This window comes from Lysobacter firmicutimachus, from assembly GCF_037027445.1.
In the GTDB taxonomy this organism is placed as follows: Bacteria; Pseudomonadota; Gammaproteobacteria; order Xanthomonadales; family Xanthomonadaceae; genus Lysobacter; species Lysobacter firmicutimachus.
In genome coordinates, this window is record NZ_JBANDL010000002.1 from 452751 (window position 1) to 683436 (window position 230686).

The window sequence follows — 230686 nt, forward strand, 5'->3', positions numbered from 1 at the left end:
GGACAAGGCGATGCCCAGGGAGGTGGCAAGAAGTTTCATGAGGAGTCCTCTGGCTCGTTAGCGGTGGAGCGGCCCTCGTTGCCTCTGCTTGACGCACGGGGCGCCGTTTGGGAAGGCTGGCCGAGCGGGAGGCCCGTTGCCGGGCCCCCGCACCAGCGATCAATCGTTGTCGCCCCAGACTTCGAAGGCGGTCGAAATCGATTGGATGGCCGCGTTGACCCAGCCGCAAAGCTTGCCGCAGGCCTTCACCCCGCTTACGAAGCCGGTGGCATCGGCGATCGCCACCTGCAGCCATCCCGGAATCTTGCCCTGCGCCGAAGCAGCGATGGGATTCTGCTGGGTCCACAACTCGGTCGAATGCCGAGCGGTGCTGATCGCGCCGAGTACCGCCAGGTCGTCATCGCTGCGGCCCAGGTACTTGATGGCCTGATCCTCCAGTGCCTTCAGGCCGCGATCGGCTTCTTCCGGGCTGGCCGCTTCGGCCAGGATGCGGTCCACGTCTTCGAAATAGGCGAACTGCTCGACGGTGAAACTGGAGCGGTACGCGCGCAGATTCTCCGCCATCGACAAGCGGGTGTCGCCGCGGGTCGCATTAGCCAGTTCAATGTGCTTTCGGATGAACCCGGCGTCGTCGCCCTCGGTCGGCGTGCCGCAGCGTTTGACCAAGTTCTCGACATGCGCTGAGACGCCGCCGCCGGTGTAGTTCGCGGCCATGCAGCCGGTGTAGGCGTTGTGGGCTACGCCGACTCCGTTCATCGGGTTGTCGCTGTATCGTTCCGATGAGACGAAGCTTTGGCTGAAGGCGGGAAGAGAAGCCAGGGAAAGGCCGATCGCGAGCAAAGCGGTGCGGTAATGCATGGCAGATCCTCTTGGTTGGAAGCGGCGGGGAAACGTCCGTTCAGATGAAGCCGGCGGTCTCGACCGGACTTCGTTCGACGCATCCTTGCGCCAAGTCCAAACTAGACAAACGGCCTGCGTGGCTTCCAGGTCGAAAAGGGGAAAAGGCGGGAATAAGTCGGGCACGTCCCGAGCTCGAACAGCCGCCGCGCGCCATGCAGCGCTCTGGCAGAATTTACTTTTTCGATCAATGAGATGAGGGGCAGAATATTCCCGGCATCTGCCCGTCGACGGCCGTCCGTAGGCGTTGCGTCACCGTGCGTTTGGGTCGCCAGGCAGTGATCGCCGCGGCCGAACCGCCCGGCATCAAGTAAGTACACTGAATGCATTCATGCGGTCGCCGATATGTGACCAGATACGACCTGCGACCTCCGTCGGTAGGCGTGCGCGCCATACGTACTGTTTGTTCGCAACGCTGAGGCACTGCACATCGAGTGCGGGCGAGCTGCCTTGGGGAATCAGCAGGTCGGCGTTCGACGAAGGGTGAAAAGCTCAACGGGGCGGCGTATCCCGATGAGCTCGGAAGCACATGCAACGTGCTTCGCCTTGGCTCAGCGTCTCAAGGCAAGCGCCCGCGGATCGCGGCTATCGTAATGACGGGTATTCTCCTGCTCGGCCGGCTGCTCCAGCAGCGGGGCCTATGGCAAGACTCCCCGCTGAGCAGGCCGGCGGCCAGAACGTGCTCGACGCGATCGAACGGCTCCGCAAGACCGGAACCCTGGCCGACATCAAGACCGGCGGGATCGGTTCGGCAGTCGCGCAAGACCGGAGCCTCGTTGCCTGGGATCGGCTACGGGCAGCGCGATATGCCGCTCCAGGCAGTACTCGTCGTGCGACGGAACGCTGGCGGATCGATCGCTCGATCAGGTCGGCTTCTGAGATAAATGATCTACCGCCACGTCTACCAGTTGGACCGTCCATTCTTCCGCGAAGCGGTCGCATCGCTCACGCACTAAGTCGCTCTCGCGGCTGGTACTCGGTAGGGCCGACTTGCACTCGGTGGAGTCGGCCAGCACCGCTCGCCATTTCTCCAATAGCTGATTGGGGTATGGATGAGTCTTCACTAGACTCAGAAGCACTAAGTGCTGAACGGCGATTTGCGCCTGCAGTGAGGAAACGGTCTCTTCGGTGATGCGGTCCATAGCGACCCCGCTGGTGAAAAAAGCGGCCCGCGAGCGCGGGCCGCTGAAAAGGTCAGGCGTTATGCACCAAGCCCACTGGGATGCGGCGCGGCGTCGTTTCCGGTCGCTTGGGAATCACGATCTCCAGAACACCGTTGCGGCCGGACGCCGAGATCCCATCGGGATCGGCACTGTCGGGCAGCGCGAATCGGCGATGGAACGAGCCGGTGCGACGCTCGCTGCGGGCGACAGACTGCGACTCCACTTGACGATCCAGTCGTCGCTCGCCGCGAATGGTCAGAATGCCCTTCTCCATTTGGACGTCGATCTCCTTGGGATCGACGCCGGGAAGGTCGGCGAGGATCACGAATTTGTCGTTTTCCTCCAGGATGTCGACGAGCGGTACCCATTGGCTCGTAACGACCGACGATTCGTCGCTCGTGGTGCTACGCAGAAATGCGTCGTTGAAGAACTGATCCAGAAGTTGCCGCATCGGATCGTTGCTCTTCGCCGCAGTCTGCATCGGCCATTGGGGATTGCGAACCATAGCGTTCATGGCAAGGTCTCCACTGGTCAATAAGGACGGCCAACCCCGTCCGACGGCTCAATAGGGGACGCCTCGCCAGTTTCAAGACCCTGCCGCAGCCCGAACTCGCGCGTTCATTTTTCGTTCACCTTCCGAAAGGCCGCTACTACCGCGAAGCCTCGCTCGAACAGAGCTTGCGGGTTGCGACCATTTGGCCGTCGAGCATTCAGGGTTGAGCCTCGGCTGCCGTTGATTGAGTCCTTGCGCCCGTAGCGTTCATCGAGCGCCGAGTTCTGCTTCGCCGATTCGATGCCGTTCTCTGCGCCGCGCTTCGCGCCGTAGAGCTCGTTAGCGGGAATGGTCTCGCGGTTGGCTGCTTTCAAGGCAAACCGACCTTTTCTCCGATGCATCGGCGTCGATCCGGTGGCTGTACGCGTGGAGCTCTTATCACTCGTCGGCTACGGATGCTTTTGCGAGCGAAGTCGCAATGGCGCGAAATAGAAGCCGAATTTTGTGAGCCTAATCAAGCATCGATCAAAAACATTGGCCGCCGCTTGCGCTTGACAGCGTAGTAGCTGGCGATGCGCTAGGACCCAAATGCTCGAACCTAAGACGGTCGCCAGAACGGTAGCGCCCATTCGGGCGTCCTTTCCGGCAAGCACGTGCCATGCCGCACCGGTTCCTCGGAGCCCGCGGCAAGACAGCCGATGAAGGCAGCAGCGGCGCCTCACCCAATCCCGGAAGCCAATCAATATAAGGAGATTCCATCGTGGGCATCCAATGGTCGGCCCCTCAATCCTTGGACTACATCCCCGGCGGCAAGCTTGTGACGTTCACGGCGATGCATCAGGCCGAATACACCCAGTACGTCCAGGTCATCGACGCCAGCGGCAATCCCATCAGTTTCTATTGCCTCGACGGCACTCAGGAGACCTTCCCGATCTCGGGTAGCGGCGTCAATGTCGGCTTCCTCCAGAACGGAGCCGGCAGGTTCACCATGGCGGACGGGATGCAGGTCCAGTTCGGCAGCAGCGGGCCGTATGTTCCGAAGGTTTCGGCGGGCAATCCAGTCGTGTTCTTCATCAACAAAGTGCTCGGTGGGGGCAACTTGTACGTGACGGAAGACGGTACCGATAACGATTACAACGATACCAACTTCGTGATCCAGTGGTACCAGTACGTGGGCTGACCCCGCCTTCGCCCCTGCCCGACTGAGGTGGGGGCGGCACGATTACCCGAGAATTTCCATGGCTGCCGCGATGGATCGCATGGATTCACCACGGAGCGCAACAACGACGGAGTGCGGCAATGAAGACCAGAATCATCATGTTCGGTGCACTCGCCAGCGCGCTGGCGATGTCCGCATCGTGTACGAAAACCGAACCCAACGTCGCCGTTTCATCGACCTCCAATGATCAAACAACATCGTTTCCGGGCGGCGCACCAATCACGCCGGCCGACCTGACCGCAACCCCGGCACCCCTGCCCGCCGCCCCGCCGGCGTACAACTACGACCCCTACAAGCCCAACATCACCCACGCGGAGTACGCCCGCTTCGCCTGGCGTCAGTTCATCCACTTTAATTCCCCCGCGCAGCAGAATGGCGTCAATGCCGCTGGCAAGTCTCCGGTCGTGCGAGGGGTGATCGATACGACCCGCAACTTCGCCGCATCCGGCGCCGTCGATTTCCATCAGAGCGGAAAAACCGCCGATTCCAACTTCAGCAGCAATCAGTTGCTCTGGGAAACCTTCGCTCACCGGTCCGAGCTGTTCCCCGCGGGCTCGGCGCCCAAAGGGAACCTGGCCAGCCTGGATCCCGAGTACGTCTTCCAAGAAGGCGCCAAGGTCGCGTCGACCGACGCCCGATTCAACAATCTCGACGAGAATACCCAGATCGGCCAGAACCAGATCTTCTTCCCGAAAAACGGCAACACGCCGTCGGCCAACCCCCAGGACGACCACATCATCTTGTTCCAGGCCAAGGTGAGTCCGGTCGAATACGATTACGTAAAGTCCATCTACAACGCCGACAAACCGCCGACCTCGCTGGAGTTGCCGCCCAACGGAACGAACCAGGGAGAATCCGTGGAGGTCAAGTCGGCCTGGCGGGAAATGACTCCCGAGCTGATCGCATCGGGCCGCTATCACACGGCCGAGGCGCTGTACTACTACAAAGAGAACGGCAAGACCCAAGCTCGGGTGGCCACCTTCGGTCTGGTCGGCGTGCACATCCTGCGCAAGATGGAGAACTACCCGACCTTCGTCTACACCACCTTCGAGCAGGTGGACAGTCTGACCACCCCGGGAAAGCAAGACACCGGCTTGTATGTCATCAACCTCTACGACCAGCTGCAATACGATGCATCGGTAGCGTCGGGGACGCGGCCGACGGCCATCCTCAATTCCGGAACCAGCCGGACCGCGGTCACGCTGCCCTTGGCCGGCGCGATAGACGCCGCCCACGGGTACGATGTCGTCCCCGGCTCGTTCGACCTGCCTCGCGGATTTTCCGGTCCGATCAGAGTCCAGAACCCGCCGGTAGCGACCCTCGATGTCAGCACGGTCAACGCCGAAGTCCAGCAGGCCATGGCCCAAACGCCCGCGTTCAAGGATTCGGTGTGGCGATACTATCGCCTCGTCGGGCTGCAGGTATTGCCGACCAACGAAGACAGCTCCATCACGCCGAGCAAGCCCGATCCGTTGACCCAGGATTATTACCTGGCGAATATCGTGATCGAGAGCAGCCAACCCGGCATCCAGTTGTTCAAGGGCGGTGTCAAGGACCCCCACCCCAGCAAGCAGGATTTCACCCTGGAAGCCAAGCGCGGGCTGGCGAGCATCCGAAACGTGAAGGGGCTGCCGCCGAAATCCGACCAACTGGTGATGGGCGGATGCATGGGTTGCCACGGCAACGCGCAATATCCCAGGGACAAAGACACCGGCCTGGGCCCGAGTATCTTCAGCTTCCTGATCAACAAAGACACCATGACCGGACAAGGCTTCAGTGCCGACGTCAGGAACGAAGCTCCTTCGGAGCTACGCAAGAAGCGGCTGGAATATCTGGCCTATTAGGGAGCGCGCGGGCCCGGAAGCGTTCTCGCTTCCGGGCGATGCGCGATGGTCGCGGCTGGGCCGGGGAGGCGCCTGTGCTCTGTGTGCAGGCCTCGTTCACTCCTGCTATCGAACGGCTTGGCCGAATAGAAGCGACTCCGATCCCGCTCCGCGCGAAGCAGGAGGACGTCAAGAACAGCGTTTCGCGCCTTCAAGGGGGCGCTTGCGGCCCCCCTCTCCTCATGCGCCACTAACTCGCATCCGTCGCAGCAGCAGCGCATTCAGCGCGACGATGGCGGAGCTTCCCGACATCGACAGGGCGGCGATCTCGGGCGACAGAACGAATGGATAAAGCACGCCTGCGGCCAGGGGAAATGCAACTGCGTTGTACCCGACGGCCCACCACAGGTTCTGATGCATCTTGCGCAACGTTCCGGAGGCGATCTTCATCGCGCTCACCACATCGCCGGGGTCGCTGCGCATCAGGACGATGTCCGCGCTGTCTATCGCGACATCGGTACCGGCGCCGATGGCGAAGCCGACATCGGCCTTGGTCAGCGCGGGCGCGTCGTTGATTCCGTCCCCGACCATGCCGACCGAGTAACCTTGCGCCTGCAGCTTTCCGATTTCGTCCGCCTTTTGCCCGGGCAGAACATCGGCCAGCACGATGTCGATTCCCAACTCGCCGGCTACGCGCGCCGCAGTCGCTTGGTTGTCTCCCGTGATCATCGCGACCTTGACCGAGCGTGCGTGCAAGGCGTCGATAGCCGACCGCGAACTCGGGCGGACCGCATCCGCGATGGCGAACAGGCCGATAAGATCGTCCTCTCGGCTCACGTACACGACGGTCCGACCACCTCCCTGCAGCCGCGCCGCCGCGCTTGTCATCGGCCTCAAGTCCACTCCGCCTTGACGCATGAGCTGGCTGTTTCCCACCAACAGCCGGCGTCCGTCCAATACTCCGGCGGCACCCTGTCCGTCGCTGTTGGCGAAGGCCTCCGCGCGGCGCGCAACGGGGCCCGATCGAGCGAGAATCGCCTGGGCAAGCGGATGCTCGGAGTGTGCCTCGACGCTCGCGGCCAAGGCGACGAGTTCCGCCTCGGTATGGCCCGGGGCCACTGCGACTTCTACTACCTCCGGACGGCCTACCGTAAGCGTGCCGGTTTTGTCGAAGACCATGACATCGATCCTTGCGCACTGTTCGATGGCCTCGGCGTGTTTGAACAGGATTCCCGCCCTGGCGCCTAAGCTGGTGCCGATCATCACGGCCATCGGCGTCGCCAAGCCCAGCGCATCGGGGCATGCGATGACGAACACGGTGATCGTCATCGTCAACGCGAACAAAAGGCCCGCATCCAGCCACCAGAACCAGACGAAGAACGCGCCGGCTCCGATCAAGATGGCGGCAAGGACCAGCCACTGCGAGGCGCGATCGGCTAGCAACTGGGCCGGTGCCTTTGAGTTCTGCGCTTCCTGCACCAGCTTTACGATCTGCGACAACGCAGTCTCCGACCCGACCCGCGTTGCCCGGTACGCGAATGCGCCGCTCTTGTTGATCGAGCCGCCGACCACCCAGCTGCCGACGTTCTTGCTGACCGGCATGGATTCGCCGGTCAGCATGGACTCGTCGACCTGAGAACCGCCTTCGACGACTTCCCCGTCGACCGGAACCTTGGCTCCCGGCCGCACCACTACGATGTCGCCGACCGCGACTTGTTCGGTCTTGACTTCGATATCGTCGGAACCGCGCCGCACTATCGCACGAGGCGGCGACAGGCGAAGCAAGGAGCGCAAGGCGTCGGAGGCGCCGGCGCGGGCCCGCATCTCCAGCCAGTGACCGAGCAGGACGAACGTCAGCAGGACCGACGAGGCCTCGTAGAAGTTCGGTCCATCGAAGAAGAACGTCGAACCTAGGCTGAAACCGTAGCCGGTACCGACGCTCAGGAGCACCAGCACGGACATGTCCAGCACGCCATGACGAAGGGACCGGACCGCGGACCGGAAGAAGGGCCAGCCCGGGTAGAAGATGGCGCCGGACGCTAGCAAGAACAGCCATACCTCTCGGTCGACCGCCAACGGCGGCGCCGGCGGCGCCATGAGCCCCATGGGGGACCAAACGAACACCGGGATGCTGAAAGCCAAGGCGACCAGGAAGCGACGCCACATGTCGCGGGCGGCCGCGTGTAGATCGCCGCGATGGTGCATCGTCGCATGCGACGCGCCGGCGTTATGCGGCGGCGACTGGCCGTCCGCATTTTCTGGATGAACATGCGCCATCCGTGCGGACGCACCGGCCAAGTCTTCCTCCGGCGCCGTTCGCGCCTTGGCCTCGCACGGCGCTTCGGCGCGGTCCGGGCTCTCCCCGCAGTCAAGTCCAAGGCTGCGGATCGCCGCTACGATGCCGGCGAGCGAGGCCTGCTCGGGTCGATATGCGATATTGAGGGTTCCGGCCGCGAAGTTCGCCGACGCGTGCAGCACCCCTGGCAGCTTTCCCACGGATCTCTCGATGGTGGTCGCGCAGCCTGAAGAACACATCCGCCCGATAGGCAGCACACGCCTTCGCGTCGTCGCTTTCTCGCCCATTGCGTCCTCACCGGCTGGAAGACGAATCGTCGCCGCCTGCGTCGTGCCATTGCGACGATCGCGGGGCATGCCGGTCCCGCAAATTCGCCAACGCACGCGCGGCGAGCGGGAGCGTCGGCCGCCAGCGCAGATCCGCGGCACCGAAGCCGCGGTGTTCCGTTGCCAGATAGAACGCGGCGACGACCGGAGGGAGGAGAAAGACTCCGGAGCAAGCGAGCCAGCGTCTGGCCAGCGGCGGTGGCATGGACCCGAATCCCGCCCATGGGACGTTTTCACGAACGCCGGGCTTCATGGATCACGCCCCTCATGGGCCGCGAACAACGAAAAAGTTGTAGCGCGGTACGAACAAAATAGCGATGTACCCGCCCCAGGCGAAACTTTCAGCCAGCCCGAGGAGGAAGTCCGGCCAGGTCAGCAGGTCGAATCCCGGCAGCAAAGTCGAAAGCACCGAATGCGCTATCGGCAGGTCAGGGAAGATGAGATAGCCCAGCACGCAAAGGACGAAGGAAATCGCCAAGAACAGGCTCAGAGCCAGTCCGAAGGCGACCAGCGGCATTCGCCGCTGCTCCGCCGGACCCGGCGATGCCGATTGCGTGCCCATGGTTTCGCTCCACGAACGACTGGATGCTGGCCGCTGACTACAGCATCCGCGTGTCGGGGCTGATGGAATTGATCTTGATCAAGGTTTGCGGGGATCGGTCGACGCTGCAGACGGTGCACGGTCGGCGGTTGTCCTGGTGCCCGCATCATTCGGCGGTCCTTCGCCGGATCTCCGCCGGATCGGCGAGCGGCCGTCATTCCCGTTTGTCCGATGCGCGGGACGGTTGCAGGCGCATGCCCGCGCCAATGCAGGATCGCACTCTTCGCGGTGTGACGATCGCCGCATTTATCGGGCGTGGATAACTTGACAGGCCGGTCGTCGCGCACCACAGTCGGCGGCGTCCGATAGCGCTGCACATGCATGCAGCGCACTGCGCGGATCAGCAACTGACCGCGCAACTGCCGTCATTGTTCTCTGGGGGGAACAGCCGCGCCGCAGCGGGTTTGCCGCGCGTGGCTCGAAAAGGCCGGCGCTTCCGCGCTCGCCTCCTTCCCTATCCACCAGGTACCTGGAGAACACACCGAATGAGCATCAGATTGACAGGATTCTTGCTGTCCGGCTTTTTGCTGGCGTCCGGACTGTCGCCCGCGCAGGCGCAGAACGTCAGCTGCACGGGAATCGCCGAATGGAACGCGTCGACTATCTATAACGCGGGCAGCAAGCTCGTCTATCAGGGGCGGCTGTACCAGGCGACGACGTCGATTTGGAATACGCCGCCCACGCACTGCCCCAGCTGCGGCTATTATCAGGATTTGGGGGTCTGCAGCGCTGGCGGCAACCAGCCGCCCACGGTCGCGCTGACTGCGCCGGCGAACGGCGCGACCTTCGCTGCGGGCGCCAACATCACCGTTACGGCGGACGCAGCCGACGCCAACGGCACCGTCGCGCAAGTGCAGTTCTTTCGCGGCGCCACTTCGTTGGGCATCGATACCACGTCCCCGTACAGCGCGACATGGACCAATGCGACGGCAGGCAGCTACGCGATCACTGCGGTAGCGACCGACAACGCGGGCGCCGCCACGACTTCCGAAGCGGCCAACATCACCGTCAATACTGCGACGCCCGATACCATCGCACCCAGCGTGCCGACCGGGCTGGCCGCGACGTCGGTGAGCCCGAACAGCATCAACCTGAGCTGGAACGCCTCCGCCGACAACGCGGGCGGCAGCGGGGTCGCCGGCTACGACGTCTACCGCAACGGCACCCTGGTCGGCTCGCCTGCCGGTACGACCTTCAGCAGCACCGGTCTGGCCGCGTCCACGGCCTACACCTTCCGTGTGCGCGCTCGCGACAACGCCGGCAACGCCTCCGCGCAAGGTACGCAGATCACTGCGACCACCAGTGCCGGTGGTGGCGACAACACCCTGCCGCGGCATGCGTTGGTGGGGTACTGGCACAATTTCACCAATCCCTCCGGGCCCACCCTCCCGATCAGCCAAGTCTCCAACGACTTCGACGTCATCGTGGTCGCTTTCGGCGACGACGCGGGCAATGGCGCGGTCAGCTTCACGGTCGATCCGGGCGCGGGCACAGAAGCGCAGTTCAGGGCCGACGTGGCCGCGGCACGTGCGCGCGGCAAGAAGGTCGTGCTGTCGCTGGGCGGCCAGAACGGCACGGTGACCCTGAACAATGCGACGCAGGTCGCCAACTTCGTCGACAGCATGGAGGACCTGATCCGTTACTACGGTTTCGACGGTGTGGACATCGACCTGGAAAGCGGCGCGGGCGTCTACCACGGCGCGGCCGTGCAGGCGAACCTGGTCACGGCCATCAAGCAACTCAGTACGCGCATCGGTCCGTCGTTCTACCTGTCGATGGCGCCCGAGCACCCGTATGTCCAGGGCGGCTTTGCCGCGTACAGCGGAATCTGGGGCGCCTATCTGCCCATCATCGACGGACTGCGCCAGGAGCTGGACATGATCCACGTGCAGTACTACAACAACGGCGCGCTGTATTCGCCGTACAGCACGAGCGGCTTGCCCGAGGGCTCGGTCGACATGCTGGTCGGCGCTAGCCTGATGCTGATCGAGGGGTTCAGGACCAACAACGGCACCGGCGTCGTCTTCAACGGCCTGCGGCCGGACCAGGTGGCGCTGGGATTGCCTTCGGGCCCCTCCTCGGCCAACAGCGGACAGGCGTCGTCGACCACGATCGCCAATGCCCTGAACTGTCTGACGCGGCTGCAAAGTTGCGGAGCCATCCGGCCCCAGCAGGCCTATCCCACCTTCCGCGGCGTCATGACCTGGTCGATCAATTGGGATCGGCGCGATGGCTTCATCTTCTCGAGGCCGGTGCGGGCGACGTTGAACACCTTGCCCTGACCGAACGCAAAAAAGGCAGGCGGGCAAGGTTTCGCACGCTCTCCGACTTCTTCCTACCCGGCGCCCTGTGTGGGCGCCGTTTTTTTTGGATAAACAAGTCGCTGTCATGCCGAAACGTGCATGAAGCGGTTTGTGGGGTCGAGCTAAGATACTTGCCAGTATCCATGAGGGGAAGAAAACTCTAGCTTGCCGCCAAGGTGAAGGCGTACCCCGGAACGCGACGTTTGGTGCTGCCATCGGGGAGGGCCGAAGCGAGCGGGGCTCGAATGGGACTCCTTAAGAGGTAAGGATGCCAATGGTTCGTCAAAGCGTACATCGTCGCGTCACGGCCGATTCATGGGGACGGAGGAAGTGGCTGGCGCTTGCCGCCGTACTTCTGCAGGTATCCAGCTCTGCTCATGCCCTCGATTCGACGCCGGTCTCTCTGGGATGCTCGAACAGTGTCTGCATGCTTCCAGCGGGTATGGCGGGCATCGATTTCTCGCTAAGCAATGGAAACTGGGCGCCCGAAATCGTCCTGCCGGATGCCGCGCCCGATGGCTCGCTGATCACCATCGGCTCGAGCGCGGTATGGGGATCGAGCATTACCAATGGCGCAGAAGCAATGCCGGTCGGCCAAGGCGACCTCTTCGCCTTTGTGCGCGAAGAAGGCGGCTGGACCTATATAACCGATCCAGAATCCCTCGACTGCAAAGGAAGCGAATGTGCGCTTCCATCGAATCTGAGAAGGATCAAGTTTCTGCTGAGCAACGGCAACTGGGCTCAGGACATTGTTCTTCCCGGCGCTGCGGCGGAGGGTGCGTCCATCACGATCCAGTCAAGCGCGGGCTGGTCTTCGACTATCAGTAATGGAGCCAGCGACGTTGCAATCAGCCAAGGCGACACCTTCCAGTTCGTTCGTTCGGGTGCTGCTTGGGTCAGCCCGGTAAGCAAGGTTGAGAAGACGCTTCTGCAATTCGGCTGCACAGATGGATCGGCTTCCTGCAGCCTGCCCACCATGAGCTCGCCTGTGACGAAAGTTGCCGTCGGCAATTCGAACTGGAGCAGTACGGTTCGCCTGCCTGCCACCGCTCGGCCTGGCGACGTGGTGGTGATCCGGAATGATGCCAGCAATTCGGTTGGGGTGGTCGCTGGCGACGCTACGTTGGAGACGCTTGCGACGGGCAGCGTCGGTCGATACTTTCGCGACGGGGATGGCGGTTGGACGAGCGCATACCCAGTAAAGGTTCTTCTGGTTTACAGCTCGCAGGCAGCCGATGCCGCCGGCGGTGCGTCCGAAGAAGAGCTCCGGCTGGCTCGCTTGTTGGACTTCACCAATACCGCGCTAGAGAACTCCGCAGCAAACTTCTATCTGGTCGCCGCGGAGACGATCCAATACGACCTTGCCGCCACCACGTTGGCCGCTGCATACGAGGAAGGCATCGGCCAACTCAAGAACGGCGCCAGTGACCTCGCCCTCTACCGGGCCACCTATCAGGCAGACATGGTGGTCTATGAAGGCGCTCTGGGCACATCCGATGGATGTGGGCGCGCCTTCACCAGTCCGGCCTATGCGAGCGATTATATGTATCCGGAATGGATCCAAGACAGCAAAGAGTCGATGCTTGCCGTGATCAGCCTTCATGCATGGTGCGACGACTTTGTCATGCCGCATGAGGTTGGTCATCTGGCCGGTTTGATGCATGAAGGAACAGCCAACACATATCCTGCAAGAATCTATGCCAAGGGAGCATCCAATGTAGGCGACTTGATGGGAAAGAGGGGGGCCGGAGTTGAGGTCATTCCCTACTTTTCCAACCCGCGTCTGTATACGTCAACAGGCTTGCGCATGGGGGAGCCTGGGTTGGTCGACTCCGTGAGGGCCATGAATGAGAATGCCCCCACGATTTCGAATTTCTATCCATGATGCGCTTGGGCGAGGTCTGAGCAACGTGCTCCGATGCAGGGATGTCCGCGTCAGAGCGCGCGGCCCGCTTGAACTCTCACCTGTCTGTGCGTTCGGGCGCGATTTGGCGCATGTCTACGCCTCTCAAACGCACAATCCGGGCGCCGGCAGCCGCTGCGGAAGTGCCACTCGCCGGTTCGGCAAGGCGAACGTTGCCAGAGCCTGCAGCGCGTTATTCCTCAGGCCGGAGTGGCGCACTTTTCCAGTTCGCGCAGGCTATCGCCTCTTTCAAAAGCGCGAAAAAAACGTCGCATCTTCGTTCGATCGGCGCTTGGCGGGCAGTGGTTGCGACTTCTGTGCCTGTATCGATGAATAGCGGCTGTCCGCATCTGTTTTGAACGTCAGCGAAGCGCGGAGCGGAAGCGTTGTCTGCAACGGGACTTGCGCTGAAGCGCCAACTGGCCAATGCCCGCCACACGTCGCCGCGGCGCCTCTGAATGCGGCAGCGAACTCATCACTTATCGAGAAGGAGATGCCAATGAAGCCAACTGCAACCGTTATCGCGATCGCGAGCTTATCCCTGGCGGCATGCGCTGCCGCTGCGCAATACCCGGTGCGCGATATCTGGTACAGCCACCATCCCAATCTGGCCCGCGCACAGGACCTGGTCGCACAGGCGTATGGCTCCGTACGAGCAGCCAGGCAGGCCAATGAGTATCAGTTGGGCGGTCATGCGGCCAAGGCCGAACAGTATCTCTATGCCGCAAGCCGTGAACTCAAGCAGGCGGCCAACACCGCCAATCGCGAAGGTCGTTGACCGCGACCTGGCGCGGCGTCTCAAGGCCTCCTAGTCGGGAGGCCTACGCCTTGGCGATGCAACGCCCGCTGCGCAAGTCGATGCAACGGCGGTGCTTGGCCGGCGGGCCGGTGCCCGGAGGCGGAAGTCCAAACGTCAGAACACGGTTTTCAGGCGTTCTTCGGCCGCTCGGTCGCAAAGTCCGCCGCCCGGCGCCCTTGGACATCGGTAAGGGGCTGGTTTCGATCGGGACGTTGCTGCGCCAGGAACTGGTCGGGGCCCTAGCGGCGCAACACGCCTGACAGAACGATCAAGCGATCGCCCCAGAATGCCGGTTCGCCGGGCGTCCATGCGGGCGCGGCCACAACGTCGGCGCGGTGCCGGCGGCCACGGGGCGGTGATGGGAACTTCGGCGGACCGCCGCGGTCGATTCGTCCAGGCTTCTGGACAGCCCGGGCGCGCACCGCAGGACGAGCGCGCCGCCAGATCGAGGGGCGCATCGTCAACACAGAGCACGAGTCCGGCAATGAGCTACGTACGCAACTGGTCCTTCCTGGTGCAGGCGTCGATCGCGATAGCGGTCATCGCCGCCGGCGCAGCTGCGTTGCCTGCGGGAACCGCGCATACCGTCGTCGTCGGCGACATCGAGTACGGCTGTCCGAATGGATGCCTCGTCAGCGACGGGCCGTCGGGACCTGTGGTGAAGGATGCCGGGGGGAGCCGGATGGTTCTGGGGCACCTGAAAGAGAACTACAGCGTCATGTCGGATTAGCGGTGCGCCACGCCGGGCAGGCAGCATGCCCGGCGATCTCGCGCGGCTCGCGGAGATGTCTGGTAGCGCGGATTTTTGCGATGTCGTCATGCCTGGCGCGCAAGCTCCGTCTCCTCCACGGCCGCGAGCAGCTCTTCGCTGGTGAACGGCTTGCAGATGAAGTCGTCGATGCCGGCGGCCAGGCAGGCTTCGCGGTCGCCGTTCATGGCGCTTGCGGTCAGCGCCACGATCCGGCGCCTGGGTTCCTGGTTGGCTCGTTCGATGCTGCGGATGCGCCGGGTCGCTTCCAGGCCGTCCATCACCGGCATGCGGATGTCCATGAGTACGACGTCGAAGGCGTGGGCCAGCATTGCGTCGAGCCCTTCGCGACCGTCGGCCGCTTCTTCGACGGTGTGCCCGCGGGCGGCGAGGATGCCCTTGGCGATCACCCGATTCACGCCGTTGTCTTCGACGATCAGAATCCGCCGTGCGCGGCCGGCCGGCCGCAGCGGTTCGCTGTCGATCGTGCGATCCGTCGCCGGCCGGGTGGCGCGGTCGAACCGGCAGCTGACGTGGAACACGCTGCCGCCTTGCGGACGGTTCTCTGCCCAGATGCGTCCGTCCATCATGCCGGCCAGGTGGCTGCAGATGGTCAGGCCCAGTCCGGTGCCGCCGTAGGTCCGGCCGATGCCGCTGTCGGCCTGGACGAAGGCCTCGAACAGTCGCTCGATGCGTTCGGGCGGCAGGCCGATGCCGGTGTCGTAGACGGAAAACCGCAGTGCGATGCCGTGCTCCGGCTCAGGCGCGTCCAACGCCACCACCAGCCGCACCTCGCCTTGCGCGGTGAACTTGATCGCATTGCTGAGCAGGTTCAGCAGAATCTGCCGGACCCGGAACTCGTCGCCGAGCAGATCGTCCGCAATGCCGGGCTCGATCTCGCGGTGCAGCGACAGTCCCTTGCGCTGTGCGTAGGCGGCCATCAACTGCGTGGATGAGTCGACCAGCCCGCGCAGGCTGAACGGCGCCGACAGCAGGGACATATGGCCGGATTCGATCTTGGACACGTCTAGCATGTCGTTGAGCAGGCGCAGCAACGACTCGCCGGAGTCCTTCAGCATCGCGAGCCATCGCCGCTGCTCGTCCGAAAGCGGGCTTTGCTGCAACAGTTCGGTCAGGCCCAGCACTCCGTTCAACGGCGTCCGCACCTCATGGCTCATATTGGCCAGGAAGCGGCTTTTGGACTCGTTGGCTAGCACGGCCTCATGCCTGGCCTCGTCCAGGGCCTGGTTCGCCTGCCGCAGTTCGCTTGTGCGCTCGACCACGCGATGTTCCAGTTGATCGGCCGCTTCCCGCAATCGTTCGACCATGCGTGCGAATGATCGGGCGAGTGCGCCTATCTCGTCGCGGCGGGCGACAGGCAGCTCGCGAGCGGCGTCGATGGATCGTTCGCCCGCGGCGATATGGGAGGTTGCCGCGATGAACGAACGTATCGGAGCGGACACGCGATCTTTCAGGACCCGGCGGAGCGCCAGCAGTTCGATGCCGAGAGACGCTATCCCGATGAGCAACACGATCAGCGCGATCTCCCGGGCGGGCGCGGCCAACAGCGGCTTCGGGTAGACGGTAACCAGCTTCCAGCCGGTGGCGCCGATGGGGGCTGTCGCCAGCAGTCGATCGCCGGCCTGATCGTCCATCACCCCCCCCGTCGGGGCGAGACGGGCCAGGCGATAAAGATTCTGCAGTGAAGCCTCGTCGATGGGGGCGACATCGGGCGACGTGCGCTTCGGCCGTTTCGCGGCCGTCAGTCCACCGTGTGCGATCAGCGAACCGTCATGGCCGATGATAAAGTCCGTTGCGCCGGCAATGCCGGAGCGTCTGATCCGTGCGTCCAGCGTATCTATTTCGATGTCGGTGGCGAAATGGCCGAGGTAGCGGCCGTCGACATCCACCGGAGTGACGGAGGTGACGAGCCGGATGCCGGAGGTCTCTTCGACGTAAGCGGACGTCCAACGGGTGCGCCGTTCCGGATTATGTGCGGGCAGTCCCAGGTCGTAGTGGCTGTGGCCGTCGTAGCGGAAGCCCTCGTTCTTGGCGTACGGGTCCCACATGATCTCCGGGAAGTACTGGACGTCGCCCTGTTCCGGCGTCAGGAAGTACAGCGCCAGGAACGGCGTATGGCTCGGAGTGGTGGATTCGCTGACGAGCGAAGGGCCGTTGCTCCAGATCGCGTTGGCGGCCAGCGCATGCCGAAGCTTGACCTCGTCGGTCAAGCGAACACCGCGATCGATGATGCCGGATATGCCGTGGATGCGCTGCCCGGCGCCGTTGCCCTCCGTCGTGCCGGTGAAGTAGAGGGGGCGGATCGTGGCTCGACCGTCGCTTCGTACGACGAACCACTTGTCGAATTCGGCGGCACCGGCGGCCAAGCCTTCGCGGTTCGAGGCGAGGGCGCGGTACTGGGTCGCGTAGCCGTCGCGCATCTGGATCTGCCGGCGGACGATGAAGTCGAACCAGAGGCCTTCGCGCTGGGCACGCTCCTGCACGTAGTGCGTCAGGGTGCTTTCTGCGCCTTGTCGAAGTATCCGGGTGAAGTGCCAGTGGGTCAGGGTGCTGGCGGCGATCACCACCAATCCGATGCGCACCGCCATCGGCCACAAGGCCGAAGCCACCAGCGACCGGCTCGGGTGGCCGGCAGCGGATACGTCGGAGGCGTTGCGGTCCGGGCCCGGCATGGCTGGTGTCCTTGTTTCGTCGTGGCGCTGAGAGTGGATTCGCTGGCGGCGGCCAGGGCGCGGCCGGCGCAGTACCTACCGCTAACGAAGTCCAGTGGATCGGCCGGCCGGGTCGCGTATCGGCATTCGAATGCGATCGCGTCGTATCGATGCGTGCGGCCACGAACATCGAGCCGTGTGCGGTGTAACGCCGGACGCGACGTAGTCGCCGCTTTTCCTTCGCGCTCGATGCCAGCGATATCTGCGCGTCGTGCGGCGCGTCGCCCTAGCGGGCGTTTACTCGCCAGAGCACCGACGCCGCGACGCCGAGCGGAGGCGGCGCTGCAACCAGGGCGATGGCCGGGCTTCCGAGTTCGGCGATCATCGGCATGACCGATGCCAGCGCCGCCTTGGCGAACAAGCCTGTGTGCAGGCTCCGACGAAGAGGCTGTCGCGCGTGAAATCCATTCTGTCGAGCGCGTCGACGGTGTCGCCGAGATTCATGGGGGGTGTCCGGAAAACTTCGCGATAGGCTCGTCGTTGGCAACGCAGAACACAAGTCCCGGTGGTTCGATTTCCGATAGCTCGCACGAGATGTTTTACGCCGGCACGAGCTCGGCGCAATACGCGGAGCATGCGTCCGAGATAGTCCGATTTCATTCCGTGCGCAACTAAGAATTATCTTAGGCGGAACGATTGTGCTTGTCGATCTGCAGGACCGATTGCACCGTTAGGAACAATTGATTGTACAAATAGGCGGCGCGAGGCGACTCTGGCGACGGGAGAGCGGTATGCTCACGAACGATTAGGGTATGCCCAAGATGCAAAGCGCAAGAATGCGGAAGTCGCTGTTGGCCGCGATGCTGCTCGCTGCGGCCATTCCGGTTTACGCTGCGCCCGCGGCCGGCGCGCTGACCAAGGATAACGGCGCGCCGGTAGGCGACAATCAGAATTCGCAGACGGCCGGTCCCGACGGGCCGGTGCTGCTGCAAGACGTGCATTTGATCCAGAAGCTGCAGCGTTTCGACCGCGAACGCGTGCCGGAGCGGGTGGTGCATGCCCGCGGGTCGGGCGCGCACGGCAAGTTCGTCGCGACCGGCGAGCTGAGCCGCTACAGCCGGGCGAAAGTCTTCGCCAGCGGTGCCGACACGCCGGTGTTCGTGCGATTCTCGACCGTCATCCACGGCAACCATTCTCCGGAAACCCTGCGCGACCCGCGCGGTTTCGCCACCAAGTTCTACACCGCAGAGGGCAATTGGGACCTGGTCGGCAATAACCTGCCTGTGTTCTTCATCCGCGATGCGATGAAGTTCCCGGACATGGTGCACTCGCTGAAGCCGGCCCCGGACTCCAATCTGCAGGACCCGAACCGCTTCTTCGATTTCTTCTCGCACGTGCCCGAGGCGACCCACATGCTGACGCGGGTCTACTCCGACTACGGTATTCCCGCGAACTACCGACAGATGGACGGCAACGGTGTGCACGCCTACAAGCTGGTCGATCAGGACGGCAACTACGTCTATGCCAAGTTCCGCTGGGACAGCCGCCAGGGCGAAGCGAACCTCTCGGCGGCCGAAGCCTCCAAGCTGCAGGCCAACGATTTCAACCACGCCTCGCGGGATCTGATCGCGGCGATCGACCGCGGTCAGTACCCGCAGTGGGATCTGTACGTGCAGATCCTCAAGCCCGAACAGCTCGACGACTTCGATTTCGACCCGCTCGACGCGACCAAGGTGTGGCCCGGCGTGCCGGAAGTCAAAGCCGGGACCATGACCCTGAATCGCAATCCGAAGAACGTGTTCCAGGAGACCGAGCAAAGCGCCTTCGCCCCGGCCAACCTGGTCCCGGGCATCGAGCCCTCCGAAGACCGTTTGCTGCAGGGGCGTGTGTTCTCCTATTCCGACACTCAGCTGTACCGCGTCGGCACGAACGTGATGCAACTGCCGATCAACGCGCCGAAGAACACGGTCGTCAGCAACAACCAGGATGGCACGCTGAACGCCGGCGCGAGGACGGGATCGGTCAATTACGAGCCGTCCCGCAGCGAACCGAAGCCGGAGCAGGCCGGACAGCGGGCCAGCGCTCTGCCGCTGAAGGGAAGCACCCAGCAGGCGCGGATCGCCAAGACCCTGAACTTCCGCCAGGCCGGCGAGTTCTACCGGTCGTTGCCGCCGGCGCAGCGCAATAACCTCATCGCCAATCTGGCCGGCGATCTCGGCCAGGTGCGCAGCGACGAAGTCCGCTACACCATGCTCGCGCACTTCTACAAGGCCGATCCCGAGTACGGCGAGCGCATCGCCCGCGCGCTGAACGCCGACCGCGCTAAGGTCGAGCGTACGGCCGCCGGCATTCGCGAGTGAGTTGAGCCGCGTTCCAATGCCCGGAGTGGCGCAAAAAAGCCGCTCTCCCATCGGTGCGCCGCTCCGGGCTCTTTCCACAGGCAAGTCACGCGGCGACCGCGCGCACTGTCGCGCCGGTCCGCCGCGGATCGCGAGGCATAGATGAAGCTGACTCCTTTCTTGGCCATGTTTCTGGCCGCCCTTCCATCGGTGTCCCTGTTCGCCGGTGGCAACGGAACGAATGGACATGCAGCGACGATCGCGGCCCAGGGCACGGAAGCCCAGGCCCGGCTCTTCGCCGCTGCCAGAGACGGCAATCTGACTGAGTTGCGCGCGGCGCTGGCCCAGGGGGCGGCGGCGTCCGAGCGCGACGATCGCGGCAATACGGCGTTGATCCTGGCCGCTTACTACGGCCATGCGCCGTTGGTCGATGCACTGTTGCTGGCCGGCGCCGACCCCAACGCAGGCGACGGCGTACGCGGCAACACGGCGTTGATGGGGGCGATATTCAAGGGCGATGAAGCCACCGCCAAGCGCATCATCGACGCTCCGGGGGCCGATGTGAACGCCAAGAACAAGGCCGGCCAAACCGCGGCGATGTTCGCTGCGCTGTTCGGCCGTTCGGCGATGCTCGACGCCCTGTCCGCGCGCGGCGCCGACCTGGATGCGATGGATGCCGGCGGCTACACGGCGGAGAATCTGGCTTTGCAGCAAGGCAACCAGGCCCTCGCACAACGCATCGCCGAACTTCGAGCCGGCGCGGCTCCTGCCTCAGCAGAGACGCCCAGCGCGAAGTAGACGGCAGGCACGGCCGAGCGACGCAGCATCGAGCGATGCTGCTGTCCGCGCCGTCGGAGCGGCGCCGCTGTCGGCGTGTCGACGGGCGACGGTGCCTGCAGCGGATCGCATCGCCCGCGTCGAGTCAAGGCGAGCTGCGCCGACGATTCGCCAGCGTCGATCGAAATACGTAACCACCACAACACGAGCTACCGCTGCGGCGGCATGGGCCGCCGCAGGCACCTTCCCCACGGAGATGCAGACGTATGAAGATTGCGATACCCGCCGTTGCCCTGGCTGGCCTGTTATCGACGGCGCCGATGCCGGCCGTCTCGAAGGCGCAACAGCCGATGTCCTGCGCTCGGGTCAACGAGCAACAAGTGGCAGCGCTGTTCGATCGTTGGAACGCTTCGCTCGGTACCGGCGACCCCGATAAAGTAGCGGCGAACTACGCTCCAGACGGCGTGTTGTTGGCGACGGTCTCAAACCGTCCGCGCAAGACCCCGGCCGATATCCGCGAGTACTTCGTCAAGTTCCTCAAGGCCAAGCCGGTCGGCAAGATCGACAGCCGGACCGTGAAGATCGGCTGCAACATCGCCCAGGACGTCGGGACCTACACGTTCCGGTTCGCCGACGGCAAAACCGTGCACGCCCGTTACACCTACGTCTACGAATGGAACGGCGAAAAATGGCTGATCGCGCACCATCATTCCTCGGCGATGCCGGAGCCCGTGGCTGATGCGGAACGAGCGGCACCGTCCGGCGAGCCGGGCAAGCGCGCCGGGAACGCCTCCAAGCGTTGAACCGGCACGGCGGCGAACGTCGCGTCCGGCTGCCGGTTCAGGATCAGGAGCGCGTACGTCGCGCTCCTGGTGCCATCCATCCTCGGCGACCCCGTCTTACGGCGATCTCCAGATTCGCTCTGTCTGAACGCTCTATCGATTCCGCCGGTCGCCGATGTGTGCGCTGGACTCTGCACCATGCGCCTCGCTTCCAGGGACGGAGCGAAGCGCCCGTCCATGGCATCCGCAACCACCGCCGTCGCACGTGAGCGATGGTATTCCATTTTCTCGTCCCTGTTCGCATCGGATCGATAGCGAACATCCCATCTGTGTGTCGCATCGGAATCGAGTGCCGCTCGCGCCGTGGCGAGCGCGTAAAGGTGTTCATCGCGTCGGTAAACGGTCGGTGAATCTCGGCTGTGTGCTAGGAAATTTGCCAATGTTCGGTATCGACCGGGCCGGCGCATCGTCGAGCTGCTGCGCAAACGGCACCGAGAATGCAGATTCGCGTGTCTGGATCTAATACGTTTGACTTCAACCGTCTTTCGTCTCTGATTGCCGCGGTACTGGTTTGCTCCCCCTGTTCGGCGTTGGCCGGGCAGGTGGTCACCTCGGGATTGGAAGCCGGGGAGCGCTACGACGGATTCATCGTCAAGTATCGTGCAGGAAGTGCGGAACGATCGGGCGTCGCAAAAGTCAAAAGCGCGCTCGCCAAAGCGGGAAAGAGCGCGATCGGAACGGCTTCGCTGTCCTTGGGCCACAGCCGACGCCTGGCCGTCGGAGCGGACTTGCTGAAATCTTCCAGCAAGCTCGACCGCGTTCAAGCCGAGGCGCTCATGCGAAAGTTGGCGGCCGCCCCCAACGTGGAGTACGTACAGGTCAATGGCCGTCTGTATCCCGCGCTGACGCCGAACGAAACCCATTACGGCCGCCAATGGGGTTTCTCGGGTGCGAATGGCATTCGCGCCCAACCCGCCTGGGACCGGGCGACCTGACGCGGCGTGGTAGTCGCGGTTCTGGATATCGGCATTACCGATCATCCAAATCTCAACGGCAATGTTCTTCCGGGCTATGACTTCGTCAGCGACGCCGCGAACGCGCGCGACGGCAACGGCCGCGACGACTATCCTGCCGACGAAGGCGACTGGAACAAGGACGCGAATCTCTGCCGGGTTCGCGACTCCGGTTGGCACGGCACCCACGTGGCCGGTACCGTGGCCGCGTCGGCGAACAATGCGGCCGGCGTTGCGGGAACCGCGTTCGGCGCCCAGATCGTTCCGGTTCGCGTGTTGGCCCGATGCGGGGGGCACGTTCGCGGATATCGCCGACGCGATCACCTGGTCGTCGGGCAGGGACGTTCCCGGCGTTCCCGTCAACCAGAATCCGGTCGAAGTGGTCAACATGAGCCTCGGTGGCGGCGGTGCATGCCCTCGCGTCTTGCAAGATGCTATCGATGGCGCAGTCGGGCGCGGCACTACCGTCGTGGTTGCGGCCGGAAACGATGCCATGGATGCCGCCGAGTTCCAGCCGGCCAGTTGCGCGAACGTCATCGCGGTCGCGGCCACGAACGAGGACGGTTCGGCTGCTTGGTTCACCAACTTCGGCGCCAGCGTCGATGTGGCGGCACCGGGCACCGATATCTATTCGACGCTCAATACCGGCCTCACCACGCCGGGAGTCGCATCCTACGCCGCTTCCAGCGGCACCTCGATGGCGGCGCCTCATGTGGGCGGCGTAGTGGCCTTGGCCCAATCGGTCGCCGATGTTCCCCGGACGCCGGCGCAGATCGAAGCCCTGATCAAGGACAACGCGACGCGCTTCGCGGTAGTGCCGGACGATGCCATCGGCTCGGGCATCGTCAACGCCGAGGCGGTCGTCAATGCGGTCGCGCCCCAGCGGCAGTGGTATCTCTATCGCAACACGCTGCTGTCCCTCGATGGCGCCGGTAAGGCCGTCTGCGTCACGCCCCTGGGCCGCCCTGCGGAGTGTTACCAGCTGCCCCGCACCGATCGCGAGTATCTGCGCCAGTTGCTTGCCACCGCCACGGCCGCGGGGCGCACGTTGGCGTGCGGCAGTCAGACCTACGTCGACGCCTGGGGCGCCGTCACCTCGGATCGGAACCACTGGTGCAACGCGTTCCCGCGCGAACGACCGGCGCTGCAACCGCTGTGATCGTTGTGGCCGGTCGCTCGCGATCGGCTTCGACTTCGTTGCAAGGTCAATCCCGTTCGCGGGATTGACCTCTCAAGCCGGCGAAGCTTCAATACCGGCGCGGCCCCAGGGTCGGCGCGGACGGTGCTTGAGGAGATTCGAACATGCTGCGCAATGCGCTCACCGATGATTGCTCGGCGACGGCCTCGATCCTGGCCGGTTGCGTCGTCTCGGCGGCGGTCCGCGCCGATTGAATGGCGGGCAGCGCGGCGGGCGACTGCAGCAACGCATACTTATGAGCCGGTTCGTGGGCACTGCCCTGGATCGCGAACAGGCCGCCGTTCCTGCCCGGCTCCACCGAGTCGATCCGATCCAGTGGTGGCTGGGCGTTGTGCGCGGCATCGGCGAGAGCCGCGGCATTATGAGTTTTTTCCGGCACGCCGATGGTCGCGGTGAGCGGATTGCGGCCCAGGCCGGTGAGCGCTTGGCCGTACAGCGCGTGCATGGGATTGGCCGGATCGGCGTAAGGATGTTCATAGCCGAAGGCCTGGCCTGCGTCCGGCGCGACCGCTGGGGCGCTGCCGTTCGTCGTCCCGGGCGACGCGCTCGCCGGAACCGCGGCGTCCGCCGCCGGCGGAAGCTCGGGACCGGCATGCGGCATGACGTGCCAGGGGCCGTTCTGCTCGAGGCTGCGAGTACGCGTGATCCACTCTTCCGGCAGGCCGGTGAGGAACGCGACTTCGCCATCGCCATTTGGGCTGTAGACGGCGATGATCGCGGCATTGTCGATGGAGGCGCTATCGGTCAGCAGGACGGGCTTGCTGGACCCGATTCCGGTCTTCGGGTCGGGCGCCGGATGCGCATCGCTCAGCGAGTGGATTTCCCTGGGTTCCTGGACGATCCGTGTTCTGCGTGTGGGATCGATGTCCCAGGCGTACATCCGGTCGAGCGGCATCTCGATCAGGTACTGATGCCTGCGATGGTCGAATCCGCCTACGCCGATGTTGGGCGAGGTGGACACATGCATGGTGGTGGCGCTGGTTTCCTTGCGGATCTGGTCGTAGAGCGCGGGCAGTCCGACCAGCGTCGGCTGGTTCCGGGTTCGCTCGAAGTACTCGGCGATGGTGTTGCCCGGAGCTTTCGGCAGATTCAGCGGCGCATTCGGGTCGATCAACGCACGCGCCACCAGTTGTCGTGCGGCCGACGGATCCAGCGGAACCCTGGCCTGGAATCCGCTTTCGGCGATCTGTTCGGGAGCCCGGTTATCGGCTCGATAGACTGCGAATGGCACGGTGTGGCTCCTGTGGTTTTTGGGGGATATGAAGCATCGGCGCGCGCTGCGCTGCGGCCGCATTGCCGGAATGCCGAACGCGATCGCCGCGCACGCGCCCGCCGTCGCGAATGCGCGCGAATCCGCAGAACCGGGTGCATGCCGGGCAGCGTCGCGATACGCGGAGACGTTTCATCCGTGCGCTTCGCGTCGGCGGTCGTATCGGGACACAGCCGCGCTGGTTCCTGCGCCGGCGGCTGAAGCGATGCCGTTAAGACTATTCAGCAAGTTCGCTGTCGAAGGACATAGGGAAAACTCCTATGGCGGCGCCTAAGAGCATTCCGTATACGATTTCTGCAGGCTCTGTGCGCTAATGAGGTCGAGCCGATGGAGCGACGAAACGAGCGCGCGCCAAACGAATGATCGAACAATCACGTGTTCCATCGACGGTACCGGCAACGTCGATGCCGGCCCGGTCATCGGTTCGGCGGCCAGCGATGTCCGCCTCGCGCGCCACGCCAAGGAAGCGCGAGGCGGTGCGCAATCGACGATCGCCTATCGACTTTCCATGGAATGAAGCGGGGGCGGGCTTCGGCCCACCCCACTTCCTTTGGTGTATCGGACACGGAAGCCGTTCCTGCGCAGGTCGGCGCGATGCTGGGTGGATCGGACGAGTGCGTAGCACGTATGGGCCGGGTCGTTCGGACGAATCAGTTGGGTGATCGGCGATATAAGCCGTTCGCTTGGCTACGTATCCACGGGAGCATCGTCGTCGAGCCGGCTGGTGCCGGGAGGGGCGTGCAACGCCGCATCGTTCGCGGCCACTGCGTCGACAGGTGCATCGCGCGGTAGCGTCCGGCGGCCGCGCGAACGGGAGAGCAGCGAGGATGAAGCGAGGCGAGAGGATCATCATAGCCGATCGGCTTCCGGTCATGCGGGTGTTCTTGCGCGATTTGGTCGAAAAAGAATACGGGGACGGACTCGCTTCGGTTCGGCTCGCTTGCAGTGCCGATGAACTGATGGATGGGTTGGAGAATGAGGCCCCGGATCTGGTCATCGTCGATCCGTGCATGTCGGCAGTCGGCAATGGCATTGCCTTGTTGCGGCAGACCGTGTTGCGCAGCCGAAACGCCAAACTGGTGGTGCATGCTTCGAACGAGCACGGCCTGTTCGCCTTGGCCGCGCTGGAGCTGGGCGTCAAAGCCTACATCCTCAAAGTCAGCAGTCCCGATCTGCTGCTGCGTGCGATTCGGCAGGTTGCGGCCGGCCATACCTTCGTGGACCCGGCCGTCGATATCGCATCGGCGATGAACCATTCCTGGTCGACGCTCACGCCGATGGAGCGCAGCGTGATGCTGTCTCTGGCCAAGGGCAAGGTCGTGAACGGAATTGCCATCGACCTGGGCCGCAGCTACAAGACCGTAGCGACCCACAAATACAACGCCAAGCGCAAGCTGGGACTGAAGAGCAAAGAAGAGATCCTACCGTTCTTCCTGGTCAACGGGCTCGACCACCTGCTCGACGGGGTATGAGCGAGATCTATAGCGACCTAGTTTTCGGGGGGGGGGGGGGCAACGACGTCTAAGAAATTTCCTAGAAAGCCCCGCCCCAGCCTGTGTGCCGGACTAAGACATTTCCGCATACCAAAGCAATAAGACTCTCAGCACAATGTTTCATGTTGGGATGGTAGTCACCGTTTTTGCACCCAGGGATGGGGTTGGAGTGCGTTCTCTAGCGCGCTTCGGGGCGCGGGAGGCTGCGGGTGGCGGGTCGTAGCGAGTCCAGCAGCGGCTGAGACATCGCCGTCCGGCCGCCGCCTTACGAAATCGGCAATCACAGCGGGCGCCTCAGCGGGCGCTCGACCGGCGGAGCTTTGTCCGGCGGATCAGGGGGTACTGGCCTATGAACTTCAACACACATCGTCATGCGGTCCGCTCGATCGCGACCACGGCAGGGGCGGCCGGTTCATCGCCGGCTTGCGCTCGCGGCCCCGCTCCAGCGGGAAGACGGGGGGAGTTCCTCAGTCCCGGCTCGCGGCTCAACAGCCGTGCCTTGCTGACTTTGATTTTCGCCTTGCTCGGCTGCGCCGGGCTGTCGGTGATAGCGCGAGAGTTTTCGTGGTGGGGCGGTAGTGTCGTTTGAGCACAAACTTCTGGCCGTTTGGCCATGGCACCGATCGCTGATGGGTGCCGATCAGTACGGACTTCCGGTGAGTGCATGCGGGCTGTGCCGGCAGCTGGATCAATCAATGGGCGACGAGAAATGAATATTTCCCGGTTAATAAGTGGTGGGACCGGCGATCAAGCGGGGGGCATGCTGCATGCGGCCCTCGGAATCCTGTTGCGGCGCGGCGCGCAAGCGCCTGCGCGTGGTTGGCGGCGCGGGCTCGCATGGAGCTTTCTGCTGCTGGCGCAGTTCGCGGCCGGGCAGGCGCTGGCGCAGACGGAGAATTTTTGTGAGGTAGTTGCTGGAGAGCGGCCCATCTATTCGCTGAGCGGCGGCGGCGGCACGGTCACAATACGTAAGTTCTTCCCGGGCGACACGGCCATGCCGACGCGGTTCACGATCGCCGACCCGGGCTCGAACGCCAACGGCTCCAACGGCCTGATGGTCGACTCGACGGCCGGGCTCCTGCTGTATGTCAACCGCGATTTAAACAATGGAACCGTCCAGCTCAGGGCCATAGACGGCAGCGGTGCCGCAACCGACGCGGCGCAGCCCTTCACCGTCGCCGAGGGCGAAATAAACGCAGGCGATGTCGACGTCGTCCGAGGCGCCTGGGCGCCGGCGAGCCCCGCGTTTCCCAACGGCGTTGGCTACATCTCGTCCGGTTCGAATCCCGTCGTGCTCTATCCGATCATTCCCGTCACCGGCGGCACGGGGAGCAATCGCTATACGATTGGCGCTCGCATCGTACTCACTCCCGATTTTCCCCCGGAAGGCGGCGGCACCGGCGATCTGATTTTCTCCAGCGCCACCGAGGGCATGGTGGCCGTCGGCAGGGACTTCTACGCCTTCAATCTCACCGCCAGCACCTTGACCCGCCTCACCCGCCCGGTGTTGGCCGATGGGTCGGAGAACACCAATCAGTGGAACGCTCTGGCAGCGACCGCAAACTCCGTCTACGTCTCGAACAACACCGGCAACTATCTCTACAACCGAACCACCGGCCGGTATGACATTCCGTTCGGTGCGGCGAGTGTCAACGACACGGCGTCGTGCGCCGTTCCTACCGGTTTCCCGCTGGTGCCCAATATTTCGGGCTTGGTGAAAACGCTGGCTTCGGTCAACGGCACGCCGTATGTGGCCGGCGAACCGATCAAGGCCGGCGACACGCTGGTTTATCGCCTCCAGTTCCGCAACACGGGCAGCGACGCGGGCACGGTCTACACCAACAACGTCATCGAGACCATTCCGCCGAACACGACCTATCTGGCCGGCCACCCGGAGCAGGACTTCGGCACCTGCACCGTCACCGGGACCACTCTTAACTGTACGCCCACTTGCTCGGGCCCCACCTGTGTGAACATCAATACCGTCGCAGTTCCGGCGGGCGGCACTGGCGATTTGACCCTCGTCGTCGAGGTCAATGACCCGCTGCCGAGCGGCGTGGCGGAAATCAACAACGTCGTGGCGGCTACCATCGGCCGGCGTAACGACGGGACCGGCGGTACGCCGATCAATTGCGCGGCTCCCGGCAACGACTGCACCGAGGTGACCCCGATCATCAACGTCGTCAAGACGCTGATCACCGGCGGCCCGACGGCGGCCGCGGGCGAAACCCTGGTTTATCAGATCCAACTGACCAACAGCGGCACCACCCCGGCCACCATTCCGGTCGGTGGCGTTACCGAGACCGTGCCGACGGCGACCACCGCCGCGGCGGGCGACAGCTTCAATTGTGCCGCCGGCGCGGCGGCGGGCACGAGCTGCACCAACACGGCGGCGGTTACGATCGCTCCGGGCGCCTCGCAGGATCTAACCTTCCGGGTGACGGTACTCGACCCGCTGCCCGCGGGTACCGCCAACATCGTCAATACCGTCGCACTGCCGCAGTTCGTCGATTGCGCATCGCCGGGCAACGACTGCTCGGAGGACACGCCGACGGCCGCGACGGTGACGTTGTCCAAGGCACTGACCAGCGAAAGCGGTACCCAGGCGGGCATCGCCGAAGCGGGCGAGACCCTGACCTACACGATCACCCTGAGCAACAGCGGTGGTACGGCGGCGAGCTACGACCTGACCGATACGCTGAGCGCGGGCCTGACCTACGTCAGCTCGACCCCGGGCGGCAGCAATGCGGGTCAGACCACGACCTGGACGGCGTTGAGCGTGCCGGCCAACGGCACGCTGCAGGTGACGGTGGTGGCGACGGTGAATACGCCGATCGCCAGTGCGGATGTCCGCAACCTGACCAAGCGCACGGGCGATCCGGACCCGACCTGTCCGTCGACCACGTGCGTGGTGACGCCGACCGCCGGTGCGGTGACCTTGGCCAAGGCGCTGACGACCGAGAGTGGTACCCAGGCGGGCATCGCCGAAGCGGGCGAGACGCTGACCTACACGATCACCCTGAGCAACAGCGGCGGTACGGCGGCGAGCTACGACCTGACCGATACGCTGAGCGCGGGCCTGACCTACGTCAGCTCGACCCCGGGCGGCAGCAATGCGGGTCAGACCACGACCTGGACGGCGTTGAACGTGCCGGCCAACGGCACGCTGCAGGTGACGGTGGTGGCGACGGTGAATACGCCGATCGCCAGTGCGGACGTCCGCAACCTGACCAAGCGCACGGGCGATCCGGACCCGGTCTGTCCGTCGAGCGCGTGCGTGGTGACGCCGACCGCCGGCGTGGTGACCTTGGCCAAGGCGTTGACCAGTGAAAGCGGTACCCAGGCGGGCATCGCCGAAGCGGGCGAGACCCTGACCTACACAATCACCCTGAGCAACAGCGGCGGTTCGGCGGCGAGCTATAACCTGACCGATACGCTGAGCGCGGGCCTGACCTACGTCAGCTCGACCTCGGGCGGCAGCAATGCGGGTCAGACCACGACCTGGACGGCGTTGAACGTGCCGGCCAACGGCACGCTGCAGGTGACGGTGGTGGCGACGGTGAATACGCCGATCGCCAGCGCGGATGTCCGCAACCTGACCAAGCGCACGGGCGATCCGGACCCGACCTGTCCGTCGAGCGCGTGCGTGGTGACGCCGACCGCCGGTGCGGTGACCTTGGCGAAGGCGCTGACGACCGAGAGCGGTACCCAGGCGGGCATCGCCGAAGCGGGCGAGACGCTGACCTACACGATCACCCTGAGCAACAGCGGCGGTACGGCGGCGAGCTACGACCTGACCGATACGCTGAGCGCGGGCCTGACCTACGTCAGCTCGACCTCGGGCGGCAGCAATGCGGGTCAGACCACGACCTGGACGGCGTTGAACGTGCCGGCCAACGGCACGCTGCAGGTGACGGTGGTGGCGACGGTGAATACGCCGATCGCCAGTGCGGACGTCCGCAACCTGACCAAGCGCACGGGCGATCCGGACCCGGTCTGTCCGTCGACCGCGTGCGTGGTGACGCCGACGTTGGGCCAAGTGTTGTTGTCTAAGGCGCTGACGACCGAAAGCGGTACCCAGGCGGGCATCGCCGAGGCGGGCGAGACCTTGACCTACACGATCACCCTGAGCAACAGCGGCGGTACGGCGGCGAGCTACGACCTGACCGATACGCTGAGCGCGGGCCTGACCTACGTCAGCTCGACCCCGGGCGGCAGCAATGCGGGTCAGACCACGACCTGGACGGCGTTGAGCGTGCCGGCCAACGGCACGCTGCAGGTGACGGTGGTGGCGACGGTGAATACGCCGATCGCCAGTGCGGACGTCCGCAACCTGACCAAGCGCACGGGCGATCCGGACCCGGTCTGTCCGTCGAGCGCGTGCGTGGTGACGCCGACCGCCGGCGTGGTGACCTTGGCCAAGGCGTTGACCAGTGAAAGCGGTACCCAGGCGGGCATCGCCGAAGCGGGCGAGACGCTGACCTACACGATCACCCTGAGCAACAGCGGCGGTACGGCGGCGAGCTACGACCTGACCGATACGCTGAGCGCGGGCCTGACCTACGTCAGCTCGACCCCGGGCGGCAGCAATGCGGGTCAGACCACGACCTGGACGGCGTTGAGCGTGCCGGCCAACGGCACGCTGCAGGTGACGGTGGTGGCGACGGTGAATACGCCGATCGCCAGTGCGGATGTCCGCAACCTGACCAAGCGCACGGGCGATCCGGACCCGACCTGTCCGTCGAGCGCGTGCGTGGTGACGCCGACCGCCGGTGCGGTGACCTTGGCCAAGGCGTTGACCAGTGAAAGCGGTACCCAGGCGGGCATCGCCGAAGCGGGCGAGACCCTGACCTACACGATCACCCTGAGCAACAGCGGCGGTTCGGCGGCGAGCTACGACCTGACCGATACGCTGAGCGCGGGCCTGACCTACGTCAGCTCGACCTCGGGCGGCAGCAATGCGGGTCAGACCACGACCTGGACGGCATTGAACGTGCCGGCCAACGGCATGCTGCAGGTGACGGTGGTGGCGACGGTGAATACGCTGATCGCCAGCGCGGATGTCCGCAACCTGACCAAGCGCACGGGCGATCCGGACCCGACCTGTCCGTCGAACGCGTGCGTGGTGACGCCGGTAGAGCCGCCGGTGGTTGGCTACGCGAAGTCGGCCAGTACGACCGCTTCGGTGGTCCAGGGAGATACGATCACCTACGCGCTGACCACCACCGTGGGCAACGCGCCGACGCGCAATGTCCTGACCCTGACCGACACCCTCGGCACGGGCCTGGACTTCGTCGCGGTGACCGGTTCGGCCGGCTACGCCTGCAACGGGGCCAATCCGCTGGTGTGCACGTTGCCGGCCGGCACGGCGCCGGGCACCTACACGGTGACCTACACCGCGCGGGTCAATGCGCAGGCGTCGGAGACGGTGGACAACGCCGTCGTCGGCAGCGGCTCGGACAACCCGACCTGCCAGGGCAGCTGCATCACCAGCACTCCGGTGGTGGTGTTGCAGAGCCTGCGGGTGATCAAGCAGGCCTCGCCGCGCGACGTGAAGATCGGCGATCTGGTGCGCTACACGGTCTCGGTCGAGAACACCGGCACCGTCGACGCGATCGACGCGACCCTGGTCGATACGCCGCCGGCCGGCTTCAGCTTCGTCGACGGCTCGCTGAGCGTGGCCGATCGCGACGGTGCGGGCCGCCTGGTCGGTACCTATCCGATCCAGGTCGACCAGGTCGACATCGCCGCCGGTGAGCGGGCGACGTTCACCTACCTGCTGCGGGTCGGCGCCGGCGTGCGTCCGGGCATCCACACCAACCATGCGCTGATGCGCGACAACGGTCGCGTGGCTTCGAACGAGGCTACCGCCAACGTTCAACTGATCGCCGATCCGCTGCTCGACGAGTCGCTGATCCTGGGCACGGTGTTCGACGACCGCGACGGCGACGGCTGGCAGGACAGTGCGGCGATGGACGAGGTCAAGGTCCAGGGCGGCTTCGCGCCGGAGGCCTACGTGCCGAACTCGACCACGGTCGATCGCGGCGCCGGTCCGACGCCGGAGCCGGATGCGAGCTCGCCGATGCTGCACGGCATCGCCCTGGGCAGCATCGCCGGCCGGCAGTCCGACGCCGATCCGGTCTCGGCCCACACCGTGGTGATCCGTCAGCGCCTGAACGCGCTGAGCTTCAACGACGGGTTCAAGCTGACCACTAAGCAGGGCGTGACCGTGCGGATGGATGCGGCCGGCACCACCCGGATCGAGCGCAGCGGCGATGCGGCCAAGAACCTCACGGCTGCGGCGCCGACGGTCGAACGTCGGGTCAGCCAGGGCGAGGGCGGCTACGTGGTCGATTACGTCGTCAGCAACACCGGCGTGGACGAGCGCGGCATCCCGGGCGTGCGCATCGCTTCGGTGGAAGGCGTGTTGATGGAGACCGACCAGTTCGGCCGTTACCACCTGGAGGGCGTCGATGTGGGCACCCTGGAGCGCGGCCGCAACTTCATCCTCAAGATCGATCCCGCGACCCTGCCGCCGGGCAGCGTGTTCACCACCGACAACCCGCTGGTGCGTCGCGTCACCCCGGGCCTGCCGGTCCGCTTCGACTGGGGCGTCAAGCTGCCGGCCGGGCTGATCGAAGGCGGCCAGGAGCAGGTCGAGATGGAACTGGGCGAAGTCTTCTTCGCCCCGGGCAGCGCCGAAGTGCGGGCGCAGTACCTGCCGGTGGTCGAGAAGATGGCTGAGCAGGTCAAGCGCCACCGCGGCGGCGAGGTGGTGATCGTGGCCAACGGCGACACGCAGTCGCTGGCCTTCGATCGCGCCAGCGCGGTCAAGGATGCGCTGATGAAGCAGTTGCCGGCCGATGCGGCGCAGGCGCTGAAGGTCAGCGTGCGCGGCGACGCCGACGATCCGGGTTCGTTGATCGTCGGCCTGGGCGAGGGCGGTGCGTTGCTCGGCACGGTGTTGTTCGACACCGACAAGTCGACCATCAAGCCGCAGTTCGAACCGCTGCTGGACAAGGTCGCCAAGGCCCTGGACAGCATGAAGGGCGGCGTCGTCGCCATCGTCGGCCACACCGACGTGCGTGCGTCCTACGAGTACAACACCGCGCTCGGCATGCGGCGCGCCAAGGCGGTCTACGAGGCATTGGCTCAACGGCTCAGCCCCGAGGTTCGCGCCAAGGTGCGGGTCGAGTCCAGTAACGATCCGACAGCTCCTGTCGGCGCGAAGCGGAACTGAGGGGGCTGGATCATGAAGACGAACATGAAGATGAAGCTGCTGGACTACACCCTGATCGGCCTGCTGGCGGGCGTTGCCCCGCTCGCGGCCGCACAGGACTCCGGACACACGCAAGCCAAGGCCGAGGCCGGCTACGTCGATACGGGCAAGTGCACTGAGGCCGGTTGCAGCGGCGAAGACGGCCTGCTGTTCAAGCTGCGCACGCGCAGCTACAGCAAGCCGGTGACCGAGGGCACCAACAAGCAGTCCTCGTCCGAGGCGCTGCAGCCGGACCGTCGGGTGTCGGTGGCGCTGGAACAGCCGGGCAAGGCGGTGGCGATCGGCAAGTGGTCGGTCAGCCTGCCCAACGGCGGGGTGATCTGGGCGACCGAGGACCCCACCCTCGGCCGTCCGGAGATGAACGTCAGCGCGACCAGCCTGGTCTCGTTCGACGGCACCCGGATCGTCAAGCCGGTGCGCTTCTACGCCTACAACAACTACTCCTCGTTCATCCAACGCGCGGAAGTGCTGGTCTACCGCGCCACCGACACCGACCTGGTCGATCCGCTGGCCAAGGTCGAGCTGCCGGTCGCCGCGGTCAGCGACGTGGAGTGGGACGGCACGCTGCCGGCCGGCTACGCCGCCCGCGCCGGCGACGAACTGCTGTACCTGGTGCGCGCCTACGGCGCCGACGGCAGCGTCGACGAGACCTATCCGCAGCGCATGCAGCTGGTGCGCCCGGAAGAGGCCGAGCGCGGCCTGCAGACCCTGCGCAACGCGATGGAGCGCAAGGACGGCACCGCGCTGGGCATCGACGAGGCGCAGCGCCGCAGCCTGACCGAATCGACCTTCGGCAGCAGCACCCTGCGTCAGCAGAACATCGGCATCTACGGCTCGCGCATTCGCATCCAGGGCCGCAACATCCCCGAGAACTACGCGGTCACCATCAACGGCCGCAGCTTCCCGGTCGACCTGGAGCGCAAGCTGGTCGCCGAGTACCTGGAGCCGATCGGCCGCCACCGATACGACCTGAAGCTCAAGGGCGAGGGCGGCCAGATCGAGCACACGCTCGACATCGACGTCAGCGGCCGCTACATGTTCGCCGTCGCGATCGCCGACCTGACCGCGTCCAAGGGCAGCACCTCCGGCTCGGTCGAACCGCTGGCCGGCGACGAGCACTTCGACAAGGACTTGGTGGTCGACGGCCGCCTGGCGTTCTATCTGAAGGGCAAGATCAAGGGCAAGTACCTGGTCACCGCCCAGGCCGACACCCGCGAGCGCGAAGTCGAGCAGCTGTTCAACGGCTTCTGGAAGGCCGATCCGCAGAACATCTTCCGCCGCCTGGACCCGGACCTGTACTACCCGGTCTACGGCGACGATTCGACCACCTACCGCGACGTCGACACCATGGGCCGGCTGTACGTCCGGGTCGACTGGGACAAGAGCCAGGCGTTGTGGGGCAACTACGACACCGGCATCACCGGCACCGAGTTCGGCCAGTACAGCCGCTCGCTGTACGGCGGCGCGCTGAACTGGCGCAGCCGCCGCAGCACCGCGCTCGGCGAGCCGGGCAGCGAGCTGCGCCTGTTCGGTTCCGAAGCGCAGACCGCGCCCGGCCACAGCGAGTTCCTCGGCACCGGCGGCAGCCTGTACTACCTCAAGCACACCGACGTGCTGCCGGGCTCGGACAAGGTCGTGCTGGAAGTGCGCGACGCCACCACCGGCCGGGTCGAGAACCGCATCGACCTGATCCGCGGCGCCGACTACGAGATCGACGAGATGCAGGGCCGCCTGCTGCTGACCCGTCCGCTGGCCCAGGTGACCCGCGAGAACATCCCGACCCTGACCCGCGACGCGCCGCTGGACGGCTACAGTCAGGTGCTGCTGGTCGACTACGAATTCGTCCCCAACGGCTTCGACGCCGACTCGGTCACCGCCGGCTTCCGCGGCAAGCACTGGTTCGGCGACCACGTCGCCCTGGGCGGCACCTACATCGACGAGAACCGCGCCGGCGAAGACTACACGCTCAAGGGCGCCGACCTGACCTTGCAGGCCGGCCGCGGTACCTACCTCAAGCTCGAGCACAGCAAGACCGAAGCGACCAGCGCGCCGATCTTCTACTCCGACAACGGCGGCCTGAGCTTCAGCGAGATCAATTCCGGCCTGGGCGCCCGCGAGGGCAGCGCCAGCGCGGTCGAGGCGCGGGCCAACTTCAAGGAACTGGGCTGGACCCAGCTGGACTGGTCGGCCGGCGCCTGGTGGCGCCAGGTCGACGCCGGCTACTCGATCTCGCGCTACGACATCGGCCAGAAGGTCGAGGAACGCGGTTTCGAGGTGCTGGGCCAGTTCAGCCCGACCTTCAACATCTACGGCCGCTACAGCCGCGCGACCCGCGGCGAGGACGCACTGACCCAGGCCCAGCTGACCGGCGAATGGCGGATCACCGACGCCACCACCTGGGCGGCGGAAATCCGCCGGGTCGAGGAAGACCGCAATGGCCTGGACGCGGCCGGCGTGCTCGGCGCTTTGCAATACAAGCACCGCTTCGGCAGCCGCTTCGACCTGTACGGCACCGCCCAGGTGACCCTGGACGACGACGGCGGCCGCTACCGCGACAACGACGCCTTCACCCTCGGCGGCAAGTACGTGTTCGGCAACCTGTCCAGCGTCGGCGCCGAACTGACCACCGGCGACCGCGGCGACGCGGCCCAGGTCAACGCCGAGTACCGGATCCAGCCGGACCACACGATCTACGGCAGCTACACCTATTCGACCGACCGCACCGACTACGATCCGCTGTTCAACAACCGCCTGAACTCGGGCTGGACCCTGGGCCAGCGCTGGCGCCTGTCGAACCAGGTCAACATGTTCAACGAAAGCCAGTTCCTCAAGGCGCCGAACGAGTCCGGCCTGGCGCATACCTTCGGCATGGATTTCTATCCCAGCCAGGGCTGGAACATCGGCTTCACCCTGCAGAGCGCGACCCTGGACAAGGCGATCGGCGAAGTCGACCGGCGCGCGGTCAGCGTCAGCGGCGGCCACACCTCCAACGACACCCAGTGGCAGAGCAAGCTGGAGTGGCGCGAGGACCGCGGCGCCGAGCAGCGCGAGCAGTGGGTGACCACCAACCACATCACCCACAAGTTCAACGAGAGCTTCCGCGTCGCCGGCCGCTTCAACTACTCCAAGACCACCGACGAGCTGAACCCGCAGGCCGGGGCCAAGTTCATCGAAGGCAACGTCGGCTTCGCCTGGCGGCCGTGGAACACGACCAAGTACGCGCTGCTGGGCAAGTACACGTACCTGTACGACGTGTCGGCGCTGCCACAGATCGGCGACAACGTGGCCTTCTACGACCAGAAGACCCAGGTGCTGTCGCTGGAGGGCATCTACAACCCGAACCACCACTGGGAGTTCGCCGGCAAGCTGGCGCGCCGCGAAGGCGAGGTGCGCTACGGCCGCCTGACCGGGCAGTGGGCCGATTCGGCCACGACCTTCGCCGCGGTGCAGACCCGCTACGAGTTCGCCGAAACCTGGCACGCGCTGGCCGAGTACCGCTGGCTCGACGTCAAGGACGGCGGCACCCGCCGCGGCTTCCTGGTCGGCGTCGACCGCGACATCGGCCGCAACTTCCGCGTCGGCGTCGGCTACAACTTCACCGAGTTCAGCGACGACCTGACCAACTTCGACTACGACCACAAGGGCTGGTTCTTGAACCTGCTTGGGACCTACTAGCCGAAAAGGCTTATGGGCGACCTCCGGGCTCTGCGGATAGGCTTTGCGCCGATGCTGAACGGGAGAGCGGCGTCTAGCTTGTCTATGGAGTGGTAATGAACGCTGTGAAGGAAAAAATCAGGCTGTCTACTCTCGCCGTGACCGTGTCCCTCATGGGCACGGTTCCGGCTACGAGTTTCGCCGCCAATGCATTGGCGGAGGACGGTTTGAGCGGTTGGCGGACCGAGGCGGTGGGCAAGGATTCGGGCCTCTGCATCGATGTGGACGGGCAGCGGCAAGCAGTTCAGAGCTACTGCACCGGCAGCGCCTCGCAGCGGTTCCAACTGGCAGGCAACGCCGATGGCACGTACAGCCTGCGTCAGGACGCGGACACGAATCAGTGTTTGGGCGTCGGCGCAGGCCGGACAGACAACTATGCCCCGATCACAAAGGCGAGCTGCGGCGGGGTTCTGGCTTTGGCGCAGAAATGGAAGGTCGAGCGACCCAGCACGGGCAGCTACGTGCTGAAGGCAGCGCACAGCGACAAGTGTCTGGTGGTAGCGGGTGCGTCCAAGACTTCTGGCACGAAGCTGGTGCAGTATGCGTGCAACGGCGGCGCCAACGAGAAGTTTGGTTTCAACAAGTTCGTTGCTGCCTCCAACGATGCGCGTTACTCCGGCGCATGGTCGGCCCCGGTCGATCTGAATATGGTGGCCTCGTCGGTCGCTGTGTTGCCGAACGGCCGGGTGATGTATTGGTCCGGAAGCGGCACGCATTCCTTCCATGGAGGCACGGGTACTTATTACGGATACTTCGATCCGAAGACCGATACGGCCAGTCACCACCCGCTGTATACCGATTTCGGTCTCGAAGCATTCTGCCCGGCGCTGGTGATGGGGGCCGACGGTCGGGTGATGATCATCGGTGGCGGTGGCAAGCAAGAGAACCGCGACCGGGTGTTCAGCTACAACTATGAGACCGGCAATTGGAGACGTGAGTCGTCGCTGACGATTCCGCGTTGGTACAACTCCGGCGTCGTCATGGGCGGTGGCGAGATCTTCACCATCGGCGGCGATGGGGATGGCAATCCGATCCATGCCAACATGGAGAAGATCGGCGAGTACTGGCTTCCTGGCCAGGATACCAACACGCCATGGCGCCTGCTGACCGGGACCGGCGAGCCCGATGCCTACCCCGTCGGTGCCGGGAACTACGGGCAAGCCCGCGCGCAGTACTACCGCCGCTTGGCCCTGGCGCCGGATGGTCGGATTCTGGAGTTCGGCCTAAGCCCGACGATGCGCTGGCATACGGTCGACGGCAACGGCACCACCACCGTGGCCTCGTATCGGCCCGGTGACAACGGCCAAGGCATCGATACCCACGCCCAGGGCGCCCCGTCGGCCCAGTTCTCGCGCGACAAGATCCTAATGGCGGGCGGCGCCATGGCCTTTGGCAATGAAAATGCAGAAGAGGACAAGGGGCTGCAACAAGTCCCGGCGCGAAAGAAGAGCTTCGTTATCGATCTCAACACCGGTACGGCACAACGGGTCGCGGACATGCGCTACCCGCGTTACCAGGCTAACGCCGTGACCATGCCCGACGGACAGGTGTTCGTGACCGGCGGGTCGCCCAAGTCGTTCCTGTTCAACAACACCGGCGCAATCGTCGCACCGGAAATGTACAACCCGGCAACGAACACCTGGACTACGCTCGCGCCAGCCGCGAGGCCGCGCATCTATCACTCGGTCGCCACGCTGCTTCCGGATGGCCGAGTCTGGATTGGCGGCGGCGGTCAATGCGGCACCTGCACGGTCAACGAGAGCGCGGCCGAGATCTTCACCCCTCCGGCCCTGCTCAGGGGATTGCCGCGTCCGATCATTGCCGCTGCGCCGAAGACGGTCGGTTTCGGCCAGCGCTTCACGGTGTCGGCGTCCGTCCAGAACAGCCAGATCAAGCGATTCACGCTGGTGCGCATGTCGGCCACGACGCATTCCATCAATACCGATCAGCGACTGCTGGAGGTCGACTTCTGGGCCGGCGCCAACGGTACCTATGAGTTGACCGCTCCGGCCAACGGGAATCTCGCGCCGCCGGGCTACTACATGTTGTTCGCGATCAGCCAGGACGGCGTGTACTCGAAGTCGTCGATCGTGAAGGTCGGCGCTTAGTCGGACGTCGGCCGGTAATCCGCCGACGCAGCGGATCGCGGATCGGCGTTTGAGCGATTTCGTTAGCCCTCCTCACCCAAGCAGTGCATGGATTGGCGGGTGGGGAGGGATATTTTAACCAGGTCGGGATGTGGGCGCGGTGCCCGTGGGGTGCCGCCAGCGCAGTAGGACGATGGATGTTCTTCCGCCGAATTCCGCCCCGGCCCCCTATTCAATCTGGCGACGGCAATCGAAGTTCAGGATGCCTGGGAGGCGCCGGCTTTACCACCGCCCAAGCTTGAGGTGCTACCGACATGAATAAAGCGATTACGACCGAACAATGCGCCGAAATGGTCTGCGACTTGGATTGGCAGAAGATAAGCCTGGCGCTTCCGCCGAACCTTTCCACCCGGGCGAAGAACAGCTCGCAGAAGTACCGACGCTTCGTCGAGGCGGTGGTATGGGTGGCGTGCAACCGCGCGTTCTGGAGCGAACTGCCGCGCGCCTACGGTCCCTGGCGATCAATCTACGTGCGTTACATGCGCTGGTTCAAGGCGGGGATATGGACCAAGGTCGACCGCACTCTGGACGCGAATAGCGCATGCGGCACCGCGCTGCGGTCCCTGCTGGACGATCAGTTGCATGCCCAGCAGCGCCGTCGCCTGCGGGTCGAGCGCAAGACGCCCCCGTCGGCGGTCCATCCGCGGGAAGACGTACCTCTGCTGTGAGTCGTGCGCAGGCCGGCGACCGACGCAGAGGCCGCTGGCTTGGCGTCGGACGTCGGCGCACTGCAGCGCTGGCGCTGCGCCCACCCGGGAGGTCAGCCGATCAGGTGGGTCAATCCGTTTCGCTCGAGATAGCGGCCGATTTCATCGTTCGACCTCAGCCCCAGCTTGCGCATGGCGTTGTACTTGTGGGTCGTGACGGTCTTGTAGCTGCGTGAGCTGTCGATGGCGATCGCCTGAAGGTTCTCGCCGCGGGCCAGGGCCAGCACCACGGCTTGTTCGCCCGTGGTGAGCTGATACCACGGGTGGCTCTTGGCGGAAACGACGTCGATGGCGGGGTCGACGAAATTCTTTCCCAGCATCACGGCGAAGATGGCCTCGATGACCGTTCGCGGACCGCTGGATTTGGAAACGAAGCCTTGCGCTCCGATTTCCAGCGCCGATAGGGCGAGGCAGGGAAGCTCCGAGCCGGTATAGACGATTATTTGGAGGTTCGGCTGCTTGGCGAGGATTTCCTGCACGAGGGCGATGCTTTTGAATCTGCCCGGCATATACAGGTCGAGAATGAGATAGTCCAGCTGCTCCGTCTCCAGGTGCCGGAGCAGGCCGTCTCCATCGGACACCGAATCCACGACCACGTTGCCGCTGCCCAGGGCAGAGCCGAGCATTTCGGTCAGGGCGACGACAATGATCGGATGGTCGTCCGCAATCAGCACCTTGATGGGGTTCTGATTTGTGCTCAATTTGGGACCCGGAGAAGGACTGGAAGGGGGATTGGCCGCTTGATCGTCGTATCTGGTCACGTGTTGTTCACTCACCTTCGCTCACGCGGTAGCTTGGCTAGCGCGGGCAGATCCGGAACTCCGCGGCCGGGGAGCGATTGTTTGATCAGGTCGGAATTCTACCCCTACAGGCTCGCACATAGATGGGTCCATAGCGCGGACCGGTCGGAGCGCTGTCGGGCGGTCGCGGCAGAACGGGCGGGAAGCAAGGTGGAATCCTGATAACCTCATCTCGAAGAGCTTGTCCGGCGCATCTGATGGGAGCTGCGTGGTCATGGTGGCATCGTACGGTTCAAGCGGCCTTGAGATACTCATCGTCGACGATGATCCGATCACGGCCGAGGTCGTGGCCGCCGTGCTCCGCGCTGCCGGCGAGACCGGGTTCGCGGTAGCTCACAGCGGCGCCGTGGCGCTGCAGATGTCGGCCGGACGCGACATCGATGTGCTGATCTGCGACTTGAACATGCCCGGAACGGACGGCGTATGGCTGCTCGGGCGCGTCGCGGAATTCGCGGTCCGCCCTTCGGTCATTCTGATCAGCGGCGAAGATTCCAGAGTGATCGATTCGAGCCGTCAGTTCGTGGAAGAACGCGGCATGACGCTGCTCGGCGCGCTGCAGAAACCGATCGAGTCCGATGCGCTGTTGCGCGCTCTTCGCCGGCATAGATCCGGCGGCGGGGCGACCCGGGAGCGGCCGTCCCGGCCGCCGTTCGATCCCGGCCGGATCAGGCAGGGACTTGCCGGCGACGCCTTGCGATTGGCGTTCCAGCCGAAGGTGAATCTCGCCGACAAGACGCTGGCCGGAGCCGAAGCGCTGCTGAGATGGGGCGACCCGGAGCTCGGCTTCATACCCGCGTGCGAGATCGTCGATGGGGCGGAGCGCATCGGCCTGATCGACGAACTGACGCTAGCGGTGCTCGCCAAGGCGGCGATCGGGCGCGGCGCGATGCTGGCGCGGAATCTGGATGTCGGGATTTCGTTCAATGTGTCCATGAAGAGTTTGAACAATCCCACGGTCGTGGATCGGATGGTGGAGGTCGTCGCCGCGGCGGGAGATCGCTTCGACCGCTATACGGTGGAGGTGACCGAAACGCATCTGATGCGCGAGCCGGCCAAGGTGCTGGAATCGCTGATCCGGTTCAGGCTGCGCGGTTTCAGGATCGCGATCGACGACTACGGCGTCGGCGCAGCGGCGATGCAGTTCCTGATGAAGTTGCCGAGCAACGAGCTGAAGATCGACCGCAGCTTCGTCGCGGCGGCCCCCATCAGCGCGCAGGCCTATGAGTTGCTCAAGTCGGCGGTCGAGCTGGGCTTGCGGCTGGGACAGGTCGTGGTCGCCGAGGGCGTGGAAACCGAGGTTGAGTCGACACTGGTCCAGTCCCTGGGGTGCCAGCAGGGCCAAGGCTATCTCTATGGGCCGCCGATGAGCCTGGACGAGCTCATCCGTCGGCATGGCTAGCGGCGGTCGGTCGTGGCCGCGCGCTCCCTGGCGGGTAGCGGCCGAACGGGAGATCCAGGTGCGCAGTCCATCGGCGGCCGGCTCCTGGGGTGGGGTGTCCCCGAGCGGGCGCGGCGGCGGGCCGGCGGTGGGGGCACCGCGGCTTGTTTGCGTTAGGAGATGCATGTGCGACTCGGGTGCGTCGGCCGAACCATGGAACATCGGATAACGTGGCCATGCTGCGGCTAGCCGCCCGTGCGCTGCTGCTTGCCCTGCTCGCATCGGGCTGGGGCGACGCTGTGTCCGGGCCGATCGGACGCGCGGAACCTCCGCTGCCGGCGATCGTCTTGAACCAAAGCGGCGGGGAAGGCGTATTCGACCTCTTCGACCGCCACAAGGGATTGGCCAGCGACAGGGCCTTGACCGTGCTGGTCGACCGGCATGGCTTCGTGTGGGTCGGCGGCAACAACGGCCTGCACCGATTCGACGGCAGCAGCTTCCTTACCCTCGACCGCGATCCGAACCGGCGCGATTCGCTGGCGAGCCGGATCTCGCTGCTGCTGGCCGACACGTCCGATGCGCTATGGATCGGAAACCAGGACGGCGTGGTGCAACGCCTGGACCGATCGACCGGGCGGCTGGAGCGCACGCCGATACGGACCGCGGAAGGCAGGGCGCCGACTTCCATCGATTGGATGGGCAGCGATCGCACGGACGCGCTGTGGCTCTACACGGATCTGGGGCTGCTGCGGATGTCCGGCTCGCAGCGGACGGCCTCGGTGGTCATGGAGCCGTCCGCCCTGGCCAAAGACCTGACCAGCTTCGAGTTCGACCGGGATCGGGAGCGTTTGTACGTCGCGATCGGCGCCGAACTCAAGTCGATACGCTTCGATGCCGCGCACGCCGCCCAGATCGAGGCGGTGACGAGGATTCCGGATCGCCAGGCGATCACCGGCATGGCGGCCGACGCCGATGGACTGTGGCTGGTCGCGGGGACCCAGTTGTGGCGTTGGCACGGCGGCAGCGGCGCGCTGCGCCGGGTCGATACCCCCGTGCCGATGCTGCGGGCGACGGAGATGGTGGTGGACCGGAGCGGAGTGCTCTGGTTGGCCAGCAGCATCGACGGCCAAGGCGGCTTGTACCGGCTCGACCCGAAGCGCGGCGAGCTGTCGATCTACCATCACTACGCCACCGACCCGCAGAGCTTGGCCAACAACCGGATCTGGTCGCTCGCGATCGACGACAGCAATACGTTGTGGATTGGAACGCGCGGCGGCGTCAATCGGCTTCGCCTGACCGACAACGGGGTCAAGCGGATCGGCTTGCCCGGCAAGAACACCGCCGCCGTGTGCGCGCTGCACGAAAGCGCGGCGGGCAAACTGTACGTGTCCCTGTGCGACGAAGAGCTGCGCGAATTCGATCCGGCGACCTGGCGTTGGAGCCCGATCCCTCCGGAGCTGAGCCGGGCCCTGGATGCGACCTACCCCGGCATCACCGCCACCATCAGCGACATCCTCGACGACGGCGAGGGCGGGCTGTGGATCGCCGGCGGCATGGGGCTCGTGCACTGGAGCCGTAGCGGACGCGCCGAGCGGATTCCGTTCGAGGACCGGCCCGCGGTGTACACCACCGCGGCGCTGATGGACAAGAAGCATGGCCTGTGGGTGGTTACGCACTCCAACGGCCTGGCCTTGCTGCCGCCCGGGGCCAAGCGGCTGCGAAGCATGGGCGTCGGTGCAGAAGGCGTGCTGACCAGCATCGCTGCCGCGCCGGACGGATCGCTATGGCTGGGGTCCGAGCACGGCCTGCTCCGGTATTGGCCGGACTCGGGCAAAACCGTGCGCTACAGGCACCGCCCCGACGATCCGCGCAGTCTGTCCGACGACCACATCCTCGATCTGTACATAGACACCGCAGGCTTGCTATGGATCGGAACCCGCGCGGGGTTGAATCGCGCGGAGTTCGGTCGCGACGGCCGGATCGGATTCCGGCGCTACGGCGCCGCAGAGGGGCTTCCGGACCAGACCATCGAGACCGTGCTGAACGATGACGCGGGCGTCCTGTGGGTGGGCACCGATCGCGGTATCGCCCGCTGGCTGCCCAGAGTCGAGCGGTTCAACGCCTATACCTCGGTCGACGGGATTCCCGACGACACCATCCGCAAGGCGGGTGCGGTGAACAGCCGCGACGGCGGCCTCTACTTCGGAACCTCGAAGGGACTGTGGCGCGTCGATCCCCAACGGCTGAGCCATTCCTATCCCGGCCTGGTGTCCATCAGCAGCTACGAGATCGGCGACGCCACCTACGTCAACTATCTCGGCCGCAACCTCCCCGGCATCAAGGCGTCGTTCGGCGACGGGCGCATCGCCTTCCGGATCGCCAGCTTCGGGGCCTCGCACTCGTTGTCCTACCGCCTGGTCGGCCTCGACGAGCAGTGGCGGGACATGCCGCCGGATCTTTCGATCGCCTACCACCATCTGGCGCCGGGCAAGTACGAGTTGCAGATCAGGCAGTTCGACGGCCAGGGCGTGCAGGCGCGGGAGTTCCTGCTGCCGGTCGAAGTCGAGCCGCCGCTGTGGCGCACGTGGTGGGCGAAACTCGGCTATGTGGTGGCCGCCGCGGCGCTGGCGGGATGGCTGATCCTGTCCCAGCTCGCCGGCCGCCGCCGTCGCCGCGAATACCTGAGCACGCTGCGCGAACGCGACCAGCGTCTGCGCCTGGCGATGTCCGCTTCCGGCGGCCTGATGGTGGAGATCGATTTCCAGCGCGGCGGGGTCCGGTACACGGGCGGCAACGAGCTGGAGGTGATCGACATCGCGGACTATCTCGCGCTGGTCCACCCGGACGACAGGAGCACCGTCGAGCGTTCCTTCGAGGCCTTGCAGCGCCTGGACGTGAGGGACCTCGATCTCGAGTACCGGCTGCGCGCGGCGGACGCCCAGTGGACCTGGGTCAGGCTGCGCGGCCAGCTGATGGAGCAAATGGGCGGCGTTCGCGAGATATTCACCGGCATGGTCCACGACGTTTCCCAGGAGCGCAGCTACAGGGAACTGCGGCAGCGCGGAGAGTTCCTTGCGGTCATGAGCCACGAGATCCGCACGCCTTTGAACGGCGTGGTCGGCATGGTCGATCTGCTCGACAGGACGCCGATGAACTCGGAGCAGCGCAAGATGCTGCATGCCTGCAAGGAGTCGACCTCGGTGCTGATGACCTTGGTCAACGACGTGCTGGATCTTTCCAAGATCGACGCGGGAAGGCTGGACCTGCAACAGGCCAGCGTTCCCGTTCGCGAGTTGGTGGAGACCGTGGCCGGCGCTTTCAGTTCGCAGGCTTACAAGCAAGGCATCGATATCGATGTTTGCGTGGCGCCCGATGTTCCGGCGCAGGTGATCGGCGATGCGACGCGATTGCGCCAGATACTCGCCAACCTGGTCGCGAACGCGGTCAAGTTCACCGAGCAGGGCGGCGTCTCGATCGATGTCGCCCTGGAGGCGCCCGGCAGGCTGCGGGTGCTGGTCTCCGATACCGGCATCGGCATGGACGAGGAGGGGGTGAAAGGCCTGTTCCGGCCCTTCCAGCAGGTCGCCGGTACCACCCACCGGTTCGGCGGCACGGGATTGGGGCTGAGCATCGTCAAAAGCCTGGTCGAAGCCATGGACGGGCATATCAAGTGCGAGAGCCGCGTAGGCAGCGGTACGCGCTTCAGTCTGGTGATCTCCGCTCCGGCCGTCGCCGAGGACGCGGCCGCGCCGAAGCGGTTGAGCGGCACCCGGGTGCTGGTGATCGCACCGAACACTGACAGCAGGCGATTCATCCACGAACCGCTGCGTTGGTCGGGCGCGGATGTCGAGTTCGTGCACGATGCCGAGGCGGCGCTGGCCCGGTTGCAGCAAGAGGGCTCCGCATCGATCGATGCGGTGCTAATCGACAAGCGGGCGGCGCCGTCGGTGCATGCCGCGCTGATCGATCGCGACAGCGTATCGGCCGCCGTACCGGTCGTCGCCGTGCGCCGAGGCCAAACCGATGCCGTCGTCTCGAATCGGTTGACCTGGATCGACGGCTGTCCCGTCACCGTGGCAGGGCTGATACGTGGAATCGAGGTGGCATTGCGGCGCGAGCCGGACGAGCAGCAGCGCTCTGCCTGGGAGGCGCCTGCGCCGCCCGAAACCCTGTTCGGCCAGCGCCAGATCGTGCTCTTGGCCGAAGACAATCCGACCAACCGCGAGGTCGCGTCCCGACAGCTCCAATTGCTCGGCTTCCGTTGCGAGATGGCGGAGGACGGAGAAGAGGCCTGGTCGATGCTGCAGCGGCATCCCGGCCGTTACGCCGTGCTGATCACCGACGGGCAGATGCCGCGCCTGGACGGCTATCGCTTGGCCGAGCGGATTCGCGATCACGAGGCGAGGCACGGGGGGCCGCGGCTGAAGATCCTGCTGCTGACCGCCAGCGTTCTCGCGGCCGATCGAGAGCGATGCATGGCGCTGGACATGGACGGGTTGCTGACCAAGCCCCTGCTGATCGACGACCTGAAGGCGAAGCTCTACGAACTGGTGCCGCCGGCCCGCGGCGTCGCGCCGGCCGAGGCCACAGCGGCGACCCACGGCGTCCCGGCCGAGCTGTCGGGACTGCTCAAGCAGCTCGGCGGCAACGAGTCGGCCTTGCGGCGCCTGCTCGAATTGTATGTCCGGACCACCGATGCGGACTTGCGGGCGCTGCGGGAGGCGGCGCAGCGCAACGACCGCCGCACGGTCGGCGAATTGGCGCATCGGATGAAATCGGCCTGCCTGCAAATGGGGCAGCTGCCTGCGGGGGAGCGGCTGGGGCGGTTGGAACGCGCTGCGTTCGGCGGCGACGAGGACGGGGCGGCGTTCCAGCGGATGGCGGAAGACGCCGTTCTGGAGCTGGACCGCGCGCTGGCGTTGGCGACCGGGTATCTCGCCGAGCTGCGATCTCATTGAGCTCCGCCGACGAAAGCGGCTTCTTGACGCGTAAGCCTCCGCGCCAAGCCGGCTCCGCAAGAGATGGGGCCCGGCGTCGCCTCTGCCATCTCCGGCAGGGCGATGCACGCTGCGGCACAGGTTCGCGTTTGAGAAGGCGATCTCTCGGCCTGGGAACAATCGCCGACCCTCCCGGCCCGAAGGTTCATGGCTCGGCCTTGGCATCGTCCGGTAACTGGTGGCCGAGGATCGAGAGCGCACCCCCGAGGCCGGGCGACTGCCCGGCGATGCGGGATCGTACTGAGCGGGCAATCGCGAAGGACAGGTTTCGAACGGATCGAGATACTGGAAGGATCCGGTTTCGACGCGCCGGGCCCACTCCTCAGCCCACGGGCGACTCGATCGTTTGAAGCATCCGGCCCGGAGGCATCTCGAACACGCAGCGCCGGCACGAGTGTGATGGCTTTACTTCATTTCTGAATATCATGATCCAAACTTGATGGGCGTCGCATTTTCCTCGGTAGGATGGCCATGTCGCGCTATGTCGTGCCGGTCCAGGGGCGCAGGCCGCGACAGCAACCGGAAACGCTTCCGAAGGCGGCTTCAAGCGAGGGCATATGGAACTGTTCGGCAACAACGTGGGTGCGGGCGCGTGCTGGACGGAGAGCGGGTTCGACGTCGAGCGCTGCGCCGACGCGGTGGAAGTGAAGGTCCTGCACAGCACTTTCATGGCAGGACGCGATGCGACGACTTGCGTCACTTTGATCGTGCACAGCGAGTCGATGGAGGACGGCAGGATCGCCGCGCTCCACGACGCATGCCTCGAAGCGGTCAGGCGCGCCAGCGGCGACGCGGCGGCTGCCGATGAGTCCGGGCGCTGACGCGCCGGGCAGTGCACTTGCGGCGAAGATGAGCTCCGCCGCGACCGGATGGCCGGCGTGGGTCCGGGCATGTCGGGACCCGCTCCCGGGTTCGCTCGGCGATATGGATGTTGGCGGTGGCGCTGTGCCTACACGGAGCTCTTGCTGCCGATGCAGCGCCCTTGCGTTGCGGCCCGGCATCGAACGGGCTGGACGTGTCGACGAACTCCGATCGCCGGCGCGAACGCGCCTGTCCGATGGCGCTTGCGGTCGCCGACGCGTATGTCCGCGGCAGGCAGCAAGGACGCCCCGGCGTACTCCGCGTGAGGGTCGCCGGCGCGTTCTGGCTATGCAGCGAAATCCATGACGATACGAATCCGTACGGCGAGTGCGTGATGCGCCGGAATCGGCGCGAGCGCGTCTGGGGCCGCTCCTGACGGACGTTGGCGACCGCGCGAGCGGTTCGGCCGGGATCTGCATACTTCGCTAAACATCCGATGCCGCCGTGGTCGGGCCGTCGGATGCGCGGCTGTCGCGCTCGAAGCATTCGCCCCACGAGACGCACCCCGGCGGCGATGCCGCGCGAACGGCGGCGCATGCGCAGCCCGCTCATCGCGGCTTGCCGCCAGTGGGCGCAGCCGGAGGTTCGCGATTCGTTAATCGCTGCGTCCGCGCGCGGATCGCGGCCGGTGGAAACCGATTCCAAAGAAGAAATGATGAAAAAAAGATATCTCGCACATGGTCGGTCGTGTGCGCGGCCCGTAGATCTGAGACACCGGTCGCGCGGCGTGAGTCGCCGTCAACGGAGCCGGAGCGTGCGGATCCCCCAGGGGCCGCCATTTTCATCTCTTCAGAGGGGTAGCTAGATGTCCACTGTGTCCAACAACGCCGTGCGCAAGAGCGCACTGGCGGCGGCAACGGTACTGGCGCTTTCCGCACTCTCCGCGCCTGCCTTCGCCGGGCGGGTCCACCTGAACGGCCTGGATGCGCCGCAGGGCTATGACGGATTCATCGTCAAGTACCGCAACGGCTCGGCCCAGCGGCGCGACAGCGCCGCGGTGGCGGCCGCGTTGCGCCAGAGCGTGCGGGCCAAGATCGCCGGCCGGCTGCTGGCGCTCAAGCACGTACGGCGCCTGGGCATCGGTGCGGACTTCGTGCGCGCCGAGCAGACTCTGGACCGGGTCGGCGCCGAAGCGCTGATGCGCCAGCTGGCGGCCGATCCCAACGTCGAGTCGGTGCAGGTCAACCGTCTGTGGACCCATGCGATGGAGCCCAACGACACCCGCTACGGCGAGCAGTGGCACTACTCCGGGGTCAACGGTGCGCGGGTCAATACCGCCTGGGACCGGGCAACCGGTGCCGGCACGGTGGTCGCCGTCGTCGACAGCGGCATCGCGCCGCACGCCGAGCTCGACGCCCGCAACAACTTGCTGCCGGGCTACGACTTCGTCACTGACGCCGCCCGCGCCCGCGACGGCAACGGTCGCGACAACAACCCCAACGACGAAGGCGACTGGTTCGCGACGGGCGAGTGCGGACCGCTGAGCGTCGGCCGCAACTCCAGCTGGCACGGCACCCACGTCGCGGGCACCATCGCCGCGGCCAGCAACAACGCCACCGGCGTGGCCGGCGTGGCGCACGGAGCGCGCGTCGTTCCGGTGCGGGCCCTGGCCAAGTGCGGCGGCTCTACGGTCGACATCGCCGATGCCATCGTATGGGCCGCCGGCGCCCCGGTGGACGGCGTCCCGGCCAACCAGAATCCCGCCGAGATCATCAACCTGAGCCTGGGCGGGCTGAGCGAAAACGGGTGCGATCCGTCGTACCAAGAGGCGATCGATGTCGCGGTCGCGCGCGGCGCGACCGTGGTCGTGGCCGCCGGCAATTCCAATCTCAACGTATCGCGCTTCACCCCGGCCAACTGCGCCAACGTAATCGCGGTCGCCGCCATGGACCAGAACGGAGACCGGGCCTTCTATTCCAACTATGGCGCCCTGCTCGACATCGCCGCGCCGGGCGGCGAGAACTGCAGCCCGCAGAACCGCTTCCTGGCGCTGGACCAGTCGCCGGGGGGCACCTGCGTCCGTCAGCACGATGCGCAGGGCGTGCTGTCGCTGGGCAATACCGGTGCGCAGCGTCAGGGCGCGTCCACCTACACCTTCATGAGCGGCACTTCGATGGCCGCGCCGCATGTGGCCGGGGTGGCGGCACTGATGCAGTCGGCGGTCGCCCGGCCGTTGACCCCGGCGCAGATCGAGCAGGCGCTGAAGGACTCCAGCCGCGCGATCGCAGCGGCCAATTGCCCCGGCGGCTGCGGCATCGGCTCGCTGGACGCCAACGCGGCCGTGCTCGAGGCGATCCGGATCGGCGGCGCCGCCGGCGGCGGCAACGTCGCTCCAGTGGCCAACTTCAATACCCAGGTCGCGGGCCTCACGGCAACGTTCACCGACGCCTCGGCCGATGCCGACGGCGGCATCGTGTCCCGCAGCTGGAACTTCGGCGACGGTAGCGCGGCCTCCAGCGCCACCAATCCCAGCCACGCTTACGCCGCCGCGGGCACCTACAACGTCAGCCTGACGGTCACCGACAACGCCGGCGCCACCCATACCAAGACGGCGTCGGTCACGGTCGCCGCGGCCAGCGGCGGCCCGCAGGTCTACAGCAACGCCGCCGACTACGCGATCAAGGACTTGACGACGGTGGAAAGCCCAATCGCGGTCGCCGGCCGCAACGGCAACGCGCCGACCGCAGCCAAGGTTACGGTGGCGATCGAGCACAGCTTCCGCGGCGACCTGCGGGTCGACCTGGTCGCTCCCGACGGTACCGTCTACCTGATCAAGAACTACAACAGCAACGACAGCGCCGACGACGTCCGCGGCACCGCGACCCTGAACTTGTCGAGCGAGCCCTTGAACGGCACTTGGAAGCTGCGGGTCCGCGACAACTACGTCAACGACGTCGGCAAGGTCGACAGCTGGAGCATCGAGTTCTGATCGCGGCATAGACCATTTCGTCTGAAACGAAAGGCAGCCCCGCCCGGCGGGGCTGCCTTGAGTCGTTGGGGCGCCGATATCGGTCCAGCGCCTGTCTGCGCTTTCGACTGCACCCAAAAGCCGTCCTTGCGCGCGTTGCGATGTCGCCCGTATCCATCTCCCGCAGCATCGATGTGCGCAAGCTTGCGCCGTTCCGCAAATCCCGTGCGTACATTCAGCCTGCAGTACTTGTCGGGGCCGGTCGCGCACCACATGATGTGCGCGCCGCCGCCAGCAGGCGATGCGACTTCCGAAGCCGATCGATCCCGCTTCGGCTGAGCAAGATCTCGCGACATCCGATCGCGACCGCAAGAATGGACGCCCGATGACGACGCCTTGGCCCGCCGAAGCGCGATACCTGCAGCTGGTCGATGTCACTGTGGACTTGCGCTTCCGGCGCCTGATCCTCGCCGACCGCAGCCTGGAACTGCCGCAGCGGGTGTTCGACCTGATGCTGCTGTTCCTGGGCGAGCCGCACAAACTGCATACGCGCGCGACGCTGTTCGACCGGCTCTGGGCGGGAACGGTGGTGGAAGACACCAACCTGTCGCAGAACGTCTGGCTGCTGCGCAAGGCCTTGGGCGAGGAGCGCAAGGCCTGGATCCGCACCGTGGCCAAGTCGGGCTATGTGTTCGAGCCGCCCGGGCCGATACGCTGGTTCGAGCGGTTGCCGGCCGCGTCGCCGGCCACCCGCGCGACGGCGCCGCCGGTCGTCGAGCGCGACACCGCGCCCGAAGCCGGGTTGGCGATCGATACCGCATCGCCGGTGGCGGACGCGAGCGGCGACACGCTCGCGGCCAGGGCGGCGGAGGCCGACCGATCCGGGCAGGCCGCGTTGCCGACGTCGAATCCGGAGGCGGAGCGTCCCGCGGCGCGGCCTGATCGCCGGCGTCGCTATGTCGGTTTGGCCGCCGTATTGGCGCTGATCGCCGTGGCGACGGCGTCGCTGATGGTTTGGCGGCATGCGCAGCCGCGCAATGCAGGCTCGGTGGCGCTGGTGATGGTGGAGGACGGAAGCGGCTCGTCGTGGCCGGCGAAGCTGTTGCAGCAGTGGCTGGCGTGGAAGCTGGACAGCCTGCCGGAAGCGAACGTGTTGCGCGAAGGCGATGTGGCCAGCGGAATCGGAACGGCGCCGATCGACGTGGTCTTCCTGTCCTCGGTGCGGTCCTCCGACGACCCGACGAAGTGGGAGCTGCACGCGCGGCTGATTCACGGCGGCAAGGAAGAGCGCATCAGCGCGACCGGCAACCCGGCCGACATGCCCGCGCTGGTCGATTCGCTTTCGCGCCGGATCGTCGCCCGCTTGCTGCCCGAGCGTGCCGCGCCTTGGCCGACGCTGGAGGCGAGTGCGGACGCCGCTCAGCGCTACGAGGGGTTCGCCCGCGCGCTGGACCGCCGCGACTGGATGACGGCGAGCCGGCTTGGAGCCGAGATCGTGCGGCTTGCGCCGCGTTTCGCCCTGGTGCGCTTGCAGCTCGCCGACGCCTTGAGCCAGCTCAGCCAAGCCACGGCGGCGAGAGAACAACAGCGTGTCGCTGCGCAACTGCTTCAAGGATCGCCCACCGAGGCGGTGGCATCGCTGGAGGCCCGGCAACAGGCCATGGAAATCGGCGGTGCCGGCAAAGCCCTGGTTCTCTATCAGGCCCTGGTCGACCGTTATCCGGACAAGACCGGCTATCGCCTCAAGCTGGCCGAACTGTTGATCCTGGCCGGGCAGTACGAACGCGCGCTGACTCACCTGGCGGACGCGCCCGGACGAAGCGAAGCGCTGGGCGTGCGCATCGCCAAGCGCCTGTTGCGGGCACAGGCCTACGGGCATCTCGGCGATCCGGCGCGGATGCGGGCGATGGCGCTCCAGGCGCAACAGTTGGCCCGCAGTGCGGGAGACGGTTGGGCCTCCGAGCAGGCGAGCGCCTGGATACTGCGCGGAAAGGCCGACGATTTCCAGGATCCGGAGCGCAAGTCCGCGTCCGCCTTCGAACAGGCGGCGACACTGTATCGGCTGGCCGGCGACACCACCGGCGAACTGTATGCGTCCTATCTCGCACGTACGGCCGACCCGCCCGGGCCCGCGACCGACGCCGAACTGGACGTGCTGCTGGCGCGCGCCAATGCCGGCGGCCATCGGCGGCTGGAAGTCGCCATCCTGTTGGCCAACGCGGATCAGCATTCGATTGCCGGCGATGCGGAATCGTACCGGTCGCGTCTGCTGCAGGCTTCGGCCACCGCGACCGCGGCAGGCGACCCCGTCCTGATGGGGGCGGTCAATACGCGGCTGTTGAACATCGAGATATTGACCGCGCGGTTCGACAGCGCCGACGAAATGGCACGGCGGCAGCGGCGCCTGGACCTTCGCGGCACCGCCCGCCTGTTTTCCGATCAGTTCGCCGCGGCCTTGGCCTTGATTCGCGGAGACGCCCAGCGCGCCCTGGACATCGTCGAGGCGAGCGAGCGCCTGTTGCCGCAGGCCGTGCCCGGGCAGCGCGAGTCCGAAGCGCTCGCACAGATCGCTTGCGTGCGTACCGATCTGCTGCTGTCGCTGGGACGCATGGCCGAGGCGCGCAAGGCGCTGGAGCGTTGCCGGCAAGGCGAGCGGTGGGCGGTGCAGTTTTATGCGCCGGCGGTCGGCAGCTACATGGAACTGGCGGCGGGCGATCTGCCGCGTGCGAGGGCGCTGTTGCACCAGGCGGAGGCATCGATGGCCAGGATGACCCCCGACCGCTGGCTCAATGCCATCGAGGTAGCGCGAATCGCCACCCGCCTGGGCGAGCTCGAACGTTCCGAACGGATTTATGCCGAGGTGCTTCCGGCGGTGAGTTCGGTCGGCTACACCCTGTTGACTGCGTTGGTGCTGACCGGAAAGGCGGAAAACGCAGCGGCGCGCGGCGACTGGGAGAACAGTCGCCGCTTCGCGAGCGAAGCGCGGCAGGCCATCCCGGACAATGCGTGGGGCATCGTCAGCCGGCTGGATCTGTTGGCCGCGATCGATGCCCGGCAACGCGGCGATGCGGTCGCCGCCAGCGCTCTGGCCGGCCGGTTGCACCGGCGCGCACGCGAACTGGGCGACGTGGTCGCCGAGCTCGAGTCGCACCCCTTGTTCGAACCCGACGCGCTGGACGGCGATTGCGGCCTGGCCGAGCGCGAATCCCTGGTCGCCCGCACCGGCATGCGTGGGGTGCGCCTGGACTGGCTGCTGGGGACGGGCGACGCCCCGCGCGCTGCCGTGGTGCGCTGAAACCAGCGCGGCCCTTTATCGGGGCCAATCCGACATTCGCCGAACGTACGAGTTCCATCCGGGGGCGGCCCGCGGCCGGCTCAGGCCGGGTGCGCGCCGCGCGTTTCGTACAGGTTCGCGGTCAACAACGACAACAGTTCCTCGGTGCGCGCGGCGGCGTACATTTCGAACGCGGTGCGGTAATAGAACTGCGGCAGCGGGTAGTTCATGAACCAGTACACCATCTGCTCCGGGCTCTCGTGGTTGGCCCGCGCCGCCGAGAATATCCGCGCCAGATTGCGCAGGCAGCGCTGCATCTTCGCGGTGCTTTGATTATCGCGAATGATGACGTTGCCATTGGGGTTGGATATCGCGGTCAAATCCTTGGCGCGGATGCCCAGGACGTTGATTACCCGTTTGGGCGAGATATGCGGGGTCCCTGGGTCGCGCAAGGACGTCATAAAGGTTTCGAATTCGCTCTCGGTCATGACGGTCTCGTCGGGTTCGTGGAGGCGCTCGCGCCGGGTCGGCGCATGAACGGCGCAACCGGGACTTCGGCCCCGGCGGACGGGGGGTGAAGCGGCCTGGGCCCGACCTTTGTTGGGCCGGCGCTGCGATCCCGCGCGCGACGTTTCGGACGCATCCGATTGCGCGCTTCTGCCGCCCCGAATGCTTGCGGCTGAGGATCTTTTTTTTCTCATTTCGCCGAAAAAAGTGTTCTGCGTCTCGTTTTATGGGCGCGATCGGGCTCTCTCGACTGTGCCATAAATCATTGAATTAAAAGCCGAGAAGGCCTGTGGCTGCGGGGTGGCAGCGCTCCGCGGAGGCCGGGTGCCGGAACGGCCCCGGCGCGGCAAAGAAATCACAAAAGATTGATATCTCCTCGCAAGCCCAATGTGCCGCGTGTCCCTAGTCTGGTCGCCATAGGGACAGCAGCACCGCCGATCGGCTGACCGCCGCCGCGATTCGATCGCAGGTTTTCGATTCGGGCAACGTGCAGTTCGGTTCGACCTCTCGAACGAGTCGGCTTTCAAAACCCTCCATCACACGGTTCGCCCTTCAGGGGGCGTTTCAACCGCGGGCGAATATCGGTCCGGGATCGGTATTCATGTTTTTGAAAATCGATTCGCCGGGACGGCGAGAGGAAAAGAACCGATGAACTTCATTTACTGCAAGGTGTGGAGCAAGCGCCTGGGGACCTGGGTGGTGGCTTCTGAATTGGCGAAAGCGGGCAAGAAGTGCGTGCGCCGTACTTTAACCGCCTCGGTAGCGATACTCGCCCTGCAAGGAGCAACGGCAGAGGCTTCGATTTTGGCTCCTAATCCGTGTAGCACTGCCGGCACATGGGGCCCCTCGACGCCGGGTCGGGATCCGGGCTACACCGATCAAAATCCCATCGTTAATGGCAGCGGAGAGTACTCGATAGTCACCGGCTGCAACGCTGACGGGGGCGGCTTCAATGCGGTATCCCTGTTTGGGTCAGGCTCGAAAGTTACTGGCCATGGCGGAAGTGTCTTCGGATTTCAGGCGAAGGCCGGCCAATGGGGAACGGCGCTGGGGATCGATAGTGAGGCATCGGGGCTGGGGTCTACGGCAGCGGGTTTCGGCAGCTTCGCGACGGGTTCCAATGCCGTAGCAATCGGTGGTGCAGTCACAAGCACTTCCGGAGCGCAGACCGCCGCAAACGCAGTTCGAGCGGAAGGGTCAGGCTCGGTAGCGATCGGCGCCAACGCCACACGCGGTGCCCAATCCAAAGCGATATTGAGTATCGCCATTGGCGGCCAGGCGATGACGACCGCCACAGCCGACGGAGGCGTGGCCATCGGCAACAACTCCGAGAGCAGTGCTGTTGGCGCTGTCGCTATCGGTGGCAGCAACAGCGGCACGACCGCTGGCGCTCGTTCTGCCGGCACCAACGCCATCGCCCTCGGCGTCCAATCCTCGGTCGTTGCCGGCGCCACCTCTGGCATCGCCATCGGCCGCGGCGCGACCGTCAACGGCGAACACGGCGTCGCCCAGGGCGACGGCGCCGTCAGCGGCGCCATCGGCCGCAACGTGGCCATCGGCTCGGCGTCCAATGCCAATGGCGGCACGGCGGCGGGTGGCGCAGTCGCGATCGGCCGTCAGCAGACCGCCAGCGGCAACGGCGCGGTCGCCATCGGCGACCCCAACACCGCCACCGGGACCGGCGCGGTCGCCGTAGGTGCGGACAACACCGCCAACGGGCAGGGCGCGGTGGCGCTCGGCAACGCCAACAGCGCATCGGGCCAGGGCGCGGTGGCGCTCGGCAACGTCAGCTCGGCCGGCGCTGCGGGCGCTGTGGCCCTCGGCGACGGCGCATCGGCCAACATCGCGCGCAGCGTCGCGCTGGGCAGCGGTTCGGCGACCGCCGCCGCGGTCGGCACCGCCAACACCGTCATTCGCGGCACCACCTACAACTTCGCCGGCACCGCGCCGGCCAGCACCGTCAGCGTGGGAACGGCGGGCAGCGAACGTACCGTCACCAACGTCGCCGCCGGCCGCCTCAGCGCCACCAGCACCGACGCCGTCAACGGCAGCCAGCTGTTCGCCACCAATCAGGCGGTGCAGGCGGCGGGCGCCGGTTTCGCCGTCACCGCGCAGGGCGCCAACAGCAGCAATGTCGACCCGAGCGAATCGGTCGATCTTCGCAACGGCGACGGCAATATCGTCGTCAGCAAGACCGCGGCCGACAACAACGTCAACTTCGACCTGGCCGACGACATCACCGTCACCAGCGTCACCGCCGGCAACAGCCGTCTCGACAACAACGGCCTGACCATCACCGGCGGCCCGAGCGTGACCGCCACGGGCATCAATGCCGGTAGCCGGGTGATCACCAACGTCGCCGCAGGCGTCGCCGGGACCGACGCGGTCAACAAGAGCCAGCTCGATGCGGTCGGCGCGACCGCGAGCGCAGGCTTCAGCGTCACCGCGCAGGGCGCCAACGGCACCAACGTGGCCCCGGGCGAGACCGTGGACCTGAAGAACACCGACGGCAACATCGCGGTCAGCAAGACCGGCGCCGACGACAGCGTCAACTTCGACCTGGCCGACGACATCACCGTCACCAGCGTCACCGCCGGCAACAGCCGCCTCGACAACAACGGCCTGGTGATCACCGGCGGCCCGAGCGTGACCGCCACGGGCATCAATGCCGGTAACCGGGTGATCACCAACGTCGCCGCGGGCGTCGCCGGTACCGATGCGGTCAACAAGAGCCAGCTCGATGCGGTGGCCGGCGGAGCGACGACGCAAGGCTTGAACTTCACCGGCAACGACAATGCGGCCGGCGACGTGCATCGCGATCTGGGCCAGACCTTGTCCATCCGTGGAGATGCCGCCACGACCGGCAGCTACAGCGGCGCCAACCTCAAGACCGTGACCGACCCGGCCACCGGCGCGATCCAGCTGCAGCTAGCCGAGTCGCCGAAGTTCGGCAGCGTGATCGTCAACGATGGCGGCAGCGGCAAGATCAGCGGCGTGACCGCCGCCGACCTTAGCGCAGCCAGCACTGAGGCGGTCAACGGCTCGCAGCTGTTCCAGACCAATCAGGACGTGGCCGCGCTCGGCACTCGCGTGACCGCGAACGAGGCCGACATCGCCGCGCTCAATGCCGTGGTGGGACCGACCGACCAGGCTTACCAGAACGCCAACGGCCACGGCGTACGCTATGTGCGCACCAACGATACCGGCTTGCCGGAGTCCGACGCCTTTGCGACGGGCGCCAACTCGACCGCGATCGGCTACAACGCCCAGGCCTCGGCCGAAGAAACCCTTGCCGTCGGCGAAAACTCGGTGGCTAGCCAGCTCAGTGCCATGGCCGTCGGCTCGGGTGCGCAGGCGACAGGCGAGTACGCCATCGCCTTCGGCGATAACGCCCGGGCCAGCGGCCAGCACTCGCTGTCGGTCGGCGATGAGTCGCAGGCCACCGCTGCGCATGCGATGGCCGTGGGCACGGCGGCTACTGCGTCCGGCGCTCTGGCTACGACAGTGGGCACGTTCTCGGAGGCGAGCGGTTTCCGATCGACGGCGCTCGGCAACGAAGCCGCGGCGACCGCGAGTTCGGCGACCGCCATCGGTATGAACAGCCGGGCCAGCCATGCCGGCAGCGTCGCGCTCGGCGCCGATTCGGTGGCCGACGGCGCCACGCTCGGCAACGCGGCCTACGTGCCGCCGGCCTCGACGTACGCGGTAGCGGGCACGACTCCGGCCGGCGAGGTGTCGGTCGGCGGCGCAAGCAGCAAGCGTCGTTTGACCAACGTCGCCGCGGGCGCGGACGACACCGATGCGGCCAACATCAGCCAGCTCAAGGCGGTGGACAGCAAGATCACCGCGCTGGGCCAGGACTCGCTGCTGTGGGACCCGGCCGCCAACGGCGGCGCGGGCGCCTATAACGCCAATCATGGCGGCACGGGCCCGAACAAGATCGTCAACGTCGCCCCGGCCGATCTCAGCGCGACCAGCGCCGATGCGGTCAACGGCTCGCAGTTGTTCCAAACCAACCAGAACGTGGCCGCGTTGGACGGCCGCATGACCACCGCCGAGGGCAACATCACCAACCTCGACAACCGCGTGACCAACGTGGAAGGCCAGATGTCGTCGCTGGGCCAGGACGCGCTGAAGTGGGATCCGGCCGCGAACGGCGGTGCCGGCGCCTATAACGCCAACCACGGCGGCAGCGGCCCGAACAAGATCGTCAACGTGGCGCCGGCCGACCTGAGCGCGGCCAGCACCGACGCAGTCAACGGCTCGCAGCTGTTCCAGACCAACCAGAACGTGGCGGCGCTGGACGGCCGCATGACCGCCGCCGAAGGCGACATCGCCAACCTCGACAACCGCGTCACCACCAACGAGGGCGCGATCACCAACCTGGACAACCGCGTCACCACCAACGAAGGCGACATCACCAACCTCAAGAACCAGATCGGCCCGACCGATCCGGCCTACCTGCAGCAGAACGGCCGCGGCACGCGCTATGCGCGCACCAACGACACCGGCCTGCCCGAGGACGATGCGCACGCGCAGGCCGCCGGTTCGACCGCGCTGGGCTATAACGCGGTCAGCTCGGCCGCGGACGCAGTCGCGATCGGCCGCAACGCGCAGACCAGCCATGCCGGCAGCGTCGCGCTCGGCGCCGGTTCGGTCGCCAACGGCAGCACCCTCGGCAATGCGGCGTATCTGGTCGGCGGCGCCGCCACCGGCGAAGTCAACGTCGGCAACCGTCGCGTGACCGGTGTGGCCGCGGGCGCGGAGGACAGCGATGCGGTCAACGTCGCCCAGCTCAAGGCGGTCTCGACCAGCGCCGCTCAGGCCGAGCAACGCGCGGTGAAGTACGACTGGACCGACAGCAACGGCAACGGCCAGATCGACCCGGGCGAAGTCGACTTCAGCAAGGCGACCCTGGCCGGCCCGGCCAGCAGCGACGGCGGCGTCACCGGCGGCACCCGACTGAGCAATGTCGCCCAGGGCGCGGTTTCGGCGACTTCGACCGACGCGGTCAACGGCGCCCAGCTCTACGCCGTCGCCGGCCAGAACGATGCGACCTACATCAGCCGGAACGGCCGCGGCCTGCGCTATGCGCGCAGCAACGACACCGGCCTGGCCGAGGCGGATGCGCACGCTCAGGCCGTCGGGTCGAGCGCGGTCGGCTACAACGCCACCGCTTCGGCCGGGAATGCCGTGGCCGTCGGCCGCGATTCGGTCGCCGGGCACGCCAACTCGGTCGCGCTCGGTGCCGGTTCGGCGACTACGGTCGGCGCGCAGAGCGGCTACAACGGGGCCTATGTCGGCGCCAGCAACTCCACCGGCCAGGTCCATGTCGGCGGCCGTACCGTCGGCGGCGTGGCCGCGGGCACGGCGGCGGACGATGCGGTCAATGTGGCGCAGCTGCAGGCCGGCGTCAGCGATGCGGTCAGCCAGGCCAACAGCTACACCGACGCCCGCGTCAACCAGGTGGCCGGCACGGTCGCCCAGTACGACAACCGCATCGGCGCGGTCGAAGGCGACGTCGCCGACGTCAAGAACGGTTCGGCCGGCCTGTTCCGGGTCAGCCAGGACAACACGGCGGCGCCGACCGCCAGCGGCGCCAATGCGTCGGCCGGCGGCGCGGGTGCGGTGGCCTCGGGCAACGCCAGCACCGCGCTCGGCAGCGGTGCCGCCGCTTCGGCGAACAACGCTGTCGCCCTGGGGGCCGGTTCGGTGGCGAACCAGGACAACACCGTGTCCGTCGGTTCGGTGGGCGGCGAACGGCGGGTGACCAACGTCGCTGCCGGCGTGGCCGATACCGACGCGGTCAACGTCTCGCAGTTGAAGGGTTTCACCACCGGCGGGATCCAGTACGACAAGAACGCCGACGGCAGCAACAACACCAACAGCCTGACCTTCAATCCGAACGGTAGCGGCCAGACCACCTTGCGCAACGTCGCCGCCGGCACCGCGCCGACCGACGCGGCCAACGTCGGCCAGGTGCAGGCCGGAGTCAGGGACGCGGTGGTCCAAGCCAACAGCTACACCGACAACCAGGTCGCCACGGTCCGCAACGACGTGTGGAAGCTCAACGGCGACGTCCGCCGCCTGGAGCGCGACATGCATGCCGGCATCGCCACGGCGATCGCGATCAAGCCGGCGCCGTATGTGGCCGGTCGCACGACGTACTACGCCGGCTTCGGCGCCTACAAGAGCGAGGCCGCGTTCGGCGTGAGCCTGCGGCATACCGCCGACAGCGGGCGCTGGAGCGTGGAAGGCGGCGCGTCGAGCAACAGCGACGGCATCGGCGCCTACATCGGCATCAGCGGCGTGCTCGGCGACTGAGGCGCCGCGCGGCGGCCGGCCGGCGTGCGCGCGAGCGCCGGCCGGTCGCCGCTTCGATGCCGGTCGATACCATGCAAGGGAGTAATCCGACGTGACCATGCCGTCCGATCCGATCAAGCCGCGGCCGTTCCAGCTCGACGACCAGCAGTGGCGAATCGTGGCTTCGTATCTTCCGCGTCAATACCAGGCGCGGATCCTCAACAACACCGGCGACTACCGCGCCTTCATCGAGGCGGTGTTGTGGGTGGTGCACAACAACGCTCCCTGGACCAGCATTCCGGGCGGGTTCGGTTCCTGGCGGGCGGTTTACGTACGCTTCCTGCGCTGGGTCAAGGACGAGCACTGGATCGCGGTGGAGCGCGCCCTGGGGCTGGATAGCCCGCTCGCGCGCGGGTTGCGCGAACGCGTGGAGCGCTATCGGGCCAACAATCTCTGGCGGCGCAGGCGCGGAGGCGTGGCGTCCCATGAGCGCGAACCGGGCGACGCCGGCGAGCTGGATGTCGAGATCGCCAAGCGCTGGGGCCTGCTGTCGACGGGCTGATCGTCGCCGGCCGGCGCCCTTCTGTTCGGGTTCGACGCCGTGCCCCTGCGACGTGTTCCGATCGCGTTCGGCGCTCTCCTCCCAAGGCCGAACGCGCTCGTTTTCGTCGGACCGGTCACGGTCGTCCGGTCCGGCGCTCTTTTCGCTCGCCGCTCGCCGAGAATCGCTTGCCTGGACTCAGATGCGGACGCATGATGGCGCCGCCAGCCCGGCTGGCGGGCGGTCGGTGAGGAAACGAGAGGCAAGGTCGAATCGCGCCGCAGTGCGGAGTTCCCGACTGCGCCGGCCGTGCCCCTTGCTGCCGCGCCAGCAAGGTGAATTCGATGACCACACCGTGGCCTGCCGATGCCTGTTATCTGCAGCAGGACGACTTGATCGTCGACCTGCGATACCGGCGTCTGATCGGCCCCGATCAGAGCGTGGAAGTGCCACAGCGGGTGTTCGACCTGTTCCTGCTGTTTCTCAGCGAGCCGCACAAGCTGCACAGTCGCTCCGGACTGTTCGAGCGGCTGTGGTCCGGCACGATAGTGGAAGACACCAATCTGTCGCAGAACGTCTGGCTGCTGCGCAAGGCCTTGGGCGAGTCGCGCAAGAACTGGATCCGCACGGTCGCCAAGAGCGGTTACGTGTTCGAGCCGCCCGGGCCGCTGCGCTGGTTCCAGCAGCTGCCGCCGGCGGCGGGCGTCGCCGCCGCTGCGGGCGAGGCCGCGTCCGTCGTTGCGGAACGGGCCGACGCGCCGCAGATTCTGCTGGAGAGCGCCGATGTGCAGGCGGTCCCGGCGGTGATTGCACGCGAACCGACCGCGCCCGACCGGATCGTGTTGCACGAATCCGTACAGTCGGATTCGACGCCTTCGGCTTCGGCACGGTCGCTGAAACGCCGTTACCGGTGGGGGGCGGGCGCCGCCGGGCTGGCTCTGCTTTGCGTCGTCGCCGCACTGCTGCTGGGGCGGCCCTGGCAGGGAGCGGCGGGCCGCGCGGAGCGATCGATGGCGGTGGTGGCGATGCGCGACCCGAGTGCGGCGACGCCGTGGGCGGCTACGTTGCTCGAGCAATGGCTGTCGTGGAAGCTGGACAGCCTGCCCGAAGTGAACCTGTTAACCGAAAGCGATCTGGCGGCCGGCGGTGGGCCTGCGTCGGTCGACGTGGTTTTCCTGTCGTCGGAGCGGATGCCGGACGAAGCCGGCCGGATCGCCGTCTATGCGCGGGTGTTGCAGGACGGCAAGGAGCGGCGTTTCGAGGTCGAGGGCGATCGGTCCGAAGTTCCGGCGCTGGTCGATTCGCTGTCGCGCCAAGTCATGGCCCGGCTGGTGCCGGAACACAAGCAGCCCTGGCCGGTGTTGCAACTCAGTGCGCAGGCGGCCGAGCGCTACGCCCGGATGGCGGAGGCGCGTCGCCAGCGGGACTGGATGGCAGTGGCGAAAAACGGGGCGGAGGTCGTCGAGATGGCGCCGCGCTTCGGTCTGGCGCGCTTGCAGCTCGCCGAAGCGCAGGCCGAGTTGTACAACTCGGCGGCGGCGAACGAACAGATGCAGGCGGCGGTGCGGTTGTTGGCGCCGGTGCCGGCCGACGTTGCGGCGCAACTGCAGGCGCAACGCCTCGCCATCGATCCGTTCAGCGAGAGGAACGCGCTGGAAGCCTATTCGGCGCTGGTCGAACGGTATCCGCGCAAGACGGCCTATCAACTGGAGCATATCGGCCTGCTGCTCTCGGCAGGCCGGCCGAAGGACGCGCAGGTGCGGTTGGCGGCGATGCCCAATGTCCGTGAGCCGGTCAGCGTGCGGATCGCCAAGGATCAACTCCGCGCCGATGCTTACCGAATGATGGGCGAGCTGGACCGGTCGAGAGCGGTGGCCACCGCGGCGGAGAAGATCACCCGCGACCTGGGCCCCGGTTGGACGCTGGAGCGTGCGGACACCCTGTTGACCCTGGCGATCGCCGATACGTATCAGCATCCCGAACGCGGCGCGTCGCCGTGGTACTCGAAAGCGGCCGAACTCTACGACCAGGCGGGCAATTCGACCCGGGCCCTGCATTCGCGGTTCCTTGCGCAAATGACCGCGTTGCCCCAACCGGGCAGCGACGCCGGCATGGACGAACTGCTGGCGCGGGCGCGCGCGGGCGGCTACCGCCGGTTGGAGCTCATCGCGCTGATGGCCAGCGCGACCCGGGCCTCCGGCAGGGGCGACGTAGTCACTCATCGGGCCAGGCTGCAGCAGGCCTATGCCGTGGCCGAGGCCGCCGGCGACGTGCATTCGATGCGCCAGATCAGCGTCATACTGCTGAGCGGATTGATCCAGTCGGGCCGGTTCGCCGAAGCCGATGCCAGCATCGCCCGGCTGCGCGACGCGGACCTGCAGACCGGCGCCGTGTACCTGTACGGACAGCATGTCGCGAGGCTGGCCTCTCTGCGCGGGCGCTACCGGGAGGCGTTATCCGCGCTGGACGATGCGGAGAAGCTGCAGTCGGACGCGGCGGGACCGGCGGACACGGGCATGCGGGCGAGCCTGAGCTGCATCCGAGCCGATGTCCTGCTCTCGTTGGGGCGCCTGCCGGAGGCGCGGCAAAGCCTGGCGCGCTGCGCGAAAGCCAATTACCGCTTCGCCGGGGCGACCGCGACGCTCGGCGAAAGCCGCCTGGAATGGCTCTCCGGCGATCGCACACGCGCCGTCGCCTTGCTGGATGAGGCGCAGAAGGCTCCGGTCATGGGCGCTATAGGCAAGTGGACGCACCTGATCGGCATCGCCGAGATCGCGACGCGCCTGGGCGACGGCGACCGCGCTGAGCGCATTTACGCGCAACTGCGGCCTCAGTTGCAGCCGACCGGGTACGCGGTGTTGATCGCGGCGGCGCGCGTCGGCCAGGCCGAAAGCGCAGCGACGCGCGGCGATTGGGCGCAAAGCCGGGTGCACGCCGCGGAGGCGCACCAGCTGATCCCTGGCGACGCCTGGTCGCTGCGCAGTCGTTTGGATCTGCTCGAGGCCTGGGACGCACGCGAACGCGGCGACCTGGCCGGGGCCGCGGTCGCCGCCGCCAAGCTGCACCAGCAGGCCCGGCGTTTTGGCGACGTGGCGACGGAACTGCAAGTCCACCGCCTGCTGCCGGCCGGCGCCATACAAAACGACTGCGACGCCGCGCAGCGCGAAGCCCTGGTCGCGCGTACCGGCATGCGCGGTGCCGGCGCCGGGTGGCTGGACCCGTAGTCGCACCGCAAGCTCCGCCGGCTTCGGCCGATTCGGCCCTCTTTCCCCCTGCCCCCTGCGGCCGGTGCGGCGACGGGCGATCGCCGGGGCTCCCCGGCAGGGACCGGCGATGCAAGCGTGACAGTGTTGCGCAGCGTTCAATGCCCGGCCGCTATCGTTGGCGGCGTCCGCGGTCGAAGCCGATCTTCGATTTTCCCATCGCCCGAGGGCGCCGCGGATCGAGACGCGCGATGCCCTGTGTCCTTGCGTCGCAGGCATGAAGACGAAGCGGCGACTCGCAGCCGACCGGGCATCGCACCGCAGGCGGTCTTCAAGGCGCGCGCGATGCGGGCCGGGCGGCTGGGGCGGACTGGCGATCGATAAGAATACGGGCACTCGAGACGATGAAAATTCCAGGCGAGCGCCACAAAGGCATGGGCGCCGTGTTGGCATGGGCGCTCCATTGCGGCGTGGTGGGGGCCGGCGACCATTGTGCGAACGCAGACAGTCCGCAGCCGTTGTGGTTCACGGCTTTGGGCTGGGTGGTTCTCGGCGTGTCCGGCGCGATGGGCGCCTGGATGCTCGAGATCGCGGAGAAGCTCGGCAGCGACAAGAGCGTTCGGTCGCATGCGCTGTACACCGTGCTCGGCTTCCTGGCGATGCTGGGTTGCTGGACGGTGGGGTTGGTGGTTTTCGCCATCGAGTTCGCTTTTCCGTGCTCAGCCATTTTTCCGTCTTGATTTGCGATGGCGGCCGGTTGCGGCCGACCAGGTTCGCGACAGACGCAGATCGATCCGGAACGGTTCCGCATCGACGATGGCGATGAGCGTGATTCGGTGGGCGCTGCATTCAGCGCCGGCGACGCGGCTATCGGGAACTTAACGGCCGAGGCAGATGCTCGTGCACGGCGAAGGGCCGGTCGCTGGCGCGGTCGCCGTTTCGACCGAGCAAGGGGCGTTCATTTCGCGCACGCGGACAGCTCGCGGTCGGCATAGGCGATGGCGCGCCGGGACTCGTCGTAGGCCGTCTGCGCGGCGCGCCGCGACTTGTCCCGTTCTGCGGCCGATCCGGCGGCGTAGGCGAGTGCGAATTCGATGTTCTCCAGATCGATGGCATGCTTATGCAGCGGTTTCAACCTAAGGTCGACGACCGCTTTGCCGCAACCCGCATAGATCCGGTGGATCGCCGCCTTCGCCTCGCGAACGCGCCTGCTGGCTTCGCCGTCGAAGCCTGGGATGGGCTCGTCGGAGATCGATACCGTCTTGTAGGCTTCCTCGCTGCTCAAGTCGGACGGGTTCTCGTGCAAATGGGGTTTGAACGGCGCCTGCGGCGGGGGCCGAGCGATGGCTTGCTGGATGTCTTCGCCGTACAGAACGTCTGCGGTCCGTCGCGAGGCGGCGCCGATGCGCTTCGCCAAAGCGCCGCCGGCTTCGCTCTGCTGCCAGTACTTGTCGAATCGCGCCGGACGATAGTCCATCGGGTCGTCGTGGGAACGCAGCTTTTCCGTGTAACGGCGAGCGCGATCGTCCGGGTCGCCGGGACTGCGAGGGGCCGGCTTGAGCGGATCTATCGCCGTCCCGGCGGGGAGGATGACTCGGCCGTCGCCTTTGTAAAGGCGGTGTTGCCCGATGTCGGAGAACGCAGACGCCGCATTGCGGCTCGGCATGCGCGCGCCGCCGCCGCTTTCCGGCGAACGGTCGGCCCTTGCCGGGACGATCGGCACCCGATGCGCGCTGGGCCGACCAGAACTGCGCGGCGGCGAGACCGGAGCGCGTGGGGCGTATGGCGCGCGACCCGCGGGCGTCGATTCGGCGACATAGGGGGATTGGATCAAGACCAGCAGCAGTTCCGGCGATCGCGGGGCAACGGTGGTTGGGCGGAAAAGCAGCCAGCCGATGAGCGCCGATGTCGCAACCGCGATCAGCGCCGCAGCGGCCCGCCCCAAAACGGCCGGCACGATTTCCGAGGTGCCCGGCCGGCCTGCGGCGGGGGCGGGGTTGGGCAGCGCAACGTTGGAACCGGTCATCGAGCCTGTTTCGAGCGGGAAAACCATGGGAGTGCAGGCAGGAGCGGACAGCGGCGACTGCGAGCGCACGGCGTTGGATCTTCTTGGCCGGGTGTCCGGGCGCGCGCCTGGCCGCAGCGTGGAGCGCTGTCCGCGGCGACAGGGGCAGGTCGAATCGCAGGAACCCGGTCCGCCACGGTTCGTCGACGATCGGCGCACCGCCGGGACCCCGCGCGGTCCAGCGTGCAGGATTCGGGCGGCGATGCCGTGTTCTGCAACCCTCCGACGCCGAGCGGATTGTCGGCGTAGCGGGATCAACCCTGGCCCAACGCAGTCACACACGCCAACGGCCGAGGCCACGATCGGCGGCGCGCGGTGAACGCCGGTTCATACGGTGAGGCAGGCGATGCGTGCCGGGGCGAGTACGGGCGGGCCGTGATGCAGGCGTAGCCATCGTCCGTGCCGACTGGAGCAGCGACACTCCGGGATGGTCGCGAAATCGGCAGGCGTGCGCCGCGTCTTGCGACGGCGGCGGTGCGCGTATCGTCGGCGGGTTCAGCGCCGCGGCGCGAACCAGCGCTTGCCGGACGTCGCGAACAACAGGTACAGGCCGACGGCGTGCAACAGCAGTTGCACGATGACGGAGCCGGTGCCGATGTAGGAACCGGTCAGCCCCCTTGCGAGCGCGTAGACGGTGAACGGCAGCGAGAGCAGGGTCAGCACCAGATAGGCGATGCGGGCCCAGTTGCGTCCGATCGATATGAACTCGATCAGGAATACCGTCACCAAGGCCGCGATCGAGACGGTCAGGACCAGGCTGACGGGCGGACGCAGCGTGGGCCCGAGCTCGATGAAGGGCTTGACCAGGGACAGCGCCAGCGACAGATAGAACAAGCCGACAGCGATGCGTACTTGAACGGGCTTTCGATTCTGCACGCTGTCGTCCTTGATCGGCTGGCTGGGCTGGCGCTTGCGCGGGCGGTCGTATGCGACCCGTGCTGCGCACGAGCCTAGGCGCGCGAGCCGCGGTCCTCAAGGTGTTTGGGCCGAATCGAAGGAATCGGGCGGCGAAACGATCCGACCGGGCCGGAGGGACCGATTCCCGCCGCGTTGCCGGCCCCTCGCGGCCGTCGGGCGGACCGCGAGGGGCGCAGCGCTCAGCCCAGGAAGCCGAGGTCGCGCGTGGGGAAGTTGCGCAGGTTCGGCAGGATCGCGTCGAGGTCGCCTTCCTCCACGCCGAACCAGCGCGCCAGGGTGGCGGCGTACTGATCGACCGAGGTGGTCGGAATGATCCGGCCCTGGCCGCCGTCGTCGGGGCCGTCGACGCTGAGATCCGGCATGCGCCCGTAGTAGCGGCCGCCGCGCACGGCGCCGCCGACGACGAAATGGTGCGAGCCCCAGCCGTGATCGGAGCCGTCGCCGTTGGAGGACAGCGTGCGGCCGAAGTCCGAACCGGTGAACGCGGTGACGCCGCGGTCGATGCCGAGTTCGACGGTGGCGTCGTAGAACGCGGTCATCGCCTGCGACAGCGTGCTGAGCAGGAGCGGATGTTCCAGCAACTGGTCGTCGTGCGTATCGAAACCGCCCAAAGAGACGCTGTAGATCTGTCGGCGATGGCCCAGCGCGTTGCGAGCGGCGATCGCGTGGGCGACCATCCGCAGCGCGCCGCCCAGGCCGGTGGCCGGGAACGGCGTGCTCGGCGGCGCCACGCTGGCCAGGGCTTCGGCCACCGACTGGCCGACGTCGCGGGCGCGCCGGTACGAGCCGGCGTAGCTGCGCTCCATCGCGTGCGCCTGCAGGTCCGGCGCGACCAGTTCCTGCATGGCCTGGCGCACCTCGGCATCGGTCGGGTTCATCGGCATGGGGCCGGTCTGGTGCAGCACGTACTGGTCCAGTTCGGCGGCGCGCGCCCAGGTCGCGGCGGCATTGATCGAGATCAGCATCGGAACCGCGGCGCCGCTGTCGAGCGGGGTCATCAGATCGGCGATGTGGCCGCCCCAGCCGAGCCGGCGGCTGTCGTCGTCGCGCGAGATCTGCCAGTACTGGGCCTGGTCGAAGTGGGAGAACAGTTGCGGCGGCAACGGGACGCGGTTGCCCAGGTAAGCGTCCTTGTCGGTCGGCCGGATCAGGGTGCCGACATTGCCCAGCACCGCGGCGGCGCCGTTGCCGAACAGGCGCTGCAAGCCGGTGGTGCCGAGGGCGTCGTCGTCGCTCAGCGCCGACTGCAGGCCGTAGCGCGCGCCGTCGGAGGCGCCGCCGCCCGGCAACGGCTGCAACGGCAGCAAGGCCGAGGCGGGCAGCGCCAGCGTGGCGCGCGCCGCGGCGTAGCGCTCGTAATGGGCGCCTTCCAACGGCACCACGGTGTTGAAGCCGTCGTTGCCGCCGTTGAGGAACACCATCACCAGCGCTTTATAGTCGTCGAAGCGGCCGGGGCCGTAACGATGGACCGCCGCGCCGAGACGGCTCAGGCCCGACGGGACCGCGTAGGCGGCGGCGCCGCCGGCGGCGGCCAGCAGCGACTGACCGAGGAATGTGCGTCTATCCATGGCGGACCTCACTTTTGGACGTTGTATTCGGGCGAGTTGAGAATCAGGTACAGCGCGAGCTGCACCCGGGCCAGGCCGCCATCGTCGTTGCGCGTGTCTTCGAGCCGGCGGAGCAGCACGTCGCGCATCGCCGGCGACATCTGTCCGGACAGGAACAACAGGTCGTAGCGGTCCAGCAGGGCGTCCGGGTCGGCCGCCAGCGGCAGATCGCGGCGGTAATCCATCAGGATCGCGTGGTCGGGCTGGTCGGGGTTGCCGGTATGGAACGACCGCAACAGCGACCACCACAGGTTGTTGGTGGCCGGCATCAGCGAATCGTTGGCCAGCGACAGCTCCGGGGCGGCCAGGCGCAATTCGCTCATCTCGCCCATCGGCACGAAGTCGGGGCGGAAGAAGTTGAACACCGACGGCGAACCGAGCGGGTACTGGCCGAGATTGCGCTGGTAGTAGTCGGGGCTGCGCGCGACGTAGCGGCCGCTGCGGCTGCGCGCGTTCATCGCTCGCCACAGATGGGTCAGGCGCAGCATCGGCTCGCGTACTTTGCCGAAGTGCTCCGGCGCCTGCGCGGTGCGCGCTTCCGGATCGAGCAGGATGGCCTTGACCACGGCCTTCATGTCGCCGCGCACGCCGGCGCCGTTGTCGTCGAACTTGGCCGCGACGCGCGCGACATAGGGACGGCTGGGATTGCTGGTCACCAGGCGCTGGATCAGTTGGCGGCCGATGAACGGGCCGACGTTGGGGTGATAGAAAATGTTGTCCAGGGCCGCGCGCAGATCGCTCTCGGGCGTGCCGCCGGCCGCCAGCACGCCGCCGGGCAAAGCCACGCCGGGATACTGGAGCAACTGCTTGGATTGGGCGCTGGCGTGGAACTCCGGGTAGGCCGCCATCGGTTGCTCGCGCACCGGATCCACGCGGCTGGCCTTGCAGTGTCGGAAACGGACACAATCGCGGTAGGACCAGCCGGTGAACACGTGCGCGAAGCCCTGGATCGTGTCCTGGCCGTAGGTGGGCACGGTCTTGCCGTCGACCCGGATCGGCGTGCCGTTCGGATTCAGCCGGACCAGGCCGACACTGAACAACTGCATCACTTCGCGTGCGTAGTTTTCGTCGGGGCGGATGTTGAGCAGCGGATCGGGCTTCTCGTTGCCCAGCATCGACAAGTACTTGCCCATCGCCGGGTGCAACGTCACCCGCTCGAGCAAGGTCCGGTAGTTGCCCAGGCCGTCCTCGACCAGGACGTCGTAGTAGCTGCTGGTCGAGAAGCCGGCGCGCTGCTGCATGCCGGCGGCGGAAATCACCAGGATTTCGCTGAGCGCGAAGGCGACGCGCTGGCGCAGTTGGTCCTTGTGGTGCAGGCCCGGGGTGAGTCCGTCCGGCCCGCCCATCGCCATCTGCAGCCAGCCCTCCAGGCGCTGGTCGTCGCTGAGGCCGGTGTCGGGCGGGTCAGGCTGCAGCACGTGCAGGTACCGCGCGTGCGAGGACGGCGGCTGCGCGAACTGTTCGTCGATCCAGCGTTCGTAGCTGCCCAGACTGCGCAGGTGGGCGATGTCTTCCAGGGTCGGGCCGAACGTGGCCTGGGCCAGGAAACGGGCCGCTGCGGCATCGGATTCGACCGCCGTGGCCGATACCGCCCGGGTTTGAGAGGTGACCGCGAGGGGCGGGGTGGCAAGCTGCGATTCCCGCGCGCCCGGCGGCGTCGGCGCGGGCCTTTCGCAGGCGGTCAGGGCGAGCGTCAGCAGCGCCATGGCGGCGCAGCCCGGCGCACCGGTGCGGATGCGTGCGATCAACATGGAGTTCCCCTTGGTGTGGTGTCGTGGGCGCCGGCGCGATCCCGGCGGCGGCGCGTGGGCTGAACGGCTAGGGTCGGTGCAGCGGCCGCGGCAGGCCTTGGCTGCGCGGCCCGCCCGGCGGTATCGGCGTGGTTCCGCGCCGGTCGGGGAATCGTTCCGGCATCGCACCGGGCGATCCGAAACGCAGTGCGGGCGGAGCGGTGAAACGATCGATCAACAGCTTGACCCGCGCCTGGACCGCGTCCGCCGTGGGTGCGTTCGCGAACAGTCCGTCGAGCGACAGCAGAAAGACGTCGGCGGCCAGTTCGTCGCCGAGCACGGTCTGCGTGCATCGGCGCAGGACGTGGCGATGGTTGTCCAGGTGCTCCGGAATCAGCCGTCGGCAGATTTCGTAATACTGTCCGGCCATCGGTGCGCCGGCCATGTCTCGCCAGGGCGCGATCACCAGCAGCTCCATCACCGCGCTCAGGCGTTCGCCCGCGCTTGCGCCGGACGCGGCGACCGCGCGCGCGGCCGGATGGCGCGACGCGAGCCACTGCTCGAACACGGCGGCGAAGACATCTTCTTTGTTGCGGAAAATCCGATAGACCAGGGTGCGTGCGATGCCGGACCGGCGGGCGATGTCGTCGATCGACGATTTCTGGTAGCCGAAATTCAGGAAGCACTCGAGCGCGGTGCGCAGGATGCGGGAGCGGCGCGTACCGATGCCTTCGCGAAGGTGGGAGGAGGCCATGGGAGACTCGGGGTGGGGCGGTCGGAAGTCCGGCAGTCGCCGCCGCGGCGCGGTCTCGCGCGCACGACCGGTCCGCCGGCGGTTCGTAGCCGGAAAGCGATGTCGTGGATGCGTCGGCGTGCGGCGTATCGGCCGCGAACGCGGTCGGCGCCGCGTGCCGGTCCGGCGCTAAGTGCGGCGCGCGCCGTCGCTCGTGGGCGGCGGGCGGCGGCGGGATCGCGCACGGTGCGCGGACGGCTCGTGCACGGCGCGGGCCGGGACGCCGAGCGTCGTTGGCAACGGCGTCCGGTCCGGCCCATTCGGAGAAACGAGAGCGGTGGTTACGGCGGGAGCGGTGTCGGCGCGGGGGAGTGGCGTCGGCTCGGGCTTCATGTGTGCGTCCTTGTCTGGTCGTTCCAGGTCTTGGTCGAGCGAAGGGCGGGGGCCCTTGCGTGCAACAGGCGGTTACCGAAATCCCCTGCGGCTCGACGGTGTTGCGCGGCGGACGTTGCGTAGGCGCTTGGCGTAGGCGCTTGCACGCGCGAGTCCATCCGAACGACCGCTAGAACGCCTTGCCTCGGATCGGGTTGACACCGTCGCAGCGGAATTTTGTCGTCGCGACGAGCGGCTGCCGGATCGCGACGAACGGAAAGCGCGTCGCGCTTCGATGCATTCGAAGGTCCCTGCGTGGCGAGCGCGACATTGCGACACCCGGCATGCCGGTCGTAGCCGGCGAACGGGCGCCGGCTCCCAGCTTTGAAGATCCGCATGCGGCAGCCGGCATCGAGCGCGCCGAGCGCTTCGAACGCTGCCGTATGCTCGCGGCGCGCCGCACGACGGCGTGGCTTCAATGCGCAGCCGATCGAAGCCGGTTGCCTCGTTCATCGGGTCGCGCCGCGCGTGCGGGCGATCGTCGGAAGCGCGATGCCGCTTCCGCTTATTTCTTATGGAGAAGAAGACATGTCGAAGTCGAAGTCCCGCGTCGGACCCGCATGGCGGGTGCCGGGGCGGCAATGGCTGTGTCTGGCGGCGATGACCGGCGCCTTGCAGGCTTGCGGCGGCGGTGACGTCGCCGAGGTCGCGGGCGGGAGCCCCGGCGAGGCCGTATCGGCCGCCCCGGCCGTGGTAAGTCCGCGCGATGTGGCCGCAGGCAGGGCCGCGGCGCTGCCGGGACAAAGACATTACGGTGGGATGGGCGTGAACCTATCCGGATTCGATTATTGGTCGAACGATTTTCCGACCATCGATCAGTTCAAGCGCGCGAGCCCCTGGATCACTTCCAAGGACGGCGTTTGGGATACCGGCGAAGAAAGCCAGCTGGAGCTGGACGAGAACGGCTGGGTCAAGCGCCTGCCCGCGGCCGGCGACGACGACGTCAAGTATCGGTACGTCGTCGCCGACATGTTCCAGGGCGATCGCGGCGATCACCCGGCCGGCGTCTACACCGTGTTATACGACGGCAGCGGAACCATCGAGTACGACGGCATCGGCCGGCTGGTGTCGGCGTCCAAGGGTCGCGACCTGGTGCGCATCACCAATTCGGGCCAGGACGAGGGCGGCGGCTTCCTGCTCAGGATCAAGTCGACCACGGTCGGCGACCACATCCGCAACATCCGCGTGATTCCGCCCGGCGGCGTATGCGCCTCGGCCAAGAACGTCTACGTGGCGGGCGAGGCGAACTGCAGCGGCGACTACGTTTCCCTGGAAACGCTGTCCAAGACCCAGGTGTGGTTCCCCACGTTCCTGGCCGATCTCAGCGGCATGCGCACGCTGCGCTTCATGGACTGGGGCCGCACCAACAGTTCGCAACTGGCGGAGTGGACGCACCGGCCGCTGAAGACCGACGCCACCTGGACCGGGCCTTACGGCGTGCCGGTGGGGGTGATGATCGACCTGGCCAATACGCTGAAGGCCGATGCCTGGATCAACCTGCCGACCCAGGCCAACGACGATTACGCGCAGCGGTTCGCGCGCACCGCCAAGGCCGCTTTGCACCCCAAGGCCAAGCTGATCCTCGAATACACCAATGAGCCCTGGAACGGCGGCTTCGACGACAATTACAAATGGCAGTACCGGCAGGCGGTCGGTCTGTGGGGCGACCCGGAGACGGACGACGACCCGAACACCACGGCCTTCGACTGGCAGCAGAACTGGCACGCGATGCGCGCCGCGCAGTTGTGCGACATCGTCAAGGCCGAGTTCGGCGCCGAAGCCGGCCGGGTGGAATGCGTGGTCAACGCGCAGGCGGCGACGACCTGGACCGCCCGGCATGTGCTGTTGCCGTGCCCGAAGGCGGCGGCGATCCTGGGCAAGCCCTGCGCCGACAGCTTCGATGCCGTGGCGATCGCGCCCTATTTCGGCCTCTACATGTCCGAGCACGCCTACCGCGACCGCATCGTCAAGACTTGGTTCACTCAGCCCGACGGCGGCCTGGACAAGCTGTTCGAAGAGATCCTGGCCCGCGACGAGAACGGCCAGCCGCTGGCCAAGACGCCGCTGAGCGACATCGCAGCGGCGCGCCAGCCCGACGCGGTCGGCGGCGCCCTGGCCCAGTCCGACATCTGGATGCGCAACTATCGCGACGACATCGCGCGCGGTGCCTACGCCAAGCCGATCTACGCCTACGAGGGCGGTCAGCATCTGATCAACGGCAGCCCGTACCAGTGCAAGAGCAAGGACCCGCCGGACTGCGCCGAGGTGGAGGCCGAGTTCCAGGCCAAGTGGCAGGCCTTGTGGTTGCGCGCCAATCGCGACCCGCGCATGGGCCTGGCCTATGCACGGACGATGGAGCATTGGACTGCGAGCCAGGGGCAGGTGTTCGTGCAGTTCAATTTCGCCGGCGCCTACAGCAAGTACGGCGCCTGGGGCCTGCGCGAAAGCCTGTTCAAGACCGCGGCGGAAAGTCCGAAGTGGAGCGCGGTGCTGCCGTACCGGGATACGGTGCCTTGCTGGTGGGGCGGTTGCGCCGCCGACACGGTGGCCGTCGCGCACTGATCGAAGGCGCAGGCCGGCGGCGATCGGCGCGAGGCCGGTCGCCGTCGCCCGGCCCGAGGTGGTGCATTACCCCGCCGGCGGCATGGGCCGTCGGCGGGCATTCGTCGTTGCGGGCCGCGGAGGCGACGACGGCGCTTTGGAGGCCGTCATGGTGCGGCGAGTGCTGCGATGAAGCGGTTTCGGCGCAGCGCAGCCGGCCGGCGTCGACCGCCCGCGCGCCGCGCCTTCAGCCGGAAACGCCTGCGGCCCGGCATAGCGCTCTGGCCGAAGCGAGCAGCACATCGGTCGCTTCCTCGGGCGCGAGCAGGCCGGAACTGACGAAGGCGCCGTTGACCAACAGCGCCAATTGCGCGCCCAGTTCTTGCGGTCGCGCCACGTTCAGCCCGCGCGCCAGCGCTTCCAGGCGCGCACGCAAGGCCCGCATGTGCTTGCGCGACACATGCCGCGCCGGGTGATCGGGTTCGGCGAATTCCGCGGCCACGTTGATCTGCGGGCAACCGCGGTAGTTCGAACGCGCCAGCCGCTCGCCGATCCAGCGCATATGCGCTTCGAGTTCGCCCATCGGGTCGCCCGCATGCTGCGCGGTCACGGTGTCCCACGAGCCCCAGAACTCCACGTCCTCGCGTTCCAGGAAGGCGACGATCAGGTCGTCCTTGGTCGGGAAATGGCGGTAGAGGCTGGTCTTGGCGACCCCGGCTTCCTGGATCACCAGGTCGACGCCCACGGCGCGCACGCCGCGTGCGTAGAACAGCGCGGACGCGGTCCGCAGGAGATGCTCGCGCAGGTCCTGCGGTTGGGCGCCGCGCGTGCGGCGACGGTTCGGGGGAGCGGTTGCCGGAGGGGCGGGAGCAGGAGGCGGGGTAGGGGCGTGGGTCGCCATGGCAGCGCTCCGGTCGAATCGGGTGTTGACATGATACAGACCGGTCTGTAGTTTTTGAGCTACAGACCGGTCTGTATCGCCCTTGGGAGGGCTCATGAACGACCAGCAGATCCCCGCCGTTGCGGTGTACGGCGCCGGTGGACACACCGGCAAGTTCGTCGTCGCCGAGCTGCGCCGGCGCGCTATTCCCGTGGTGGCGGTGGGCCGGGACGCCTCTCGCCTGCCCGCCGGCGTGCCCGGCCGCGAGGCCGCGATCGACGATCCGGTGGCGCTGGATCGGGCTTTCGCCGGCTGCGCCGTGGTGGTCAATTGCGCCGGACCGTTCCTCGACACCGCCGCGCCGGTCGTGGAAGCGGCGTTGCGCGCCGGTTGCTCCTATCTCGACGTGACCGCCGAACAGGCCAGCGCCCAGGCGACCTTCCAGGCCTACGACGGCCCGGCGCGCGCGGCCGGCGTCGCGGTCATTCCCGCGGCGGGCTTCTACGGCGGACTCGCCGACTTGCTCGCCAGCGCCCTGGCCGGTGCCGAGCCGGTCGAGCGCATCAGCACCGCGGTCGCGTTGGATCGTTGGTGGCCGACCGAAGGAACCCGCCGCACCGGCGAGCGTAACCGCGTGCCGCGCGTGGTGGTGGAAGACGGTCGGCTGGTGCCGATGGGCTTGCCCGCGGCGAGCATCGACTGGCGTTTCGACGCGCCGCACGGCGCGCAGACCGTGGTCGAGATGCCGTTCAGCGAAATCGTCACCCTGTCGCGGCACCTGCGCGTCCGCAGCCTGCGCAGCTACCTGAGCGCGAGCGCGCTGGCGGACGTGCGTGACGCCGATACGCCCGCGCCGAGCGCGAGCGACGCGCTAGGGCGCTCCGAGCAACGCTTCGCGATGGAAGTCGTCGTCGCCGGGCCGGCCGGAACGCGCCGCGCCGTCGCCCGCGGGCAGGACATTTACGCGGTATCGGCGCCCTTGATCGCAGAAGCCGTCGTCCGTTTGCTCGATCCTGCTTACCCGCGCTCCGGCGCGCTCGCGCTGGGCGAAGCGTTCGACGCTCGCGACTTTCTGCGCGCCCTGACGCCCACTCATCTCGCGACGGCATTCGACCCGGTCTGATCCGACGCGCTTCCGTTCGTCCTACTCCAAAGGAACCCCGCTCATGCAACGCAATGAACTCGCTCAACGCTTGGCCGCTCTCCACGTCAAGGGCGACCCCCTGCGGCTCTACAACGCCTGGGACGCCGGCAGCGCCAAGGCGATTGCCGGCGCCGGCGCGCCGGTGGTCGCGACCAGCAGCTGGGCGGTCGCCGCCGCGCAGGGCTACGAAGACGGCGAAGCGATTCCGCTGTCGCTGGTCGAACACATCGTCGGCCGCATCGCCGCCGCGGTCGACGTACCGGTGACCGTGGACTTCGAAGGCGGCTATAGCGACGACCCCGCGACCGCCGCGGCGAACGTCGCGCGCCTGCTGGATGCCGGCGTGGTCGGGATCAACTTCGAGGACCGCATCGTTGCCGGCCACGGTCTGCACGCGATCCAGGCGCAGGCCGAACGCATTGCGGCGATTCGCGGCGTGGCCCGCGCGCGCGGCGTCGACTTGTTCATCAACGCGCGCACCGATCTGTTCTTCGATCCGGATCTGGCGCCGATGGACGGGCTGCAGGAGGCTCGGGAGCGGGCCAAGGCGTATGCCGCCGCGGGCGCTTCGGGATTGTTCGTGCCCGGGCTGGTCGATGCCCGCGTGATCGCGGCCTTGTGCGAAACGATCGAACTGCCGGTCAACGTCATGGTCGGCCCGGGCCTGCCGGAACTGCCGGCCCTGGCCCGGGCCGGCGTGGCCCGGGTGAGCTACGGCCCCGGCCCGTACCTGGCCGCGATGGAAGGCGTGCGCGCCGCCGCGCAGGCTGCGTCCGCGCCGAGCGCATGAACGCCGGCGCCGGGCGCGATGTCGCGCCCGGCGCCGGTGGTTCGTTACATCTCCACGATCGGCCCGTTCGGGTCCGGCGGCGGCGGGCAGCCGCGCTCGGGCGTGCAGACGCCGATCAGGCGCCAGGCGCCCGCGCGGCATTGGTAGAACGAGCCCGGATCGTAGGGATGATCGTAGGCGACCTGAAACAGATGCCCTTCGGTCGCCGCGGTGCAGGCGTAAGTCGGTTCCGCGGCAGCCGGCGCGGCCGAACCGAGGGCCGCGGCGAAAACGGCGAGCGCGGCGGCTTTTGCAATCCATCCCTTCATGCGGTTTCCTCCATTGAACGCCGCCGTGGTGGGTGTCCCGGCCAAACCGCGATCGCGCGCACGAACGGCGGCGCAACGCGACGCGTCTCCCGTTTTCCGGAAGCGGCGGCGGCCCCGGCGGCGGGAAAGCGCGACGCTAGCACATGATGCGTCGCATCATGGGACGAGCTCGGACCGGCGGCGCGTCGTCGTCGATCCCATGGAATTCGCGAGCCGGCGAGTGCGGCCGTCGCCGGTCCACGAGGCAGCAGGAGGAGGCGACATGCAGTTTCGAACCCGTCGGGCGATCCTGTTCGGCGATTGCGATCCGGGCGGCGTGGTCTATACGCCGCGCATCGCCCATTTCGTGGTGGAAGCGGGGCTGGCGTTCCTCTCGCACGCATTGGGCGCGCCGGCGGAACGCCGTTTGTTCTCGTTCGGCATCCTGCCGCCGGCGCGAGCGCTTTCGATCGAGTTCCTGCATCCGATGACCTGGGATGAGGCGATCGATATCGACGTGACGGTGGAGCGGTTGGGCGAGCATTCCTTCACCCTGGCGATCGCGGCCGTCAACGCCGAAGGCCGGACCACCTTCCGCGGCACGATCGCCCAGGTCGCGATATCGCCGCAGACCCGGCGACCGGTGTCGCTGCCGGACGAACTGCGAGCGGCGCTGGAGCGCGTGCGAATCGGCTGAGCCGGCGCATCGCGGCTCAGTCGCGCTTCGAATGGCATCGCAACCGTTCGCCGTAACCGCGGGCGAACCATCCACCCGATCACACTTCGATCCGATCCGCCGCCGGCGCGGCATAAAACAGCCGAGAACCGTCAACCGGACGCATGCCGGCGCGTTGCCATCGGCGTCGCCCGCGCACCGTGCGCCGACGACTCAACCAGGAGTTCAACGACGATGCTCGGAAAGGATGAAGCCATGCCTGCGGCGCGTTGCCGCCTGCGCATCGGCCTGCTGTGCGCCGCCGCGGCGCTGGTCTTGTTCGCTGCGCCCGCCGGCGCGTGCACGCCGACGCCGCTGCCGATGGGCGCACAGGGGCCGGACCTGTGCTACGCAGATCGAACCTGGTCGGAGCCGACCCTGGGCGGACGCGAGTTGCAGCAACAGTTCGACTTCTACCGGGCGCCGGCCACGACGCCGACCCCGCTGATCGTCTGGGCGCATCCGAACGGCATGAGCAAGGCCTTGCCGGCAAACTCGCCGATGCATCAGGCGCTGGTGGCGCCGGCGCTGCGGGCCGGATTCTCGTTCGCCTCGGTCGAATTCCGCCACCCGGTGACCAACGAGGCGCTGGCGAACAGCGATGTCGACCCGCGCGTGCCGCACTACGACCTGGCCTACGCACTGCAATTCATCCGCGCCAACGCCGACGCGCTGAACATCGACAAGCGCAACGTGTTCCTGGTCGGACAGTCGCGCGGCACCCTGGCGGTGTGGACGGCGCTGCAGGACGACTTGCGCGACCCGGACAGCACCGACCCGGTCGCGCGGCAGTCCACCCGCGTCAACGCGGTCTATGCGGTGAACGCGCAGACGACCTACTCCGGCGCGGAGTTCGCCGAGCGCTTCATCGTGCCTGCCGACCGGGCGAAATTCGTGGCCGCGTTCAACCGCCAGCATCCCAAGCACGCCCAGTTTGGCAGCGCCATCGCCAGCGTCAGCGCCGGCCAGAAACCGGACCCGCCGCTGCGGTTGATCTACGACAGTCCCGAGGTCGGGCGGCTGCTGACCCTGGAGCAGATCAGCCAGCGCGACCCGATCCACTATCCGGACTTCGGGCCGGCGCTGTGCACGACCTACGCACAGGCATTCGGCAACAGCGCGCGCTGCACCTACGATGCCGATTCGCGCTACCAGGGCGATCCGGGCGCCGCATTCGCCGGCTATGTCGATTTCTTCAAGAGGCATCTGCGCCCGTCCGCTTCCGGCGGCGAGCGTCCCTGACCGCGCCGCCGCAAGCCTCGGCCGTCGCCGAGGCGACGGCCGGCTCAGGCGACTTCGGCATCCAGCCTGTTCGCGGCCGGCAGGACCGCATCGGTCCGGCTGAGGCAGGCCGCGAGTTCGGCCATGAACGCCACGCGCAAGGCGTCGGCTTCGGCGCGGCTCAGGCATTGGTCGTCGCCGGTGTAGATGAAGTTCAGTTCGTCGTTCAAGGTGTAGGCGATCACCCCGAGCACACGGCTGGCGAAGGAATGCACGTAGATCCGCAGCCGGCGCACGCGCAGCGGCGAATCGGCCTGCAGCAACCGGATGTTGCCGAGATTGGAGAAGGAGAACAGGTTCCAGTTGCGGTTGCGGCTGATCGCATCGCCGAGGCGGACCAGGGAGCGGATCTTGGCCGCCGAGGGCGGGCGGATCATCTCGCAGAATTGATACTTGCCCGGGATGTCGTCGATGCCCTGAGCGACCTGGGCCAGGATGGTCCGGTTGAGTTCGCGCGCGGCGGTCCAGAAATCCGGATCGACGCTCTGCCGCGCCGGCACTTTGAAGCTGCCGCCGCCGAAAAACAGCATGTCGCTCTTGAGCATGGACAGGCGTTCGCGGCGGGCGTCGATCGGGCTTTCGATCCAGTCGGGCATCTTGCGCTGCAAGGTGGCCTGCTGGGCCTGGCTCAGCGCCAGCAACAGCGCGGTGTGCAGCGACACGCTTTCGGCCTTGCAGCGCTGGCGCAGTCCCTCGGTGAACTCCGTGCCGAGACTCCAATGGATGTGGATCTCGTGCTTGTCCACCGGACGCCGCGTCGGCGGAAGCAGGGCGAATACGGCATTGACCAGCCAGGCGGCGGCACGGCGCTTCCAGCGCTTGCCGTCGTCGAAGTCGCCGATCACGTCGGCCGGAGCGATGGCCTGGTAGGGCACCAGCGCCCGTTCGGAATGCAGGCCGTCGAGCAACTCGCGCACGATGGTCAGCTGGCTCATGCCGTCGCAGATGCGGTGGGTCGCTGCGACCAGCAGTTCGTGCTCCTCGTCCGAGCGCAGCCAGGTCAGGCGCAGCTGCGGCAGGTCGTGGACGAAGGGCGTGTAGGCCTCGTGCCGCCACTCGCGGGCCAGGGTGTCGTGGTCGGCGCCTTCGACGATGCGGATCGGCACCGGCGGCGCGCAGTCCATCTCGTACAGCAGTTCGCCGGCTTGCTCGCGGATCAGCATGCGCAGCGCCGGGTGCTTGCTCTGGACGCGATCGAGCGCGGCGCGCAATCGGGGCTCGTCCAACTCGCCGGCCAGGCTGAGCGCGAACACGACGTTGCCGTCGATCATGCGTTCGATCGTGGACATCTTGCGCTTCATCGTCGTCCTCGCGGGTGGGACTGCGATCCGGCGGCTCAGCGCCGGGTGCAATAGGCGTGGATGCGCGGGTGACGGCTTTCGAACGTGCCCAGGCGTCCCAACAGGCCGTCGACATAGCCGCACCAGATCGCCGCGACCTTGGCCAGCTTTCGCGGCTCGAACAGCAGCACGCAGACCGATTGGTGCACGGCCAACAAACCCGGCAGCCAATGCAGCGCCCACTTGCGCCGGTACAGGCCCAGCGCATGCACCGCGTTGCGGGCGCCGTAGTAGCGGCGCCAGGCGACGTGATGGGTGGTGAACATCTTGCCGTGACGCTTGATCGCGCCGGTGGTCTGGCGCATGGTCACGCCGGCGTTCATGTACACGGGAATGCCATGGTCGGATGCGCGCAGGCCGTACTCGATATCGATGTACTCGATGAAGTAGTCTTCGCGGAACGCGCCCAGCCGGCGGAAAGTCTCGGCCGAGAACGCCGAGCCGGACGAGATCACGAACAGCGACGGAAACAGGCCGCGTGGCTCGTCGTCGATGCGCCGCGGCTTGGGGAATCGCCGGCCCGGCGGGATCGAGGGCATGCACTTTCCGAGGTTGATTTCGTAGATCTTCGGCCCGACCAGGAAGGTGGGGCTGCCGGTCTCGGCGCAGGCGCGCAGCATGTCGGCGAAAAACCCGTCGGCGATGTCCGAGTCCTGGTCGAGCAGGAACACGATCTCGCAGCCTCGCGCCAGCAGCGCTTCGGTGCCGCGATTGTAGGCGCCGGCCAGGCCGCCGCGGTTGTGGTTGGCGATCACCGTGGTGCCGCCGCGCTGCAGCGCCTCGTGCAGTTGCGGGTCGATCTGCGGAGAATTGTCCACCGCGACCACATGCCGGCATTGCGCCCGCGCCTTGTCGAGGTTGTGCAGGAATTCGGCGGTGGGCTGGTAGAGCACGAAGATCAGGCCGAACGCGACGGCTTCGTCGGCGCCCTCGTCCGGGATCGGGGAGGTGGTCTGCGGCGCGGTGCGCGCAAGCGCCGCGGACTCGGGCTGGAGCTCGCTCATGATGGGCTGCCTTGCCGCGCCAGCATGCGCAGCCGTTGCAGAGTCAGGTCGCGGATGGCGTCGGCCTGGGCGCGGGGCAGCGACTGATCGTCCGACGTCAGGGCGAAATCGAGCGCTTCTTCGTCGCCGACGATAGTGACCAGGTTGGCCGGCGTCGGTGCGAGTGCGGCCGTAGGGCTGAGCACCGCCTTGAGCCGGAAATCGCCGTACTCGCGTGCCAGGTCGAGCTTGCCGAGGTAGGACAGGGTCACGCCGCGACCGCTGCGGCGCGAACGCGAGTAGGCGATCAGCCGGTCGAACAGCGGGTGCACCCGCTCCATGCCGAGCAGGTTCTCGTGCACCTGCGGGCCGAGCTCGCCGATCTTGGCGTCGATGTCCTTGCGCATGCCGCGGGCCACGGTCCAGTACTCGCCTTCGTCGCCGCCGAAGCTCTTCACGATCGCCGGCGACAACTGAATGGTCGGCGCCATCGCGAACAGGGCGTCGGCGCCGAGCTTGGGCAGAAATCGGCGCACATCGACCGGCAGGGAGAATTGTTCGATCGCGCCTTTGCCGAGGGTGTCGCGGAAGCTCAGCATCAAGGCCAGGCCGACGATGTTGAACACCGTCACCCGCTCCTGCCGGCAGCGCAGCGCCAAGGCCCGGTAGTCGTCCGTCGGCAGCTGCCAGCGGAGGGTATAGACCGTGCCGTAGCCGACCGCGGGGCCGATCCGGCGCGTGCGCACCCACAGCTTGAACAAGGCGGTCTTCCAGCGCAGCCGCCGCCGGATCGCGCCGTCGCCGAGCACGGCTTCCGGCAGCAGCGCGTCGACCTCCGGCATGGCCTCGTGGCGGCCGATGTCGCGCTCCGGGTCGTCGCACAGCAGCAACAATTCGCGCAACAGGGTCAGTACCGACACGCCGTCGCAGACGCAGTGGTGGCAGGTCAGCAACAGTTCGCTGAGTTCCGCGCCCCGCACCAGGGTGGCGCGGATCAGCGGTTCGCACCCGGCATCGAACAATTGGCCGCGTTCGCGCTCGCTTTCGCGTTCCCAGCGCCGGTCGTCGTCGCGCTCGACGATACGCAGCGGGATCGGCGGCGCCGGGTGCCGCTCTTCGAACCAGGGCCGCCCGTCGATCGCGACCACCACGCTGCGCAGCACCGGATGCTTTTGCTGGAGGCGGGCCAGGGCCTGGCGCAGGCGCGCTTCGGCGATCCTGCCTTCGATGCGCGCGGGGATCACGATGGCGACCGGCACCTGGCCGTCCAGGTACATGCCGCGTTCGAACAAACTCAGCGGGCGCTTCAGGGTCGCGCCGAGGGCGGCAGTGGCCACGGCGACGGCACCGGTCATGCGCTCTGTCCCAGCCATTGCAGCGACGCGTTGCCGCGTTCCTCCGGCGCCTGCTCCAACAGGCCCCAGCCGCGCAGATGGCGGATCGCTTCGGCGACGCCGTCTTCGGCGCGGATGCGCCGGCCCAGGTCGGCGGCGGCCTGCTGCATCGACGGCGTGTGCGCCTGTTCCAACGCGTCGGCCAGCGCCTCGGCGCTGAGTTGAGTGCGGTCCAGCGCGGCGGGCCCGGCGCCGATGCGGTTGAGCGAGTGCGCCCAGAACGGCTGATCGCCGTAGAACGGCACGATGACGGACGGGATGCCGGCCCGCGCCGCCGCTGCGGCGGTGCCGGCGCCGCCGTGGTGGACAGCGGCCGACATCAGGGGGAACAGGCGATCGTGCGGGGCCTGGCGTATGAAGAAGATCTGCTCGTCCAGGGCGCCGTCGGGATGGTCCAGTCCGCCCCAGCCGGTCGCCAGCAGCGCGCGCCGGCCGCTCTTGCGCACGGCCTCGATCACGGTCGCGGTGAATCCGGTCGCGTCGCTGGAGACCATGCTGCCGAAGCCGATGTAGACCGGTTTCGGGCCGGCAGCGAGGAACGCGCGCAAGGCATCGGAAGGCTGCCATTGGGCCTCGTCGAGGAACCAGTAGCCGGCGATCTGGACGTTCTGCGGCCAGTCGGCCGGCCGCGGCACCACATGGCGACTGAAGCCGTACACGACGCGGGTGCCGGCGTTCTTGTAGTAGGGCCCGTACCAGGGATACTTCTTCAGCCCGAGTTGCGGCCGCACGATATCGTTGAGGGCCGGCTTCATCACGTGCCAGACCAGGTGGCGCAGCAAGTGGTAACTGGCGACGTTGAGCAGCGGCGGCAGATTCCGCTTCTTGCCGGCCAGCACCACCGGCGGCATCAGCCGCGATGGCGTCAGTGGTTGCAGTTGCGCCGCGACGAATGGAATCCCGTGAGCCTCGGCCAGCGACTTGGCCAGCAGCGTGCTGTTGCCGACGCCCATCAGCAGGCCGGCGCCTTCGATGGCGGCCCGCCCTTCGGCGACCCAGCTGCGCGCCCATTGCGCGTACTGGCGGCGGAACACGCGCGCCATCTCGCGCATGTTCAGGCCGCGGTCGGCGATGCTGCGGTCGGCGTGAAGCATGGCGTGGAAGTCGCTGGCCAACGGGTAGGGCTCCAGGCCCGCGCCGCGTACCAGTTCGGAGAAGTGGCCGCTGGTGACGATGCGCACCGGATAGCCGGCGCTGCGCAGGCCCTGGCCCAATGCGACCAACGGACGGATGTCGCCTTGCGTCCCGATGGTGAAGATGGCGATCGGCGCCCGCGTGCTCATGGGTGAATCGCAGCCTCTTCTGGCGGTGGATGTCGCATGTCCGAGCGTCCCGCCGGCGGCGTGTCCCGCTGCGCCAGGCGCAACGGGCGTCGGCCCGCACTCGCTGCGGACCCGCGGCGGCGGCCGTTCGGCCAGCGTGGGTTTCGCTGCAACGGATCGACCGGGCGTCGGCTCCGCGCGCTTCGCGCACCGGGCGGTGCGCCTGGCGAATCGGGTGGGCATGACGACCGGTATGGATGGAATCTAATGCTGCGCCACGGAAGTTTTCCTTTGGCGGCATCACAGTTCGCCGCCAGCTTCCTGTCCCCGATCGCACGCTGTGACCGCGTTATCCGTTTCGGAAAAATCCGGCAAAATGCCCGGATTCGAAGAAAATGCGCTGCTGCGCGATAGCGGAATTCGCCTGTTGCGGTTAGACCGAATGCAATGACGGGCGGTGCGACGGGAGCGGAAGAGATGAAGATCGGGAACTTGTTCGACGGATCGCAAGCGCCCGCCGCGGGCGAGCGCTTCGAGCCTCTGCTCAGTCACCGCAATCTGGTGGTGGAGCGAATTCTCAGCTCGGCGGCGATCGAACCGGTGGAGTACGTGCAGCCCCAGGACGAATGGGTGGCGCTGCTGCAGGGCGAGGCGACGCTGGAGGTGGCCGGAGAATCCTTCGAGCTGCGGTCCGGCGATCACTTGTTCCTGCCCGCCGGGACGCCGCACATCGTACGGCGGGTCTCGCAGGGGGCGTTGTGGCTGGCGGTGCATCTGCATCCGGCGCCGATGGGCGTAGACATACGTTGAGTCGCGCGATGCATGCCGGACCTGCGCCGACTCGTCATCGATCGCCGGGTTTCGGATCACTGCATCGAAGCGGTCGTGAAACAGGCGGTTTGTCTTGAGGTCGATGAGTCGAGTTAGGACATGCGGAAACGGCGCTGGCGTTTCCAGGGTACGTTCCGACAAAAGAGTGGACGAAACAGAGGCCGGTATGCCCTGACCGGCATATCCTTCTTACAAGTGTGGTCCGTCAGGCGAAGCGCTCGGCGGCGATGCCGGCGAGCGGCGAGCGAGGGCGCTGATCGTCGTACCGACCACTGCGCCGGCGATGACGGGTGCATCGTCGAGCCCATTCGACGCCGTCGTCGCCGTCCATGACGGTGCCAGAGCGTCCAGTGCGCGACCGGCCGCGATATAGCCGGACAGCACCGCCGCTGCTTGCACGAAAGCTCCCGCTCGGGGGCGCAGCGCGAGGACGACGAAGACCGCCATAGCGCTCAGCGAACGCATGCTGAGAACCACGGAAAGCAGGCGATGGCCTATAGCGTGGCGAGATCGTCGGGCACCAGCAGGCCGGCGAAGAATCCGATCGCGTTCTGACTGAGCAATAAAGCAGCGAAGCCCAACTAGACGCTGCGCCCGCCCCTGCGATTCGAACAAGGGCGTCATCGGGGCGATTCGGATCGGGCGCTAAGCCTGGTGTTGCACCACAAATACGACCACACGACCACCACCTCGCCCAACTCAACCAAGGCCCAATGGAAGCGATCCCTGGCCGCCGCGATCAAAGGGAGCGTGTGGCCATTCTCCCGGCCGTGCAGCATCGGCCGGGCCCCAAGCGGCGGGCAATTGGGATGGATATCGAGGCCCAACGCCAGCGGGTCCCGCCTGCCTGCGGAAAAACAAGGCGATCGCAACGGTCAGCGCTCCGTGCCGGATCATGCTCGCGGTGCGTCCTGCGGCGGCGGTCCGTCGAGCTCGCGCAAGCGCTTTTCAAGCTTGGCGCGATCGACATACGGTGTCAGCCGCGGCCACTGTCGTTGCGACATGCTTCGGTACAGGTCGTAGGCGAACCAGTATCCGGCGCCGAGGCAGACCACGGCTACCAGGCCGTGGGTCCAGTGCAGGGGGCGGCCGAATTGGAAATAGAGTAAGGCGGTCGCAAAGCTGAGCAGCCATATCGCCAGCGTCGCCGCTGCGCTTGCGATGCGGCCGGGCCGCTTGGCCGTGCCGTCCAGCAATGCGAGAACCTGCAGGATAAGCGTCTTCTCGTCGGGGTTTTTCATCGGCGTCGATGGCGTCGGTTGCGGTGGAGGTCGAAGCGGGCTCGGCCTCTGGCCGCGCTGGAAACCCGGTTGGGACGCTTGTCAGCCGCCGTCCTAACCGAAGCGTGATGATAGAGGTGCCCGGGGAAACGGGCAGCGGGCCGGATTTGGTCATATACCCTCGGCATGACGAAAAGTTATGGTCCGCGCCGATATCCTACAGTGCCAGGTCCATCGCATTGTCCCGGCCACGGCGCTCACGAAGACGGCTTGACCGATCGTCGCAACGATGCTTGCCGCCGCCGGCGGCATCGATGACGGTGCCGGCGCCGCGGTGCCGTACGAGCGAAATCATGCGTGCGATCACGCCGCGGCGACCGCGCCGGGGAAAATCGCCGGTCGCAGATCGTCGAGCGCATGTTGCAGTGCAGCATGAGTACCGATCATTCGCATTGCCGATATATTTCGGTGCGAAACAGCGGGAAATCCACAAGTTCCGGCGTCCGCTCGATTTTCGCTCTAAGCCCCCGGGGATCGGGAAAATCGCCGTCTCATCCGCGATGTGATCGCGGCAATCGGGTTTGCTTCGTTTTTCGCTCGCCCCCTAGCGTCGATTCCGCCGCAGTGGTCGTCCGCGGCAGTCGCGTAATCCCGCCGGAGATCGGATTTTCCGACGCGCGGTGCGCACTGCCCGGAGCCGAAGCGGAACGCCGCACCGCGGCCGCGCCCGCGGCCGTCCCTCCATCGTCGACCTTCGGGGTATTCCAATGAACCGCAACGTATCGGTCCTCAGCTTCGCCGTCTCCCTGGTCCTCGCCGCCGGCGCCGCCGGCGCCGCGCAACGCATCGACCTGCACGGCGTCGACGTGGCCAAACTCAACCGCCAGTACCAATCCGCCACGGCCAAAACCGGCGCCATCGCCAAGGCGCCGGTGCGCCACGCCGAACTGATCGCGCTCGACGCCCAATCCAGCCTGGCCGAGCTCAATAGCAGCCAGGACGCCGACGGCTCGCGCAACTATCGCTATCAGCAGAGCTATCGCGGCATTCCGGTGTTCGGCGAGCACGTGATCGTGCGCGAGGACGCCCAAGGCAACGTGCGCGCGCTGTTCGGCCGCTCGGTCGCCGGCGTCGCCGCCGACCTGCCCAGCGTGCAGACCAAGCTCGACGGCGCTCAGGCCCTGGGCCTGGCGAAGAGCGCGACCTTGGGTAAGCGTGGGGCGTCGCTGCGCGTCGGCCAGCAGAACAGCCGCAAGGTGATCTACCTCGACGATGCCGACCGCGCCCATCTGGCGTATGCGGTGGACTTCTTCGCCGACGCCCCCAAGGGCGGCGAGCCGACCCGGCCGTTCGCGATCGTCGACGCCGTCAGCGGCCAGGTGCTCAAGCAGTGGGAGGGCCTGAACCATGCCGAGATCGGCACCGGTCCCGGCGGCAACCAGAAGATCGGCCAGTACGAGTACGGCAGCGGCGGCCGCCGCTTCATCGACGTCACCCGCAGCGGCAGCACCTACACTTTCAACACGCCGAACGTCAAAACCATTAATCTCAACCACGGCACCAGCGGATCGACCGCGTACTCGTACACCGGTCCGCGCAACACGGTGAAGCCGATCAACGGCGCCTACTCGCCGCTCAACGACGCTCATTTCTTCGGCAAGGTGGTGTTCGACACCTACCAAGCCTATGTCGGGGTGTCGCCGCTGAACTTCCAGCTCAACCTGCGCGTGCACTACAGCAACAACTACGAGAACGCCTTCTGGGACGGCCGCACCCTGACCTTCGGCGACGGCCGCACCACCTTCCATCCGCTGGTCTCGCTCGACGTGGTCGCGCACGAGGCTTCGCACGGTTTCACCGAGCAGCAGTCGGGCCTGATCTATTCCGGCCAGTCCGGCGGCATCAACGAGTCGTTCTCCGACATCGCCGGCGAGGCAGCCGAGTTCTACCACCGCGGTCGCAACGACTTCCTGGTCGGCGCCGACATCTTCAAGGTCAGCGGCCGCGCCTTGCGCTACTTCGCCAACCCGCCGCAGGACGGGCGCTCGATCGGCCACGCCCGCGACTACCGCACCGGCCTGGACGTGCACTACTCCTCGGGCGTGTTCAACAAGGCGTTCTATCTGCTGGCGAACAAGCCGAACTGGGGCACGGTCAAGGCGTTCAAGGCCTTCGCCAAGGCCAACAAGGACTACTGGACCCCGAGCACGACCTTCAACCAGGGCGGGGTCGGCGTGCGCCAGGCCGCCAGCGATCTGGGCTATAGCACCGCCGACGTGATCGATGCCTTCGCCCAGGTCGGCGTGACCGCGCAGTAAGTCCGCTGCGCCGATCCTGCGCCGGCCGTGCCGCGGCCGTTCGCGTCGTCCGTCCGGGCCCGATGTCGAGCGGGCCCGACGGCAACGGATCAAGGAGTCGCTTCGGCGACCGGCTCCCGGTTTCGGCCGGGGGCTCGTCGTGTCCCCGGCCCGATCGACGCGTGGCGGACGCGACGACCCGGGTCGATCAGTCCCCGTCGGACGAGCGCTTTCGCTTCTGACGCGCAAAATCGACGCCGAATATCTGCGCCAGGTCGATCTGTTCCTGCCGGATTTCCTCCACGACGACGTCGCCGCCGTGCCGATAAAACCGCCAACGCTTCGTGGCGCGGCCGCTACGGTCTTCGATTTCGACTTCGTTGACCTGGCTGGGCAAGGTCGGTCCTTCCACGACGCATCGCCGCGGGTCCAGGCGCAGCCGCTTGAAGTCTATGCGCAGGCGCGGCGTGCTCGTGCGCGTCACGCGGCGGCAGTGGTCGATCGCTTCGAATAGAGCGTAATGGGCGTACAGGTTGGGGTAGTAGGGCAAGCGGCCGGGCGCTGCGGCCGATTCGTCGTAGAAGTAGCGGCCCATGGCCTCGACGTTGTCCTTGCGCGGGGCAAACTGGTAGTTCGCGTCGAATTGCAGCCCCTCTCTGGGGGGCGGGACCGACGCGATGGGGGCTGGGCCCGACGCGGGCTGCTGGAAGTATCGTCGGGCCAGGGGAAGCGCGCAGCGGTAGCACAGATTCAGCGCTTTGTCGCGGTCGCGCAGTTGCCGCTGCGCCAAACCGATGCCCGCGTTCCAGCCGGCTATTTCCGCGTGGGCCTCGTCCCAGCGATGCAGGCTGAGGTAGGCATGGACCCACTTCGTATAGTCCGGCAGCGCGCCCGCCGCCAGCGTCGGATGTTGTGCGTATCGCTCGTAATAGGATTGGCGGGCCTGGCGGTATACGCAGATGTTGAGGGCGTGCTGGGCCTCATGCCCCAAGTTTTGGGCGATTCGCACCAGCGTTTCGAGCGGAACATCGCCGGAGCCGCTGCGGTGCTTGGCGATGGCGGAGATGTCCAGGTGGATGGCTTCGAGTTGCGTGGAATACAGCGCGATCGTGCCCGGACGGGAGCGCAGCTCGCCGAGCGTTTTCAGCGTGCCGCGTACGACGGCGCCTGCGACCCCGCCGAGGAGCTTCGGTGACAGGCGGAGGGTCAGCATGATTCTCCGCATCGCCGTCTGCCTGCCCTGCGCGGTCAACGGCAGGGTGCAGCAGAGCAGTCCCGCGGCCAGGCGGTCGCGGATCGCCGAATGGGCGGCTGCGTCCTTGGCCGTTGTCCCGATCGCAACGACGAGCGTTGCGGAGTCTTCGTGGTAGTCGAAGACGGGCGTCGCGACGGGCCGCGCTGCGATGGCCAGAAGCTTGCCTGAGCGCAGGCATCCGCGAATCAGCGCAACGATCGGCGGACTCGCCGCGATCACGTCCTGGAACGGTTCGTGCATCGTCCGGCCCGCTTCGCTCGCGTACAGTCGGCTGGCGCAGTCGAGCATTGCCAGGGTCGCATGCAGTGCGTCGTCGTCGCCGATCTGGGCGGCCGGAACGACGAAGCGGTTGGGCGGACGAAAACGTCCGAGTGGACTCGGGGACGCCGGGTTGTTTTCAAGTTCGAACCGGGCCAGCCGGCGCGCTTGAACCGCGGCTTCCAGTTGCTGGGCCAGGATCGGCTGGGGCGTTCCGTCGTGGGGGGGCGCTGCGACGATGCGGTAGATGCCTTCCCTCAACGCGGTCAGGCGCTGCCTGGTTGCCTCGTCGTCGGCCGGAAGCGCGGAAAGGGAGTCAGTGATGGCGCGATCCAGCGCCGGATAGCTCGAGGACACGGCTTCGCTCGACGAGTAGCGGACCGGGGGGCCGATACCGTTCTGAACGGCCGCTTGGGGGCCGCGTGAGTGCGGTCCTGCGACAGCCAGGCAGGTCGCCCGCCGCAGCGACGTCAGGGCCGCCGAGACGCGCCGCTTTCGCAGTAGGCTTGCGCCGATCCAGGGGGGCTCAGCCCCAATCCAGCCACTGTCCGGGCGCGAGCACCCGGATCTCGACCGGTTTGTCGCGCGCGGCGGCGCGCAACCGGCCGATCGGGTCCTCGACTTCGATGTACTCGGCGATGCCCGACACGCCGTAATGGATCGGCACCAGGCGTTTGGCGCCGAGGATGGTCGCCGCGGCCACCGCCTGTTCCGGGGTCAGCACGCCGGGCTGGCCGCTGGCCGGTTTGCGCCAGCCGAAGCGGGCGCCGTTGACCGGCAGGAACGCCGCGTCGAAAGGGCCGAACTGACGGCCGATGCGCCACCAGTGCCCGTGCCAGAGGGTGTCGCCACCGTGGAAGATGCGCCGCCCACCGGCCGAGATCGCCCATGAGGCCTGCGGGTCGCCGTAGCCGTCCGAAGCCGGCACGGCGGTGGCGGTGAAGTCGCCGAGCAATTGCGGCTCCCACGGCGTGCTCGGTCGGGTGCGCGCGCCGGCGGGGATCGGCAATGGGTTGGTTCCGGCCGGGTGTGCGAGCACGCCGCCGTTGCGCAAGGCCTGCGCGACGGCCTTGGCATCGAAATGATCGCCGTGGGCGTGAGTGACCAGGACGTAAGCATCGCCGCCGGCCTCGACCGGGATCAGCGGGTCGGCCAGCGCCTTGCCCCATTCTTCGGGATTGATCAGCGGATCGACGAACAGGTCCGCGCCCGGCAGTTGCAGGCGGAGGCCGGCCCAGGCCAGGCGTTGTATGCGCAGGTCTTCGCCGGCGGCGAACGCGGCGCGACTGGCGACGAGTGCGGCACCGGCGAGCCCGGCGCAGCCGAGCAGGAAGCGGCGTCGGTGCGAGCGGTGTGCGAACGGGGCGCGGTCGATGCTCATGCTCGTGCCTCGCGTGCGGCCAACGCGGCGTCGAGGGCGAACACCGACTGGCCGACGACGACGTCCAGGTTGTGCCCGTGCCATTCGCGCTCGAACGGCGTGGGTTCCACCCCCGCGGCAACGCAGTCCTCGATCGCGATCGCGCGGATGCGCCGCTCGCTCAGCGCGGGCGGCGCTTGGCTGCGTATCCGCACCACGGTTTCGCGCAAGCGGTCGAGATAGTGCAGGGCTTGGTCGAGCACGGCCGCGGGGAATCGGCCCATATGCCCGCCGATCACCGTGCCGCGGCCGAGCTGTTTGATCCGGTCGATCGCGCCGCGCAACTGCGCGGGATCGGCCTTGGAGAGGTAGACGATGCGGCCGACGATGTTGTCGCCGACGCAGACCAGGTCGGCGCCGGGCGCGTCGACGCTGACGTGGTCCAGGGTCTTGCCGGGGTTGTGCAGCAAATGCAGTTCGTGCCGGCCCCAGCGCAGGCTCAGGGTGCCGTCGAACACCAGCTTGGGTTCGCGGTAGTACGCGTCCACGCGCCGGTTCTGCGACAAGAACGTATGCCGGTGGTGGCGCTGGGCGATGCTCAGGGCCTGCGGAAACAGCATCAGGCCGGCCATGTGGTCGCTCATGCGATGAGTGGACACCACCGCTCGCACGTTCTTGCCCAACTGCCCGCACAACACCTCGCGCAGTTGGCGCGCATCCTCTTCGCCGGCGAGTGCGTCGACCAGCAGGGCGTCGTCGCCGTCGAAGAAGGCGGTGGCGACCGACTCGTATTCGTCGCCGACGAACATCACCACGTCCGGGTGCAGCGGTTCGACTTTCATGGTCCGGGCCTGCGATGGCGAGGCGGCCATGGTGGCCAGCCGCTGCGGCGGCGACAAACGAGATGTTTTCGCGCCAACATTAGAAAAACTAACTTGATACGATGCCGGCTCCCGCGCACGAGTCCAGCGCCCGAGGCGATCGTGAAGCCGCGCCATCCCGTTCCGCTCAACGCCTTGCGCGCCTTCGAGGCGGCGGCGCGCTGCCGCAGCTTCCAAGACGCGGCGGCGCAGCTGTTCGTGACCCCGGCCGCGGTCAGCCATCAGGTCAAGCGCCTGGAAGCCTACCTCGGGGTCAGGCTGTTCCATCGCGGCCACCGCTCGATCGAACTGACCGGCGAGGGCGCGAATCTGGCCGCCTCCCTGGGCGAATTGTTCGGCCTGCTCGACCTGGCCCTGGACCGGGTCGCCGCGCCGGCCGCGGCGGACTTGCGGGTGAGCACGATGGAATCGTTCGCGGCCAAATGGCTGGCGCCGCGCCTGCACCGTTTTCACCGCGCGCATCCCGAACTCAAGCTGCGCATCGAAACCGGCAACGAACACGCCGATTTCGTCCGCGACGGCATCGACGTGGCGATCCGGTACGGCGCCGGCGCGTATCCCGGGCTCAGCGTCGAACCCCTGATGCAGGCGCCGGCGTTTCCGGTGTGCGCGCCGTCCCTGTGCGAGGATGCCGCCGCGCCGCTGCAACGGCCGCAGGATCTGCGCCGGCACACGCTGTTGCACGACGAAGGCGCAGCCGGGCGTGCCGGCGTGCCCGATTGGCGCGCGTGGCTGCAGGCGGCCGGCGTCGGCCGGATCGACGCCGGGCGCGGGCCGCTGTTCGCCAGCATCTATCTGGCGCAAGAGGCCGCGGTCGCCGGTCACGGCGTCGCCCTGGGGTTGGCGCCGCTGGTCGCCGAAGATTTGCTGCGCGGACGCCTGGTGCGGCCGTTCGCGCTGTCGCTGGGCAACGCTTATGCGTTCTGGATCGTGCGCCGGCCGGGCGCGGATGCGCACCCGGCCGGCGAGGCGTTCTGTCGCTGGTTGCGCGAGGAGGCCGCCGCGATGGACGGCGCGGCCGACGCCTCCTGATCCCTCATTCGCCTGCGCCGGGCCGCGCGCTGCGGCGTTTGTTGAGATACGGCAGCGCGAACAGGTACAGCCCGGTCAGCACCAGCAGCGCCAGCGGCAACAGCGGGATGTAGGAGATCCAGACGATCGGTTTCTCCTGTGCCAGGGCGATGAAGGTGGCGACGACGGTCAAGGTGAAAACGATCGAGGTCCAACGGTGGAATTGCCGGATCCATTGATTCGCGTTCATGAGCGCTCCTGAGCGGGACGACCGATGGGACCCCGGCGCGACGCCGGGGGGGCTGAAACGGCGCTGGCGCAGGGGCGCGGCGCCGCCGGGTGCGTGACGTCCCGGCGGCGATGCCGCCGGATCAGCCCTGGGCCTGGATGCGGATCAGATTGCCGGCCGGGTCGCGCACCGCGCAGTCGCGCACGCCGTAAGGCTGATCGGTCGGCTCCTGCACGATTTCCACGTCGCCGCTCTGCAGCCGGGCGAACACGCCGTCGAGGTCGGGCGTGGCCAGCATCAGGATGGCGAAGGTGCCCTTGGCCATCATCTCGGCGATGACCCGGCGCTCTTCGTCGGTGACGCCGGGGCTGGCGTTGGGCGGATACAGCACGATCGAGGTGGCCGGCTGGCCGCCGGGGCCGACGGTGATCCAGCGCAGGCCCTGGTAGCCGACGTCCTTGCGCACTTCGAAGCCGAGCGTGTCGCGGTAGAAAGCCAGCGAGGCTTCCGGATCGTTGTGCGGGAGAAAACTGGAGTGGATGCTGAGGTTCATGGCCGTCTCGGCGGGTGAGTGAGCCGTCATCCTAGGCCGGCTCGGGAACCGGCGCTTCTCGATTCCTGATCGGTCTCGTCACTTGCTTGGCCACGCAGGACGGCAGGCCGACGGTCGCCGCCGCATGCTGGCGCTGATAGACGCTGGGCGGCATGCCGACCAGTTCGGCGAAGCGGGTGCTGAAGGTGCCGAGCGAGGAACAGCCGACCGCGAAGCAGACGTCGGTCACGCTTTGCTCGCCCAGGCGCAGCAGCGCCATGGCCCGCTCGATACGGCGAGTCATCAGATAAGCGTAGGGCGATTCGCCGTAGGCGAGCTTGAACTGACGGCTGAGGTGTCCGGCCGACATGCCGGCGGCGCGGGCCAGGGCTTCCACGTCCAGCGGCAGCGCGTACTCGCGGTCGATCCGATCGCGCACGCGGCGCAGCCGCGCGAGATCGCGCAAGTGCACCGTGGCGGCGGCTGCGGTGGGTCGGGGGCTCATCGCGGGCGATCCTGCCACGCAGGGACGAAGGGCTCAAGCGCGCACAGCGGCGGGAACGATGCAGGCGAGGGCGCCGCGCTCGTTCGAGCCTGACCCGACCGAGGGAGCCGGTGTCCGCGGCGAGCCGCAAACCGCCGTGCCGGCCGACGCGGGCATCCGGAGCCGTCGCTCGCGCGACCGTCGCATCGTCTCTGTACGCCATCGCGTCGCCGGCGTAGCGTGTCGCGATGGACTCGCTGATCGCCGCCGCCGGGCGCGCCTTGGCCGTCGGCGACGCGCTCGCCGCGCTCAAGCGCGTGGCCCTGCGCGAGGATCCGCCGGCGCTGGCTTTGCGCGGCATCGCGATGGCCCAACTCGGCGACTACCCGCGGGCGCGCGAGCTGCTGCGCCGCGCCGCGCGCGCGTTCGGCGCGCGCGAGGCCATTGCGCGGGCGCGCTGCGTGGTCGCCGAGGCGGAAACGGCGCTGGCGATGCGCGACCTCGGCGGCTCGCCGCGCGCGCTGGCCGAAGCCGCGGCGGTGTTGGCCGCGCGCGGCGACCGCGCCAACGCCTGGCAGGCGCAGCTGATCGCGGCGCGTCGTGCGCTGTTGCTGGGCCGCGTCGACGAAGCCGCCGCGGTCCTGGCGACGTTGGCCGGTACCGAGTTGCCGCCGGCGCTGGCGGCAGTGGCGGCCTTGGCCGAAGCCGAACTGGCTCTGCGCGCGCTGCGCACCGCGTCCGCGCGCGCGGCGCTGGACCGCGCCGAAACAGCGGCGCGCCGCGCCGGCGTGGCGCCGCTGCTCGCCGAAGCGGCCGATGCGCGCGCCGCGCTGGGTCGGATCGCGGCGCGGCTGATCCGCGCCGGCCACGAGCAACCGCTGCGCCTGGACCAGGTCGAAGCCTTGCTGGCCGCGGACATGCTGGTGGTCGACGCCTGCCGGCGCGGATGGCAGGCCGGCGACGGTTGGCGGTCGCTGGCGCGCCGGCCGGTGCTGTTCGCCCTGTTGCGCGCACTGGCCGAAGCCTGGCCCGAACCGGCCGAGCGCGGCGAGCTGATCGCGCGCGTGTTCCGCACCCGCGATCCCGACGACAGCCATCGTTCGCGATTGCGGGTCGAGATCGGTCGCTTGCGCGCGCTGCTGGCGCCGTCGGCGCGGATCGAGGCCACCGCCGGCGGTTTCGTCCTGCGACCGCGATCCGGGCGCAGGGTGGCGGTGCTGGCGCCGCCCATCGACGGCGACTCGGCCTCGTTGCTGGCCTTGCTCGCCGACGGCGCGGCCTGGTCGAGCTCGGCACTGGCGCAGGCCTTGGGCGCCAGCCAGCGCTCGGTGCAGCGCGCCCTGGCGGAACTGGAAACCGAAGGCCGGGTGCGCTCGGTCGGCCGCGCCCGGGCGCAGCGCTGGTTGGCGCCGCCGCTGCTGGGATTCACGACGATCTTGTTACTCCCCGCTGCGCTGCCGGCTGAGTAGATTGGGTTCACGGCGCCGCGACGAGCGCCCTCGGAGTCGGAGCATGTCCCGCAATGCCCATTCGCCGGAGCCGCTGCCGGCGCAGATCGTGCGCGAATACGGCCCGTTCGACGGCGCCGACAAGATCGCCGGCGTGACCTACGACGGCCACCGCGTCTGGGCCGCCGCCGGGGCGCAGATGCTGGCCTTCGATCCCGCCAGCGGCCGGGTCGAGCGCAGGCTCGAACGCGCCGCCGATGCCGGCACCGCGTTCGACGGCACCTACCTGTATCAGATCGCCGAGGCGCGCATCGACAAGATCGATCCCGCCACCGGCGACGTCCTGGCTTCGATCCCGGCGCCGGGCGCTGGCGGCGATTCGGGCCTGGCCTGGGCCGAAGGCAGTCTGTGGGTCGGCCAGTACCGCGAGCGCAAGATCCATCGCATCGATCCGGCCACCGGCGCGGTGCTGCGCACGATCGAGTCCAACCGGTTCGTCACCGGCGTGACCTGGGTCGACGGCGATCTCTGGCACGCCACCTGGGAAGGCGACGCCAGCGAGCTGCGCCATGTCGATCCCGACAGCGGTGCGGTGCTGGAGCGGCTGGCGATGCCGCCGGACACCTTCGTCAGCGGCTTGGAATCCGACGGCGCGGAACTGTTCTATTGCGGCGGCGGTTCGAGCGGCCGGGTGCGCGCGGTGCGCCGGCCGAAAACGCGCGCCGGCTAGCCGGGCGCACGGCGACGGACGATGCGTCGCCGCCGCGCGCCACCCCTCTCCCGTGCCACCGGCCTTCGCGCCGGAACGGCAGGCCGTGTCCGGCGTTCGCCGATCCGCATCGGTCCCTTTCCCACGACGGCCCGCGGGCCGAGGAGCGCACCATGAATGCAGCAACCGCCGAATCGAGCCTGGCCGGACATCCCGTGGTGTCCGCCGAGCGCTGGCTGGCCGAGCGCCGCCGCCTGCTCGAGCGCGAAAAAGAGCTGACCCGTCTGCACGACCAGGTCGCGCGCGAACGCCGCGCCCTGCCGTGGCGGCGGGTCGAGCAGGACTATGTATTCGATACCCCGCAGGGACGCCGCAATCTGGGCGCACTGTTCGGCGCGCGCAGCCAATTGCTGGTCCAGCACTTCATGTTCGCGCCCGGTTGGGAGCAGGGCTGCAAGAGCTGTTCCTACATGGCCGATCACAACGACGGCGCGATCGCCCATCTCGCGCAACGCGACGTCGCCTTCGTCGCGGTCTCGCGCGCGCCGCTGGAGCAGATCGAACGCTTCCGCCGCCGCATGGGCTGGCGCTTCGCCTGGGTCTCCTCTTACGGCAACGCCTTCAACCGCGACTTCGGCGTCAACTTCGCCGTCGACGACCTGTCCGCCGGGCAGGTGGACTACAACTACGTGCGCCAACCGTTTCCGCACGAGGAAGCGCCGGGCATCAGCGTGTTCCACCGCGATCCGTCGGGTGCGGTGTTCCATACCTATTCGCGCTACGGCCGCGGCGTGGAAGTGATGATGCACACCTATCAGTTGCTCGACCTCACCCCCAAGGGGCGCGACGAGGACGGCCTGGAGTACTCCATGGCCTGGGTGCGCCACCACGATCGCTACCCGGCGGATGCGGCGTCCCTTGCGGCATCGGGTTGCTGCGGCTCGCACGACTGAGCCCGGCCGGAGCCGACGTGTGGACGCATGGTCGCCCTGGTGGCTGATGGCCGCATCCGGCGCGATGCACGGCCTCGGTCCGGCCAACGGCTGGTTGCTGTTGGCCGGTCGCCGGCCCGGCCCGGAGCGTGCAGCGGTGCGCGGGCTGCTGGCCTTGGCCGTCGGGCATGCGCTTGCGTTGATGCTCGCCGTCGTCGCCTACGCCCACGGCCTGTACCTGGACGCCGGCTTGAGCCGTCGATGCGCGGCGGGCCTGTTGATCGCGATCGCCGCCCATCGCGGCTTGCGCGATATCGGGCTGGCCGGTCCCGCCGGGCCGGTCGCGCGCCGCGCGCCGGCCGGCACCGACCGCCGCCGGTGCGGCGCGCATGCCGGTCTGGCGCTGTGGTCGTGCCTGATCGCCACCGGGCAGGGGACCGGGACGATGCTGCTGCCCGCGTTGACGCCGATGTGCACGACCGGCGTGGCGCCCGGCCCATCGGTTGCCGGGGGCGTGGCGACGGCGCTGCTGGCGGTCGGAGTGCATCTGGCCGCGATGCTGGCCGTCGCCGGGACGGTCGCCGCCGGCCTCGACCGCGGGATCGCCGCCGTGTCGCAGCGGATCGGCACGCCCGCCGCGCGGCACGGCTGGACGGCGGGGTTGGCGATCGTCGGTCTGGGCCTGGCGGTGCGGGGTTGAGACGATCGGCATCGGACCGGCCGCCGCGCCGGTGCGGATGCCGCCGGGATTATCCGCACCGCCGCAGCGACCGCGCCCTGGAATATGTGCCTGCCCATTATCGGCCGCAGGCGAGGGATTATCGTGGCATCGCCCGAGCCGCATCGCGGCCGGCCGGCGGTGATTTTTGCTTGCAGGCGGAGGCGGGGCGCACGGTCCCCTATGGCTATTTACCGGCCGGCCCAACGCCGGGCGAACCAGTATGAATCCGCTGAATCGACCGGGTTTGGCAGTGTGCGACCCGGCCGCCATACAGCGAACGGTCGCCTGCGCCGTGTAAAATGACCGCCTTTTTTAGCCTGCAGTAACTGATGGAAGCTTCACGACGGGCGACGGTCCGTGGCCCGACGTTCATTCGCTTGCTCGCCCGCCTGACCCACGCCGATATTCCGCAGCCGAGCCAGCCGCTGTCGGACCGATTGAGCCAGTGGGTCGATTGGACGCATTCGCTGACCTTGTCGACCGCGCTCGACGCGACCCCCTTGGCCGCCGCACCGGGCGAACGCGTCTGCGCCGACAGCGAGGCGGCCGAGTGCGCCAAAGTCCGCAGCGCGCTGAGCCAGGCGATCGCCGGCGATCGCGCCTTTGCCGCGCCCGACGCGACACCGCCGCGCGCCGACGAGCCTGCCGATTACTCATTCTTCCGTCAGCGTTACCTGGCCTTGCAGCAGACCATGGAAGCCGGTGTCGGCCGCCTGCGCGAGCGCTTGCGCGACCGGCTCAGCCTGGGCACGCCGGAGATGGCGCGGCTGGCGGCCGTGGACCAGGTGATGGAGCGCGCGCTGGCACGGCGCGAGCGCGCTCTGCTGGGCTCGGCGCCGGCCCTGCTCGGCGAACACTTCGAACGGCTGCGCCTGGCTGCGCAGGACGATGCGGCCGCCGCGCCGCGCGTCGAAACCTGGCTGGACGCCTTCCGCCGCGACATGCGCGGATTGCTGCTCGCCGAACTGGATGTCCGTCTTCAACCGGCCGAGGGTTTGCTCGCGGCCCTTCGCACCCGCGCATAAAAACAACATGCTCAAGCACCCGCTGCATTCTTCGATCTTCTTCGCCGGTCTGGCCGCTATCGCCTGGGTCGCCGCCGGTTATGTCGGCCATCATCCGCTGGCGTTGTCGGTCGCGCTGCTGATCGGCGCCTGTTACTGCGTCGGCGCGTTCGAGCTGTACCGCTACCGCGAGGCGACGGTGTCGCTGCAGCGCGCGCTCGACGGCCTGTCCGCGCCGCCCCCGTCCCTGGGCGAATGGCTGGAGCGCCTGGCTCCCGGCTTGCGCCAGGCCGTGCGCCTGCGCGTGGAAGGCGAGCGCGTGGCGCTGCCGGCGCCGGCGCTGACGCCGTACCTGGTCGGGCTGTTGGTGCTGCTGGGCATGCTCGGCACCTTGCTGGGCATGATGGTCACCCTGCGCGGCACCGGCCTGGCGCTGGAAAGCGCCGCCGACCTGCAGGCGGTACGCGATTCGATCGCCGCGCCGGTCGCCGGCCTGGGCTTCGCGTTCGGCACTTCGATCGCCGGCGTCGCCGCCTCGGCCATGCTCGGCCTGCTGTCGGCGCTGTGCCGACGCCAGCGCGCGCAGGCGGTGCAGGGCCTGGACGCCGCCATCGCTACCGGACTGCGCGGCTATTCGAAGGCGCAGCGGCGCGAGGACGCGTTCAAGCTGATGCAGCGTCAGGCCGACGCCATGCCGGCGCTGATCGACCGGCTGCAGGCGGCGATGGCCGCGCTGGAGCAGCACAGCCAGGCCGCGCACGAGCGCCAGGCCGCGGCGCAACAGGCCTTCCACGACCGGACCGAAGCGGCTTACACGCGTCTGGCCGCCTCGGTGCAGGCGTCGTTGCGCGACAGCATCGGCGAAAGCGTGCGCGCCGGCAGCGCGGCGCTGCAGCCGATGGTCGACGCCACCATGAACGCGATCGCCGGCGAGACCCGCGCGCTGCACGCCTCGGTCGAACAGGCGGTGCAACGCCAGGCCGACGGACTGGCGGCGGGCTTCGCCGCCACCGCCGATACGGTGACCCGGATCTGGAGCGGCGCCCTGGCCGACCAGGGCCGCGCCAACGACACGCTGGTGCGCGATCTGCGCCAGACGCTGGACGGCGTTGCCGCGACCTTCGAACGCGGCGCGAACGGCCTACTGGAAACCGTTTCGGCGCGCCTGGAGGCCGAGACCGAGCGCACGGCGCACGTCTGGAACGACGCCTTGCAACGTCAATCGTCCGCGCACGAGGAGCTGGCGGCGCGCAACCGCGAAGCGCTGAGCGCGGCGACGGCCGCCTTCCAGGCCCAGGCCGCGGCGCTGGTGCGCGGCGCCGACGATTCGCATGCACGGTTGCAAGCCAGCCTCGCAGCAAGCGACGAGCAACGCCTGGCCAACTGGTCGCAGCGTTTCGAAACCCTCAGCGCCGCGCTCGATCAGCGTTGGCAGCAGGCCGGCGAGGAGGCCGCCGAGCGCCAGCAACGCATCTGCGACACCCTGGCGCGGACCGCGGACGAGATCTCGGCCCAGGCCCGTACCCATGCCGAGGGCACCCTGGCCGAAGTGTCGCGCCTGGTCGAGGCGGCGTCGCAGACGCCCAAGGCCGTGGCCGAACTGGTGCGCGAGGCGCAGGCTTCGCATGCCGAACTGCAGGCCGTGCTGGAATCGCGCGACGAGCAACGCCTGGCCGCCTGGACCGGGGCCTTCGAAACCATGGCCGCCCATCTGAGCCAGCGCTGGGAGCACGCCGGCGAGCAGGCCGCGGACCGGCAGCAGGCGATCTGCGACACCCTGGCGCGCACCGCCGAGCAGATCTCCGCCCAGGCCCAGGCCCACGCCCGCGACACCATCGGCGAGATCTCGCGCTTGGTCGACGCCGCCGCCGAAGCGCCCAAGGCCGCGGCCGACGTGGTCGCCGAATTGCGCCAGAAGCTGTCCGACAGCATGGTCCGCGACACCGCGATGCTGGAAGAACGCAATCGTCTGTTGGCGACTCTGGAAACCCTGCTCGATGCGGTCAACCACGCGTCGACCGAGCAGCGCGCGGCCGTGGACGCCTTGCTGGCCGCCTCCAGCGAGGCCCTGGAGCAAGTCGGCAGTCGCTTCAGCGAGCGGGTCGACGCCGAAACCGGCAAGCTCGGCGGCATGGCCGCGCAGGTATCGGCCGGCGCGGCCGAAATCGCCAGCCTCGGCGAAGCCTTCGGCGCGGCGGTGCAATTGTTCGGCGAATCCAACGGTCAACTGGCCGAACGCCTGCAAGGGGTCGAGAACGCGCTGGAGAAGTCGCTGGCGCGCAGCGACGAGCAGTTGGGCTATTACGTGGCGCAGGCGCGCGAGGTCATCGACCTCAGCATGTTGTCGCAGAAGCAGATCATCGAGAACCTGCAACAGCTGGCCGAGCGCAGCGCCGGGGCCGAAGCGGCATGAGCGTGGAACTCGACGAGGCCGACGCCGGCACCGCGGCGCCGGTCTGGGCCGCTTACGCCGATCTGATGTCGGTATTGCTGGGCGTGTTCGTGCTGATCCTGGTCGGCGTGATCGGCATGCAGCTGCAGCTGTCCGACCGGCTGGACCAGGAGGTCAAGCGCCGCCAGCAGGAGGCGCAGCGTCGCCAGACCCTGGAACAGGCGCTGGCCGGACCGCTGGCGGCGGGCCGGGTCACCCTGATCGACGGCCGCATCGGCATCAGCGGCAACGTATTGTTCGCGCTGAATTCCGATCAGCTGCAACCGGAAGGGCGCGAACTGCTCAGAAGCCTGGCCGGCCCGCTGGCCGGCTATCTGCGTTCGCGCGACGAGATCCTGATGGTCAGCGGCTTCACCGACGATCGCCAGGTGCGCGAAAGCAATCGCGAATTCGCCGACAACTGGGAACTGTCGGCGCAGCGCGCGTTGACCGTGACCCGGACGCTGATCGCCGAGGGCGTGCCGTCGTCGTCGCTGTTCGCGGCCGCGTTCGGCGCCGAGCAACCGGTCGGCTCGAATGCCGACGAGGCCGGACGGGCCAGGAATCGCCGGGTGGAAATCGCGCCGGTGCCGAAGCCCTCCAAGCGCGGCGCGGCAACCCGTGCGCGATAAGGTCGCCGAGATCGCCGGCCTGCTGGACGTCTGGCGGGCGCAGGGCGCCGATCGCGTGCAGCCCTTGCGCTTCCATCGCATCGAGGCTTTGGCGCGGCACGCGCGCAATCGCGACGGCGAAGCGCGACGCTTGCTGGAGGCGCGGCTGTCCGGACTGGCCGAAGAGTTCGCCGCCGCGCTGCGGGCGCGCGCCGACGTCGCCGCGCCCGCCGTCGCGCCCGCATCCGCCGACGCGTCGCTGGCGGCGCTCGCCCAGCGCATGACCGACGCGGCCGGCGCGCGCGAACGCGCGCTCGGCGCCGGTGCCGGCGCCCGCGCGTCGGCGTCGGCGTTCCCCGAGTTGGGCGCGCTGGCCGGGTTTCGCAGGCTGTGGGCCGGGCTGCGCACCGAAAGCCAGTTGCGGCAGTCGTTGGAGCAGGCGCCGGAGAACGCCGGCCCGCTCAACTCCGGCCGACTGGTGCATCGCTCGCTGCTGTTGATGCGCGAGGCCTCGCCGGAGTATCTGCAGCAGTTCTTGTCGTACGTCGACACTCTGGCCTGGATCGAACACATGCATGCCGACGGCGTGATCGAGCCGGAAGAAGCGCCGCGCCCGCCCGGCAACGGCAAGCGCGTCCGCGACAAGCCGCGCAAACGCCGCGAGTGAGCGTGGCGAAGCCGCCTGTTCGTCGTCGGTTCGGTAGCGCAGCCGCGCCGCTTCGACTTCGGTGTGGGCCGGCAGTGCCGTTCTTGCGCCCGGTAGCTGATCCGTCGCGGTATCGCGCGACGGCAAGACGTCTGCTGCCCTGCGAGGGGACTGTCGCTGCAGCGTCAAACAGGAGCGATCGGAGCGCCGGCCGCGTTTCGTCGATCAGAAGGGCATCTGCGGACCCTCTTCGAATGGCGTCCGAAAAAACAACGGTCGTAGCCTGCCGCCGCCGCAGCGGCGGCAGGCTGATGGGATCAGTAGTCGTAGCGAGTCCAGATCTGCGATGGCTTGCCGTTGCATTGGTAGAGCTGCAATGAAGTACCGTTCGCCACCCCGTTGTTGGTCACATTCAAGCAGTAGCCCGACGTCGTATTGCGGAACGATCCGTTGCCGAGCAGCTCCCAGGTCTGAGAGGGCGATGCATTGCACTGGCCGATCTGAACCGGCGCTTTGAGCGCAGTAGAACGGTTGGCGACGTCTACGCACTTGCCCATCACCATCAGGGTCTTGGCCCTGCTGATATGGAACTGCTGGGCGACGCTGGAATTGCAGTCGTAGATCTGCAACCGTGCGCCGTCTACCGGGTTGGCGTTTGGCACGTCGAGGCAGCGGCCCGAACCGTTGCCCTTGAGTATGGCGGTTTCGGTGATCCAGCCGCGGCCTATGCGCAAACCGTTGCCGACGGGCGCGGCGGAATACCCGGATTCGTCCGTCGCGCACGTGCTGCCTGAGATGCTCGGGTTGCGGATCGTTCCGCTAAGCCCGCCGGCTGCGGTGGTGAAGGCGCCGGCCAGGGTCGTATCGATTCGCGGCAGCTGAAGGCACGACGGAACCGTCGAGTACCAGTGTTCGATAAAGCCGACGCCGCTGCTCTTGAGATTGCCGCGCGCGGGCGATTCGGTGAAGGTGCCTATATGTGTTTCCACGCCGGTGACGGTGTCGGTCGCGGTGCCGGTCCAGGTATTGGGGGCCGTCATCTGGACGGTCAGTGCGTACGGATGACCGTACTCGGCGTAGAAAGTGAAGCCGCAGCTCACGCCGTCCGCATCGCCGTCGGCGCCGCTGACGCAGTTGGGATCGTTCTCGGTAGATCCGGCATCGAAAGTGGAAAAGATGCCGTGCAAGCGCTGGCGGCCGCTGCTGTCGGGTTTGGGTTGCAGGCCGATGTAGCCGCCGCCGCCGTTGACGAAGAAGAACTGCTGAGCGACGAACATGCCCATATGGCGCTGAGATTGCGGATGAACGGTGATGGTGAAGGTGATGTCTTCCAGTCCCTCCGCCGATGCCCCCTCGACGCTCCAATCGGTATAGATGTTGCCGGTCCTGTAGTCCGCAAGCGCGGGTGCGGACGCGGCCACAAGTCCAAGCGCCAGCAGTCCGGCGCCAAGACGTTCGTTCAGATATCGGATGCAGCCGTATATGCCGCCGCGAGAGCGCGATGCGGATGAGGGCGAGTGGGTGGTCGGATCGCTTGGGGGTGTCGCGTGCATGGAGGCTCCGGAACAAGTGCGGTGACTGACTCTGCGTGTGTAGAAGGTCGGTTTGGGACGACGGCAGTCGGCGCGCGACCGCGGTGCTGATCGCGCCGGGGACGGGCGGGGTGGGGGCGTTTCGAAGTGCTGGCGAGAAGCGGTTGCTGGCAATTGGAATGTCGGCGTCGTCGAACCTATTCGATGGCTGCCCTAAGTCGCCGGTGCACAGCCGCGGCCCTGCCGGCCCCGGCGGTGGCGCGGATGCGCCGCATCGGTCGAGATCGCAAAAAATCGATCGTCGCGCTGGTGGTCAGCGTCGCCTTGCCAAAGGACGCGGTGCTGGACTGCGCGCGGCGCCGGTGCCTTCTGCTCGTGCGAGTGGAGGTTGGCGGCGCTAGCAGCGAACCGGTTGTAAGCGTGGAGGCGTGATGGTGGTAAGGACTCAGCATGGGCGAATTCTCGAATGGCGTCCTTGCCGGTTCTTTTCTCGAAAGGCCTGACGGAATGCGAAGACGAGCTGGCGAGAACATCTGAATCGGGTCGATGCGATCGGGGGGCTATGCCTGGCGTATCGTTCGAACGACCTGTTCGGGACGGGTTGGGACGGCGCCTTCCCGCAAGAGGGCGTGATCGAGGTAAGCCGATTGCTATTCATGGCGCCCGAGGTTGATGGCGGTGCGGCGCCTTGCGGCGCAGCGCTGCGATGGTTGCGAATCGACGCTAGATACGATGGTCGGCGATGTCAATGGAATATGTGTGACGTATCGAGGCTGGGCCGAAAACGGAGTAATAGGCACATTGCTGAGGCAGCGTACGGCCTGCTGCCGAGGAAGCAATGCGGTTTCTAGGATGCCTGCTCGAGGTCGCGAGGATTTGCGAGTCCAAGCTGGAGTCGTCGCGGCCTGCTGCTGTTCCTCTTCTGCGACCAGGATGCGGCCGCGCGCACGCCGCCTCGTCGGTGCGGGCCAGGCAGGCGCGCGCCTGTGGACGCGGGCGAGCGCTCGACGAGGAGATTACGCATGCCGCGCTTCCACGGCGCATGCGTCCATGACGTCCGCGTCGCCGAGGTGGGCGGATGGAGGTTCGGCGCGTATTGGATCGAAGTGTCGTTAGGCCACGGCCGGCAGATTACGGATGACCGGCGGCAGGTCGTCCTCTTCCTCTTCCTCGTCCTCTTCCTCGTCCGGTCCGGGCGGGCGGAACCAGGACACGGCATCCAGGAAACGGCGGTAGAACCGCAAGGTCGTCTGCGGCGTGTCGAGCACGTCGTCGCTTCGCACCGCCTCCGGCGCGATGGTGCCGGCATGGCCGGGCGCGGCCGCCTGCATCATCGACAGCAGTTCGTCTTCGAACCGCAGCTCGCCGCGTACGGTCAGCGCCGCATCGGCTTCGATGCGCAGGTCGATGTCTTCACCGCGCGGCGAAGACGGTTGCGGTGGCGTCTTCATGGCGGGCCCGTTCGTGTGGGGGTCGTCCAGGTGAGCGTCGGTAGAGGCGCAGGTGTGAACGCCGCTGCGCCGGCCGGCGTGCGGCTTGGCCGTGCGGGCGCCGGTCCGGCGTTGATATTTCTGCACCCGCATCGACGGCGCTGCGGCCGGCGGAATTTCCGCCGGCGAAAACGCGATGCGGATTCGACAACCCGGTTGCGATTGCGGCCAAGGCCGAGGCGCGGCGATCGGGCTGGGGCGAGGATCGCCGGCGGTCGTCTGTCGCAGGAGGCGGACGCGTATCCGTAACGCAATGCGCAGAAGTCCTCCGGCGCCGGTGCGAGGCTGCGGTTGGCGCACCGCCGGATCGGCGGTTCGGTGGGGCGAGGACATCCCCTTCTCCAGAGAGGCGGTCATGAAGGTCAGCGGTTTCAACGTCGATCCGCGCCGGCGCTACGACGGCCCCGAATTCATGGAGTACTGCATCAGCGAGAAGGCTTATCTTCCGGCCGATCGCGACCGCACCCCCTGCATCACCTGCCCGTTGGGGCAGCTGTGCGAGGCGGGGTTCCACGAACAGGTGCGCCTGGTGACCAGCGGCCAGAATCCTTCGCTGACCGAGTGCAAAGTATTTCCGGACGAAGCCCTGAGCCGGGACGGATTGCTGTCCGGCCTGTCGTCGGAGCAGCGGGCGTTCGTGCTGCGTCATGTGTTCGATGTCGAAGAGGAGAGCCGAAATGAATGACAAGACCATCGCTTTCCAACTGGAAGCCAAGAAACAGCTTTCGGTGAAGGCCGAACGGCTGAGCGCCACGCAACTGGAAGCGAAGAAGCAGTTGTCCAACAAGGCCGAGTTGGTCGCCAAGCAGCAGTTGGAATCGAAGAAGCAACTGGCGAAGAAAACCGACTTGGTCGGCAAGCAGCAGCTGGAAGCCAAAAAGCAGTTGTCGGAGAAGACGGCGATCGTCGCCAAGCAGCAACTCGCGGCGAAGAAGAGCGCCGGCTGAGCGGCGCGCCGCATCCGCCCGGACACGGCCCGAGGCGCGGCCGCACAGCGCTTGGACGCCGTGTGCCGGGCGCCGCCGCGCCCGGCGATGACGCTGTTGCGATGCGGTGCGCTTGCGGCGTGCAAGCATGAGGCCGCGATACGGCCGGCGGCGGGGCGAAGGACGGGGCGATGCGATCGTCGTGGACCGCTTGACGTAGACAGACCTGTCTGTATACTGCGGTGCCATGGCCACCGCCGCACCGACCGCCGATTCTCCGCGCGAGCGCATCCTCGAGACCGCCGCGGCGCTGTTCTACGCCCACGGCATCCACGCGGTCGGGGTGGACTTGATCGTCGCCCGCGCCGAAGTCGCCAAAGCCAGTTTCTATAAGCATTTCCCGTCCAAGCAGGATCTGATCGTGGCGATCCTGAGCCGCCGCGGCGAGGCGTGGCGGCAGGGATTGGCGGAATCGGTGCGGGAACGCTGCGCGGACCCGGCGCTGCGGCCCTTGGCGGTGTTCGACGCGCTCGGCGAACGTTTCGGCCAGGGCGATTTCCGCGGCTGCATGTTCATCAATTCGATGGTCGAGTTGGCCGATCGAGGTCACGCCGGCCATGCCGTGGCCGACGACCACAAGCGACGGGTAACCGCGTATCTGCGCGGCCTGCTCGAGCAGGCCGGCGTCGATCCGGCGGCGGCCCTGGCCGAGCAGTACATGCTGTTGATCGACGGGGCCATCGTCACTGCGCTGCGCATCGGTTCGGCCGCGCCCGCGGCCTCGGCGCGGGCGATCGCCGAACGGCTGTTGCAGCACGCCCTGTCTCCCGGTCGCGGCCGTCGCAAGGCCGCCCGACCGGGCAGTTCCTGACCCCGGTCAGTTCCTTCTTCCTTTCCTTCTGGACTAAGCCATGACTTCTTGGTTGAAGCGGTTTTCGCTCGCGCTCGCTTTGGGCGGCGCGTTCTCGTCGGCGCCGGCAGCCGCACCGGCCGTGCCGGAGTTGCGCCTGTACGCGATCGATTGCGGCCGCGCGCAGTTCGACGACCTGGCCCCGTTCGCCGACACCGGCGAATACGAGGGCCATCCCGGTACCTTGATGGCCTCGTGCTTCCTGATCCGCCATCCCCAGGGCGACCTGCTGTGGGACGCCGGCCTCGGCGACCAGCATGCCGGATCGCCCGAGGGCGTGCGCCTGCCCCTGTTCCGCGCGGTCGTGTCCAAGACCGTGGCTTCGCAGCTGCAGCAGTTGGGTCTGAGCTTCGACGACATCGACTACTTCGCGTTCTCGCACGGCCATGGCGATCACCTCGGCAATGCCAACCGGCTGCAGAACGCGACCTGGATCGTCAACCGCAAGGAGCTGGAATGGCTCAGCGCCACACCGGCGCCGGCGCGCACCAATCTCAAGCTGATCGAGGCGCAGAAGCAGGCCAAGACCGTGCTGGTCGACGGTGACCACGACGTGTTCGGCGACGGCTCGGTGCGGATCTTCAAGGCGCCGGGGCATTCGCCGGGCCACCAGGTGCTGCTGGTCAAGCTGCCGCGCAGCGGCGCGGTGATGTTGTCGGGCGATCTCTTCCACTCGCACGAGAACCGCAAGCATCGCCGCATGCCGGTATTCAACGTCAGCCGCAGCGATACCCTGGCTTCGATCGAGCGCATCGAAGGCCTGTTGCGCCATCATCGCGCTCGCCTGGTGATCCAACACTCGACCGAAGACTTCGCCAAGCTGCCGGTGCTGCCGGCCTACCTGGATTGAGCGGTGGCCGGCTTATCGCCGGCGGCGCGGTGTCGTATCCTGGCGCCCTTTCACAAACCGGAGCGATGCGCGTGGAATTCGAGACGATCGGAGAGGTAGTGCAGGTCGAGCAGGTGGCGGACGTCAATCAGCGTCTGCAGGACGGTTGGGTCATTCTCGCGATCGCCACCGGCCATCGACCGGGCGGTGAGCCGTGGATTCAATACGTCATGGGCCTGCCGTACGAGGACGAAGACGAGGAAGACGAAGAGGAAGGCGAGGACGACTGAGCCGTCAGTCCGCTCGGAGTCTCCTCACGAAGGCGGCCGGTTCGACCGGCCGCTTTTTTGTTGGGCCGCCGCCGCGACCGCCGGCGACGGCCATCGCCGAGCGCACCCTGGCGCGGCCCGGCAGGCGCCGAAGCGGCACCGCCGGGCCGCAGATGAACGCCGCCGGCGGCGGCGCCGCGCATGCGTGTGCCTTGCAGGGGCGCGTTCCTGCAGCGGAAACGGCCTCGGCGTCGATGGCCGGGCCGGCGAGGATTTCCCGTTAAGGCGCACATAAAAAGTCGGCCGACGGGAGCGGAGCCATGGGGTACGAATTCAAGACCAAACAGCTGCAGAGCGGCCAGAGCGTGCAGTTGGTCAGTTGGGACGACCGGCCCCTGACCGATCACCGCGAACTTCAGCACAAGCCGTGGCTGCCGACCGACACCCGCGCCAGCGTCGGTTTCTACGACTCCACCGTCGAGTACATGCGCAACGACTGGGCGCGCCAGCACATGCAGCCGCAGGCGGCCCATCTGGAAGCGGGCAGCGTGTTGTTGTACTACCACGGCGACAGCAAGACCTGGCACAGCACCGACGCGCTCGACATCGACCACGTCAGCCAGTGGCGCGATCACTTCGGCGCGCTGGGGGTGGCGAACCACGCCGAAGCGCACATGGCCTACAACGACGTGTCCAACCTGCGCATGCTGCCGTCGGTGATCAACCGCGCCCGCGACTGCGCCGACAACGTGTTGACCCAGTACGGCGCCGATTCGCAGGAGTGGCGGACCTGGGTCGAGCAGCGTTTCGCCTTCGATCCCAACGCGCACCATCCGGCATTCGATCCCGATCGCGACCAAGCGCGACGGACCCAGGGCACGTTGGGCACGGCTTGGTCGCCGGACGAGGGGCGCACCGGCTTGAGCTTCGATACCCGGGTGGTCGGCAAGTGGTTCGAAGCCGAGCTGAAAAATGCCTATGCGGGCAGCGTGCCCATGCGCAACCACCAGGGCGAGGTGCAGGAGGTGCCGCTGTTCCGCTGCGCCGCCTCGGGCCAGCTGTGCACCCGCGACGCACTGGACATCGACCACAAGGTCCCGTTCGAGCTGCTGTCGCAGAAAATGCTGGAGCACGCGCCGAACGGGCAGTTGAGCAAGGCCGATGCGCTGGACGCCTACAACGATGTGTCCAATCTGCGGCTGGTCAGCCGCAGCACCAACAGCTCGCACGAGTTCGAAGTCGATATCCGCAACGAATATCGCGATCACGAGGAACCGGAACGCCCCGGCGAGTTCGACGATTTCATCGACCGGGACGCGATGGACGTGGACCTGGACCCGGTCGTGGCGCAGCAGGCGCGCGAACTGGGCAGGAACTACCAGCCCATGCCCTGGCTGAACGAGCACGGCCATCCCGACAAAGCGCTGTACGACGACGTCCTGAACAAGCTCGGCCAGACCGATTTCGGCCGGAACATGAGCGATACCCAGCGCGAAAACGCGGCCGGTGCGCTGGTGTTCGCCGTGCGCAACGAGCGTATGGGCTCGGTCGATGCGGTGGCGCAGAGCTTGGACGGCCAGGCATTGTTCGCGGTGCAGGGGTCTCTGCAGCATCCGCTCGGGATCGCGCCGGTGTCGAAATCCGACGCGATGGCGCAGTCGATCGGCATCAGCACGCTGAAGCTGGAAGAGCTGCCGCAACAGCAGAACCCGACGCAGAACGCCCAGTCACCGCATCAGCAGCACCACCGCACGATGATGCAGTAAGCGCGGCCGGGCGGGGCCGGGCCGGAGCGCCGCTGTAGACCGGATCGCCGGTGGCCGTGCGAACGCGGATCAGGCCGCGGCCGCGTGCCGGTTCTTCTCCCGGCTCAAGGCCGCATCCGCGCGCAGGAACACCGCGCCGGGCGCTTCGTCCGCGCTCGACGCGGCAGCGGTGCCGATCAGCACCGTCAGGCCGTCGCTGCGATGGCGTTCGACGGTTCGGCGCAAGGCTTCGATGCGGGCCTCGACATCGCCGCCGACGAGGGTGGCGACGAACTCGGGACTGCAGCTGACCCGATCGATGTGGTCGCCGAGGTCTTCGCGCAAGCAGGGCTCCAAGGCGCGGCCGAGCGCTTCGAGCGATTTCTCGGTGGCGCGTTCGCCGAACCGCGCGCATGTGCCGGCGTAGTCCTGCAACTCCAATATCGCCACCGTGTAGGGCGCGGACGCGGCGGCCGCCGTCGAGATCGGCGCCGGCGTCGCGGCCGCGATTGCGGCCGGCTTGGCCAGCAAGGCATCGATTTCGGCCTGATGCTCGCGCGCGTGCGCGTCGATCAGCTCCATCGCGATGCGCGACAACGATGCTAGCCCCGCCCGCTGTTCGTCGCTGAGCTCGCGCGGCTCGTTGTCGAGCACGCAGACTGTACCGATGGGGATGCCTTCGTCGGTGACCAGGGGCGCGCCGGCGTAGAAGCGCGCGATGTCGTTCTGCACCATCGGCAGGCCGGCGAAGCGGGGATCTCGGGCCAGGTCCGGCACCTCCAGCAACTCGCCCGGATTGCGGATCGCGTGGTCGCAGACCGCGAGGCTGCGCGCGGTCTCGCGCTCGTCCAGCCCGAGCCGTGCCTTGAACCACTGTCGGTCGCGATCGACCAGCGATACCAGCGCGATCGGCGTATCGCAGACCGTGGAGGCCAGCTTGACCAAGTCGTCGTAGACCGGTTCGGGCAGGCTGTCGACGATGCGCAGCCGATCCAGTGCGCGCTGGCGTTGGCTTTCGGGGATGTTGGGGCGATGAGCGACGGTGGAATGAGGGGCGGGGACGGACATGGCGTGAGCGTAATGCCGGCGCGGCGGCTTGCGTTGCGACCAGTGATCGCCGATGCGCCGTTAGCGAGGGGTGAATCTGCCGTGCACGCGGCGATATGCGCGACGGTTCGCACAAACCCGCTCCGGCGTGCGTCATCGTGCGGTCAGGATGCGAGCGAGCAGCCCGCACCGGTACGGGCGCATGCGCGGTCGTTGCGGTTGGCTGTCGCGCAGTGGGAAAGCGCAGGCCTCGCCTGCCACGAGCCGGGCGCAGATCAGGCTCCCGTCGGTATCGTTTCGCGCTACTTGGTCCGGGCGGGGCGCCGGTGCCGGGCGACCTTGCTATGGTCGGGGCGTCGCCACCGAGGAGTCGTCGATCATGGCTGCGGGCAGTCAGGAACTGGAGGGCTTCGTGCGCGAAGCCCTGATGCGCGGGCAAAGCAAGGAGGCCACCGCGCAGGCCTTGGCCGCGGCGGGCTGGAGCGCCGAACAGACCCGCGGCGCGCTGGACGCCTACGCCGACGTCGGCTTCGTCCTGCCGGTGCCGAAGCCGCGCGCCTCGTTGTCGGCGCGCGAAGCCTTCGCCTACCTGGTGTTGTTCTCGACCTTGTACCTGGTCGCGTGCAGTCTCGGCAGCCTGTTGTTCGACTTCATCAACCTGGCCTGGCCGGACGCGGTCGACGACTACGGCTACTGGCGGCGCAGCATCGACGACTCGCTGCGCTGGGCGGTGTCGGCGCTGAGCATCGGCTTTCCGGTGTTCGCCTTCGTCGCCCATCGTGTGGCCCGCGACGTCGCCCGCCATCCGATCAAGCGGCTGTCGCCGGTGCGGCGCTGGCTGACCTACCTGACCCTGTTCCTGGCCGCGACCGTGCTGATCGGCGACATGACGGTGCTGGTCTACAACCTGCTCGGCGGCGAAATCAGCCTGCGCTTCCTGGTCAAGTCGCTGGTGGTCGGCGCCATCGCCGGCACCATTTTCGGTTACTACCTGTGGGATCTGCGTCGCGAGGAGAATCAGGCATGAGCGCCCCCGTCGGACGTTGGCTGTTGATCGTGACCGGCGCGGTGGTCGCGGCCTCCTGCATCGCCGCGGTGGCGATCATGGGCGGACCGGACACCCAGCGCGAGTTGCGCCTGGACCAGCGGCGCGCACACGAGCTGCAACAGATCAAGCGCGAAGTGCGCGAGTACTGGGAAGCGAACGCCAGGCTGCCGCGCGATCTGCCGGCGCTGGCGGCGCAGCCGGGCGTGGCCTTGTCGGTGGCCGACCCGGAGACCGCGCAGCCCTACGGCTACCATCCCGGCGAGGGCGCGCGGTACCGGCTGTGCGCGCGATTCGCCGCCGACACCGGCGACGAACGTCGCCGCGACGCCATGCGCTACGGCGTGGAATGGAACTGGCGTCATCCGGCCGGCCCGCATTGCTTCGAGCTCGATGCGGCCAAGCCGGCCGACTGAGTGAGCGCCCGCTCCTCATAGTCCTGATCGTCGCCGTGCCCGGATTCACCGGATTCACCGGCTTCGCCGTGAGTCCGGTCGCGTCGCCCGGGCCTTGTCCGGGATGTTCGCGGCGCGGGCGATGCACTCGCCGCAGCGCGCCTGCCGGCCCTGAGCCCATCGTCCGGCGCAGCGAGCGCCGCGCCGGACGCTAAAGATTCCGACAGCGCCGCGCCTGGGGGTGCGATTCCATGAACCCGGGCGACGGCGGCCCGTCGCATCGCCCCCGTCGTGGCGTCGGCGCTGGGCGGCGACTATGCTCGTGGCCGGACCGATCCGACGGCCGAAACCTGGGAGAGCCCGTGCGCGCTGTGTACGCCCTGTTGTGCGTGGCCGGCACGTTGTGGCCGTTGGCGCAATTCGCGCCCTGGCTGAGCGAGCACGGCCTGGATCTGCCCTTGCTGATTCGCCAGGCGACGGCCTCGCCGGTCGCCGCCTTCGCCTGGAGCGATGTGCTGGTGTCCGGCGCGGTGGTGGTGGCGTTGATCCTGGTCGAAGGACGGCGTCTGGGCATGCGCCGGCTGTGGCTGCCCTTGCTGGGGCTGGGCGTCGGCGTGTCGCTGGCGCTGCCGTTGTTCCTGTTCTTGCGCGAACGCCATCTGGCGGCGGGCGGCCATGGCCGAGTTTGAAATCCGTCGTCTGCTGGACACGGCCAGCGTCGCGGTGCGCGATGTGCGCTGTCGCGGCGAATGCCGCCACCGCAGCGGCGAGGAATGCGTGTCCGCCACGCACGTGGTGTTTCCCTATCGCGGGGTCTACCTGCGCCACGTCGGCAGCGAGCAGTCGGTGGCCGACGCCAATCATGCGCTACTGTTCAACGCCGGCGAGGGGTATCGGGTCAGCCATCCCGTCAGCGGCGGCGACGCCAGTCTGGTGCTGGTGGTGGCGGCGCCTTTGCTGCGCGAACTGGCGCCGGCCGGTCTGCTGCGGCCGCGAGACGAACTCGGATTCCGGCGCCAGTCGGTGCAGATCGATCCGCGCGCCCAGGCCCTGGTCGCGTTGCTTCGCCACAGCCTGGAACACGGCCGCATCGAATCGCTGGAGGCCGAAAGTCTGGCCCTGACCTTGGTTTGCCGCACTTTGGGCCCGCGATCAGCCCACGACGGAGGCGCTGGGCCGGCCCGGCGACGACTGGTGGACCGGGTCAAGGTCCTGCTCGCCAGCGACCTGGGCCGGCGCTGGAGCCTGGCCGAGATCGCCGCCGCCATCGGCGGCTCGGCGGTGTATCTGACCCAGGCATTCCAACAGGTCGAAGGCGTGCCGCTGTATCGCTATCACCTGCGCTTGCGGTTGGCGCGGGCCTTGGACCGCGTGGCCGACGCCGAGGATATGTCGGCCTTGGCCCAGGACCTGGGCTTTTCCAGCCACAGCCATTTCGCCGCCGCCTTCAAACAGGCCTACGGCCGCAGCCCGAGCGCGTTCCGCCAGTCCGCGCGCGCCAAAAGTACTTGAGCGCCGCGGCTCGCGGGCCCGGATCGCGATGCACGCCGATCGCTAAAGATTCCGACAGCGCCGCCGGCGCGCGAATGGTCTGCTGTGCTGGCCCGATCGACGGGCGAGACCAGGAGAGCACCATGAACGAGAAGACTTGCGCGGCCTGCGACTATCCGCTCGACGAGAACGCCATCGAAGTCCGCATCGGCGGCGAGACGGTCGAAGTCTGCTGCGAAGAATGCGCGCAAAAGCTGCGCGAAGCTCAGGCGTAGCCACGACCGGCGCCGATTTCTTCGCCGCGCGCCGGACGGTGGCCACATCGTTCGGCGCGATCGGCCCTGTCGAACGCGGCAGCGGCCCGGCGGCGCTGTTCGTCCACGGCGCACTGCTGAACGGCTATCTGCGGCGGGGCGGCCCGACGAGTTGGGCGCCCGGGACGACACCATCGGGACCTGTCTGCGCCGGTTCCTGGATTCGCCGCAGCGGCTCGGCGAACGGGAACGCTTCGTCGGCGCGTTCGATGGCCGGCACACGCTCGCGGCCGAGGACGGATTGCGCCGCCTGCACGCGCCGACCCTGGTCGCCCGGGAAACGGACGATGGCTACTCTCCGCAGCAGTGGTCGCATTGGCGGACGCAGGCGATTCCGGGCGTGCGCCGGCGGGTCGAGTCCGAGGGCGCGCGCATTTTCTTCCACGAGGCGCGTGCGCAAGCATTCGATCGCGAACTGCGTGCCCAGCGGCAAGCGGCGGCTGCGCCCGCCGCGGCGGGCGTCGGGACAGCGCCGGCCTGAGGCGGGGACGACGCAGCCGCCGCCGCGTCGAAGCTTCGTCGCCGGCGCAGTGCTGCGTCGGCATGACGTTTGTAAGCGCGGAGCCGTGCACAGTGAACGCCGTCGCTGTGCTGCGATATCGATGCGCGGCCCGATCCGAAACTGTGAACGCCGCGCAGATGCGTCGGCGCGCGAGCGGTCATGGTGCGCGATGCCGGCCGGCGCGGCGTCGCGCGGCCGGCGTCGCGGCGGCTCCGCCGCGGTCCCCCGCCCGACGCCATCCGCAGGAGGAACGATGCAACAACCGCATTCGGCAACCGCAACGGCAACCGCCTCGCGCCGGTTCGCGCTCGGCGCCCTGGCCTGGGGCCTGGCGATGTTGGCGCCCGGCGTCGCGATCGCGGCCAATCAGGGCAGCGGCTTCTATGTCGACCCGAATTCCAACCCGGCGATCTGGGTGCGCGATCATCCGGCCGACGCGCGCGCCGGCAAGATCCGCAACGCCATCGCCAGCAAGCCCATGGGCCGATGGTTCGGCAACTGGAGCGGCAACATCGGCACCGCGGTGGCGACCTATGTCGATGCGGCGCGCGCGGCCGACAAGCGGCCGATCCTGGTCGCCTACAACATCCCCGGCCGCGACTGCGGCAGCCACTCCGGCGGCGGCGCCGGCAGCCCGGAGGCCTACCGGACCTGGATTTCGAGTTTCGCTTCCGGCATCGGCGACCGCCGTGCGGTGGTGGTGATCGAACCCGACGCACTGGCCCAGCTCGACTGTCTGCCGGCCGACCAGCGCAGCGTCCGCATCGGCCTGCTGCAGTACGCGGCGCGCGAGTTCAAGCTGCGCGCGCCGAATGCGCAGGTCTACCACGACGGCGGCAATGCGACCTGGATCGGCGCCGACGAGATGGCGCGGCGGCTGAATTCGGCCGGCGTGCGCGATATCCGCGGCTTCGCCCTCAACGTCTCCAATTACCACACCACCGCCGCGTCCAACCATTACGGCGCCGCGGTCGCGGCTTCGCTCAACCGCCAGTTCGGCTATGCCAAGCCGTTCGTGGTCGACACCAGCCGCAACGGCAACGGCTCCAACGGCGAATGGTGCAACCCGGCCGGGCGCAAGCTCGGGGCGACCTCGCAGGCCAGCGCCAACGGCGCGGAAATGTTGCTGTGGTTGAAAGTGCCGGGCGACTCCGACGGCCAATGCGGCATCGCGCCGAATACGCCGGCCGGGACGTTCAATCCGGAGTTGGCCGTGCGCCTGATCGACGGCTGGTAGGGCCGGGCGTGTCCGGCGGCGGCGCGGTGCCGCTGCCGGATGCGTGGGGGCCGAGCGGCGCGGCCGGTCACCGCTTGGCGCGGCGCGTCCCGGGGCCGGCGCTCGCCCGCGCCGCCGCAGAAACCGTACCGGCCGACGCCAACGGCGCCTGCTCGGCCAGGTATCGCCACAGCCGCGTCGCGACCGGACCGTGCGGGCGGTCGTTGCGCCGCGCGGCGACCAGTTCTTCGCGGCGGCCGGGCAAGTAGCGCCCGGCGATCGACAGCAGGCGGCCGTCGGCCAGTTCGTCCTCGATCAGGAACCGCGGCAGGTGCCCCCAGCCCAGGCCCTGCAGCACGATCTCTTTCTTCATCGCGTGGTCGGCGACCGTGCATTGCTGCGCGCCCTCGACCAGGAAGAAGTCGCGCTGCGGCGAATGCCGGGCGCTGTCGCGGATCACGCACTGGGTGTAGTCGCGCAGTCGCTGCGGGCGGATCGCGCGCGACGGCGCGAACGACAGAAAGCCCGGCGCGACCACCGGCACGAACGGCACGGTGCCCAGGTCGATCCAGTCCAGGCGCGGGTCGCCTTTGTCGATGCGATGCAGGATCAAATCGGCGCGGTCGTCGAACAGACGTTCGGCCGGGCCGCCGACCGCTTCGAAATGCAGGTGCAGGCGGGTGCCGGGCTCGGCGGCGAAAAAGCGGCCGAGCAGGCCCAGCAGCGGCGGCCGGGGGCACAGGTCGCCGACCACCACGTGCAGTTCGCTTTCGGCGCCCATCGCCAACTGCGCCGCATGCGTGCGCAGGCCTTCGAACTCGCGCAACACGGCCTGGGCGCGGCGGTGCAGCGATTGCCCGGCCTCGGTCGCCCGCACCCGATAGCCGCTGCGGTCGAGCAGGTCCAGGCCGAGCTGGCGTTCGAGTTTGGCCACCGCGGCGAACACCGCCGGATGCGAGCGGTGCAGGACCGCGGCCGCGGCCTGGAAACCGCCTTCGCGGATCACCGCGTCGAAGCATTGCAGGTCGTGCAGGGTGAATCCGCTCATGTCGGTTCTATCTACAAAGACTGTGCGATCTTTGTAATATCCAGACGGGTCGGCCGCAACTAGCCTTTGCGTCACAGCCAGGCCGTTGCGGGAGCCGCACGAGGCGCTCCCCAGCCATCGACACAGGAACCGACCCATGAAAACCGAACATTCGTTCTTCACCACCGGCGACGGTGTGCGCCTGGCGTACCGCCTCGAAGGCGCCGCCGACCGGCCGACGCTGGTGCTGTCCAATTCGATCGGTACCGACCTGCGCATGTGGGACGGTCAGATCGCCGAGTTGGCGCGACGTTTCCGCGTGCTGCGGTACGACGCGCGCGGCCACGGCGCTTCCGGCGTGCCGGTCGGCGCCTATTCGCTGGATCGGCTCGGCCGCGACGTGATCGAGCTGATGGACGGGCTGGGCATCGGTCGCGCGCATTTCCTCGGCCTGTCGCTGGGCGGTTTCGTCGGCCAGTGGCTGGGCGTGCACGCGCCCGAGCGCATCGATCGGCTGATCCTGGCCAACACGTCGTCGTACCTGGGGCCGGCGCCGCAGTGGGACGAGCGCATCGCCGCGGTGCGGCAGGCGCAGGACATGCGCGAAACCGCCGAGATGTTCCTGCGCAACTGGTTTCCGGCGCCGATGCTGGCGCGCAACGACGCGGCCATCGAGCCGTTCCGCGCCATGCTGCTGGCGACCGACCGCCAGGGCTTGGCCGGCAGCTATGCCGCGGTGCGCGACGCCGACCTGCGCCGCAGCATCGCCTTGATCGTCAATCCGACCCTGGTCATCGCCGGCGAGCACGATCCGGTGACCGCGGCCAGCCACAGCGAGGCGATCGCCGCGACCGTGCCCGACGCCCGCCTCGCCGTGTTGCCGGCCGTGCACTTGTCCAATGTCGAATACCCGCACGAGTTTCTCGGCGAAGTGCTGAGTTTCCTGCGCGCCGCCTGAGGCCGCGCGATGGGCTCAACCGCGCGCGGCGGCGCGCGGCGCGGCGTCGGCGGCGACCGCCTGCAGGCAATAGGTATTGCGTTCGCGCTTGGCGCAGTACAGGGCCGCGTCGGCGGCCGCGAGCAGCTTGGCGGTCTCGACGGGCCGGTCGGCATAGGCCACGCCGATGCTGGTGGTGACGCTCAGCTCGCGTTCGCCGATCGCGATCGGCCGGCGCATGCGCTCGATCAGCTTGCGCGCCACCGCTTCGGCGGCCGAAGGCACCGCCGCATCCTCGATCAGCACCACGAACTCGTCGCCGCCCAGGCGCGCGGCGAGATCGCCGGAACGCACGCAGCCGAGCAGGCGCTGGGCGAAGCTGCGCAGCACTTCGTCGCCGGTGGCGTGGCCCAGGTTGTCGTTGATCTGCTTGAAGCGATCGATGTCCAGGTACAGCAGCGACAGCGAGGCGCCGCGATTGAGGCCGAGCACGGCCAGGTTCATGCGCTCCTCGAACTGGCGCCGGTTGGCCAGGCCGGTGAGGGCGTCGAAGCGCGCCAGGCGCTCGAGTTCCTGCCGGCTGGCCTCGAGCGCGCGTTCGGTTTCGACCCGGCGGGTGATGTCGCGCCCGGCGTAGATCGCCTCCATGCCGTTGCCGTCCTCGGCGGGGATCGCCCGCGTCACCGCTTCGATCCACACGTAGTGGCCGTTCTTGTGGCGGATGCGGTAAACCGCGGTGCGCGGCTCGCCGCTGGCGATGACCTCGGCCAGCAGGCGTTGCTGGCGTTCCAGGTCTTCCGGATGCACCAGCGATTCGCGCGAGCCGAGCATCTGCGCCGGCTCCCAGCCGAGGATGTCGCGCGCGGAAGGCGAAACGTACACGCGCTGGCCGTCGGCGCGCATGCGAACCACCACGTCGTGCGAGTAGTCGGCCAGCATGCGGTAGCGGCGCTCGCTGTCGCGCAGGCCGGTGACCAGGCGCTTGCGCTCGGCCATCGCCAGCGCGACCGGGATCGTGATCAGGCAGCCGCCGGCGATGTACAACTGCAGCAGGGCGATGCGCCCGGGCGTGTCGACGTCGGCCAGCCACAGTGGGCCGTGGCCGAGCGCGGTGGCGACGCTGCCGATCAGGGTCAGCAGGACCACGCCGACCGCGACGCCGGCGAAGCGGTGGCGGATGGCGCCCAGCAACAGCGGCGGATAAGCCAGGAACAGCAGCGGATACGACGACAGGAACACCGCCAGCGCGATCGCGGCGAGCAAGGCCATGGTCAGCAGGAACGACAGACCGCGCCCCGGCGCAGTGAACATGCGCCGCCCTTCGCGCTGCGCGACCAGGGTGGTGGTGGCGAAAATGACCAGGCCGACCACGTGCGCCGAGAACCAGGTCAGGAATCCGGGCCAGAACGGCGCCGCGTGCAGCACGCGCATCGCCCCGGCCGCCATGAACCCGGACACCGCGCAGGCGAGCAGGGTGCTGGCGGTGGCGATGCCGCCGAGGCTGATCCAGCGCTTGGGATCGCCGACATCGGGCACGAAGCGGCGCACCACGCCGGCGAGGATCAGCGCTTCGATCAGATTGGCCGCGGCGACGACCGCGGCGCTGACCGCCTGATCGCCGACGCCCAGCCGCACCGCCAGCTCGGTCGCGGCGGCGGCGCCCAGGTACCAGGGCCAGCGCTCGGTAGGGCGCGACAGCAGCCAACCGACCAGGATGCCGTTGCCGATCCACACCGCCGACAATTCGCCGGGGCCGCGCGACAGGGCCATCGCGGCCCAGGCCGACACGCCGGTCAGCAGCGCCATCAGCAGCGCGTCCCAGCCGATGCGTTTGGGTTCGATGGACGACACGATCGCGTTGATCGGCGCGCGCGGGACGGGCGGAGCCTGCGCCCGCGCTCGCGCATGCTCCTGCGGGGCCAGCGCTGAGCATGGCCCCGGCGGCGTGACCGGACGATCAACGCGGGGAGGAATCGGGCCGGGCCGGGCGGCGTCCCGGTGCGGTTTTGTGATGCATCCGGCGTTTTATCAGGCCTGCGCGACGCGTTTGCCTGGGCGCGGGTAGACCGATTCCGGCGCCGTCTGCGCCATCTCGCCGATCAGCTCGCCGAAGGCCTGGGCCGCCGGGCTGCGGCCGCGTTCGCTCCAGACCAGCGAGAAATCCACTTCCGGCAGGGGCGGCAAGGCGTAGCGTTCGGCGACCAGCTGCATGCCGGGCTCGAGATCGTCGCGGGCGATGGCGGTGATCGCCAGCCCGGCCAGCGCGGCGGCGTGGATGCCTTCCTGGCTGTGCGAGGTGAACACGACATGGCCGTCGATGCCGGCCTGCTCCAGCGCCCGCATGCCGACCCGGCGATGCACGCACGGCGGCGGAAAGAACGCGAACGGCAACGAGCCGCCGGCCGGCGGGGCGAAGTTCTCGGCGGCGACCCAGACCAATCGGGTGCGTCGCAGCAGCCGGCCCGGCGACTGCGCGCCGGCGGGGCGCTCGGCGATCAGCACGGCCAGGTCGAGTTCGTCCGCTTCCAGCAGTGCGGGCAGATCGAGGTTGGCGCTGACGCTGACCTCCAGGCGCACCTGCGGATAGGCCTGGGCGAAGCGGCTCAGCAGTTGCGGCAGGCGTTCGCGCATGAAGTTCTCCGGCGCGCCGAAGCGTACCGTGCCGGCCACCGGCGAAGGATTGAAGCGCCGGCCGAGTGCGTCCAGCGCCTGCAGGATCTGCCGGGCATGGATCAGGAACTCGCGGCCGTCCTCGCTCAGGTCGAGCTTGCGCGTGCTGCGCGACAGCAGGCGCCGGCCGACCTGCTGTTCCAGCCGGCGGATCTGGTGGCTGACCGCCGACTGGGTCAGGTGCAGGCGTTGTGCGGCGCGGGTGAAGCCGCCGGTTTCGACGACGGCGACGAAGGTGCGCAACAGGCTGGGATCGAAGTCCATGGCGGCGTATGCATGACGGCCGTTAATGGCGCGGACGAAATTAAATCATTTCTCTCATCGCCCGCGCTTGCCGACAATGGCCGCCTCCGCTGCAGCGGGACCGCCGTCCGATCCGCTTCTTCCGTCCGCCCGCCGCGGCCTCGCGCGCGGGCGCGAGCGGCCGCGCCGGCGCGAACCCCGTTCCCGTTGCCCGGAGTTACTGCCATGTCGCTGTCCACCGCCGCGCCCGCGTCGCGGCCGAGTTCCCGCAATACCGTGGCGCTGGCTGCGGTCTGCCTGTCGTCGTTGATGTTCGGCCTGGAGATTTCCAGCGTACCGGTGATCCTGCCGGCGCTGGAGCGGCAGTTGCACGCCGGTTTCGGCCCACTGCAGTGGATCATGAACGCCTATACCCTGGCCTGCACCACGGTGCTGATGGCCGCGGGCACCTTCGGCGATCGCTACGGCCGCAAGCGCGTGTTCGTGCTCGGCCTGTTGGCGTTCGCCGCCACCTCGCTGGCCTGCGGCCTGGCGACCGACGCCCGGACGCTGATCGTCGCGCGCTTCTTGCAGGGCGGCAGCGGCGGAGTGATGTTGATCTGCGGCACCGCCGTGCTGGCGCATCAGTTCCGCGCCGGGCGCGAACGCGCACGCGCCTTCGCCGCCTGGGGCGTGGTGTTCGGCATCGGCCTGGGCTTCGGCCCGATCGTCGGCGGCGGCATCCTCGCCCTGGCCGATTGGCGCTGGGTGTTCCTGGTCCACGTCGGCCTGGCTGCGATCACCCTGGTGCCGCTGTGGCGTGGCGTGGAGGAATCGCGCGATCCGCACGCGGGCCGGCTCGATGCGGCCGGCATCGCGACCTTGTCGGCGGGCGTGTTCGGCCTGACCTGGTGCCTGATCCAGGGGCCGGCGGCCGGCTTCGCCAGCGCCACGGTGCTGGCGGTCGCGGCGGCGGCGCTGGTGGCCTTGATCGCCTTCGTGCGCATCGAGACCGCGCATGCGCATCCGATGTTCGATTTCCGCGTGTTCCGGCTGCGCGATTTTTCCGGAGCGATGGTCGGCGCGGTGGCGATGAACATCAGCTTCTGGCCGTTCATCGTCTACCTGCCGATCTATTTCCACGGCGTGCTCGGTTACGACGCGGTCGCCGCCGGCGCGCTGTTGCTGGCCTACACCTTGCCGACCCTGGTCATGCCGCCGCTGGCCGAACGGCTGAGCCTGCGTTTTCATCCCGGTTGGACGGTCAGCGCGGGGCTGTTCGCGATCGGCGCCGGGTTCCTGGCGATGCGCTACGGCGGCCGCACCGCCGACCCGGGCTGGGCGCAGTTGCTGCCGGGCCTGTTGTTGGCCGGCACCGGCCTGGGCATGACCAACACGCCGGTGACCAACACCACCACCGCCGCGGTGCCGAGCGAGCGCGCCGGCATGGCCACCGGCATGGACATGAGCGCACGCTTCATCAGCCTGACGGTCAACATCGCGGCGATGGGGCTGATTCTGCTCGCCGGCATCGGCACGCACCTGCGCGAGCGCTACGGCGCGGTCGTCCCCGCGGCCGCCGAGCGCATCGCGGCCGGCGATCTGAACGCGCTCGGCGCCGACGCTGCCGCGCGGCAGGCGGCGCGCGCGGCGCTCGCGCACGGTTTCGACCTGGTCATGCTGTACGGCGGCATCGGCGTTTGGCTGTTGGCCGCATTAGGCCTGGCGATTTTCAGTCCGCGCCGGATCGCGGTGCGGCTGGCCGATTCGTGAGCGGTTCCCGCCGAGCGCGCGGCGCCCGCAGTCGCGTGTGTTGCAGGCCGGTTACGGCCTGCAACATCGCCGCGGCGGCGGCTCAGGAGTACTGGCAGTTGATCGAGACGTTGACGAACCAGTTCGGATGGATGAAACGCATGCTGTGGACCTGATAGCCGAACAGCACCGTGCCGCCGTTGGTCTGACAGATCGAGATCGCCTGGTTGACCGCGATCACCGTGGCAGTGGTGCTGTCGGCCCAGAAGCCGCTGCCGTACACCTGTTCGATGCGCGCCGCCGAAGCGGACGAGCTGTAGGCCGTGCCGATGGCCAGCACCAGCATCGCGCTGCGCGACATCTTCTTGATTGCCGATTGCATTGCCGACTCCATTCGTAAGGCCGCCGGATCGGCGGCCGCTCACCTTGGCCGGCGCAGCGTCGCGTGCGCAAGCGAAAACGTCGGCGATGCGCGGAACTGGGATGCGCCGCGCCGGCGCAGCCGATGCGGTGTCGCAACTCGAAACCGAGACTTCGCGCAGGGCCTGAGATCGGATCAGCCCGACCGCGGATCGAACGCCTCCTCGCGCGCTCGACGGCTGGCGCGCTGCCAGGCCGCCAGGACGATGGCGTAGGCTTCGTCCCACGGCACCGGGCTGGCGCCGGCGAGGCGGCGATAGCGCGCATGCAGTTCGTCGTGCAGCTCGGCGGGAGCGCGGCCGCCGCTGCGCAGGCAGGCGTCGAGGCCGAGCTTGACCGCCGCTTCGACATCCTCGAACGCGCGCGCCTCGCGCAGCGGCAGTAGGTCGCAATGCCGGCGCCAATGCCCCAGTTCGGCGTCCAGATCGATCGATTCGATCGGCCCGATCGCAATCTGCGGCGGAAGGTACGGCATGGTCATGAAACTTCCCCGATGGACGTGGCAGGGTAACGGCGACGCGTGCGGATGCGCCGGCCCTGCATGAAGCCGCTGAACCTAGAGGCGCCCGAGTCGCTCCGACGTGAAGACCGCGCGGCCGGCCGATGGCGCACCGGGCCGCCGTATCCTCACCGCGTGCGCCCACTCCGCGAGGCCGCCATGCAGATTCCGACGCCGATGACCTTCTCCCGTTCCTGGCCGCCGCTGACCGCGATCTGGGCCGGCGCGCCGTGGGTGATCGGCATGCGCCTGTGGGCCATGTCGATGGCGGACTGTCCGCCGTCGCCGCGCGACCGGCGCGAATGGCAGCGCATGCTGGACGAGAAATGGGCGGCGTTCGGCCTGGCGTGGTGGGCGATGTCGACCCAGTGGTGGCGGATGCAACTGGATGCGTGGTCGACGCCGCCCGCGGCGGCGGCTTGGCACGATCCGGCGCGGGCCTGGACCGGCGCCTGGCGCGAAGGCGACCGCTGGATCGCGGCCGGGCTACGCCCGGTGGCGCGCGCGGTGACGCAGAACCGGCGTCGATTGGCGCGCCGGTCGCCCTGAGCTGGCTCCCCGCAATTACGACCGGCTGGCTCCCCGGCGCGAACCCGGCGCCGGGCACACTGCGCTTCCCTTTCCTGCGCCGAGACCGCCATGCCTTCGCCCGCCGCCGCGCTGCCGCCGACCGACCTGCCGCGCGAAATTTCGCCACGGGATGCGCTGCCGCGCCGTCGCGTGCGCGTGCTCGACAGCGAAATCAGCTATGTCGACGTCGGCGAAGGTGCGCCGGTCGTGCTGCTGCACGGCAATCCGACCTCGTCCTATCTGTGGCGCAACGTCATTCCGCATTTGAGCGGGCTCGGCCGTTGCCTGGCACCGGACCTGGTCGGCATGGGCGCATCGGCGCCGATGCCGGGCGGCGGCTATCGCTTCTTCGACCACGTACGCTATCTCGACGCCTGGTTCGAGGCCCTGGACCTGCGCACCGACGTGGTCCTGGTGCTGCACGACTGGGGCTCGGCGCTGGGCTTCCATTACGCCCGCCGCCATCCCGAGCGGATCGCCGCGATCGCCTACATGGAAGCGCTGGTGCAGCCGCGCCTGTGGAGCGACTTCGCTCACGGTCGCGATGCGCTGTTCCGCGCCATGCGTTCGGAGCAGGGCGAGCGCATGGTGCTGGACGAGAACTTCTTCATCGAGACCGTGCTGCCCAAGAGCATCCTGCGCACGCTTGATCCGGCGGAGATGCAGGCCTACCGGGCGCCGTTCGCAAGCCGCCAGTCGCGCGCGCCGACCCTGGCGTTCCCGCGCGAGCTGCCGATCGAGGGCGAGCCGGCCGATGTCGCCGCTGCGGTCGAGGCCTATGGGCAGTGGCTGGCGCACAGCGCGTTGCCGAAGCTGTTCGTCAATGTCGAGCCCGGCGCCCTGTTGACCGGCCGCGCGCGCGAGTTCTGCCGCGGCTGGCCGAACCAGCGCGAAGTCACGGTCGCCGGCGTGCATTACCCGCAGGAGGATTCGCCGCACCAGATCGGCCGCGCGCTGCGCGAATTCGTCGCCGGGTTGCGCGACTGAGCGCGCTCGGCGAAAGCGGAAGACGAGCGGAAAGCGAACGGCGTTTGCATGTGTGCTGAAACGCGCACTACATGCGACGAACGGCCGGGCGGCCTCGAATCGGCGGTTGGCACGAATTTTGTGACGGATATCAAGTATCGGTCGCCATCGTGGCGGTCGGTCTTCCCCCATCCGCCATGAGGTACCCGTGAATCTGACTCCGCCGAGCTTCCCGACCTTCTTCCTGTCCCTGCTCGCCGGCGGCGCCGGCATCGCCGCCAAGCTCGGCTATCTGCCGCTGGCGGGCTTCGCTTTCTGGCTGGTCGCGCTGGGCTTCGTGCTGTTGTTGTTCGGCACGTTGTTCCGCGGTCTGTAAACCGCGTCCGATGCGCCCGCGGCGCGGCCGGCTCCGGTCGCGCCGCGGGCGGATTTGCGCTGCGTCCGCCGCGCCGGTGCGCGCGGTCGCGCCGGGTATGCGCGCCCGGTTGCGTTTCCGACCGGTGGTCGGTCCGCCAGTCCGCCGGGCGCGGGAACTAGTCCTTGCGTCACGGAATTGGCCCCTGGCTTCGACCAAAGTGCTATTCCCCAAGGCGGATCCCGTCGGAGTAGCACCGATGACCACGATCCCATTCAGGCTGCCGCGCAAGGCGCCTGCCAGCGACCTCGGCTACTGGGCCATCGCCTATCACACCGCGTCGTTCCATCGCGCCGGAGTGAGTTTCCGCGACTACGGCCCGGCCCTGTATCTGGGCGTCGCCGTCTTCAACGAACATCCCGAATATTGTTTCGACGACCCGCGCCTCAACCTGGAACGGCGTTACCGCGAAGTGCGCGGCAACTCGTGCCTGGACTGGGCGCAGGCCAAGCCGGCCGCGCGCGCGGCCTGGGAACGCGCCCAGGCGCAAGCGCTGGCGGCGCAGATCGGCCCGGCGGAAAACCTGCGCCTGTGCGCGCACGCCTGAGCTCCGACCCAAGGTCGTCGTAGCCGTATAGCGAACCGGCCGGTGCCGGCGGGCACTGCGCGGGGCGCCGTAACACGACATATGGCGCAAGTGTCCGTCGGCCAGGCCTATGCGCCTGGGCCGACTCCGGCGACGCAATCGAACCATCGTACCGACGCACGACGGAGCCGAACGGTTCCGTCGTTTTTTCTGCGCGCCCGGGATGGCGGGGCGGCGCGAACCGGAGCGGGGTAAGCCGCGACCGTCCGAAGCGGCGGACGATCACGCGCGCAACCGAAGTTGCGAATCGTCCGATGCCGTCGGAAGCGCGGGCGTCCTTTCCGGGAGGGGGCGATCGCGCTGGCGAGCCTGGCTTCGGTGGGGCGCCGCTTACCCCGCTCCTGCAAGCGCCGTGCCTTGCGCAAAATCGCCCGTTCGAGCGCTCCGATGCCGGTGTTGAAGGAAATTTTCAGCAGCGGGCGCGAGAAAAACGGCGTCGAGAACATTGATGTCATCGGCGCTTTCTCACGACCCGTGAGCGCCGCTCGGGCGGACGCGTTTGCGATGTGCGGCGCAGAACGCAGTGCGTGACATCGTTGTCGCGCGCGATAGTGCGTCGACTGTGCCGACTATCCACCATGGCGCGATCGCGCTTATGAAAAAAGGTTCTTTTCTTACCCGTCTCCGCCACGCCTAGGCTCGGCCGCCGCGTGGTCGGTGCTCGAACGAGCGCCCGTCGCGCAACGCGCGTCCGCATCCGCGGAGGCGTCCCAACCGACGGAGGAGACCGTAATGAAGAATTGGCTGATGGTCGGCGTGTTGGCCCTGGCGGGCTTGTTGTGCGGCAGCGCGCAGGCGGTGGTGGTGGGCGGCATCGTCAGCACCGACGCGCGCTGGCCCGAAGCGGTGGGCGGTTACGACCGGCTGAGCTTCTACGATCAGGTCAATCACGATGGCGGCAGCCGTTCGAACTACTTCTGGGCGAACCAGTTCTGGTTCGTCGGCGGCGACGGCGGCTACATCGGCCTGCAGAATCGCTCCGGACAGCGCTGGCTCAACTTCTCGATCTGGCTCGCCAGCGGCTGGGACCCGGCCAGCCGCGCCAGCTGCGGCCATTTCAGCCATGAAGGCAGCGGCGTGCAGTGCCAGATCAAATGGAACTGGAAGACCGGGCACAAGTACCGGCTCGATATCGTGCGCGCCTCGAACCGGGTCAGCGGCGTGGTCACCGACCTGATGAGCGGCGAGAGCATCACGGTGGCCACGATCCTGATCCCGACCGCATGGAGCGGGCTCAAGAACCGCTCGGTCAGCTTCGTCGAGGAATACAGCCAGGGCAGCAACCAGCTCGCCTCGTGCAGCGTGATCGGCGCGCAGTCTTCGGTGTTCTACCTGCCGGTGGCCAACGGCCACCTGCCGGCGACATCGCAGACCACGCAGACTTACGGCAACTGCAACGACCGCAACATCGCCCACGCCGCCTGCGACGCCGGCGGCAAATGCATCAATATCGTCAGCGATCTGGGCGGGTTCGCTTCGCCGGGCGAATGAGGCGTTGCGGCCGCTTTTGCGGTCGCGGGAATTTGGGATTTGGGATTCGGGATTCGGGATCGGCAGGGCGGTCGCCGCTGACCCTTGCGATGACGGCCGCTGGAGAGGCCGCAGCGGCCGTCGTCGATAGCGTTCGCGGGCACCGATCCGCATCGTCGCAAGCATCCGGCGCAGTGCGCCGGACGTCGACCTCAGTGCTGCAGGGCGAACTCGATGAAGCCCAGCACTTCGCCGGCGCGCGGCTGCAGGCGGCGCACCTGCAGCGCGCTGGCGGCCAGCGGCAGCGACGCGCCCGGAACGAGGCGGTAGCTGGCGATCTTGTCGGCCTCGACCAGGTCGCGCGGATAACGCTTGGGCCAGACTTCCACCGTGGCGCCGTCGCGATCGACCTCGACGATGCGAACGGCGTCGTCGCCGACGTCGAGTTCGCCGCCTTCCACCAGGGTCAGGGCGTCGGCCGCGGGCGCGCCGATGCCGGCGGCGGAGAATTCGGCCAGCGAGACGTTGGCGCGCGTGCCGTCGCCGCCGACGTCCTGCAGGCGCAGGAAACCGCCGGCGACCGGGAAGATGTCCGAGCGCTTGAGCTTGAGCTTGCCCAGCCAGCGCTTGTCGGCCGGATTCCAGACGTCCAGTCGCACGTCGTGGCCGTCGAACACGTTGACCAGGCCGAGCTTGGCCTGTTCGTGGGACGCGGTGCGGCCCTGGATGATCTGGATACTGTCGCTCATGGAGGCTCCTGCCTGGGCAGCGGTGGGGGGCGCCGGCTCGGCGGCGCAGGACAGCAGGGTCAGGCTCAGCAACAGGCCCGCGCCGGCTTGCGAGAATCGGCCGTTCATCGCGTCATTCGTCTGCAGTGAGGCCACGAAACAAGGCTTGCGCATGTAAACACCCGGACGCCGAACGCGCAAGCCGCAACGGTTGCGGCTTGCGCGGTGTGAACGGCGGTGGCGGACGCGCTTATCGGGTCGGCGTGGAGTTCACTTCGTGGTAGAGCTTCTGATAGTCCGAGTAGGGCATGTCGACGTCGCTGTGGCCCCAGGGATTGTCGAGCTTGATGCGGGTGGTGCCGTCGCCGTCGACGTAGATGTCCTCGACCCGGTAGGCATGGCCGCCGACCGCGCCGTACTGCTGGGCGAGCTTGTTCTGCTCGTCGCTCCAGTCGCCGGCGGTCCAGGCGACCACGGCCTCGCCGTTCTCGAGCTTCTCGTTCAGGTCGCCGGCGCTGTACTCCGACGGCGACTCGGTGCTGGAGTCGCGGCCGAGGATGGCTTCCTGGACCTTGGCCGGATTTTCGCCGTCGTCGTAGGTCTTGTAGCCGTCGCCGGTGAACTGGCCGTAGGCCTTCTCGATGATCGCCGGCCACACTTCGCCCTGGCCGTCCTTGCCCATGTCGCCGATGTCGGCGGCATCGCCGTCGAACGGACCGGACACGGTGACTTCCTTCTTGTCCCAGCCCGAGCCGAAGCCGAGGAAGCCGTTGTCGTATTCCTTGAAGGTGACGGTGTAGGTGCCGTCGCCGTTGTCGCGGATCATGTTCTTGATCACGTCGGGGTTCTGCGCCGCGATCGACTTGATCGTCGACAGCACTGCGCAGCTGCCGTAGCCGTCCTGGTTGACGTCGTTGGCGTCGATCGGATTGGCGTCGCCTTCGCCCTGGACGAACGGCGTCTCGGTCTTGTTCGCTTCGGCCGCCTTTTCGCGGTCGATTTCCGCGGGCAGGTTGATCGGGCGGAAGGCGTACAGGTTGGCGCTGTTCAGTTCCATGGTTCGCTCCGGCGCGGCAATGCGATGGGGGATGGCGTGCAGACTAGGCGCCGCGGCGAAGCGACATAACTAGGGCGTGCCCCAGGACTGGGGCACGCCCTAGGGGGCGCTGGATCGCGCGTGCACGGCGTCGAGCGCCGCCGCAGCGGCGCGTGTCGTTGCCGGATGTTGCCGCGAGCGCGCGCAAGCCGGGATCGGCCTCGGCGGGCGGGCCGGCGCAGCGAGTCGCGACGCTGTGACCGACTTCGCCGTTCGCGAGCGAGCCTACGACCGGCGCGCCGCGACCGGCGGCGCCCGCGCGCGCGCCGCGGCGTGGGTCCGGGCCGCGCCGGCATTGCCGCGGGCGGCATTCGTTCCCGGTTTGGCCCGGGAATTCGTTGGACAGTGGGCAGGGGCGAGCCTAGCGTGACCGCGCCCTCGCGTCCGACCGCGTCCCTCGATAAGGAGAGTCCCATGCGTACCCTGCCGTTGATCGTGTCGTTCGTTCTCGCCGTCGTCGCCGCTTCGGCGCAGGCCCACGACCCGCGCCCGATCGGCTGGTGCCTGGATCCGGGAACCGCCGAACAGGAGGTCGCCAAGTTCGAACTCAGTCCGGCCTATCTGAAGGCCTACCACCAGCGCCAGCCGCCCAGCGATCCGGATTCCTGTCCGGCCGGCCGCGGCCAGGTCGGCACCAAGACCTGCGGCATCGTCGACGACCACTGGCACAGCGCGTCCAAAGCCGCGGCCGAGGAATGCGCGCGCCTGGCGCCGCGTTCGATCGTCGAAGTGACCCGGCCGTGGAGCTACAACGATCTCAGCCATCACCAGTTCTATCGCGTCGACGAAGGCCTGTCCGGGCGTTGCCTGCGCTGCGTGCCGGTGCCTGCGCGCACGGCCCGCAGCGGCAAGTGAGCCGTGGCCGGCCGGCGCCGCTGCGCCGTCCGGGCGGAGCGGGCGCGTAAAGGGTGGCAATTATCGCAACTTGAAAGTGCTGTCTGTCGGTCGGGGCCGTCCGCCGGTAGCGACTGTGCTTCGCCGCGCTCGAGATCAAGGCCCGGATTCGGCCCGCGGGCGCTGTGCGCGGCGACCGAGGGGCCCTACAAGTGACCGATCTCGGCCAAAAATGTGACGTAAGTCGTCATTTAGTGACATTTAGATTGATGTATGAGTAATTTTTAGTCAGTCCCAGCAAAACTCTCGTTCTTGGCATGCGCTTTGCGTACCCATCAAATTCGTGATCTTCATCACGTATTTATGCGCAAGCGAGTGGCCGGGCACCTGAGTCCGTGCCCCTCGTCCGAACCGCACAGCCCACTTTGGGTTGTGGTAGGAGGCATGGCACGGATATGCGACAAACGGAACGTTTCCTGCGCCGGAGCGCGCTCAGCACCCTGGCCTGCGCGATCGCCGCGAGCTGCGGCCAGGCCCAGGCCCAATTCCGATCCGAGGCGCCGTTGCCGGCGCCGTTGCTGGCCAGGCGGCAGTTGCCGCCGGCCACGGCGACGATCCGGGTCGAGGTCGATCGGGACCGCTTGCCGGCGGACGGCCAGACCCCGGCCCGCCTGACCCTGCGCGTGTTCGATCGCGACGGCCGGCCGGTCGCCGGCGAGACGATGCTGACCCTGGAGGCTTCGGCCGGGCGCTGGCAGTTGCCCGGCGCAGTCAGCGACGAAGCCGGGCTGGCGCCGAACGATCCGGACCCGTTGACGCCGGGCCTGCAACTGCCGGCCCGCGACGGCGTCGCCGACATCTGGCTGCTGGCGCCGGTGGAGCCGCAGACGGTGCAGGTGCGGGTCGCCGCCGGCGGCGCGGTGGCGCGCGGCGAGATCGGCTTCGTGCCGGCATTGCGCGACATGATCGCGGTCGGCCTGGTCGAAGGCGTGGTGCGCTTCGATCGCAAGAGCCCGCTGAGCCTGTCGCAGGCGCGCAGCGAGGACGGCTTCGAAGACGAAATCCGCAACTGGTCGCGCCGTTCCGGCGACGGCAAGCGCAACGCGGCGCTGCGCAGCGCGTTCTTCCTCAAGGGCAAGGTGCGCGGCGACGCGTTGTTGACGATGGCCTACGACAGCGATAAGCCCGATCGCGACCGGCTGTTCCGCGACATCGATCCGGAGCGCTGGTACCCGGTGTACGGCGACGCGTCGATGGTCGGTTTCGAGGCGCGCAGCAACAGCCGGTTGTACCTGCGCCTGGACCGGGGCCGCCATTACCTGCTGTATGGCGACATCGTCACCGGCGACGGCTTCAGTCAGCGCAGCGGCCAGGGCGCGGTGGCCTCGACCGCGCTGCGCGACCTGGGCCAGTACCACCGCGCCCTGACCGGCGTGCGCGGGCATCTGGAAGGCGAACGCGGCGCGCTCGACGTGTTCGCCGCCTACGACAACCTGCGCCAGGTGGTCGAGGAATTTCCCGGCCGCGGCCTGTCCGGGCCGTACACGGTCAGCAACAGCGCGCATGCGGTGCTCGGCAGCGAGCGGGTGGAACTGATCGTGCGCGACCGCCACGCGCCCTCGCGGATCGTCTCGACCGAGCCCCTGCAGCGCTTCGTCGATTACAGCTTCGAACCGTTCAGCGGCCGGGTCCTGCTCGCGCGCGCGCTGCCGTCGGTGGACGCCGCACTCAACCCGGTGTCGTTGCGGATCAGCTACGAGATCGACCAGGGCGGCGAGCGCTACTGGGTCTACGGCGGCAACGGCCAGTACCGGATCAACGAACGGTTCGAAATCGGCGCCAGCGCGGTGGAAGACGAAAATCCCCTGGCGCCGTACCGCCTGGCCAGCGCTAACGCGACCTGGCGCTTCGGCCCCGGCACCTGGCTGACCGGCGAGGTGGCGCGCAGCCGCAGCGCCTACAACCGCGTGCCGGGTCAGTCCTATACCGCCTGGCCGGGCGCGGCCGATCCGGCGCGCGGCGGCGAAATCGACGGCGATGCCTGGCGGCTGGCCTTCGGTCATCGCGGCGAGCATGCCGAGGTGCAGGCGTTCTACGGCCAGAGCGAGGCCGGCTTCAACAATCCCTCGGCGTCGTTCCTCGGCGGGCGCAAGCAGGGCGGCGTGGATGCGCTGTGGCGCCTGGACGAACGCTGGAGCGTGTACGTCCAGGGCAGTCATGTCGAAGACCGCACGAGCGGTGCGCGCCGCGACCAATGGCAGGCCGGCGTGCGTTATCTGCCCAGCGACGCGCTGACGCTGGAGTTCGGCGCCAACCGCATCGACGAACGCGCCGGCCGCTACGGCGCCGGCAACGGCCTGAGCGTGCCGGCGCCGCTGGCCGCGCCCTACGGCGTCGGCGTGGTCACGCCCGGCTTCGGCGGCGGCTTCTACGGCGGTTCGTCGAGCGCGATCAATCCGGGCACGGGCCAGACGCTGTACAACACCGGCAGCGGCTGGAGCGAGCGCTACGGCAGTTGGGTCGGCAACGGCCTGGCCGGCGTGCCGGTCGAATACACCGCGCTGCGCGCGGCGCTGCAGTGGCGGCTCGGGCCGCGCTTCGACCTCGCCGCCGAGGCCGAGCAGGATATCGATCATCGCGACCATCGCCGCGCCGCGCTCGGCGCCGGCTGGCGCGTGCGCGAACGCACCCGCCTGTACGGCCGCTATGAGTGGAATACCGGCCTGTCCAGCGTCGCCACCGCCGACGGCGTCGTCGATGCGACCGGCCGCCGCTTGCCCAGCCCCTACGAAAGCGATGCCTTCGTCTGGGGCCTGGACAGCGAGTACATGGACGGCGGCAGTGTGTTCAGCGAGTACCGCATGTACGACGCCTACGGTGCGCGCCAACTGCAATGGGCCAACGGCCTGCGCAACCAGTGGCGGCCGAGCGCGGCATGGAGCCTGCAGACCGCGCTGGAAAAGCTGCAACTGCTCGATGGCCGCGGCCAGCAGGCCACCGCCGCCAGCGTGGCCGCGCAATGGCGGCCGGACGAGCTGTGGTCGATCGCCGGACGCCTGGAATGGCGGCGCATCGAACAGGTCGGCGATGCCGCGGGCGAGGCGACGGTGCCGTGGTTGAATCGCGATTACGACAGCTGGCTGTCGACCCTGAGCGTGGCGCGCAAGTTCAATCGCGACTGGACCGGCCTGCTGCGCAACTACCATCTGCGCAACGTCTATCGCGGCGGCGCCGAAGACAGCTACGAAGACCGCTTCCAGCTGGGCGTCGCGTACCGCGATACCGATCGCAACCGTTTCAATCTGCTCGGCCGCTACGAGTACTGGACCCGCCGCGACGCCGGCCTGGACCGCACCGCCTGGGACGACGCCGACGACGCGCGCTTCGCGCCGGCCGGCGAAGGTTTCGACAAGCACGTGCTGTCGCTGCACGCCGATTGGCATCCGGCGCGGCCGTGGTGGCTGGACGGGCGCTTGGCCGGCAAGCGCCAGCGCGACTATTTCGACGGACGCAGCGACCGCTACACCGCTTACCTGGTCTCGGGCCGCATCACCTACGACCTGAGCGAACGCTGGGACGTCAGCGCGCTGGCCGCGCAGATGTGGAGCCCGGGCGGCGCGCGCCAGTCCGCGTTCGGCGTCGAGGCCGGCCATCTGCTGCGCGACAACCTGTGGCTGTCGGCGGGCTACAACGCGCGCGGCTTCCGCGACGACGACCTGAGCCAGGGCGAGTACACCCAGCAGGGCGCCTATCTGCGCCTGCGCTTCAAGTTCGACGAAACCCTGTTCCGCGGCAACGACCCCGCGACCAATCCGGCCCTGCCGCGTTAAGGAGAACCCGAGATGCATTCCTATGCCACGACGGCGCGTCGCCGGAGCCTGCGGCCGCTCGCGCTGACCGCAGCGCTGCTGCTGAACGGCGCTTCCCAAGCGCAGACGGCGGCGCCGGCGCTGACGCCACCCGCGCAGCGCATCGCCGGCGCGGCGATCCATGCCGACCACCGGGCCTACGCCGCCGCGCAGGGCCGCATCCGCGCGCTCAACGACGGCGGCCGCCGCGTCGCCGACTATCACTTGGCCAAAGCGCAGTGCTGGCTCGACACCTCGTTCCACGAATACAGCCGCAACGATCGCGGCGGCTATCCGCAGGCGGCGTTGGCCGAATCGATCGCGCTGATCGAGGCGCTGGAGGGCGGACGCGACCCGGGTTTCGAAACGCCGCTGGTCAACGGCGCGGAAAAACTGCGCGCCGACCTGTGGGCGCGCTACGACGCCTTGCGCGGACAGTCCGGTTTCCGTTGCGCCGCCCAGGCCACCGCCTGCGCCGAGGTCGAACTGGTGCACGCCGGCAACGAGATCCACGATGGCGGCTGGCGCCATGCCAAGCCTTATATCCAGATCGCCGAAGACCTGACCGCGCGTGCCGAGGCGGCCGCGGCGGCCTGCCCGCCGCCGGCCTCGCCGGAGCGTCCCGCGCCGCCGGCCGAGTCGCGCTACGACCTGTCCGCCGACGCCTTGTTCGCTTTCGATCGCGGCGACCTGGCCGGGCTGTTGCCGCGCGGCCAGGGCCAGCTCGACGCGCTGGCCGCCGAACTGCGCGGACGCAGCGACGTCGCCGGCCTGCGCATCGTCGGCCACAGCGACCGGCTCGGCTCCGAGGCTTACAACCAGCGCTTGTCGCAGCAGCGCGCGCAGAGCGTGCGCGCCTATCTGCTGGCGCAGGGCGTGCGCGTGCCGATCGAGGCCGAAGGCCGCGGCGAACGCGAACCGGTCAGCCGCGGCTGCGCCGGCGAGCGCGCGGATGCGGCGCTGAAGCAGTGCCTGCAACCCGACCGCCGGGTGCAGATCGACGTGCGTCCGGTTCGGCCGTGAGGACGATCATGGCCATCGTCTCCCGCCCGCCTGCACGCGGTTGGCGCGCCCGCCTGGCCGCGCTGCTGCTCGCCGCCGCGTTGCCGGCCGCGCCCGTCGCGGCGCAGACCTGCACGCCGCTGTTCAACGAGAGCTTCGGCTTCGGCTCCGGCGCCAGCCGGATCGGCCCGCCGCTGTCGCCGACGCAGACCACCTACCGCTACGAAGACACCGCACCGCCGTGCATCGGCCCGGACTGCCGGGTCAACGACGGCGAATACGCGCTGGTGCAGTCGCCGCGCAGCGACGGCGGCAATAGCGCCTGGCGCGACGGCGCCGACCACACCGGCGACCCGAACGGCTACATGATGCTGGTCAACGCCGACTTCGCCCCGGGCGTGTTCTATTCGCGCGATTTCAACGGGCTGGCGGTCGGCGTGCGCCACGATTTCACCGCCTGGCTCAGCAACGTGCAGGAGTATCTGCCCGGCGACGGCGACATCGACCCCAACGTGACCTTCCGCATCGTCGACCCGGCCACCGGTGCCGTGCTCGGCAGCGTCAGCAGCGGCGACATCCCGGAGCTGCCGGGCACCGTACTGACCTGGAACGAGTACGGGGTGAGTTTCGTGCCGACCCAATCCAGCCTGCGCCTGGAGGTGGTCAACAACAGCCCCGGCGGACCCGGCAACGACCTGGCCCTGGACGACATCTCGCTGACCGCGCTCGACGCTTGCGCCAGCGACGTGAGTCTGAGCAAGCGCGTCAGCGACGCCAACGGCAACGGCATCGCCGAGCCCGGCGAAACGTTGACCTACGCGATCACCCTGCGCAACGCCGGCAACCTGACCGCGATCGACTACGACGTGATCGACAACCTCGATCCGAACACGGTCTACGTGTCCTCCGACCAGGGCGGCAGCCACGACGGCGCGGCCAGCGGCGGCCGGATCGAGTGGCAGAACCTCAGCATCGCGCCCGGCGCGAGCGTGGTGCTCAACGTCGTGGTGCGGGTGGTGGACCCGGTGCCGGCCGGCGTGCAGCGCATCCTCAACCGCGCCTACAACCCCGACCGCGGCCCGCCGGATTGCGACAGCGATCCGAGCCTGCCGGGCTGCGCGCAGATCCCGACCGCGCCGGCAGTGAGCGTGCGCAAGGCCTTGTCGGCCGAGTCGGGCAGCGTCGCCGGCCGCGCCGAAGCCGGCGAGACCCTGAGCTACGTCCTGACCCTGAGCAACACCGGCGGCAGCGCGGCCAGCAACCACGCCTTCTACGAATTGCTGCCCGCGCATACCGAGCTGGTGTCGGTGAGCGGCGCGGTGGTGTCCGGTTGTGCGATCGGCGACCGCGGCGCCAAGCCCTGCCTGCTGAGCGTGGCCGGCCCGATCGCCGGCAACGGCGGCACCGCCACGGCCGGCTTCGTGGTGCGCGTGCTCGACCCGATCCCGGCCGGGGTGAGCGCGATCTACAACCTGGTCACCGACGGCGGCGGCACGCCGCCGCCGGCCTGCGATCCGGCCAGCGACCCCAACGGCTGCGCCGGGCCGCCGCCGGGCTGTTCGGTCGCGACCGATCCCGATCACTGCGTGGCAACTCCGGTGATCCAGCCGCGGGTGACCGTGTCCAAGCGCCTGAGCGGCGAAAGCGGTTCGCTCGCCGACGTGGCCGAACCGGGCGAGACGCTGAGCTACACCCTGACCCTGGTCAACGGCGCCGCCGTCGCCGCCGCGAACCACCGCTTCTACGAGCGCCTGCCGGCGCACACCACGCTGGTGTCGGTGAGCGGCGCCAGCCTGTCGGACTGCGCGATCGGCGATGCCGGTGCGCGCGCCTGCACGCTCGCCGTCGCCGGTCCGATCGCCGGCGACGGCGGACGCGCCGAGGTCGTGGTCGCGGTGCGCGTGGCCGATCCGATTCCGGCCGGGGTGAGCGCGATCTACAACCTGGTCACCGACGACACCGGCGCGCCGCCGCCGGCCTGCGACCCGGCCGCCGATCCGGACGGCTGTGCGGGCCCGCCGCCGGGCTGCGACGTCGCCGCCGATCCGCAGCACTGCGTGGCCGTTCCGGTGGCCTCGGCGCTGAGCGTGCGCAAGCAGGTGCAGGGCGCGCCGCAGCCGGTCGCCGGCAGCGCCGACGAATTCGTGGTGCGCTACCGGATCGAGGTGCGCAACCAGGGCGCGGCCGCGGGCCGCTACGACCTGCGCGACGCGCCGCGCTTCGGCGCCGGGGTGAGCCTGCTGTCGGTCCGTGCCGACCGCAACGGCGAGGCGTTGAACCTCAGCGGCGCGGCGCCGTGGACCTTGGCCAGCGGCCGCGATCTCGCCGCGGGCGCCAGCGACGGCTATTTGTTGGAAGTGCGCGTGCGCGTCGCGGCCGAAGCCGCCGCCGACTCGGCCGCGCTGGCCTGCCTCGCCGGCGAAGCCGGACGCGGCCTCTACAACGAGGCGTTGCTGAGCTACGGCGGGCGCGAACAGCGCGACGACGCCTGCGTCGACACGCCCTTGCCGTCGACGGATGCGCAACTGGCGGTGGAGAAGACCGGTTCGGTGCGCGAGGCCGAAGTCGGCGATCTGATCGTGTACAGCGTCCGCATCCGCAACCGCGGCCCGGGTCTGGCGATCGCGCCGGTGCTGGTCGATCGGCTGCCGGCCGGTTTCCGCTTGATCGAGAACACCGCCCAAGTGCAGGGCGCGCGCCTGTTGTCGCTGACCGGCGCGCCCGGACCGGTGCTGCGCATAGCCTTGGACCGGTTGGCGCCGGGCGCGCAGGCGCTGCTGCGCTACCGGGTGCGGGTCGGCGTCGGCGCGCGCCAGGGCGACGGCATCAACCGCGTGCACGCCGAATGCGGCGATGCGGCCGGCGGCGCGGCGACGCGGACTTGTTCGAACCAGGCGCAATGGAAGGTCGATCTGCGCGGCGGCGTGTTCGCCGACGAAGCCTGCGTGGTCGGGCAGATCTTCGTCGACTGCGATCGCAATTCGGTCAAGGACCGCGAGGAGCTCGGCATCCCCGGCGTCCGTCTGTACTTCGAGGACGGCACGTATCTGATCAGCGATGTCGAGGGCAAGTACAGCCATTGCGGGCTGCGCCCGGTGACACACGCGCTCAAGGTCGATCCGAGCACGCTGCCCACAGACAGCCGCTTGACCACCTCCGGCAGCCGCAATGCCGGCGACGCGCAGAGCCTGTTCGTCGATCTCAAGAACGGCCAGCTGCACCGCGCCGACTTCGTCGAAGGCTCATGCAGCAACGCCGTGCTGGAGCAGGTCAAGGCGCGCCGCGCCAACGGCGAGGTGCGATCGGTGGAGACCGAGTCCGGCCAGCCGGCGTTGCGTTTCGAGGGCAAGGCGGCGGATGCGCCGCAGCAGGCGACCGAGTCGGCCGACCAGCCGATCGAACGCAGCCGCCACGGCCGCGACGGCTGAGGCCGGGACGCGGCGCCGTTGCGACGGCGCCGCGCGGAGGCCGCGCACGGCCGCGCGCCGCCTCACTTTGCGCAGGCGCACCGCCGCGCATCGGCGGACGCCGGGTCAGGCCGGCTCGATCTCGACCGCCATCGCGGTCGCCTCGCCGCCGCCGATGCACAGCGCGGCGACGCCGCGGCGCCCGCCACGCCGGCGCAAGGCGTGGATCAGGGTCACCAGCAGGCGCGCGCCGGTGGCGCCGATCGGATGGCCGAGCGCGCAGGCGCCGCCGTTGACGTTGAGCCGTTCGCGGGCGATGCCGAGGTCGTGCGCGGCGGCCATGGCCACCGCCGCGAAGGCTTCGTTGATCTCGAACAGGTCGACATCGCCGACGTTCCAGCCGGCGCGCGCGAGCAGCTTGCGCACGGCCGGAATCGGCGCGGTGGTGTACTGCGCCGGCGCCTGGCTGTGGCTGGCATGGGCGACGATCCGCGCCAGCGCCGGCCAGCCTTCGCGCATCGCGGTCGAGCGCCAGGTCAGCAGCAGGGCAGCCGCGCCGTCGGCATTGGCCGAGGCGCTGGCGGCGGTGATGCTGCCGTCGGCGGCGAACGCCGGCTTGAGCGCGGCGATCTTGTCCAGCGACACTTTGCGCGGGTGTTCGTCGTGCTGCACGGTGCGCGCGCCGGCTTTGTCCTCGATCTGGATCGGAGCGATCTCGTCGGCGAAGTCGCCGTGCTCGATCGCGGCCTGGGCGCGGCGCAGGGTTTCGTGGGCGTACGCGTCCTGCGCGGCGCGGTCGAAACCGTACTCGCGCGCCAGCGCTTCGCCGAATTCGCCCATCGCGCGGCCCGGTTCGTAGGCGTCTTCCAGGCCGTCCAGCGCCATGTGATCGAAGATCCGGTCGTGGCCGACCCGATAGCCGGCTCGCGCGCGTTGCAGCAGATAGGGCGCGTTCGACATCGACTCCATGCCGCCGGCGACGGCGACCTCGATCGAACCGGCGATCAGCGCATCGTGCGCCTGCATCGCGGCTTTCATGCCCGAACCGCAGACCTTGTTGATCGTGACCGCCGGCACCGAATCGGGCAGGCCGGCCGCGCGCGCGGCCTGGCGCGCCGGCGCCTGGCCCTGGCCGGCGCCGAGCACGCACCCCATCAGCGCTTCGTCGATGCGCTCCGGCGCGGCGCCGGCGCGTTGCAGCGCAGCGCGGATCGCGTGCGCGCCGAGACGATGCGCGGGCAGCGGCGACAGCTCGCCGAGGTAGCGGCCGAGCGGGGTGCGCACGGCGGCGCAGACGACGATGGGATCCGGCGACATGGGGGGCATCCGTTCAGCGCTCGAACACGAGCAGGGTGGAGGTGGCCGAGGCGTAGAGCTTGTCCTGCGCATCGGTGAGGCGGGCTTCGGCGAAGGCGGCGCGACGGCCGATCGACAGCACCCGGCCGACCGCGCGCAGCGGGCCGCTGTCGCGGCCGAGCGGGCGGTGATAGGCGATCTTCAGTTCCAGCGTGGTGTAGGCCTGCGTCGCGCTCAGCCGCGAATGCACCGCGCAGCCGCAGGCCGAGTCGAGCAGGGTCGCGGCGTATCCGCCATGGACGGTGCCGATCGGGTTGTAGGCATGATCGCCGGGCGTGCCGGCGAACACCGCCAGACCGTCGCCGACTTCGACGAAGTCGAAATCCAGCGCGCGCAGGATGCCGGGCTTGCGGCCGCTCGCCAGCAGGGTTTGCAGTTGGGCCAGGCCGGGCAAGCCGGCGGCGACTTCGTCGACCAAGCGCATCGCGGAACTCCTTCGGTGGTAGGCGCGCGGCCGGGCTCAGTCCAGTCCGAACCGGGCATGCAAGGCCTCGCGCGAGGCGGCAAGCAGGGCGTCTGAGCGTTCGCGCGCGCTCTGCGCGCGTGCGAGCAACAGCGCACCGACCAATTCGGCGCGCATCGACAGCGCCTGCTGTTCGGCGTCTTGGCCGGGGCGGTGCGCGGCGATCAGCGCGCGCAAGCCTTCGTGCATGCGCTGCGCACCGGCCTCGTAGGCCGCACGCGCAGCGTCGGGCAGATGCGGCAGATCGGCCGACAGCGGCGGCAACGGGCAGCCGCCGAGGCGACCGTCGCGATGCGCCGGCGACAGATAGCGATCGATGCAGATGCGCAGCGCCTGCGCCGGCGTCTGGCCGGCGAAGGCTTCGCGCCAGTAGTCGCGGGCTTGTTCGAACATGCGTTCGATCGCCGCGGCGAGCAGTTCGTCGCGCGAGGCGAAATGGGCGTAGAAACCGCCGTGGGTGAGTCCGGCCTCGCGCATGATCGCGGCCACGCCGAGCCGGTGCGGGCCTTCGGCGTGCAGGGCGCGGGCCGCCTGGTCGAGCACGCGTTGGCGGGTCTGGGGCTTGCGGTCGGGGGTGTAGCGCATCGCGGCGGCCTTTATATGATGTAGATCATCTTACGCCGGTCGGGCCTCGGTGCAAGCCGAGGCGGCTTGTGTTGATGGCGGGGCGGGAGAGGGCCTTGGTGCGAGGCGCGACCGGCGTCTGCGGGGTCCGGATGGCGGCTGTTTGCCGAACTTGGCGAGTGATTTCGAAGTTTAAGTGTGACACATTGACCACTTTCATGAACTGATTCAGGATGCGCGCCGTAGTCGAACCCTGACTGGGCCCACCGGCGCCACGCGCGCCGGTCGCCGCCGGGCCAGGCAACCTCCGCTCGCTTTCGCATTCGGTGGCGCGCTCCGTCGCGCCGCTCAGGGGACTGTTCGTGAAAATCCATCATCAGGCCGCGGCTCTGCGCCGGCGGTCGGCGCCGGCGCGTGCGCATCTGGGCAGCGGTGCGCTCGCGTTCGCCTTGTGCCTGGTCGCGGCCCTGGTCGCATCGATCGCGCCGGTGCGCGCCTATCAGGCGCCGACGTCGATCGCCGCCGGGCTCAACGCGGCCGGCGGCACGTACGTATTGCCGAACAATTATCTGGTTGGCCTGGCCATGGCCGGCGGCAATCTCGCCATCGACACCGCGTCGACCACGTTCAACGGCATCGGCGGGCCGGTGGCGACTCACTACAGCCCGGGCATCGCACCGGCCACGCCGGCGCTGAAGCTGGACGCCAACGCCGGCGGCTGCGCGATCGCCGCCGCGCGCCAGACCTGCGCCAACCGCGGCACGGTCACGCTGACCTTCCCGCAGCCGGTGCGCAATCCCTCGCTGCATTTCAGCGGGCTCGGCGGCAACGTCGCCGGGGGCGGCCTGCGCGCCAATCATGCCGCGCGCTTCACCATCGCCTCGGCCGCCAACGGCGCCACCGCGGTGACAGGCCTGACCTGGACCCGCACCGCCGGCAACGCCAACTTCGCCGCCACCGCGACCCAGGCCTACAGCAACGTCCTGGCCGGCAACACCAGCTGCACCGTCGCCAACAACCCGGCCGCCTGCGGCAGCTTGCGCATCAACGGCACGATCACCCGGCTGGTGATCGGCGTCGGCCTGGACACCCAATTGCAGAGCGGCTCGGTCACCCTGGACAGCGGCCACGTCGACGCCCTGAGCCTGGCGGTGACGGTCGAGGAGGACTTCGGCGACGCGCCGGCGAGTTACGACGCCGGCCAGGCCGCGGTGCATGTGCTCAGCGATCTGAGCATCGGCGGCAACCTCAGCGCCGACAACGCCAATCTCGCCGCCGCGACCGCCAGCCCGCTGGCCAGCGCCGCGGCCGATGCCGACAGCGACGACTTCGTTTGGCCGGCCCTGGTGCGCGGACGCAGCGTCAACCTGAGCGTGCCCCTTGCCGGCGCCAGCCGCGCCGGCACCGCCTGCGGCTGGGTCGATGTCGACAACAACGGCAGCTTCGCCGCGGCCGAAGGCGCATGCGCCGGTTTCGCGGCCGGCGCGACGGTCCTGCCGCTGACGATCGCGATACCGGCCAATGCGGTCGCCGGCCAGCGCGTGGCGCGCGTGCGGGTGAGCTACGGCAGCGCGCTCAGTGCCGCTACTCCGAGCGGCCGTGCCGACAGCGGCGAAGTCGAGGACGCCTTGGTGCGGGTCGCCGAGCCGGCACGGATCGTGCTGCGCAAGACCACGCTCGGCGGTACCGGCAGCTTCGGCTTCGCTCTCGGCAACACCGTGCAGGCCGGCGGCAGCGCGACCACCGTCGCGATCGGCACGCCGGTGCAGGTCGATGGCGACACCGCGACGGGCGGCGTTCAGGGCTTCGCCGTGCAAAGCGCCGGCGCGGCGGTTTCGATCGACGAGAACGCGCTGCCGGCCGGCTGGCGATTGAGCTCGGCGCGCTGCACCGATGCCGGCGGCGCCACGGTCGGCAGTCTGTCGGGCACGGTGTATGCGATACCGGGCAGCGCTACCGGCCTGGATGCGGTGTTGACCTGCGACTTCGTCAACGCCCGGCAGCCGTTGCTGCGCCTGCGCAAGAGTCTGCCGCTGGGCCGCTTCGTCGCCGGCGACCAGTTCGTGTTGAGCATCGCGGGCAACGGCGCGCCGGTGTCGGCGACCACGAGCGGCGCCGGCGACGCGCCGCCGGAAATCGCAACGATCGACCCGGCCGAGATCGGTACGGTTTACACCTTCGGCGAAACCGGCGCCGGCGCCACCGATCTGTCCGGCTACACCACCACGTACGCATGCAGCAACGCGCTGCCCGGCGGCCAGGCGCCGAGTGGCAACGGCCGCAGCTTCGCGCTGACCCCGGTGGCCGGCGACGACCTGACCTGCACCTTCCGCAATACCCGACAGCCGCTCGCCGACCTGACCATCCACAAGACCAACACGCCGGCCGCCGGGGCGGACGACCCGTCCGGCGACACGCTGGCGCGCGGCGCGAGCACCACTTACACCATCGTGGTCGGCAACAACGGCCCGGACGCGGTGACCGGTGCGATCCTGCGCGATCCGATCGCGAGCCGCAGCGGCATCCGCTGCACTGCGCCGCCGAGCTGTAGCGGCACTGCTTGTCCGGCGGGTCTGAGCCTGGCTCAGCTCGATGCCGGCGTGGCCTTGGGCACCTTGGTCAACGGCGGCTCGGTGACGGTAACGCTGACCTGCACGGTCGACTGAGCCGGCGTCGCCGAGCGGGCCCGCCAGGCGGGCCCATCGTGCCGGCGGGCCGGCGCCTTGCGCGCCGGCCTGGCGAGGGGCGGCGGATCAGGCGCCGGCCGCGATCTCGCTGACCGCCAGCTGCGCGCGCAACTCAGCGTTCTCGCGCTTGAGCGCGTCGTTCTCGGCGCTGAGTTCGGCGACCCGGCGCAACAGGATCCGCTTTTCCTCGTCGCGCCCGGCGTCGGCGGCCTCTTCGGCGTCTTCCTCGGCGTTCTCGCGCGGCTTGCGCTTGGACGCGCGCACCCGCTTGGCCGCTTCCTTGAGTTCGCTGTTGCCGGCCAACGCCGCGGCGCGCTGTTCTTCTTCCGGCAAGGTCGCCACCGCAGCGGCGGCGTTGATCGACAAGCTGCCGGACTTGACCGCGGCCACCACTTCCGGCGCGGCCTGCTTATGGATGGTCTCGATCAGGCCGACCTGGGCGCTGCTCAAGCGCGCCTCGCGGGCGATTTCGCTGCGCTGCTTGCGCGCCGCGGCGGCCGGTGCGGCAGGCGCCGCGGCCTGGGCCGGCGCAGCGGAGAGCACGGCTTCGCCTTCGGCCGGCGGGTCCCACGGCGCCTGATCGTCGTCGGGCGAGGCCGGCGCCGGGATCGGCGCCGGCGCCGCCATCGCCGCGCTGGCCTTGGTGCTGGCGCGTTCGGCCAGGATCTCGCGCTTGCGCAGCGCCAGCACGCCGCGCTGGAAGTCGGACACGCTGCGTCGGCCCAGATGCTGGTCGATCATCCACAAGTACACGTCTTCGATCGACTGGAAGCGCGGGTTCTGCACGGTCTGGAACGGCAGGCCGTGCTTCTTGCAGATGCCGTAGCGGTTGTGGCCGTCGACCAGCACGTCGCCCCACAGCACCAGCGCGTCGCGGCAGCCTTCGGCCAGCAGGCTGCGCTCCAGCGCGGCGTATTCCTCCGCGGTCAGCGGATCGATGTAGGCCTTGAGGTCTTCGTTGACGACGATGTTCATGCGGTGCGGCTGCTGAAAACTGCGGGGGCGGCATTGTAGTGAGATGTCGCCCGCCGGTCAGCCGCCGATGCGCCGCGCGCCAGCGGAAGTTCAGCGGCGGCCAGGCGCGGCGGTGAGCGCCGGTCGCGGCGTCGGCTCAGGCCGTGCGGCCCAGCGCGCGCGGCGAGTCGCGGTCCGGCGCGGTTTGCGCGGCCGTCGCTGCGGCGGCGAACGACTCGTCCAGCGGCGTTCGTGCCGCCTGCGCGGCCGACAACTGGCCGCGACGGTGCGCGGGATCGCGCGGATCGCCCTCGACCAGGAATAGTGCGTCGCCGCCGTCGCGGGCGCTCAGCACCCGGTCGATGCGTTGCAGCCCCTCGCGCTTGGCCAGGGCGTACAGGCTGGCGGCGGTGCGTTCGAAGGCGTCGTCGTCGGCCGCGGCGCCGGTGTGCGCCGGCAGTTGCGAGACGCCGTCGCGGATCGACCGGTACAGGGCATGGTCCGGATGGCTGCGCCGGCGCGGGTCGTGCGATGGAGCTTCGGCGGCCGGCGCTTGCCGCGCCGGCGCTGCGTGCGGGGCGGGATCGGCAAACGGACTGCGCGGCGGCGGCGCGGGTGCGAGACGACCGAGTTCGCCGGCGATGCCGCCGGCGCCGCGCAATGCCGCGGCGGTCAGGCTCACGCTTTCGCGCAACAGCCAGATGTCGTGGCGGTAACGTTCGAACATGGGCTGGTGGGCCTGGGCGCGATAGCGCGCCTGCGGGTCGTCGAGCACCGAGCGGCTGCGGCCGTCGGCGCCGCCGTCCAGGAAATGATGCATGCGGTGCGAGTCCAGCAAGGCCGCTGCCGCCGGCAGCGGATAGCGCAGATCGAGCGCGCCGCCATGGTCCTCGTAACGGCCGATTTCGTGCAAGCGCCAGACTTCCTGCGCCTGCGCATACATGCGCACCCGGCCGAAGTGCTTGCCGCCGGCGCTGACCACATCGCCGGCCATGACGTGGTTGAGCACCTGGTTGCCGCCTTCGGCAATGCCATAGGCGAGGCTGGCCGCACCGTAGGCGTTGAACGTTTCGCCGCGCAGGCCGAAGCGGTGCGCGGCGATCTGCGCCAGGCAGCCGCCGAGCGAGTGGCCGGCGACGCTGACCGGCGCGGGCGGTTCGCTCGCGCGCGCCAGCATCAGCGCCTGGCGGGTCAGGGCGATCGCGTCCTCGCTCTGCGGATTGATGCGCTGGCCGATCATCGCCAGATCGGCGCCGGCCCCGTCCTTGTCCGGCTCGCGCAGGAATTCGCTGCCGCGGTGGGCGACCACGTACTCGCCGGTGTCGGCGCGCCGGTAGATCGCGCCCTGGTAGCCGGACGGACGGTCGACCCGCTGCACCACCGCATAGGTGACCCCGTCGATGCGCAGCGCGTCGTGCCCGTAGGCGGCTGCGGGGCGGTAGACGTGTTCGGAGAGAATGGCGTAGTGGCGGCTGGGCAGGCTCATGGCGTCAGTTCCTTCGACTGGAGGACGATCGCGAACAGCTCGGCGCGCTGCTCGACGGGAGTGCGGTCGGCTTGCGGCAGGCCGAGGTCGGGGTAGGCGTCGATCGCTTCGATCAGCGGGTAGTGGCTGCGCAGAAACACCGCGCGTTCCTGACCGGACGCGCGCAGCGTCTGCGCCGGCATGAACAGCCGGAAATGGGTGCTGCGCGGGTCCGGACTGGCGCGCAGGCGCACCGACACGCCGGCCAGACGCAGCCGGCAAACCCCGCGTCCGTACACATCGCTGTCGAGGAACCCGTCGGCGGCGACCACGGCGCGGTGGCCGCCGCGACCGTCGCGCTCGAAATGGACCAGCGCGAACGCAGTGTCCTGGGCCTGTCGCGCACCCGAGAAGAAACCGCGCGGCGGCATGCAGTGCGGGCTGTCGATGCCGTACAGCGCTGCGCCGTCGACCAGGGCGAAGCCGCCGGGCGCCCGCTCCAGGCTCAGCTGCAGGCGGTAGCGCTCGCGCGGCTGCGGGTTGACCAGGAAGCGCGGCTCGGGCGGCGGGAACAGCGCCGGCAGCGCCCAGCGCGCTAGCTTGATCGCGATCAGGCCGGCCACGGCCAGGCGCAGCCACGGCGGCAACGTGCGCCAGCGCCGGCTCAGCCCGGCCGCCGCCGCCTGCCAACGCCTGCGCGCGGTCCGCATCGCGCTCACGGCAGCAACCCGTGTTCCAGCGCGAGCCGGGTGAGTGCGGCGTCGCTGCGCACGCCGAGCTTGTCGAACAGACGCGAGCGATGCGTGCGTACGGTCGAATCGGCCATGCCCAGCGCGACGGCGATGCGCTGGATGCCGTCGCCGCGCGCGGTCAGGCGGGCGACCTCCAACTCGCGTGTGCTGAGCCGGTCGAACGGCGAGTCGCCGAACAGCACCCGGCTGGCCAGGCCATCGTCGAGGTAGCGCCGGCCCGCGGCGACTTCGCGCACCGCCCGCACGACCGCCGCCGGCGTACAGCCGTAGGACAGATAGCCGCGCGCGCCGGCAGCGAACAGGTGCTTGGGCAGGATGCCGTCGTGGCCCGCGGCCAAGGCCAACACCCAAGGGCGTGCCGGCAGCCGGCGCAGGAAGTCGACGCCGTCGAGGTCAGGCAACTGGGTCGAGCACAGGACCAGGTCGATCTCCAGCGCGATCAATGCGCGCAGCGCCGTCTCGGCGCGATCGGCTTCGCCGACGACCACGATGTCGCCGGCCTGGTGTGCGATCCAGCGCAATCCGGCGCGGATCAAAGGCTGGGCGTCGACAGCGAATACCCGAATCACGATGCGTCCTTGCGGTTTGTCTCGGTGGCGACTACGCCGGCAAAACCGTAAGTTGGCAATGTGTGCCAGCTGAAATTGCTTCGTGTCCACATTGTTGTGGACGTTCGTCTACACGGTGTAGTCAAACGCGTCGTCGGAATCAGATTTGTCCTACGCGGCGCGGCGTTGCGGCGCTGCTAGCGTGTGGCTTCGCGATCGCAGCGATCGCCGGCAACGGCCGCACGGCCGATCACGTCGACCAGGAACGCAAGGCATGGATGGGATGCAATGGGATACGGCGGCGCGCGCCGCCGACGCTTGGGCGGCGACCGCCGGCATCGGCGATTTCGTGCTCTTCCGTCTGATCGACGAGTACTTCCGCGGCGAGATCGACCGCTTCGGCCTGCAACTGATGGCGCGCGCCATGGCCTGGGCCAGCGCGGTCGCGTTGAGCCTGGTCACCCTGTGGATCCTGATCGCGGGCTACCGCGTCGTCACCGGCCGCTCGCGCGACTCGATGCCCGCCCTGGTCGCGGACCTGACCCGGATCGCGGTCATCGTGGCGGTCGCCACCGGCATGTCGCTGGCGGGTACGCGCCTGCACGAGTTCTTTACCCACGACCTGGACCGCGAGATCCACGAGTTGTTCACCGGCATCGAGGGGCGCACCGCAGCGCAGAGCATCGACGAGAACCTGGCGTATGCCCAGGTCGCGCTGGACGCGATCGATGCGGTGCAGGTAGTCGAAGGCGAGCAAGCGCTGCGCGAGGAAAAGGCGCGGGCGCTGCTGTTCGCCGGCTTCGGCGCGGCCGGTCCGGCGATGACCGCGGCGGCCATGCTGCTGCTGTACAAATTCGGCATCGCCGTGTTCATCGGCCTGGGGCCGTTGTTCGTGCTGTGCCTGATCTTCGACCAGACCCGCGAGCTGTTCCGGCGCTGGCTGCTGTACGGCATCGGCACCTTGTTCTCGATGGCGACGCTGAGCGTGGTCACGGCGATGTGCACCAAGTTGCTGAGCAAGATCGCGATCGCGTTCTGGGCGAGCAAGCTCGCCGCCGGCCTGCCGGGCCTGGATGCCGAGGGCATGAGCACCCTGGCCCTGCAGCAAGGCGGCATCGGCCTGATCCTGACCATCTTCATCGTGGTCGCGCCGCCGGTGTCGGCGCTGTTCTTCAACGGCACGCTGGGCCAGTTCCAGGCGCATTCGGCATTCGCCGGCAATGCGGCCGCCGCCGCCCGCGGCGGCGTCGCCCCGGTGCCGGCCTTGCCGCCGTCGGCGAGCGCGAGCGAACAACCGATCGCCGCGCCGGCCTGGACGCCGCCGCGCGTCGCCACGCAGCCCGCGCCCCGTGCCGGCGGGCCGACGCCGTGATGCGTGTCGTCGCATGGCGGTGGCCGCTCGCGCTGGCGCTGGCGGGCGCCTGCGTGCCAGCACCGGCGCGCGCGGAAGGCGTGTGTCCGCCCGGCATGCTGCCCTACCGCACCGGCAACGAGCAGGCCTGCGCGCCCGCGCCGCCGAACTACTACCCCGAACCGGCGCCGCCGCGCGAAGTGTGGGGGTCGCGTTGGGGCGCGGTCGCGCTCGACGGTCCGCGCGGTGCGATCGGCACCGCGCACGGGGCGGCCAGCAAACGCCAGGCGCGGCGCGAGGCGGTCGAAGACTGCCGCACGCAGGGCGGACGGGACTGCCGAGTGCAGATCGACTACCGCAATCAATGCGTGGCGATTGCGGTCAGCGACAGCCACGTTCATGTACGGCCGTCGGAGCTCAAGGATGATGCGGTCGAGCACGCCTTGCGCGAATGCGGCGAGCGCGGGGAAGCGCATTGCCGCTCCTATTACGCCGCCTGCAGCTTGCCGGTGCGGGTGCGCTGAGCCGGCTCAGCGCACCCGTGCCCCGCGCTGACACTGGCGGTGGTGCGCCTCGGCGCAGGCCGGCCCGCAGTACAGACGCGCCGGCTCGCCGTCGAACGGCTCCAGGCAGGCGCGATTGAGGCAGTAGCCCGCTGCGGCGGTCGGCGGCAGCGTTTGCGCGGACAGGCGTTGCGCCTGCAGCGATTGGGCCAGGTTGATCTGCTCGAACAATTGCGCCTGGTCGATGATGTCGCTCATGTTTGCATTCCCTGCGTCAAGGGCGCCGGCGATGCGCGGCGCGTGAAGGGCGCGTCGAGGCCGACGCATGCCGCGCAGGGTTCCATGGCCCGGTCCCACACATTGAAACGCACTCACCGAAACGCGACCGGGTCTGAACGAATCGGATCGAATCGTCGTTGCGGGTTGCGGCGGCGCGCACAAAAGCGCGTTCGGGCCCCGGCAACGGGGTTGCGGTTCAGGCGAAATCCGCCAACGTGTCGGTGTATGAGACTGCCGCGGACTAGTGTGTCTTCACCGAAGGCCGACCGCTGTGGAGCGAAGGAGGACGCCGTGAGCGTCGACACGACCGAGCGCGATGCCAGCCGTGCCCTGCAGGCCTTGCATGCCGCGACCTGGTTCGCATTGTGCGAAGGCGACCGCTACTCGGCGCTGGGGCGTCGGGCGGTGGCCAATTCGTTCTACAACCTGCTGCCTTTGTTGGCCGAAGTGCGCAAGGCGATGGGGGCGACGCTGCCGGCGGCGGCGGATGTGTTGCAGTTGCAAGTGCTGGAGGCGTCCGGCAGCGCCAACGACGAACCGCGGGACGGCTAGGGCCGGCCTGCTGCCGTCGCCGTCCAGGCCGGAACTCGTCGCGAGGATAGGAGCGGCGCGAGCCGCGACCACGGGACACGCAGAGCCCTGGCGGCTTGCGTCACCCATCGAAGCTCGAAACCTGCGCCTGTAGAAGCGGCATCCCGATAGTCAGGACTTCTTCGGCGCGGGCAGGGGCTTGGCCTGCACCTTGTGGCCGTCGGCGAGCAGGGCGTTCGGGGCCAGGATTACGGTGTCGCCGGGCGCGATGCCGGTCAGTACTTCGATTTCGTTGCCGAGGTTGCGGCCGAGGGTGACGCTGCGGAAGGACAAGGTCGAGTCGGATCGGAGCGTGGCGACCTGCGCGCCGGTGGCGCGTTGGACCACGGTCGAGACCGGCAGGATCACCGCAGGGGCCGGGCGCGGCAGTTGCAGGCGCGCGGTGCCGACCATGCCGGCGGGGATGCGGCCGTCCGGGTTGGGCAGCAGCAGTTCGGTGCGCATCGCTCCGGCTTCGCGCGAGAGCATGCGTGCGCTGCGGACGACCTGGGCCTTGAAGCGTCGGCCCGGCAGCTCGGGGAAACCGACCTCGGCCTGCAGGCCGTTCTCGATCTGCAGGGCGATGTTCTGCGGCACATCGACCACCACCCGCAGCGGGTCGAGCACGGCGATCTCGAACATCGGCGCTGCCGCGGCGGCCGAATCGCCGACCACGCGGTCGCCGCGCTCGATGTTGCGCGCCACCACCACACCGGCGAACGGCGCGCGCACGACCTGGAACGACTGCCGCTCCAAAGCCGAGGTCAAGCGCGCCTGGGCGGCGCTGCGCGCGGCGACGGCGACATCGTAGTGGCCCTTGCGATCGCTGAAGTATTCCCTCGACACTGCACCGGAGCCGACCAGGGCCTGGGCGCGGTCGTAATTGACCTTGGCCAGTTCCTGGTCGGCGCTGGCCTGGGCCAGGACCGCGCGCGCCTCGCGCACGGCCTGATCGATCTCCGGCGCCGAGACCGTCGCCAGCACTTGGCCGGCGGCGACCCGGTCGCCGAGCTCGACCTTGCGCTCGCTGACGAAACCGGTGGCACGGGCGTAGATCTGCGCCGATTCGCCGGCGTGGGCGCGGGCCGGCAGAGCCATTTCGTAAGCCGGCTCGGCGGGCTTGGCGGCGACCGTGAGCACCTGCGGCAGGGACGCCGCCGGCGCGGTCGCCGCGGTGCTGCGGTTGCAGCCGGCCAGCGCGCCGGCCAAGGCCGCCGCGACGGCGACGGCGAGGCTCAGGCGCAACACGGGACCGGGAGAGGAGGCAGAGCGGTTCATGGGGCGACTCCTGCGGGGGCGGCGGCCGGCGCGGTCGTGTCGTCGGTCGCGACCGGCGCGGCGGGTTTTTGGCGGCGGCCGATCACGGCCAGGATGGAAGGGACCAGGACCAGGGTGGCCGGCGTGCCGAACAGCAGGCCGCCGATCACCGCGCGACCCAGCGGCGCGTTCTGTTCGCCGCCGTCGCCCAGGCCGATCGCCATCGGCACGATGCCGAGCACCATCGCGCTGGCGGTCATCAACACCGGGCGCAGGCGCACCGCGGCGGATTCGTAGGCGGCCTGTTCGGGATCGTGGCCGTCGGCGATCAGGCTGCGGGCGAAACTGGTCACCAGCACCGAGTTCGCGGTCGATACGCCGATCACCATCATCACGCCCATCAGCGCCGGCACGCTCAGCGGCGTGCCGGTGACGAACAGGCCGATGGCGGCGCCGGCGATCGCGATCGGCAGGCCGGACATGGCCACCGCCGGCTGGACCCAGGACTGGAAATTCACCACCAGCACCAGGAACACCAGCACCGCCGACATCAGCAAGCCGGCGGCGAGTTCGCTGTAGGCGTTCTGCATCTCGCCGGCCTGGCCGACGATTTCGATCCGGTTGCCCGGCTTGAGCTTGGCCTCGAGCTCGCCGGTGATCGTCGACAGCCGGTCGTAGACCGAACCCAGGTCGGTGCCTTCGACGTTGGCGATCACGCTGATGGTCGGCGCCAGGGTGGTGCGGGCGATGCTCGCCGGCACCTGGCGCGGCGTCACCGTGGCGATGTTGCGCAACAGCACCGCCTCGCCGCCCGCGTCGATGCGCAACGGCGAGTTCAACAGCGCGTCGATGTCGCGCAGGTCGTTGATCGGCGCCTGCACCTGCACGGTGTAGGCGATGGCGTTGACGGTGTCGGTCCAGTACACCGGCGACACCGTGCCGGCCGAGCCGAGCACCGCCAGCACCGCGCGCGCGGCCTGCTGCGGGTCCAGGCCGAGCTGGGCGGCGCGGGTGCGGTCGATCCGCACCTGGTACTCGGGCAGGTCCAGCACCTGGCGCAGCGAGATGTCGACCGCGCCGGGCACCCGGTGCAGGCGTTGCTCGATCTCGCGCGCCAGCGCCATGTTGCCGGGCACGTCGCGGCCGATCAGGCGCACTTCGAACGCGGCCGCGGCCGAACCGGCGAGGGTGCGGCTGGTCGCGTCGGGCGGGCGCTCGAACAGCTTGACCTCGGGAAAGCGCTCGGCGATGCGCTGGCGGATCTTGACCAGGTAATCGTGGCTATTGGCGTGCGGCGAGCGCAGCTGGAGCATGATCTCCGCTTCGAACGAGCCGACCACCGTGCTGTCGACCAGCGACAGGTTGATCGCATCGGGCACGCCGATCTGCTCGTACACGGTTTGCAGTTCGGCGGGCGGGACGATCGCGCGGATCTCGCGCTGGATCTCGCTGAGCTTGGCCGCGGTTTCCTCCAGCCGGGTGCCGGTGGGCAGGCGCACCTGCAACCGCAACTGACCGGCATCGACCTGGGGGAAGTACTCGCGGCCCAGCGACATCGCCGCGGCCGCGCCCAGGCCCAGCACCAGCAAGGCGCTGAGCGCGAGCGCACCGCCGTGGTGGCCGAGCCGCACCAGCAGCGCGTGATGCCGGTCGCGCAGGGCGTCGAGGGTGTGCTCGACCCGATGATTGATCTTCAGCAGCAGCTTCTCCGCCGCCCAGCGCGGCCGGGCGCGGCTTTGGATATCGGCCGGCAGCAGCAGATAGCACAGCACCGGGATCAGGGTGCGCGAGAGCAGGAACGAGGCCAGCATGGCGAAGATCACCGCCAGGGCCAGCGGGGCGAATACCCAGGCCGACAGGCCGGTCATCAGCAGGATGGGGGTCAGCACGATGCAGATCGAAATGGTCGAGACCATTTCCGGGAACACCACTTCCTTGGCGCTGTCCAGGATCGCGGTGCGCACGTCCTTGCCCAGGGCGATGTTGCGGTTGGTGTTCTCCACGTCGACCACCGCGTTGTCGACCAGGATGCCGATCGCCAGCGCGAGCCCGCCCAGGGTCATCACGTTGAAGGTGTAGCCCAGCAGATGCAGCATCGCCACCGACGCCAGCAGCGCCAGCGGGATCGCCGACAGCACGATCAGGCTCGAGCGCCAGGAGCCGATGAACACCAGCACCACCAATGCGACCAGCAGGCCGACCAGGATCGCCTCGTGCTCGATCGAGCCGATCGCGTTGTCGACGAACACCGACTGGTCGAAGATCGCGTGGATGCGCGTGCCCGGCGGCGCCGAGGCCTCGATTTCGGGCAGGCGCTCGCGCACCGCGCGCACGATCTCTACCGCCGAGGCGCCGCCGAGCTTGATCAGCGCCACCGACACCGCGCTGGAACCGTCCATGCGCGCGACGTTGGTCTGCAGCGCGCCGCCGTCGCGCACCGAGGCGACATCGCGCACGTAGACCACGGTGCCGCCGCGCATGGCGACCGGGATGTCGAGGAATTCGGCCGCGGTCGCCGGGCTGGTGTCGATCGAGATCTGCATCTCGCGCCGGCCTTCGCGGATCGCGCCGGAGGGCAGGGTGGGGCTGCCGCGCTCCAGTGCGCCGGTGACGTCGGCCGGCGTCAGGCCGTAGGTCTGCAGCTTGGCCGGGTCCAGGTCGACCATGATCTGCCGCGGCGCGCCGCCGTAGGGCAGGGTCATGCGGATGCCGGGGATGGTCTGGATCTGCGAGCGAAGTTGCAGGCGCGCGTAGTCGTACAGCTGCGCTTCGGTCAGCGAGTCGGAGGACAGCACCAACTGCAGCACCGGCGTGGAAGAGACGTTGTTGCGCACCACCAGCGGCGGCGAGGTGCCCGGCGGCATGCGCCGCAGGATGGTCTGCGACACCGCGGTGATCTGCACCAGCGCGCGATCGAGGCTGACCGTGGGCTGGAAATCGATGCGCACGATGCTGGCGCCGTTGATCGTCTCCGAGCGCACTTCCTTGAGGTCGTCGACGGTGTTGAGGATCGCCGCCTCGGAGAACGAGGTCATCTTGGCGGCGACGTCTGCGGCGGGCAGGCCGCTATAGGTCCAGACCAGATTGACCGAAGGAATCCCGACTTCCGGCAGGATGTCGGTCGGCATCTTGCGCGCCGACAGCACGCCGAACAGCAGGATCAGGATCGCCAGCACGCCGATGGTGTAACGGCGGCTCAGGGCGTATTGCACTATCCACATCGCGTAGGCGTTCCGACGGCTGGGGGTGGGGGCGCAGTGTCCGCGCGCCGCGCCGATCGCGCAGCGCTGCGGCGTGGAACGGTTCGTCTGCGTGAGGCAACGCTGCGGCGCGTCGCGCGGGCGACCGCGCAGGCAACGCAGCGGACCCTGCGGCCAGGGTAGAGGCGGCATGCGGACGCGGAACTGACGCGTACCTGACAAAAGCGTCAGGCGGGCGCGCCGGCGCGAACGCGTGGCGGCAGGGTCCGGGCGGTTCTGCGCGGCGGGAGGGAGGCCCCGCCGGCGACGCGGGTGCAGCGCTCCGCCGGCGGAAAACGCGCGGGCGCCGGCACGACGGCCGCCGCCGGGCGGCAGCCCGATGCCGGTCGTCGCCCGCCGGCCGGACCGACGCGGGTCCGCAGGGGGAGTGGGGGTAAATTAGTTCCCTGAATCGCGGAGGCGTTAGTTCATTACTGTCGCATCGTTGCCTATTTCTGCAATTTGGCCGAACCGGCACAGTCACAGGGCAAATTCCTCCCGATAATCGCCGTACCCGGAACCAATGCGGGAAGCCATGAACGCCAACACTTCCGCCGAAACCATCGCCCAGCGCGGCAGTTGCGCAGCGCAGGCCGAACTGGTCGACCGGATTGCCCGATTGACGCACGGCGACGGATTGCACCCGACGGTGGTCAAGGCGCTGCAGCTGATCCGCATCAGCGGCCCCACCGAATGCTCCCCCAGCGTGTACGAACCGCGGCTGTGCGTCGTCGCGCAGGGCCGCAAGATCGTCACCCTGTCCGACCGCACCTATCACTACGACCCGCTGAACTATCTGGTGGTGTCGGTGACCCTGCCGATGATCGGCCAGGTGGTCGAGGCGACGCCGGACAAGCCTTATCTGTGCCTGCGCATCGACGTCGACCCGGAGGAGATCGCGCGTCTGCTGGTCGACGCCGGCCAGGCGCCGGCGCCGGAACGCGGCGCCGATCGTTCGGCCGATCTGGGGTTGTACGCGGCGCGGGTCAATCCGACCCTGATGGATGCGGTGCTGCGGCTGATGCGCCTGCTCGACACGCCGCAGGACTTGCCGGTGCTGGCGCCGCTGGCGTTGCGCGAAATCTTCTACCGCGTGCTGATGGGCGACCTCGGCCATCGCCTGCGCGCGATCGCGGTCAACGACAGCCGTTCCAGCCGCATCGCCAAGGCGGTGGCGGTGCTGCGCCGCTGCTATCTGCAGCCGTTGAGCATCGAGGAGCTGGCCGAGCAAGTGCACATGAGCACGTCCTCGCTGCACCACCAGTTCAAGGCGGTGACCACGATGTCGCCGCTGCAGTTCCAGAAGCAGCTGCGCCTGCACGAGGCGCGCCGACTGATGATGGTCAACGGCATGGAAGCGGTGACCGCCGCGCATCGGGTCGGCTACGAAAGCCCTTCGCAGTTCTCGCGCGAGTACAAGCGCCTGTTCGGCGCGCCGCCGCGGGCGGAAGTGGTGCAGGCCCGCAGCGCGCCGCAGAGCTGAGTCCGACGCGGCGCGGCCGGCTTCGGCGGCGTGAAGCCTGCATCGTCGTAAGGTCGCGAGCATCGCTGCGGCGATCGCGATCCGGCGAGGTCGCAGGCGTCCGTTTCGCCAGGGGCGTGCCACACCAGCGCCGGCGGCGCACTCACCTTCCATCACGCCTGCGCCACGTTCGCTAGCGTGCGGCGTGTGCGCTGCATACGGCTACGTAAACGGACCGGGTTGCAGGACACCCGCGATGCGCGTTCTGCGCATCGATCGGGGATATTTTTCTTTTGCCGCGTCCGTCGCGTTTTTGCCCCACCCGCATCGGTAGCGTCCTCGCTCGACGCGAGTGGAGCCAGCGATAGCGATCGCCAGCCAAGCCGAGTACGACGCACGGCCGCGCGATAGGGCCGCATCGCAATGGCATGGAACGCTGCCTGCACCGCGACGAAGCGAACGCCTTCGCTTCACTCGACCGAGGAGCAGGGAGTCCCATGAGCCATCGATCCCGTCGCAGGCTGTTGCTGTGGAGATCCGTCGCATTCGTACCGCTGTCGCTGGCCTTGAGCGCCTGTACCGACGGCGGCGTCAGACCCGAGCCGCACGACCGATTGAGCGGCGCCGATATCCGCGCTCACACCGCCGGCCGACTGGGCAGCTTGCCGCCGCTGAGCTCGCAGATTCCGCTCGACGTCAACGTGCCGCAGTCCAATCCCAGCCTGCAGGAGTTGCAGGACGATTTCGACCTGCTGTCGTGGCAGACCTTCGTCGCGGTCAACTGGCCGGCCGACGGCAACGGCAATCCCGACACCGGCAAGACCATCGGCGCCAACCTGCCGACGGTATGGGAGAACTGGAAGGAAAGCCGCGAGGTGTTCCTGCCCGGCGGCGCCGTGCCGTTGCCGTGGGGGCAGGATCCTGCGCCGCCGGCGGTCTGCGCCGGTCTGGGCAAGGCGGCGCTCAACCTGACCCAGGTCGGCAAGACCCCGGACGTGCTCGACGAAAGCGCCGAGCCGTTCGATACCGGTCCGCTGATCGACCAGAACGGCCAGTACGTGCGCTTCGCGATCATGATGAACCAGGACATGTTCGACCGCATCGTCCGCGACCGGCTGTACAGCAAGGCGGGCCAGGAGGCCTTCAACAAGGCCGCCGACTTCGCCCAGACGCAGAGCAACGCCCACGTCGGCGCGATCATGATCAAGTCCTCGTGGAAAGTGATGGGCGCCAACGACGACGCCAGCCGCTTCCACACCATCAAGGCGCTGGTCTACACCAACCCGAACGAACACGAAGGTGTGACCGCCTCGTGTAAGCTGCAGACGGTGGGCCTGGTCGGCCTGCACATCGTGCACAAGACCCACGACGCGCCGCAGTGGGTGTGGTCGACCTTCGAGCACGTCGACAACGCGCCGAGCCAGGGCGATACGCCGTCCAAGCCGCATTACAACTTCTACGACAAGACCTGCACGACTTGCCGGGCCAACGAGCCGCCGCCGCGGCCGTGGAACCCGAACGCGACCCGCACCCAGCCGACCCAGGTGGTGCGCGAGATCCCGCTGACCGATTCGACCAAGCAACTCAATGCCCAGTACCAGGCCTTGCTGCGCAGCGCCAACGCCAATTCGGTCTGGGCCAACTACGAGCTGATCAGCACGCAGTGGCCGACCGAGCGGAACAACCCGATCGACCCAACCGGCAACCCGGCGCCGAATTTCCTGGCCAACGCCACCCTGGAAACCTACATCCAGGGCCAGACGCCGCGGGTCTCGTCGAGCTGCATGGACTGCCACAACGACGCCACCATGACCAACGGCCTGCCTTCGGACTTCACTTACCTGCTGCAGCGCGCGCAATAAGGAGCCTTTCCATGGACCCGATGGACACTTTCGTCAGCCTCAGCATCGGCCTGACCGGATTCAAGCGCGGCGCGCTGGCGCCCGACAACGACACGCACGACATCAAGTCCTTGTATCTGCAGACCTTCATCGACCGAGTGAGTCAGGCGACGGTCAACGACATCCTGCTCTGGTACAAACTCACCGACAGGCATGTGTCGGGCAATCCGCCCGATCGCGAGGAGCGCGTGGTGGCGCTGCTGTTCGCCGACAAGCCCGAGTACGAGTTCCCCTGCCGGCAGCTGCTGTTCCTGTGGTATGCCGGCGCCTGGCCGACGGTGACCGACACTCCTGCGGCCACTCATGGACAGACCTTCAGCGAGGTGATCTCGGCCGACAGCTACACGCAGGGCCTGGTCTGGCGGGTAATGCAGTCGCATCCGATGGGCAGATCGACCTACCACTACGGTTACTGGGCGCAGCCGCCCGCGCCGCTGAGCGACTACCTGGAGAATCCGGTATGAGCATCGTCACGCCTCCCGGCGGTTTCGACGTGGTGATCGTCGGTTCCGGCATCGCCGGTTCGATCGTCGCCTATCAGCTCGGCAAGCAAGGCAAGAAGGTGTTGATCCTCGAAGGCGGGCCGCCGGTGCCCAAGAGCCGCGAGGACTACATGCAGACCTTCTTCATGGCCAACGCCAAGACCCCCGAGTCGCCGTACCCGCCGACCACCCAGGGCGCGGCCGGCGCCAACAACGCGCTCGGCCAGCCCGATCCGTCCAGCCTGAACACGCCGCGCTACACGGTGCTGCAGATCAACTCCTGGCAGGACCCGAGCATCAGCTATTTCACCTACTTCAGCCAGCCCAACAACATCACGCCCGACAGTCCGGAACTGACTTTCGCTTTCGGCAGTTCCTACGAGCGCGTCGCCGGCGGCACCACCTGGCATTGGCTGGGCACTTCGCTGATAAACCTGCCCAACGACTTCCGGCTCAAGAGCCAGTACGGCCACGGCGTGGACTGGCCGGGCGGCTCGCAGTTCTTCCGCCGGTTGCTGCCGTACTACCGGAAAGCGACCGACGTGATCGGGGTCTCCGCCGACAAGCAGGCGATGGTCGATCTCTACAAGACGTTTGGCGTCGAATCCAACGGCGTCTACGGCGACAACTACGATTACCCGATGCCGGGCATCGTCGAGTCGATGAACGATGCGCTGTACGCGCAAAAGGTCGGCGCGCTGAAGGTCGACAACATCCCGTTGTTCGTCACCCCGACGCCGCAGGGGCGCAATTCGCGTCCGGGCAACCGGCGCCAGTGCGCCGGCAACACCAACTGCATCCCGATCTGCCCGATCCAGGCCAAGTACGACGGCACCGTGACCCTGGCCCAGGCCCTGCAGACCGGCAACGTGCAGATCCAGTACCGGTCCGTGGCCAGCAACATCCGCCTCGACGGCGACCAGGTCAGCGGCATCGACTACATCACCTACGACACCCAGACCGGGCCGGCGACCGGCACCGGCACCGCGACCGCCAAGCGCTACGTGCTGGCCGCGCACGCGATCGAGACGCCCAAGCTGCTGTTGATGTCCAACCATAATCCGGGTTGGAACCGCGGCGTCGCCAACAGCTCCGACCAGGTCGGCCGCAACCTGATGGACCATGTGATGTACCTGGCCTGGGGCCTGTCCAAGGACCCGATCTATGCCTTCCGCGGCCCGCTGTCGACCGCAGGCATCGAGACGCTGCGCGACGGCGCGTTCCGCAGCCAGCGCGCGGCCTACCGGATCGAGATCGGCAACGAGGGCTGGAACTGGGCGACCAGCGATCCCAACACCACCTTGGCCGATTTCGTGTTCGGCCAGAACAACTCCCAGTTGAACGGCGATTCGGTCAATCAGCAGAACCAGCCGCTGCGCTTCAATCCGGCCCTGCCGGCGTTCAGCAAGCTGTTCGGCACCCCCCTGGTGCAGGCCCTCAACGCGATCTATGTGCGCCAGCTTCGCCTGGGCTATCTGATCGAACAACTGCCGGACCCGGACAACCGCGTGCAGTTGTCGAACCTGCGCGACCACCTCGGTTTGCCGCGGCCGTCGGTGACCTACCGCATCCGCGACAACTACGTGCGCGAGGCCTTCGTCTCGGCCAAGAAGGTGTCGACCCAGATCTTCGCCGCGCTCGGCGCCAAGGAGTACACCCAACTGCCGGGGCCGGTGAAGATGCACGGCTTCAACGTCACTTCCAGCACCTTCGAGTACAAGGGCGACCGCTTCACCTTCTACGGTGCAGGCCACATCATCGGCACCTATCGCATGGGCACCACGCCGCGCGACTCGGTGCTCAACCCGCGCCAGCAATCCTGGGACCACTCCAACCTGTACATGGTCGGCAGCGGCGTGTTTCCGACCACCGCCACCGCCAACCCGACCCTGACCATCGCCGCGCTGGCGCTGCAGGCGGCCGACAACATCCTGCAAGACCTCGCGTCCGCCGAAAGCGAGGACGTCTCGTATCATCCCGGCATCGCCGACGCGACGGCCTCGGCCCTTGCGCGGGATCGGCCGACGTAGTCGATGAGGCGCGTCGCCGGCGCGGCCGGCGACGCGCACCGCGCCGATCGCGCGGTCGCATGCGCCCGCAGGGGCTTTTCGCCGCGTCCCACGGACTGTCCGACGGGCGCGATGCGCTGCGTCAGCGTCGGCGCCGGCCGGGCGGCGCCGACCGGCAGAGAGACCGGCGGCGAGACCGACAGCGAGACCGACAGCGAGATTGACAGCGAGATTGACAGCGAAACCGGGCCGGCTTCGCCCGGCGCTTGCGCGCGCAGATCCCCGCCGGCAGCGCGGGCAGCCGCGACTTCGCACTACAGCCCAATCGCGATGCCGCCCGACGGCGTCGCCAAGGCCGTCGATTGGTAGGGCCGATCCGGATCGTTCGTTCACGGCCAACGCAAGTCCGCCGCATCTCCCCATGCGCGACGTCATTGCGATTGGTTCTATGCAAGATCCGAGCTCGCGGTAGGGGAGTGGATCGCGGCGCACGTTTGATTCCCTGAGCCGGTTCGAAACGCCTTGCGTCGGACCGCTTCCTTCGAAGTTCCCACCGCCGGAACAGACCTGTCGCGCGAGTCCGCCGGCGGCGTCGCTTCGTGCCGCCAGTCAACTGCATAGGACATCCACAGCAATGAAGCAGATCTCTTCCAAAAAGACGTTCGCCGTGCTCGGGCTCGCGGCGGCTTGCGCGACCGTGCTGATGTGGTCGCACCGCGATGCGGGGACGCCTTCGCAAGGCGCGCCCGGCGACGCTTTCGCTGCCTCCCAGGCGTCCGGCGCCTGGCCGGGCGCCGGCCTGCACGGCGTGGCCTACGCCGCGCCGACGCCGCGCAACGATGCGCAGGCCAAGCTGGGCAGTGGCCAGTTGCTGGAAGCCGTGCAATGGCTGGCGCAGACCCAGGCCGGCGGCGGCGCCAACAGCGCAGCGCACGCGAACGGCGCGCCGGCCGCCACCGGCGCCGGCGCCGGCAATGCCGGTCGTTCCGCCCGCCACGCGATCAGTGCCGCGGCGCAGATCGCCGCGCTCGACCGCGCCGGCATTCCGCAGCGCTTCCGCGAAGGCGAGAAGGTCAAGGTCAGCCTCGATCTGGCCCTGAGCTACGAGGATGTGCAGAACCCCGGCCTGCTCGACCGCGCCACCTCGGCGTTGCGCGACACCCTGCTGGCCGCCGGCCTGCGGGCGACCCCGGTCAACGGTTCGCCCACGCTCGAAGCGTTGGTGCCGCTGGCGAAGCTGGAATGGGTCGCCGGCCTGCAATCGGTGGCCCAGGTGTCGCTGATGAAGATGTCGCAGACCGCGGTGTTCAGCGACGGCGCCACCGCCAGCAATATCGACCGTTTGCGGGCGCTCGGCCAGTACGGCGGACTCGCCGAGAACCTGCGCAGGGACCTGCGCGGCGAAGGCCTGGGCATCGCCATCATCGATCACTTCGGCAATCTCGGCGGCGAGGTGGCGGCATTGCAGGCCGCCGGCGAGTGGCCGAGCAACACCGCCGCGGAGCCCAACAAGATCACCCTGCGCGCGCTGCCGGGACAGGCGTTCGGCCACCGCGGCGCCGCCCACGGCAATGCGGTGACCGAGATCGTCTACGACATCGCGCCGGCGGCGTCGTATCGCGTCTACGACAGTTCCGGTGCGGCCGACTGGGTCAGCGCGGTCCAGGACGCGGCCAACCTCAACGCCCAGAACGTCATCCAGGGCGAGCCGCGTGCGCAGGTCATCACCGCGTCGCTGGGCTTCGATCTGTACGGGCCCGGCGACGGCACCGGTAACGGCAGCGCCCTCAAGGGCCTGTACGACGCGATCGAGGCGGCCACGCGCAACGGCGTGCTGGTCCTCAACGCCGCCGGCAACGAGGCCCAGGTGCACTGGGACGGCAACAGCACCGCCGGCGCGGTCGCCAACGTGCGCCAGGACTTCGACCTCAGCGCCGCGGGCGTGGACAACGTCAATCGCCTGAACTTGGGCGCCGACTTCGACGGCTGCATTCCGGTCGGCGCCTTCAGCGCGGCGGATCAGGAGAACTTCGAGATCAGCGCGACCCTGGGTTGGAACGATTGGACCAACGCCAACAACCTCACCGACGCCGACTACCGGCTGGAGCTGGTGCGCTGGGCCGATGCGGTGCGGCGCAACGGCCGAGTGGTCACCCCGGCCGGCTGGGTGGTGGCGACGCAATCGGACGCCGCACAGAATGGCGGTGCCGGTCAGACGCCGCTGGAAGGCATCTCCTTCGTCCCGTCGGCCGCGACCCGCACCGCCGAATGCGACAATGTGTTCAACGCCAATCGTTTCGCCGGCGGCGGCAAGTTCGGCCTGCGCATCGTCCGCAAGACCGCCGCCGCGAACAACTTCCTGCGCCTGATGATCGGCGGCTATTACACCCCGCAGTACGCTCAGGCCGAGCGTTCGCTGATCCATCCGGCCGACTCGGCCAGCGTGATCACGGTGGCGGCGCTGGATGCGGCGACCTCCAACCTGGAGGCCTACAGCTCGCGCGGCCCGGTGTTGGCCGCCGGCGGTGCGCGTCCGAACGGGCAGGCGGCCGGCAACGCCAAGCCCGACATGGCCAACTTCGCCAACGTCGATACGGTGTCCTACGGCGATAACGAGTTCAACGGCACTTCCTCGGCGACCCCGCACGTGGCCGCGCTGGCCCTGCTCGGCCTGCAGCACCAGCGCCAGCTGGCCAACGCCACCGTGCCGGTGCTGCCGGCCAACCCGACCGCCCAGCAGCGCGCCACTTACGCTGCGGCGCTGCGGCAGCGCAACGTCACGCTGACCGGATCGGTGTACGACTCGCTGGCCTATGTGGCCGGCACCGGCGGCAACGACCTGGGCATTGCCGGTTTCGACAGCAGCTACGGCACCGGCCGTTTGAAGTTCCATGCCCAGTCGCAGGCCTGCTTCCTGACCGCGCTGTACGACCCGGCCTATCGCGGGCTGCTGCCGGCCCAAGCCAATCCGCTGCCGGCGGGACAGAAGAGCTACGACGTGCTGCACGACGAAAACGACGCGGCCTGCGCCAACGCCGTCGCGCAGTAAGCCGGCGCCGGCGGCCCGCGTCGCGCCTGCGGCGCGGGTCCACCCTGCGCGTTCGGTTCTGCCACCGATGCCCGCCCGCCGGCGGGCATCGCCTTGTGCGGACCGCAGAGGCGGCCGGTGCCGCCGGGCGTCAGGCCAAGGCGCGCGCCAGGCGCTCGGCCACGGCCCGCAATTGCGGCAGGCGGTCGTGTGCGCCGATCAGCTCGAATTCGACTCCGGTCAGGGCCAGCAGGGCGATGAAATCCTCCGGCGTTTCGCCGCGCACGTGCAGCAGGCAACTGTGCTCGTCGATGTGTTCGAGCACGCCGCACCATGGCGGCAGGCCCGGGGCCAACGCTTCGGCCGAGCCGTGCAGGCGCGCGCGCAGCACGTCGCCGGTCATGCCCTGGCTGAGGCTGCGCTGGACGTAGCCGGCGACGTCCTCGGGGAACTCGCGCGGGGCGAAGCCGGCGCCGCAGCGCAGGCTTTGGATGCGGTCGGCGCGGAAGAGGCGCCAGTCTTCGCGGCCGCGGTCCCAGGCCAGCAAGTACCAGCGCCGGCCGCTGCTGACCAGGCGCAAGGGTTCGATCGTGCGCCGGGTGGCGCGGCCGCCGCGGTCGCGGTATTCGAGTTCGATCAGCTGGCGGTCTCGACAGGCGCCGGCCAGTTCGGTCAGGGTGTCGACATCGGGGCCGTCCTCGTCCTGCGCCAACGATACGGTGACCGAATACAACGCGCTGATCCGCCGTCGCAACCGTGCCGGCATCAGTTGATCGAGCTTGCCGAGCAGGCCCAGCGCGGTCTGTTCGATCCGCGCTACGCTCGCGGTGGCGCTGCGCAGGGCCACCGCCATCGCCACCGCTTCGTCGTCGTCGAGCAACAGCGGCGGCATCGAGGCGCCGGCGCCGAGCTGGTAGCCGCCGCCGACCCCGGCCGAGGCCTGGATCGGGTAGCCCAGTTCGCGCAGGCGGTCGACATCGCGGCGCACGGTGCGGGCGTCGACTTCGAGCCGGTCGCACAATTCGTGGCCGGTCCAGTGGCGGCGCTGCTGCAACAGGGACAGCAGGCGCAGCAGGCGGGCGGAGGTCTTGAGCATGGGGCCAGTCTAGCGACGATTGAGGACATATCCTGTCCTCGATAGGCGCTATTCTGATCTCGCCCCGGATACGGGGGCTCCGCAGCCCCCGCCTCCCGACCACGAATCCCCAATCCCCAATCCCCAATCCCGGAGTCAGCCATGACCGTCCAGACCTACCAAGGCAGCTGCCACTGCGGCGCGATCCGCTACGAGGTCGACCTCGACCTCGACGCCGGCACCTCGCGCTGCAATTGCTCGATCTGCACCAAGCTGCGCAAGTGGACGGCGCTGGCCAAGCCCGATGCCTTCCGCCTGCTCGCGGGCAAGCCGGAGGACATGGGCGATTACCAGTTCGGTACCTTCAGCGGCCATCATCAGTTCTGCAAGCACTGCGGCATCCACGCCTTCGGCAGCGGCGAACTCGACGTGCTCGGCGGCAAGTACTACGCCGTGAATGTGGCCTGCCTGGATGTCGACCACGCCGTACTGGCGGCGGCGCCGGTGCGTTTCATGGACGGGCTGCACAACAACTGGTTCGAAACGCCCGCGATCACCGCGCATATGTGACCGCCGGGCTCGCCGCGCGCCGTCGCGCGTGCGAGTCTGGCGCGCTCCCGCCGCTGCGTTGCCGCCGATGGATACCGAGGCCCTCAAACGCTGGTGCCGCGCCTATCCCGGCGCGGTCGAAACGCTGCATGCGGCGCCGTCCAACATCCTGGTCTACAGCGCCGGCGGTAAGTTCTTCGCCTATTTCAAGACCAGCGAGCCCGAGCGCTGGCGTTTCAGCATCAAGGTCACGCCCGAGCGCTTCGTCGAGCTGACCGACATGCCGGGCGCCAAACCCGCGCGGTTCATGGGCCGCCACCATTGGGTCACCATCGTCGATGTGCGCCGGCTGCCGGACGATTACCTGGCCGAACTGGTCGACTGGTCGTACCGGCGCGCGCTGGGCAATCTCAGCCGCAAGCGTCAGGCCGAGGTGTTGGCCGATGCCGACGAAGCGCAGCGCGCGCGGCTCAGCCCGATCGCGCCGCCGAAAGCTCGCCCAAGACTCGTAAGCCCGCGTCCACCCGGTCGTCGAGCGGGTGGCCGTAGTTGAGCCGCAAGCAATGACGGTAACCGCGATGCGCGGAGAAGATCGGTCCCGGCGCGACGCTGATGCCGCGCTGAGCGGCCTGGCGCTGGATCCATAGCGCGTCGCGGTCCGGCGGCAGTTCGATCCACAGGAAGTAGCCGCCGTCCGGGCGGGTGACCCGGGTGCCGGCGGGAAAGTGTTGCGCCACCGCCCGCAGATACGCGGCCTGTTGCTGGGCCAGGGTTTTGCGCAACCCGCGCAGGTGCCGCTCGTAGCTGCCGCGTTGCAGATAGCGCGCGATCGCCAACTGCGCCGGCACGCAGGTGGCCAGGGTGTGGGTCAGCTTGAGTCGCGCCACTTGCTGCGCGTAGCGTCCCGGCGCGGCCCAGCCGATCCGGTAGCCGGGCGCCAGGGTCTTGGAGAACGACGAGCAGTGCAGCACCAGACCGCGGGTGTCGAAGGCCTTGGCCGGGCGCGGACGCTGCGCGCCGAAATGCAGTTCGCCGTAGACGTCGTCCTCGATCAAGGGCAGTTCGTGCCGCGCCAGCAGTTCGACCAGCTCGCGGGTCTTCGCTTCGGGCAGGCTGGCGCCGAGCGGATTCTGGAAACGGGTCATCAGCCAGCAGGCCTTGGGCGCGTGGCGGCGGATCGCCGCGTCGAGCGCGCCCAGGTCGATGCCTTCGCGCGGATGGGTCGGCACCTCGACCGCGCGCAGACCGTACCGTTCCAGGGTCTGCAATGCGACGTAGAAACAGGGCGACTCCACCAGCACCGCATCGCCCGGACGGGTGGTCGCGGCGATGCACAGGTTCAGCGCTTCGATCGCGCCGTTGCAGATCACCAGGTCGCCGGCGCCCAGGTCGACGCCTTCGACCCGGTAGCGCAGGGCGATGTGGCGGCGCAGTTCGGACTTGCCCGGGGTCAGATCGTCGACGGTACTGCGCGGGTCCAAGTGCACCGCCTCGTGCGCCATCGCCCGGCCGAGCCGGGCCAGCGGGAACAGGGCCGGACTGAGGAACGCCGACCCCAGCGGCACCACCTCGCGCGCCATCGCCGATTCCAGCACCTCGAACACCAGCGCACTGACGTCGACCGGGCGCGACTCGCCGTCCGGCGCCGAGGCCGCATCCGGCTCCGGCGGCAAGGGCTCAGGCGCGGCGCGCACGTAATAGCCCGAGCGCGGCCGCGGTTGCACGAGTCCTTGCGCCTCCAGCAGGTAGTAGGCCTGAAACACGGTCGCGGCACTGACCCCGCGCGCCGCCCGGGTCTCGCGCACCGAGGGCAAACGCTGCCCCGGCCGCAGCAACCCCTGCCGGATCGAGCGCGCGATGTCGTCGGCGAGGGCTTGGTAGCGTTTCACGGGATTCGGGATTCGGGATTGGGGATTGGGGATTGGGGATTGGGGATTGGGGATTGGGGGGGGGGGCGAAGGTCTGCCGCCGGTGCGGCCGCGTTTGCTCTAGCTAATGCCCAATCCCGAATCCCCAATCTCAGCCATCCAACAGACTGATCCGGTTTTTTGAGCGAAATCTGAGTCTACGCCAACTGATCCGATTGGCGGACAGTGGCTCCCGCAGCCAAAGCTGCGCGAATGCCCGCGCTCATGAACCCGCAAGTCGAACTCAATCTGGCGCTGATCCTGTTCATCCCCTGGTTCTCGATCCTGGCCTGGCTGTTCTGGGCCTATCCGCGCCAGCCGCGCGGCGGGGCCCGCAGCGCCTTCGATGCCGCCAGTCTGATCCTCGCCACCTTGGCCGCGGGCTGGGGCATGCATTGGGGGTTCTACAACGCCGATCCGCAGGCCGGTGCGATCTGGAAACAGGTGTTGGCGACCTCGGTCGCCTACGGCCTGTTCCTCGCGGTCATGACCGCGGCGCTGATCCTGCGCTGGCGCTGGTTGCGTCGCCGCGCGGCGACCGCCGCCTCTTTCTCCTCGCGCCCGCCCGCGGGCAAGGCCGAACCATGAAAATCCTGTTCGTCGCCGCGTTCATGGCGGTGATCCTCTACAACCTCGGCGCCGGCCTGTACTACATGCTGGTCGACAAAGGCAGCAGCAAGCGCACGGTCAATGCGCTGACCCGGCGCATCGGGTTTTCGATCGCGCTGATCGCCCTGGTCGTGGTCGGCATCCTCACCGGCGTGGTCCAGCCGCACGGCGTCGGCGCCTGAGCCGCCGGCGCGGGCTAAGCTGTCGGCCCGCCCGCGCCGAAGCCTCGCGATGACCTCTGCCCGCATCGTCCGCCAGGACGAACATGCCGAGTACTACTTCCAGGAACGCTGCCACATCCTGGAATGGTGGAACCATCCCGACGACCCGCAGGCCTCGATCGCGCGCGCCCGGGTCGAGCCGGGCACGACCACCCGCGTGCACCGCTTGCTCGGCACCACCGAGCGCTATCTGATCCTGGCCGGCCGCGGCCGGGTCGAGGTCGGCGATCTGGCCCCGATCGAGGTCGGGGCCGGCGACGTAGCGGTGATCCCGCCCGGCGTGGCGCAACGCATCGCCAACATCGGCGACGAGGATCTGCTGTTCGCGGCGATCTGCACCCCGCGCTTCGTGCCCGAGTGCTACGAAGACCTCGATGCGGAGGGCGAATGAGCGCGACCCGGCCGGATTTGCGCGCGCGCTACCTGGGCAGCCTGCTGGGACTGGCCTGCGGCGACGCGGTCGGCACCACGGTCGAGTTCAGCGCGCGCGGCAGTTTCGCGCCGCTGCGCGACATGACCGGCGGCGGACCGTTTCGGCTGCAGGCCGGGCAGTGGACCGACGACACCTCGATGGCGCTGTGCCTGGGGGCGAGCCTGATCCACTGTCGCGGTTTCGACGCGCGCGACCAGATGAACCGCTATTGCAACTGGCGCGCGCACGGCTATCTCAGCAGCACCGGCGAGTGCTTCGACATCGGCGCGACCGTGAGCGCGGCCTTGGATCGCTATCTGCGCGAAGGCGATCCCTATGCCGGCGACCCGGGCCCGCGCGCCGCCGGCAACGGCGCGCTGATGCGGCTGGCGCCGGTGCCGATGCGGTATCGCGCCGATGCCGAGGCCTGCCGGCACTACGCGGCCGAATCCACCCGCACCACTCACGGCGCCGCCGAAGCGCTGGACGCTTCGCGCCTGTTCGCGATGCAGTTGCGCGCCGCATTGCTCGGCGCCGGCAAGGAGGCGGTGCTGACCCCGGCGATGCCGACGCCGCAGAGCCCGTCGATCGCCGCGCTGCACGCGCGCGACTATGCCGGCAAGCGCGAGGACGAGATCGCCGGTACCGGCTACAGCGTGCGGTCGCTGGAAGCGGCGCTGTGGTGTTTCCTGCACACCGACGACTACGCTTCGGCGGTGCTGCGCGCGGCCAACCTGGGCGACGACGCCGACACCACCGCGGCGATCTGCGGCCAGTTGGCCGGCGCCTACTACGGTGTGGAAGCGATCCCTGCGGCCTGGCGCGAGCGCTTGGCGATGCGGGCGGAGATCGAGGCGATGGCCTTGGAATTGCTGGCGCTGGCGGAAAGCGGCATCGCCGGCGGGGCCACGCCCACGCACTGAGTTCCGCGGCGGTCGCCGCCGGCGCGGCTCGGGCCGGGGCCGCGCTTGGCCCGGTATCGGGGCGAAGAACGTTAGCTTCCAAGACGCGGAGCGCAGACCGTCGATAGCCCCGCACAGCGCGGAACGATTCGTTCGAGCCGATGCCATGCGGCATCGTAAAACTCAAACCACAGACGCCGTCGAGGACTGCCATGCGCGCACCCGTCACGCTCGGACACTCCGGGGCCTGCGCCGCCCGCCGGCACGCCCGGGCCCTTGCGGCGCTCCTGATCGGATACGCATCGCTCGGCTCGGCTCAGGACACGACCCGGTCGGGCCCGCTGTTCGATGAGCTTGCGGGCATGGACAAGCAACTGTTCGACGCCGCCTTCGTTAGCTGCGACGCGGACAGGTTCCGGGCGATCTTCACCGCCGACGCGGAGTTCTATCACGACCGCAAGGGTGCGGCGGTCGGCGAAGACGTCCGCACGCTGAAGTCGTGTCCGCGCGACAACGGCGTCACCCGCACCCTGGTGCCCGGGAGTCTGGAGGTCTACCCGATGAAGGGCTACGGCGCTGTCCAGATCGGGCGCCATGTCTTCGTCCGCAAAGGCGAGCCGGGCTCGGAAGTCGCCAAGTTCGTGCACCTGTGGAAGCAGGAGAACGGGGCCTGGCGCTTGGCGAGGGTGCTGAGCTTCGATCATCGGCCTTCGACGCCGCCGCCTTAGGTTCGGGCGTGACGGCAACGGCAAATTCCCCCTGCCCCCTTTTTCAACGGGGGAACGGCAAAGGCAGGCGGCTTCGGCGGGAAAGTACGCCGGCGACGATGGACCATTCACGCACTATGCCCGCGCTCGGCGTCGTCGCATATTCGCGTCGTAACCGCTGTTCCCCCTTTTGAAAAAGGGGGGTAGGGGGATTTGTTCTTCGCCCCGCAGGCGCGACGAAACCCGCAGCGGACATCGCGCAAGCCCGCCGAGGCGGCCTGCGTCGCCGCCTCAGCGCTTGGGCGGCTTCAAGCCGTCCGGATCGGTCGCGTACACCGGGTCGGCCAGCCCCTGCAGGCTGCGCGCGCCGGCGTCGCCCTCGACTTCGAACACCACCACCTCGTTGCGGCCCCGGCGCAGCCAGGGCGCCGGCACGAACAGGGTCTGTTGCGGGCCGATCTTCCAGTAGCGGCCGAGGTGATGGCCGTTGACCCAGACGTGACCCTTGCCCCAGCCGCGGGTGTCGAGGAAGGTGCTGCCGACGCGTTCGAGCTGGAAGCCGCCGCGCCAGAAACGCGGGCCGGCCGGCGCGCCGGCTGCGGTCTTGGCGTAGCGCAGGCCGGACAGGTCGCTCAGCGGCAGCGGGTAGTGGGTCCAGTCGTACAGCGCGCGGCCGCCGACCGAGACCGAGCGGGTGATGCCTTTGCGCTCCTCGTCCAGACGCGTGCCGAAGTTGATCCGGCCCATGTTCTCGACCAACAGATCGAGCCGCTGGCCCGGCTTCAACCCGGCATCGAGTTCGCGCTCGCCGAAGCGGCGGTCCAGCGTGCCCGCAGGCGCGCCGTCGGCGAACACGCTGGCGTAGTCGCGCACCTCGTCGACGCTGAGCTTGCCCTGCGCGCCGGCCGGCACGGTGTTGCGGTAGAGCACGAAGCCGTAGTTCTGCTGCAGGTCTTCCATCGTCCGCGGCAGCTGTGCCGATACCGGCCGGCTCAACGCCGGCAACGCATCCCACAGCGATGCCGATTCGCTCAGGACGAAGCGCGGCACCGCGATGGTCGCCGCGGCCGGCGCAGGCAGCGGCGGCAAGGTCTCGCCGGCCGGCAGATGGCGGCCGATGACCTCGCGCAAGGCATGGAATTTCGGCGTGAGCCGACCGGCCTCGTCGACCGGCGCGTCGTAGTCGTAGCTGGTGGTATCGGGCTGGTAGGGCTGGTCGCGGCTGTAGTTCGCGCCGGCCATCCAGCCGAAGCTGGTGCCGCCGTGGAACATGTACAGGTTGAACGAGATGCCGCGATCGAGGAACCAGTCGACGGTGCGCGCGGCGCGCTCCAGCGGCGTGGTGTGGTGCTGCTCGCCCCAGTGGTCGAACCAGCCGGCCCAGTACTCGCCGACCATGCGCGGGCCGCCGGGACGGAAGGCCTTGAGGTGGGCGAACGCGGCTTCGGCGTCGGCGACGTCGCCGTCGAAGTTGATCACCGCGGCGACCTCGGGCAACGGGCCGCCTTCGAAGTAGTGCGGGCCGGCGCCGTCGGAGGTGAACAGCGGCAGGTCGAAGCCGGCCTCGATCATCTGTCGCTTGGCGGTGGCCATGTAGTCGCGGTCGCGGCCGTAGGAGCCGTATTCGTTCTCGACCTGCATCATCAGGATCGGGCCGCCGCGCGTGCTCAGCAGCGGGCCGAGTTCCTGGTGCACGCGGCGCAGATAGCGTTCGCCGGCGGCCAGGTAGCGCGGGTCCATGCTGCGCACGCGCAGTCCGGGCGTGCGCAGCAGCCAGGCCGGATAGCCGCCGAAGTCGAGCTCGGTGCAGATGTAAGGACCGGGGCGGACGATCACGTCCAGGCCTTCCTCGGCGGCGGTGCGCACGAACGCGGCGATGTCCAGATTGCCGCTGAAGTCGAAGCGGCCGGGTTCGGGTTCGTGCAGGTTCCAGAACACGTAGGTGGTGACCGTGTTGAGGCCCATGGCTTTCGCCTGGCGCAGACGTTCGCGCCAGAACTCGCGCGGTATGCGCGGATAATGCATTTCGCCGGAGCGGATCAGGTGCGGCCTGCCGTCGAGCAGGAAGCGGTCGCCGTCGATGGCGAAGCGCGGCGCGGCCGCGGCCTGCGTCGGCAGGGCGAGGGCCAGCCCGAGCAGGGCTGCGGCGAGAGAACGCGAAACGGACATCGACGACATGCGCGGAGGCTCCGGCCTAGCGGTTGGGGGATGACGTCAGCGCGGCGCGCGCCGTGCGGCCTCGGTCTCGCGCCAGGCCTGGTTGAAGCCGTGCGCGATCTGAGCGACCTGCGCGGCGCTGCGGCCGGGACGGTACAAACTGCCGCCGATGCCGAAGCCGGTCGCGCCGGCTTTGCGCCAAACTGCGAGGAGGTCGGTATGGATGCCGCCGACCGGCAGTACCGCGGCGTCGGCCGGCAACACCGCACGCGATGCGGCGAGCATGGCCGGACCCAGCGCGTCGGCCGGGAACAGCTTGAGTGCATCGGCGCCGGCGTCGAGCGCCGCCAGGCATTCGCTGGGCGTGGCGGCGCCGGGCAGGGCGAGCAGCCCCAGCGTTTTGGCGTAGCGGATCAGCGCCGGGTCGGTGTGCGGGCACACCATCAACCGTGCGCCGACCCGCGCCAACTCGTCGACTTCGGCCGCCCGGCGCACGGTGCCCGCGCCGAGCAGGATGTCGTCGCCGTAGCGACGCTGCAGGCGGGCGATGCTGTCGAAGGCGCCGGGCGAATTCAGGGGGACCTCGATCACCCGCCAGCCGGCGTCGACCAGCGCGTCGCCGACGCCGATCGCTTCGTCGGGGGTGATGCCGCGCAGGATCGCCACGAACGGCGAGTGCGCCAGCCATGTGCGCAGAGGAGGCTGGACAGGGGGGCGGATGTCGGCGTTCATACCAGTCCTGCCGCCTTCGCGATGCGCCACAGGCCATGGCAAAAGGCGGTGTCGCCTTCGATGATGTAGTGCGCGCAGCCGTAGCGGCGCAGCGCCAGGGCGTAGGTGGCGGCGAGGCGCGCGCCGCCGATCACCGCGATTTCGCCGTCGGCGGCGGGGTCGCGGCCGGCGCTCGCAGCCAGGCATTCGTAGCCGATCAGCAGGCCGGACAGGAAGGCCGGCAACTCCTCCGCCGGGGTCGCGTCGCGAACGTGGCGCGCGCGCACGCCGAACAACTGATGCAGCCAATCCGGACGCTCGCGCGCGGTGTCCAGACCCCTCAGAAAGCCGCGTTCCGACCAGGCTTGCGCGGGCAGGCCGCGGCCGATCAGGCTTTGATTCAACAGCAGCGCGTAAAACTCGCCGGTGGGGTAGGTGGCGAAATCCACGACGGCGCCCCGGTCGAGTCCGATCCACTTGCTGTGGGTGCCCGGCGCGACCACCCGACGGGTTCCGGGCGGCACGCCGAGCGCCTGCGTCTCTTCGCCGCGCATCACGTCGGCGAAGCCGTCGCTGTCGCCGCTGACCCCGGGCACGATCGCGGCGCGCCGGCCGCGGAACGCCAGCGGCTGCAAGGCCGCGGCCAGGGCCGAGGCGTCGGCCGGCAGGGCCGCGTAGGGCGCCTCCTGCCAGCCGCTGCGCGCACCGACCATGCCGGCCAACAGGATCGGCGCGGTGCCGTCGTCGAGATCGGCGCCGAGCAATTCTTCCAGCGCCGCGGCGAACGCGTCCGGCGAGGCGAGACCGGCCATGCCGCTGGCGCTGGAGCGGGTGGCGATGATGCCGCCGAGTTCGTCGAAGGCATGCACGCGCAGGTGGGTCGAACCCCAGTCGACGCCGATCAGGGCGACCGCGCCGGGCGAGATTGCGGTGGGATCAGCGGCCATGTCTTTCCTCCTCGCGACGCAGAGTGCGGCCGCGTCGTTCGCCGGTGGCGCGGGCGTCGCGCAGCGCGCAAGCGCCGTCGACCCAGACCGCACGAATGCCGGCGGCCGCCTGCCGGGGTTCGGCATAGCTGGCTCGGTCGGCGATGGTGGCCGGATCGAACAGCACCAGATCGGCGGCCAGCCCCGGCGCGATGCGGCCGCGGCGTTTGAGGCCGAAGCAGTCGGCCGATAACGAAGTCATGCGCCGCACCGCCTCGGCGAGGTGGAACAGCCCCTCGTCGCGGCAGTAGTGGCCGAGCACGCGCGGGAACGCGCCCCACAGGCGCGGATGTGGGTGCGCGTCGTGCGGCAGGCCGTCGGAGCCGATCATGGTGCGGTCGTGGGCGAGCACCCGGCGCACGTCGTCTTCGCGCATTTGGAAATACACCGCGCCGGCCGGGTGCAGGCGGCGCGCGGCCTCCTTCTGATCAACGCCCCAATCGGCGGCGATCTCGGCCAGATCGCGCCCGGCCTGCTGCGGATGCGGCTGCGACCAGCTGACCAGGACGCGGATGACGCCGTCGACGTAATCCGGATCGAGTACGGTCGAGCCGGCCGTGTACGGATAGGCGTCGAGCCCGACCCAGTGCGAGCGCCGGCGCTGATCGATCCGCGCCAGGGTTTCGGCGCTGCGGCCCCAGTTGGCCGGTCCGGCGCACTTGTGGTGCGACAGCACCACCGGCGTGCGCGCCGCGACGCCGGCGTCGATGGCTTCGTCGAGCGCATCGAGTACGCCGTCGTACTCGTCGCGGATGTGCGAGGCGTAGACGCCGCCGCGCGCGCCGCTTTCCGCGGCGAGCGCGATCACCTCGCTGTTCGGCGCGGCCTGGCTGGGCCTGTAGAACAAGCCGCTGGACAAACCTATCGCGCCGGCGTCCAGCGCCTCGCGCAGGCGCGCGCGCATGCGTCCGAGTTCGGCTTCGTCGGCCGGCCGCGACAAGTCGGCGACCTCGGCGATGCGCAGGGTGGAATGGCCGACCAGTGCGGCGACGTTGACCGCCGGCCGTGCCGCATCGACCGCATCGAGGTAGTCGGCGAACCGGTCGAAGCGGAAATGCTCGCGGCCGCCGATCAGCGACAGCGGCGCGGGCGGCTCGCGGTCGGCCCGCCACGGCGCCAGGCTGATGCCGCAGTTGCCGGCGATCACCGTGGTCACGCCTTGGCTGAGCTTGTTGAACAGCCCGGGATCGTCGAGTACGGCACGGTCGTCGTGGGTATGCACGTCGATGAAGCCCGGCGCCAGGGCCAGGCCGTGCGCGTCCTCGCGCAAGCGTCCGCGCAGCGTGTGCGGCGCGCCGATGGCGGCGATGCGCCCGCCGTCGACCGCGACGTCGCCGCGATAGGCCGGGCCGCCGCTGCCGTCGTAGATCCGGGCGTCGGCGACGACCAGCTCGTATTCGCGCGTCGGGTTCATGTCCGGCTCTGCGCCTGCAGGCGCTCCAACTCGGCCTTGGCGCGCCGCGCCTTCTCCAGCACGGCCGGCTGCTGGCGCAGGGCGACCGCGATCGCGAGCATGTCGATCACGGCCAGCTGCATCAGCCGCGATACGCCCGGCGAGTACTGGGTCGCCGCGCTGGACGGCGGCAGCAGCAGCGGTACGTGCGCGTCCCAGCCCAGCGGCGTGCCGGCCTGGGTCAGGGCGATGACCTGCGCGCCATGGTCCTTGGCGATGCGCACGCTGTCGTTGATCTCGGCGCTGCGCCCGGACAGCGAGATCGCGAACAACACATCGCCCGGATCGAGCATGCCCGCGGCCAGCCGCTGCAGATGCCCGTCGCTGTGCGCGGTGGCGGCGATGTCCAGGCGCAAGAAGCGCAGGAACGCGTCCTGCGCGACCACGCCGGAGCCCGATCCCACGCCGATGCAGCACACCCGGCGCGCGCCGGCGATCAGCGCCGCTGCGGCGTCGAGCGCGGCCGGATCGGTGCGTTCGCGCACGTCCTGCAAGGCCACGGAAATGCTGTCGCAGACCTTGTGCACCAAGGTCGCGGCGTCGTCGTCCTTGTCGATGGTCACCGCCTGGTAGGGCACGCCGACGGCCAGGCTGTGGGCGAGGCGGACCTTGAACTGGCGCAGCCCGTCGCAGCCGACGGCGCGGCAGAAGCGGGTCACGCTGGGCTCCGAGACCCCGGCGCGCGCGGCCAGCGCGCCGATGCTGGCGTGGATGGCGAAGTCCAGGTCGGCCAGCACGACCTCGCCGACCTTGCGCTCGGCCGGACGCAGTCGTCCGAGGGCGTCGCGGATCGCCGGAATCAGATTGTCGGACAAGGGCGCGCTCCTCAGAAGAAAGTGTTGATCGCGCCGGTGACGCGATAGCCGTCGTCGACCGTCAGCAGGACCGGCCATTTGTCGAAGGTGGTGCAGGGGTGCGAGATGCCGGTCGCCACCAGGTCGCCGATTTGCAGCGGGTGTTCCGGCGGCAATTCCAGGTAGGCGTGCTGATCGTTCATCTTGGCGATGCGCGCCTCGCGCAACGGCCGCGGCGCGCCGTCGCCGGGGCGATGCCAGCACAGCGGCCTGGGCAGGTCGATGTCGTAGGAGGCGTCGCGCTTGCCCAGGGTCAGCAGGGCCAGGCCCGGCTCCGGGCGCGACTGCACCATAGCCCACACTTCCAGCGCCGGCTGCAGGCCATGGCGGAAGCTGGCGTCGTGGCGGGTGCGCATCTCTTGCTGGAGGCCGTGATAGAAGCCGTGGTCGGAGGTCAGATAGCAGCCCGAGCGCAGCACCCGCCGCAGCGGCCGGGAGCTGTGCCGCAGGCTGGCGAACGCGGCGGCGACGCGGTCGAAATAGGCCGAGCCGCCGGCGCTGAGCAGGATCTCTTCGCCGTCGAACAGCCGCTCCTCGTCGCAGTGGCGGGTCAGTTCGAGCAACTGCGCGAGCAGAGCGTCGACGCGTTGCAGATCGGCCTCGCGATCGGCGCCGACCCACAGCCCCTCGTAGCCCTCGATGCCGGCCAGGCGCAGTCGCGGCGCGGCGGCGACCTCGCGCGCCAGCGCGCGGGCGGCGTCCACGCCGCGCACGCCGGTGCGCCCCTGCGGCGCGCCGAGCTCCACCAGCACGGGCAGGCGGCGTTGCGGCGCGATCCGCTGCATCATCTGCTGCAGGCGCTGCACGCCGGCGGATGAATCGACCAGCACCCAGGCTTCGAAAGCGGGATCGTCGCGCAGCAGCGCGGCCAGGCTTTCGATATCGGCCAGGGCGACCGGCTGGTTGGCCAACAGCACGCGGCGCACCCCAAAGCGGTATGCGATCTGCAGTTGCGGCACGGTGGCCAGGGTGATCGCCCAGGCGCCGGCCTCGATCTGGGCCTGGAACAGTTGCGGGCTCATCGTGGTCTTGCCGTGCGGCGCCAGCAGTGCGCCGGCACGGGCGACGAAGTCGCGCATCCAGGCGATGTTGTGGGCGACGGTCGAATCGCGCAGTACGGCAACCGGATAGGACAGGCGGCCGTCGAGCACGTTGAGGCCGTGTCCGGCCAAGGCGCTCTGCCGTACCGGCGTCTGCAGCGCCAGTCCCTTGGTGCCGGGCAGCAACCATTGTTCGTGCAGGGCGCGCAATGCGTCGTTCATCGGTGCGGCGGCGCTCATCAGTAGGGCTCGAGGGTCAGTTCCGCTGCCATCAACCGATTGCCGGCCATCAGCCCGCCGTCCACCGGCAACACCGCGCCGCTGATCATCCGCGCCTGCTCCGACGCCAGGAACCAGGCCGCCTCGGCGACGTCCTGCGGAGCGGCGAAGTCGCCCAGCGGGTACCACTTGCGCAGGTCTTCGAACACCTGCGGGTGCTTGTCGGCGCGCGCCTGCCAGGCCGGCGTCTTGACCGTGCCGGGGCAGACCACGTTGGCGCGCACGCCGAAGCGGCCATACTCGATCGCGATCGAGCGGGCGTAGCTGATCAACGCCGCCTTGGCCGCGCTGTAGGCAGGATGGCCGAGCGCGGCCAGGCCGTTGACCGAGCCGATGAAGACCGCGTTGCCGCGGCTGGCCTTGAGCCCGTCGATGGCGGCCGCGATCGTGCAATAGCCGGCGTGCAAGTTGAATTCGACGTCGCGCCGCCACGAGTCGGCGCTGGTGTCGGCCAGGCTCAGGCTTTCGGCGCTGCCGGCGTTGGCGATCACTGCGCCGATCGGGCCGTGAGTCTGCAGGGTGGGCGCCAGCGATGCGCGCAAGGCGTCCAGGTCGGACAGCTCCGATGTGCCTGTCAGCACACTATCCGGATCGTAGCCTGCGGCCAGCTCAGCCAGCGCCGCGCCGTCGCGATCGTGAGCGAGCACGCGGTCGCCGCCGGCGACGAAGCGTGCGACCAGGGCCTGGCCGATGCCGCCGGCGGCGCCGGTGATCAGGGTCAGGCGGCGAGGGCGAGGGGACGTACTCATGCGCGTTCGGTTCCTGTGTTCTCAGTCGCACCGCCGCAACGTTCGGCCGAGCGCACGCAGGCGGTCGGGGCGAAGCAGGCCGTAGTTGTAGAAGGATATATCGGCGATGCCGGCCGCTTTGACCGCGTGCAGCGCCGCCTCCAGTTCGTGGCCATCGTCGAGATCGGGCGGGCCGGGACGCAGTATCGCGCGCACCCGGCCGGCTGCGCCGACCCGCTGCACGGTGTCGAACGCGTCGGCGGCCACGCGCGCGGCATTGGGTTCGTAGAGCGGCACTTCGATCGCATCGGCCGCCTGGGCCAGCGCCGCCAGTTGGCTGCCCTCCAGCCAGGCGGAAGCGGTCGGCCGTTGTGCGGTCGGAATCACCACCACTTCGCGATCGCGCGGAACCGCGGCGCGTATCGCCGCAACCAGCTCGGCCACCCGGCGCTGGCGCAGCTTGAGATACGCCGACAGTTGCGGCATATCCAGCAGGTCGGCCATCAGCCAGCTCGCGGCCTGGTCGGCGCCGGCGTCGATGGGCGCGCCGAGATAGGCATCGACGCGACTGCGCACGCGCGCGGACAGGGCGTCGGCGTCGAGGCCGGCGGTGATCGCCAGGCGCCGGCAATCGGCACAGAAGCACAGTCCCAGCAGAGTTTCCAGCCACAGATTGCCGCGCACCTGGATGAACTCGCAACGGTGTCCATGCGCGTACGGCAACCAGTTCGGCGTTTCCAGCACCAGCCCCTGCACCGGTTGCCGGGCGACATCGGTCGACAGCGCGACGGCATAGTCGAACACCGCCGGCGAGGACGGGCACAGGCTGTGGACGTAGGGGTCGCCCCAGGCATTGCGCACGACATGGCGGGGGTGGCGTTCGCCGAGGCGGCTGTTGTGCAGCAGCACGGTCCAGGCGCGCACGGCGATGCGGCCGTCGTCGGCGAGATCGGCGGCGATGCGCAACAAGGCGGCATCGGAGTGCGCGAACGGAGCGATCTCGCCGTAGCGGTCCGGATCGGGTGCGAAGTAGGTGGCGCCGTCTTCGGGGAAGACCACGCGCCGGCCGGGGTGGTGCGGGCTGACGAACTTGCCGGCGTGGTAGCTCAACGCCAGGGTCACGCTGTCCAGGCCGAGCTCGCGCACCTGGGAAGCGAACTCGCGAGCGCCGCGTGCGGCCACGTCCCAGGGATAGGCGTACAGGGACCGGACCGGCGACCGCACCGTGCTCATCTGCGTTCCTTGTAAATTAGAAACAACTTGGCGACTGATCTTTCGATGATGGTATCAACCAAAAGAAAATAAAGGCATTGTGCGGTGCAAAATGCAAGGAGTGGTCGTGTAGGATACTTTCACATGACGGTGCTGGCGGTCCCGGTTCAATGGTCTGCGAAGCACATCAGTCGAAGCCTTCGTCGCGGCTTCCCGAGCTCGGGACCGCGGACGGCGGCGCGGCTGCTTCGTTCCATACCCGCTGCCGGAGGCTTTCATGAGCGACACCGACGCCATCGTCCGTTACGGCCTGGAGCCCAGCGGCGCCGGGGGCCAGTCTCTGCCGTTCTCGCCGGCGGTGCGCGCCGGCGACTTCGTCTACATCTCCGGACAGGTGGCGATGAACGAGCGCGGCGAGATCGAGCCCGGCGGCATCGAGGCGCAGACCCGGCGCACGATGGAGAACGTCGGAAAAGCGCTGGCGCTGGCCGGCTGCGATCTGACGCAAGTGGTCAAGGTCACCGTCTGGCTCGACGACACCCGCGATTTCTGGAGCTTCAACCGCGTCTACCGCGAATACTTCGGCGACCGGCCGCCGGCGCGTTCGTGCGTGCGCGCGCAGATGATGGTCGACTGCAAGATCGAGATCGAAGCCGTCGCTTACGCCCCGCTTCCGCGCTGAGCCGCGAAACGGTTCCGCCGGCGCGCGACGCGCCGGATCGTTTCTCTCGCCGCCACGCATTTCCCGCCGCCCGGCGCTGCCCGCGCTTACGCCTTCCACCCCACCGCACCCGATCGAGGCTTCCTGCAATGAACCGACGCGACTTCCTCGCCACCTCCGCCACCGCGGGCACGTTGCTGGCCAGCAACGCGTTCACGCCGGCGTTCGCGCGTACCCGTTCGAAACTTCGCCTGGGCATGATCGGCACGGGCATGCGCGGCCAGGTGCTGCTGCGCGAGCTGGTGCGCCGCGACGACGTCGAAGTGGTGGCGCTTTGCGACATCGAACCGATCATGCTCGGGCGCGCGATGAAGATGATCGAGAAGGCCGGCCGACCCAAGCCCGCCACGTACGGCGAGCAGGGCCAGGACGCCTACCGCAAGATGCTCGACAAGGGCGGGCTGGACGGGGTGATCATCGCCACGCCCTGGGAGTTCCATGCGCCGATGGCGATCGCCGCCATGCAGGCGCGGATCGCGGTCGCCTGCGAGGTCGTGGCCGGCATCACCCTGGACGATCATTGGCAGGTCTTGCGTGTACAGCAGAAGACCGGGACGCCCTACATGCTGCTGGAGAACGTCTGCTACCGCCGCGACGTGCTGGCGGTCCTGAACATGGTCCGCCAAGGCCTGTTCGGCGAGATCGTGCACCTGCAGGGCGGCTACCAGCACGATCTGCGCGCGGTCAAGTTCAACAGCGGCGACCCGGACAAGCTGATCAACGACGGCGTGGAGTTCGGTCCCAAGGCCTGGTCCGAGGCCCGCTGGCGCACCGAGCATTCGGTCGAGCGCAACGGCGAGCTGTACCCGAGCCACGGCATCGGCCCTTGCGCGATGGTCGCCAATATCCATCGCGGCAACCGCTTCACCTACCTCAGCTCGTTCGCCAGCAAGGCGCGCGGCCTGCACGACTACATCGTCAAGAAGGGCGGCGCGGACCATCCCAACGCCAAGATCAAGTTCAAGCTCGGCGACCTGGTCACGACCCAGATCGAATGCGAGAACGGCGAGACCATCCTGCTGCAGCACGACACCTCGTTGCCGCGCCCGTACTCGCTGGGCTTCCGCGTACAAGGCACCGACGGGCTGTGGATGGACGTCAACGATTCGATCCATATCGAAGGCAAGAGCAAGCCGCACGAGTGGGACCCGGCCGAAGCCTGGTTGCAGAAGTACGACCACCCGCTGTGGAAGCGCTATGCCCAGGCCGCTGCCGGCGCCGGCCACGGCGGCATGGACTATTTCGTGATCCATGCCTTCGTCGAGGCGCTCAAGGCCGGCGAGGCCATGCCGATCGATATCTACGACGCAGTCGCCTGGAGCGCGATCACGCCGCTGTCGGAGCAATCGATCGCCGAGCACAAGACGTTGGCGTTTCCCGACTTCACCGAGGGCAAGTGGAAGGACCGCAAGCCGATCTTCGCCTTCGACGACCGCTACTGAGGCTGCGTTTTCGCCGGGGCGGCGTATGCCGCTCCCTGCGTGAAGCCTTCGGTCGGAAACCCTTGAAGCGCCGTTGACAGGTTCAGGTTCCCCGCCATAACCTTCAATAGCCCTGTTGGAGGTTATCGGCGTGCGCCGTTCGGCCCGAACCCGCCTATCCAGACCCGACCGGCGTCCGCGTCCCGCGCCGGAGGCGGGCTGAGCTTGCGCCGTCGCGGCTTCCTGCTGGCGGGACTGGGCGCCACGACGCTAGCAAGCCGCACGAGTGGGACCCGGCCGAAGCCTGGTTGCAGAAGTACGACCACCCGCTGTGGAAGCGCTATGCCCAGGCCGCTGCCGGCGCCGGCCACGGCGGCATGGACTATTTCGTGATCCATGCCTTCGTCGAGGCGCTCAAGGCCGGCGAGGCCATGCCGATCGATATCTACGACGCAGTCGCCTGGAGCGCGATCACGCCGCTGTCGGAGCAATCGATCGCCGAGCACAAGACGTTGGCGTTTCCCGACTTCACCGAGGGCAAGTGGAAGGACCGCAAGCCGATCTTCGCCTTCGACGACCGCTACTGAGGCTGCGTTTTCGCCGGGGCGGCGTATGCCGCTCCCTGCGTGAAGCCTTCGGTCGGAAACCCTTGAAGCGCCGTTGACAGGTTCAGGTTCCCCGCCATAACCTTCAATAGCCCTGTTGGAGGTTATCGGCGTGCGCCGTTCGGCCCGAACCCGCCTATCCAGACCCGACCGGCGTCCGCGTCCCGCGCCGGAGGCGGGCTGAGCTTGCGCCGTCGCGGCTTCCTGCTGGCGGGACTGGGCGCCACGACGCTGACGCTCTCGCCCGCGCCTGCCGGCATGCATGCGGCGTCGGACGGACCGCCCGCGCACCGCCTGCATGCCGGCAGCCGCCTGCTGTTCGTCAGCGGGCAGGTGCCGACCGATGCCGATGGCGCAGCGCCGGAGGATTTCGATGCGCAGTGCGCGCTGGCCTGGGACGGCGTGGAGCGGCAACTGGCCGCGGCCGGGATGGGGTTGCGGCATCTGGTCCGGGTCAACGTGTTCCTGGCCCGGGCCGGGGACCGCGGCCGCGAACGCGCGCTACGCCGGGCGCGTTTCGGCGACTGCGTGCGGCCGTCGGTCGGGGTGATCGTCACCGGCATTTACGACGAGGACTGGCGAATCGAGATCGAGGCCATCGCGCTGGCATAGGAATTCCGCCGGATCAGCGCGCGCCGCCGGGCCAGCCCTCATCGCGGTGCAGGGCGCGGTAGTCGCGCGGCGTCATCCCGACCGTGGCCTTGAACTGGCGCGCGAATGCGCTCTGGTCGGTGAAGCCGCAGGCCAGGCCGACCTCGGCGATGCGCGCCTCGCCGCACAGTTCGCGCATCGCCGCTTCGATGCGCAGCTTGATCAGGCTCTGCTGCGGGCTGAGCTGGAACACGCGCTGGAAGTGCCGCTCCAGCTGCGCCACCGACAGGCCGGCCAACTGCGCCAGCGCGGCCACGCGCAGCGGCTCGGCGTAGTGCGCCTGCATGTGCGCGACGACCCGGCCGAGGCGTTCGAAGGTCGGGTCGCGGCCGTCCGGCGCGCCGAGGTCGCGCGACAAGCCGATCAGGCCGCGCCGGCCGCCGGCCAGCGGCAGCGGCCGCTTGCCGGTCAGGCACCAGCCCGGGCGGCGGTTGGGATACAGGTGCACTTCGAGCTGGTCTTCGATCGTGCCGCCTTCGAGCACACGCCGGTCCTGCTGGGCATAGCGCGCGGCGAGGCGGGCCGGGAACACGTCCTCGACGCCGCGGCCGATCACGTCCTCGCGCCGCTTCAGGCCGAGCCGGCGTACCAGGGTCAGATTGGCGTGCGTGTAGCGGCCGGCCTCGTCCTTGACGAAGAACACCACGTCGGCGAGCGCGTCGCACAGGGTCTGCATCAGGTCGGCGTCGATCCGGACCGGTGGGGCGGGCAAGGCGGGCATCGTCGGCGGGCTTCGGAGGGCATTGTGAATTATGCCGAATTCCGCATCCGAGGGCGGCAAGCCGCGCTAGACCGCCGACGGCCCCCGCCGCGAGCATGTGCGGCATGCATACCGTCCACGTCATCGACTCCCATACCGGCGGCGAACCGACCCGGGTCGTGGTTTCCGGCCTGCCCGATCTGGGCACCGGCCCGCTGGCCTCCCAGCGCGACCGCTTCCGTGCCGAATTCGACCCCTGGCGGCGGGCGATCGCCTGCGAGCCGCGCGGCTCCGACACGGTGGTCGGCGCGTTGTTGCTGCCGCCGCAGTCGGCGCACGCCTGCGCGGCGACGATCTTCTTCAACAACGTCGGCACGCTGGGCATGTGCGGCCACGGCACCATCGGCCTGGTGCGCACGTTGCAGTACCTGGGCCGGATCGAACCCGGGCAGCATTACATCGACACCCCGGTCGGCACGGTCGGCGCACGGCTGCACGAGGACGGACGGGTGTCGATCGACAACGTCGAAAGCTGGCGCCATGCCGCCGGCGTGCGCCTGGACGTGCCCGGCTACGGCGAGGTGCGCGGCGACATCGCCTGGGGCGGCAATTGGTTCTTCATCGTCCGCATCGACCGCCCCATCGCGCTGACGCACGAGCCCGAACTGCGTGCTTACGCCGAGGCGATCCGGCGCGCGCTGGGCGCGCAGGGCGTGACCGGCGCCAACGGCGCCGAGATCGATCACATCGAGTTGGAGACGGCTTCGCCGACGCCGGGGCTGGACGGGCGAAACTACGTGCTGTGTCCGGGCCTGGCTTATGACCGCTCGCCCTGCGGCACCGGCACCAGCGCCAAGCTGGCCTGCCTGGCGGCCGACGGCAAGCTCGCGCCGGAGCAGGTGTGGCGCCAGGAAAGCCTCATCGGCAGCGTGTTCGAAGGCCGCTATCGCTCCGGCGAGCGCGGCGTATTGCCGACCATCACCGGCAGCGCTCACGTCACCGCGCTCGCGCAATTGCTGATCGACCCGAACGACCCCTTCGCCTGGGGCGTGGTGGCGCGCTGAACGATGGCCGCATACGACCTCATCGTCATCGGCGCCGGCATCGTCGGCACCGCTTGCGCCGAACGCGCGGCGGCCGAAGGCCTGCGGGTGGCGGTGGTCGAGCCGGGCCCGGTCGGCGGCGGCGCGACCGCGGCGGCGATGGGGCATCTGGTGGCGATGGACGACGACCCCGCCGAGCTGGCGTTGTCGCGCTATTCGCTGCAGCTGTGGCAGCGCTATGCCGGCTTGGCCGACGCCGAGTTCAGCCGTTGCGGCACGTTGTGGGTGGCGCGCACGGCGCGCGAGTACGACGGCATCGCCGCCAAGATCGCGCGCCTGGCTGCGGCCGGGGTGCAGGCCAGGCAGATCGATGCCGAAGAGCTGTATCGCCTGGAGCCTGCCCTGGCGCCGGGGTTGCGCGGCGGCATGCTGGTCGCCGACGAGGCGGTGGTCTACCCGCCGCGGGTCGCGCTGCACTTGCTCGAACGTGCCCGCGCCGGCGGCGCCGACTGTCGGCTCGGCCGGCGCGCATCGGCGCTCAGCGCGCGAGGCGTGCGCCTGGACGACGGCAGCGAGCTGACCGGGCCGGTGCTGGTCGCGACCGGCTGCGCCCTGCCGGAACTGCTGCCGCAGCTGCCGATGCGCGCGCGCAAGGGGCATCTGGTCATCACCGAGCGCTATCCCGGACGGGTGCGGCATCAGCTGCTGGAACTGGGCTATGCCGACAGCGCCCACGGCGACGCCGACAGCAGTGTCGCTTTCAACGTACAGCCGCGCCCGACCGGGCAATTGCTGATCGGTTCCTCGCGCGAGTTCGGCGTCGAAGGGCGCGAGGTGTCGTGGCCGATGTTGCAGCGCATGCTCGAGCGCGCCTTCGAGTACCTGCCGATGTTGCGCGAGCTGCAGGCCTTGCGGGTGTGGACCGGTTTTCGTCCGACCACGCCCGACGGACGGCCTTACATCGGCGCCGTCGCCGACCGCGCGCACACCTGGGTCGCGGCCGGGCACGAAGGGCTGGGCGTGACCACGGCGCTGGGCACCGCGCAGCTGCTGATCGATCAGATGCTCGGCCGCGCGCCGCAGGTCGACATGGCGCCGTTTTCGCCCGCGAGGAGTCTGCGATGAGCGCCAAGCTATGGCTGTGGGTCAACCAGGTCGCGGTCGACGTACCGGCCGGAGCCAACGTCGCTGCGGCGGTGGCGCGCGCCGGCGCGCATTTCCGCCGCTCCTGCGGCGGCGAGCCGCGCGCGCCCTTGTGCGGGATGGGCGTCTGCTTCGAATGCCGGGTCGAGATCGACGGCGTCGCGCATCGGCGCGCCTGTCTGGTGCCGGCGCGCGAGGGCATGCGGGTGCGCTGCGATGACTGACGCGCACGACGCCCTCATCGACGTGCTGGTGGTCGGCGCCGGCCCGGCCGGACTGGCCGCGGCGCGCGCGGCCGCTTCGCACGGCGCCCAGGTCGCGCTGGTGGATCTGCAGGCGCGCGCCGGCGGCCAGGTATGGCGGCCGGACGTACAGCGCGGCATCGCGCCGGGGCTGCATCGCGCCTTGGCCGAACTGGAACGGGGCGTACCGGTGCAATGGCATCTGGCGACGCAGGCCTTCGCGTCCGCCCCGGGACGTTTGTTGATCGAGCAGGAACAGGGCCTGCACGAACTGCGGTATCGCAGCCTCGTCCTGGCCACCGGCGCGCGCGAGCTGCTGTTGCCGTTTCCGGGTTGGACGCTGCCCGGCGCGAGCGGCGCCGGCGCCCTGCAGGCGCTGGTCAAGCAAGGCTGGCCGATCGCCGGACGGCGCGTACTGGTGGCCGGCAGCGGCCCGTTGTTGCTGGCGGCGGCGGCCACCTTGCGTGCGCACGGCGCGCAGGTGCTGGCGATCTGCGAACAGGCGCCGGCTGCGTCGGTGCGCGGCTTCGCCGTACGGCTGTGGCGCTGGCCGGCCAAGCTGGCGCAGGCTGCGGCGCTGCGCACGCGCCTGGCCGGCGTCCCGTACCGCTGCGGCGCCTGGGTGCGCGCGGCCTATGGCGAGCGCAAGGTGAGCGAGGTCGAGATCGAAACGGCGCGCGGCTTGGAACGGATCGCTTGCGACCAGCTCGCGGTCGGATACGGTTTGGTGCCGAACCTGGAACTCGCGCGCCAGCTCGGCTGCGCGACGGTGCCGCACGGCCGCCACGCGGCCGTGCGAGTCGACGCGCGCCAGGCGACCAGCGTGGCCGGCGTGTACGCGGCCGGCGAGGCCTGCGGCATCGGCGGCATCGACTGCGCGCGCATCGAAGGCGCGATCGCCGGACATCACGCCGCCGGCTTCGACGATGCGGCCCGCGCCCTGTACCCGCGCCGGCAACGCGCTCGCGGCTTCGCGGCGTTGCTGCCGGCGCACTTCACGGTCCGCGACGAAGTGCGCGCCTGCGCCACCGCCGACACCCTGGTGTGCCGCTGCGAGGACGTACCGCTGGCGCGCCTGCAAGGCTGGGCCGACGCGCGCGCGGCCAAACTCGCCACGCGGTGCGGCATGGGCAGCTGCCAGGGCCGAATCTGCGGGGCGGCTTTGGCCGAATTGAACGCATATCCCGTCTCTTCGGACTCGGCTGCGGGCGCATCCCTCATGCGACCGCCGCTGTTTCCGACCCGGCTGGCCGAATTGGCCCAGGCCGGATTTTCTCCCGCCGACGCGTCGGCATCCGTTGCTTCCACTTCCATCGCATCGCAAGGATCGACTTCATGAGCAATGCCCCGTTCTGGCGCGGCGTCATCCCCGCCATCACCACGCCCTTCGCCGCCGACGGCACGATCGACCACGCCTTCCTCGCCCACCATGCGCGGACCATGATCCAGGCCGGTTGCATCGGCATCGTGCCGCTGGGCTCGCTAGGCGAAGCGGCGACGCTGAGCTTCGAAGACAAGTGCGCGATCCTGCGCACCCTGGTCGAGGCGCTCGAAGGCAAGGCGCCGGTGATCCCGGGCATCGCCGCGCTGTCCACCGACGAGGCGGTGCGGCTGGCGCGCGAAGCCGAGAAGATCGGTTGCGCCGGCCTGATGGTGCTGCCGCCGTACGTGTACTCGACCGACTGGCGCGAAATGAAAGCGCACGTGGAGGCGGTGATCCGCGCCACTTCGCTGCCGTGCATGCTCTACAACAACCCGATCGCCTACAGGACCGATTTCGTGCCTGAGCAGATCGCCGAACTCGCCGCCGAGCTGCCCAACCTGCAAGCGGTCAAGGAATCCTCGGCCGACGTTCGCCGCTTCGCCGCGATCCGCGCCCTGCTCGGCGAGCGCCTGGAGCTGCTGGTCGGCATGGACGACGCGATCGTCGAAGGCGTGGCGATGGGCGCGACCGGCTGGATCGCCGGCCTGGTCAACGCCTATCCGCACGAATCGGTACGCCTGTTCGAACTGGCCCGCGACGGCGGCGCGCGCGCGGCGCAGGAGCTGTACGCCTGGTTCCTGCCGCTGTTGCGTCTGGACACCGTGCCCAAGTTCGTACAACTGATCAAGCTGGTGCAGGAACAGGTCGGCTTGGGCAGCGAACGCGTGCGCGCGCCGCGCATGGCCCTGGAGGGCGCCGAGCGCGCCGCCGCGCTGGTGGTGATCGAGCGCGCTGCCGCCACCCGGCCGGTCCGCTGATGGACGCGCGCGCAGACGTCCTGCTGGAAGGCCGCTGGCAGCCTTCGCGCGACGGTGTCGGCGAGTTCCGTCCCACCGATCCCGCCACGGGCGAAGCGCTGGCGCCGGCGTTCCCGGTGTCCGGCGCCGGCGACGCGCAGGCGGCGCTGGCCGCGGCCTGCGCGGTCGCCGACGAGTTGGCCGCGGCCGATCCGCAGCGCATCGCCGCCTTCCTCGACGGCTATGCCCAGGCGATCGAGGACGATGCGGCGGAGTTGGTCGCGCTGGCCCATCGCGAGACCGCCTTGCCGGTCGAGCCGCGTCTGGCCCAGGTCGAGCTGCCGCGCACCACCGGCCAGTTGCGACAGGCCGCACGCGCGGCGCGCGAGTACGCCTGGACCGAGCCGACCATCGATACCGTCGCCGGCTTGCGCTCGCATCTGGCGCCGTTGAACAAGCCGGTGCTGGTGTTCGGGCCGAACAATTTTCCGTTCGCCTTCAATGCGGTGGCCGGCAGCGATTTCGCTTCGGCGATCGCCGCGCGCAACCCGGTGATCGCCAAGCTGCATCCTTCGCATGCGGCGACCGGACGGCGCCTGGCGCAGCTAGCGCATCGCGCCTTGCTCGACGCCGGCCTGCCGGCGGCGTCGGTGCAGGCGCTGTACCAGCTTCGCCACACGGAAGGCCTGCGCCTGGCCGGCGACCCGCGGATGGGCGCGATCGCCTTCACCGGCGGCCGCGGTACCGGGCTGGCGCTGAAGGCGGCGGCGGACGCGGCCGGCGTGCCGTCCTATCTGGAGCTCTCCAGCCTCAACCCGGTGTTCCTGTTCGAAGGGGCGTTGCGGGCCCGCGGCGCGGCCCTGGCGCAGGAGTTCGTGGGTTCGTGCACGCTCGGCGTCGGCCAGTTCTGCACCAACCCCGGCTTGTTGGTGGTGCCGCGGGGCGCGGCCGGCGACGCCTTCGTCGCGGCCGCGGCCGAGCGCATGGCCGCCGCGCCGGGAGGGGCGGTGTTCTCGCAAGGCGTGCGCGATCACTACCTGAGCGCCTTGGCGCAGTGGCGCAGTCTGGGCGCGTCCGCGCTGGCGGGAGACGCGCCTGCCGATGGCCCCGGTTATCGAGTGCGTCCGGCGCTGTTCTGCATCGACGCAGCGCAATTCCTGACGAAGCCTGGACTACAGACCGAGGCATTCGGCCCGGCGAGCCTGATCGTGCGCACGGCCGATGTCGCCGAAGCGGTCGCGGTGATCGGCGCGCTCGACGGCCAGCTCACCGGCACCCTCTACGCGGACGCCGAAGATCGCGCCGCGCGCGACGCGGTCGCGGCGGCGCTGCGGCCGAAGGTGGGGCGCCTGATCGGCGGCCGCATGCCGACCGGAGTCGCAGTGAGCGCGGCGATGAACCACGGCGGACCGTACCCGAGCACCGGTCACCCCGGTTTCACCGCGGTCGGTCTGCCGGCGGCGATCCGGCGTTTCGCTGCGCTGCATTGCTACGACCACATCGACGACGGACATCTGCCGGTCGAACTTCGCGATCGCGGCCCGGCCGGAATGATGCGCAAGATCGACGGACACTGGACCGCCTCGGCGGTGGGAGAATCGGCATGAGTCAGATCGGCGGTTTGACCCTGGAGCAGGCGCGGGCGCAACTGGCGCCGTGGAGCGAACGTGCGCCGGCGATCGGCGCCGCCGAATACCAGCAGCGCATCGAGCGCGCCCGCGCGCTGATGCGCGCACAAGGGCGCGATGCGCTGCTGATCGGCGCAGGCACCTCGCTGCGCTACTTCGCCGGTGTGCCCTGGGGCGCGAGCGAGCGCCTGGTGGCGCTGCTGCTGACGCTGGACGGCGATCCGGTGCTGATCGCGCCGGGGTTCGAAGCCGGTTCGCTGTCGCACGTGCTGCACATCCCGGCGCAGCCGCGGTTGTGGGAGGAACACGAAGACCCTCATGCGCTGGTCGCGACGACCTTGCGCGAGCGCGGCGCGAGCCGGCTGGCGCTGGACCCGGGCGCGGCGTTCGCGATCTACGCCGGCCTGCGCGCGGCGGCGCCGAACCTGGACATCGCCGACGCGACGGCGATCGTCGACGGGTGCCGCGCGCGCAAATCGCCGGCCGAGTTGGCGCTGATGTACCAGGCGACGGCGATGACCCTGCAGGTACAGCGGCTCGCCGCCGGCCTGGCCGAGGAGGGCGTGACCACCACGGCGCTGCGCCGCTTCATCGACGAGGCCCATCGTGCGCTCGGCGCCGACAACGGCTCGACCTTCTGCATCGTCCAGTTCGGCGAGGCCACCGCGTATCCGCACGGCATCCCCGGCGAGCAAAGCCTGCGCGAGGGCGAATTGGTGCTGATCGACACCGGCTGCGCGGTGCAGGGGTATCAGTCCGACATCACCCGCACCTACATCTGCGGCCGCGCCGACGCCGAGCAGACCCGGATCTGGGAACTGGAACGCGAGGCGCAGGCGGCGGCCTTCGCCGCGGTCCGTCCCGGGGTCAGCGGCGAAGCGGTCGACCGCGCCGCCCGCCAGGTGCTGGAGCGCGCCGGCCTGGGCCCGGACTACCGCCTGCCGGGCCTGCCGCACCGCACCGGCCACGGCTGCGGTATGAGCGTGCACGAGGCGCCCTACCTGGTGCGCGGCAATACGCTGGGTCTGGAAAGCGGCAATTGCTGCTCCAACGAGCCGATGATCGTGGTGCCGAACCGCTTCGGGGTCCGGCTGGAGGACCATTTCCATGTCACCGAGGACGGCGCGCGCTGGTTCACCCAGCCTTCGCCGGCGATCGACCGGCCGTTCGCGGACTGAGCCGAGGCGCTGCGGCTGCGGCGGGCGTTTCCGGCCCGCGCGCGCCGCGCGCTGCGTAGGGACACTGCAGGCGCACCCTCGCTGCGTACGGGGCGGACACTTCAGGCACACTCGCGCTGCGCGCGGGGCAGACACTTCAGGCACATCCGCGCTGCGCACGGATGAAGCATGATCCACGCTTCCGTGTCCCGCTATCGAGTCCCGCGATGACCCCGAGCCGCCCCCGCTACCTGCGCGCCTCCCGCGCTGCGTTGACCGTCGCCCTGTCGCTCGCGCTGGGCGCGTTGCCGGCGTTCGCCGCCGAGCCCGCTGCCGCGTCCGTCGCCGCGCAGCGCAGCGAAGACGCGGTCGGCGCACGCTTCAAGGCGCTGTACACCCGCGAATGGAAATGGCGCCAGGCCCAGTTCGCCGGCGGCGACGACGAAGACGTGCAGGGCCAGCCCTCGGACAAGCTGCCCAAGGTCGACCCGGCCAGCCAGGCCGCGCGCGAGCGCTACTGGGCGCAGGTGATGGAGGAACTGGACGCGATCGACAAGTCGCAGCTGCGCGGCGAGGACCCGGTCAACTACGAGGTGTTCCGCCAGCAGATCCAGAGCCTGCTCGCCAACCAGCGCCTGCGCAGCTGGGAAATGCCGTTCAACAGCGACAGCGCGTTTTGGACCAACCTGGGCTTCACCGCGCGCCGGCCGATCCGCGACGCCGAAGGCTATCGCCGCTACCTCGGCCAGTTGCGCGACATCCCGCGCTACTTCGACGAACAGATCGCCAACATGCGCGCCGGGCTCGACCGCGGCTACAGCGTGCCGCGCGCGACCCTGGGCGGGCGCGACGTCTCGATCAAGGAAGTGCTGGACGCCAAGCTCGAGGACAACCTGTTCTACACCCCGTTCAAGCAGATGCCGGCCAACCTGCCGGCGGCGGAACAGGCGCGGCTGCGCGCCGAGGCCGCGCGCGCGATCGACGAGGCGGTCTTGCCGGCGTATCGCAAGCTGCTCGCGTTCATGCGCGAGGAATACATGACCCGCGCACGCACCACTCTGGCCGCCGAGGCCCTGCCCGACGGCGAGGCGCTGTACCGGGCGAAGATCCGCGAATACACCACGCTCGACCTGGCGCCGGCGCAGATCCACGAGATCGGCCTGGCCGAAGTGGCCAAGATCCGCGCGCAGATGGACCAGACCATCGCCAAGACCGGCTTCAAGGGCAGTTTCGCCGAATTCCTGCACTACCTGCGCACCGACCCCAAGTTCTATCCCAAGACCGGCGACGAGCTGCTGATGCGCGCGTCGTGGCTGGCCAAGCGCGTCGACGGACAGATCGGCGAGCTCATCGGTCTGTTGCCGCGCCAGCGTTTCGCGATCAAGCCGGTGCCGCCGGACCTGGCGCCGTTCTACACCGCCGGCCGCGGCGGCCGCGATGTGTACTTGCTCAATACCTACGACCTGCCGTCGCGGCCCTTGTTCAACCTGGCCGCGTTGACCCTGCACGAATCGGCGCCGGGGCATTCGCTGCAGACCTCGCTGGCCGCCGAACACGAGGGCCTGCCGGACTTCCGCCGCTACACCTATATCTCCGCCTATGGCGAGGGCTGGGCGCTGTATTCGGAGAAGCTCGGCATCGAGATGAACCTGTACGACACGCCGTACGATTACTTCGGCTATCTGACCTACCAGATGTGGCGGGCCAGCCGGCTGGTGGTCGATACCGGCGTGCACCACCTGGGCTGGAGCCGCGAGCGCGCCCAGGCCTTCCTGCGCGACAACACCGCGCTCAGCGAGCACGAGATCCAGACCGAAGTCGACCGTTACATCGGCTGGCCGGGACAGGCCTTGTCGTACTACCTCGGGCAGATGAGCATCGAGCGCTCGCGGGCCAAGGCCGAGCAGGCGCTGGGCCGGGACTTCGACATCCGCGCCTTCCACGACGCGATCCTGGCCCTGGGCTCGGTACCGTTGCCGGTGCTGGAGCAGCGGGTGGACCGGTTCATCGTCGAGAGCCGCGAGAAGGCGGCGGCGAGGCAGGCCAAGGCGGCCGGTGCGGACAGCGGCAAGGCGGGAGCCGGCGGCGGCAGGCGCTGATCGTCGGCGGCGTTCCCCCTCCCTTTGAGAAAGGGAGCGGGGGACGGGCTTCTGGTGCCATCGGGCCGCGCGCCCGCTCGACGCGCGCGGGCCGCGGAACAGCATGTGTCGCACTCTCCTGGCCGCGGCTTGCGGGCGCAGACATCCCCGCGCCGCGCCGTTCCTGCACGCGCTCTTGGCCGGCATTCGGCGAATGCCGTAGGCGATGTTTGCTGCGCGCGTCCCGGGGGCGCGACTCACGCCGCTCCTACCCCCGCAAGCGTGCTCAGCGCGCGTCGTCCGGCGCCGGCAAGCCCCAGTTGCGCCACAGCGCCCGGTACTGCGCTTGCGGCAACAGCGCGAACACCGGGCGCGACTGCGGTCGCAGCCAGGCCAGCAGTTCGCTCATGCGGTCGGGGTCCATTGCGGTGCAGCCGGCGGTGGCCTCGCCGGGGGCCTTCCACAGATGGGCGAAGATGCAGCTGCCGGCGCCGCGCGCGCCGTCGGCGTTGTGTTCGATCACGAAGCCCTGGCGATAGCGTTGGTCGCCGTCGGCGTGCAGGTCGCGGCGCATCGGTTCGGTCGAACCGGCGACCGCGGCGGCGCCGACCTCGCGTGCGTCGACGATGCGGTTGTACAGCGGCGAATCGGCGACATCGATGCAGTAGTCCGACACCGTCATCGCGCTGTAGGGCAGGGCGGTGGCGGCGTGTTCGGCGTAGCCGAAGGCGGTGCCGATGCGGAACAGGCCGGCCGGGGCGCGGCCGTCGCCCTCGCGCTTGACCGGGCCCGGTTCGCCGGCCGGCACTTGGTGCAGGCCGCGGCCCCAGGCCGAGCCGGCGCGGCCGACGGTGACCGCGGTGGCATCGCCGACCGCGCGCCAGCCGGCGCCGTCGCGTTCATAGCGTTGCAGGCGGCCGCCGCTGGCGTTCCAGTCGGCGGTCACCACCAGCACCAACTGCTGCGCCTGCTCCGGACCCGGGCCGGCGCGGTCGCCGCGGGTGGCGCAGGCGGCGGCCATCAGCGCCGAGGCGACGACAACGAGTGCGCGCAGACGGGCGCGGGAACGGGGCGGCAGGTCGGGCATGGCGGGTCCTCGCGGAACATCGGGGCAGTCGTCGCTCGGGGTGGGGCGGCCCGGATCGGGCGCATCGGATCGGGCGTACTCAATCGAGCATCACGTATCGAGCGTACCCGAACCGGGCGAGGCGGGACCGGCAGCGTCCGAACCGGCCGGCGAAGCCTGGCGCGTCGGCGCCGAACGGCGGCGTCCGTCGAGGCGGATGCCCTTCGCCCCGGACGCGCCGGTGCCAGTCGCCTCCGCTTCCCGGCCGGCCGCGCCGTCGCGCGCTCCGCGACCCGCCCCGGGGCTCAGGTGTCGAGCATGTCCTGGATCCGCTCGGCGCTGCTGTCGAGCTGACTGAGCCGGCCCTGCCCGTGCTCGCACAGCAGGATGAAGATCAGGTCGAGCAACTGCTGCAGCGCCGATTGGTACAGCAACGGCTCGATATGCGCGCGTTCGTCGTGGGCCGAAACCAGCAACGCGTAATCGGCGTGGGCGCGCAGCGGGTTGGGCGTGTGCCGGGTCACCGACACTACCTTGCCGCCGGTCGCGGCGAAGCTGCGCGCCAGGTGGCAGAGCACGGTCTGCTTGCCGAACTCGGAAAACACCAGCAGCACGTCCTGGGCGTTGGCGCTGGCGGTGCTGGCGGTCATCAGCACCGGATCGAAATGGTGCACGCCGAGGATGCCGATCATCGCCAGCTTCAGCGCCAGCGCGCGTGCCGGGATGCCGTCCTCGCCCAGGCCGATGATGAACACCCGGCGCGCGTTCTGCACCGCCTCGGCGATGGCTTCGATGCGCTCGGGCGGGTTGATCAGCCGGGTCTCTTCCTCGGCGCGGGTCTTGGCGTGCCACAGGCGTTCGGCCAGGGCAACGTGCGGATCGGTATCGATGGCCTCGGCCACCGCGCCTTCGTCCTGGGCGTCGCCGCGCGCCACCGCCTCGCCGATCGAGTACTTGAGGTCGGGGTAGCCCTTGAAGCCGAGCTTCTGGCTGAACTTGACCACGCTCGACTGGCTGATGCCCAGCGCGTTGGCCAGCTGCTGCGAGGAATAGTCGCGCAGCAGGTGCGCGTTCTCCAGCAGGTAATCGGCGATCCGGCGTTCGATCGCCGACATCTGGTCGCGTTCGGAGCGGATCTTGAGCAAGGGCGACATCGGCGGGTCCGGTCCTGTGCAGCGGTCCTGTTCGGCGGTACGGGCGAAGCGGGGGCCGGCGGCCAGCCCCGGCGGAGTCAGGCCGGCAACGGCTCCAACCCGCGGATCTCGCGGATGCCCAGCCCGGGCGCGTCGGTGACGGTGATCTCCGACTCGTTGAAGATAACCCCGCCGTCGACAGGATTGAATGCGCACAGCGAGGGACCGTCCAGGTCGACCTTGGTGATCACATTGGCCTTGGCCACCGCCAGGTGGACGGCGGCGGCGACGCTGATGCTGGTCTCGATCATGCAGCCGATCATGCAGTCGACGCCGTACATCGCCGCGATGTCGGCGATCTGGATCGCCTTGGACAAGCCGCCGGTCTTCATCAGCTTGATGTTGATGATGTCCGCCGCGCGCATCCGGATCAGGTCGATGACCTCGGCCGGGCCGAACACGCTCTCGTCGGCCATGATCGGGGTGTGGACCCGGTCGGTCACGTACTTCATCCCGTCCAGGTCCTGGGCCTTGACCGGTTGCTCGACCAGTTCGAGACGCACGCCCGCATCTTCCAGGGTCTGGAGCGCGTACACCGCCTGCTTGGCGGTCCAGCCCTGGTTGGCGTCCAGGCGCAGCAGGGCGCGGCCTTCGACCGCGGCGTAGATCGCCTTGACCCGCTCGATGTCGACGCCGATGTCCTTGCCGACCTTGATCTTCAGCGACTCGAAGCCGCGGTCGCAGGCGGCGATCGAGTCGGCGACCATTTTCTCGATGTAGTCGACGCTGATGGTGATGTCGGTGGTGATGACCGGATCGCCGCCGCCGAGCATCTTGTACAACGGCGCGCCGTAGAGTTGGCCGAACAGGTCGTAGACCGCGATCTCGACCGCGGCCTTGGCGCTGGAGTTCTTCTCGATCGCGCCCTGGATCAGGCCGGTGATGCGGTTGAGGTTGGCGATCTCCTGGCCGATCAGGCGCGGCGAGATGAACTTGCGGATCGCCTCGACGATCGAGCCGTGGGTGTCGCCGGTGATCACCGCCGTCGCCGGCGCCTCGCCGTAGCCGATATGGCCGGTGTCGGTATGGATGGTCACGACGATGTCCTCGACCGTATCGACGGTGCGCAATGCGGTCTTGAACGGCGTCTTGAGCGGTACCCGCAGCATGCCGAATCGGATGTCGGTGATCTTCATGTGGTCGATGGTCTGGACTGGTTCGTCGGTCGGAGAAGAGAGGAGAGGCGCGCGGGCGGCGGAAAGTTCACTATCCGGGCGCGCACGAAGGCGTGAAGCCGGGCCGGCGCGGGGCGCGGCGGGCGTGCGGGGCGGCTCGTCCTGAGCGCGGGCGCAGGCTCATGGACGGATCCGCTGGATGCTGGTGATGCGGTCCACGGTAGGTTGTTCGCGATCGAACAGCAGCGGCACCAGCGGCGTCACCGACACGCCGTTGAGCCGCACCCGGGCCAGTTCGCCGGTGCGGTCGCGGAAGGTGATGCCGGTGGTGTCGTGGATCACGTAGGGCCAGCCGTCCTGGTGGCCGACCACCATCATCACGTGGCCGGGGATGTAGATCAGGTCGCCTACCTGCAACGTCTTGAGCAGCGCCAGGCGGTCGTCGTGGCCGAGGTCGTCGGCCAGGTCGATGCGGTTCAGCGCGGGGCTGACCGCCTGGTCGCGGGTGTTGCGCGGCAGCTGCACGCCGAAGCTGCGGTAGATCTCCGACACGAAGCCGCTGCAGTCGCGAGTGTTGTAGGAGTGGCCCCAGCCGTAACGCTCGCCGAAGAACTTGAAGCCTTGCCGGACCAGGTGGGCCTGAGTCAGCGGCAAGTAGTCGGACGCGGTGTCGGCGGTGCGCGGCAGCAGGGCGGGGGAAAACTTCAGCCGGCCGGCGTCGTCGCGATACGGAAGCTCGATCACATGCGAAGCGTAATGGTGTTGGCCGTTGACCTCGCGTTGCGCCGGCCAGTCGGCCAGCCACGGCACGCGCACGCCCATCTCCAGTTGCACGTCGGACACGCCGGGCTGCTCGGGCGTGTGCACGGTGCGGGCGGTGGCGCCGGTGACGATGCGGTACGGGGTCTTGCGCACATAGGCGAAGATCTCGCCGGCCTCGCCCTCGGCGATGCGGTCCTTCTCGACCCAGGCCGCATACAGTTCGCTGACCACGAACCAGTACCGGCCGTCCGCGCTTTCGTGCACGATCGCCACCGGCGTGCCGGGGAACAGCGCGCTTTCCTGGAATCGGTCGATGTCGGTGTCGCCGCGGCTGGTGAACACCCGCAGCCGGGTCGGGAAGGTGCGCAGATCGGCGCGGCGCACCACCATGCCGTAGCGGCGCGGTTGCTGCGCCGGGATCGCGTCCAGCGCCAGGCCGTCGCTCAGCGCCTGCAGCGTCGCCGCGGGCACGGCGTCGCCGCGTTCGTCGTACAGGGTCTCCTCGCGCGGTTGCGACAGGGCCTGGATCCAGGCCCGCACCTGTTCGCGCGGCAGCCGTGCCGGCAGCTGTTCGATGTCGTGCACCGAAGGGTCGAGTTCGCGCAGGCGCCGGTTCTGCGCGGCGATCGCGGCGCGGTCGAAGATGGGGGTATCGGGATGGGTCTGCTGGCGGACCCAGTAGTCGGCGTTCAATTGCCCCTCCTCGATGCCGATCACGCCGGTCGCCGGCGGCCGCGCCTGCGCGGCCAGGCCCAGCGTCAGGGCAACGGCGAGGGCGCCGCTCCACAGCGCGGCGGTGCGACGGGCGCCTGACGGGCGGCCGGCGGGTGGCTGGCGGAAAGCGCTACGCATCGCTGCATGCTCCGGGTGCGCCGGATCGGTCCGGACGCCTGCTCGGCCCGATGCCGGTCGTCCGGCACCGACCCGTAACGCCAACCGTGCGCGCCGGGTCGATCCGAGAATACATATTTCCAGGCGTGAATAGATAGAGAATATTTTATTGACCACGCCCACCGCCCATGTTACACAGCCATGAACCGATGGCCCCCGCGTGGGTGACACCAGGTATGGATCCCGTGACTGACCTGCTGTTTATCGCTCCCCGCGCGAGGGCTATCGCTTTGCCTGCGCGGCGCAGCCGTTCGGCTGCGCTGGCCCTGGGGCTGGCGTTCGCGTTGCCGGCGGCGCTGGTGCTGGACCTGATCGTGCCTGCCTGGGCAGCGCAGAGCGAGGCCGGCGCCGATGCCGCCGCCTCGGCTTCGCGCCAGGCCGAGCAAGCCCTGGCCGCGATCCGCGCCCTGATCGACGGCGGCGACTTCCGCGACGCCGCGGCGCGCATCGAACGCTCGCTCAGCCTGCCTGGGCTCAGCCCCAAGCTGCGCCGGGCGATCGCCTTCGAACGCGAGCGCATGCGCCGCATCCGCCTGGATTTCAGCCTCGACCGCGAGCAGGCCCAGGCCAAGTTGCGCACTCAGATTCCCGACCTGCGCGGCGAGGAATTCGCCGCCTGGGATCGCGCCGGGTTGCTCGAGCACCAGGTCATCGACGGCGACAAGCGTTACTTCCAGCGCGCCCCGTCGAACCTGTTCCGGCTCAGCGACGAGGCGCTGAAGCGGCGCCGCGCGGACGCCAAGCCGCTCAGCGTGGGGCCGATGGAGCGGCTCAACCCGCATCATGCCGAGGTCCGCGACGCCGCGCTGGAGCGCGGTTACGGCGCGCCGCGGCGGGTGCGCATCACCCACTCGCTGACCGTCGCCGCCGATGCGGTGCCGGCCGGGCAGCGCCTGCGCGCCTGGCTGCCGTACCCGCGCGCGATCGCGCACCAGCAAGAGGCGATCGACTTCCTCGCCAGCGTCCCGGCGCAGCACCGCATCGCGCCGGAGTCGGCGTCGCAGCGCACGGTCTATCTGGAACAGGTCGCGCACGCCGGCCGGCCGACCCGGTTCGAGGTCCGCTACGAACTTACCGTCTACGGTCAGTACCGGGCGATCGACCCGGACAACGTGATCGCCGCGCCGGTCGACGACGAGACCCGGCCGCATCTGGGCGAACGCCTGCCGCACGAGGCCCATACCGAGGCGCTGCGCAAGTTCTCGCGCGAGGTCGTCGGCGACGAGACCCGGCCGTACTACATCGCCAAGAAACTCTACGCCGCCGTGGACCGCATTCCCTGGGCCGGCGCGCGCGAGTACTCGACGATCTCCAACATCTCCGACTACGCCCTGCACGCCGGCCATGCCGACTGCGGCCAGCAGACGTTGCTGCTGATGGCGCTGCTGCGGCTCAACGGCATCCCCGCGCGCTGGCAGTCCGGCTGGGTGTTCGGCGACGACGGCTACACCAACATGCACGACTGGGCCTGGATGTACCTGGCGCCGTACGGCTGGGTGCCGGTGGACGTGACCACCGGGCGCTTCGACAGCGCCGATCCGCAATTGGCCGATTTCTACTTCGGCGGCCTGGACGCGTACCGGGTGGCCTACAACGACGATTACGGCCGCGAGTTCGTTCCGGCCAAGACGCACGAACGCTCCGAAACCGTGGATTCGCAACGGGGCGAGGTCGAGTGGGAAGGGGGAAATCTCTACTTCGACCAGTGGGACTACGACTACCAAGCGCAGGTGCTGCCCGCAACGAAGTAAGCCCGCGGCCCGCGTCAACCATTGAGGGGAGGAAGTGCGGTGATGAAAGGCAAGACCTTGGTCAGAACCGGTTTGAGCATGGCGATGGGGATCTGCCTTGCTTCGATGGCGCTGCCGGCGCTGGCGGCCAACACCGACGGCTCGCTCGCCGGCCGGGTGGACGCCGGCGCCGAAGTCACGGTGCACAATCCGGAAACCGGATTCACCCGCACGGTGCGCGCCGACGCGGACGGCAACTACCGCTTCCCGTTCCTGCCGATCGGCACTTACAAGCTGCAGGCGAGCAAGGACGGCGCGCCCGTCGGCGAGGCGGTCGAGGTGGTGGTCAGTCTGGGCAACGAGGCCAACATCAACCTCGGGGACGCCACCAACCTGGGCGCGGTGCAGGTGATCGGCTCGCGCGTCATCACGCCGGTCGACGTGCGTTCGACCGAATCGGCGACCAACGTCACCAAGGCCGAACTCGAACGCGTGCCGGTCGGCCGCGACGCCCAATCGGTGGCCTTGCTCGCTCCGGGCGTGATCCAGGGACAGTACGGCGGCGCCTCGTTCGGCGGTTCGTCGGTGTCGGAGAACGCGGTCTACATCAACGGCCTCAACGTCACCGACTTCTACAAGCGGGTCGGCTTCTCCTCGGTGCCGTTCGGCTTCTTCAAGGAGTTCCAGGTCAAGACCGGCGGCTACTCGGTCGAATTCGGCCGCACCACCGGCGGCGTGATCAACGCGGTCACCCAATCGGGCACCAACGAGTTCAAGTTCGGCACCGAGTTGGTGTGGGAGCCGTCCTCGCTGCAGTCCGAGGGCAAGAACCACTACGACGCCGACGGCAATCCCTACCGGGTGGCCAGCCGCGACCAGTACGATAGCACCAATCTCAACGTCTACGCGTCCGGCCCCATCGTCAAGGACAAGCTGTTCTTCTACGCGATGTACGAGTTCCGCGACTACCGGCCGGAGAGCACCAACGACGCCGGCAGCACCTTCTTCAAGGGCAAGTCGGACAAGGGTTTCTGGGGCACCAAGCTGGACTGGCAGATCAACGACAGCCACTTGTTGGAGTTCCTGGCCTTCTCGGACAAGAACGAGACCACCACCGACAACTATCGCTACGACTTCGCCGCCGGTCAGCGCGGTTCGCGCACCAACACCCAGTTCAGCGAGGGCGGCGGGGTCAACTGGGCGCTGACCTATACCGGCTATCTGACCGACACGTTCTCGGTCAAGGCGCTGTACGGCGAGAACAAGCGCGACCGCATCCAGACCAGCGTCAACGACGTGCAGTGCGATGCGGTCCAGGATCGCCGCCGGGCCGGCTTGCCGCAGATCGGCTGCGTGTCCTCGGCCCAGATCGAGAAGGGCCAGGACCAGCGCGAAGCGGCGCGACTGGATTTCGAATGGCAGGTCGGCGACCACCTGCTGCGCTTCGGCCTGGACCGCGAGGTCAATACCTCCGACAACGAGAGCTTCTATCCGGGCCCGACCCGCCGCTACTACCAGATCTATCCGACCCTGCCGGGCACCCGGCTGGAGAACGGCGGCATCGTCCCGGCCGGCGTCAACGCCTACGTGCGTGCGCGCCAGCAGGAGGTCAGCGGCAGCTTCGAGTCGATCAACAGCGCCTACTACATCGAGGACAACTGGCAGGTCACGCCGAACCTGATGCTCAACGCCGGCCTGCGCCTGGAGGCGTTCGACAACAAGAACGGCGAGGGCAACACCTACATCAAGATCGACGACATGCTGGCGCCGCGCCTGGGCTTCTCCTGGGACTTCCGCGGCGACGGCCGTTCCAAGCTGTTCGGCAACGTCGGCCGCTACTTCCTGCCGATCGTCAATCAGATCAACGTCAAGCAGGCCGGCGCTTTCCTCGACGAGCGCACCTTCTACGTGTTCAACGGCCTGGAGTCGTTCCAGTACAACGGCGCCACCTACCAGCGGCCGGTGCTCGGCGCTCAGATCGGACCGGTCGACAACAGCCAGGGCGACGGCACGGTCGGCGACCTGCGCAGCGAGGTCGACGCCGACATCGACCCGGTCTACCAGGACGAGCTGATCCTGGGCTTCCAGTCGATGCTCGACGAAACCTGGTCGTGGGGCGTGCGCGGCATCTACCGCCGCTTGCACAACGCCATCGACGACATGAACCTGACCTCGAACGGCATCCTCTGCGGCGGCGAGCCCGGCAGCATCGGCTACATCATGGGCAACCCGGGCAAGACCGCGACGGTCTATACCGACACCAACTGCGACGGGGTCAACGACGGTTACGTCAACATCGACACCTCGCGCGCCGGCTGGGCGCTGTACGACGCCGACGGCAACTACGTCGGCGACCGCGGTTGGGTCAAGCCCAAGCGCACCTATCGCGCGCTGGAGTTCATGCTCGACCGCGCCTGGGACGACAAGTGGGCGTTCAACGCCTCCTACACCTGGTCCAAGAGCGAAGGCAATGCCGAAGGCCCGTCGAACTCCGACTTCGGCTTCGACAACACCGGGCGCACCGAGTCCTTCGACGACCCGTTCGTGAACTTGAACGGCGACGGCCCGCTGCCCAACGACCGCCGCCACCAGATCAAGCTGCGCGGCGCCTACGCCATCGACGACCATTGGTCGATCGGCGCCACCCTCAACGCCCAGTCGGGCCGCCCGATCAACGCCTTCGGCAAGGGCAATCCCTTCGACGGCACCAGCTACCACAGCTTCTATGTCTGCGTGTCCAACTGCCAGGCTGACTTCGACCAGCGCGTCTACCAACTGCGCCGGCGTGGTTCCGGCGGCGACCTGCCGTGGACCTTCGACGTGGGCGCCAGCGTGACCTACCAGCGCTCGTTCGGCGCCGCCGACCTGAGGGTCAAGTTCGCGGTCTACAACCTGTTCAACCAGCAGCGGGTGATGGAGGTCGACGACGAATTCGAAAGCGGCATCGGCGTGCGCAACGAGTTCTACCGCTTCGGCACCGGCTATCAGTCGCCGCGCTACGCGCAATTGACGGTGTCCCTGGACTTCTGATCCTCCGGACCCCTTTGGCGGCGCAGGAACGGGCCGCCCTCTCTCTTCGTTCAGGACCGTTCCGATGCGACGCCTACGACTCCCGCGCGCAGTCCTGCTTTTTATTGGCCTGTTGGCGGCGCCGGCGTTCGCTGCCTCGACGTCTGCCGCCGGCGACGGCGCGACCGCGGCCGAGCTCGATCGCATCGTCGACGGCATCCGTGCCCGCTACCGCTTGCCCGGCGTGGCGGTGGCGGTCGTCGAGGACGGACGAGCGAGCTACCGGCGCACGGCCGGCGTGCTGGCGCTGGGCGAGGGCGCTGCGGTCGGCCCGGGCAGCCTGTTCAAGATCGCTTCCAACACCAAGGCCATGACCGCCGCGGCGCTGGCGCGGCTGGTGGATGCCGGCAAGCTGCGTTGGGACGACCCGGTCGCGCGCTATCTGCCGCAGTTCCGCATGAGCGAGGACTGGGTGACGCGCGAGTTCCAGGTCCGCGATCTGTTGATCCACAACAGCGGTCTGCGCGCGGGCGCCGGCGACCTGATGCTGTGGCCGGAGCCCAATGCCTACACGCGCGCCGACATCCTGCACGGCCTGCGCTATCTGCGACCGCAGCACAGCTTCCGCTTGCGTTACGCGTACGACAATCTGCTCTACATCGTCGCCGGCGAGGTCGCCGCGGTCGCGGCGGGCGCGCCCTACGAAGTGGCGCTGCAACGCGAGGTGTTCGAACCGTTGGGCATGCGCGGTTGCCGTGTCGGCGCATGGACGCCGGGCGCCGGCGACGAGCTGGCCCAGCCGCATGCGCGGCGCGGCGATCGCTATGTGGTGGTACGCCGCGACGGCGCCGCGATTCCGGCCAGCACCATGGACCCGGCCGGCGGGGTGCGCTGCGGTCTCGACGACATGGTGCGCTGGCTGCAGGCCTGGCTGGACCCCGAGCGCCGCGGCGCCGACGGTAAGCCCTGGTTGTCGGCCGAGCAGCGCCGCGCGGTGTGGGCGGCGCAGATGCCGATGCCGGTCTCGGCGCGCCAGCGCGACTGGTCGCGGAGCCGCTTTTCCGCCTACGGCTACGGCTGGCGGCTCGGCGACGTGCACGGCGAGTTCAAGGTCTCGCATACCGGTACTCTGATGGGCATGTACTCGCTGGTGGCGATGCTGCCGGACCGGCGCGCCGGTTACGTGGTGCTGATCAACGGCGATGCGGGCGATGCGCGCAGCGTGTTCGATCAGGTGCTCAGCGAGCGCTACGCGCCGCCGCCGCAACCGCGCGACTGGACGCGGTATGCGGCTGAGATCGCGCGCGAGGAGGCTGCGCCCGCGTCCCGCCGCGCCCCCGACACCTCGGCCCGGACGGCTGCGCGCCGCGCGGCGCTGGCGCCATGGCTGGGCCGGTACCGCGACCCCTGGTTCGGCGAGGCCTCGGTGTGCGCCCAGGGCGATACGGTGAGATTCGTCGCAGGCAAGTCCCCGCTGCTCAGCGGTAAGATCCAGCAAGTCGGCGGGCGATGGCTGGTCGACTGGGACGCGGACGAGGTCGATGTCGAAGCCTGGCTCGATTTCGCCCGCGCACCGGACGGCGGCATCACCCTCGGCATGAGCAAGGTCGACCCGGATGCGGACTTCAGCTACGACTACGAGGACTTGGCGTTCGCGCGTATCGGCGATTGCGGTTGAGGCCTGTGCGTTGCTGGTGCTGATCGGTTGCGTGACCGCGGTGCGCTCGCCGCAGGCGCAGCGGACGGCGGCCGCGCCGATGGTATCGCCGGCGACCGATGCGGCATCCGTCGGCCTGATCGAGATCCGCCGCCTGGTGCCCGACCTGTCGCTGGACATCCGCTACGCCGGCGCCGACAACTTCGTCGGCCGACCGGTCGCGGGTTACGAGGCGCCGGCCTGCTATCTGCATGCGCGCGCCGCGCAGGCCCTGGCGCGGGTCGAGCGCAGCTTGCGCGGGCAAGGTCTGCGGCTGCGCGTTTACGACTGCTACCGGCCGGTGCGAGCGGTTCGCGATTTCGTCGCGTGGGCAGGCGATCTCGGCGACCAGAGCGGCAAATCCGAATACTATCCGCACCTGGACAAGAGCGCGCTGCTGGGCGACTACATCTCGCCGACCTCCGGCCACAGCCGCGGCGCGACCGTGGACCTGACCCTGCTCGCGTCGCGTGCCGGGCGCTATGCGCCCTTGGACATGGGCACCGGCTTCGACTTCTTCGATCCGGCGGCGAACACCGATTCGCCGCAGGCGAGCCCGGAGCAACGCGCCAATCGGGACCGCTTGCGCCAGGCCATGGCCGCCGAAGGCTTCGAGAACTACCCGCTGGAGTGGTGGCATTACACCTACCGCCCCGAACCGACCCCACGGACCGCGTTCGATTTTCCGGTGCGCTAGCGGACGGTTGTAGGAGCGGCGCGAGCCGCGACCACCGCAGCGGTGCGATGCCAGGTACGTTCCCGGAAGCCCGGCTTTCCGGTTGTGTGGTTGCCGATCGCTCGCGGATCAGGGCTTCGGCCGGCTTCGCTCGCATACCTCGCTGCGGCTGTCGCGGCTCACGCCGCTCCTACAGGGGCGGCGGCTTTTGTAGGAGCGGCGTAAGCCGCGACCACCGAAGCGGTGCGATACCACGCATGCTTCCGAAGCCCGGCTGCCTGGTGATCGAACGCTAGTGGATCGGTGCGTCGGGCAGGTACAGCTCGGCGATCTTCAGCGCCAGCCGGTAAGGCTCGGGCTCGTTGCGGTTGCTCAACACCGCCACGCTGAGCCGGCGCTGCGGCCAGCGCACGAACACGTTGCGGAAGCCGATCGATTCGCCGGAATGCCACAGCGTCTCGCCGGTGATGCGCCAGCCGTAGCCGTATTCGACTTCGGCCTGGTCGGTCGGCGTGTGCGGCGCGAAGGCCAGCCGGCGCGAGGCCGCGCTGAGCAGACGGTCGTCGTACAGCGCCGCGTCCCACCGGGGCAGGTCGTCGATCGAGGCGTAGACGCCGCCGTCGCCGAGCACGGCACTGGTTGGGCTCTGGTCCGTGCGGCGCCAACGTCCCTGCTCGAAACTGTAGCCGTAGGCGCGATGCGCCACCTCGGACACGCCGCGCTCGTAGGCGACCGCGTCGTGCATGCCCAGCGGCAGGAAAATGCGTTCGCGCAGGAACTCGGCGTAGCGGCGGCCGGAGGCTTGCTCCACGATCAAGGCGAGCAGCGCGTAGCCACTGTTGCTGTAATGGTAGCCGCGGCCGGCAGCGAAATATGCACGGTTCTGGCCTTCCAGCACCCGCAGCACGTCGGCGTCGCGCATCTGGCGCTCGCCGTCGTCGTAGCGTCCGTGCGGCATCACCTCCTCGTAATCGATCAGCCCCGAGGTGTGGCTGAGCAATTGCCGGATCGTCATCGCATCGCAGGCCGCGGGCAGGCTGGGCAACCAGCGCTTGATCGGGTCGTCCAGACGCAATTTGCCGTCTTCCGCCAGCAGCAAAACCGCGGCGGAAGTGAACTGCTTGCTGACCGAGGCCAGGCGGTAATGCGTCTGCGGCGTTGCCGCGGTCGCGGCTTCCAGATTCGCCAGTCCGTAGCCGCGCCGCAGCAGCGGACGGCCCTCGTGCAGCACCAGCACGCTGGCTCCGGGCACGCGGCCGATATAGTCGCGCATCAGCGCCGCGACCGCCGCGTCGCGGCCGGCATCGCCGGCGGGCCTTGCAGGCTCGCGGCTCGGGACGGCGGAACAACCGCCGATCGACGCGGCCACCGCCGCGGTCAACAGGAATATGGTTCGCATCGGTCGATAGTGCAGGGCGATGCGGCGCGCGGAAAGTGCCGTCGTCGCGGTCCCGCGCGGCAATCGCGCGACGACTCGACCGGTGCGCAGCATCGCGCGGCGGTGAGGGGCAGGCCCGCGGCGTAGCCCCTTCCGTCCCTTTGTCTCTCGCCGGCCTGGGGCGGAGCGGACAGGATTCGCCCTGCTCCTGGAACGCTGCGGTCCGGTCCGGCGCAGCGATAGTGCTTGCTATTCAATAGTGCGCTATGTAAATTGCCGACCCATGAAGACCGCCCTCGCCACCGCCAAGCCGCCGCGTTCCAGCCTGCTGCTCGACGACCAGCTCTGCTTCGCCCTCTACTCGACCGGGCTGGCGCTGAATAAGGTCTACCGCAAGCTGCTGGGCAAACTCGGCCTGACCTATCCGCAGTACCTGGTGATGATGGTGCTGTGGGAGCGCGACGGCCTCACCGTTTCGGAGATCGGCGAACGCTTGTTCCTGGATTCGGCGACCTTGACGCCGTTGCTCAAGCGGCTGGAAGCGGCCGGCCTGCTGACCCGCACCCGCGCCGCCAGCGACGAACGCCTGGTGGTGATCGAGTTGAGCAAGCAAGGCCGCGCACTCAAGGCCAAGGCGCAGAGCGTGCCGACCGGTATGTCCTGCGCGGTCGAAGATTGCAGCTTGGAGCAGTTGACCGTGCTCAAAGCGCAACTGGAAAGCCTGCGCGGGAGCCTGCTGCGCCACGCCTGAGCCCGGCCTGCATTCGCCGTTCCCGTTCCCTGCACCCGTCTCCCTGCACCCATTTCCCTGCACCCATTTCCCGCTCCCGACCGTTCGCTTCCGTTTAAAGAATAGTGCGCTATCAAATAGCGAATTATTTATTTCAGGCCGCAACACCGTTCCTTCCCACTCAACCCGATCCAAGGAGTCCTACCATGTCCCTCGACACCGTTCTCTACACCGCACACGCCCACGTCACCGGCGGCCGCGACGGCCGCGCCGTTTCCTCCGACAATGCGCTGGAAGTCCAGTTGAGCACGCCGCGCGAGCTGGGCGGCGCCGGCGGCGCCGGCACCAATCCGGAACAACTGTTCGCTGCCGGCTACTCGGCCTGCTTCATGGGCGCGATGAAGTTCGTCGCCGGCCGCGAGAAGATCGCGTTTCCGGCCGACGCGTCGATCGACGGCAGCGTCGGCATCGGTCCGCTGCCGACCGGCTTCGGCATCCAGGCCGAGCTGAAGATCTCGCTGCCCGGCCTGCCGCGCGAGCAAGCGCAGGCGCTGATCGAAAAGGCCCATGGGGTGTGCCCGTACTCGAACGCGACCCGCGGCAACATCGACGTGACCTTGACCCTGGTCTGACCTGCATCGGTCCGGTTCGAGCCGGACGGCGCAGCGCAATAGCGAAGGCCCGGGCGCGCAAGCGTCCGGGCCTTTCGTTCGAGCGTCCCGCGCAGCGACGATCGTGTCGCTGCGCGACCGGCGCGGCGCCGATCGCGGCCTCGGCGTGAAGTCCGCGTGCAGGTCCGGTGAGCGACGGTGAGTTCGTGCGAGCGCGCGGCGAATACACTGCGGCGAGATCGCGGCCGCGAGGTGGGCACTCCTTCACGATCGCCGCGGCATTCGAAACGTCCAACAGGCAACCGCAGCAGCCAACGCAATCTCCGTCGTCGATCCGCAGTCGATCCGCTTTCGTCTTCGATTTCGTCGTTGTCGGTTCCGGCCGGGCGCATCCCGGCGACTTGCTGACATGGGTGGGGCGTTTCCCCCGCGAAGGTCCTCGTCCTTCGGCCGTCCCGTCCGTGTCCGCTCGGAAAACGGAGGAATGGATATGCCCGCACGCGCCCCAGCCCGCTTTCGCCCGCATCCGTTGAGCCTCGGCATCGTCCAGGCGATCCCGATGCTGCTCGCCCTGCAACTGTGGTCCGGCCAGGCCCAGGCCGCCTGTACGCCGGCCGCGCCCACCGACGGCGCCACGGTCAGCTGCACCGGCGTGCCGATCCTGCTGCCGCCCAATCCGAACAGCTTCCTGAGCAATGCCAACAATCTGGACGTCACCGTGCAGGCCGGCGCGATCATGAGCACGCTGCCGGGCGGCACCGCGATGACCTTCGGCGGCAACGGCCTGACGCTCAACAACCTCGGCGCCATCGACGCCAACGCCGCCGGCTCGCTGGTGCTGGCGCGGGCGCTGGCGATCGGCAATCTGGTCGTGCCCGGCAGCGGCAACGTCATCGTCAACAATCAGGGCAGCATCGAAGGCACCTTCGACGGTACCTTCGGCCTGGCCGGCGCTGCGATGGTGATCGCCAATACCGGCGTCACCACGATCAACAACACCGGCAGCATCGGCATGAGCGCGCTGGGACTGTTCGATCCGATCAACTCGATCGCGGTCGGCGTCTACGGCGGCGGCAACGTCAACTTCACCAACACCGGCACCATCACCGGCCGGGTGGCGTTCTCCAGCCCCACCAGCGGCGGCAACGTCTTCGTCAACGCCGGCACCATCAACGGCAGCGTTTCGCTCGGCACCACGCTCAGCAACGACACCTTCGTCGCGGTGACCGGCTCCAGCATCAACGGCGGCCTGGTGCCGCTGCCGGGCGTCACCATTCCGACCCCTTCGGTGCCGGTCAGCTTTCTGACCTATGCCGCCGGTGGCACCGTCGACGCCGGCATCGGCGGCCTGGACACGCTGGTGCTCCAGAACACCGTCGCCGGGCCCGGTTCGGGCAGCGGCGGCAGCGGTACGGCGTCGGCCTTGCAATACCTCAACTTCGAAAACCTGACCGTCAACAGCGGCACCTGGAGCCTGCAGGGCGCGCTGGTCAGCGGCAGCGCGACGCTCAACGGCGGCACGGCGATCTTCGACGACGCGCTGTCGTTCGGTGCCGGCACCCTGACCGGCAACGGCGGGGCGATCCAGGCCTCGGTCGGCGGACTGACCCTCGGCCAGAGCGTCAATCTCACCGGCGGCCTGATCGTGCAGGGCGGCAACAGCCTGACCCTGGGCGGCACGGTCAGCGGCGGCGGCGGCCTGATCAAGAACGGCGCCGGCACCCTGACCCTGGCCGGCAGCAATAATTTCAGCGGCGGCCTGGCGCTCAACGGCGGCGGCCTGACCTTGGGCAACGCCAGTTCGCTCGGCACCGGCCTGTTCCTGGTCGGCGGCCCGGCCGCGCTCAATACCGCCTTCACCGGGACGCTGACCAACCAAGTCCAGCTCAACGGCGCGCTGACCCTCAACGGCGCCGGCAGTTTGACCCTGAGCGGCAACGTCAACGGCGCCGGCAGCCTGACCCTCGCCAGCGGCAACCTGGCCCTGACCGGCAGCAACAACTACAGCGGCGGCACCGTGCTGCAGGCCGGTTCGATCGATGTCGGCAACAGCGGCGCGCTCGGCATCGGCAACCTGACCGTCAACGGCGCCGGCAGCCTGACCGGCGCGGCCGGAGTGGCGCTGGGCAACAACATCGTGCTCAACAACACCCTCAACTTCGGCGCCGGCGGCGGAGGCGGCGCGCTGACCCTCAACGGCACCGTCAGCGGCGCCGGCGGCATGAGCCTGGCCGGCGCGCCAGGGCTGACCCTCAATGGCAGCAACAATTTCTCCGGCGGATTCAATCTCGGCGGCGGCGCCCTGGTGGTCGGCAGCAACACCGCGCTCGGCACCGGCGCGGTCACGGTGAGCGGCGCCGGCAGCCTCGATGCGAATGCCGCGGTCAGTCTGACCAACAACTTCAACCTCAACGCCGGACTGAGCGTGCTCGGCAGCAACAACCTCAGCCTCAACGGCACCATCGGCGGCCTCGGCGGCCTGACCAAGAGCGGTGCGGCGACGCTGGGCCTGGGCGGCGCCAACAGCTTCGCCGGCGGGGTCAACCTGCTCGGCGGCGGCTTGAGCGTCGGCACCGGCACCTCGCTGGGCCTGGGCGCGCTGACCGTCAACGGCGCGTCCAGCCTCAGCGCCAGCGCCGGTGTCAATCTCGGCAATGCGGTCGCGCTCAACGCCGACCTCGCGGTCGGCGGCGGCAACGACATCGCCCTCGGCGGCCTGGTCTCCGGCGGCGCCGGGTTGAGCTACAACGGCACCGGTACGCTCGCGCTCAACGGTCCCAACACCTTCGGCGGCGGCGTCGACCTGGCCAGTGGCAACCTGTCGGTCGGCAACAACCTCGCCCTCGGCAGCGGCACGCTGAGCGTGCTCGGCAACGCCGGGCTCAGCGCCGGCGTGCCCGGCGTAGCGCTGGGCAACACGGTCGATCTCGCCAGCGGCACCACGTTGACCATCGGCGGCGCCAACGCGCTGGCGCTCAACGGCCCGATCGGCGGCGCCGGCGCGCTGGCCTACGCCGGCAGCGCCAGCCTGACCCTGGGCGGGGCGAACAACTTCGGCGGCGGCCTGACCCTGTCCGGCGGCAACCTGCTGCTCGGCACCGACAGTTCGCTCGGCACCGGCGCGCTCAACGTCGCCGGCAACGCCGGGCTCGCCAGCACCGGCGCCGCGTTGACCCTGACCAATGCGGTCAACCTCGCCAGCGGCGCCGCGCTGAACCTGGGCGGCAGCGCCGACCTGAGCTTGAACGGCACCGTCGCCGGCGATGGCGGCCTGATCAAGAGCGGCAGCGGCACTTTGTCGCTGGGCGGCGCCAACCTGTTCGCCGGCGGCGTCGACCTGCAGGCCGGCACCTTGGCGCTGGCGCAGTCGAGCTCGCTCGGCAGCGGAACGCTGACCGTCAGTGGCGCCTCGACCCTGGCTGCGTCGGCGCCGTTGAACGTCGGCAATGCGATCGTGCTTAACGCCGGCCTGAGCATCGCCGGTAGCAACGATCTGACCCTGAGCGGCGCGATCGGCGGCAGCGGCGGGTTGAGTTTCAACGGACCGTCGACCCTGAGCCTGAGCGGCGCCAACGGCTTCGCCGGCGGCGTCGCGCTCGGCGGCGGCATGCTCGCGGTCGGCAACGATCTGGCCCTCGGCAGCGGCAGCCTCAACGTCGGCGGCAGCGCGCAGTTGAGTGCGACTACCGCCGGCATCGAGCTGGCCAACGCGGTCAACCTCGGCGCCGGCTCCACGCTCGCCGTCGTCGGCAGCAACGGCCTCGCCCTCGACGGCACGATCGGCGGCGCCGGCGCGTTGGCGATGAACGGCACCGGCACGTTGAGCCTCAGCGCGGCGAACAACTTCGGCGGTGGCGTAGCCCTGAACTCGGGCGCGCTGGCGGTCGGCGATTCGCTCGCGCTCGGCACCGGCACGCTCGCGGTCGGCGGCGACGCCGGTCTGAGCGCCAGCGCCGCCGGGGTGACCCTGGGCAATGCGATCACCCTGGCCGCGGGAGCCGAACTGGCGATCGCCGGCAGCAACGACCTGGGTTTGAGCGGCACCATCGGCGGCGCCGGCGGCCTGGCGTACTCGGGCACCGGCACCCTGATCCTGAGCGGCGCCAACGCCTTCGGCGGCGGGGTGAACCTCAGCGCCGGCACCCTGGCGATCGGCAGCAATGCCGCGCTCGGCACCGGCACCTTGGCGGTGAGCGGCAACGCCAGCCTCAGCGCCGCGGTCGCGGGCTTGAACGTGGCCAATGCGGTCGACGTGGCCGCCGGCACTGCGCTCGACGTGACCGGCAGCAATCCGCTCAATCTCAGCGGTACGATCAGCGGCAGCGGTACCCTGATCAAGTCGGGCCCGGCCGCGCTGACCCTGTCCGGCAGCCTGGTCGGATTCGGCGGCGGCCTGTCGCTGCAGGGCGGCGCGCTCGCCGTCGCCCATCCGATCGTCGCCGGCTTCACCTCCGCGGCCGGCACCAGCGCCAGCTTCAGCGCCGGCAACGACCGGCTCAGCGCCACCGGCGCGGTCGCCGGCACGGTCGACCTGGGCGGCGGCGACGATCGCTACTACAGCAGCCTGGCGTTGTTGTCCGGCCTGACCGGCAGCGTCGCCGCGGGCGCCGGCAGCGACACCTTCGCCGTCGGCGGCGGCCAGGGCACGTTGCCCGCGGCCTCGCTGAGCGGCTTCGAACAACTCGACGTCGCCAGCGGCGGCACCCTGGTGCTGGCTGCGGCCAGCACCGCCCACTTCGTCGACAGTTCCATCGCCGGCAACCTGGTGCTCGACGGCACCTTGACCGGCAACGCCGCCGTGCTCGCCGGCGGCGCACTCGTTGGGGATGGCGCGCTGACCGGCGCGCTGACGCTCGGCGGCACGCTGGCGCCTTCCGGTCTGGCCGGAGCGACCGGAGCGGCGGGCGGCAGCGCCTCGGTCGGCGCGTCACTCAACGTCGCCAGCCTGAGCTTCAGTCCGGGCGGCGTGCTGCAGGTGCGGCAGAACGGCGCCGGCGCCACCGACAGCGTGATCGTCGCGGGCACCGCGAGCTTGAGCGGCGGCCAGGTGGTGGCGATTCCGCAGCCTGGCAGCTATGCGCCGATCACCGATTACCGCATCGTCGACGCCGGTGCGATCAGCGGCGCCTTCACCGGCGTGGTCCAGACCGCCTTGCCTTTCCTCGATGCGGCGTTGGTCACGATCGGCAGCGACGTGTTCCTGCGCCTGAGCGAGCACGACGCCGGCGGCACGGGCATTCGTTTCAACCAGTTCCCCGGCTTGAGCGACAACCAGCAGGCGGTGGCCGACGCGTTGCAGGCGATCGCCGATGCCGACAGCGGCCAACTGCCGACTCTGATCGCCGCCGCGCGCGGCCTCAGCGCGGCGCAGGCGCCGCGTGCGTTCGATACCCTCAGCGGCGAGACCTATGCCTCGCTGGCGAGTGCGCAACGCTACAACGCCGAGCAACTGCAGCGGGGGGTGACGCGCCAACTGGACCTGATCCGCGACTTCGGCATCGAGGACGAACGCAGTCTCGGCACCGTGTGGGTCACCGGTTACGGCGGCCGCGCCGAGTTCGACGGCGACGGCCTGGCCGGGATCGACAACCGTCTTGCCGGCGTACTGTTCGGCCTGGAAGGTTCGCCGGGCGACGCGTTCCGCTTCGGCGGCCACATCGGCCTGGCGCATTCCAGGTTGGAAACCGAGCGCCGCGACGACCGCATCGACGGCGATCAGTTCAATGTCGGCGTCCACTGGCTGTACGCGCCGGGCGGCTTCTGGACCCAGGGCGCGGTCGGCTACAGCTACGCCAGCTACGATGCCGAGCGCGAGATCGCGGTCGGCACCTTCAACGCGCGCAGCGACGCGCATTTCAGCGGCGACGGCGCCTATGCCGCGGTCGAAGCGGGTTGGCGCTGGGACGGCGGCAGCGTTCGGGTCGAGCCCTTGCTGGGCGTGTACTACCACAAGTTCGAATCGATCCGGCTGCGCGAGCGCGGCGCCGGCGACGCGAACCTCGAAGTCGCCGCGGCCAGTTACGATGTCGCCACCGCCGGCATCGGCGTGCGCTTGTCGATGGCCCCGGGGCAGGCGCGGCGTTGGCAGCCGACCGCGGACCTGCGCTACCTGCACGATCTGCAGGACGACGCGCCGCTGGCGCGCAACGCCTTTGCCGGCGCCAACGTGCCCGACTTCGGCGTGCGCGGTTTCGTCGCCGAGCGCAATCGCTGGAATGTCGGTCTCGGACTGAACTATCGCCTGAGCCGGTTCGGCAGCGGTTTCGTCGAGTACCGCGGCGATATCGGCAGCGACGACCGCGCGCACTCGCTCAACCTTGGCCTGCGCCTGGGCTGGGGCGGCTCGCCGGCGATGGCGGCGGCACGGCCGGCGCCGGTGGCGGTCGCGAGCGCGGCGAGCGCGGACTCCGCAGCAAGCGCAGGGACTGCGCTCGCGCCGGCGACCGAGCCTTCGACCTCTGTACCGGTGCGCTCGGCGGAGAGAACGGCGCCACGCGCGACAGCGCCGGTTTCGCCCACCAGCGAAGCCGACGTTTCCTCCCCGGGCCATGCCGGTGCGCGCGGCGCGAACGCCGCCGCTGCGGCCGCGGGCGCGACCGGGGCGGCCACGGCTGCGGCACCGGCGAGCGCCGATGCGACGCCGGCGAGTCGCTCGCCCGGCGGCGCATGCCCGGCGCGTCCCGTCGCCAAGCCGGCGAGCCGTCCGGTCGCCAAGGTCAAGCCCCGCAGCGCCAAGCCGTTGAGCAAGACCCACCGTGTCGCCTCGCGCGGCACATCGAGCAAGGCGAAGCCCCGCCGCGCGCCGGCGCGGCTCGCCGCACGCACACCGTCGTCCGCCCCTCCGTCGGGCGCGGTGCCCCTGTCTGCCGCCGGGTGCGACGAGGCTTCGGCCCGCAGCCACTGAATCCGGGTCGATGCACCCGCGGCGGAGAGGGTGGCGCTACCGGTTCCGGTACGCTGGACCGGAGCCGGTAGTCGCCTTTGCTTTTGGCTGGGTCGGAGATTGGGGATTGGGGATTGGGATTGGCGAGAGCGGGGGCTCTGCGACCGGGATCGTGCGCGGGCAATGGCCGGTTCAATGCAAGGGGCTCGCCGGCGGCGGCGCGACGTGGCATCGTGTGTCGCCGGCGCGCATCGCATGCGACATGAGCGCAGGCTTCCGCCACTACCGGATCGCCCATGAACCGCACGGCCGAAGGCCCGTTCGAGGTCAGGCTCAGCCCGCAACCGTTGCACGATGCGGCGACAGGCCAGTTCGGGCGCATGGCGATCGACAAGCGCTTCCATGGTCCGCTCGACGCGGCCAGTCGCGGCGAAATGCTGGCGGGCGGAACCGCGGTGCAGGGCTCGGCCGGCTATGTCGCGCTGGAGAAAGTCCAGGGCGTTCTCGACGGGCGCAGCGGCAGCTTTCTGTTGCTGCATCGCGGAGTGATGGACCGCGGAACGCCCGATCTCAGCATCACGGTGGTGCCGGACTCGGGCACCGACGCGTTGCTCGGTCTCAGCGGCCGCATGAGCATCGACGTGCGCGAGGGCGGGGCGCATTTCTATCGCTTCGAGTACGCCTTGCCGGACGACGCCTGACTGAAAGGCGTCGCGCGAAGCCCTTGTGCCGCGTCGCGCGCCCGGAGCGCTATGTCCTCCGAAAAGGGCGCTGGGGATCGCGCCCGCTGAGGCGGGAACGGACGATTACTCCAGGCTGATGCCGGCCGCGGCCGGATTGCGGTTCTGCAGGGTTTCGCTGGCCTGCGCCCACCAGGCGCGGTGTTCATCGCTGGCGCAGTAGGCGGCGTAGGACACCGGCGCGATGGTCGCCAGCGAATAGTCCGGCCGCCCCTCGGCCAGCATCGCGCTCATCGCGCGCAACAGCGGCAGCGAGGGCAGCAGGTCTTCGACGAACAGGAACTGGCCGGCCTGGTTGACTTCGAGGAAATGCGCCTCGCCGTCGGCGTCGATCGCCAGGTCGATGCAACCGAACACCAGGCCCAACTCGCGCATCAACGCGGCCAGTTTGGCCTGATCGGCGGCGGACAAGTCGCCGGGTTCGGCGCGCAGGCCGCCGACCGCCTGGCGTGCGCGCCAGTCGACCACGCCGTCGTCCTGGGAGGAATGCAGGCGTGCGGCGAAATAGCGGTCGCCGATCGCGGTCACGCGCAGGTCGCAGCGTTTTTCGACGTAGACCTGATAGATGCCGGGGCAATGCAGCAAACTCTGGTCGTCGTCGAGCATGGCCGCCTCGACGATGCGCGCGTAAGTGCTGAACATGCGCCCGCTTTCGGCGTCCTGCCAGGTATGGGTCATGAACGGCTTGTACACCACCCGGCCATGGCGCGCGACGAAGCGGCGGATCTCGTCGGGATCGTGCGACGCCAGCGTGGCCGGAAAGCGCAAGCCGCAGCGATGTGCGGCGCGCAATTGCACCAGCTTGTTCTCGGCCATGGCCGCGCAAGTCGGACGGTTGATCCACAGCCGATCGGCGCCGGTATCGGTCAGGGCGTAGAGGTTTTTGAGAAAGCGTCCCCATTCGCCGCGCAGGAACGGCTCGTCGCTGCGATGGGCGCGCGGGAAGTGTTCGGGATTGCGCGGGCGCCGATACCAGGTCGCGCCGATGCGCTCGTGATCGAGCGCGCCGCTGCTGCGCAGGCCGAGATCGGGGTCGCAGTGCAGCGACATCGGACCGAGCTCGGGCTCGGCCAGCGAGCCGGCCCAGAGCGCGTCGAGGCCGCTGGCGCGCAGCGCCCAGCGCGCGGCTGAGGCGTGGATGTCGTGGGCCAGCGAGGAAAGAATCAGCGGCGTGCGAAAAGCGGTCATCGGCGTGGAGACGGAAAGATCGATTTCGAAAAAACGCACGCCCCGACCAGCGGGGCGTGCGGCGTCATGACGGGGCGCTGAGGTTTCCGCGCGCGTCGCTCGCACGCGAGTCCGCCGCAGCGTGGGTCATGCGTGTTTCATCGGTTGGGACGATGCGCTCAGACCGCGCCGTCGTCCGGATCGCCCGGGTCGTCGCCGTTCGGGCCGGTGGCGTGGGTGGTGTCGCCCTTGCCGCCCGAGATGGCGGCGATCTCTTCCAGCGACAGTTCGCGCGCGGCGACGCGAGCCAGCGGGCGCACGGTTTCGTTGTTGCGATTCACGTCTTGCTTGCTCATGCAGCGTTCTCCTGAATCGTTGATTGCCAGGAAGATGAAACGCCGTCCCGGCATCGGCGTGGGCATCGATCCTAGCAACTATGAAACACGCGGTTTGCTAATCGTGATCGCAGTTTCACCCTGAATACGCGACAGGTTCGGCAAGGTGTAAAGAGATGTTTCAAATTGTTCGCATCCGCCGTCGCGCAGCGACACCACGCGGTCGGCGCTGCGGATGGTGTCGGGACGGTGGGCGATGACGATGCGGGTGATGCGCAACGCGGCGATCTCGCGATTGATCTCGTGTTCGCGGCCGACGTCGAGGTGGCTGGTGGCTTCGTCGAGCAGCAGGATCGAGGGCTGGCGGTAAAGCGCGCGAGCCAGCAGCACGCGCTGCTTCTGTCCGCCCGACAGCGACGAGCCCAGGTCGCCGACCAGCGACTCGTAGCCCATCGCCATCGCCGCGATGTCGTCGTGGATGCGCGCGGCGCGGGCGGCGGCTTCGATCCGCTGCGGCTCGGCGGCGCTGTCGAAGCCGGCGATGTTCTCGCCGATCGAGCCGGCGAACAGCACGTCTTCCTGCATCACCGCGCCGAAGCGGTCGCGGTAGGCCGCCAGGCCGTAGCGGTGGATGTCGACGCCTCCGATCAGGATGGTGCCGGCGCTGGGCCGCAGCAGCCCGAGGATCAGCTTGGCCAGGGTGGTCTTGCCGCAGCCGGAGGGGCCGACGATGGCGACCGATTCGCCGTCTTCGATGGTGAAACTGCAGTCGCGCAGGATCCAGGGTTCGTCGTCGGCGTAGCGGAAGCTGACGCCGCGCACTTCGATCCGCGGCGCCGGCGCCGGCCCGGCGTAGTCGGTATGCACCTGCGGCTCCGGCGGTTCCAGGGCGATGTCGGCGATGCGCTGGCCGTGCAGGCCCAGCAGGCGCAGGTCGACCAGCTTGTCGATCAGGCTGCCGGTGCGGGTCGCGAACAAGTCGGCGTAGGCGACGAACACCACCATCATGCCGGCGCTGAAGCGGCCCTGCAGGGTCAGCCAGGCGCAGACCCAGATCAGCAGTACGCGCTGGGCGCCGAACACCAGCTTGGAGAGCGCGCCGAAGGCGGCGTTGGTGCGGCCGATCGCGGCTTCGCGCCGGGCGACCTCGACCGCCGCGTTGGCGATGCGCGCGCGGCGTTCTTCCTGCTGGTTGCCGAGCTTGATGGTCTGCACGCCCTGGATCGACTCGATCAGCAGGCTCTGCTGCTGCGCGACCTGGATCAGCTGCTCTTCCTTGAGCCGCCGCAGGCGCCGGAACGCCAGCCAGCGCAGGGCGGCGTAGAGCGCGAACGCGGCCAGCACCAGCGCGGTCAGCGGCGGGCTGTAGAACAGCAGCAGGGCCAGCACCAGGGCCACGGTCAGGCCGTCGAGCAGGCTTTCGACGAAGCTGCCCGTCAGGGTCTGCTGGATCGCCTGCACCGAGACGAAGCGCGACATGACTCCGCCGACGTGGCGCTTCTCGAAGAAATCCAGCGGCAGGCGCAGCAGGTGGCCGAACAGGTTCGCCAGCCATTGCGAATTCAGCGCCGCGCCGAGGTCGGCGATCAACCAGCCGCGCATGGCGGTCAGCGCCGACTGGAACACGACCACGGTCAGGAAACCGGCGCCGAGCAGGTGCAGCAAGTCGACGTCGGCGGCGACCAGGACCCGGTCCAGCACCCACTGCATCGCCAGCGGCAACAGCAGGGTGAAGGCTTCCAGGCACAGGGCCAGGACCAGCACCTGTGCGCCGGCGCGGCGTAGGCCGTCGACGCGGCCGGCCAGCGCCGACAGGCTCAGCCGGCGGCGCTCGCGCATCGGCGCGAAATCGGCGCGCGGGCTCAGCTCCAGGGCGATGCCGGTGTAATGGCGGCCGAACTCGGCCAGCGACAGCGTCCTGGCGCCGATCGCCGGATCGTGCAGTTCGACCCGGTCGCCCACGATGCGCTTGAGCACGACGAAATGATTGAGGTCCCAATGCAGGATGCAGGGCAGGCGCAGGCCGGACAGGTGCTCGATCTCGGCCCGCAGCGGCCGGCTGTCGAGGCCCAGCGCGCCGGCGGTCTTGATCAGCCGGGCCAAGGTGGCGCCGCGCGGCGACACCGGAAAGCGCCGGCGCAGGCTGGCCAGATCGAGGTCGTGGCCGTGGTGGATCGCGATCATCGCCAGACAGGCCAGACCGCATTCGGCCAGCTCGTTCTGCTGGATCACCGGCAAGGCGCGCGCGCTCATGGCTGCGGCTCCGCGAACGCATCGCGGGCCGCCGCCGTCGCCAGCGGCGCGAATACGAACTCGTACAAGCGCCGGCGTTCCAGCACCAGTTCGGCGTCGACCCGCATCTGCGCCTGCAGCGCGTGCCGGCCGATCCGTTGCCGATCCAGCGCGACCAGCACCCGCCAGGCCGGCGCTTCGATGCGCAGCCCGCTGCGCGCGCGGACTTCCTCCGGCGACAGCGCGCCGCGCGCGATTTCCACCACGCGTCCGCCGTGCACGCCGTAACGCTGGTAAGGAAACGCGCGGTAGCGCAGGCGCACCGCGGTGCCGGGCGCGATCAGGCCGATCGCCCGGTCCGGTACCCACAGCTCGGCCAGCAACGGCGCCTGCGGCGGCAACAGGTTCAGCAGGCGTTGACCGGGCGCGACCGTTTGGCCTTCGACCAGGGCCAGGCCGGAGACGCGGCCGTCGCGCGGCGCCAGCACCGCGAGCCGGCGTCGGCCTTCGTTGCGGGCGTCGTCCTGGGCGACGTCGGCCAGCTCGCGTTCGATCCGGTTGCGCCGTTCGCTCAGTCGCAGCGGCAGGCGCTGTCGTTCGGCCTGCGCGTCGGCGCGTTCGCGTAGGGCGTCCAGGTGCTCGCGTTGTGCGGCCTGCACCCGCGCTTGCGCCTCGGCCAGGGTGTCGCGGTACTGCTGCCATTGCACGTCGCTGAGCAGTTTGTCGCCGCGCAGCGGCGCGACTTGCTTGGCCAGACGTTGCGCTTGCGCGGCCTGTTCGCGGCGCAGGGCGAGCTGGGCCTGCGCCAATTCGATGCGCTGCGCCGACGCGGCCAGGCGCTGATCGAGATTGGCTTGCTCGGTGCCGCGATCGCGCTCCAGCGCATCGCGATCGGCGAGCAGGCGGGTGCGTTGTTCGGCCAGCCCGGCACCGACCGCCGCGCCGATGCCCGCGCGCAACGCCGGGCTGTCGAGTTCGGTGGAAATCTCCAGCAACGTTTCGCCGCGGCGCACCGATTGGCCTTCGGCGACCGCGGCCCGCAGCAGGGTGCCGGTGGCGGGCGAGGTCACGGCGAGCAAGCCGTCGCGGGGCACGAGCACGCCTTCGGCGCGCTCGGTGCGGGTGTAGCGGCCGAAGCCGAACAGCGCCACCAGGCTCAGCAGCAGGGCCGCCGCCAGAGCGGCCATCGCCGTGCCCAGGCGCGACACCGGCAAGCCGATCCGGCCGAGCCAGCGTTGCCGGCGCGCATCCAGCGCTTCGGCGCGGAACAAGTCTTCGTGCATGCCGGTTCAGTCCGAGGGCGGCAGCGCGGCGACGCGGGCGAGAGCGGGTAAACGGACGATCACGAGCGGTTGCGTGTCTCCTGCCGCGAAGGGCCGGGCGCTGAGTGTGGGACATGGCGCGGCGGCGCCGCCAGAGCCGCGGCACGATGACGGTCACGGTTTTACAGCCGCGCCGGCGCCGGTTCATCGCAGCGCGTCAGTGCGGCTCGTAGGCCGGGCCGCGTCGCCGCGGCCAGGCGCCCAGGGTGATCGCGCGCAGCAACCATTCCACCGGGCCGTAGGCGCGGCGTTGCAGCCACCAGCGGCTGAAGCGCAGCTGCGCGCCGAACAAGGCGATGGCGAAGATCGCCCCGCCCAGCGGCGAGACGCGCCCCATCAGGCCCAGTCCGTAACCGCTGAACACCAGCGCGCACACCAGCGATTGCAACAGGTAATTGGACAGCGCCATGCGTCCGGCCGGGGCCAGCAGGGCCGCGGCGCGCGCGCCGCCGCGGGTGGCGAAGGCGGCCACGGCCCAGGCCAGATAGGCCGCGCTCAACAGCGGCGCGGTGAGCACGCACAAGGCCAGCGCGAACAGTTCCAGCGCTCCGCCCGGCTGCCAGACCGCAATGCCGGCGTACAGCGCCGCAGCCGGCAGGCCGTAGCGCAGGCCCAGCGCACGCATCCGCCGCAGCAAACGCCGGTATCGGTCGGGGCGGGCCAGCAGCTGGCGGCGTCCCGCGACTCGCCCGCACAGGAACATCGCCAAGGCGCAGGGCGCCTGCAGCAGGCCGAGCAGAACGCCGGTCGAGGCGAGTTCGCGGCTGCGCTGGGCGATCACCGTGGCCGGAGCGCCGGTGAAGCCGGCCAGATTGGCCTGCGCCGCCGCTGCGGCGGCCGCCGGGTCGGTGCCGGCGCCCTCCCACGCCGCGAGCGCAGCCAGGGTCGCCCAACCGGCTGCGGTCAGCAGCACCAGCAGGCCGGCGATAGGCAGTGCCCGGGCTTCCGCCATGCGCCGCAGGCCCAGCAACGCCAGGCCCAGTACCGCATAAGTGGTGAGGATGTCGCCGTGGAACAGCAGCAGCGCATGCGCCAGGCCGATCAGCCACAGCCCGAGCAGTCGCCGCAGCATGCGCGGCACGAAGGGCTGGCCGGCGCGCTGCGCCGAGTCCATCTGCAGAGTGAAGCTGTAGCCGAACAGGAACGAGAACAGCAGGTAGAACTTGAGTTCGAACCCGGCCGCGATCAGCCAGCGCACGGCGCGATCCAGGGCGCCGTCGAACGCCGGATCGGCCAGGCCCAGGCCGTAATAGGGCGAGGCGAAGGCGCCGAGGTTGACGATCAGGATGCCGAACAGGGCGAAACCGCGCAGCGCGTCGAGACGTTCGATGCGGGTCGGATCGGCGGAAGCGGGGGAGGGCATGGCGGCGTCGCAGCAGGAGAGGACGGCGGCGATCGTGCGCGTCGTGGCCGCCGGCGCACATCGGGCCCGGGCCGGTGCCGACCCGGGACGTTTGGCGGATTCGCCGGGCGCGGAACCTGAAATACTGAACGCATGAGCGAAACCGCCGCACCCCCGCCGCCGGCCGTCCGCACGCCGGCGCGCGGCTGGTGGAGCGGACTGTTCTGGAAATGCCTGCTGTGGATGCTGGTCGCCTCGTGGATCAGCACCGCGCTGCTGTCGGGCTTCGGTCTGTACCTGGCCCGTGCCGAACTGCGCCGGGACATGGCGCCGCCGGCGCTGGAGGGCGCGATGCGGCGCGAACTGCAGCGCTTCGGCTCGGTTCCGGCCACCGGGGCGATGTCCGACGAGCAATGCGAAGCGGTGCTGCAAGCGCTGTTGGTGCGCATCGTCGGCATGGATACGCCGGAGTGGATGGCGTTCTACAGTTTCGCCGGCGGCACTCACGACGGCCGCATCGCGATCCGCTATCGCGACCGCAACGGCCGCCGCTGCGCGTTTCCGGCCCAGGTCGATCCGCCGCTGGCGCAGGCCTTGAACGAGGTCGAGCGCGACGCGGTGGCGACCCGCGAGTCCGTCCCGCGCCGGCACGACCGCCAGGGCGACTGGATCACCGCGGTGGCCGTGCCGGTGGGCATGGACGCCGCCGCGACCCTCACCGTCGGCCAGCACGTCGGCGGTTCCTTGGCCAGTTTCATCCGCATGGACTCGGGCGACTTCGAAGGCATCGCCCTGTATCTGGCGGTGATCAGCGCGATGTCCGCGGTCGCGGTGGCGACCTTGCTGACCCGTCGCTTCCGCCACGCCGAACGGGCCGCCGACGCCTGGGCCGCGGGCCAGCTCGATGCGCGCATCGAAGACCCGGGCCGCGACGAGTTCGGCCGGTTGTCGCAACGCTTCGACCGCATGGCCGACGCGCTCGGCGAACTGATCCAGGTGCGCCAGGCGCTGGCGGTGTCCGAGGAGCGCAATCGCCTGGCGCGCGACCTGCACGACACCGCCAAGCAACGCAGCTTCGCCCTCGGCCTGCAGCTGAGCGTGCTGGATCACCTGGCCGGCCGCGACGGCGAGCGCGACCCGCGCCAGGACACCTTGATCAAGGCCGCTCTGGGCTTGACCGGGCAGCTGCAGCGCGACCTGGCCGATGTGATCCAGCGTTTCTCCGCGCCGACGGTGGCCGAGCAGGGCCTGCGCAAGGCCCTGGAGGACACCTGCGAGCACCTGCTTGCCGGCAGCGAGATCGAATGGCGGCTGTTGCTGGACGCCGAGGCCGAGCGCGGCCTGGCCGGTTGGCCGCAGTACGCCGGACAATTGCTGCTGATCGCCACCGAGGCGGTGTCCAACAGCCTGCGCCACAGCGCGCGCGCCGGATCGAGATCGTGCTCAACCGCGCCGGTTCGCGCTACGGCTGGACCGTGCAGGACGACGGCTGCGGCTTCGTCGCCGACGAGCACGACCGCGGCATGGGTTTGGCCAACATGCGCCTGCGCGCGCGCGGCCTGCCGGGCGGGCGTTTCCGCCTGGCCAGTTCTTCCAGCGGCACGGTGGTGACCGTGTCCTTCAACCTGGATACGCAAGGAGTTCCGGCATGAGCACGACCGTATTGTTGGTCGACGATCACGAGGTGGTGCGCAAGGGCATCGGCAGCCTGTTGACGCTCACCGACGATTTCGAGGTGATCGGCGAGGCCGGCGGCGGCGCCGAGGCGATCGAGCTGGCGCGCGAGTTGGCGCCGGATCTGATCGTCATCGACTTGATGATGCCCGATGTGGACGGGGTCGAGGCGATCCGCGCGATCAAGGTGTTGAGCCCGCGCAGCGCGATCGCGGTGCTGACCTCGACCGATCAGGACGACCTGGCCTTCGCCGCGATCGAGGCCGGCGCCCAATCGCTGTTGTTCAAGAGCATGCTCGGCGACGAGCTGCTGGCGACCCTGCGCCGGATCGCCGCCGGCGAGGCGGTGATCCATCCTTTCGTCGCCCAGCGCATTCTCAAGGCGGTGCGGCGCAAGCGCGAGCCGCGCGAAGATCCGTTCGCCTGCCTGACCGAGCGCGAACTGGACGTGCTGCGCAAGCTGGCCGAGGGCGGCAGCAACGCGCGCATCGCCGCCGCGCTCAACATCGGCGAGAAGACGGTGAAGTCGCATCTGGGCAACGTGCTGGCCAAGCTGCACCTGGCCGATCGCACCGAAGCGGTGGCGTTCGCCTGGCGGCGCGGGCTGATGCACGCCGAGTACGACGGCGACTGAGCGCCGGAACTCAGCCCGCGCGCCCGCGCGAAGCGGGCGCGACCGTCGCGTGGGTGACGAAAGTCATGTGCGCTCCGCGGTCATGTGACGGTAGGGTGATGAGCGCATCTGCACGTTAGTGGAGATGCCGGTCGCCCTGCGCGACTTCGAACGGAGCGGCGCGCCGGACGCGCCGATACCGACTACCAGGACGAGGCGCTTGCGCGCCGGTACGACAGCGGGCGCCGCCCGGCGACGCCCATTCGACACGATAGGAGATCACTGCAAGATGCAAGGCGATATTCGCAATACCCGCGCCACGGACGGGCGCTCCTCGCGCGGCGCGCATCCGCGCTCGCTGCTGTCCCTCGCCATCGTCGGCGGCCTGCTGGCCGCCGCCGCACCGGCCGCCGCGCAGAGCGCGATGGGCCAGATCGGCAATCCCGATAGCTGGCGCAGCGCCGAATTCGAGGCCGACTGGGGCCTGGCGGCGATCAACGCCCAGTACGCATATGCGCGTGGCCTGACCGGCAAGGGCATCCGCTTGGGCGTGTACGACAGCGGCACGGTCTTCGCCCATCCCGAGTTCGCCGGCAAGGATCACCGTGCGGTGCTGATGGCGGACCGTCTCGCCGACGGCAGCCTGTGCACCAACACCAGCCTGGTCACGGGACCCAACGCCTGCTTCACCTCGCGCGGCGACCAGGCCCAGATCACCTACGTCGGCTTCAACGCCAACGTGCCGCAGCAGATCCGCGACATCATCATGGCCGGCCCCTATGTGCAGCCGGGTTGGGAGTTCAACACCCACGGCACCCACGTCGGCGGCACCATCGCCGCCAATCGCGACGGCAAGGGCATGCACGGCGTCGCGTTCGGCGCCGACCTGACCGCCGCCAAGTGGTCGTTCAACAGCGCGCGCGAATGGCAGCGCACCGCGACCGGTTACAGCGTGGTCAGCCTGACCCGGGTAGGCCCGGAGGACGACACCGTCGCCGGCATGTACCGCGACATGAACGATCAGGGCGTGCGCGCGCTGAACCACAGCTGGGGCCTGGCCACCGAGCCGAACACCCTGGCCCAGCTCGACGGCTATCTGTTCGATCCCGACAACGCCTCCTACTTCGACGTCTTCGCCCGCGGCTCGCTGGACAAAGGCATGCTGCAGGTGTGGGCGGCCGGCAACCATGGCGTCGCCGGCGTGACCCCGCAGACCGCGCCGCAGGCCGGCCTTTACGCCAGCCTCCCGCGCGGCCGGCCCGAGCTGGAGCCGTACTGGCTGACCGTGGTCAACGTCAACAAGGACCTGGTGCTGAGCGCCTCGTCGATGCGCTGCGCGCAGGCGGCGAACTGGTGCGTGGCCGCGCCGGGCTCGGTCATCAACTCCACCGTGCTCGGCGGCGACGACTCCCTCGCCGGCGGCCTGGTGCGCAATCCGGACGGCACGATTTCGTTCAACGTCACCGCCGGCACCCCGACCCACGAATACGGCAATCTCAGCGGCACCTCGATGGCGACCCCGCACGTGGTCGGTTCCCTGGGCCTGCTGATGGAGCGCTTCCCCTACCTGGCCAACACCCAGGTGCGCGACGTGCTGCTGACCACCGCCACCGACCTCGGCGCGCCCGGCATCGACGATGTCTACGGCTGGGGCCTGGTCAATCTGAAGAAAGCCATCGACGGTCCGGGCCAGTTGCGCGTCGACACCGACGTGGTGATGGACCGCCCGGGCGGCGGCGCCAAGGTCTGGGAAGGCAAGGCCTGGGACGATTGGCGCAACGACATCGGCGGCAGCGGCAAGCTGACCAAGTCCGGCATCGGCTGGCTGCGCCTCAGCGGCAACAACAGCTTCGGCGGCCTCAACGTCAAGCAGGGCGTGCTCGAACTGACCGGCGCCAACACCTACGCGGCCCAGGTCGAGAGCGGCACCCTGGTGGTCAACGGCAGCCTGACCACGGCCGAACTGCCGGTGCTGGCCAAGGGCGGCCTCGGCGGCAGCGGCCGCATCGTCGGCAACGTGCGCGTCGACGGCGCGCTGTCGCCGGGCAATTCGATCGGCACTCTGACCGTGCAGGGCAACTACGTGCAGGGCGCCGGCGGCAGCTACGTCGCCGAGCTCTCGGCCGGCGGCCAGTCCGACCGTCTCGACGTGACCGGCCGCGCCAGCCTCGACGGCAAGCTGATCGTGCTGCATGCGCCGGGCCAGTACCTGCTCGGCCAGAACTTCAACATCCTCAATGCGGCCGGCGGCGTCAGCGGCCAGTTCGCTTCGGTCGATCAGACCGCGTTCTCGCCGTTCCTGAAGTTCGGGCTCAGCTACGCCGCCAACGCGGTGTCGGTCGACGTGACCCGCGGCGCTTCGCTCGCGACCGCAGCGCAGACCGAGAACCAGCGTGCGGCCGCGGCCGCCGCCGATCGCCTCGCGGTCGGGCAGGGCATTCCGCAGCCGCTGACTCAGCTGTTCCCGGCGCAGGCGCTGGTCGCCCTGGACTCGCTCAGCGGCGAAAGCCACGCCAGCTTGCGTTCGATCCTGGTCGACGACGGCCGCCATGTGCGCGATGCGGCGCTGAACCGCGCCCGCGCCGGTCGCGGCGCGTTCGCCGCCGACAACGCCGAAGGCGGTGCGCAGGGCGCCTGGGTCGAATTGCTGAAGTTCGGCGGTACCCTCGACGGCGACGGCAATGCCGCGCGCAACGAGTACAATGGTTCGGCGACCCTGGTCGGCTACGACTACCGCTTCGACGGCGGCTGGCGCATCGGCGTGCTCGCCGGCAGCGGCCGCACCGACAGCGATTCGGGCCGCAACGACAAGGGCCGTGTCGACACCCGTCACCTGGGCCTGTACGCGGGCCAGAACTGGGGCGCGTTCGGCCTCAGCGCCGGCCTCGGCTTCGCCCGCCACGACATCGATCTGGACCGCCGCATCGGCTTCAACGGCTTCGTCGACCGCACCCGCGCCTCGTACGACGCCGACAGCCGGCAGGCCTTCGTCGAAGGCGGCTACCGCCTGACGCGCGGCGCATGGGAGTTCGAGCCCTACGCCCAGTTCGCCCAGGTGCGGGTCGACAGCGACCGCTTCCAGGAAGAGGGCGGGGCGGCGGCGCTGAGCGGCCGCAGCGCGGAAAGCCGGGTCAACCTGTCGACGCTGGGCGTGCGCTTCAACGTCAACCTCAAGGGGTCGCAGCAGGAGGACAGCTGGCTGAGCCTGCGCGGCGGCATCGGCCGTCGCCACGCCAGCGGCGACCTGCGTCCGGAGGTCGACGTGGCCTGGCGCGGCGGCGAGGCGTTCCGCATCCACGGCGCCCCGCTGGCCGACAACGCGACCCTGGTCGAGACCGGCGTCGCCGCGCGCCTGAGCGCCAACAGCCTGCTCGAGCTGCACTACGCCGGCCAGTTCGCCGACGAGGCGCGCGATCACGGCATCAACGCGCGCTACTCGTTGCGCTTCTGAGGCGAGGTACGCAGGGGGCGGGTTCGCCCGCTCCCTCCCTGCCGGCTCACGCAATCGATATCGGGACCAAACGCACCGGCCCTCGGGTCGGTGCGTTTCGTTTTGGGGGGGCGAGGTCGGGGCGACGTAAGGCCAAAGCCAGAGCAAATCCCCCAAGCCCTCCTTCTGTAAGTGGGGCTGGTGGCGTTCGCCGCGTTCCCCATTGCGCGTCGGCGATTGCCTTCCCTTTCCAAGAAAGGGGGGAGACGGCCCATGACGTTCCGCGCGCCCCAGCGGCTTATCGGCGGCGGCTGTTCCCTCCTTTGAAAAAGCGGCGGAAGATTCGACTTTGCCTGCTTCGAAGCCGTCCAGCGCGCGCCGGCGCACTCGCTCCGCATGCCCGCATCGGCGATGATGGACACCCGGCACGGCGCGCATGGCGCGGCAGGGCCGACGACCCCGATCGCACCCGGAGACGTTCATGTTCGAGCTGTCGTCGTTGCTGGCATTCGCCGGCCTGGCCTTGGTGATGGTGCTGACGCCGGGGCCGAACATGGTCTACCTGGTGTCGCGCTCGATCTGCCAGGGGCGCCAGGCCGGGCTGGTCTCGCTGGCCGGCGTCGCGGTCGGTTTCTTCTTCTACCTGTTCGCCGCTGCGTTCGGCATCACCGCGTTGCTGTTCGCCGTGCCCTACGCCTACGACGCGCTGCGCATCGGCGGCGCCCTGTACCTGCTGTGGATGGCCTGGCAGGCGCTGCGGCCGGGCGGGCGCTCGCCGTTCCAGGTCCGCGACCTGCCGCCGGACAGCACCCGCCGGTTGTTCGTGATGGGCCTGCTGACCAGCCTGCTCAATCCCAAGGTGGCGATGTTCTATCTCGCCCTGCTGCCGCAATTCATCGATCCGCAGCGCAACGTGATGCTGCAGTCCCTGGTGCTGGGCAGCGTGCAGATCGCGATCAGCGTCAGCGTCAACGCGCTGATCGTCGCCGGCGCCGGCGCCATCGCCGCGTTCCTGGCCGGACGGCCGCGCTGGATCGCGGCGCAGCGTTGGGTGATGGGCGGGGTGCTGTCGGCGTTGGCGCTGCGCATGGCCGTCGACGCTCGCCGCTGAGCCGCTGTGGGCCGCGCATCGCGCCGGCCTGCGTTCGAACCTGTGCGGCACCGATAGCGACGGCGCGCGATGGCCCCCCGGGCCGGCGCTCTTGCGGGCCGTTGCGCCTCAGGGCGCGCGACCGGCGGCCTGGTCGCGCGCGCGCTGGATGATCGCCCGCACTTGGGCCCGGTCGCGGTGGCGCGAGATCGCGACCGCGCCCAGCGCCAGCGCTCGCTCGCGCATCTGCGCGTTGACGTCGTAGTGGCAGCCGCTGGCCTTGTTCTGGAACGACACCCGCGGCTTGCCCAGGCGCTGGGCGAAGGCGTGCAGTTCGTCGAGGGTATCGGCCATCAAATGCGCCCAGCGCTCGCCACGCCAGGGCCACACGGCATCGTCGACGTACACGGCCACCCGGCGCTCCCTGGGATGCAGACGTCGCGCGATGGCGACAGGATGCGCCCAGTATCCGACAATCGGCCGATCGCGAGCGACCCCCGCCGCTCGCCGGAGTCGTCATGCAGCTGTCGGCCATCCACCATGTCGCCCTGATCTGCTCGGACTACGAGCGCTCCAAGCGCTTCTACACCCAGGTGCTGGGCCTGCGTCCGCTGGCCGAGGTCTATCGCCAGGCGCGGCGCTCCTACAAGCTCGATCTGGCCTTGCCCGACGGCGGCCAGATCGAACTGTTCTCGTTCCCCGATCCGCCGCCGCGGCCGTCCTATCCGGAAGCCTGCGGCCTGCGCCACCTGGCCTTCGCGGTCGCCGATCTGGACGCCTGCGTGGCCGAGCTGCAGGCGCATGCGGTCGCGGTCGAGCCGGTGCGGATCGACGAGTACACCGGTCGCCGTTTCACCTTCTGCG

General features: G+C 68.8%; 181 protein-coding genes and 3 pseudogenes (2 of these 184 only partly in view). 112 read left to right on the forward strand and 72 right to left on the reverse strand.

Going from position 1 to position 230686, the window contains the following annotated elements; translation table 11 throughout:
• From V2J18_RS01985 to V2J18_RS02005, 5 genes are all read right to left on the reverse strand, one after another.
• Positions 1-39: the beginning of a hypothetical protein gene (locus V2J18_RS01985; RefSeq protein WP_141233431.1), read on the reverse strand. It extends 666 nt beyond the left edge of the window; only the first 39 of its 705 coding nucleotides appear in the window; it begins with the start codon at positions 37-39; its stop codon lies beyond the left edge, outside the window.
• A 120-nt stretch (positions 40-159) separates the two neighbouring features.
• Entirely contained in the window at positions 160-1023 is an 864-nt protein-coding gene (locus V2J18_RS01990) for a hypothetical protein (protein ID WP_336130759.1), read from the reverse strand.
• A 737-nt stretch (positions 1024-1760) separates the two neighbouring features.
• The gene (locus tag V2J18_RS01995) at positions 1761-2039 is read right to left on the reverse strand and encodes a hypothetical protein (RefSeq protein ID WP_141233432.1); all 279 of its coding nucleotides are present in this window, start codon (positions 2037-2039) and stop codon (positions 1761-1763) included.
• A 52-nt stretch (positions 2040-2091) separates the two neighbouring features.
• A complete protein-coding gene (locus V2J18_RS02000; RefSeq protein WP_425606093.1) occupies positions 2092-2565 on the reverse strand; it encodes an Hsp20/alpha crystallin family protein in 474 nt (157 codons plus the stop codon).
• 113 nt (positions 2566-2678) lie between these two features.
• Positions 2679-2927 (reverse strand): YegP family protein, encoded by a 249-nt coding sequence (locus tag V2J18_RS02005; RefSeq protein ID WP_336130761.1) that lies wholly within the window; start codon positions 2925-2927, stop codon positions 2679-2681.
• A gap of 386 nt (positions 2928-3313) precedes the next feature.
• Here V2J18_RS02005 and V2J18_RS02010 point away from each other — a divergent pair, with 386 nt between their 5' ends.
• Together V2J18_RS02010 and V2J18_RS02015 are read left to right on the forward strand one after the other, a co-directional pair.
• Entirely contained in the window at positions 3314-3733 is a 420-nt protein-coding gene (locus tag V2J18_RS02010) for a hypothetical protein (protein WP_336130762.1), read from the forward strand.
• A 119-nt stretch (positions 3734-3852) separates the two neighbouring features.
• Positions 3853-5616 (forward strand): hypothetical protein, encoded by a 1764-nt coding sequence (locus V2J18_RS02015; RefSeq protein ID WP_336130764.1) that lies wholly within the window; start codon positions 3853-3855, stop codon positions 5614-5616.
• Positions 5617-5835: 219 nt separating this feature from the next.
• On the opposite strand, the gene V2J18_RS02020 is transcribed toward V2J18_RS02015, so the two are convergent.
• Positions 5836-8247, reverse strand: a complete 2412-nt coding sequence (locus tag V2J18_RS02020) for a heavy metal translocating P-type ATPase (protein ID WP_261370079.1) — start codon at positions 8245-8247, stop codon at positions 5836-5838.
• Between the two features lie 235 nt (positions 8248-8482).
• Positions 8483-8779: a DUF5676 family membrane protein gene (locus V2J18_RS02025; protein WP_079248130.1), complete on the reverse strand. Its 297-nt coding sequence runs from the start codon at positions 8777-8779 to the stop codon at positions 8483-8485.
• Between the two features lie 23 nt (positions 8780-8802).
• Between V2J18_RS02025 and V2J18_RS02030 the strand changes: the two genes are divergently transcribed.
• The 5 genes from V2J18_RS02030 (at position 8803) to V2J18_RS02050 (ending at position 14553) form a co-directional block, all read left to right on the forward strand.
• Complete coding sequence (locus V2J18_RS02030; protein ID WP_336130766.1) at positions 8803-9081, forward strand: hypothetical protein; 279 nt, start codon at positions 8803-8805, stop codon at positions 9079-9081.
• A 222-nt stretch (positions 9082-9303) separates the two neighbouring features.
• The gene (locus V2J18_RS02035; protein WP_336130767.1) at positions 9304-11100 is read left to right on the forward strand and encodes an Ig-like domain-containing protein; all 1797 of its coding nucleotides are present in this window, start codon (positions 9304-9306) and stop codon (positions 11098-11100) included.
• Positions 11101-11563: 463 nt separating this feature from the next.
• Entirely contained in the window at positions 11564-13006 is a 1443-nt protein-coding gene (locus V2J18_RS02040; RefSeq protein WP_336130768.1) for a zinc-dependent metalloprotease family protein, read from the forward strand.
• Between the two features lie 517 nt (positions 13007-13523).
• Positions 13524-13802, forward strand: a complete 279-nt coding sequence (locus V2J18_RS02045; RefSeq protein WP_336130769.1) for a hypothetical protein — start codon at positions 13524-13526, stop codon at positions 13800-13802.
• Between the two features lie 505 nt (positions 13803-14307).
• A complete protein-coding gene (locus tag V2J18_RS02050; protein WP_336130770.1) occupies positions 14308-14553 on the forward strand; it encodes a hypothetical protein in 246 nt (81 codons plus the stop codon).
• Positions 14554-14639: 86 nt separating this feature from the next.
• Here V2J18_RS02050 and V2J18_RS02055 read toward each other — a convergent pair whose 3' ends face one another.
• Complete coding sequence (locus V2J18_RS02055; protein ID WP_336130771.1) at positions 14640-17264, reverse strand: hybrid sensor histidine kinase/response regulator; 2625 nt, start codon at positions 17262-17264, stop codon at positions 14640-14642.
• Positions 17265-18103: 839 nt separating this feature from the next.
• On the opposite strand from V2J18_RS02055, the gene V2J18_RS02060 reads away from it, so the two are divergent.
• From V2J18_RS02060 to V2J18_RS23115, 6 genes and pseudogenes are all read left to right on the forward strand, one after another.
• Positions 18104-19603 carry a catalase gene (locus tag V2J18_RS02060; protein WP_261370083.1) on the forward strand — a complete coding sequence of 500 codons (1500 nt, stop codon included), beginning with the start codon at positions 18104-18106 and terminating at the stop codon, positions 19601-19603.
• Positions 19604-19744: 141 nt separating this feature from the next.
• The gene (locus V2J18_RS02065; protein WP_336130773.1) at positions 19745-20380 is read left to right on the forward strand and encodes an ankyrin repeat domain-containing protein; all 636 of its coding nucleotides are present in this window, start codon (positions 19745-19747) and stop codon (positions 20378-20380) included.
• 245 nt (positions 20381-20625) lie between these two features.
• Positions 20626-21162, forward strand: a complete 537-nt coding sequence (locus V2J18_RS02070) for an SgcJ/EcaC family oxidoreductase (protein ID WP_079248135.1) — start codon at positions 20626-20628, stop codon at positions 21160-21162.
• A gap of 476 nt (positions 21163-21638) precedes the next feature.
• Positions 21639-22136, forward strand: a complete 498-nt coding sequence (locus V2J18_RS23105) for a hypothetical protein (RefSeq protein WP_425605926.1) — start codon at positions 21639-21641, stop codon at positions 22134-22136.
• A 6-nt stretch (positions 22137-22142) separates the two neighbouring features.
• Positions 22143-22379: pseudogene (locus V2J18_RS23110) on the forward strand (S8 family serine peptidase); the annotation flags it as partial.
• The gene (locus V2J18_RS23115) at positions 22375-23313 is read left to right on the forward strand and encodes a S8 family serine peptidase (protein WP_425605927.1); all 939 of its coding nucleotides are present in this window, start codon (positions 22375-22377) and stop codon (positions 23311-23313) included. The pseudogene V2J18_RS23110 and the gene V2J18_RS23115, both read left to right, overlap by 5 nt.
• An 88-nt stretch (positions 23314-23401) precedes the next feature.
• On the opposite strand, the gene V2J18_RS02080 is transcribed toward V2J18_RS23115, so the two are convergent.
• Complete coding sequence (locus tag V2J18_RS02080; protein WP_141233435.1) at positions 23402-24583, reverse strand: XVIPCD domain-containing protein; 1182 nt, start codon at positions 24581-24583, stop codon at positions 23402-23404.
• A 352-nt stretch (positions 24584-24935) separates the two neighbouring features.
• Here V2J18_RS02080 and V2J18_RS02085 point away from each other — a divergent pair, with 352 nt between their 5' ends.
• The 6 genes from V2J18_RS02085 to V2J18_RS02110 all read left to right on the forward strand — a co-directional run bounded on the left by V2J18_RS02085 (position 24936) and on the right by V2J18_RS02110 (position 39923).
• Positions 24936-25139 carry a hypothetical protein gene (locus V2J18_RS02085; RefSeq protein WP_336130774.1) on the forward strand — a complete coding sequence of 68 codons (204 nt, stop codon included), beginning with the start codon at positions 24936-24938 and terminating at the stop codon, positions 25137-25139.
• Positions 25140-25449: 310 nt separating this feature from the next.
• Positions 25450-26094, forward strand: coding sequence for a LuxR C-terminal-related transcriptional regulator (locus tag V2J18_RS02090; RefSeq protein WP_079248136.1), 645 nt, complete (start codon positions 25450-25452; stop codon positions 26092-26094).
• 1015 nt (positions 26095-27109) lie between these two features.
• Complete coding sequence (locus V2J18_RS02095; protein ID WP_336130776.1) at positions 27110-33355, forward strand: OmpA family protein; 6246 nt, start codon at positions 27110-27112, stop codon at positions 33353-33355.
• Positions 33356-33379: 24 nt separating this feature from the next.
• On the forward strand, positions 33380-37069 hold the full coding sequence (locus tag V2J18_RS02100) for a hypothetical protein (protein ID WP_336130777.1): 3690 nt from the start codon (positions 33380-33382) through the stop codon (positions 37067-37069).
• A 95-nt stretch (positions 37070-37164) separates the two neighbouring features.
• Positions 37165-39216, forward strand: a complete 2052-nt coding sequence (locus tag V2J18_RS02105) for a galactose oxidase-like domain-containing protein (protein ID WP_079248127.1) — start codon at positions 37165-37167, stop codon at positions 39214-39216.
• A 293-nt stretch (positions 39217-39509) separates the two neighbouring features.
• On the forward strand, positions 39510-39923 hold the full coding sequence (locus V2J18_RS02110; protein WP_064747596.1) for a transposase: 414 nt from the start codon (positions 39510-39512) through the stop codon (positions 39921-39923).
• A gap of 92 nt (positions 39924-40015) precedes the next feature.
• Here V2J18_RS02110 and V2J18_RS02115 read toward each other — a convergent pair whose 3' ends face one another.
• Entirely contained in the window at positions 40016-40723 is a 708-nt protein-coding gene (locus V2J18_RS02115; protein ID WP_186442558.1) for a response regulator, read from the reverse strand.
• A 253-nt stretch (positions 40724-40976) separates the two neighbouring features.
• Here V2J18_RS02115 and V2J18_RS02120 point away from each other — a divergent pair, with 253 nt between their 5' ends.
• The 5 genes from V2J18_RS02120 (at position 40977) to V2J18_RS02140 (ending at position 54201) form a co-directional block, all read left to right on the forward strand.
• Complete coding sequence (locus tag V2J18_RS02120; RefSeq protein ID WP_064747594.1) at positions 40977-42161, forward strand: EAL domain-containing response regulator; 1185 nt, start codon at positions 40977-40979, stop codon at positions 42159-42161.
• A gap of 215 nt (positions 42162-42376) precedes the next feature.
• Positions 42377-47098: an ATP-binding protein gene (locus V2J18_RS02125; RefSeq protein ID WP_064747593.1), complete on the forward strand. Its 4722-nt coding sequence runs from the start codon at positions 42377-42379 to the stop codon at positions 47096-47098.
• Positions 47099-47694: 596 nt separating this feature from the next.
• Positions 47695-47958, forward strand: coding sequence for a hypothetical protein (locus V2J18_RS02130; RefSeq protein ID WP_064747592.1), 264 nt, complete (start codon positions 47695-47697; stop codon positions 47956-47958).
• A gap of 845 nt (positions 47959-48803) precedes the next feature.
• Entirely contained in the window at positions 48804-50927 is a 2124-nt protein-coding gene (locus tag V2J18_RS02135; RefSeq protein WP_336130778.1) for a S8 family serine peptidase, read from the forward strand.
• Between the two features lie 364 nt (positions 50928-51291).
• Entirely contained in the window at positions 51292-54201 is a 2910-nt protein-coding gene (locus V2J18_RS02140) for a winged helix-turn-helix domain-containing protein (RefSeq protein WP_336130779.1), read from the forward strand.
• Positions 54202-54281: 80 nt separating this feature from the next.
• Here V2J18_RS02140 and V2J18_RS02145 read toward each other — a convergent pair whose 3' ends face one another.
• Positions 54282-54668, reverse strand: a complete 387-nt coding sequence (locus tag V2J18_RS02145; RefSeq protein ID WP_336130780.1) for a hypothetical protein — start codon at positions 54666-54668, stop codon at positions 54282-54284.
• 667 nt (positions 54669-55335) lie between these two features.
• Here V2J18_RS02145 and V2J18_RS23120 point away from each other — a divergent pair.
• The 5 genes and pseudogenes from V2J18_RS23120 to V2J18_RS02165 all read left to right on the forward strand — a co-directional run.
• Positions 55336-55815 (forward strand): annotated as a pseudogene (locus V2J18_RS23120) (ESPR-type extended signal peptide-containing protein); the annotation flags it as partial.
• Positions 55816-55968: 153 nt separating this feature from the next.
• Positions 55969-61011 carry a beta strand repeat-containing protein gene (locus V2J18_RS02150; protein WP_336130781.1) on the forward strand — a complete coding sequence of 1681 codons (5043 nt, stop codon included), beginning with the start codon at positions 55969-55971 and terminating at the stop codon, positions 61009-61011.
• 97 nt (positions 61012-61108) lie between these two features.
• Positions 61109-61552 (forward strand): transposase, encoded by a 444-nt coding sequence (locus V2J18_RS02155; RefSeq protein WP_336133038.1) that lies wholly within the window; start codon positions 61109-61111, stop codon positions 61550-61552.
• A 323-nt stretch (positions 61553-61875) separates the two neighbouring features.
• Positions 61876-64755: a winged helix-turn-helix domain-containing protein gene (locus V2J18_RS02160; protein WP_336130782.1), complete on the forward strand. Its 2880-nt coding sequence runs from the start codon at positions 61876-61878 to the stop codon at positions 64753-64755.
• Positions 64756-65138: 383 nt separating this feature from the next.
• Positions 65139-65474, forward strand: coding sequence for a hypothetical protein (locus tag V2J18_RS02165; RefSeq protein WP_141233542.1), 336 nt, complete (start codon positions 65139-65141; stop codon positions 65472-65474).
• Between the two features lie 218 nt (positions 65475-65692).
• On the opposite strand, the gene V2J18_RS02170 is transcribed toward V2J18_RS02165, so the two are convergent.
• The 5 genes from V2J18_RS02170 to V2J18_RS02190 form a co-directional block, all read right to left on the reverse strand.
• Positions 65693-66760 (reverse strand): hypothetical protein, encoded by a 1068-nt coding sequence (locus V2J18_RS02170; protein ID WP_336130784.1) that lies wholly within the window; start codon positions 66758-66760, stop codon positions 65693-65695.
• 534 nt (positions 66761-67294) lie between these two features.
• A complete protein-coding gene (locus V2J18_RS02175) occupies positions 67295-67675 on the reverse strand; it encodes a hypothetical protein (RefSeq protein ID WP_336130785.1) in 381 nt (126 codons plus the stop codon).
• 221 nt (positions 67676-67896) lie between these two features.
• Positions 67897-69285: a DUF1501 domain-containing protein gene (locus V2J18_RS02180; protein WP_336130786.1), complete on the reverse strand. Its 1389-nt coding sequence runs from the start codon at positions 69283-69285 to the stop codon at positions 67897-67899.
• Between the two features lie 8 nt (positions 69286-69293).
• Complete coding sequence (locus tag V2J18_RS02185; RefSeq protein ID WP_336130787.1) at positions 69294-71075, reverse strand: DUF1800 domain-containing protein; 1782 nt, start codon at positions 71073-71075, stop codon at positions 69294-69296.
• 67 nt (positions 71076-71142) lie between these two features.
• The gene (locus V2J18_RS02190; RefSeq protein WP_336130788.1) at positions 71143-71808 is read right to left on the reverse strand and encodes a TetR/AcrR family transcriptional regulator; all 666 of its coding nucleotides are present in this window, start codon (positions 71806-71808) and stop codon (positions 71143-71145) included.
• A gap of 1176 nt (positions 71809-72984) precedes the next feature.
• Between V2J18_RS02190 and V2J18_RS02195 the strand changes: the two genes are divergently transcribed.
• Positions 72985-74781: a hypothetical protein gene (locus V2J18_RS02195; protein ID WP_336130789.1), complete on the forward strand. Its 1797-nt coding sequence runs from the start codon at positions 72985-72987 to the stop codon at positions 74779-74781.
• A gap of 226 nt (positions 74782-75007) precedes the next feature.
• Here V2J18_RS02195 and V2J18_RS02200 read toward each other — a convergent pair whose 3' ends face one another.
• Positions 75008-75757: a TetR/AcrR family transcriptional regulator gene (locus tag V2J18_RS02200; RefSeq protein WP_336130790.1), complete on the reverse strand. Its 750-nt coding sequence runs from the start codon at positions 75755-75757 to the stop codon at positions 75008-75010.
• Between V2J18_RS02200 and V2J18_RS02205 the strand changes: the two genes are divergently transcribed.
• Positions 75756-76763, forward strand: a complete 1008-nt coding sequence (locus tag V2J18_RS02205) for a saccharopine dehydrogenase NADP-binding domain-containing protein (protein ID WP_336130791.1) — start codon at positions 75756-75758, stop codon at positions 76761-76763. The two genes, V2J18_RS02200 and V2J18_RS02205, sit on opposite strands and share 2 nt — an antisense overlap.
• A 43-nt stretch (positions 76764-76806) precedes the next feature.
• Positions 76807-77574 carry an isocitrate lyase/PEP mutase family protein gene (locus V2J18_RS02210; RefSeq protein ID WP_336130792.1) on the forward strand — a complete coding sequence of 256 codons (768 nt, stop codon included), beginning with the start codon at positions 76807-76809 and terminating at the stop codon, positions 77572-77574.
• Between the two features lie 44 nt (positions 77575-77618).
• Here V2J18_RS02210 and V2J18_RS02215 read toward each other — a convergent pair whose 3' ends face one another.
• A complete protein-coding gene (locus tag V2J18_RS02215) occupies positions 77619-77882 on the reverse strand; it encodes a hypothetical protein (protein WP_064749175.1) in 264 nt (87 codons plus the stop codon).
• Between the two features lie 262 nt (positions 77883-78144).
• Here V2J18_RS02215 and V2J18_RS02220 point away from each other — a divergent pair, with 262 nt between their 5' ends.
• Positions 78145-78558, forward strand: a complete 414-nt coding sequence (locus V2J18_RS02220; RefSeq protein WP_336130793.1) for an acyl-CoA thioesterase — start codon at positions 78145-78147, stop codon at positions 78556-78558.
• Positions 78559-78792: 234 nt separating this feature from the next.
• Positions 78793-79818 (forward strand): hypothetical protein, encoded by a 1026-nt coding sequence (locus tag V2J18_RS02225; protein WP_336130794.1) that lies wholly within the window; start codon positions 78793-78795, stop codon positions 79816-79818.
• 44 nt (positions 79819-79862) lie between these two features.
• Here the strand turns inward: V2J18_RS02225 and V2J18_RS02230 are convergent, their stop codons facing one another.
• Genes V2J18_RS02230 through V2J18_RS02245 form a run of 4 tightly spaced genes read right to left on the reverse strand, consistent with a single transcriptional unit; the run spans position 79863 to position 84857 of the window.
• A complete protein-coding gene (locus V2J18_RS02230) occupies positions 79863-81146 on the reverse strand; it encodes a condensation domain-containing protein (RefSeq protein WP_336130795.1) in 1284 nt (427 codons plus the stop codon).
• Positions 81147-81193: 47 nt separating this feature from the next.
• Positions 81194-82201 carry a glycosyltransferase family 2 protein gene (locus tag V2J18_RS02235; RefSeq protein ID WP_336130796.1) on the reverse strand — a complete coding sequence of 336 codons (1008 nt, stop codon included), beginning with the start codon at positions 82199-82201 and terminating at the stop codon, positions 81194-81196.
• A complete protein-coding gene (locus V2J18_RS02240; RefSeq protein ID WP_336130797.1) occupies positions 82198-83535 on the reverse strand; it encodes a condensation domain-containing protein in 1338 nt (445 codons plus the stop codon). The genes V2J18_RS02235 and V2J18_RS02240 overlap by 4 nt, the downstream gene beginning before the upstream one ends.
• Positions 83532-84857, reverse strand: coding sequence for a glycosyltransferase (locus V2J18_RS02245; RefSeq protein ID WP_336130798.1), 1326 nt, complete (start codon positions 84855-84857; stop codon positions 83532-83534). Before V2J18_RS02245 ends, V2J18_RS02240 begins: the two co-directional genes overlap by 4 nt.
• Before the next feature lie 456 nt (positions 84858-85313).
• Between V2J18_RS02245 and V2J18_RS02250 the strand changes: the two genes are divergently transcribed.
• Complete coding sequence (locus V2J18_RS02250; RefSeq protein ID WP_336130799.1) at positions 85314-85646, forward strand: cupin domain-containing protein; 333 nt, start codon at positions 85314-85316, stop codon at positions 85644-85646.
• Positions 85647-86560: 914 nt separating this feature from the next.
• Here V2J18_RS02250 and V2J18_RS02255 read toward each other — a convergent pair.
• Positions 86561-86908 carry a hypothetical protein gene (locus tag V2J18_RS02255; RefSeq protein WP_336130800.1) on the reverse strand — a complete coding sequence of 116 codons (348 nt, stop codon included), beginning with the start codon at positions 86906-86908 and terminating at the stop codon, positions 86561-86563.
• A gap of 196 nt (positions 86909-87104) precedes the next feature.
• Positions 87105-87242, reverse strand: a complete 138-nt coding sequence (locus V2J18_RS02260; RefSeq protein WP_336130801.1) for a hypothetical protein — start codon at positions 87240-87242, stop codon at positions 87105-87107.
• Between the two features lie 412 nt (positions 87243-87654).
• Between V2J18_RS02260 and V2J18_RS02265 the strand changes: the two genes are divergently transcribed.
• Positions 87655-89205: a M4 family metallopeptidase gene (locus V2J18_RS02265; RefSeq protein ID WP_336130802.1), complete on the forward strand. Its 1551-nt coding sequence runs from the start codon at positions 87655-87657 to the stop codon at positions 89203-89205.
• 187 nt (positions 89206-89392) lie between these two features.
• On the opposite strand, the gene V2J18_RS02270 is transcribed toward V2J18_RS02265, so the two are convergent.
• The 3 genes from V2J18_RS02270 to V2J18_RS02280 form a co-directional block, all read right to left on the reverse strand.
• Complete coding sequence (locus V2J18_RS02270) at positions 89393-91054, reverse strand: hypothetical protein (protein WP_336130803.1); 1662 nt, start codon at positions 91052-91054, stop codon at positions 89393-89395.
• A gap of 169 nt (positions 91055-91223) precedes the next feature.
• A complete protein-coding gene (locus V2J18_RS02275; RefSeq protein ID WP_336130804.1) occupies positions 91224-92078 on the reverse strand; it encodes an MBL fold metallo-hydrolase in 855 nt (284 codons plus the stop codon).
• Entirely contained in the window at positions 92075-92899 is an 825-nt protein-coding gene (locus V2J18_RS02280) for an MBL fold metallo-hydrolase (RefSeq protein WP_336130805.1), read from the reverse strand. Before V2J18_RS02280 ends, V2J18_RS02275 begins: the two co-directional genes overlap by 4 nt.
• Before the next feature lie 141 nt (positions 92900-93040).
• Between V2J18_RS02280 and gcvA the strand changes: the two genes are divergently transcribed.
• Entirely contained in the window at positions 93041-93970 is a 930-nt protein-coding gene (gcvA, locus tag V2J18_RS02285; RefSeq protein ID WP_075575222.1) for a transcriptional regulator GcvA, read from the forward strand.
• Between the two features lie 4 nt (positions 93971-93974).
• On the opposite strand, the gene V2J18_RS02290 is transcribed toward gcvA, so the two are convergent.
• The 3 genes from V2J18_RS02290 to V2J18_RS02300 all read right to left on the reverse strand — a co-directional run bounded on the left by V2J18_RS02290 (position 93975) and on the right by V2J18_RS02300 (position 95215).
• Positions 93975-94199 (reverse strand): hypothetical protein, encoded by a 225-nt coding sequence (locus V2J18_RS02290; protein WP_064749190.1) that lies wholly within the window; start codon positions 94197-94199, stop codon positions 93975-93977.
• A gap of 121 nt (positions 94200-94320) precedes the next feature.
• Positions 94321-94731 (reverse strand): VOC family protein, encoded by a 411-nt coding sequence (locus V2J18_RS02295; protein ID WP_064749191.1) that lies wholly within the window; start codon positions 94729-94731, stop codon positions 94321-94323.
• Positions 94732-94762: 31 nt separating this feature from the next.
• Positions 94763-95215, reverse strand: a complete 453-nt coding sequence (locus tag V2J18_RS02300) for a helix-turn-helix transcriptional regulator (RefSeq protein WP_336130806.1) — start codon at positions 95213-95215, stop codon at positions 94763-94765.
• A 227-nt stretch (positions 95216-95442) separates the two neighbouring features.
• Here V2J18_RS02300 and V2J18_RS02305 point away from each other — a divergent pair, with 227 nt between their 5' ends.
• From V2J18_RS02305 to V2J18_RS02340, 8 genes are all read left to right on the forward strand, one after another.
• Complete coding sequence (locus V2J18_RS02305) at positions 95443-96663, forward strand: helix-turn-helix domain-containing protein (protein WP_336130807.1); 1221 nt, start codon at positions 95443-95445, stop codon at positions 96661-96663.
• 43 nt (positions 96664-96706) lie between these two features.
• Complete coding sequence (locus V2J18_RS02310) at positions 96707-97372, forward strand: Vgb family protein (RefSeq protein ID WP_336130808.1); 666 nt, start codon at positions 96707-96709, stop codon at positions 97370-97372.
• Positions 97373-97524: 152 nt separating this feature from the next.
• The gene (locus V2J18_RS02315) at positions 97525-98304 is read left to right on the forward strand and encodes a DUF899 domain-containing protein (protein ID WP_064749195.1); all 780 of its coding nucleotides are present in this window, start codon (positions 97525-97527) and stop codon (positions 98302-98304) included.
• 136 nt (positions 98305-98440) lie between these two features.
• Entirely contained in the window at positions 98441-98983 is a 543-nt protein-coding gene (locus V2J18_RS02320) for a hypothetical protein (RefSeq protein ID WP_336130809.1), read from the forward strand.
• Between the two features lie 350 nt (positions 98984-99333).
• The gene (locus tag V2J18_RS02325; RefSeq protein WP_336130810.1) at positions 99334-100029 is read left to right on the forward strand and encodes a DUF3348 domain-containing protein; all 696 of its coding nucleotides are present in this window, start codon (positions 99334-99336) and stop codon (positions 100027-100029) included.
• A 7-nt stretch (positions 100030-100036) separates the two neighbouring features.
• Positions 100037-102421 (forward strand): DUF802 domain-containing protein, encoded by a 2385-nt coding sequence (locus V2J18_RS02330; RefSeq protein ID WP_336130811.1) that lies wholly within the window; start codon positions 100037-100039, stop codon positions 102419-102421.
• A complete protein-coding gene (locus V2J18_RS02335; protein ID WP_336130812.1) occupies positions 102418-103071 on the forward strand; it encodes an OmpA family protein in 654 nt (217 codons plus the stop codon). Before V2J18_RS02330 ends, V2J18_RS02335 begins: the two co-directional genes overlap by 4 nt.
• Positions 103061-103717, forward strand: a complete 657-nt coding sequence (locus V2J18_RS02340; RefSeq protein ID WP_336130813.1) for a DUF2894 domain-containing protein — start codon at positions 103061-103063, stop codon at positions 103715-103717. The genes V2J18_RS02335 and V2J18_RS02340 overlap by 11 nt, the downstream gene beginning before the upstream one ends.
• 296 nt (positions 103718-104013) lie before the next feature.
• Here the strand turns inward: V2J18_RS02340 and V2J18_RS02345 are convergent, their stop codons facing one another.
• On the reverse strand, positions 104014-105249 hold the full coding sequence (locus tag V2J18_RS02345) for a ricin-type beta-trefoil lectin domain protein (protein ID WP_336130814.1): 1236 nt from the start codon (positions 105247-105249) through the stop codon (positions 104014-104016).
• A 243-nt stretch (positions 105250-105492) separates the two neighbouring features.
• Here V2J18_RS02345 and V2J18_RS02350 point away from each other — a divergent pair, with 243 nt between their 5' ends.
• Positions 105493-105660 carry a hypothetical protein gene (locus V2J18_RS02350; protein WP_336130816.1) on the forward strand — a complete coding sequence of 56 codons (168 nt, stop codon included), beginning with the start codon at positions 105493-105495 and terminating at the stop codon, positions 105658-105660.
• A gap of 680 nt (positions 105661-106340) precedes the next feature.
• Here the strand turns inward: V2J18_RS02350 and V2J18_RS02355 are convergent.
• Positions 106341-107093, reverse strand: coding sequence for a hypothetical protein (locus V2J18_RS02355; protein WP_336130817.1), 753 nt, complete (start codon positions 107091-107093; stop codon positions 106341-106343).
• Here V2J18_RS02355 and V2J18_RS02360 point away from each other — a divergent pair.
• From V2J18_RS02360 to V2J18_RS02385, 6 genes are all read left to right on the forward strand, one after another.
• Entirely contained in the window at positions 107074-107403 is a 330-nt protein-coding gene (locus tag V2J18_RS02360; RefSeq protein WP_064749203.1) for a hypothetical protein, read from the forward strand. The two genes, V2J18_RS02355 and V2J18_RS02360, sit on opposite strands and share 20 nt — an antisense overlap.
• Positions 107396-107665, forward strand: coding sequence for a hypothetical protein (locus V2J18_RS02365; protein WP_064749204.1), 270 nt, complete (start codon positions 107396-107398; stop codon positions 107663-107665). Before V2J18_RS02360 ends, V2J18_RS02365 begins: the two co-directional genes overlap by 8 nt.
• A gap of 226 nt (positions 107666-107891) precedes the next feature.
• A complete protein-coding gene (locus V2J18_RS02370) occupies positions 107892-108515 on the forward strand; it encodes a TetR/AcrR family transcriptional regulator (protein ID WP_336130818.1) in 624 nt (207 codons plus the stop codon).
• 40 nt (positions 108516-108555) lie between these two features.
• Positions 108556-109404, forward strand: coding sequence for an N-acyl homoserine lactonase family protein (locus V2J18_RS02375; protein ID WP_336130819.1), 849 nt, complete (start codon positions 108556-108558; stop codon positions 109402-109404).
• 71 nt (positions 109405-109475) lie between these two features.
• Positions 109476-109673, forward strand: coding sequence for a hypothetical protein (locus V2J18_RS02380; RefSeq protein WP_336130821.1), 198 nt, complete (start codon positions 109476-109478; stop codon positions 109671-109673).
• Between the two features lie 299 nt (positions 109674-109972).
• On the forward strand, positions 109973-111418 hold the full coding sequence (locus tag V2J18_RS02385) for an XVIPCD domain-containing protein (RefSeq protein WP_336130822.1): 1446 nt from the start codon (positions 109973-109975) through the stop codon (positions 111416-111418).
• Positions 111419-111487: 69 nt separating this feature from the next.
• Here the strand turns inward: V2J18_RS02385 and V2J18_RS02390 are convergent, their stop codons facing one another.
• Positions 111488-112465, reverse strand: a complete 978-nt coding sequence (locus V2J18_RS02390; protein WP_336130823.1) for a GAF domain-containing protein — start codon at positions 112463-112465, stop codon at positions 111488-111490.
• 358 nt (positions 112466-112823) lie between these two features.
• On the opposite strand from V2J18_RS02390, the gene V2J18_RS02395 reads away from it, so the two are divergent.
• From V2J18_RS02395 to V2J18_RS02425, 7 genes are all read left to right on the forward strand, one after another.
• A complete protein-coding gene (locus tag V2J18_RS02395) occupies positions 112824-113471 on the forward strand; it encodes a DUF5671 domain-containing protein (protein WP_336130825.1) in 648 nt (215 codons plus the stop codon).
• Entirely contained in the window at positions 113468-113905 is a 438-nt protein-coding gene (locus V2J18_RS02400) for a hypothetical protein (protein ID WP_336130826.1), read from the forward strand. Before V2J18_RS02395 ends, V2J18_RS02400 begins: the two co-directional genes overlap by 4 nt.
• A 341-nt stretch (positions 113906-114246) precedes the next feature.
• Complete coding sequence (locus V2J18_RS02405; RefSeq protein WP_336130827.1) at positions 114247-114573, forward strand: DUF2834 domain-containing protein; 327 nt, start codon at positions 114247-114249, stop codon at positions 114571-114573.
• Positions 114560-115396, forward strand: a complete 837-nt coding sequence (locus V2J18_RS02410) for a helix-turn-helix transcriptional regulator (RefSeq protein ID WP_336130828.1) — start codon at positions 114560-114562, stop codon at positions 115394-115396. Before V2J18_RS02405 ends, V2J18_RS02410 begins: the two co-directional genes overlap by 14 nt.
• A 122-nt stretch (positions 115397-115518) precedes the next feature.
• Positions 115519-115650: a hypothetical protein gene (locus V2J18_RS02415; RefSeq protein WP_261370169.1), complete on the forward strand. Its 132-nt coding sequence runs from the start codon at positions 115519-115521 to the stop codon at positions 115648-115650.
• Positions 115651-115801: 151 nt separating this feature from the next.
• The gene (locus V2J18_RS02420; protein WP_336130829.1) at positions 115802-116170 is read left to right on the forward strand and encodes an alpha/beta fold hydrolase; all 369 of its coding nucleotides are present in this window, start codon (positions 115802-115804) and stop codon (positions 116168-116170) included.
• A 274-nt stretch (positions 116171-116444) separates the two neighbouring features.
• The gene (locus V2J18_RS02425) at positions 116445-117428 is read left to right on the forward strand and encodes a glycoside hydrolase family 6 protein (RefSeq protein ID WP_064749216.1); all 984 of its coding nucleotides are present in this window, start codon (positions 116445-116447) and stop codon (positions 117426-117428) included.
• 67 nt (positions 117429-117495) lie between these two features.
• Here V2J18_RS02425 and V2J18_RS02430 read toward each other — a convergent pair whose 3' ends face one another.
• A complete protein-coding gene (locus V2J18_RS02430; RefSeq protein WP_336130832.1) occupies positions 117496-118455 on the reverse strand; it encodes a LysR family transcriptional regulator in 960 nt (319 codons plus the stop codon).
• A 136-nt stretch (positions 118456-118591) separates the two neighbouring features.
• On the opposite strand from V2J18_RS02430, the gene pcaD reads away from it, so the two are divergent.
• Positions 118592-119392: a 3-oxoadipate enol-lactonase gene (pcaD, locus tag V2J18_RS02435; RefSeq protein WP_336130833.1), complete on the forward strand. Its 801-nt coding sequence runs from the start codon at positions 118592-118594 to the stop codon at positions 119390-119392.
• A 15-nt stretch (positions 119393-119407) separates the two neighbouring features.
• Here pcaD and V2J18_RS02440 read toward each other — a convergent pair whose 3' ends face one another.
• On the reverse strand, positions 119408-121222 hold the full coding sequence (locus tag V2J18_RS02440) for a diguanylate cyclase domain-containing protein (RefSeq protein WP_336130835.1): 1815 nt from the start codon (positions 121220-121222) through the stop codon (positions 119408-119410).
• Between the two features lie 177 nt (positions 121223-121399).
• On the reverse strand, positions 121400-122305 hold the full coding sequence (locus V2J18_RS02445; RefSeq protein WP_064749220.1) for a LysR family transcriptional regulator: 906 nt from the start codon (positions 122303-122305) through the stop codon (positions 121400-121402).
• 204 nt (positions 122306-122509) lie between these two features.
• On the opposite strand from V2J18_RS02445, the gene V2J18_RS02450 reads away from it, so the two are divergent.
• Positions 122510-124036, forward strand: coding sequence for an MFS transporter (locus tag V2J18_RS02450; RefSeq protein ID WP_336130838.1), 1527 nt, complete (start codon positions 122510-122512; stop codon positions 124034-124036).
• Positions 124037-124118: 82 nt separating this feature from the next.
• Here the strand turns inward: V2J18_RS02450 and V2J18_RS02455 are convergent, their stop codons facing one another.
• On the reverse strand, positions 124119-124397 hold the full coding sequence (locus V2J18_RS02455) for a hypothetical protein (RefSeq protein ID WP_064749222.1): 279 nt from the start codon (positions 124395-124397) through the stop codon (positions 124119-124121).
• 174 nt (positions 124398-124571) lie between these two features.
• Positions 124572-124916, reverse strand: coding sequence for a hypothetical protein (locus tag V2J18_RS02460; protein ID WP_336130839.1), 345 nt, complete (start codon positions 124914-124916; stop codon positions 124572-124574).
• A gap of 177 nt (positions 124917-125093) precedes the next feature.
• On the opposite strand from V2J18_RS02460, the gene V2J18_RS02465 reads away from it, so the two are divergent.
• The 6 genes from V2J18_RS02465 to V2J18_RS02490 all read left to right on the forward strand — a co-directional run bounded on the left by V2J18_RS02465 (position 125094) and on the right by V2J18_RS02490 (position 128962).
• Positions 125094-125483, forward strand: coding sequence for a hypothetical protein (locus tag V2J18_RS02465; RefSeq protein ID WP_336130840.1), 390 nt, complete (start codon positions 125094-125096; stop codon positions 125481-125483).
• Positions 125484-125573: 90 nt separating this feature from the next.
• On the forward strand, positions 125574-126491 hold the full coding sequence (locus V2J18_RS02470) for a haloalkane dehalogenase (RefSeq protein ID WP_336130841.1): 918 nt from the start codon (positions 125574-125576) through the stop codon (positions 126489-126491).
• Between the two features lie 187 nt (positions 126492-126678).
• Positions 126679-126846: a hypothetical protein gene (locus tag V2J18_RS02475; protein WP_186442632.1), complete on the forward strand. Its 168-nt coding sequence runs from the start codon at positions 126679-126681 to the stop codon at positions 126844-126846.
• 238 nt (positions 126847-127084) lie between these two features.
• Positions 127085-127432 (forward strand): hypothetical protein, encoded by a 348-nt coding sequence (locus V2J18_RS02480; RefSeq protein ID WP_064749226.1) that lies wholly within the window; start codon positions 127085-127087, stop codon positions 127430-127432.
• A gap of 426 nt (positions 127433-127858) precedes the next feature.
• Positions 127859-128002 (forward strand): hypothetical protein, encoded by a 144-nt coding sequence (locus V2J18_RS02485; RefSeq protein ID WP_186442633.1) that lies wholly within the window; start codon positions 127859-127861, stop codon positions 128000-128002.
• Between the two features lie 201 nt (positions 128003-128203).
• A complete protein-coding gene (locus tag V2J18_RS02490) occupies positions 128204-128962 on the forward strand; it encodes a DUF3472 domain-containing protein (RefSeq protein ID WP_336130842.1) in 759 nt (252 codons plus the stop codon).
• 191 nt (positions 128963-129153) lie between these two features.
• Here V2J18_RS02490 and V2J18_RS02495 read toward each other — a convergent pair whose 3' ends face one another.
• Complete coding sequence (locus V2J18_RS02495; protein ID WP_336130843.1) at positions 129154-129690, reverse strand: hypothetical protein; 537 nt, start codon at positions 129688-129690, stop codon at positions 129154-129156.
• Between the two features lie 229 nt (positions 129691-129919).
• Positions 129920-130726 (reverse strand): C2 family cysteine protease, encoded by an 807-nt coding sequence (locus V2J18_RS02500; RefSeq protein ID WP_064749229.1) that lies wholly within the window; start codon positions 130724-130726, stop codon positions 129920-129922.
• Between the two features lie 453 nt (positions 130727-131179).
• On the opposite strand from V2J18_RS02500, the gene V2J18_RS02505 reads away from it, so the two are divergent.
• From V2J18_RS02505 to V2J18_RS02520, 4 genes are all read left to right on the forward strand, one after another.
• Positions 131180-131620, forward strand: a complete 441-nt coding sequence (locus V2J18_RS02505; RefSeq protein WP_336130844.1) for a hypothetical protein — start codon at positions 131180-131182, stop codon at positions 131618-131620.
• A 434-nt stretch (positions 131621-132054) separates the two neighbouring features.
• Positions 132055-135429: a hypothetical protein gene (locus V2J18_RS02510; protein ID WP_336130846.1), complete on the forward strand. Its 3375-nt coding sequence runs from the start codon at positions 132055-132057 to the stop codon at positions 135427-135429.
• 12 nt (positions 135430-135441) lie between these two features.
• Entirely contained in the window at positions 135442-136470 is a 1029-nt protein-coding gene (locus V2J18_RS02515; protein WP_336130848.1) for an OmpA family protein, read from the forward strand.
• Between the two features lie 8 nt (positions 136471-136478).
• Positions 136479-139877 (forward strand): hypothetical protein, encoded by a 3399-nt coding sequence (locus V2J18_RS02520; protein WP_336130850.1) that lies wholly within the window; start codon positions 136479-136481, stop codon positions 139875-139877.
• Between the two features lie 105 nt (positions 139878-139982).
• Here the strand turns inward: V2J18_RS02520 and V2J18_RS02525 are convergent, their stop codons facing one another.
• From V2J18_RS02525 to V2J18_RS02535, 3 genes are read right to left on the reverse strand one after another with little or no spacing between them, the layout of a single operon-like run.
• Entirely contained in the window at positions 139983-141173 is a 1191-nt protein-coding gene (locus V2J18_RS02525) for an acetyl-CoA C-acyltransferase (RefSeq protein ID WP_336130851.1), read from the reverse strand.
• 13 nt (positions 141174-141186) lie between these two features.
• Entirely contained in the window at positions 141187-141636 is a 450-nt protein-coding gene (locus V2J18_RS02530; protein WP_336130852.1) for a PaaI family thioesterase, read from the reverse strand.
• A 36-nt stretch (positions 141637-141672) separates the two neighbouring features.
• Positions 141673-142260: a TetR/AcrR family transcriptional regulator gene (locus tag V2J18_RS02535; protein WP_336130853.1), complete on the reverse strand. Its 588-nt coding sequence runs from the start codon at positions 142258-142260 to the stop codon at positions 141673-141675.
• A gap of 341 nt (positions 142261-142601) precedes the next feature.
• Here V2J18_RS02535 and V2J18_RS02540 point away from each other — a divergent pair, with 341 nt between their 5' ends.
• Positions 142602-144905, forward strand: a complete 2304-nt coding sequence (locus V2J18_RS02540; RefSeq protein WP_336130854.1) for a prealbumin-like fold domain-containing protein — start codon at positions 142602-142604, stop codon at positions 144903-144905.
• Between the two features lie 87 nt (positions 144906-144992).
• Here the strand turns inward: V2J18_RS02540 and V2J18_RS02545 are convergent, their stop codons facing one another.
• The 4 genes from V2J18_RS02545 to V2J18_RS02560 all read right to left on the reverse strand — a co-directional run bounded on the left by V2J18_RS02545 (position 144993) and on the right by V2J18_RS02560 (position 148666).
• Positions 144993-145901: a ParB N-terminal domain-containing protein gene (locus V2J18_RS02545; RefSeq protein ID WP_064746307.1), complete on the reverse strand. Its 909-nt coding sequence runs from the start codon at positions 145899-145901 to the stop codon at positions 144993-144995.
• Positions 145902-146037: 136 nt separating this feature from the next.
• Entirely contained in the window at positions 146038-147366 is a 1329-nt protein-coding gene (locus V2J18_RS02550; RefSeq protein WP_064746308.1) for an XVIPCD domain-containing protein, read from the reverse strand.
• Entirely contained in the window at positions 147363-148064 is a 702-nt protein-coding gene (locus tag V2J18_RS02555; RefSeq protein ID WP_186442494.1) for a hypothetical protein, read from the reverse strand. Before V2J18_RS02555 ends, V2J18_RS02550 begins: the two co-directional genes overlap by 4 nt.
• Positions 148061-148666: a LuxR C-terminal-related transcriptional regulator gene (locus V2J18_RS02560; RefSeq protein ID WP_186442495.1), complete on the reverse strand. Its 606-nt coding sequence runs from the start codon at positions 148664-148666 to the stop codon at positions 148061-148063. Before V2J18_RS02560 ends, V2J18_RS02555 begins: the two co-directional genes overlap by 4 nt.
• A gap of 253 nt (positions 148667-148919) precedes the next feature.
• Here V2J18_RS02560 and V2J18_RS02565 point away from each other — a divergent pair, with 253 nt between their 5' ends.
• Positions 148920-150017 carry a TrbL/VirB6 family protein gene (locus tag V2J18_RS02565; RefSeq protein ID WP_336130857.1) on the forward strand — a complete coding sequence of 366 codons (1098 nt, stop codon included), beginning with the start codon at positions 148920-148922 and terminating at the stop codon, positions 150015-150017.
• Positions 150017-150520, forward strand: a complete 504-nt coding sequence (locus V2J18_RS02570) for a DUF4189 domain-containing protein (RefSeq protein WP_336130858.1) — start codon at positions 150017-150019, stop codon at positions 150518-150520. The genes V2J18_RS02565 and V2J18_RS02570 overlap by 1 nt, the downstream gene beginning before the upstream one ends.
• Positions 150521-150526: 6 nt before the next feature.
• On the opposite strand, the gene V2J18_RS02575 is transcribed toward V2J18_RS02570, so the two are convergent.
• Positions 150527-150757 carry a hypothetical protein gene (locus V2J18_RS02575; protein WP_336130859.1) on the reverse strand — a complete coding sequence of 77 codons (231 nt, stop codon included), beginning with the start codon at positions 150755-150757 and terminating at the stop codon, positions 150527-150529.
• Between the two features lie 312 nt (positions 150758-151069).
• On the opposite strand from V2J18_RS02575, the gene V2J18_RS02580 reads away from it, so the two are divergent.
• Positions 151070-151330: a hypothetical protein gene (locus tag V2J18_RS02580; protein WP_336130861.1), complete on the forward strand. Its 261-nt coding sequence runs from the start codon at positions 151070-151072 to the stop codon at positions 151328-151330.
• A gap of 150 nt (positions 151331-151480) precedes the next feature.
• Here the strand turns inward: V2J18_RS02580 and V2J18_RS02585 are convergent, their stop codons facing one another.
• Positions 151481-152626 (reverse strand): efflux RND transporter periplasmic adaptor subunit, encoded by a 1146-nt coding sequence (locus V2J18_RS02585; protein ID WP_079247995.1) that lies wholly within the window; start codon positions 152624-152626, stop codon positions 151481-151483.
• Positions 152623-155826: an efflux RND transporter permease subunit gene (locus V2J18_RS02590; protein WP_336130862.1), complete on the reverse strand. Its 3204-nt coding sequence runs from the start codon at positions 155824-155826 to the stop codon at positions 152623-152625. Before V2J18_RS02590 ends, V2J18_RS02585 begins: the two co-directional genes overlap by 4 nt.
• Positions 155827-156379: 553 nt before the next feature.
• On the opposite strand from V2J18_RS02590, the gene V2J18_RS02595 reads away from it, so the two are divergent.
• The 5 genes from V2J18_RS02595 (at position 156380) to V2J18_RS02615 (ending at position 164747) form a co-directional block, all read left to right on the forward strand.
• A complete protein-coding gene (locus V2J18_RS02595; RefSeq protein ID WP_336130863.1) occupies positions 156380-157327 on the forward strand; it encodes an AraC family transcriptional regulator in 948 nt (315 codons plus the stop codon).
• A gap of 476 nt (positions 157328-157803) precedes the next feature.
• Positions 157804-159168, forward strand: coding sequence for a hypothetical protein (locus V2J18_RS02600; protein ID WP_336130864.1), 1365 nt, complete (start codon positions 157804-157806; stop codon positions 159166-159168).
• An 11-nt stretch (positions 159169-159179) separates the two neighbouring features.
• Entirely contained in the window at positions 159180-159671 is a 492-nt protein-coding gene (locus V2J18_RS02605) for a hypothetical protein (protein WP_336130865.1), read from the forward strand.
• A complete protein-coding gene (locus V2J18_RS02610; protein WP_079247996.1) occupies positions 159668-161719 on the forward strand; it encodes a GMC family oxidoreductase in 2052 nt (683 codons plus the stop codon). The genes V2J18_RS02605 and V2J18_RS02610 overlap by 4 nt, the downstream gene beginning before the upstream one ends.
• Before the next feature lie 613 nt (positions 161720-162332).
• On the forward strand, positions 162333-164747 hold the full coding sequence (locus V2J18_RS02615) for a S8 family serine peptidase (protein WP_336130866.1): 2415 nt from the start codon (positions 162333-162335) through the stop codon (positions 164745-164747).
• 130 nt (positions 164748-164877) lie between these two features.
• Here the strand turns inward: V2J18_RS02615 and V2J18_RS02620 are convergent, their stop codons facing one another.
• Positions 164878-165822, reverse strand: coding sequence for a helix-turn-helix transcriptional regulator (locus V2J18_RS02620; RefSeq protein WP_064746320.1), 945 nt, complete (start codon positions 165820-165822; stop codon positions 164878-164880).
• A 141-nt stretch (positions 165823-165963) separates the two neighbouring features.
• Here V2J18_RS02620 and V2J18_RS02625 point away from each other — a divergent pair, with 141 nt between their 5' ends.
• Together V2J18_RS02625 and V2J18_RS02630 are read left to right on the forward strand one after the other, a co-directional pair.
• Positions 165964-166371 carry a GFA family protein gene (locus V2J18_RS02625; RefSeq protein WP_064746321.1) on the forward strand — a complete coding sequence of 136 codons (408 nt, stop codon included), beginning with the start codon at positions 165964-165966 and terminating at the stop codon, positions 166369-166371.
• Positions 166372-166438: 67 nt separating this feature from the next.
• Complete coding sequence (locus V2J18_RS02630; protein WP_064746322.1) at positions 166439-166903, forward strand: MmcQ/YjbR family DNA-binding protein; 465 nt, start codon at positions 166439-166441, stop codon at positions 166901-166903.
• Here the strand turns inward: V2J18_RS02630 and V2J18_RS02635 are convergent.
• Positions 166821-168239, reverse strand: coding sequence for an aminotransferase-like domain-containing protein (locus V2J18_RS02635; RefSeq protein ID WP_336130868.1), 1419 nt, complete (start codon positions 168237-168239; stop codon positions 166821-166823). The two genes, V2J18_RS02630 and V2J18_RS02635, sit on opposite strands and share 83 nt — an antisense overlap.
• A gap of 243 nt (positions 168240-168482) precedes the next feature.
• On the opposite strand from V2J18_RS02635, the gene V2J18_RS02640 reads away from it, so the two are divergent.
• The 5 genes from V2J18_RS02640 to V2J18_RS02660 all read left to right on the forward strand — a co-directional run bounded on the left by V2J18_RS02640 (position 168483) and on the right by V2J18_RS02660 (position 171129).
• Positions 168483-168845, forward strand: coding sequence for a hypothetical protein (locus tag V2J18_RS02640; protein WP_336130869.1), 363 nt, complete (start codon positions 168483-168485; stop codon positions 168843-168845).
• The gene (locus V2J18_RS02645; protein ID WP_336130870.1) at positions 168842-169048 is read left to right on the forward strand and encodes a twin transmembrane helix small protein; all 207 of its coding nucleotides are present in this window, start codon (positions 168842-168844) and stop codon (positions 169046-169048) included. The genes V2J18_RS02640 and V2J18_RS02645 overlap by 4 nt, the downstream gene beginning before the upstream one ends.
• 49 nt (positions 169049-169097) lie before the next feature.
• Positions 169098-169478, forward strand: a complete 381-nt coding sequence (locus tag V2J18_RS02650; RefSeq protein ID WP_336130871.1) for a cupin domain-containing protein — start codon at positions 169098-169100, stop codon at positions 169476-169478.
• Positions 169475-170422: an ADP-ribosylglycohydrolase family protein gene (locus V2J18_RS02655; protein ID WP_336130872.1), complete on the forward strand. Its 948-nt coding sequence runs from the start codon at positions 169475-169477 to the stop codon at positions 170420-170422. The genes V2J18_RS02650 and V2J18_RS02655 overlap by 4 nt, the downstream gene beginning before the upstream one ends.
• Positions 170423-170613: 191 nt before the next feature.
• The gene (locus V2J18_RS02660; protein WP_336130874.1) at positions 170614-171129 is read left to right on the forward strand and encodes a nuclear transport factor 2 family protein; all 516 of its coding nucleotides are present in this window, start codon (positions 170614-170616) and stop codon (positions 171127-171129) included.
• A gap of 270 nt (positions 171130-171399) precedes the next feature.
• On the opposite strand, the gene V2J18_RS02665 is transcribed toward V2J18_RS02660, so the two are convergent.
• The 8 genes from V2J18_RS02665 to V2J18_RS02700 are packed head-to-tail and all read right to left on the reverse strand — an operon-like array spanning position 171400 to position 180549.
• On the reverse strand, positions 171400-173286 hold the full coding sequence (locus V2J18_RS02665; RefSeq protein WP_336130875.1) for a glycoside hydrolase family 35 protein: 1887 nt from the start codon (positions 173284-173286) through the stop codon (positions 171400-171402).
• A 36-nt stretch (positions 173287-173322) separates the two neighbouring features.
• Positions 173323-173997: a 2-dehydro-3-deoxy-6-phosphogalactonate aldolase gene (locus V2J18_RS02670; protein ID WP_064746330.1), complete on the reverse strand. Its 675-nt coding sequence runs from the start codon at positions 173995-173997 to the stop codon at positions 173323-173325.
• Positions 173994-174923 (reverse strand): 2-dehydro-3-deoxygalactonokinase, encoded by a 930-nt coding sequence (locus tag V2J18_RS02675; RefSeq protein ID WP_336130877.1) that lies wholly within the window; start codon positions 174921-174923, stop codon positions 173994-173996. The genes V2J18_RS02670 and V2J18_RS02675 overlap by 4 nt, the downstream gene beginning before the upstream one ends.
• Complete coding sequence (locus tag V2J18_RS02680; RefSeq protein WP_336130878.1) at positions 174913-176376, reverse strand: N-acyl-D-amino-acid deacylase family protein; 1464 nt, start codon at positions 176374-176376, stop codon at positions 174913-174915. The genes V2J18_RS02675 and V2J18_RS02680 overlap by 11 nt, the downstream gene beginning before the upstream one ends.
• The gene (locus V2J18_RS02685; RefSeq protein WP_222423706.1) at positions 176373-177230 is read right to left on the reverse strand and encodes a MurR/RpiR family transcriptional regulator; all 858 of its coding nucleotides are present in this window, start codon (positions 177228-177230) and stop codon (positions 176373-176375) included. The genes V2J18_RS02680 and V2J18_RS02685 overlap by 4 nt, the downstream gene beginning before the upstream one ends.
• Positions 177231-177241: 11 nt before the next feature.
• Complete coding sequence (locus V2J18_RS02690) at positions 177242-178549, reverse strand: amino acid deaminase (protein ID WP_336130879.1); 1308 nt, start codon at positions 178547-178549, stop codon at positions 177242-177244.
• Entirely contained in the window at positions 178549-179337 is a 789-nt protein-coding gene (locus V2J18_RS02695; RefSeq protein WP_336130881.1) for an SDR family oxidoreductase, read from the reverse strand. The genes V2J18_RS02690 and V2J18_RS02695 overlap by 1 nt, the downstream gene beginning before the upstream one ends.
• Before the next feature lie 21 nt (positions 179338-179358).
• Entirely contained in the window at positions 179359-180549 is a 1191-nt protein-coding gene (locus V2J18_RS02700) for a hypothetical protein (protein WP_336130882.1), read from the reverse strand.
• 256 nt (positions 180550-180805) lie between these two features.
• On the opposite strand from V2J18_RS02700, the gene V2J18_RS02705 reads away from it, so the two are divergent.
• The 4 genes and pseudogenes from V2J18_RS02705 to V2J18_RS02720 all read left to right on the forward strand — a co-directional run bounded on the left by V2J18_RS02705 (position 180806) and on the right by V2J18_RS02720 (position 183887).
• Positions 180806-181210, forward strand: coding sequence for a RidA family protein (locus V2J18_RS02705; protein ID WP_064746336.1), 405 nt, complete (start codon positions 180806-180808; stop codon positions 181208-181210).
• A gap of 128 nt (positions 181211-181338) precedes the next feature.
• Positions 181339-182691: a Gfo/Idh/MocA family protein gene (locus V2J18_RS02710; protein WP_064746337.1), complete on the forward strand. Its 1353-nt coding sequence runs from the start codon at positions 181339-181341 to the stop codon at positions 182689-182691.
• Between the two features lie 251 nt (positions 182692-182942).
• Positions 182943-183257 (forward strand): annotated as a pseudogene (locus V2J18_RS02715) (gfo/Idh/MocA family oxidoreductase); the annotation flags it as partial.
• Between the two features lie 204 nt (positions 183258-183461).
• Entirely contained in the window at positions 183462-183887 is a 426-nt protein-coding gene (locus V2J18_RS02720; RefSeq protein WP_336130884.1) for a RidA family protein, read from the forward strand.
• 13 nt (positions 183888-183900) lie between these two features.
• On the opposite strand, the gene V2J18_RS02725 is transcribed toward V2J18_RS02720, so the two are convergent.
• Positions 183901-184647: an AraC family transcriptional regulator gene (locus V2J18_RS02725; protein WP_064746338.1), complete on the reverse strand. Its 747-nt coding sequence runs from the start codon at positions 184645-184647 to the stop codon at positions 183901-183903.
• Between the two features lie 104 nt (positions 184648-184751).
• On the opposite strand from V2J18_RS02725, the gene V2J18_RS02730 reads away from it, so the two are divergent.
• The 8 genes from V2J18_RS02730 (at position 184752) to V2J18_RS02765 (ending at position 194158) form a co-directional block, all read left to right on the forward strand.
• Positions 184752-185690, forward strand: a complete 939-nt coding sequence (locus V2J18_RS02730) for a proline racemase family protein (protein WP_336130885.1) — start codon at positions 184752-184754, stop codon at positions 185688-185690.
• Between the two features lie 3 nt (positions 185691-185693).
• Positions 185694-186794 carry an NAD(P)/FAD-dependent oxidoreductase gene (locus V2J18_RS02735; protein WP_336130887.1) on the forward strand — a complete coding sequence of 367 codons (1101 nt, stop codon included), beginning with the start codon at positions 185694-185696 and terminating at the stop codon, positions 186792-186794.
• On the forward strand, positions 186791-187036 hold the full coding sequence (locus V2J18_RS02740; protein ID WP_064746340.1) for a (2Fe-2S)-binding protein: 246 nt from the start codon (positions 186791-186793) through the stop codon (positions 187034-187036). The genes V2J18_RS02735 and V2J18_RS02740 overlap by 4 nt, the downstream gene beginning before the upstream one ends.
• Positions 187029-188393, forward strand: a complete 1365-nt coding sequence (locus V2J18_RS02745; protein ID WP_336130889.1) for an FAD-dependent oxidoreductase — start codon at positions 187029-187031, stop codon at positions 188391-188393. The genes V2J18_RS02740 and V2J18_RS02745 overlap by 8 nt, the downstream gene beginning before the upstream one ends.
• Positions 188390-189295: a dihydrodipicolinate synthase family protein gene (locus V2J18_RS02750; RefSeq protein ID WP_064746341.1), complete on the forward strand. Its 906-nt coding sequence runs from the start codon at positions 188390-188392 to the stop codon at positions 189293-189295. The genes V2J18_RS02745 and V2J18_RS02750 overlap by 4 nt, the downstream gene beginning before the upstream one ends.
• Complete coding sequence (locus V2J18_RS02755) at positions 189295-190881, forward strand: aldehyde dehydrogenase family protein (RefSeq protein ID WP_336130891.1); 1587 nt, start codon at positions 189295-189297, stop codon at positions 190879-190881. The genes V2J18_RS02750 and V2J18_RS02755 overlap by 1 nt, the downstream gene beginning before the upstream one ends.
• Positions 190878-192080, forward strand: coding sequence for a M24 family metallopeptidase (locus tag V2J18_RS02760; protein ID WP_336130892.1), 1203 nt, complete (start codon positions 190878-190880; stop codon positions 192078-192080). The genes V2J18_RS02755 and V2J18_RS02760 overlap by 4 nt, the downstream gene beginning before the upstream one ends.
• 206 nt (positions 192081-192286) lie before the next feature.
• The gene (locus V2J18_RS02765) at positions 192287-194158 is read left to right on the forward strand and encodes a DUF885 domain-containing protein (RefSeq protein WP_336130893.1); all 1872 of its coding nucleotides are present in this window, start codon (positions 192287-192289) and stop codon (positions 194156-194158) included.
• Between the two features lie 265 nt (positions 194159-194423).
• Here the strand turns inward: V2J18_RS02765 and V2J18_RS02770 are convergent, their stop codons facing one another.
• From V2J18_RS02770 to V2J18_RS02785, 4 genes are all read right to left on the reverse strand, one after another.
• Positions 194424-195224: a L,D-transpeptidase family protein gene (locus V2J18_RS02770; protein WP_064746345.1), complete on the reverse strand. Its 801-nt coding sequence runs from the start codon at positions 195222-195224 to the stop codon at positions 194424-194426.
• A gap of 284 nt (positions 195225-195508) precedes the next feature.
• Positions 195509-196357, reverse strand: a complete 849-nt coding sequence (locus tag V2J18_RS02775; protein ID WP_064746346.1) for a MurR/RpiR family transcriptional regulator — start codon at positions 196355-196357, stop codon at positions 195509-195511.
• A 77-nt stretch (positions 196358-196434) separates the two neighbouring features.
• Positions 196435-197532 (reverse strand): dipeptide epimerase, encoded by a 1098-nt coding sequence (locus V2J18_RS02780; RefSeq protein WP_064746347.1) that lies wholly within the window; start codon positions 197530-197532, stop codon positions 196435-196437.
• A 159-nt stretch (positions 197533-197691) separates the two neighbouring features.
• On the reverse strand, positions 197692-199125 hold the full coding sequence (locus tag V2J18_RS02785) for a C40 family peptidase (RefSeq protein ID WP_336130894.1): 1434 nt from the start codon (positions 199123-199125) through the stop codon (positions 197692-197694).
• Between the two features lie 269 nt (positions 199126-199394).
• Here V2J18_RS02785 and V2J18_RS02790 point away from each other — a divergent pair, with 269 nt between their 5' ends.
• From V2J18_RS02790 to V2J18_RS02805, 4 genes are all read left to right on the forward strand, one after another.
• Positions 199395-200915: a transglutaminase-like domain-containing protein gene (locus V2J18_RS02790; RefSeq protein ID WP_425606094.1), complete on the forward strand. Its 1521-nt coding sequence runs from the start codon at positions 199395-199397 to the stop codon at positions 200913-200915.
• A 42-nt stretch (positions 200916-200957) separates the two neighbouring features.
• Positions 200958-203924, forward strand: a complete 2967-nt coding sequence (locus V2J18_RS02795; RefSeq protein ID WP_336130895.1) for a TonB-dependent receptor — start codon at positions 200958-200960, stop codon at positions 203922-203924.
• A 64-nt stretch (positions 203925-203988) separates the two neighbouring features.
• Positions 203989-205581 (forward strand): serine hydrolase, encoded by a 1593-nt coding sequence (locus tag V2J18_RS02800; RefSeq protein ID WP_336130896.1) that lies wholly within the window; start codon positions 203989-203991, stop codon positions 205579-205581.
• A 79-nt stretch (positions 205582-205660) separates the two neighbouring features.
• Entirely contained in the window at positions 205661-206296 is a 636-nt protein-coding gene (locus V2J18_RS02805; RefSeq protein ID WP_336133039.1) for a M15 family metallopeptidase, read from the forward strand.
• Between the two features lie 271 nt (positions 206297-206567).
• Here V2J18_RS02805 and V2J18_RS02810 read toward each other — a convergent pair whose 3' ends face one another.
• Entirely contained in the window at positions 206568-207674 is a 1107-nt protein-coding gene (locus V2J18_RS02810) for a serine hydrolase domain-containing protein (RefSeq protein WP_336130897.1), read from the reverse strand.
• Between the two features lie 262 nt (positions 207675-207936).
• Here V2J18_RS02810 and V2J18_RS02815 point away from each other — a divergent pair, with 262 nt between their 5' ends.
• The 4 genes from V2J18_RS02815 to V2J18_RS02830 all read left to right on the forward strand — a co-directional run bounded on the left by V2J18_RS02815 (position 207937) and on the right by V2J18_RS02830 (position 216578).
• Positions 207937-208404, forward strand: coding sequence for a MarR family winged helix-turn-helix transcriptional regulator (locus V2J18_RS02815; RefSeq protein ID WP_064746351.1), 468 nt, complete (start codon positions 207937-207939; stop codon positions 208402-208404).
• 185 nt (positions 208405-208589) lie between these two features.
• The gene (locus V2J18_RS02820; RefSeq protein WP_064746352.1) at positions 208590-209015 is read left to right on the forward strand and encodes an organic hydroperoxide resistance protein; all 426 of its coding nucleotides are present in this window, start codon (positions 208590-208592) and stop codon (positions 209013-209015) included.
• Between the two features lie 469 nt (positions 209016-209484).
• Entirely contained in the window at positions 209485-215898 is a 6414-nt protein-coding gene (locus V2J18_RS02825; protein WP_336130899.1) for an autotransporter domain-containing protein, read from the forward strand.
• A gap of 275 nt (positions 215899-216173) precedes the next feature.
• A complete protein-coding gene (locus V2J18_RS02830) occupies positions 216174-216578 on the forward strand; it encodes a DUF3224 domain-containing protein (RefSeq protein WP_336130900.1) in 405 nt (134 codons plus the stop codon).
• A 105-nt stretch (positions 216579-216683) separates the two neighbouring features.
• Here V2J18_RS02830 and V2J18_RS02835 read toward each other — a convergent pair whose 3' ends face one another.
• The 5 genes from V2J18_RS02835 to V2J18_RS02855 all read right to left on the reverse strand — a co-directional run bounded on the left by V2J18_RS02835 (position 216684) and on the right by V2J18_RS02855 (position 223036).
• On the reverse strand, positions 216684-217805 hold the full coding sequence (locus tag V2J18_RS02835; protein ID WP_336130901.1) for an MvdC/MvdD family ATP grasp protein: 1122 nt from the start codon (positions 217803-217805) through the stop codon (positions 216684-216686).
• A gap of 158 nt (positions 217806-217963) precedes the next feature.
• Positions 217964-218140 carry a hypothetical protein gene (locus V2J18_RS02840; RefSeq protein ID WP_186442497.1) on the reverse strand — a complete coding sequence of 59 codons (177 nt, stop codon included), beginning with the start codon at positions 218138-218140 and terminating at the stop codon, positions 217964-217966.
• Positions 218141-218218: 78 nt separating this feature from the next.
• Positions 218219-220372 carry a peptidase domain-containing ABC transporter gene (locus V2J18_RS02845; protein WP_075574949.1) on the reverse strand — a complete coding sequence of 718 codons (2154 nt, stop codon included), beginning with the start codon at positions 220370-220372 and terminating at the stop codon, positions 218219-218221.
• Positions 220369-221634, reverse strand: coding sequence for an HlyD family secretion protein (locus V2J18_RS02850; protein ID WP_064746356.1), 1266 nt, complete (start codon positions 221632-221634; stop codon positions 220369-220371). The genes V2J18_RS02845 and V2J18_RS02850 overlap by 4 nt, the downstream gene beginning before the upstream one ends.
• Positions 221635-221830: 196 nt before the next feature.
• Entirely contained in the window at positions 221831-223036 is a 1206-nt protein-coding gene (locus V2J18_RS02855; protein ID WP_336130904.1) for a DUF418 domain-containing protein, read from the reverse strand.
• 132 nt (positions 223037-223168) lie between these two features.
• Between V2J18_RS02855 and V2J18_RS02860 the strand changes: the two genes are divergently transcribed.
• The 4 genes from V2J18_RS02860 (at position 223169) to V2J18_RS02875 (ending at position 229843) form a co-directional block, all read left to right on the forward strand.
• The gene (locus tag V2J18_RS02860) at positions 223169-224626 is read left to right on the forward strand and encodes a sensor histidine kinase (protein WP_336130905.1); all 1458 of its coding nucleotides are present in this window, start codon (positions 223169-223171) and stop codon (positions 224624-224626) included.
• A 37-nt stretch (positions 224627-224663) separates the two neighbouring features.
• Positions 224664-225323 (forward strand): response regulator, encoded by a 660-nt coding sequence (locus V2J18_RS02865; RefSeq protein ID WP_064746757.1) that lies wholly within the window; start codon positions 224664-224666, stop codon positions 225321-225323.
• A gap of 268 nt (positions 225324-225591) precedes the next feature.
• Entirely contained in the window at positions 225592-228753 is a 3162-nt protein-coding gene (locus tag V2J18_RS02870) for an autotransporter domain-containing protein (RefSeq protein WP_336130906.1), read from the forward strand.
• A gap of 460 nt (positions 228754-229213) precedes the next feature.
• A complete protein-coding gene (locus V2J18_RS02875) occupies positions 229214-229843 on the forward strand; it encodes a LysE family translocator (protein WP_064746759.1) in 630 nt (209 codons plus the stop codon).
• Between the two features lie 108 nt (positions 229844-229951).
• On the opposite strand, the gene V2J18_RS02880 is transcribed toward V2J18_RS02875, so the two are convergent.
• Positions 229952-230236 (reverse strand): DUF4031 domain-containing protein, encoded by a 285-nt coding sequence (locus tag V2J18_RS02880; protein ID WP_064746760.1) that lies wholly within the window; start codon positions 230234-230236, stop codon positions 229952-229954.
• 104 nt (positions 230237-230340) lie between these two features.
• Between V2J18_RS02880 and gloA2 the strand changes: the two genes are divergently transcribed.
• Positions 230341-230686, forward strand: the 5' portion of a protein-coding gene (gene gloA2 / locus V2J18_RS02885; RefSeq protein WP_064746761.1) for an SMU1112c/YaeR family gloxylase I-like metalloprotein. The gene runs 41 nt beyond the window's last position; the window shows 346 of its 387 coding nt (coding positions 1-346); it begins with the start codon at positions 230341-230343; its stop codon lies beyond the right edge, outside the window.

Coding starts and splice junctions, on each gene's coding strand:
- V2J18_RS01995 (WP_141233432.1), bottom strand. CDS start 2,039: ATGGACCGCATCACCGAAGAGACCGTTTCCTCACTGCAGGCGCAAATC.
- V2J18_RS02000 (WP_425606093.1), bottom strand. CDS start 2,565: ATGGTTCGCAATCCCCAATGGCCGATGCAGACTGCGGCGAAGAGCAAC.
- V2J18_RS02015 (WP_336130764.1), top strand. CDS start 3,853: ATGAAGACCAGAATCATCATGTTCGGTGCACTCGCCAGCGCGCTGGCG.
- V2J18_RS02020 (WP_261370079.1), bottom strand. CDS start 8,247: ATGCCCCGCGATCGTCGCAATGGCACGACGCAGGCGGCGACGATTCGT.
- V2J18_RS02025 (WP_079248130.1), bottom strand. CDS start 8,779: ATGGGCACGCAATCGGCATCGCCGGGTCCGGCGGAGCAGCGGCGAATG.
- V2J18_RS02030 (WP_336130766.1), top strand. CDS start 8,803: ATGCTGGCCGCTGACTACAGCATCCGCGTGTCGGGGCTGATGGAATTG.
- V2J18_RS02035 (WP_336130767.1), top strand. CDS start 9,304: ATGAGCATCAGATTGACAGGATTCTTGCTGTCCGGCTTTTTGCTGGCG.
- V2J18_RS02040 (WP_336130768.1), top strand. CDS start 11,564: ATGGCGGGCATCGATTTCTCGCTAAGCAATGGAAACTGGGCGCCCGAA.
- V2J18_RS02045 (WP_336130769.1), top strand. CDS start 13,524: ATGAAGCCAACTGCAACCGTTATCGCGATCGCGAGCTTATCCCTGGCG.
- V2J18_RS02050 (WP_336130770.1), top strand. CDS start 14,308: ATGAGCTACGTACGCAACTGGTCCTTCCTGGTGCAGGCGTCGATCGCG.
- V2J18_RS02055 (WP_336130771.1), bottom strand. CDS start 17,264: ATGCCGGGCCCGGACCGCAACGCCTCCGACGTATCCGCTGCCGGCCAC.
- V2J18_RS02060 (WP_261370083.1), top strand. CDS start 18,104: ATGCTGCTCGCTGCGGCCATTCCGGTTTACGCTGCGCCCGCGGCCGGC.
- V2J18_RS02065 (WP_336130773.1), top strand. CDS start 19,745: ATGAAGCTGACTCCTTTCTTGGCCATGTTTCTGGCCGCCCTTCCATCG.
- V2J18_RS02070 (WP_079248135.1), top strand. CDS start 20,626: ATGAAGATTGCGATACCCGCCGTTGCCCTGGCTGGCCTGTTATCGACG.
- V2J18_RS23105 (WP_425605926.1), top strand. CDS start 21,639: ATGCAGATTCGCGTGTCTGGATCTAATACGTTTGACTTCAACCGTCTT.
- V2J18_RS23115 (WP_425605927.1), top strand. CDS start 22,375: ATGCGGCCGGCGTTGCGGGAACCGCGTTCGGCGCCCAGATCGTTCCGG.
- V2J18_RS02085 (WP_336130774.1), top strand. CDS start 24,936: ATGAGGTCGAGCCGATGGAGCGACGAAACGAGCGCGCGCCAAACGAAT.
- V2J18_RS02090 (WP_079248136.1), top strand. CDS start 25,450: ATGAAGCGAGGCGAGAGGATCATCATAGCCGATCGGCTTCCGGTCATG.
- V2J18_RS02095 (WP_336130776.1), top strand. CDS start 27,110: ATGCCGACGCGGTTCACGATCGCCGACCCGGGCTCGAACGCCAACGGC.
- V2J18_RS02100 (WP_336130777.1), top strand. CDS start 33,380: ATGAAGATGAAGCTGCTGGACTACACCCTGATCGGCCTGCTGGCGGGC.
- V2J18_RS02105 (WP_079248127.1), top strand. CDS start 37,165: ATGAACGCTGTGAAGGAAAAAATCAGGCTGTCTACTCTCGCCGTGACC.
- V2J18_RS02110 (WP_064747596.1), top strand. CDS start 39,510: ATGAATAAAGCGATTACGACCGAACAATGCGCCGAAATGGTCTGCGAC.
- V2J18_RS02120 (WP_064747594.1), top strand. CDS start 40,977: ATGGTGGCATCGTACGGTTCAAGCGGCCTTGAGATACTCATCGTCGAC.
- V2J18_RS02125 (WP_064747593.1), top strand. CDS start 42,377: ATGCTGCGGCTAGCCGCCCGTGCGCTGCTGCTTGCCCTGCTCGCATCG.
- V2J18_RS02130 (WP_064747592.1), top strand. CDS start 47,695: ATGGAACTGTTCGGCAACAACGTGGGTGCGGGCGCGTGCTGGACGGAG.
- V2J18_RS02135 (WP_336130778.1), top strand. CDS start 48,804: ATGTCCACTGTGTCCAACAACGCCGTGCGCAAGAGCGCACTGGCGGCG.
- V2J18_RS02140 (WP_336130779.1), top strand. CDS start 51,292: ATGACGACGCCTTGGCCCGCCGAAGCGCGATACCTGCAGCTGGTCGAT.
- V2J18_RS02145 (WP_336130780.1), bottom strand. CDS start 54,668: ATGACCGAGAGCGAATTCGAAACCTTTATGACGTCCTTGCGCGACCCA.
- V2J18_RS02150 (WP_336130781.1), top strand. CDS start 55,969: ATGACGACCGCCACAGCCGACGGAGGCGTGGCCATCGGCAACAACTCC.
- V2J18_RS02155 (WP_336133038.1), top strand. CDS start 61,109: ATGCCGTCCGATCCGATCAAGCCGCGGCCGTTCCAGCTCGACGACCAG.
- V2J18_RS02160 (WP_336130782.1), top strand. CDS start 61,876: ATGACCACACCGTGGCCTGCCGATGCCTGTTATCTGCAGCAGGACGAC.
- V2J18_RS02165 (WP_141233542.1), top strand. CDS start 65,139: ATGAAAATTCCAGGCGAGCGCCACAAAGGCATGGGCGCCGTGTTGGCA.
- V2J18_RS02170 (WP_336130784.1), bottom strand. CDS start 66,760: ATGACCGGTTCCAACGTTGCGCTGCCCAACCCCGCCCCCGCCGCAGGC.
- V2J18_RS02180 (WP_336130786.1), bottom strand. CDS start 69,285: ATGGATAGACGCACATTCCTCGGTCAGTCGCTGCTGGCCGCCGCCGGC.
- V2J18_RS02185 (WP_336130787.1), bottom strand. CDS start 71,075: ATGTTGATCGCACGCATCCGCACCGGTGCGCCGGGCTGCGCCGCCATG.
- V2J18_RS02190 (WP_336130788.1), bottom strand. CDS start 71,808: ATGGCCTCCTCCCACCTTCGCGAAGGCATCGGTACGCGCCGCTCCCGC.
- V2J18_RS02205 (WP_336130791.1), top strand. CDS start 75,756: ATGAACGACCAGCAGATCCCCGCCGTTGCGGTGTACGGCGCCGGTGGA.
- V2J18_RS02200 (WP_336130790.1), bottom strand. CDS start 75,757: ATGAGCCCTCCCAAGGGCGATACAGACCGGTCTGTAGCTCAAAAACTA.
- V2J18_RS02210 (WP_336130792.1), top strand. CDS start 76,807: ATGCAACGCAATGAACTCGCTCAACGCTTGGCCGCTCTCCACGTCAAG.
- V2J18_RS02215 (WP_064749175.1), bottom strand. CDS start 77,882: ATGAAGGGATGGATTGCAAAAGCCGCCGCGCTCGCCGTTTTCGCCGCG.
- V2J18_RS02220 (WP_336130793.1), top strand. CDS start 78,145: ATGCAGTTTCGAACCCGTCGGGCGATCCTGTTCGGCGATTGCGATCCG.
- V2J18_RS02225 (WP_336130794.1), top strand. CDS start 78,793: ATGCCTGCGGCGCGTTGCCGCCTGCGCATCGGCCTGCTGTGCGCCGCC.
- V2J18_RS02230 (WP_336130795.1), bottom strand. CDS start 81,146: ATGTCCACGATCGAACGCATGATCGACGGCAACGTCGTGTTCGCGCTC.
- V2J18_RS02235 (WP_336130796.1), bottom strand. CDS start 82,201: ATGAGCGAGCTCCAGCCCGAGTCCGCGGCGCTTGCGCGCACCGCGCCG.
- V2J18_RS02240 (WP_336130797.1), bottom strand. CDS start 83,535: ATGACCGGTGCCGTCGCCGTGGCCACTGCCGCCCTCGGCGCGACCCTG.
- V2J18_RS02245 (WP_336130798.1), bottom strand. CDS start 84,857: ATGAGCACGCGGGCGCCGATCGCCATCTTCACCATCGGGACGCAAGGC.
- V2J18_RS02250 (WP_336130799.1), top strand. CDS start 85,314: ATGAAGATCGGGAACTTGTTCGACGGATCGCAAGCGCCCGCCGCGGGC.
- V2J18_RS02255 (WP_336130800.1), bottom strand. CDS start 86,908: ATGAAAAACCCCGACGAGAAGACGCTTATCCTGCAGGTTCTCGCATTG.
- V2J18_RS02260 (WP_336130801.1), bottom strand. CDS start 87,242: ATGATTTCGCTCGTACGGCACCGCGGCGCCGGCACCGTCATCGATGCC.
- V2J18_RS02265 (WP_336130802.1), top strand. CDS start 87,655: ATGAACCGCAACGTATCGGTCCTCAGCTTCGCCGTCTCCCTGGTCCTC.
- V2J18_RS02275 (WP_336130804.1), bottom strand. CDS start 92,078: ATGAGCATCGACCGCGCCCCGTTCGCACACCGCTCGCACCGACGCCGC.
- V2J18_RS02280 (WP_336130805.1), bottom strand. CDS start 92,899: ATGAAAGTCGAACCGCTGCACCCGGACGTGGTGATGTTCGTCGGCGAC.
- V2J18_RS02290 (WP_064749190.1), bottom strand. CDS start 94,199: ATGAACGCGAATCAATGGATCCGGCAATTCCACCGTTGGACCTCGATC.
- V2J18_RS02295 (WP_064749191.1), bottom strand. CDS start 94,731: ATGAACCTCAGCATCCACTCCAGTTTTCTCCCGCACAACGATCCGGAA.
- V2J18_RS02300 (WP_336130806.1), bottom strand. CDS start 95,215: ATGAGCCCCCGACCCACCGCAGCCGCCGCCACGGTGCACTTGCGCGAT.
- V2J18_RS02305 (WP_336130807.1), top strand. CDS start 95,443: ATGGACTCGCTGATCGCCGCCGCCGGGCGCGCCTTGGCCGTCGGCGAC.
- V2J18_RS02310 (WP_336130808.1), top strand. CDS start 96,707: ATGTCCCGCAATGCCCATTCGCCGGAGCCGCTGCCGGCGCAGATCGTG.
- V2J18_RS02315 (WP_064749195.1), top strand. CDS start 97,525: ATGAATGCAGCAACCGCCGAATCGAGCCTGGCCGGACATCCCGTGGTG.
- V2J18_RS02325 (WP_336130810.1), top strand. CDS start 99,334: ATGGAAGCTTCACGACGGGCGACGGTCCGTGGCCCGACGTTCATTCGC.
- V2J18_RS02330 (WP_336130811.1), top strand. CDS start 100,037: ATGCTCAAGCACCCGCTGCATTCTTCGATCTTCTTCGCCGGTCTGGCC.
- V2J18_RS02335 (WP_336130812.1), top strand. CDS start 102,418: ATGAGCGTGGAACTCGACGAGGCCGACGCCGGCACCGCGGCGCCGGTC.
- V2J18_RS02345 (WP_336130814.1), bottom strand. CDS start 105,249: ATGCACGCGACACCCCCAAGCGATCCGACCACCCACTCGCCCTCATCC.
- V2J18_RS02350 (WP_336130816.1), top strand. CDS start 105,493: ATGCGCCGCATCGGTCGAGATCGCAAAAAATCGATCGTCGCGCTGGTG.
- V2J18_RS02360 (WP_064749203.1), top strand. CDS start 107,074: ATGAAGGTCAGCGGTTTCAACGTCGATCCGCGCCGGCGCTACGACGGC.
- V2J18_RS02365 (WP_064749204.1), top strand. CDS start 107,396: ATGAATGACAAGACCATCGCTTTCCAACTGGAAGCCAAGAAACAGCTT.
- V2J18_RS02370 (WP_336130818.1), top strand. CDS start 107,892: ATGGCCACCGCCGCACCGACCGCCGATTCTCCGCGCGAGCGCATCCTC.
- V2J18_RS02375 (WP_336130819.1), top strand. CDS start 108,556: ATGACTTCTTGGTTGAAGCGGTTTTCGCTCGCGCTCGCTTTGGGCGGC.
- V2J18_RS02385 (WP_336130822.1), top strand. CDS start 109,973: ATGGGGTACGAATTCAAGACCAAACAGCTGCAGAGCGGCCAGAGCGTG.
- V2J18_RS02390 (WP_336130823.1), bottom strand. CDS start 112,465: ATGTCCGTCCCCGCCCCTCATTCCACCGTCGCTCATCGCCCCAACATC.
- V2J18_RS02395 (WP_336130825.1), top strand. CDS start 112,824: ATGGCTGCGGGCAGTCAGGAACTGGAGGGCTTCGTGCGCGAAGCCCTG.
- V2J18_RS02400 (WP_336130826.1), top strand. CDS start 113,468: ATGAGCGCCCCCGTCGGACGTTGGCTGTTGATCGTGACCGGCGCGGTG.
- V2J18_RS02410 (WP_336130828.1), top strand. CDS start 114,560: ATGGCCGAGTTTGAAATCCGTCGTCTGCTGGACACGGCCAGCGTCGCG.
- V2J18_RS02415 (WP_261370169.1), top strand. CDS start 115,519: ATGAACGAGAAGACTTGCGCGGCCTGCGACTATCCGCTCGACGAGAAC.
- V2J18_RS02425 (WP_064749216.1), top strand. CDS start 116,445: ATGCAACAACCGCATTCGGCAACCGCAACGGCAACCGCCTCGCGCCGG.
- V2J18_RS02430 (WP_336130832.1), bottom strand. CDS start 118,455: ATGAGCGGATTCACCCTGCACGACCTGCAATGCTTCGACGCGGTGATC.
- pcaD (WP_336130833.1), top strand. CDS start 118,592: ATGAAAACCGAACATTCGTTCTTCACCACCGGCGACGGTGTGCGCCTG.
- V2J18_RS02445 (WP_064749220.1), bottom strand. CDS start 122,305: ATGGACTTCGATCCCAGCCTGTTGCGCACCTTCGTCGCCGTCGTCGAA.
- V2J18_RS02450 (WP_336130838.1), top strand. CDS start 122,510: ATGTCGCTGTCCACCGCCGCGCCCGCGTCGCGGCCGAGTTCCCGCAAT.
- V2J18_RS02455 (WP_064749222.1), bottom strand. CDS start 124,397: ATGCAATCGGCAATCAAGAAGATGTCGCGCAGCGCGATGCTGGTGCTG.
- V2J18_RS02460 (WP_336130839.1), bottom strand. CDS start 124,916: ATGACCATGCCGTACCTTCCGCCGCAGATTGCGATCGGGCCGATCGAA.
- V2J18_RS02465 (WP_336130840.1), top strand. CDS start 125,094: ATGCAGATTCCGACGCCGATGACCTTCTCCCGTTCCTGGCCGCCGCTG.
- V2J18_RS02470 (WP_336130841.1), top strand. CDS start 125,574: ATGCCTTCGCCCGCCGCCGCGCTGCCGCCGACCGACCTGCCGCGCGAA.
- V2J18_RS02480 (WP_064749226.1), top strand. CDS start 127,085: ATGACCACGATCCCATTCAGGCTGCCGCGCAAGGCGCCTGCCAGCGAC.
- V2J18_RS02485 (WP_186442633.1), top strand. CDS start 127,859: ATGCCGGTGTTGAAGGAAATTTTCAGCAGCGGGCGCGAGAAAAACGGC.
- V2J18_RS02490 (WP_336130842.1), top strand. CDS start 128,204: ATGAAGAATTGGCTGATGGTCGGCGTGTTGGCCCTGGCGGGCTTGTTG.
- V2J18_RS02495 (WP_336130843.1), bottom strand. CDS start 129,690: ATGAGCGACAGTATCCAGATCATCCAGGGCCGCACCGCGTCCCACGAA.
- V2J18_RS02500 (WP_064749229.1), bottom strand. CDS start 130,726: ATGGAACTGAACAGCGCCAACCTGTACGCCTTCCGCCCGATCAACCTG.
- V2J18_RS02505 (WP_336130844.1), top strand. CDS start 131,180: ATGCGTACCCTGCCGTTGATCGTGTCGTTCGTTCTCGCCGTCGTCGCC.
- V2J18_RS02510 (WP_336130846.1), top strand. CDS start 132,055: ATGCGACAAACGGAACGTTTCCTGCGCCGGAGCGCGCTCAGCACCCTG.
- V2J18_RS02515 (WP_336130848.1), top strand. CDS start 135,442: ATGCATTCCTATGCCACGACGGCGCGTCGCCGGAGCCTGCGGCCGCTC.
- V2J18_RS02520 (WP_336130850.1), top strand. CDS start 136,479: ATGGCCATCGTCTCCCGCCCGCCTGCACGCGGTTGGCGCGCCCGCCTG.
- V2J18_RS02525 (WP_336130851.1), bottom strand. CDS start 141,173: ATGTCGCCGGATCCCATCGTCGTCTGCGCCGCCGTGCGCACCCCGCTC.
- V2J18_RS02530 (WP_336130852.1), bottom strand. CDS start 141,636: ATGCGCTTGGTCGACGAAGTCGCCGCCGGCTTGCCCGGCCTGGCCCAA.
- V2J18_RS02535 (WP_336130853.1), bottom strand. CDS start 142,260: ATGCGCTACACCCCCGACCGCAAGCCCCAGACCCGCCAACGCGTGCTC.
- V2J18_RS02545 (WP_064746307.1), bottom strand. CDS start 145,901: ATGAACATCGTCGTCAACGAAGACCTCAAGGCCTACATCGATCCGCTG.
- V2J18_RS02550 (WP_064746308.1), bottom strand. CDS start 147,366: ATGAGCCTGCCCAGCCGCCACTACGCCATTCTCTCCGAACACGTCTAC.
- V2J18_RS02565 (WP_336130857.1), top strand. CDS start 148,920: ATGGATGGGATGCAATGGGATACGGCGGCGCGCGCCGCCGACGCTTGG.
- V2J18_RS02570 (WP_336130858.1), top strand. CDS start 150,017: ATGCGTGTCGTCGCATGGCGGTGGCCGCTCGCGCTGGCGCTGGCGGGC.
- V2J18_RS02575 (WP_336130859.1), bottom strand. CDS start 150,757: ATGAGCGACATCATCGACCAGGCGCAATTGTTCGAGCAGATCAACCTG.
- V2J18_RS02585 (WP_079247995.1), bottom strand. CDS start 152,626: ATGAACCGCTCTGCCTCCTCTCCCGGTCCCGTGTTGCGCCTGAGCCTC.
- V2J18_RS02590 (WP_336130862.1), bottom strand. CDS start 155,826: ATGTGGATAGTGCAATACGCCCTGAGCCGCCGTTACACCATCGGCGTG.
- V2J18_RS02595 (WP_336130863.1), top strand. CDS start 156,380: ATGAACGCCAACACTTCCGCCGAAACCATCGCCCAGCGCGGCAGTTGC.
- V2J18_RS02600 (WP_336130864.1), top strand. CDS start 157,804: ATGAGCCATCGATCCCGTCGCAGGCTGTTGCTGTGGAGATCCGTCGCA.
- V2J18_RS02605 (WP_336130865.1), top strand. CDS start 159,180: ATGGACCCGATGGACACTTTCGTCAGCCTCAGCATCGGCCTGACCGGA.
- V2J18_RS02610 (WP_079247996.1), top strand. CDS start 159,668: ATGAGCATCGTCACGCCTCCCGGCGGTTTCGACGTGGTGATCGTCGGT.
- V2J18_RS02615 (WP_336130866.1), top strand. CDS start 162,333: ATGAAGCAGATCTCTTCCAAAAAGACGTTCGCCGTGCTCGGGCTCGCG.
- V2J18_RS02620 (WP_064746320.1), bottom strand. CDS start 165,822: ATGCTCAAGACCTCCGCCCGCCTGCTGCGCCTGCTGTCCCTGTTGCAG.
- V2J18_RS02625 (WP_064746321.1), top strand. CDS start 165,964: ATGACCGTCCAGACCTACCAAGGCAGCTGCCACTGCGGCGCGATCCGC.
- V2J18_RS02630 (WP_064746322.1), top strand. CDS start 166,439: ATGGATACCGAGGCCCTCAAACGCTGGTGCCGCGCCTATCCCGGCGCG.
- V2J18_RS02640 (WP_336130869.1), top strand. CDS start 168,483: ATGAACCCGCAAGTCGAACTCAATCTGGCGCTGATCCTGTTCATCCCC.
- V2J18_RS02645 (WP_336130870.1), top strand. CDS start 168,842: ATGAAAATCCTGTTCGTCGCCGCGTTCATGGCGGTGATCCTCTACAAC.
- V2J18_RS02650 (WP_336130871.1), top strand. CDS start 169,098: ATGACCTCTGCCCGCATCGTCCGCCAGGACGAACATGCCGAGTACTAC.
- V2J18_RS02655 (WP_336130872.1), top strand. CDS start 169,475: ATGAGCGCGACCCGGCCGGATTTGCGCGCGCGCTACCTGGGCAGCCTG.
- V2J18_RS02660 (WP_336130874.1), top strand. CDS start 170,614: ATGCGCGCACCCGTCACGCTCGGACACTCCGGGGCCTGCGCCGCCCGC.
- V2J18_RS02665 (WP_336130875.1), bottom strand. CDS start 173,286: ATGTCGTCGATGTCCGTTTCGCGTTCTCTCGCCGCAGCCCTGCTCGGG.
- V2J18_RS02670 (WP_064746330.1), bottom strand. CDS start 173,997: ATGAACGCCGACATCCGCCCCCCTGTCCAGCCTCCTCTGCGCACATGG.
- V2J18_RS02675 (WP_336130877.1), bottom strand. CDS start 174,923: ATGGCCGCTGATCCCACCGCAATCTCGCCCGGCGCGGTCGCCCTGATC.
- V2J18_RS02680 (WP_336130878.1), bottom strand. CDS start 176,376: ATGAACCCGACGCGCGAATACGAGCTGGTCGTCGCCGACGCCCGGATC.
- V2J18_RS02690 (WP_336130879.1), bottom strand. CDS start 178,549: ATGAGCGCCGCCGCACCGATGAACGACGCATTGCGCGCCCTGCACGAA.
- V2J18_RS02695 (WP_336130881.1), bottom strand. CDS start 179,337: ATGAGTACGTCCCCTCGCCCTCGCCGCCTGACCCTGATCACCGGCGCC.
- V2J18_RS02700 (WP_336130882.1), bottom strand. CDS start 180,549: ATGAGCACGGTGCGGTCGCCGGTCCGGTCCCTGTACGCCTATCCCTGG.
- V2J18_RS02705 (WP_064746336.1), top strand. CDS start 180,806: ATGAGCGACACCGACGCCATCGTCCGTTACGGCCTGGAGCCCAGCGGC.
- V2J18_RS02710 (WP_064746337.1), top strand. CDS start 181,339: ATGAACCGACGCGACTTCCTCGCCACCTCCGCCACCGCGGGCACGTTG.
- V2J18_RS02725 (WP_064746338.1), bottom strand. CDS start 184,647: ATGCCCGCCTTGCCCGCCCCACCGGTCCGGATCGACGCCGACCTGATG.
- V2J18_RS02730 (WP_336130885.1), top strand. CDS start 184,752: ATGCATACCGTCCACGTCATCGACTCCCATACCGGCGGCGAACCGACC.
- V2J18_RS02735 (WP_336130887.1), top strand. CDS start 185,694: ATGGCCGCATACGACCTCATCGTCATCGGCGCCGGCATCGTCGGCACC.
- V2J18_RS02740 (WP_064746340.1), top strand. CDS start 186,791: ATGAGCGCCAAGCTATGGCTGTGGGTCAACCAGGTCGCGGTCGACGTA.
- V2J18_RS02745 (WP_336130889.1), top strand. CDS start 187,029: ATGACTGACGCGCACGACGCCCTCATCGACGTGCTGGTGGTCGGCGCC.
- V2J18_RS02750 (WP_064746341.1), top strand. CDS start 188,390: ATGAGCAATGCCCCGTTCTGGCGCGGCGTCATCCCCGCCATCACCACG.
- V2J18_RS02755 (WP_336130891.1), top strand. CDS start 189,295: ATGGACGCGCGCGCAGACGTCCTGCTGGAAGGCCGCTGGCAGCCTTCG.
- V2J18_RS02760 (WP_336130892.1), top strand. CDS start 190,878: ATGAGTCAGATCGGCGGTTTGACCCTGGAGCAGGCGCGGGCGCAACTG.
- V2J18_RS02765 (WP_336130893.1), top strand. CDS start 192,287: ATGACCCCGAGCCGCCCCCGCTACCTGCGCGCCTCCCGCGCTGCGTTG.
- V2J18_RS02770 (WP_064746345.1), bottom strand. CDS start 195,224: ATGCCCGACCTGCCGCCCCGTTCCCGCGCCCGTCTGCGCGCACTCGTT.
- V2J18_RS02775 (WP_064746346.1), bottom strand. CDS start 196,357: ATGTCGCCCTTGCTCAAGATCCGCTCCGAACGCGACCAGATGTCGGCG.
- V2J18_RS02780 (WP_064746347.1), bottom strand. CDS start 197,532: ATGAAGATCACCGACATCCGATTCGGCATGCTGCGGGTACCGCTCAAG.
- V2J18_RS02785 (WP_336130894.1), bottom strand. CDS start 199,125: ATGCGTAGCGCTTTCCGCCAGCCACCCGCCGGCCGCCCGTCAGGCGCC.
- V2J18_RS02795 (WP_336130895.1), top strand. CDS start 200,958: ATGAAAGGCAAGACCTTGGTCAGAACCGGTTTGAGCATGGCGATGGGG.
- V2J18_RS02800 (WP_336130896.1), top strand. CDS start 203,989: ATGCGACGCCTACGACTCCCGCGCGCAGTCCTGCTTTTTATTGGCCTG.
- V2J18_RS02805 (WP_336133039.1), top strand. CDS start 205,661: ATGGTATCGCCGGCGACCGATGCGGCATCCGTCGGCCTGATCGAGATC.
- V2J18_RS02810 (WP_336130897.1), bottom strand. CDS start 207,674: ATGCGAACCATATTCCTGTTGACCGCGGCGGTGGCCGCGTCGATCGGC.
- V2J18_RS02815 (WP_064746351.1), top strand. CDS start 207,937: ATGAAGACCGCCCTCGCCACCGCCAAGCCGCCGCGTTCCAGCCTGCTG.
- V2J18_RS02820 (WP_064746352.1), top strand. CDS start 208,590: ATGTCCCTCGACACCGTTCTCTACACCGCACACGCCCACGTCACCGGC.
- V2J18_RS02825 (WP_336130899.1), top strand. CDS start 209,485: ATGCCCGCACGCGCCCCAGCCCGCTTTCGCCCGCATCCGTTGAGCCTC.
- V2J18_RS02830 (WP_336130900.1), top strand. CDS start 216,174: ATGAACCGCACGGCCGAAGGCCCGTTCGAGGTCAGGCTCAGCCCGCAA.
- V2J18_RS02835 (WP_336130901.1), bottom strand. CDS start 217,805: ATGACCGCTTTTCGCACGCCGCTGATTCTTTCCTCGCTGGCCCACGAC.
- V2J18_RS02840 (WP_186442497.1), bottom strand. CDS start 218,140: ATGAGCAAGCAAGACGTGAATCGCAACAACGAAACCGTGCGCCCGCTG.
- V2J18_RS02845 (WP_075574949.1), bottom strand. CDS start 220,372: ATGAGCGCGCGCGCCTTGCCGGTGATCCAGCAGAACGAGCTGGCCGAA.
- V2J18_RS02850 (WP_064746356.1), bottom strand. CDS start 221,634: ATGCACGAAGACTTGTTCCGCGCCGAAGCGCTGGATGCGCGCCGGCAA.
- V2J18_RS02855 (WP_336130904.1), bottom strand. CDS start 223,036: ATGCCCTCCCCCGCTTCCGCCGATCCGACCCGCATCGAACGTCTCGAC.
- V2J18_RS02860 (WP_336130905.1), top strand. CDS start 223,169: ATGAGCGAAACCGCCGCACCCCCGCCGCCGGCCGTCCGCACGCCGGCG.
- V2J18_RS02865 (WP_064746757.1), top strand. CDS start 224,664: ATGAGCACGACCGTATTGTTGGTCGACGATCACGAGGTGGTGCGCAAG.
- V2J18_RS02870 (WP_336130906.1), top strand. CDS start 225,592: ATGCAAGGCGATATTCGCAATACCCGCGCCACGGACGGGCGCTCCTCG.
- V2J18_RS02875 (WP_064746759.1), top strand. CDS start 229,214: ATGTTCGAGCTGTCGTCGTTGCTGGCATTCGCCGGCCTGGCCTTGGTG.